General features: G+C 62.8%; 181 protein-coding genes, 8 tRNA genes, 3 rRNA genes and 1 pseudogene (2 of these 193 cut by a window edge). 121 read left to right on the top strand and 72 right to left on the bottom strand.

Features of this window, described 5'->3' with window-relative positions:
• Nucleotides 1-155, top strand: the 3' portion of a protein-coding gene (locus AC26AR_RS15240) for a putative bifunctional diguanylate cyclase/phosphodiesterase (RefSeq protein ID WP_488107282.1). The gene continues 2,548 nt to the left of window position 1, outside the view; 155 of the gene's 2,703 nt are visible here — the last part of the coding sequence; its start codon lies off the left edge, out of view; the stop codon is at nt 153-155.
• 78 nt (nt 156-233) lie between these two features.
• Here AC26AR_RS15240 and slmA read toward each other — a convergent pair whose 3' ends face one another.
• The 5 genes from slmA to coaBC all read right to left on the bottom strand — a co-directional run bounded on the left by slmA (nt 234) and on the right by coaBC (nt 5,457).
• Nucleotides 234-851 (bottom strand): nucleoid occlusion factor SlmA, encoded by a 618-nt coding sequence (gene slmA / locus AC26AR_RS15235; protein WP_077377757.1) that lies wholly within the window; start codon nt 849-851, stop codon nt 234-236.
• Between the two features lie 115 nt (nt 852-966).
• Nucleotides 967-1,884 (bottom strand): acetylglutamate kinase, encoded by a 918-nt coding sequence (gene argB, locus AC26AR_RS15230; RefSeq protein ID WP_084207805.1) that lies wholly within the window; start codon nt 1,882-1,884, stop codon nt 967-969.
• Nucleotides 1,885-2,115: 231 nt separating this feature from the next.
• Nucleotides 2,116-3,498, bottom strand: a complete 1,383-nt coding sequence (locus tag AC26AR_RS15225; RefSeq protein WP_084207806.1) for a phosphomannomutase/phosphoglucomutase — start codon at nt 3,496-3,498, stop codon at nt 2,116-2,118.
• A 168-nt stretch (nt 3,499-3,666) separates the two neighbouring features.
• Nucleotides 3,667-4,125, bottom strand: coding sequence for a dUTP diphosphatase (dut, locus tag AC26AR_RS15220; protein WP_136939620.1), 459 nt, complete (start codon nt 4,123-4,125; stop codon nt 3,667-3,669).
• Nucleotides 4,126-5,457 (bottom strand): bifunctional phosphopantothenoylcysteine decarboxylase/phosphopantothenate--cysteine ligase CoaBC, encoded by a 1,332-nt coding sequence (gene coaBC / locus AC26AR_RS15215; RefSeq protein ID WP_488107281.1) that lies wholly within the window; start codon nt 5,455-5,457, stop codon nt 4,126-4,128.
• Between the two features lie 363 nt (nt 5,458-5,820).
• Between coaBC and radC the strand changes: the two genes are divergently transcribed.
• The 11 genes from radC to AC26AR_RS15160 all read left to right on the top strand — a co-directional run bounded on the left by radC (nt 5,821) and on the right by AC26AR_RS15160 (nt 16,758).
• Nucleotides 5,821-6,495, top strand: a complete 675-nt coding sequence (gene radC, locus AC26AR_RS15210; RefSeq protein WP_077377769.1) for a RadC family protein — start codon at nt 5,821-5,823, stop codon at nt 6,493-6,495.
• A 501-nt stretch (nt 6,496-6,996) separates the two neighbouring features.
• Entirely contained in the window at nt 6,997-7,233 is a 237-nt protein-coding gene (rpmB, locus tag AC26AR_RS15205; RefSeq protein WP_043336270.1) for a 50S ribosomal protein L28, read from the top strand.
• Nucleotides 7,234-7,325: 92 nt separating this feature from the next.
• Nucleotides 7,326-7,481, top strand: coding sequence for a 50S ribosomal protein L33 (rpmG, locus tag AC26AR_RS15200; protein WP_016417370.1), 156 nt, complete (start codon nt 7,326-7,328; stop codon nt 7,479-7,481).
• Between the two features lie 155 nt (nt 7,482-7,636).
• Nucleotides 7,637-8,452, top strand: a complete 816-nt coding sequence (gene mutM, locus AC26AR_RS15195; protein WP_054556537.1) for a bifunctional DNA-formamidopyrimidine glycosylase/DNA-(apurinic or apyrimidinic site) lyase — start codon at nt 7,637-7,639, stop codon at nt 8,450-8,452.
• Nucleotides 8,453-8,611: 159 nt separating this feature from the next.
• A complete protein-coding gene (locus tag AC26AR_RS15190; RefSeq protein ID WP_077377772.1) occupies nt 8,612-9,802 on the top strand; it encodes a class I SAM-dependent rRNA methyltransferase in 1,191 nt (396 codons plus the stop codon).
• A 144-nt stretch (nt 9,803-9,946) separates the two neighbouring features.
• On the top strand, nt 9,947-10,303 hold the full coding sequence (locus tag AC26AR_RS15185) for a putative signal transducing protein (protein WP_077377775.1): 357 nt from the start codon (nt 9,947-9,949) through the stop codon (nt 10,301-10,303).
• Nucleotides 10,300-10,815 (top strand): acyl-CoA thioesterase, encoded by a 516-nt coding sequence (locus tag AC26AR_RS15180; RefSeq protein ID WP_176503592.1) that lies wholly within the window; start codon nt 10,300-10,302, stop codon nt 10,813-10,815. Before AC26AR_RS15185 ends, AC26AR_RS15180 begins: the two co-directional genes overlap by 4 nt.
• A 143-nt stretch (nt 10,816-10,958) precedes the next feature.
• Nucleotides 10,959-12,080, top strand: coding sequence for an alanine dehydrogenase (gene ald / locus AC26AR_RS15175; protein WP_488107280.1), 1,122 nt, complete (start codon nt 10,959-10,961; stop codon nt 12,078-12,080).
• Nucleotides 12,081-12,297: 217 nt separating this feature from the next.
• The gene (locus tag AC26AR_RS15170; protein ID WP_084207810.1) at nt 12,298-13,311 is read left to right on the top strand and encodes a tryptophan--tRNA ligase; all 1,014 of its coding nucleotides are present in this window, start codon (nt 12,298-12,300) and stop codon (nt 13,309-13,311) included.
• 211 nt (nt 13,312-13,522) lie between these two features.
• A complete protein-coding gene (locus tag AC26AR_RS15165; RefSeq protein ID WP_488107279.1) occupies nt 13,523-14,767 on the top strand; it encodes a YeeE/YedE family protein in 1,245 nt (414 codons plus the stop codon).
• Between the two features lie 311 nt (nt 14,768-15,078).
• Entirely contained in the window at nt 15,079-16,758 is a 1,680-nt protein-coding gene (locus tag AC26AR_RS15160; protein WP_488107278.1) for an NAD-dependent malic enzyme, read from the top strand.
• 132 nt (nt 16,759-16,890) lie between these two features.
• Here AC26AR_RS15160 and acnA read toward each other — a convergent pair whose 3' ends face one another.
• On the bottom strand, nt 16,891-19,635 hold the full coding sequence (gene acnA, locus AC26AR_RS15155) for an aconitate hydratase AcnA (RefSeq protein WP_077377793.1): 2,745 nt from the start codon (nt 19,633-19,635) through the stop codon (nt 16,891-16,893).
• A 346-nt stretch (nt 19,636-19,981) separates the two neighbouring features.
• On the opposite strand from acnA, the gene AC26AR_RS15150 reads away from it, so the two are divergent.
• From AC26AR_RS15150 to trxB, 3 genes are all read left to right on the top strand, one after another.
• Nucleotides 19,982-20,338, top strand: coding sequence for a zinc ribbon domain-containing protein (locus AC26AR_RS15150; protein ID WP_084207812.1), 357 nt, complete (start codon nt 19,982-19,984; stop codon nt 20,336-20,338).
• Nucleotides 20,339-20,636: 298 nt separating this feature from the next.
• A complete protein-coding gene (locus AC26AR_RS15145; RefSeq protein WP_065392448.1) occupies nt 20,637-21,239 on the top strand; it encodes a peroxiredoxin in 603 nt (200 codons plus the stop codon).
• Between the two features lie 347 nt (nt 21,240-21,586).
• Nucleotides 21,587-22,543: a thioredoxin-disulfide reductase gene (gene trxB / locus AC26AR_RS15140; RefSeq protein WP_077377802.1), complete on the top strand. Its 957-nt coding sequence runs from the start codon at nt 21,587-21,589 to the stop codon at nt 22,541-22,543.
• 122 nt (nt 22,544-22,665) lie between these two features.
• Here the strand turns inward: trxB and AC26AR_RS15135 are convergent, their stop codons facing one another.
• Nucleotides 22,666-22,923: a SlyX family protein gene (locus AC26AR_RS15135; RefSeq protein WP_077377805.1), complete on the bottom strand. Its 258-nt coding sequence runs from the start codon at nt 22,921-22,923 to the stop codon at nt 22,666-22,668.
• 499 nt (nt 22,924-23,422) lie between these two features.
• On the opposite strand from AC26AR_RS15135, the gene AC26AR_RS15130 reads away from it, so the two are divergent.
• On the top strand, nt 23,423-23,887 hold the full coding sequence (locus AC26AR_RS15130; protein WP_077377808.1) for a cold-shock protein: 465 nt from the start codon (nt 23,423-23,425) through the stop codon (nt 23,885-23,887).
• Between the two features lie 100 nt (nt 23,888-23,987).
• Here AC26AR_RS15130 and AC26AR_RS15125 read toward each other — a convergent pair whose 3' ends face one another.
• The 7 genes from AC26AR_RS15125 to map all read right to left on the bottom strand — a co-directional run bounded on the left by AC26AR_RS15125 (nt 23,988) and on the right by map (nt 32,130).
• Nucleotides 23,988-24,401: a hypothetical protein gene (locus AC26AR_RS15125; protein ID WP_341542468.1), complete on the bottom strand. Its 414-nt coding sequence runs from the start codon at nt 24,399-24,401 to the stop codon at nt 23,988-23,990.
• Nucleotides 24,398-25,594: a succinyl-diaminopimelate desuccinylase gene (gene dapE / locus AC26AR_RS15120; RefSeq protein WP_084209577.1), complete on the bottom strand. Its 1,197-nt coding sequence runs from the start codon at nt 25,592-25,594 to the stop codon at nt 24,398-24,400. The genes AC26AR_RS15125 and dapE overlap by 4 nt, the downstream gene beginning before the upstream one ends.
• Nucleotides 25,595-25,751: 157 nt before the next feature.
• Nucleotides 25,752-26,777, bottom strand: coding sequence for a 2,3,4,5-tetrahydropyridine-2,6-dicarboxylate N-succinyltransferase (gene dapD / locus AC26AR_RS15115; protein WP_289864291.1), 1,026 nt, complete (start codon nt 26,775-26,777; stop codon nt 25,752-25,754).
• Nucleotides 26,778-26,817: 40 nt separating this feature from the next.
• Nucleotides 26,818-27,174 carry an ArsC family reductase gene (locus AC26AR_RS15110; RefSeq protein WP_136939639.1) on the bottom strand — a complete coding sequence of 119 codons (357 nt, stop codon included), beginning with the start codon at nt 27,172-27,174 and terminating at the stop codon, nt 26,818-26,820.
• Nucleotides 27,175-27,258: 84 nt separating this feature from the next.
• On the bottom strand, nt 27,259-28,458 hold the full coding sequence (gene dapC / locus AC26AR_RS15105) for a succinyldiaminopimelate transaminase (protein ID WP_077377820.1): 1,200 nt from the start codon (nt 28,456-28,458) through the stop codon (nt 27,259-27,261).
• 163 nt (nt 28,459-28,621) lie between these two features.
• Nucleotides 28,622-31,333 carry a [protein-PII] uridylyltransferase gene (locus AC26AR_RS15100; RefSeq protein ID WP_077377823.1) on the bottom strand — a complete coding sequence of 904 codons (2,712 nt, stop codon included), beginning with the start codon at nt 31,331-31,333 and terminating at the stop codon, nt 28,622-28,624.
• A 5-nt stretch (nt 31,334-31,338) separates the two neighbouring features.
• Nucleotides 31,339-32,130, bottom strand: a complete 792-nt coding sequence (gene map, locus AC26AR_RS15095; RefSeq protein WP_077378170.1) for a type I methionyl aminopeptidase — start codon at nt 32,128-32,130, stop codon at nt 31,339-31,341.
• A 316-nt stretch (nt 32,131-32,446) separates the two neighbouring features.
• Here map and rpsB point away from each other — a divergent pair, with 316 nt between their 5' ends.
• From rpsB to tilS, 18 genes and pseudogenes are all read left to right on the top strand, one after another.
• On the top strand, nt 32,447-33,181 hold the full coding sequence (gene rpsB / locus AC26AR_RS15090; protein ID WP_065392491.1) for a 30S ribosomal protein S2: 735 nt from the start codon (nt 32,447-32,449) through the stop codon (nt 33,179-33,181).
• A gap of 179 nt (nt 33,182-33,360) precedes the next feature.
• On the top strand, nt 33,361-34,230 hold the full coding sequence (gene tsf / locus AC26AR_RS15085; RefSeq protein ID WP_065392492.1) for a translation elongation factor Ts: 870 nt from the start codon (nt 33,361-33,363) through the stop codon (nt 34,228-34,230).
• A gap of 115 nt (nt 34,231-34,345) precedes the next feature.
• Nucleotides 34,346-35,083 carry a UMP kinase gene (gene pyrH, locus AC26AR_RS15080; RefSeq protein WP_240499639.1) on the top strand — a complete coding sequence of 246 codons (738 nt, stop codon included), beginning with the start codon at nt 34,346-34,348 and terminating at the stop codon, nt 35,081-35,083.
• Between the two features lie 4 nt (nt 35,084-35,087).
• The gene (frr, locus tag AC26AR_RS15075; RefSeq protein ID WP_077377825.1) at nt 35,088-35,645 is read left to right on the top strand and encodes a ribosome recycling factor; all 558 of its coding nucleotides are present in this window, start codon (nt 35,088-35,090) and stop codon (nt 35,643-35,645) included.
• Nucleotides 35,646-35,700: 55 nt separating this feature from the next.
• Nucleotides 35,701-36,444 (top strand): polyprenyl diphosphate synthase, encoded by a 744-nt coding sequence (gene uppS, locus AC26AR_RS15070; RefSeq protein ID WP_084207816.1) that lies wholly within the window; start codon nt 35,701-35,703, stop codon nt 36,442-36,444.
• Nucleotides 36,444-37,247: a phosphatidate cytidylyltransferase gene (locus tag AC26AR_RS15065; RefSeq protein WP_084207817.1), complete on the top strand. Its 804-nt coding sequence runs from the start codon at nt 36,444-36,446 to the stop codon at nt 37,245-37,247. The genes uppS and AC26AR_RS15065 overlap by 1 nt, the downstream gene beginning before the upstream one ends.
• An 11-nt stretch (nt 37,248-37,258) precedes the next feature.
• Entirely contained in the window at nt 37,259-38,479 is a 1,221-nt protein-coding gene (gene ispC, locus AC26AR_RS15060) for a 1-deoxy-D-xylulose-5-phosphate reductoisomerase (RefSeq protein ID WP_279855992.1), read from the top strand.
• An 88-nt stretch (nt 38,480-38,567) separates the two neighbouring features.
• Nucleotides 38,568-39,923, top strand: coding sequence for a sigma E protease regulator RseP (rseP, locus tag AC26AR_RS15055; protein ID WP_084207818.1), 1,356 nt, complete (start codon nt 38,568-38,570; stop codon nt 39,921-39,923).
• Nucleotides 39,924-40,181: 258 nt separating this feature from the next.
• Nucleotides 40,182-42,518, top strand: a complete 2,337-nt coding sequence (bamA, locus tag AC26AR_RS15050; RefSeq protein ID WP_271303221.1) for an outer membrane protein assembly factor BamA — start codon at nt 40,182-40,184, stop codon at nt 42,516-42,518.
• A gap of 117 nt (nt 42,519-42,635) precedes the next feature.
• Nucleotides 42,636-43,148, top strand: a complete 513-nt coding sequence (locus tag AC26AR_RS15045) for an OmpH/Skp family outer membrane protein (protein WP_077377836.1) — start codon at nt 42,636-42,638, stop codon at nt 43,146-43,148.
• A gap of 86 nt (nt 43,149-43,234) precedes the next feature.
• The gene (gene lpxD, locus AC26AR_RS15040) at nt 43,235-44,272 is read left to right on the top strand and encodes a UDP-3-O-(3-hydroxymyristoyl)glucosamine N-acyltransferase (protein WP_077378183.1); all 1,038 of its coding nucleotides are present in this window, start codon (nt 43,235-43,237) and stop codon (nt 44,270-44,272) included.
• A gap of 251 nt (nt 44,273-44,523) precedes the next feature.
• On the top strand, nt 44,524-44,967 hold the full coding sequence (gene fabZ / locus AC26AR_RS15035; RefSeq protein ID WP_077377839.1) for a 3-hydroxyacyl-ACP dehydratase FabZ: 444 nt from the start codon (nt 44,524-44,526) through the stop codon (nt 44,965-44,967).
• On the top strand, nt 44,964-45,731 hold the full coding sequence (gene lpxA / locus AC26AR_RS15030) for an acyl-ACP--UDP-N-acetylglucosamine O-acyltransferase (RefSeq protein ID WP_077377842.1): 768 nt from the start codon (nt 44,964-44,966) through the stop codon (nt 45,729-45,731). Before fabZ ends, lpxA begins: the two co-directional genes overlap by 4 nt.
• A gap of 2 nt (nt 45,732-45,733) precedes the next feature.
• Nucleotides 45,734-46,885: a lipid-A-disaccharide synthase gene (gene lpxB, locus AC26AR_RS15025; protein WP_191237715.1), complete on the top strand. Its 1,152-nt coding sequence runs from the start codon at nt 45,734-45,736 to the stop codon at nt 46,883-46,885.
• 92 nt (nt 46,886-46,977) lie between these two features.
• A pseudogene (gene rnhB, locus AC26AR_RS15020) lies at nt 46,978-47,622 on the top strand (ribonuclease HII); the annotation flags it as partial.
• Between the two features lie 407 nt (nt 47,623-48,029).
• On the top strand, nt 48,030-51,530 hold the full coding sequence (gene dnaE / locus AC26AR_RS15015; RefSeq protein WP_488107277.1) for a DNA polymerase III subunit alpha: 3,501 nt from the start codon (nt 48,030-48,032) through the stop codon (nt 51,528-51,530).
• 277 nt (nt 51,531-51,807) lie between these two features.
• Complete coding sequence (accA, locus tag AC26AR_RS15010; protein ID WP_084207821.1) at nt 51,808-52,761, top strand: acetyl-CoA carboxylase carboxyl transferase subunit alpha; 954 nt, start codon at nt 51,808-51,810, stop codon at nt 52,759-52,761.
• Between the two features lie 143 nt (nt 52,762-52,904).
• Nucleotides 52,905-54,365: a tRNA lysidine(34) synthetase TilS gene (gene tilS / locus AC26AR_RS15005; protein WP_488107276.1), complete on the top strand. Its 1,461-nt coding sequence runs from the start codon at nt 52,905-52,907 to the stop codon at nt 54,363-54,365.
• Between the two features lie 104 nt (nt 54,366-54,469).
• Here tilS and ppx read toward each other — a convergent pair whose 3' ends face one another.
• Nucleotides 54,470-56,032, bottom strand: a complete 1,563-nt coding sequence (gene ppx / locus AC26AR_RS15000) for an exopolyphosphatase (RefSeq protein ID WP_084207823.1) — start codon at nt 56,030-56,032, stop codon at nt 54,470-54,472.
• A gap of 411 nt (nt 56,033-56,443) precedes the next feature.
• On the opposite strand from ppx, the gene trxA reads away from it, so the two are divergent.
• The 5 genes from trxA to folM all read left to right on the top strand — a co-directional run bounded on the left by trxA (nt 56,444) and on the right by folM (nt 61,851).
• Nucleotides 56,444-56,770, top strand: a complete 327-nt coding sequence (trxA, locus tag AC26AR_RS14995) for a thioredoxin (protein ID WP_077377859.1) — start codon at nt 56,444-56,446, stop codon at nt 56,768-56,770.
• 528 nt (nt 56,771-57,298) lie between these two features.
• Complete coding sequence (rho, locus tag AC26AR_RS14990) at nt 57,299-58,558, top strand: transcription termination factor Rho (protein WP_077377862.1); 1,260 nt, start codon at nt 57,299-57,301, stop codon at nt 58,556-58,558.
• A gap of 197 nt (nt 58,559-58,755) precedes the next feature.
• Nucleotides 58,756-60,225 carry a 4-hydroxy-3-polyprenylbenzoate decarboxylase gene (ubiD, locus tag AC26AR_RS14985; protein WP_488107275.1) on the top strand — a complete coding sequence of 490 codons (1,470 nt, stop codon included), beginning with the start codon at nt 58,756-58,758 and terminating at the stop codon, nt 60,223-60,225.
• Nucleotides 60,226-60,309: 84 nt separating this feature from the next.
• Nucleotides 60,310-61,104: an FAD-binding oxidoreductase gene (locus tag AC26AR_RS14980; RefSeq protein ID WP_077377867.1), complete on the top strand. Its 795-nt coding sequence runs from the start codon at nt 60,310-60,312 to the stop codon at nt 61,102-61,104.
• Nucleotides 61,105-61,137: 33 nt separating this feature from the next.
• Nucleotides 61,138-61,851 carry a dihydromonapterin reductase gene (gene folM / locus AC26AR_RS14975; protein WP_077377870.1) on the top strand — a complete coding sequence of 238 codons (714 nt, stop codon included), beginning with the start codon at nt 61,138-61,140 and terminating at the stop codon, nt 61,849-61,851.
• Between the two features lie 153 nt (nt 61,852-62,004).
• On the opposite strand, the gene AC26AR_RS14970 is transcribed toward folM, so the two are convergent.
• Nucleotides 62,005-62,715: an anti-sigma factor gene (locus AC26AR_RS14970; RefSeq protein WP_077377873.1), complete on the bottom strand. Its 711-nt coding sequence runs from the start codon at nt 62,713-62,715 to the stop codon at nt 62,005-62,007.
• A complete protein-coding gene (locus AC26AR_RS14965; RefSeq protein ID WP_084207827.1) occupies nt 62,694-63,248 on the bottom strand; it encodes a sigma-70 family RNA polymerase sigma factor in 555 nt (184 codons plus the stop codon). The genes AC26AR_RS14970 and AC26AR_RS14965 overlap by 22 nt, the downstream gene beginning before the upstream one ends.
• Before the next feature lie 794 nt (nt 63,249-64,042).
• Between AC26AR_RS14965 and AC26AR_RS14960 the strand changes: the two genes are divergently transcribed.
• Nucleotides 64,043-65,137 carry a 3-deoxy-7-phosphoheptulonate synthase gene (locus tag AC26AR_RS14960; protein WP_488107913.1) on the top strand — a complete coding sequence of 365 codons (1,095 nt, stop codon included), beginning with the start codon at nt 64,043-64,045 and terminating at the stop codon, nt 65,135-65,137.
• Nucleotides 65,138-65,377: 240 nt separating this feature from the next.
• Entirely contained in the window at nt 65,378-67,528 is a 2,151-nt protein-coding gene (locus tag AC26AR_RS14955) for a PhoX family protein (protein ID WP_279875656.1), read from the top strand.
• A 213-nt stretch (nt 67,529-67,741) separates the two neighbouring features.
• Here AC26AR_RS14955 and ppk1 read toward each other — a convergent pair whose 3' ends face one another.
• Both ppk1 and hemB read right to left on the bottom strand, forming a co-directional pair.
• Nucleotides 67,742-69,910: a polyphosphate kinase 1 gene (ppk1, locus tag AC26AR_RS14950; RefSeq protein WP_488107912.1), complete on the bottom strand. Its 2,169-nt coding sequence runs from the start codon at nt 69,908-69,910 to the stop codon at nt 67,742-67,744.
• Nucleotides 69,911-70,069: 159 nt separating this feature from the next.
• Nucleotides 70,070-71,089 carry a porphobilinogen synthase gene (gene hemB, locus AC26AR_RS14945; RefSeq protein WP_136939602.1) on the bottom strand — a complete coding sequence of 340 codons (1,020 nt, stop codon included), beginning with the start codon at nt 71,087-71,089 and terminating at the stop codon, nt 70,070-70,072.
• A gap of 447 nt (nt 71,090-71,536) precedes the next feature.
• Here hemB and elbB point away from each other — a divergent pair, with 447 nt between their 5' ends.
• On the top strand, nt 71,537-72,223 hold the full coding sequence (gene elbB / locus AC26AR_RS14940) for an isoprenoid biosynthesis glyoxalase ElbB (RefSeq protein WP_077377888.1): 687 nt from the start codon (nt 71,537-71,539) through the stop codon (nt 72,221-72,223).
• A gap of 122 nt (nt 72,224-72,345) precedes the next feature.
• Here elbB and tatC read toward each other — a convergent pair whose 3' ends face one another.
• The 13 genes from tatC to AC26AR_RS14875 all read right to left on the bottom strand — a co-directional run bounded on the left by tatC (nt 72,346) and on the right by AC26AR_RS14875 (nt 85,461).
• Entirely contained in the window at nt 72,346-73,137 is a 792-nt protein-coding gene (gene tatC, locus AC26AR_RS14935) for a twin-arginine translocase subunit TatC (protein ID WP_077377891.1), read from the bottom strand.
• Nucleotides 73,137-73,541, bottom strand: a complete 405-nt coding sequence (tatB, locus tag AC26AR_RS14930; RefSeq protein ID WP_488107274.1) for a Sec-independent protein translocase protein TatB — start codon at nt 73,539-73,541, stop codon at nt 73,137-73,139. Before tatB ends, tatC begins: the two co-directional genes overlap by 1 nt.
• 5 nt (nt 73,542-73,546) lie before the next feature.
• Nucleotides 73,547-73,801 carry a Sec-independent protein translocase subunit TatA gene (tatA, locus tag AC26AR_RS14925; RefSeq protein WP_084207831.1) on the bottom strand — a complete coding sequence of 85 codons (255 nt, stop codon included), beginning with the start codon at nt 73,799-73,801 and terminating at the stop codon, nt 73,547-73,549.
• A 113-nt stretch (nt 73,802-73,914) separates the two neighbouring features.
• Nucleotides 73,915-74,250, bottom strand: coding sequence for a phosphoribosyl-ATP diphosphatase (locus AC26AR_RS14920; RefSeq protein WP_077377900.1), 336 nt, complete (start codon nt 74,248-74,250; stop codon nt 73,915-73,917).
• Nucleotides 74,251-74,523: 273 nt separating this feature from the next.
• Nucleotides 74,524-76,152 carry a ubiquinone biosynthesis regulatory protein kinase UbiB gene (gene ubiB / locus AC26AR_RS14915; RefSeq protein ID WP_084207832.1) on the bottom strand — a complete coding sequence of 543 codons (1,629 nt, stop codon included), beginning with the start codon at nt 76,150-76,152 and terminating at the stop codon, nt 74,524-74,526.
• The gene (locus tag AC26AR_RS14910; RefSeq protein ID WP_077377906.1) at nt 76,149-76,817 is read right to left on the bottom strand and encodes a ubiquinone biosynthesis accessory factor UbiJ; all 669 of its coding nucleotides are present in this window, start codon (nt 76,815-76,817) and stop codon (nt 76,149-76,151) included. Before AC26AR_RS14910 ends, ubiB begins: the two co-directional genes overlap by 4 nt.
• Nucleotides 76,818-76,824: 7 nt before the next feature.
• A complete protein-coding gene (ubiE, locus tag AC26AR_RS14905) occupies nt 76,825-77,571 on the bottom strand; it encodes a bifunctional demethylmenaquinone methyltransferase/2-methoxy-6-polyprenyl-1,4-benzoquinol methylase UbiE (protein ID WP_077377909.1) in 747 nt (248 codons plus the stop codon).
• 150 nt (nt 77,572-77,721) lie between these two features.
• Nucleotides 77,722-78,081: a gamma-butyrobetaine hydroxylase family protein gene (locus AC26AR_RS14900; RefSeq protein WP_240499733.1), complete on the bottom strand. Its 360-nt coding sequence runs from the start codon at nt 78,079-78,081 to the stop codon at nt 77,722-77,724.
• Between the two features lie 346 nt (nt 78,082-78,427).
• Entirely contained in the window at nt 78,428-79,753 is a 1,326-nt protein-coding gene (gene hslU / locus AC26AR_RS14895; RefSeq protein ID WP_077377915.1) for an ATP-dependent protease ATPase subunit HslU, read from the bottom strand.
• A 1-nt stretch (nt 79,754) separates the two neighbouring features.
• On the bottom strand, nt 79,755-80,276 hold the full coding sequence (gene hslV / locus AC26AR_RS14890) for an ATP-dependent protease subunit HslV (RefSeq protein WP_077377918.1): 522 nt from the start codon (nt 80,274-80,276) through the stop codon (nt 79,755-79,757).
• Nucleotides 80,277-80,610: 334 nt separating this feature from the next.
• Nucleotides 80,611-81,264 (bottom strand): SPOR domain-containing protein, encoded by a 654-nt coding sequence (locus AC26AR_RS14885; protein WP_077377921.1) that lies wholly within the window; start codon nt 81,262-81,264, stop codon nt 80,611-80,613.
• Between the two features lie 3 nt (nt 81,265-81,267).
• On the bottom strand, nt 81,268-82,953 hold the full coding sequence (argS, locus tag AC26AR_RS14880; RefSeq protein ID WP_488107273.1) for an arginine--tRNA ligase: 1,686 nt from the start codon (nt 82,951-82,953) through the stop codon (nt 81,268-81,270).
• A 240-nt stretch (nt 82,954-83,193) separates the two neighbouring features.
• Nucleotides 83,194-85,461, bottom strand: a complete 2,268-nt coding sequence (locus AC26AR_RS14875) for a primosomal protein N' (RefSeq protein WP_176494252.1) — start codon at nt 85,459-85,461, stop codon at nt 83,194-83,196.
• 218 nt (nt 85,462-85,679) lie between these two features.
• Between AC26AR_RS14875 and rpmE the strand changes: the two genes are divergently transcribed.
• The gene (gene rpmE, locus AC26AR_RS14870; protein ID WP_077377930.1) at nt 85,680-85,892 is read left to right on the top strand and encodes a 50S ribosomal protein L31; all 213 of its coding nucleotides are present in this window, start codon (nt 85,680-85,682) and stop codon (nt 85,890-85,892) included.
• Between the two features lie 438 nt (nt 85,893-86,330).
• The gene (locus tag AC26AR_RS14865; protein ID WP_077377933.1) at nt 86,331-87,599 is read left to right on the top strand and encodes a malic enzyme-like NAD(P)-binding protein; all 1,269 of its coding nucleotides are present in this window, start codon (nt 86,331-86,333) and stop codon (nt 87,597-87,599) included.
• Between the two features lie 101 nt (nt 87,600-87,700).
• On the opposite strand, the gene AC26AR_RS14860 is transcribed toward AC26AR_RS14865, so the two are convergent.
• Together AC26AR_RS14860 and AC26AR_RS14855 are read right to left on the bottom strand one after the other, a co-directional pair.
• On the bottom strand, nt 87,701-88,465 hold the full coding sequence (locus AC26AR_RS14860; RefSeq protein WP_103751453.1) for a DUF481 domain-containing protein: 765 nt from the start codon (nt 88,463-88,465) through the stop codon (nt 87,701-87,703).
• A 134-nt stretch (nt 88,466-88,599) separates the two neighbouring features.
• On the bottom strand, nt 88,600-91,116 hold the full coding sequence (locus tag AC26AR_RS14855; protein ID WP_303567381.1) for a penicillin-binding protein 1A: 2,517 nt from the start codon (nt 91,114-91,116) through the stop codon (nt 88,600-88,602).
• A gap of 247 nt (nt 91,117-91,363) precedes the next feature.
• Here AC26AR_RS14855 and pilM point away from each other — a divergent pair, with 247 nt between their 5' ends.
• The 12 genes from pilM (at nt 91,364) to eno (ending at nt 108,830) form a co-directional block, all read left to right on the top strand.
• Nucleotides 91,364-92,428: a type IV pilus assembly protein PilM gene (gene pilM, locus AC26AR_RS14850; RefSeq protein WP_103751454.1), complete on the top strand. Its 1,065-nt coding sequence runs from the start codon at nt 91,364-91,366 to the stop codon at nt 92,426-92,428.
• Nucleotides 92,425-93,015, top strand: a complete 591-nt coding sequence (locus AC26AR_RS14845) for a PilN domain-containing protein (protein WP_077377939.1) — start codon at nt 92,425-92,427, stop codon at nt 93,013-93,015. Before pilM ends, AC26AR_RS14845 begins: the two co-directional genes overlap by 4 nt.
• The gene (locus AC26AR_RS14840; protein WP_077377942.1) at nt 93,012-93,644 is read left to right on the top strand and encodes a type IV pilus inner membrane component PilO; all 633 of its coding nucleotides are present in this window, start codon (nt 93,012-93,014) and stop codon (nt 93,642-93,644) included. The genes AC26AR_RS14845 and AC26AR_RS14840 overlap by 4 nt, the downstream gene beginning before the upstream one ends.
• Complete coding sequence (locus AC26AR_RS14835) at nt 93,644-94,198, top strand: pilus assembly protein PilP (RefSeq protein ID WP_170212622.1); 555 nt, start codon at nt 93,644-93,646, stop codon at nt 94,196-94,198. Before AC26AR_RS14840 ends, AC26AR_RS14835 begins: the two co-directional genes overlap by 1 nt.
• 140 nt (nt 94,199-94,338) lie before the next feature.
• Nucleotides 94,339-96,384 (top strand): type IV pilus secretin PilQ, encoded by a 2,046-nt coding sequence (locus tag AC26AR_RS14830; RefSeq protein ID WP_077377948.1) that lies wholly within the window; start codon nt 94,339-94,341, stop codon nt 96,382-96,384.
• On the top strand, nt 96,384-96,926 hold the full coding sequence (gene aroK, locus AC26AR_RS14825) for a shikimate kinase AroK (protein ID WP_077377951.1): 543 nt from the start codon (nt 96,384-96,386) through the stop codon (nt 96,924-96,926). Before AC26AR_RS14830 ends, aroK begins: the two co-directional genes overlap by 1 nt.
• 71 nt (nt 96,927-96,997) lie before the next feature.
• Nucleotides 96,998-98,104 (top strand): 3-dehydroquinate synthase, encoded by a 1,107-nt coding sequence (aroB, locus tag AC26AR_RS14820; RefSeq protein WP_488107272.1) that lies wholly within the window; start codon nt 96,998-97,000, stop codon nt 98,102-98,104.
• A gap of 568 nt (nt 98,105-98,672) precedes the next feature.
• Entirely contained in the window at nt 98,673-103,124 is a 4,452-nt protein-coding gene (gene gltB, locus AC26AR_RS14815) for a glutamate synthase large subunit (protein WP_488107271.1), read from the top strand.
• 77 nt (nt 103,125-103,201) lie between these two features.
• Nucleotides 103,202-104,617 carry an FAD-dependent oxidoreductase gene (locus tag AC26AR_RS14810; protein ID WP_488107270.1) on the top strand — a complete coding sequence of 472 codons (1,416 nt, stop codon included), beginning with the start codon at nt 103,202-103,204 and terminating at the stop codon, nt 104,615-104,617.
• Nucleotides 104,618-104,810: 193 nt separating this feature from the next.
• Nucleotides 104,811-106,451 (top strand): CTP synthase, encoded by a 1,641-nt coding sequence (pyrG, locus tag AC26AR_RS14805; protein WP_077377963.1) that lies wholly within the window; start codon nt 104,811-104,813, stop codon nt 106,449-106,451.
• Between the two features lie 135 nt (nt 106,452-106,586).
• On the top strand, nt 106,587-107,438 hold the full coding sequence (gene kdsA, locus AC26AR_RS14800; protein WP_077377966.1) for a 3-deoxy-8-phosphooctulonate synthase: 852 nt from the start codon (nt 106,587-106,589) through the stop codon (nt 107,436-107,438).
• Nucleotides 107,439-107,540: 102 nt separating this feature from the next.
• Nucleotides 107,541-108,830 (top strand): phosphopyruvate hydratase, encoded by a 1,290-nt coding sequence (gene eno / locus AC26AR_RS14795; protein WP_077377968.1) that lies wholly within the window; start codon nt 107,541-107,543, stop codon nt 108,828-108,830.
• A 550-nt stretch (nt 108,831-109,380) separates the two neighbouring features.
• On the opposite strand, the gene AC26AR_RS14790 is transcribed toward eno, so the two are convergent.
• The 3 genes from AC26AR_RS14790 to mutS form a co-directional block, all read right to left on the bottom strand.
• A complete protein-coding gene (locus AC26AR_RS14790) occupies nt 109,381-110,742 on the bottom strand; it encodes an IS1380 family transposase (protein WP_040244555.1) in 1,362 nt (453 codons plus the stop codon).
• 988 nt (nt 110,743-111,730) lie between these two features.
• The gene (gene fdxA, locus AC26AR_RS14785; protein WP_077377971.1) at nt 111,731-112,054 is read right to left on the bottom strand and encodes a ferredoxin FdxA; all 324 of its coding nucleotides are present in this window, start codon (nt 112,052-112,054) and stop codon (nt 111,731-111,733) included.
• Nucleotides 112,055-112,306: 252 nt separating this feature from the next.
• A complete protein-coding gene (gene mutS, locus AC26AR_RS14780; RefSeq protein ID WP_488107269.1) occupies nt 112,307-114,886 on the bottom strand; it encodes a DNA mismatch repair protein MutS in 2,580 nt (859 codons plus the stop codon).
• A gap of 168 nt (nt 114,887-115,054) precedes the next feature.
• Between mutS and AC26AR_RS14775 the strand changes: the two genes are divergently transcribed.
• From AC26AR_RS14775 to AC26AR_RS14735, 9 genes are all read left to right on the top strand, one after another.
• Nucleotides 115,055-115,576 carry a CinA family protein gene (locus AC26AR_RS14775; RefSeq protein WP_271303234.1) on the top strand — a complete coding sequence of 174 codons (522 nt, stop codon included), beginning with the start codon at nt 115,055-115,057 and terminating at the stop codon, nt 115,574-115,576.
• Nucleotides 115,577-115,807: 231 nt separating this feature from the next.
• Nucleotides 115,808-116,869 (top strand): recombinase RecA, encoded by a 1,062-nt coding sequence (recA, locus tag AC26AR_RS14770; protein ID WP_077377977.1) that lies wholly within the window; start codon nt 115,808-115,810, stop codon nt 116,867-116,869.
• Nucleotides 116,870-117,016: 147 nt separating this feature from the next.
• The gene (locus tag AC26AR_RS14765) at nt 117,017-117,655 is read left to right on the top strand and encodes a regulatory protein RecX (RefSeq protein WP_255303222.1); all 639 of its coding nucleotides are present in this window, start codon (nt 117,017-117,019) and stop codon (nt 117,653-117,655) included.
• A gap of 248 nt (nt 117,656-117,903) precedes the next feature.
• Complete coding sequence (gene alaS / locus AC26AR_RS14760) at nt 117,904-120,507, top strand: alanine--tRNA ligase (RefSeq protein WP_488107268.1); 2,604 nt, start codon at nt 117,904-117,906, stop codon at nt 120,505-120,507.
• 109 nt (nt 120,508-120,616) lie between these two features.
• Nucleotides 120,617-121,864, top strand: a complete 1,248-nt coding sequence (locus AC26AR_RS14755; RefSeq protein ID WP_077377982.1) for an aspartate kinase — start codon at nt 120,617-120,619, stop codon at nt 121,862-121,864.
• Nucleotides 121,865-122,226: 362 nt separating this feature from the next.
• Nucleotides 122,227-122,418, top strand: coding sequence for a carbon storage regulator CsrA (gene csrA / locus AC26AR_RS14750; RefSeq protein ID WP_043332937.1), 192 nt, complete (start codon nt 122,227-122,229; stop codon nt 122,416-122,418).
• A 490-nt stretch (nt 122,419-122,908) separates the two neighbouring features.
• Nucleotides 122,909-123,001 (top strand) — tRNA-Ser (locus AC26AR_RS14745).
• Between the two features lie 22 nt (nt 123,002-123,023).
• Nucleotides 123,024-123,100 (top strand) — tRNA-Arg (locus AC26AR_RS14740).
• 93 nt (nt 123,101-123,193) lie between these two features.
• Nucleotides 123,194-123,270: transfer RNA gene (locus tag AC26AR_RS14735), tRNA-Arg, on the top strand.
• Between the two features lie 207 nt (nt 123,271-123,477).
• Here the strand turns inward: AC26AR_RS14735 and AC26AR_RS14730 are convergent.
• A complete protein-coding gene (locus tag AC26AR_RS14730; protein WP_077378204.1) occupies nt 123,478-124,500 on the bottom strand; it encodes a tRNA dihydrouridine synthase in 1,023 nt (340 codons plus the stop codon).
• Nucleotides 124,501-124,754: 254 nt separating this feature from the next.
• On the opposite strand from AC26AR_RS14730, the gene AC26AR_RS14725 reads away from it, so the two are divergent.
• The 3 genes from AC26AR_RS14725 (at nt 124,755) to AC26AR_RS14715 (ending at nt 128,445) form a co-directional block, all read left to right on the top strand.
• Complete coding sequence (locus tag AC26AR_RS14725; RefSeq protein ID WP_488107267.1) at nt 124,755-125,021, top strand: OadG family protein; 267 nt, start codon at nt 124,755-124,757, stop codon at nt 125,019-125,021.
• A 204-nt stretch (nt 125,022-125,225) separates the two neighbouring features.
• The gene (gene oadA, locus AC26AR_RS14720; RefSeq protein WP_488107266.1) at nt 125,226-127,055 is read left to right on the top strand and encodes a sodium-extruding oxaloacetate decarboxylase subunit alpha; all 1,830 of its coding nucleotides are present in this window, start codon (nt 125,226-125,228) and stop codon (nt 127,053-127,055) included.
• A gap of 70 nt (nt 127,056-127,125) precedes the next feature.
• Nucleotides 127,126-128,445 (top strand): sodium ion-translocating decarboxylase subunit beta, encoded by a 1,320-nt coding sequence (locus tag AC26AR_RS14715; protein ID WP_077377992.1) that lies wholly within the window; start codon nt 127,126-127,128, stop codon nt 128,443-128,445.
• An 85-nt stretch (nt 128,446-128,530) separates the two neighbouring features.
• On the opposite strand, the gene AC26AR_RS14710 is transcribed toward AC26AR_RS14715, so the two are convergent.
• The 6 genes from AC26AR_RS14710 to AC26AR_RS14685 form a co-directional block, all read right to left on the bottom strand.
• Nucleotides 128,531-129,646, bottom strand: a complete 1,116-nt coding sequence (locus AC26AR_RS14710) for a metal-dependent hydrolase (RefSeq protein ID WP_488107265.1) — start codon at nt 129,644-129,646, stop codon at nt 128,531-128,533.
• Nucleotides 129,647-129,696: 50 nt separating this feature from the next.
• On the bottom strand, nt 129,697-130,281 hold the full coding sequence (locus AC26AR_RS14705) for a DNA-3-methyladenine glycosylase I (protein ID WP_488107264.1): 585 nt from the start codon (nt 130,279-130,281) through the stop codon (nt 129,697-129,699).
• A complete protein-coding gene (locus AC26AR_RS14700; RefSeq protein ID WP_077378001.1) occupies nt 130,281-130,685 on the bottom strand; it encodes a DoxX family protein in 405 nt (134 codons plus the stop codon). Before AC26AR_RS14700 ends, AC26AR_RS14705 begins: the two co-directional genes overlap by 1 nt.
• Nucleotides 130,686-130,733: 48 nt before the next feature.
• A complete protein-coding gene (locus AC26AR_RS14695; RefSeq protein WP_205632723.1) occupies nt 130,734-131,177 on the bottom strand; it encodes a GNAT family N-acetyltransferase in 444 nt (147 codons plus the stop codon).
• Nucleotides 131,178-131,237: 60 nt separating this feature from the next.
• Nucleotides 131,238-131,843 (bottom strand): glutathione S-transferase family protein, encoded by a 606-nt coding sequence (locus AC26AR_RS14690; protein WP_077378004.1) that lies wholly within the window; start codon nt 131,841-131,843, stop codon nt 131,238-131,240.
• A 131-nt stretch (nt 131,844-131,974) separates the two neighbouring features.
• Complete coding sequence (locus AC26AR_RS14685; protein WP_141391943.1) at nt 131,975-132,577, bottom strand: LysE family translocator; 603 nt, start codon at nt 132,575-132,577, stop codon at nt 131,975-131,977.
• Between the two features lie 157 nt (nt 132,578-132,734).
• Between AC26AR_RS14685 and AC26AR_RS14680 the strand changes: the two genes are divergently transcribed.
• On the top strand, nt 132,735-134,186 hold the full coding sequence (locus AC26AR_RS14680) for an aminotransferase-like domain-containing protein (RefSeq protein WP_488107263.1): 1,452 nt from the start codon (nt 132,735-132,737) through the stop codon (nt 134,184-134,186).
• 20 nt (nt 134,187-134,206) lie between these two features.
• Here AC26AR_RS14680 and AC26AR_RS14675 read toward each other — a convergent pair whose 3' ends face one another.
• From AC26AR_RS14675 to AC26AR_RS14660, 4 genes are all read right to left on the bottom strand, one after another.
• Nucleotides 134,207-135,343 (bottom strand): bifunctional transcriptional activator/DNA repair enzyme AdaA, encoded by a 1,137-nt coding sequence (locus tag AC26AR_RS14675; RefSeq protein WP_488107262.1) that lies wholly within the window; start codon nt 135,341-135,343, stop codon nt 134,207-134,209.
• Nucleotides 135,344-135,436: 93 nt separating this feature from the next.
• Nucleotides 135,437-135,961, bottom strand: a complete 525-nt coding sequence (locus AC26AR_RS14670) for an acyl-CoA thioesterase (RefSeq protein WP_077378016.1) — start codon at nt 135,959-135,961, stop codon at nt 135,437-135,439.
• A gap of 262 nt (nt 135,962-136,223) precedes the next feature.
• A complete protein-coding gene (locus AC26AR_RS14665) occupies nt 136,224-137,534 on the bottom strand; it encodes a short-chain fatty acid transporter (RefSeq protein WP_077378019.1) in 1,311 nt (436 codons plus the stop codon).
• A gap of 169 nt (nt 137,535-137,703) precedes the next feature.
• Nucleotides 137,704-139,050 (bottom strand): MATE family efflux transporter, encoded by a 1,347-nt coding sequence (locus AC26AR_RS14660; RefSeq protein WP_488107261.1) that lies wholly within the window; start codon nt 139,048-139,050, stop codon nt 137,704-137,706.
• 242 nt (nt 139,051-139,292) lie between these two features.
• Between AC26AR_RS14660 and AC26AR_RS14655 the strand changes: the two genes are divergently transcribed.
• On the top strand, nt 139,293-139,634 hold the full coding sequence (locus AC26AR_RS14655) for a hypothetical protein (RefSeq protein ID WP_205632724.1): 342 nt from the start codon (nt 139,293-139,295) through the stop codon (nt 139,632-139,634).
• A 157-nt stretch (nt 139,635-139,791) separates the two neighbouring features.
• Here the strand turns inward: AC26AR_RS14655 and AC26AR_RS14650 are convergent, their stop codons facing one another.
• Nucleotides 139,792-142,722 (bottom strand): sensor domain-containing diguanylate cyclase, encoded by a 2,931-nt coding sequence (locus AC26AR_RS14650; RefSeq protein ID WP_488107260.1) that lies wholly within the window; start codon nt 142,720-142,722, stop codon nt 139,792-139,794.
• Nucleotides 142,723-142,970: 248 nt separating this feature from the next.
• Here AC26AR_RS14650 and AC26AR_RS14645 point away from each other — a divergent pair, with 248 nt between their 5' ends.
• Nucleotides 142,971-143,168, top strand: coding sequence for a hypothetical protein (locus AC26AR_RS14645; RefSeq protein WP_488107259.1), 198 nt, complete (start codon nt 142,971-142,973; stop codon nt 143,166-143,168).
• Between the two features lie 36 nt (nt 143,169-143,204).
• Here AC26AR_RS14645 and AC26AR_RS14640 read toward each other — a convergent pair whose 3' ends face one another.
• The 3 genes from AC26AR_RS14640 to AC26AR_RS14630 form a co-directional block, all read right to left on the bottom strand.
• On the bottom strand, nt 143,205-143,462 hold the full coding sequence (locus AC26AR_RS14640; RefSeq protein WP_077378030.1) for a YfhL family 4Fe-4S dicluster ferredoxin: 258 nt from the start codon (nt 143,460-143,462) through the stop codon (nt 143,205-143,207).
• 10 nt (nt 143,463-143,472) lie between these two features.
• Nucleotides 143,473-143,982 carry a pantetheine-phosphate adenylyltransferase gene (gene coaD, locus AC26AR_RS14635; RefSeq protein WP_077378212.1) on the bottom strand — a complete coding sequence of 170 codons (510 nt, stop codon included), beginning with the start codon at nt 143,980-143,982 and terminating at the stop codon, nt 143,473-143,475.
• A 209-nt stretch (nt 143,983-144,191) separates the two neighbouring features.
• Nucleotides 144,192-146,066 (bottom strand): beta-ketoacyl synthase, encoded by a 1,875-nt coding sequence (locus tag AC26AR_RS14630; RefSeq protein WP_136939635.1) that lies wholly within the window; start codon nt 146,064-146,066, stop codon nt 144,192-144,194.
• Nucleotides 146,067-146,532: 466 nt separating this feature from the next.
• On the opposite strand from AC26AR_RS14630, the gene trmB reads away from it, so the two are divergent.
• On the top strand, nt 146,533-147,222 hold the full coding sequence (gene trmB, locus AC26AR_RS14625; protein ID WP_176494265.1) for a tRNA (guanine(46)-N(7))-methyltransferase TrmB: 690 nt from the start codon (nt 146,533-146,535) through the stop codon (nt 147,220-147,222).
• Between the two features lie 6 nt (nt 147,223-147,228).
• Here the strand turns inward: trmB and AC26AR_RS14620 are convergent, their stop codons facing one another.
• On the bottom strand, nt 147,229-148,155 hold the full coding sequence (locus AC26AR_RS14620) for a LysR family transcriptional regulator (RefSeq protein ID WP_077378039.1): 927 nt from the start codon (nt 148,153-148,155) through the stop codon (nt 147,229-147,231).
• A 142-nt stretch (nt 148,156-148,297) separates the two neighbouring features.
• Here AC26AR_RS14620 and AC26AR_RS14615 point away from each other — a divergent pair, with 142 nt between their 5' ends.
• The 3 genes from AC26AR_RS14615 (at nt 148,298) to dacB (ending at nt 150,718) form a co-directional block, all read left to right on the top strand.
• Nucleotides 148,298-148,750 (top strand): PACE efflux transporter, encoded by a 453-nt coding sequence (locus AC26AR_RS14615; protein WP_077378043.1) that lies wholly within the window; start codon nt 148,298-148,300, stop codon nt 148,748-148,750.
• Nucleotides 148,751-148,754: 4 nt separating this feature from the next.
• Nucleotides 148,755-149,084, top strand: coding sequence for a DMT family transporter (locus tag AC26AR_RS14610; protein WP_077378046.1), 330 nt, complete (start codon nt 148,755-148,757; stop codon nt 149,082-149,084).
• Between the two features lie 179 nt (nt 149,085-149,263).
• Nucleotides 149,264-150,718, top strand: a complete 1,455-nt coding sequence (gene dacB / locus AC26AR_RS14605; protein ID WP_488107258.1) for a D-alanyl-D-alanine carboxypeptidase/D-alanyl-D-alanine endopeptidase — start codon at nt 149,264-149,266, stop codon at nt 150,716-150,718.
• 316 nt (nt 150,719-151,034) lie between these two features.
• Here the strand turns inward: dacB and AC26AR_RS14600 are convergent, their stop codons facing one another.
• Together AC26AR_RS14600 and nhaB are read right to left on the bottom strand one after the other, a co-directional pair.
• The gene (locus AC26AR_RS14600; protein WP_077378051.1) at nt 151,035-152,012 is read right to left on the bottom strand and encodes an MDR family oxidoreductase; all 978 of its coding nucleotides are present in this window, start codon (nt 152,010-152,012) and stop codon (nt 151,035-151,037) included.
• Nucleotides 152,013-152,175: 163 nt separating this feature from the next.
• Nucleotides 152,176-153,708, bottom strand: a complete 1,533-nt coding sequence (gene nhaB, locus AC26AR_RS14595; protein WP_077378054.1) for a sodium/proton antiporter NhaB — start codon at nt 153,706-153,708, stop codon at nt 152,176-152,178.
• Nucleotides 153,709-154,000: 292 nt separating this feature from the next.
• Here nhaB and AC26AR_RS14590 point away from each other — a divergent pair, with 292 nt between their 5' ends.
• The 4 genes from AC26AR_RS14590 (at nt 154,001) to AC26AR_RS14575 (ending at nt 159,527) form a co-directional block, all read left to right on the top strand.
• Nucleotides 154,001-154,372, top strand: coding sequence for a diacylglycerol kinase (locus tag AC26AR_RS14590; protein WP_077378057.1), 372 nt, complete (start codon nt 154,001-154,003; stop codon nt 154,370-154,372).
• 80 nt (nt 154,373-154,452) lie between these two features.
• Entirely contained in the window at nt 154,453-157,542 is a 3,090-nt protein-coding gene (glnE, locus tag AC26AR_RS14585) for a bifunctional [glutamate--ammonia ligase]-adenylyl-L-tyrosine phosphorylase/[glutamate--ammonia-ligase] adenylyltransferase (protein WP_488107257.1), read from the top strand.
• Between the two features lie 148 nt (nt 157,543-157,690).
• A complete protein-coding gene (locus tag AC26AR_RS14580; protein WP_176494269.1) occupies nt 157,691-158,461 on the top strand; it encodes a hypothetical protein in 771 nt (256 codons plus the stop codon).
• Nucleotides 158,462-158,627: 166 nt separating this feature from the next.
• The gene (locus AC26AR_RS14575) at nt 158,628-159,527 is read left to right on the top strand and encodes an ion transporter (protein WP_077378068.1); all 900 of its coding nucleotides are present in this window, start codon (nt 158,628-158,630) and stop codon (nt 159,525-159,527) included.
• 77 nt (nt 159,528-159,604) lie between these two features.
• Here the strand turns inward: AC26AR_RS14575 and speD are convergent, their stop codons facing one another.
• The 4 genes from speD to AC26AR_RS14555 form a co-directional block, all read right to left on the bottom strand.
• Nucleotides 159,605-160,399 (bottom strand): adenosylmethionine decarboxylase, encoded by a 795-nt coding sequence (gene speD, locus AC26AR_RS14570; protein WP_077378071.1) that lies wholly within the window; start codon nt 160,397-160,399, stop codon nt 159,605-159,607.
• A gap of 305 nt (nt 160,400-160,704) precedes the next feature.
• The gene (locus AC26AR_RS14565; RefSeq protein ID WP_077378074.1) at nt 160,705-161,130 is read right to left on the bottom strand and encodes an OsmC family protein; all 426 of its coding nucleotides are present in this window, start codon (nt 161,128-161,130) and stop codon (nt 160,705-160,707) included.
• A 146-nt stretch (nt 161,131-161,276) separates the two neighbouring features.
• Nucleotides 161,277-162,110, bottom strand: a complete 834-nt coding sequence (locus AC26AR_RS14560; protein ID WP_488107256.1) for a nucleotidyltransferase family protein — start codon at nt 162,108-162,110, stop codon at nt 161,277-161,279.
• On the bottom strand, nt 162,110-163,309 hold the full coding sequence (locus AC26AR_RS14555; protein ID WP_488107255.1) for an aminoglycoside phosphotransferase family protein: 1,200 nt from the start codon (nt 163,307-163,309) through the stop codon (nt 162,110-162,112). The genes AC26AR_RS14560 and AC26AR_RS14555 overlap by 1 nt, the downstream gene beginning before the upstream one ends.
• Before the next feature lie 360 nt (nt 163,310-163,669).
• Between AC26AR_RS14555 and AC26AR_RS14550 the strand changes: the two genes are divergently transcribed.
• From AC26AR_RS14550 to AC26AR_RS14515, 8 genes are all read left to right on the top strand, one after another.
• The gene (locus tag AC26AR_RS14550; protein WP_389371058.1) at nt 163,670-166,054 is read left to right on the top strand and encodes an LPS-assembly protein LptD; all 2,385 of its coding nucleotides are present in this window, start codon (nt 163,670-163,672) and stop codon (nt 166,052-166,054) included.
• An 84-nt stretch (nt 166,055-166,138) separates the two neighbouring features.
• Nucleotides 166,139-167,422, top strand: coding sequence for a peptidylprolyl isomerase (locus tag AC26AR_RS14545; RefSeq protein WP_077378083.1), 1,284 nt, complete (start codon nt 166,139-166,141; stop codon nt 167,420-167,422).
• Nucleotides 167,423-167,429: 7 nt separating this feature from the next.
• Nucleotides 167,430-168,428 carry a 4-hydroxythreonine-4-phosphate dehydrogenase PdxA gene (gene pdxA / locus AC26AR_RS14540; protein ID WP_084207861.1) on the top strand — a complete coding sequence of 333 codons (999 nt, stop codon included), beginning with the start codon at nt 167,430-167,432 and terminating at the stop codon, nt 168,426-168,428.
• 210 nt (nt 168,429-168,638) lie between these two features.
• On the top strand, nt 168,639-169,547 hold the full coding sequence (gene rsmA, locus AC26AR_RS14535; RefSeq protein ID WP_077378089.1) for a 16S rRNA (adenine(1518)-N(6)/adenine(1519)-N(6))-dimethyltransferase RsmA: 909 nt from the start codon (nt 168,639-168,641) through the stop codon (nt 169,545-169,547).
• The gene (gene apaG / locus AC26AR_RS14530) at nt 169,544-169,924 is read left to right on the top strand and encodes a Co2+/Mg2+ efflux protein ApaG (RefSeq protein WP_077378092.1); all 381 of its coding nucleotides are present in this window, start codon (nt 169,544-169,546) and stop codon (nt 169,922-169,924) included. The genes rsmA and apaG overlap by 4 nt, the downstream gene beginning before the upstream one ends.
• 115 nt (nt 169,925-170,039) lie before the next feature.
• Entirely contained in the window at nt 170,040-170,882 is an 843-nt protein-coding gene (locus AC26AR_RS14525) for a symmetrical bis(5'-nucleosyl)-tetraphosphatase (protein ID WP_141392525.1), read from the top strand.
• A 67-nt stretch (nt 170,883-170,949) separates the two neighbouring features.
• The gene (glpE, locus tag AC26AR_RS14520; RefSeq protein ID WP_077378098.1) at nt 170,950-171,276 is read left to right on the top strand and encodes a thiosulfate sulfurtransferase GlpE; all 327 of its coding nucleotides are present in this window, start codon (nt 170,950-170,952) and stop codon (nt 171,274-171,276) included.
• A gap of 48 nt (nt 171,277-171,324) precedes the next feature.
• Nucleotides 171,325-172,569: a tRNA nucleotidyltransferase/poly(A) polymerase-related protein gene (locus AC26AR_RS14515; protein ID WP_279855963.1), complete on the top strand. Its 1,245-nt coding sequence runs from the start codon at nt 171,325-171,327 to the stop codon at nt 172,567-172,569.
• Nucleotides 172,570-172,615: 46 nt separating this feature from the next.
• Here AC26AR_RS14515 and AC26AR_RS14510 read toward each other — a convergent pair whose 3' ends face one another.
• Entirely contained in the window at nt 172,616-173,296 is a 681-nt protein-coding gene (locus tag AC26AR_RS14510; protein ID WP_240499643.1) for a glycerol-3-phosphate acyltransferase, read from the bottom strand.
• Nucleotides 173,297-173,411: 115 nt separating this feature from the next.
• On the opposite strand from AC26AR_RS14510, the gene folB reads away from it, so the two are divergent.
• Together folB and folK are read left to right on the top strand one after the other, a co-directional pair.
• Entirely contained in the window at nt 173,412-173,780 is a 369-nt protein-coding gene (folB, locus tag AC26AR_RS14505) for a dihydroneopterin aldolase (protein ID WP_077378104.1), read from the top strand.
• Complete coding sequence (gene folK / locus AC26AR_RS14500; RefSeq protein WP_077378107.1) at nt 173,777-174,316, top strand: 2-amino-4-hydroxy-6-hydroxymethyldihydropteridine diphosphokinase; 540 nt, start codon at nt 173,777-173,779, stop codon at nt 174,314-174,316. Before folB ends, folK begins: the two co-directional genes overlap by 4 nt.
• Nucleotides 174,317-174,512: 196 nt before the next feature.
• Here the strand turns inward: folK and tsaD are convergent, their stop codons facing one another.
• Nucleotides 174,513-175,553 carry a tRNA (adenosine(37)-N6)-threonylcarbamoyltransferase complex transferase subunit TsaD gene (gene tsaD / locus AC26AR_RS14495; protein WP_077378110.1) on the bottom strand — a complete coding sequence of 347 codons (1,041 nt, stop codon included), beginning with the start codon at nt 175,551-175,553 and terminating at the stop codon, nt 174,513-174,515.
• A 425-nt stretch (nt 175,554-175,978) separates the two neighbouring features.
• On the opposite strand from tsaD, the gene rpsU reads away from it, so the two are divergent.
• The 3 genes from rpsU to rpoD all read left to right on the top strand — a co-directional run bounded on the left by rpsU (nt 175,979) and on the right by rpoD (nt 180,642).
• Nucleotides 175,979-176,194 (top strand): 30S ribosomal protein S21, encoded by a 216-nt coding sequence (gene rpsU / locus AC26AR_RS14490; protein ID WP_024951433.1) that lies wholly within the window; start codon nt 175,979-175,981, stop codon nt 176,192-176,194.
• A 245-nt stretch (nt 176,195-176,439) separates the two neighbouring features.
• Nucleotides 176,440-178,494, top strand: coding sequence for a DNA primase (gene dnaG, locus AC26AR_RS14485; RefSeq protein WP_077378113.1), 2,055 nt, complete (start codon nt 176,440-176,442; stop codon nt 178,492-178,494).
• A gap of 309 nt (nt 178,495-178,803) precedes the next feature.
• Nucleotides 178,804-180,642, top strand: coding sequence for an RNA polymerase sigma factor RpoD (gene rpoD, locus AC26AR_RS14480; protein WP_084207866.1), 1,839 nt, complete (start codon nt 178,804-178,806; stop codon nt 180,640-180,642).
• A 162-nt stretch (nt 180,643-180,804) separates the two neighbouring features.
• Here the strand turns inward: rpoD and AC26AR_RS14475 are convergent, their stop codons facing one another.
• From AC26AR_RS14475 to AC26AR_RS14465, 3 genes are all read right to left on the bottom strand, one after another.
• Nucleotides 180,805-181,131 (bottom strand): S24/S26 family peptidase, encoded by a 327-nt coding sequence (locus AC26AR_RS14475; protein ID WP_077378119.1) that lies wholly within the window; start codon nt 181,129-181,131, stop codon nt 180,805-180,807.
• 274 nt (nt 181,132-181,405) lie between these two features.
• Entirely contained in the window at nt 181,406-182,140 is a 735-nt protein-coding gene (locus AC26AR_RS14470) for a hypothetical protein (RefSeq protein WP_157109420.1), read from the bottom strand.
• 147 nt (nt 182,141-182,287) lie between these two features.
• Nucleotides 182,288-183,262 (bottom strand): LysR substrate-binding domain-containing protein, encoded by a 975-nt coding sequence (locus AC26AR_RS14465; protein ID WP_077378122.1) that lies wholly within the window; start codon nt 183,260-183,262, stop codon nt 182,288-182,290.
• A 216-nt stretch (nt 183,263-183,478) separates the two neighbouring features.
• Here AC26AR_RS14465 and AC26AR_RS14460 point away from each other — a divergent pair, with 216 nt between their 5' ends.
• The 6 genes from AC26AR_RS14460 to AC26AR_RS14435 all read left to right on the top strand — a co-directional run bounded on the left by AC26AR_RS14460 (nt 183,479) and on the right by AC26AR_RS14435 (nt 190,382).
• On the top strand, nt 183,479-184,861 hold the full coding sequence (locus tag AC26AR_RS14460; RefSeq protein WP_077378125.1) for an L-serine ammonia-lyase: 1,383 nt from the start codon (nt 183,479-183,481) through the stop codon (nt 184,859-184,861).
• 478 nt (nt 184,862-185,339) lie between these two features.
• Nucleotides 185,340-186,173 (top strand): ABC transporter ATP-binding protein, encoded by an 834-nt coding sequence (locus AC26AR_RS14455; RefSeq protein ID WP_488107254.1) that lies wholly within the window; start codon nt 185,340-185,342, stop codon nt 186,171-186,173.
• On the top strand, nt 186,170-186,973 hold the full coding sequence (locus AC26AR_RS14450) for an ABC transporter ATP-binding protein (protein WP_488107253.1): 804 nt from the start codon (nt 186,170-186,172) through the stop codon (nt 186,971-186,973). The genes AC26AR_RS14455 and AC26AR_RS14450 overlap by 4 nt, the downstream gene beginning before the upstream one ends.
• Nucleotides 186,974-187,202: 229 nt before the next feature.
• Complete coding sequence (locus tag AC26AR_RS14445; protein WP_488107911.1) at nt 187,203-188,384, top strand: ABC transporter substrate-binding protein; 1,182 nt, start codon at nt 187,203-187,205, stop codon at nt 188,382-188,384.
• Between the two features lie 107 nt (nt 188,385-188,491).
• A complete protein-coding gene (locus tag AC26AR_RS14440; protein ID WP_176494279.1) occupies nt 188,492-189,379 on the top strand; it encodes a branched-chain amino acid ABC transporter permease in 888 nt (295 codons plus the stop codon).
• 73 nt (nt 189,380-189,452) lie between these two features.
• Nucleotides 189,453-190,382 (top strand): branched-chain amino acid ABC transporter permease, encoded by a 930-nt coding sequence (locus AC26AR_RS14435; protein WP_218015173.1) that lies wholly within the window; start codon nt 189,453-189,455, stop codon nt 190,380-190,382.
• A gap of 462 nt (nt 190,383-190,844) precedes the next feature.
• On the opposite strand, the gene nirD is transcribed toward AC26AR_RS14435, so the two are convergent.
• The 3 genes from nirD to AC26AR_RS14420 are packed head-to-tail and all read right to left on the bottom strand — an operon-like array spanning nt 190,845 to nt 195,351.
• Nucleotides 190,845-191,291, bottom strand: a complete 447-nt coding sequence (gene nirD, locus AC26AR_RS14430) for a nitrite reductase small subunit NirD (RefSeq protein WP_488107252.1) — start codon at nt 191,289-191,291, stop codon at nt 190,845-190,847.
• The gene (gene nirB / locus AC26AR_RS14425; RefSeq protein ID WP_488107251.1) at nt 191,288-193,942 is read right to left on the bottom strand and encodes a nitrite reductase large subunit NirB; all 2,655 of its coding nucleotides are present in this window, start codon (nt 193,940-193,942) and stop codon (nt 191,288-191,290) included. Before nirB ends, nirD begins: the two co-directional genes overlap by 4 nt.
• Nucleotides 193,939-195,351 carry an NAD(P)/FAD-dependent oxidoreductase gene (locus tag AC26AR_RS14420; protein WP_488107250.1) on the bottom strand — a complete coding sequence of 471 codons (1,413 nt, stop codon included), beginning with the start codon at nt 195,349-195,351 and terminating at the stop codon, nt 193,939-193,941. The genes nirB and AC26AR_RS14420 overlap by 4 nt, the downstream gene beginning before the upstream one ends.
• Nucleotides 195,352-196,141: 790 nt before the next feature.
• On the opposite strand from AC26AR_RS14420, the gene AC26AR_RS14415 reads away from it, so the two are divergent.
• The 8 genes from AC26AR_RS14415 to AC26AR_RS14380 all read left to right on the top strand — a co-directional run bounded on the left by AC26AR_RS14415 (nt 196,142) and on the right by AC26AR_RS14380 (nt 206,279).
• A complete protein-coding gene (locus AC26AR_RS14415) occupies nt 196,142-198,991 on the top strand; it encodes a nitrate reductase (RefSeq protein WP_488107249.1) in 2,850 nt (949 codons plus the stop codon).
• Nucleotides 198,960-199,928: a uroporphyrinogen-III C-methyltransferase gene (gene cobA / locus AC26AR_RS14410; RefSeq protein ID WP_488107248.1), complete on the top strand. Its 969-nt coding sequence runs from the start codon at nt 198,960-198,962 to the stop codon at nt 199,926-199,928. Before AC26AR_RS14415 ends, cobA begins: the two co-directional genes overlap by 32 nt.
• A gap of 547 nt (nt 199,929-200,475) precedes the next feature.
• A 16S ribosomal RNA gene (locus tag AC26AR_RS14405) occupies nt 200,476-202,016 on the top strand.
• Nucleotides 202,017-202,092: 76 nt separating this feature from the next.
• A tRNA-Ile gene (locus tag AC26AR_RS14400) sits at nt 202,093-202,169 on the top strand.
• Nucleotides 202,170-202,208: 39 nt separating this feature from the next.
• Nucleotides 202,209-202,284 (top strand) — tRNA-Ala (locus tag AC26AR_RS14395).
• A gap of 231 nt (nt 202,285-202,515) precedes the next feature.
• Nucleotides 202,516-205,404: ribosomal RNA gene (locus AC26AR_RS14390) — 23S ribosomal RNA — on the top strand.
• Between the two features lie 138 nt (nt 205,405-205,542).
• Nucleotides 205,543-205,658: ribosomal RNA gene (gene rrf, locus AC26AR_RS14385) — 5S ribosomal RNA — on the top strand.
• Together the 16S, 23S and 5S rRNA genes with 2 tRNA genes alongside form the textbook arrangement of a ribosomal RNA operon.
• 288 nt (nt 205,659-205,946) lie before the next feature.
• A complete protein-coding gene (locus tag AC26AR_RS14380; protein WP_488107247.1) occupies nt 205,947-206,279 on the top strand; it encodes a hypothetical protein in 333 nt (110 codons plus the stop codon).
• A 115-nt stretch (nt 206,280-206,394) separates the two neighbouring features.
• Here the strand turns inward: AC26AR_RS14380 and AC26AR_RS14375 are convergent, their stop codons facing one another.
• Nucleotides 206,395-207,240 (bottom strand): acyl-CoA thioesterase, encoded by an 846-nt coding sequence (locus AC26AR_RS14375; protein ID WP_077380196.1) that lies wholly within the window; start codon nt 207,238-207,240, stop codon nt 206,395-206,397.
• 154 nt (nt 207,241-207,394) lie between these two features.
• Between AC26AR_RS14375 and tadA the strand changes: the two genes are divergently transcribed.
• Nucleotides 207,395-207,880: a tRNA adenosine(34) deaminase TadA gene (gene tadA / locus AC26AR_RS14370; protein ID WP_083730713.1), complete on the top strand. Its 486-nt coding sequence runs from the start codon at nt 207,395-207,397 to the stop codon at nt 207,878-207,880.
• 56 nt (nt 207,881-207,936) lie between these two features.
• On the opposite strand, the gene AC26AR_RS14365 is transcribed toward tadA, so the two are convergent.
• Entirely contained in the window at nt 207,937-209,892 is a 1,956-nt protein-coding gene (locus AC26AR_RS14365) for a GGDEF domain-containing protein (RefSeq protein WP_077380192.1), read from the bottom strand.
• Nucleotides 209,893-209,989: 97 nt separating this feature from the next.
• The gene (gene mltF / locus AC26AR_RS14360; RefSeq protein ID WP_077380190.1) at nt 209,990-211,483 is read right to left on the bottom strand and encodes a membrane-bound lytic murein transglycosylase MltF; all 1,494 of its coding nucleotides are present in this window, start codon (nt 211,481-211,483) and stop codon (nt 209,990-209,992) included.
• 172 nt (nt 211,484-211,655) lie between these two features.
• Here mltF and purL point away from each other — a divergent pair, with 172 nt between their 5' ends.
• The 12 genes from purL (at nt 211,656) to nadA (ending at nt 227,282) form a co-directional block, all read left to right on the top strand.
• On the top strand, nt 211,656-215,570 hold the full coding sequence (purL, locus tag AC26AR_RS14355) for a phosphoribosylformylglycinamidine synthase (RefSeq protein WP_077380230.1): 3,915 nt from the start codon (nt 211,656-211,658) through the stop codon (nt 215,568-215,570).
• Between the two features lie 240 nt (nt 215,571-215,810).
• Nucleotides 215,811-217,457: an FMN-binding glutamate synthase family protein gene (locus tag AC26AR_RS14350; RefSeq protein ID WP_084207877.1), complete on the top strand. Its 1,647-nt coding sequence runs from the start codon at nt 215,811-215,813 to the stop codon at nt 217,455-217,457.
• A 225-nt stretch (nt 217,458-217,682) separates the two neighbouring features.
• Nucleotides 217,683-218,504 (top strand): crotonase/enoyl-CoA hydratase family protein, encoded by an 822-nt coding sequence (locus tag AC26AR_RS14345; RefSeq protein ID WP_488107246.1) that lies wholly within the window; start codon nt 217,683-217,685, stop codon nt 218,502-218,504.
• Nucleotides 218,505-218,738: 234 nt separating this feature from the next.
• Complete coding sequence (gene radD / locus AC26AR_RS14340; RefSeq protein ID WP_176494294.1) at nt 218,739-220,514, top strand: DNA repair helicase RadD; 1,776 nt, start codon at nt 218,739-218,741, stop codon at nt 220,512-220,514.
• Between the two features lie 120 nt (nt 220,515-220,634).
• Nucleotides 220,635-221,849 (top strand): nucleotidyl transferase family protein, encoded by a 1,215-nt coding sequence (locus AC26AR_RS14335; RefSeq protein ID WP_169477286.1) that lies wholly within the window; start codon nt 220,635-220,637, stop codon nt 221,847-221,849.
• A 251-nt stretch (nt 221,850-222,100) separates the two neighbouring features.
• On the top strand, nt 222,101-223,108 hold the full coding sequence (locus tag AC26AR_RS14330) for a segregation and condensation protein A (RefSeq protein ID WP_404983216.1): 1,008 nt from the start codon (nt 222,101-222,103) through the stop codon (nt 223,106-223,108).
• Nucleotides 223,105-224,178 carry an SMC-Scp complex subunit ScpB gene (scpB, locus tag AC26AR_RS14325; protein ID WP_488107245.1) on the top strand — a complete coding sequence of 358 codons (1,074 nt, stop codon included), beginning with the start codon at nt 223,105-223,107 and terminating at the stop codon, nt 224,176-224,178. The genes AC26AR_RS14330 and scpB overlap by 4 nt, the downstream gene beginning before the upstream one ends.
• A gap of 290 nt (nt 224,179-224,468) precedes the next feature.
• Nucleotides 224,469-225,329: a 23S rRNA pseudouridine(2605) synthase RluB gene (gene rluB / locus AC26AR_RS14320; protein WP_240499734.1), complete on the top strand. Its 861-nt coding sequence runs from the start codon at nt 224,469-224,471 to the stop codon at nt 225,327-225,329.
• 258 nt (nt 225,330-225,587) lie between these two features.
• Nucleotides 225,588-225,662 (top strand) — tRNA-Lys (locus AC26AR_RS14315).
• A 36-nt stretch (nt 225,663-225,698) separates the two neighbouring features.
• A tRNA-Lys gene (locus tag AC26AR_RS14310) sits at nt 225,699-225,773 on the top strand.
• Nucleotides 225,774-225,789: 16 nt separating this feature from the next.
• A tRNA-Lys gene (locus tag AC26AR_RS14305) sits at nt 225,790-225,864 on the top strand.
• Nucleotides 225,865-226,223: 359 nt separating this feature from the next.
• Complete coding sequence (gene nadA / locus AC26AR_RS14300) at nt 226,224-227,282, top strand: quinolinate synthase NadA (RefSeq protein WP_077380226.1); 1,059 nt, start codon at nt 226,224-226,226, stop codon at nt 227,280-227,282.
• 111 nt (nt 227,283-227,393) lie between these two features.
• Here the strand turns inward: nadA and AC26AR_RS14295 are convergent, their stop codons facing one another.
• Nucleotides 227,394-228,896, bottom strand: a complete 1,503-nt coding sequence (locus AC26AR_RS14295; RefSeq protein WP_488107244.1) for a M48 family metalloprotease — start codon at nt 228,894-228,896, stop codon at nt 227,394-227,396.
• 245 nt (nt 228,897-229,141) lie between these two features.
• Here AC26AR_RS14295 and AC26AR_RS14290 point away from each other — a divergent pair, with 245 nt between their 5' ends.
• Together AC26AR_RS14290 and AC26AR_RS14285 are read left to right on the top strand one after the other, a co-directional pair.
• Nucleotides 229,142-229,408: a sulfurtransferase TusA family protein gene (locus AC26AR_RS14290; protein ID WP_341542565.1), complete on the top strand. Its 267-nt coding sequence runs from the start codon at nt 229,142-229,144 to the stop codon at nt 229,406-229,408.
• Entirely contained in the window at nt 229,405-230,499 is a 1,095-nt protein-coding gene (locus AC26AR_RS14285; protein ID WP_077380172.1) for an AI-2E family transporter, read from the top strand. Before AC26AR_RS14290 ends, AC26AR_RS14285 begins: the two co-directional genes overlap by 4 nt.
• A 168-nt stretch (nt 230,500-230,667) precedes the next feature.
• Here the strand turns inward: AC26AR_RS14285 and AC26AR_RS14280 are convergent, their stop codons facing one another.
• Nucleotides 230,668-230,686, bottom strand: the final stretch of a protein-coding gene (locus AC26AR_RS14280) for a peroxiredoxin (protein WP_077380170.1). The gene runs 458 nt beyond the window's last position; 19 of the gene's 477 nt are visible here — the last part of the coding sequence; the start codon falls outside the window, past its right edge; its stop codon occupies nt 230,668-230,670.

Below are 230,686 nucleotides of genomic sequence, written 5' to 3'. Positions count from 1 at the left end.
ATTCGATGGGGCACGAGATCGTGGCGGAAGGTGTCGAGACACAGGCGCAGTTCGAGGGGCTCAAGCGATTGCGCTGCGACAGTTATCAGGGCTACCTGCTGGCGCGCCCGATGACGGCGACGGCCATCGTCGAGCGTTATGGGCCTGGCAACTGAGTCTGCACGTGAAGGTGGCATGAAAAAGCCCCCGTCTCTTCGAGGCGGGGGCTTTTCCTTGGCTCATGCGGAGGGCCGTCAGACGGCAATCCGCTCCTGGCTGCTCAGCAGCAGGTCGCGACTCAACAGTCTCCACTGTTCTTCCCAGTGCTCGGTGGGTCGCTTGCGATAGTCGCTGCGGACATACTGTCCGATGCGGCCTTCGGCACTGGCCAGCAGGAGATTGGCTGCGGCTGTCACGGTAATGGCAGGCCGCAGGCCTTCACGAGGCTCGGCCTCGCGCAGTACCTGCTTGAGCTGGGTCTCGAGACGTTCGAACAGCTGCGCCATGCGCACACGCAGACGAGCCGTCTCCCCGGTCAGGGCATCGCCGTTGAGCAGGCGGCACAGTCCGGGATTCTTCTCGGCAAAGCCAAGCAGCAGGCTCAGGATATGGTGCACCCTGGCATGAGCCGTATCGTTGTCCTGCAGAATCAGCGCGATGCGCTCGAACAGGGTGCTCTCGATGAACTCGATCAGCCCTTCGAACATGCGCGCCTTGCTGGGGAAGTGACGATAGAGTGCAGCCTCGGAGACGCCGACCTGACGTGCCAATGCCGCGGTGGTGATACGTTTGCCGCTGTCCTCTTCCAGCATCAAGGCAAGTGCCTGGAGGATCTGTTCGCGACGTGATTGTTTTGGATTCGCCTGCGTCATGGAATCTTGTCATTTCTCGCGGCCTGCAGCGATGTGCTGCGGGCGGGTCCGTGTCCTGAGGCGTGTCGCTGGCCTCGCGCGAATCACCGGAAGTCTGGCCCCGGCTTTATGCTCTTCATGCCTTGGAGGTGTCCGGATCAGCATTGCTGATCAAGGTGCCGACACCGGCATTGGTGAAGATTTCCAGCAGGGTGGCATGCGGTACGCGACCATCGATGATGTGTGCACTGCGCACGCCCTGCTTGACGGCATCCAGCGCGCAGCTGATCTTGGGCAGCATGCCGCCATAGATGGTGCCGTCCTCGATGAGTCCATCCACCGCTTCGGTGGTCAGCCCCGTCATGACTTCGCCCTCGGCGTTCAGAAGGCCGGCGACGTTGGTCAGCAGCATCAGCTTCTCCGCCCCCAGCGCTTCTGCGACCTTGCCGGCGACCAGGTCGGCATTAATATTGTAGCTGCGTCCCTCATCGTCGACGCCGATCGGCGCTATCACCGGAATGAAGTCATTGCGGGTCAGCAGCTCGATCAGATCCGTCGAGACATGCTCGACTTCACCGACGTGACCGATATCGATGATTTCCGAGGCATTCATGCCCGGCATGTGGCGGGTGACCTTGAGCTGGCGCGCGCGAATCTGGCCGCTGTCCTTGCCGGTGACGCCGATGGCCTTGCCGCCGCACTGGTTGATCAGATTGACGATGCCCTTGTTGACCAGGCCGCCCAGTACCATCTCGACCACATCCATGGTCTCTGAGTCGGTCACGCGCATGCCGTCAACGAAGCGTGATTCGATGTTCAGCTTCTTGAGCAGGGCGCCGATCTGAGGGCCGCCGCCGTGCACGACCACCGGATTGATGCCGACTTCCTTCATCAGCACCATGTCGCGGGCAAAGGAGTCGATCAGGGTATCTTCGGTCATGGCGTTGCCGCCGTATTTGACCACCACGGTCTTGCCCGAGAACTGCTGGATATAGGGCAGGGCTTCGGACAGGACCTCGACCACCTGGTGCGGGTCGCGGTTGGCGTGGCTCATCAACGTATCACTCCACAGAAATTGGGTCCGAAAGGAGAGTTCGGACACTGTCACTCGAGACTATCACTTGCGTTACGCCTGCGCGCACCACGTCATGGAAAGAGGTGATGGCAACCGGCGCTGCCATGGGGAAGAGTCACCCGGGCCGGGGAGTCAGCGGACCGGCACGGCGGTCATCCTGCTGCCGCGCCGGTCGTTGATCGCCTGCCCGGGCCGATCAGAACGCCTCGATCAGAACGGGGCGGTGATGCTTGGCTCGGCCTGCTTCAGTGCGGCACGGAAGCTGTCCTTGATGCGCTCCAGCGCCGCCTCTGACTTGCCTTCGAAGCGCAGTACCAGCACCGGTGTGGTGTTGGAGGCGCGGCACAGGCCCCAGCCGTCGGCGTAGTCGACGCGAATGCCATCCAGCGTGGTCTTCACGCCGTCGTCACCGAAGTCACCTTCGCTGGCCAGTCGCTCGACGATAGCGAACTTGGTCTCATCGGTCACTTCCACGTTGATCTCGGGGGTGCCCAGATCCTGCGGATAGCGTGCGAAGAAGGTGTCGGCATCGACATCCTGCTTGGCGAGGATTTCCAGCAGGCGCGCCGCGCCGTAGAGGCCGTCGTCGAAGCCGAACCAGCGCTCCTTGAAGAAGATATGGCCGCTCATCTCGCCGGCCAGGGCCGCGCCGGTTTCCTTCATGCGCGCCTTGATCAGGGAGTGGCCGGTGCGCCACATTTCCGGTGTGCCCCCCGCCTTCTCGATCACGGTGGCCAGGTTGCCGGTGCACTTGACGTCGAAGATGATGCGCGCGCCCGGTACACGTTCGATGAGGTCTTCCGACAGTGCCATCATCAGACGGTCGGGATACAGGATCTCGCCCTTGGGCGTGACGACGCCGAGGCGATCGCCGTCGCCATCGAAGGCCAGACCGATATCCGCGCCGGTTTCCTGCATGGTTCTGATCAGGTCCTGCAGGTTTTCCGGCTTGCCCGGGTCCGGGTGATGGTTCGGGAAGTTGCCATCGATCTCCTCGAACAGCGGGATGGTCTCGACACCGAGGCGACGGATCAGCTCCGGGCCCAGCTCACCGGCCACGCCATTGCCGCAATCGACCACTGCCTTGAGCGGACGCTTGACGACCACGTCGCCGGTAATCTGATCCAGGTAGCGTTCGCGCACGTCTTCTTCACGCAGGCTACCTTCGCCTTGCGCCAGATCGCCTTCCTGCAGGCGGCGATAAAGGTCGGTGATGGTGTCGCCGGACAGGGTCTCACCCGCCAGCACGATCTTCAGACCGTTGTAGTTGGCCGGGTTGTGGCTGCCGGTCAGCATCACGCCGGAGCGGGTGCCTTCCAGGATGTTGGTGGCGTAGTAGAGCACCGGAGTCGGCACCATGCCGATGTCGATGACATCACGGCCGGCATCGCGCAGGCCGGCAATCAGCGCCTTGGACAGGCGCGGTCCGGAGAGGCGACCATCGCGGGCGACCACGACGGTGGACTCACCGCGTGCCGCGGCTTCGCTACCGATGGATTGGCCGATGGCGCGCACGCCGTCTTCGGTGAGGGTCTCATCCACGATGCCACGGATGTCGTAGGCGCGAAAAATTGAAGCGGGTACCTGACTCATGGTGCATCCCTGTCGGTTGAATCAATCGTGAGAAGTCATGGTCGGCATGCCGTGCGAACACTATCGCGGCATGCCGACGGGTGCGGCTAGCAAGCGGTTCCGTCTGTCACGGAGCGCTGTCGGGTTTCGGTGGCGAGTCGTCTGCAATGCGCTGTCAGTGACGACCCGTCAATGACGACCAGAATGGCCAAAGCCGCCTTCACCGCGCTGGCTGGTCTCGAATTCCGTGACCTCGACCAGTTCGGCCTGTACTACCGGGACTAGCACGTACTGTGCCAGTCGCTCACCGGGTTCCAGCACGAACTCGCTGTCGCCGCGGTTCCAGACCGAGATCATCAGTTCGCCCTGGTAGTCGGAATCGATCAGACCGACCAGATTGCCCAGCACGATGCCGTGTTTATGCCCCAGACCGGAGCGCGGCAGGATCATGCCGGCCAGCGCCGGGTCGGCGATATGGATCGCCAGGCCGGTACGCACCAGCTCACAGGCGCCCGGGGCCAGTGTCAGCGGGGCATCCAACAGTGCGCGCAGGTCCATGCCGGCACTGCCGGGAGTCGCATGGTGGGGTAGCGGGTAATCGCGAACGCGCTCGTCGAGGATCTTGAGTTCGAGCCGGGGGCGGGTCATCTAAGGTGTTTCCTGGTCATCGATGGCGGAGGTCGCCATGTTCAAATTGGCGGCACCATGGAGGGCGCCGTCTTGATGCAGTGCCAGTGCGCGCTCGAGAATCGCACGCGCCAGCGCAATCTTGGGGCAGGCCGCGATGGCCTGTTCATGCAGTCTGTCATTTGCCTGGCCGGGGTGTCGCCACACCAGGGTGGCGGCATTGCTGTCACTGCCGAACCCCAGTCCCGGGGTGCTGACGTCATTGGCCACGATCATGTCGAGACGCTTGCGTGTCAGCTTGTCGCGGGCATAGCGAAGGACATCGCGAGTCTCGGCGGCGAAGCCGACCACCAGCGGAGCGGGCTGTCCGCTGGCGCGCCGCGCCTGACTCTGCTCGGCAATGCCGGCAATGATATCGGGATTGCGGATCAGATGGACCTGCATCTGTTCTTCGCCGGCCTGCTTCTTGAGCTTGTGCTCGGCGACAGCGGCAGGTCGGAAGTCGGCGACGGCGGCGCAGCCGATGAAGACCTGGCTATCCTGCAGCGCCGCTTCGGCAGCGCCTTGCATCTGCAAGGCTGACTCGACATCGATGCGCTCGACGCCAGGCGGTGTGGGCAGGGCGACAGGCCCACTGATCAGGCGAACTCTTGCGCCCAGTGCCGCGGCTTCGCTGGCCAGGGCATACCCCATCTTTCCGGAGCTGTGATTGCTCAGATAGCGCACCGGATCCAGCGCTTCCCGGGTCGGACCGGCGGTGATGGTGATGGTCAGGCCCGCTGCCGGCAATGGTGCCGGCTCGCCCTCGTCGAGCAGCTCGCTCAGACCGGCGACGATCTCCTCTGGCTCGAGCATGCGCCCGGCTCCCACGTCGCCGCACGCCTGTTCGCCGCTGGCCGGGCCGAGCAGCGTCCAGCCATCGGCACTGAGCTGCCGGGCGTTGCGCTGGGTGGCAGGGTGCGCCCACATCGCCTGATTCATCGCCGGGGCCACGACCCAGCGTGCGTTGTTGGCCAGGCACAGGGTAGTGATCAGATCATCGGCACGGCCATGGGCCAGGCGGGCCATGAGGTCGGCAGTGGCGGGGGCGATGAGAATGACCTCCGCCCAACGCGCCAGCTCGATATGTCCCATGCCGGCCTCTGCCTCAGGATCGAGCAGCGAGGTATGCACGGGATTGCCCGACAGCGCCTGCAGGGTCAACGGCGTGATGAAGGCCTGGGCACCTTCGGTCATGGCGACGCGTACCTCGCCCCCGGCCTTTTTCAGCAGACGAGTGATGAGCGCCGCCTTGTACGCTGCGATACCGCCGCTGATGCCCAGCAGAATGCGCCGTCCGGCGAGTGAGTGCATGGTGTCCTGCATCCCTGATCCGTCAATGTCAAAGCTCTCGCGTTCGCCTCTACCATATCACCGTGATGCAACCTTGCGTAGCGTCGCTGGCCGGGCACGCCGTCTGTCGCGGGTGCGGACACTGACCTGTCGCGGTACGACGAGCCGCGAGCCAGGAAGGCTCAGCCAGCCAGAAAGCGCGCCAGGCATGCAAGCGTTGAGAGTGACGCTGGCGGCAGTGACGGGCGAAGACCACGCTTCTCAGTCCAAATGCTGATGTCGCGTCATGCTCCTTGGCGTGTCGGTGGGCCTGCCCTGAGGCAGGCATGGCCACTCTCGTGGCGCGCCGGATGTCAGCATCACTGTCACGAGAGGAAAGTGTGCATGGGCATCAGGGAGTGGCCAATCGGGGAGCGGCCCCGTGAGAAGCTTCTGTCATCGGGGGCTGCTGCGCTGTCAGATGCCGAGTTGCTGGCAATCTTCCTGCGAGTGGGAATCAAGGGACGTTCGGCGGTGGACCTGGCGCGCGACCTGTTGACCACCTTCGGCGGGCTGCGCCCACTGCTGGAAGCCAGTCAGCAGGATTTCTGTGCCGCGCGAGGCCTGGGAGATGCCAAGTACGTACAGTTGCAGGCGTCGCTGGAGCTGTCCCGTCGACATCTGGAAAGCCTGTTGATGCGCGGGGCGGCATTGACCTCACCGCTGCTGGTACGGCGCTACCTCTCCTCTCATCTGCGTGATCTGCCACATGAGGTCTTCGCCGCACTCTTCCTGGATAGTCAGCATCGCGTCATTCGCTTCGAGACACTCTTCACCGGCACGCTGGATGCTGCTGCCGTCTATCCGCGTGAAGTGGTCAAGCGGGCGCTGGCGCTCAACGCGGGTGCCTTGATACTCGCCCACAACCATCCCTCCGGAGTGGCGGAGCCCAGTGATGCCGATCGTCGTATCACCCAGCGCCTGGAAGAGGCGTTGGGACTTTTCGATATCCGGGTGCTGGATCACTTCGTGGTGGGGGACGGCGAGGTGATCTCCTTCGCCGAGCGTGGCTGGTTGTGAGCCAGGCATCGCCTCGGTCTTGTGCGACCTTTTTCGACAAGGCGCTGAGACGAGAGCAGGGGGAAGAGAAGGAAGAAGAAGGAGCGGATGGGAAGGAGGCGCCCTGCGGATGTCCGGTCTGGTCAATTGTCGGGCCTGCCAGGTGACAGGGATTGCAAAACAGGGCGTCGATTGTGGTAATGTTGCGCCTCCCGTACCACCCACCACAGAATTCGCGACCACTCTGGCCGACATTGGCTGAGTGAAGCGTCTGGCTAAGCAAGCGTCTGTACCGATGTGACAGCTCGGGCGAAGCGTGTTGGCGAAAAAAATCCGTCTTGGGCGTGCTTTCGCGTTCCTCTTCGGGTAAAATGCTGCGCCTGCACGTTCCAGTACCCTGAAGCTTGTCTTCCGGAATGGACGTAACACACTTTGAAATCAGGGCATGAGGCGGCGCCTGCCACTTCCGGTTTGCCCGACAGGTTTTGAACAACTTAGCCAACGCAGCGGTTGGAGGCTCCAATGTCCAAAGTATGTCAGGTTACCGGCAAGCGCCCGGTGACTGGTAACAACGTTTCTCACTCCCAGCGCAAGACTCGTCGCCGGTTCCTGCCGAACCTGCACACCCACCGTTTCTGGGTTGAATCCCAGCAGCGCTTCGTCAAGCTGCGCGTCTCTACCAAGGGCATGCGCATCATCGACAAGAAGGGTATCGACGAAGTCCTCAAGGACCTCACTGCACGTGGCGAGCGCTTCTAAACACTAGAAGACAGCCCCTGTAGCAATGGCAACCGAGCCGAGGGCAACGCTCTCAATCGTTCGGTGAATGCGACTGTGGAAGGAAACTGAAAATGCGTGACAAGATCAAGTTGGTGTCAAGTGCCGGTACTGGCCACTTCTACACCACCGACAAGAACAAGCGTAACACTCCGGACAAGCTTGAATTCAAGAAGTACGATCCGGTCGTTCGCAAGCACGTGATGTACAAGGAAGCCAAGATCAAGTGATCTTGTCTCCCGCCAGCGTGCTGTCGGAACCCTCGAAAACCCGGTCCTGACCGGGTTTTCGAGTATCTGGATGTCGGAGTTCCGGCATCCTGCAACAGGGTGGCGGCTTCTGTCGTCACCCTGTTGTGCGTCTGGCGGTCAGTCGAGGAGGAAGCATGCCCGAATTACCGGAAGTCGAGACGACTCGCCGTGGTATCGCACCATTGGTCGAGGGCCAGGAGGTCACCGAGGTGATCGTGCGTCAGCCACGGCTGCGCACGCCAGTACCGAGTGAGCTGGCGGAGTGGCTGGTGGGGCAGCGTTTCGGTGAGCTCTCGCGCCGTGCCAAGTACCTGCTGTTGCCGATCGCCGATGGCCACCTGCTCTGGCATCTGGGCATGTCCGGCAGTCTGAGGCTGGTACCCATCGGCACGCCGCCCCGTACGCATGACCATGTCGATGTAGTGCTGGGCAATGGCCAGGTGTTGCGCTATCACGACCCGCGTCGCTTCGGTTTCGTCGACTTCGTGCGCGGTGACCCGCACGCTGACACACGTCTGGCGAGGCTCGGGCCGGAGCCCTTGTCGGATGCCTTCACCGGTGAGCTTCTCTTCGCGCGCTCGCGCAAGCGACGCGTGGCGATCAAGCCTTTCCTGATGGACAACGCCAATGTGGTCGGCGTGGGCAACATCTACGCCAGTGAGGCGCTCTTCATGGCTGGCATCGACCCGCGTCGTCCGGCGGGGGAGACCTCTCTGGAGGAATATGAGCGCCTCGCCGAGGCCTCGCGCAGCGTGCTGGCGGCTGCCATCGAGCAAGGCGGTACCACCTTGCGTGATTTCGTCGGTGGTGATGGCAAGCCCGGCTACTTCGCCCAGCGCCTCAACGTCTATGGGCGAGGGGGCGAGCCCTGCCGTGAGTGTGGCCATGAGATCATGAGCCTGGTGCTCGGGCAGCGTGCCAGCTGCTTCTGCCCTCATTGCCAGAGCTAGTGCCGTTCGTGCCGGCACGGGTCAGACATGTCTCGCTGGCCCTTGATGATCACTTGACCGGAGGCTCCGTGACCGGGGCCGCCATGACGACTAGAATGGCCCCATTCGGGCGCGCCCTGTCGTCGTCCTGTCCCTTTCCCTGTCTTATGGATGATTCCCGTGACTGAACGTCTGCGCCTGAAGAAGAATGCTGATCGCCGCCTCAAGGCTGGCCATCTGTGGCTGTACTCCAATGAAGTCGATACCGTCGCGACGCCACTCAAGAATTTCGAGCCGGGTGCCCAGGCGATCATCGAGGCCAGCAACGGCCGCGCGATGGGCGTTGCCTACGTCAACCCGAACTCGCTGATCTGCGCGCGTATCGTCTCGCGCAACCCGGAACAGCGTCTGGACCGCTCGCTGCTGGTGCATCGCTTCAACCAGGCGCTGTCACTGCGCGAGAGCCTCTATGACAAGCCGTTCTACCGTCTGGTCCACGGCGAGGGCGACCTGCTGCCGGGTCTGATCGTCGATCGCTTCGGCGACGTGCTGGTCTGCCAGCTCAACACCTTCGGCATGGAGCGACTGGCGGAAGTGATCGTCGATGCGCTCTTGAAGGTCGTCAAGCCGACCGCCATCGTGTTCAAGAACGATTCCAGCGGTCGCCGTCAGGAACAGCTCGAGCGCAACGTCGAAGTCGTCTATGGCGAGCTGCCGGAAAGCGTGCTGCTGGAAGAGAATGGGGTCCAGTTCAGCGCGCCGGTACTGGATGGCCAGAAGACCGGCTGGTTCTATGATCACCGCGACAACCGTGCCTGGCTGAATCGTCAGGTGGCAGGCAAGCGCGTGCTGGACCTGTTCAGCTACGTCGGTGGCTGGGGGGTGCAGGCGGCGGCGCATGGCGCCAGCGAAGTGCTGTGTGTCGACGCCTCCGGTGCGGCACTTGAGCGTGTCTCGGGCAACGCCGTGCTCAACGGTGTCGAGGATCGCGTCTCCATCGCGGAGTCGGATGTCTTCGAGGCACTGACGGCCCTGCGCGCGGAAGGCGAGCAGTTCGACGTCATCATCGCGGATCCGCCCGCCTTCATCCGCAAGCGCAAGGACATCACCAACGGTGAGCGCGCCTATGCACGCCTCAACCGTGAAGCCATGCGCCTGCTGGGCCGCGACGGTCTGCTGATGTCCGGCTCCTGCTCCATGCATCTCGCGCCGGAGCGCCTGATGGATGTGGTGCGTGGCGCCGTGCGTCACCAGGACCGCCACGGTCAGGTCATCTTCCAGGGCCATCAGGCCAGCGACCACCCGGTGCACCCGTCCATCCCCGAGACCTCCTACCTCAAGGCGCTCGGTGTGCGGGTCTATCGCGACTGAGATCGAGTCTCGGGTCGCGACCAGGAGCGCGATCGGGATCGCGAGCGATGAACGTGTCCTTTGACACGAACGACAACGCCGCCCTTCGGGGCGGCGTTGTCGTTGATGGCTTCCGTAGCGCCCGGACTCTGATAGTCTGACGGCATGTATCGACGACTGACATCCCATCACAATCTCGTGCTGCTGGATCACTGGCGCAACCTTCTGGAAAGCGAGGGTATCCCGTGCGAGCTGCGCAACCGTCTGCTGGGTTCGGCAGCCGGGGAGTTGCCCGTCAACGATTGCGAGCCGCAATTGTGGGTTGCCGAGCACAATCTCGCCCGCGCTCGCCAGCTGCTGGCGCATATCGAGGCCGCGCCTGCGCAGCCGGATTGGCAGTGCGCCTGCGGGGAGCGCCTCGAAGGCAGCTTCAGTGAATGCTGGTCCTGCGGTGCCAGTGCGCCCATGCGTGATGATGCAGGGCCCCGCGAGCAGGATGACGACACGGAGTTCGTGGCATGACGGACGTACAGGCATCGGAGACCGTCATCGGCAACACGGCCCCCTTGCGGGAAACCTGTGAAGGGTGGGCGCTGCCGTCTCCCTTCCTGCTGCCGATCGCGGTAAGTGTCGAGGCGCTGGATGGCTATGGCCATGTCAACAATGCCGAATACGTGCGCTGGCTGGAGAGAATCAGCTGGGCACATTCCGAAGCGTTGGGGCTGGGCCTTGAACACTATCGTGCCCAGGATCGTGGCATGGCGGTGCATCGTCACGAGATCGACTATCTGGCCAGCGCACGGCTTGGCGATTCGCTGATGCTGGCCACCTGGCTGGTGGCGTGCGATGGCCGCCTGAGCCTGACGCGCCGCTTTCAGCTGCGTCGTTGCTCGGATGGTCTGACGCTGTTGGAGGCACGCACGCGCTTCGTCTGCATCGAACTCTCGAGTGGGCGAGCCAGACGCATGCCTGAGGCTTACCGTGAATGCTATTCGGCGGTGCTGGTGAGCGAGGATGCTGCCAGCCAACGATGATTCCCTGCATTCCACTGCATTGCTGTCATGTTTTGGTGAATCTTGCTGGCATCTGATTGGCGCGACGCTGACGAGTCTGCTGTGCTTGTAGGAGGTGTCGAGATGACATCGCCGTATTCCGCCAGCAGTGCAAGGAGCTCGTCATGCAGATCGCCGTGCCGAAGGAAATCAAGAACCACGAATACCGTGTCGCTCTGACGCCCGCCGGGGTGCGAGAGCTGATTGCCCATGGCCATGACGTCATCGTCGAGCGTGGTGCGGGTGAGGGCAGTGGGTTCAGTGACGCCGAGTACCAGGGGGTCGGGGCTCGTCTTGAATCGGATGTCGAGCAGGTCTTTCGTGAGGCCGAGCTGATACTCAAGGTCAAGGAGCCTCAGCCGGCCGAGGTGGCGCGTCTCACCAGCGGCCAGACATTGTTCACCTACCTGCATCTGGCCGCCGCCCGTGAGCTGACCGAAAGCCTGCTGGGTAGCGGGGTGACCGCGATTGCCTACGAGACCATCACCGACACCGCCGGTGGTCTGCCGCTGCTGGCGCCCATGAGCCGCGTTGCCGGGCGCATGGCGATCCAGGCCGGCGCGCATGCGCTGGAGAAGGCGCAAGGCGGGATGGGGGTGCTGTTGCCCGGTGTGCCTGGCGTGCCACCGGCGCGGGTCACGGTGATCGGCGGCGGCGTGGTGGGGGAGAATGCGGCGCGCATGGCGCTGGGGCTGGGCGCCGAGGTGGTGATTCTCGATACGTCATTGAACCGCCTCGAGACGCTGGATCACCGCTATCAGGGACAGATTCGTACGGTCTATTCGACGTCCGAGGCGCTGGATGAGGCGGTACGCCATTCGGCATTGATCATCGGGGCCGTGCTCGTGCCCGGTGCCGCGGCTCCCAAGCTGATCCGTCGCGAGCATCTGCGCAACATGATGCCCGGTGCGGTACTGGTGGATGTCGCGATCGATCAGGGCGGATGTTTCGAGACCAGTCGCGCCACGACCCATGCGGAACCGACCTATCTCGTCGATGGTGTCGTGCATTATTGCGTGGCCAACATGCCGGGGGCTGTGGCGCGTACCTCGACCCAGGCACTCACCAGCGCGACGCTGCCTTATGTGGTGAAGCTCGCCAATGGCGGCTATCGCAAGGTATTGCGGGAAGATCGTCACTTTGCGGCAGGCCTCAACGTGCATGCCGGCCAGCTGACGATTGCGGAAGTCGGCGCTGCCTTCGGCATGCCGGTGATCTCGCTGGAAGATGCCCTGGCAAAGGGCTGACGCCTGCCGGCGGGTACATGGCGTGCATGGGGCGCTGGTCGTCTGTCCGGCCCTTACGAAGGCCATGCCCCTCAGGGTAAGATGAGCGCAATGCAGCGGCAGGACATGGCGGGTTCATCGCATCGTGATGCGCGCCGTCGTGCCCTGTCGTGATTCATTGTGAGCAGGTCCCGCCAAGTGGCACGCTCCCCGACTCAGACGCCCAAGAAGTGCATCCATGACCAAGACCCGCGTTCTTACCGGCATCACGACCACCGGCACCCCTCACCTCGGCAACTATGTCGGCGCCATCAAGCCCGCCATCGAGGCCAGCCAGGACCCGACGGTCCAGTCCTTCTATTTCCTCGCCGATTTCCATGCTCTGATCAAGTGTCAGGACCCGAAGCGCGTGCAGGAATCCCGCCGTGAGATCGCCGCCACCTGGCTGGCGCTGGGGCTGGACACCGACAACGCCATCTTCTATCGCCAGTCGGATGTGCCGGAGATTCCGGAGCTGATGTGGTTGCTCAACTGTGTCTGCGCCAAGGGCCTTATGAACCGTGCGCATGCCTACAAGGGCGCCGTGGCCGAGAACGAGGAAGCGGGCATCGAGGACGTGGATCGTGGCATCAGCATGGGGCTGTTCAGCTATCCGGTGCTGATGGCGGCGGACATCCTGATGTTCAATGCCCACAAGGTGCCGGTGGGGCGTGACCAGATCCAGCATATCGAGATGGCGCGTGACATGGCCGGGCGCTTCAACCACCTCTTCAAGGGCAACTACTTCACCATGCCCGAGGCGGTGACCGACGAGAAATCCCAGCTGCTGCTGGGCCTCGATGGCCGCAAGATGTCCAAGAGCTACAACAACACCATTCCGCTGTTCGGCACCGAGAAGCAGCTGCTCAAGAGCGTGCGCAAGATCAAGACCAATTCGCTGGAGCCGGGGGAGCCGAAGGACCCGGATACCTGTTCCCTGTTCCAGATCTATTCCGCCTTCGCCACCGAGGCGGAAGTCGCCGCCATGCGTGAGCAGTACGCCGCCGGCATTGGCTGGGGCGATGCCAAGAATCAGCTGTTCGAATACCTGAACGACCATCTCAAGGCGCCGCGTGAGCGTTACGTCGAGCTGATGGAAGATCCGGCACATGTCGAAGCCATCCTCAAGCGTGGTGCCGAGCGTGCGCGCGATGAGGCCGCGCCGATGATGGAGCGCCTGCGTCGTGCCGTCGGTCTGGGCAACTTCGTGTAATCTCGAGGACACCCTGCACAGCCCGGCACCAGACGCCCGCCATCGCTTTCGATGGCGGGCGTCGTCGTCTGGGAGGTGAGCTGACGGGGGTGACTCATATTCCATGGCGGAATGGATGGCGTGCTGAAAATTCGTTCACAGCTATAAGGCAACGCGTTAGGCTTGCCGCATTGATGAACGCGACATGACGACTTCGTTCAAGGAGCAAGACATGAGTCACGATGCGATACCCGGCAAGGCCAGCCAGTCCGGCCTGCCGACGACCGCCATCAACCCGAAGGCCATTCTGGCCGGAGGCTTGCTGGTGGTGGCTGCCATCCTGCTGGGGCTGGTGTCCGGCTGGCGCCAGGGCTTGCTGATGCTGGTAGGGGGCGCGCTGGGCGTGGTGCTCTACCACGCGGCCTTCGGCTTTACCTCCGCCTGGCGAGTCTTCATCACCGAGCGCCGAGGACGCGGCCTGCGTGCCCAGATGCTGATGCTGGCGATCGCCGTGGTGCTGTTCTTCCCGGTATTGGCCTCGGGCAGTCTGTGGGGGCAGGAGGTCTCCGGCTTCGTCTCGCCGCTGGGTGTCTCGGTAGTGGTCGGTGCCTTCCTGTTCGGGCTCGGCATGCAGCTGGGCGGCGGCTGCGCCTCGGGCACGCTGTTCACCGTCGGTGGCGGCAATGCGCGCATGGTGATCACCCTGATCTTCTTCTGCGTCGGCTCGGTGATCGGCACCGCGCACTTCAGCTGGTGGCAGAGCCTGCCGTCGCTGCCCGCCGTCTCGCTGGTGGACAGCTTCGGCGCGCTGGGTGGCATCATCGTCAGCCTGGTGCTGTTCGCCATCATCGTGGTGGTGACACGCACGCTGGAGAAGCGCCGTCACGGTGAGCTCGAGAAGGCCACCGTGACCGACAGTCAGCCGCGTGGTCTGTCACGCTTTCTGCGGGGTCCCTGGCCGCTGCTGGCGGGTGCCGTGGCGCTGGCGCTGCTCAACTTCGTGACGCTGGCGCTGGCCGGTCGTCCCTGGGGCATCACCTCGGCCTTCGCGCTGTGGGGCACCAAGGCCTATACCGCGCTGGGCTTCGATGTCAGTGACTGGGGCTACTGGCAGGCGGCGGGCAATGCCAAGGCACTGGCCGCACCGCTCTATCAAGACATCACTACGGTGATGAACATCGGTATCGTGGTGGGGGCGCTGGCGGCGGCGCTGCTGGCCGGCAAGTTCGCGCCGAAGTGGAACATTCCGCTGCGCTCGGTGGTGGCTGCCGTGCTGGGTGGTCTGCTGCTGGGCTATGGTGCGCGCCTGGCCTTCGGCTGCAACATCGGTGCCTACTTCGGTGGCATCTCCTCCGGCAGCCTGCATGGCTGGCTGTGGCTGGTGATGGCCTTCGCCGGCAACATGCTGGGCGTGAAGCTGCGCCCGTTCTTCGCGCTTGCGCCGCGCAAGCCGGCATCGCGTGCCGATCTGGCCTGAGCCATTCCCCGCACGTGATCGCGAACGCCTCGCTCCTTCCCCGTCAGGGGGATGAGCGGGGCGTTTCTCGTCATGCAGCACCCTTGTCTGCGCAACGCACGCCGACCCTGCACAGGCTGCCGGAGATAGCACTGCGCGTGCTATCATCATGCCTTGTTCGCACGTGGAAACTGCACGTCGAAAGGTCCCTCGGACGCCCGGTTGCCAGCAGGTCTTCTGCGGTGCTTCAGCGGGCATGCTGCGCGTGTCTGCCGGCATGCCGAGAAGCTTGCCGAGCGTGAGGTCGTCCCCACTGATTCAAGAGTCTCGCCATGACGGATACTTCCAAGCGCGCCCTGTACGTTCCCTACGCCGGCCCGAGCCTGCTCGAGATGCCGCTGCTCAACAAGGGCAGCGCCTTCAGCCTCGAGGAGCGTGTCAGCTTCAATCTGATGGGCCTGCTGCCGCAGAATGTCGAGAGCATCGAAGAGCAGGTCGCGCGCGTCTACAGCCAGTATCAGCAGTGCGCCACCGACCTCGACAAGCACATCCTGTTGCGCTCGGTGCAGGACGACAACGAGACCCTGTTCTTCCGCGTGATCGAGGAGCACCTCGAGGAGATGATGCCCATCATCTACACCCCGACCGTCGGTCAGGCGTGCGAGGAGTTCTCCAACATCTACCGCAACCACCGTGGCCTGTTCATCTCCTACCCGGACCGCGAGCACATGGATGACATCCTGCGCTCCGCGACCAAGGACAACGTCAAGGTCATCGTCGTCACCGATGGCGAGCGTATCCTGGGCCTGGGCGATCAGGGCATCGGCGGCATGGGCATCCCCATCGGCAAGCTGTCGCTGTACACCGCCTGTGGCGGCATCAGCCCGGCCTACACCCTGCCGATCTCGCTGGACCTGGGCACCAACAACCAGAAGCTGCTCGACGACCCGCGCTACATGGGCTGGCGTCACGAGCGTGTCACCGGTGATGACTACAACGCCTTCGTGGCCGAGTTCATCACTGCCGTGAAGCGTCGCTGGCCGAAGGCCATGATCCAGTTCGAGGACTTCGCGCAGGCCAACGCCATGCCGTTGCTCGAGCGTTACCGCGATGAAGTCTGTTGCTTCAATGACGACATCCAGGGCACCGCCTCCGTCGTGGTCGCGACCCTGATGGCGGCCTGCAAGGCCAAGGGCGAGAAGCTCTCCGACCAGCGCGTGACCTTCCTGGGTGCCGGCAGTGCCGGCTGTGGCATCGCCGAGATGATCGTGGTGGCGATGGTCAAGGAAGGCATGGACGAGGCCGAGGCCCGCAAGCGTGTCTTCATGGTCGATCGCTTCGGCCTGCTGACCAGCGACATGGAAGGCCTCTACGACTTCCAGAGCCGTCTGGCTCACGACGTCAAAAGCGTGGCCGACTTCGGTGACCGCGGCCTGCTGGATGTGGTCAAGGCCGCCAGGCCGAGCGTGCTGATCGGTGTCTCCGGCCAGCGTGGCCTGTTCAGCGAAGACGTGATCCGTGCCGTGCAGGCCGGTTGCGAGAGCCCGCTGGTGATGCCGCTGTCCAACCCGACCTCACGCGTCGAAGCGACCCCGGCGGAAGTCATCGAGTGGACCGACGGCAAGGCACTGGTCGCCACCGGCAGCCCGTTCGCGCCGGTCGAGCACAACGGCCACACCCACGCGATTGCCCAGTGCAACAATGCCTACATCTTCCCGGGCATCGGTCTCGGTGTGCTGGCATCCAGCGCCTCACGCATCACCGACAACATGCTGATGGCCGCGGCCAATGCGCTGGCCAACAACGCTCCCATCGTCCTGAAGGGCGAGGGCGCGCTGCTGCCGTCGCTGGGCGACATCCAGGACATCAGCCGTCAGATCGCCTTCGACGTGGCACGTCAGGCCCAGGCCGATGGCGTGGCGCTGACCTCCAGCGACGAGATCATCCAGGCCAACATCGAGAAGAACTTCTGGCAGCCGCGTTACCGCGCCTACCGTCGCAAGGCGTTCTGATCGCGCCTGCGCCGTCAGTGAGCGCATGAAGCAGATTGCCTGAAACAGAGTGTGCAAATGAAGAAGCCCCCGCAGGCCATGCCTGCGGGGGCTTTTGTATTGCGGTCAGCGCTGCGATCAGCGGCTGGCGGGTTACAGCATGCCGCGCAGCACGTAATGGAGAATGCCGCCGTGGCGGTAGTACTCCAGCTCGTTGTCGGTATCGATGCGGCACAGCGCCTCGATCTTCTGCTCACCCTTGTCGCTCTTGAAAGTGACCTGGACCTTGCCGCCGGCCGTCAGGTCATTCAGACCGCTGATGCTGATTTCCTCATCACCGGTCAGGCCGAGAGACTGGCGGCTCTCGCCTTCGGGGAACTGCAGCGGCACCACGCCCATGCCGATCAGGTTGGAGCGGTGGATGCGCTCATAGGACTCGGCAATCACCGCACGCACGCCCAGCAGCAGGGTGCCCTTGGCGGCCCAGTCACGTGAGGAGCCGGTGCCGTACTCCTTGCCCGCGACCACCACCAGTGGCGTGCCTTCCTCGGCATACTTCATGGCGGCATCGTAGATGGCCATCTGCTCGCCGGAGGGCACGTGGCGTGTCTCGCCGCCCTCGACGCCATCGAGCATCTCGTTGCGGATGCGCACGTTGGCGAAGGTGCCGCGCATCATCACCTCGTGGTTGCCGCGACGCGAGCCATAGGAGTTGAAGTCCTTGACCTCGACACCGTTCTCCTTGAGGTAGCGACCCGCCGGGCTGTCCGGCTTGATGGCACCGGCCGGTGAGATGTGGTCAGTGGTCACCGAATCGCCGAGCATGGCCAGCACGCGAGCGTTCTCGACGTCCTGCACGGCCTTTGGCTCGCGCTCCATGCCTTCGAAGAACGGCGGATGCTGGATGTAGGTGGAATCCTTCCATTCATACACCTCGGCTTCCGGTACCTCGATGGCCTGCCAGGTCTCGTCGCCGTCGAAGACTTCAGCGTACTCCTTGCGGTACATCTCGGTGCGTACCTGTTCGACGGCCGTGGCGATTTCCGCCTGGGTGGGCCAGATGTCCTTGAGGAAGACATCGTTGCCGTCGTTGTCCTTGCCCAGCGGCTCCTTGGAGAGGTCGGTGCGCACGGTGCCGGCGAGGGCGTAGGCCACCACCAGGGGCGGTGACGCCAGCCAGTTGGTGCGGACGTTGGGATGCACGCGACCCTCGAAGTTGCGGTTGCCCGACAGCACCGAGGCGACCGTCAGGTCACGCTCGTTGATGGCGGCTTCGACAGGGTCCGGCAGCGGGCCGGAGTTGCCGATGCAGGTCGTGCAGCCATAGCCGACCAGATTGAAGCCCAGCTCGTTGAGGTCATCCTGAACCCCCGCCGAGGCGAGATAGTCGGTGACGACCTTGGAACCCGGTGCCAGAGAAGTCTTGACCCATGGCTTGGTGCGCAGGCCTTTCTCGCGTGCCTTGCGGGCCACCAGGCCTGCCGCCAGCATCACGCTGGGGTTGGAGGTGTTGGTGCAGGACGTGATGGCGGCGATGACCACGTCCCCGTGATCGAGACGGAAGGTCTCGCCGTCCAGCTCGCTGTAGTCGGTATCCTTCTCGTAGCTCTGCTCGACATCGACGGCGGTCTGGCCACCCTCGGACAGCCACTTGCCGTCCTCGACCGCGGGAATCTGACCCAGCTGGTCATCGAGGATCTTCTCGAAGGTCTGCTTGATGTCGGTGAGCGCGACGCGATCCTGCGGACGCTTGGGGCCGGCCAGAGAGGCGACGACCTCACCCATGTCCAGCTCCAGGGTGTCGGAGAAGATCGGCTCGTGGCCCGGCTCACGCCACAGACCCTGCTCCTTGGCATAGGCTTCGACCAGCGCGACCTGTTCATCGGAGCGGCCGGACAGACGCATGTAGTTGAGCGTCTCGTCATCCAGCGGGAAGAAGCCGCAGGTGGCACCATATTCCGGCGCCATGTTGGCGATGGTCGCGCGGTCCGCCAGTGGCAGGTCGTCCAGGCCATCACCGTAGAACTCGACGAACTTGCCGACCACGCCACGGCTTCTCAGCATCTGGGTGACGGTCAGCACCAGGTCCGTCGCGGTGATGCCTTCGTTGAGCTTGCCGGTCAGCTTGAAGCCGACCACTTCCGGAATCAGCATCGAGACCGGCTGGCCGAGCATCGCGGCTTCCGCCTCGATCCCGCCGACACCCCAGCCCAGCACGCCCAGGCCATTGATCATGGTGGTGTGGGAGTCGGTGCCGACCAGGGTGTCAGGGTAGGCGAGCGTCTTGCCATCTTCCTCGCGGGTGAAGACGGCGCGACCGAGATATTCCAGATTTACCTGGTGGCAGATGCCGGTACCCGGCGGGACGACGGAGAAGTTGTCGAAGGCCTGCTGGCCCCAGCGCAGAAACTCGTAGCGCTCGCGGTTGCGCTCCATCTCGATGCGCACGTTGTCCTTGAAGGCGCTCGGGTCACCGTAGTGATCCACCATCACCGAGTGGTCGATGACCAGATCCACCGGGGTCAGCGGATTGACCTTCTCGGGGTTCGCGCCCAGTGTCTTGACGGCGTCACGCATGGAGGCCAGGTCGACGACGCCGGGCACACCGGTGAAATCCTGCATCAGCACGCGGGCCGGGCGATAGCCGATCTCATGAGTGCTGGAGGCGGTCTTCTGCCAGTCGGCCAGCGCCTTGATGTCGTCCTTGGTGGCAGTGTCACCATCCTCGAAGCGCAGCTGGTTCTCCAGCAACACCTTGAGCGTGAAGGGCAGTCGCGTCAGGTCGCCAAGCGACTCGGCGGCCTTCTTGAGCGAGTAGTAGTGATATTGCCTGTCTCCGACCTGCAGTTCGGAGAGGGTATTGAGCGAATCCAGTGACTGAGAGCGCTGGGAACCCATGATTCTCCTCCTTGTCGTTGTCTTCACCGGCCAGACTGCTGATGTGTCATCCAACAGGTGCGTCAGGTGCCTTGGCCGGCTGCGACGCGTCGCCTGAGAGCGACTGCCAAATCGCGGGATACTGCCTATATAAGGCTATGGTCATCATCTGACCGGAATTCAAGCGCCTGCTTGCTTGAGGATAGTGCGCAGTGAGGAACCCCGCGTCGCGTTCGCTGCCATAGAGACGGATGAGAGACATCGTGAGGGAGGTGAGCATGGCGCTCATGGCTCGTGGACTGTCAGCCGCTGGCAAGGCCTTCGCCGCGATCAATCGCATCTCTCACATGACATGACGGAGGTTGGCATGAGTGATCAAGGGCGTGAGCCGGGTGAGTTGCCGGAAGATGACGAGGTACTGGATGCTGCCGTCGAGCAGTGGCTGGCGGAGCATTCCTCGGGGCAGTCCGATGAGTGGCCGGGGCATGAGCTGCTCGAGGACAAGCATGAGGGCGTGACCAGTGAGGCGCTGCACGAGGCGGAAATCAACTGCCCCTACTGTGACACGCCCTTCACGGTGTTCCTGGATCTGGACGAGGGCAGTCTGACCAACATCATCGACTGCGAGCGCTGCTGTCAGCCGATTCAGGTGCGCCAGCAGGTGGACCCCGTCAGTGGTGAGCTGGACGGCCTGGATATCGGCCAGGACGATGACGTGCTCTGACCTCGGGGGGGGGGGCGATCTCAGACGCGATCTCAGGTGCCCTGATTCAGCGCATCTGCCCCGAATCGCGCCGCAAGAGCGAGAATCCCGAGCAGTGCACAGGAGATACTGTATTCTGTTTCAGAGGTCACTTATGATTCCGGCGCAGCAGGCATCGTCATCGAGCTTTCATAGGCAAACTCTATGATGGTGATTGCGCCAAACATTTGGCATCTGCCACCTGAGGCGATTAGTCTGTGTGGCGATTCATCACGAAGGCGGCTTTGCGCCTTCCATCATCATTTCTCAGGAGATCACCATGAGCGTATTGGTCGGACGTCAGGCCCCGGATTTCGAAGCCGCAGCTGTGCTGGGCGACGGTACCATCGTCGACAACTACAAGCTGTCTGATTCCAACGGCAAGCTGCGTGTGCTGTTCTTCTGGCCGCTGGACTTCACCTTCGTTTGCCCGTCTGAAATCATCGCCCACGACAACCGTCTGGCGAAGTTCAAGGAACTCGGCGTTGAAGTCATCGGTGTTTCCATCGATTCCCAGTTCACTCACCACGCATGGCGCAAGACCTCTCCGGACGCTGGCGGCATCGGTGAAGTCGGCTTCCCGATCGTGGCTGACGTCAAGCACGAAATCGTGCAGGCCTTCGGTGTCGAGCACCCGGAAGCTGGCGTCGCACTGCGCGCGTCCTTCCTGATCGACGAAGACGGTGTCGTTCAGCACCAGGTCGTCAACAACCTGCCGCTGGGCCGCAACGTCGACGAGATGGTCCGCATGGTCAAGGCCCTGCAGTTCCACCAGACCAACGGCGAAGTCTGCCCGGCAGGCTGGGAAGAAGGTCAGGAAGGCATGAAGGACACCGCTGAAGGTGTCGCCAAGTACCTGGCAGGTCACTCCAGCAGCCTGTAAGTCGCTGCCTGGTCGCGATCAGCCGCGTCATCGCTGACTGATCGAGCGTCCGCCTTTCGACACCCTCCCATGAGTGGCTCGACTGGCAGGCGAACCGGAAGCCGTCGCCCCTGGCGGCGGCTTCCGTGTATCTGAGGCTAGCGTCATAAGCTTCTGCGATGCCGGTCTGAGCGCAGTGCTGAAAGCTCGGCGCGTCTGCGCTAATCTGCGCAGTCCCTGTTCACCATCCACTCCGTGTCCTGAGCCATGCCGATCGCAGGCGCTGTCTGCATCGCTCAGTACATAGATCATCAGTCGTCACCCGGCGTCTGGTGAATTTTCCGCCTTCATCTGTCTTGAGGTCATCCATGAGCAATGTCCGTCACGAACGTCTGATCATCCTCGGTTCCGGCCCGGCGGGTTACACCGCTGCCGTCTATGCCGCGCGTGCCAACCTCAAGCCGCTGCTGATCACCGGCATGCAGATGGGTGGCCAGCTGACCACCACCACCGATGTCGACAACTGGCCGGGCGATGATGCCGGCGTGCAGGGACCGGAGTTGATGGAGCGCATGCGCCGTCACGCCGAGCGCTTCGAGACCGAAGTCCTGTTCGATCACATCAACGAAGTGACTCTCGGCGAGCGTCCGTTCCTGCTCAAGGGTGACAACGGCAGCTACAGCTGTGATGCGCTGATCATCGCCACCGGTGCCAGTGCACAGTATCTGGGCCTGCCGAGCGAGCAGCAGTTCATGGGCCAGGGCGTCTCGGCCTGCGCGACCTGTGACGGCTTCTTCTATCGCAATCAGGAAGTCGTGGTGGTCGGGGGCGGCAACACCGCGGTCGAGGAAGCGCTGTACCTGTCCAACATCGCCTCCAAGGTCACCCTGGTGCACCGTCGCGACAGCCTGCGCGCCGAGAAGATTCTGCAGGACAAGCTGTTCGACAAGGTCGAGAACGGCAACATGGCGGTGGAATGGCACCACACGCTGGATGAGGTGCTGGGTGACAACTCCGGCGTCACCGGCGTGCGTCTGCGTCATGTCGAGAGTGGCGCCACCAAGGAGCTGAGCTCGATGGGCGTGTTCATCGCCATCGGCCATCGTCCGAATACCAGCCTGTTCGAAGGCCAGCTGGAGATGCAGGGCGGCTATCTCAAGGTCCAGTCCGGCCTGGAAGGCAATGCCACCCAGACCAGCATCCCCGGTGTCTATGCCTGTGGTGACGTGATGGATCACGTCTATCGCCAGGCGATCACCTCTGCCGGTACTGGCTGCATGGCAGCGCTGGACGCCGAGCGCTATCTGGATGGCCTGACTGCCTGAATGGCCTGACCCTCCGCGCTCGCGTCTCCTGACAGGCCGTCAGGGAGGCACGCACAAGAACGGCCCCGTGGCATGCGCTGCGGGGCCGTTCTGCGTTTTGATCACAGGTGCCAGTGCTCGCTTCAGTAGTGAGGAGGAAGCTCGTCGGCAGGCGACAGTGAGTCGGTCTGTGTCCGTTCACTGCCAGATTCGCGCAATTGGCGCAGCTGCGCGCTCATCAGCGCGGTGAGGCGCTCGAGCGTCTCTATCTGGCGTTGCTGGGCAATCACGGTGCGATCCAGCGTCTCCAGCCAGTCATCCTGGTGGGCCAGGCGGCTTTCGAGCGCCTCCAGGCGTGCTTCCAGCCGAGCATCGCCGGGAAGATCGGTCGGGGTCGACATGCGCTATGAACTCCTGAAGAGAGGTGTCAGTCCCGGTGGGTGAGTCAGTGGCGTGAGGATATCACCAGCCACAAGCGGACCGACAAGGGTTGAGGGGAGGCACGTGGTGGCATCAGACGCATTCTGGTGAGGCGTGTTAGACTGATATCGGTGTGTTCTGCTTTCTTTTCGCGCAGTGCACCTGTTGACGGCAGCTGTCAGTTTCGCCTCTGGCACTGACATGGCTGCCGGTTCCATCGACTGATGTGGGGAGACTCGCATCACGAGCCACGACGTGGCCAGGCTGACACCGAGTGTCAGTGACAGCCACGGGCATCGCCGTGAGGCGTTGCGTTCAGGCAGAGGTCCGACGACTGACGGTCGCATCGCGTGTCGTCATCCTCCCGGATTCTGCCCTTGCTGCGGCGTCTGGCAGAACATTCTGATATGGATCATCTGAAGTACCCCCTTCTGCCTTGTCGCGTTCCACCTTAATCCATTGCTTAGAGAGTTTATCTTGATGAGTTCCAAATCGTTCTTCCGTTGTTTCATCATCAGTCTGTTGCTGGCATTGCCGGCACCGTTGCTGATTGCCGTCTTCATCACCCTGACCGGCGGCGAGCTGGCCGACACGCTGTCCACGGCACTCAGCGTCGAGGGCTTTGAACTGGCCTACGCCGCTGCTGCCGTCGCCGTCTTCATTCTGCTGCTGGTCGCCACCCTGGCCATTCCGGTGCTGACACCGCGTTCCGCGGCGCTGGCCGAAGTCGAGGACGACGATCGTGAGATCGGCGAGGTCAAGTGGTTCAACGTCAACAAGGGCTATGGCTTCGTGACCCGCGAGAGCGGTGAAGATGTCTTCGTGCACTTCCGTGCCATCCGTGGCAAGGGCCATCGCACGCTGGCCGAAGGTCAGAAGGTGCGTTACCACGTCATCAGCAATGAGCGTGGCCTGCAGGCGGATGACGTGACGGTCATCACCTGATCGCTGACTCGCTCAGTGAAAGACGACAACGCCCCGCAGGCTAGCCTGCGGGGCGTTGTCGTTCATGGCCTGCACATTGGGGTGACGAGCGTCGCGTCACTCAGCCCTGGTCTGGCCAGGTGAAGGCCTCTTCGCTGCCATCGGCCATGACGCGGAAGAAGCGGTCCGGCTCATCACCTGGCTGCCAGCTGCCCAGCGAGCAGCGCGCCTCGACCTGCAGCCCTCGGGCGGCGGCGCGAGCACAGTCGACATCACGTGCCCAGGGAGTGCTGGCGCTGTCGAACCACAGGCTGGCGAACCCGTCAGCGACCTTCTCCACGACCAGTACCGCGATCTCGGTGCCGTCACGCGTGAGGCGGGTCCGGTGCTGCAGCTTGCCGGCCGGCTGGAAGACGACGACCTGCCCGAACTGCTCGCCCAGCCAGGCACCGAGCGCTTCCAGGCTCAAGGGCTTGAGGTAGATCTCGATGTCCGGGTATTGCTCATCGGCGTCAGTGTGCGGGGTGTCGCTCATGCCGTGGTCTCTCGGGTCGCGGGGACAAACAGGTATTCCAGGATGTGTTCATAGGCGCTGGAGAGCTGGTCCAGATCGCTGGCCATGACGCGTTCATCGATCTTGTGGATGGTCGCGTTGACCGGCCCCAGTTCTACCACCTGGGTGCCGAGCGTGGCGATGAAGCGCCCGTCCGAGGTGCCGCCGGAGGTGGACAGTACCGGCTTGCGGCCCAGCGCGCGTTCCACGCCGTGCACGGCGGCATCGACCAGCGCGCCTTCCGGTGTCAGGAAGGGCTCGCCGCTCAGGTTCCACTCGATCTCGACGTCCAGCCCGTGCTTCTCGAGGATCTCGTAGGTGCGACGCTTGAGGTCATCGGCGGTCAGCTCGGTGGAATAGCGGAAGTTGAACACCACTTCCAGCTCGCCGGGGATGACGTTGGTCGCGCCGGTACCGCCACGGATGTTGGAAATCTGGAAGCTGGTCGCCGGGAAGAAGTCGTTGCCGTCGTCCCAGTGTTCAGCGGCCATGGCGGCCAATGCCGGGGCGGCCTCGTGGATCGGGTTGCGTGCCAGGTGCGGATAGGCCACGTGGCCCTGCACGCCTTTCACGTGCATGACGGCGCCGAGCGAGCCGCGACGGCCATTCTTGATCACGTCACCGGCGTAGTCGGTGGAGGACGGCTCGCCGACGATGCAGTAATCCAGGCGTTCGTGGTGCTCGCGCAGATACTCGACCACCGCGCGGGTACCGTGAACCGCCGGGCCTTCCTCATCGGAGGTGATCAGGAAGGCGATGCGGCCTTCGTGGTCCGGGTTGGCGGTCACGAAGCGCTCGGTGGCGGTCAGCATCGCGGCCAGCGAGCCCTTCATGTCGGCAGCACCACGGCCACACAGGAAGCCGGCGTCATCGATGCACGGTGAGAACGGCGGGTACTGCCAGTTGGCTTCCGGGCCGGTGGGCACGACGTCGGTGTGGCCGGCGAAGGCCAGCACCGGACCATGATGACCGCGTACTGCCCAGAAATTCTCGACATCACCGAAGGGCAGGCGGGTGATTGTGAAGCCAAGTGCCTCGAGACGGTCGATCATCAGGGCCTGGCAGTCCAGATCATCCGGTGTGACGGAAGGGCGTTCGATCAGGTCGAAGGCCAGTTCCAGCGTCGGCGAGAGATTGCTGGGGCGTGACGGAAGCGGTGCGTGTGAATCAGTCATCATGGGCCATCGCTGCAGGCGTCGCCGCGAGGAGCGGCAACGCGAAATTCGGGGGAGACGAAATGTCTTCGTGCCGGCTCGAGCATCGCTGCCCGAGCCGGAAGATGCCGCGGCTACCTGTCTGGCTCACTTGCCTGACAGGCAGCCGTCACGCGCCTCAGTTGTGGGCGTGCAGGGCATCATTGAGCGCGATGGCGCTCTTGTTGGTGAGGCATTCCACGCGACCGGTGATGGAGTTGCGACGTAGCAGCAGGTCATCCTGGTTCGCCAGCTCACGTGCTGCGACCGTCTCGACTTCCTTGCCTTCATTGTCGAAGACCATGACCTTGGTGCCGGCGGTGATGTAGAGGCCAGCTTCCACGGTGCAACGATCGCCCAGCGGGATGCCGATGCCGGCATTGGCGCCGATCAGGCAGCCTTCGCCGACCTTGATGATGATGTTGCCGCCACCGGACAGGGTGCCCATGGTGGAGCAGCCACCGCCCAGGTCGGAGCCCTTGCCGACGAAGACGCCCGCAGCGATACGGCCCTCGACCATGCCCGGGCCTTCGGTGCCGGCATTGAAGTTGCAGAAGCCTTCGTGCATCACGGTGGTGCCTTCGCCCAGGTAGGCACCCAGACGCACACGTGAGGTATCGGCGACACGGATGCCGGTCGGCACCACGTAGTCGGTCATCTTCGGGAATTTGTCGACGCAGTCCACGGACAGCGTGCGACCTTCCAGGCGGGCCTTGAGACGACGCGCCGGCAGCTCCTCGATGTCGATGGCGCCTTCGCTGGTCCAGGCGACATTCTTGAGCAGCCCGAACATGCCGGTCAGGTCGATGCCATGCGGACGCACCATTCGGTGGGACAGCAGGTGCAGCTTGAGGTAGACCTCCGGCACGCTCTGCGGCGCGGCATCTTCCTCGAGGAACATGGCGACCAGCGGGCGCTGGGAGCTGGCCAGGCTTTCGGCCAGTTCGGCCTGGGCGCTGTCGCCGGCGTCGCGCAGGGCGCTTGCCAGGGCGGCACAGTGCTCCGGCAGGAAGCTCGTGGCAGTGGTGCCGGCCGGTGCGTCCAGTGCCTTGCGAGCGGCGTCAGCAACGGCAGCGGTCGGCTTGAACAGCGGGGCAGGATAGTAGACTTCCAGCCAGTCGCCGGTGGTGTTCTGGGTGCCGATTCCGAGGGCAAGGCTCAACATCGTGTCAATCTCCGGGGTGTCCAGTGGTGTAAGAGGTAACTCAGTCCTGCGGTTCGTAGACCGCCTTGTCATAGCCGATCACCAGATCCACCTCGTCCTCGGCCGGATGGCGTTCGAGGATAGGGCGCTTGATCAGGGTCGGGTGCTCCAGCATCAGTGCGCGTGCCGAGTTGGCATCGAGGCTGTCACGTTGTTCATCGCTCAGGTTGCGCCAGCTGGTGCTGCGCTTGTTGAGCAGGCTGCTCCAGGCGGTCTGCTCCAGCCAGGATTCCAGCAGGCTGGCGGAGAGGCCATCCTCACGCAGGTCATGCCAGCGGTAGGGCACGCCCCGGCCATCGAGGGCGCGGCGCGCCTTGCGGCAGGTATCGCAGGTCTTGATGCCGTAGAGCACGTGCATGGCGGTCTCCTTTAGCCAGTCCACCCCGCCGCGCGGGGCTGTCATCCAGTATTGGGCTGTTGTCAGCCCGTGCGGGTCTGGCGCTCAGCGCAGGCGTTCGACGAAGCGACGCAGGCGCCGGGCGGCTTCGACGGTCTGTTCCAGTTCGGCCACCAGCGCCAGACGAATGCGTCCGGCGCCCGGATTCACGCCGTCCACCTCACGCGCCATGTAGCTTGCCGGCAGCACGCCGACGGCCTCTTCACGCAGCAGCTCGCGGGTGAAGGCGGCGTCATCCCCGCCCGGCACGGCCGGGTAGAGATAGAAGCTGGCTTCCGGGGTCGGGAAGTCCATCACCGGCGCGAGGATCTCGGTCACGGCGGCAAACTTCTCGCGGTAGGCGTCGCGATTGGCCAGCACGTGGGCTTCATCATTCCAGGCGGCGATGGAGGCGTGCTGGTGGTGCAGCGGCATCGCGCAGCCGTGATAGGTGCGGTAGTGACGGAAGCGACGGATCACCTCGCCATCGCCGGCCACGAAGCCGGAGCGCAGGCCCGGCAGGTTGGAGCGCTTGGACAGCGAGTGGAAGACCACGCAGCGCGCGTAGTCATCGCGGCCCATGGCGGCACAGGCTTGCAGCAGGCCCGGCGGCGGTGTGGCTTCGTCGAGGTAAAGCTCCGAATAGCACTCGTCGGAGGCGATCAGGAAGTCGTGCTCGTCAGCGAGGCGAATCAGCTGCTGGAAGTCGGCCAGCGGCGTCACCGCGCCGGTGGGGTTGCCCGGCGAGCAGACGAAGACGATCTGGGTGTCACGCCATACCTCGGCCGGCACCGCGGCGTAGTCGGGACGGAAGCCGTTCTCGGCGGGGCAGGGCAGGTAGGTGACCTCGCCGCCGGCCAGCAGCGTCGCGCCTTCGTAGATCTGATAGAAGGGGTTCGGCACCAGCACGCGCGCCGGACGCGTGCTGTCCAGCGAGGCCTGGATGAAGGCGAACAGTGCCTCGCGGGTGCCGGTGACCGGCAGGACCTGCTGGTCGATATCCGGGGTGGCGTTGAGCGAGAAGCGCTTCTCCAGCCAGCTGGCGATCGCGGAGCGCAATTCCGGCAGGCCGCCGGTGGCGGGATACTTGGCCACGCCCATGATGTGCTCGCGCAGGGTGTCGAGCACGAACTCGGGCGGCGCGTGACGCGGCTCGCCGATGGTCAGCGCAATCGGGTCCAGAGCGGGGTTGGGGACGACGCCCTCGCGCAGCTTGGCCAGGGTTTCAAACGGGTAGGGCTTGAGCTGGTCGAGATCCGGGTTCATGCACGTTCCATGGGTGATGGCCGTTGCCGGCCGAGCAGGAAGGAAGGCGTCCGCGAGTCCGCCGGACTGCCATGCAGGTCGACTCGCGATTATAGGGAAGGCGGCCGGTCCCCTCAATCGCGGGGTGCCGGCGGCCTCTCGCTGTTCATGCCTGCGCGACGCGTCAGCCGCGCTCGCCGACCTGGAGCACTTCGGTCAGGGCATCACGCAGGCGCGTCTGGCGCTCTGGGTCGGTGATCGGCTCACCGGCGCGGTCAGTGATGAAGAAGATATCCTCGACGCGCTCGCCCAGGGTGACGATCTTGGCGGCATCGATGGCGATCTCGTGCTCCATGAACACGCGGCCGATGCGCGCCAGCAGACCCGGGCGGTCAGAGGCGATCACTTCCAGCACGCTGCGGCCATTGGTGTAGTCCTGGCTGAGCGTGATGCGTGGCGCGATGCGGAAATGCTTGAGCTGACGCGGTGTGTGACGGTTGACGATCACCGAGTAGTCATCCGGGTCATCCAGCTCTTCGACCAGATGGGTGCGGATGTCGGCGAGACGTGCGGCGTCGCGGATCGGCTCACCGTCATCGTCGAGCAGGATGAAGGTGTTGAGCGTCCAGTTGTGGCTCGAGGTGGCGATGCGTGCATCGTGGATCGAGAGCCCCAGCTGCTCCAGTGCCGCCGCCGTGGCGGCAAACAGGTTGTCCACCGAGCGGGTATGGATGAAGACCTTGGTGCCGCCTTCGGTCATCTCTTCGGTGGGTGCACTGGTCAGCACCAGCGGCAGAGGTTCGCCATGCTCGTCCAGCTGGGGGGACGCCTGACGTGCCAGGATGCCCTGGGTGTGCCAGGCCACCTCGCTGGGCGCGTAGCGTACGAAGTAGTCGTCACCGAGGCTGGCCCACAGCGCTTCGGCGTCGCTGCGTGAGGTGCCCATGCCGGCCAGCAGTGACAGGGCTTCCTCGCGGGTCTCGGCGATCCATTCGTGGCGTTCCGGCGGATGCTCCAGGCCCCGTCGCAGCGCCCGGCGCGTCTCCATGTGCAGCTGACGCAGCAGCGCCGCTCGCCAGCCATTCCACAGCGAGGGGTTGGTGGCATTGATGTCGGCCACCGTCAGCACGTAGAGGTAGTCGAGATGCGTCTCGTCGCCGACGATCTCGGCGAAGCGCGTGATGATCTCGGGGTCGGCGATGTCCTGCTTCTGCGCGGTCATCGACATCAGCAGATGGTGACGCACCAGCCAGCTCAGGGTGCGAGTGTCGCGCTGACTGAGATCGTGACGGCGGGCGAAGTCCTCGATTTCCAGTGCGCCGATCTCGGAGTGATCGCCGCCGCGTCCCTTGCCGATGTCATGATAGAGCCCCGCGATCCACAGCAATTCCAGCTTGGGCAGTTCACGGATCAAGGCGGCGGCGACGGGGAATTCCTCTTCCGCGTCAGGGGCGCGGAATTCCTGGGCGACCTTGAGCAGGCGCAGGGTGTGGGCATCGACGGTGTAGACGTGGAACAGGTCATGCTGCATCAGGCCGACGGCACGACCGAAGGCCGGCAGGTACTTGCCGAGGATGCCGTAGCGCGCCATGCGCTTAAGGACGCGTGGCACGTTGCCGCCGGAGCGCATCAGCTCCATGAACAGGCTCTGGTGACGGACGTCGTCACGGAAGGCGTCATCGATCTGGTGACGATGATCACGCAGTGCGCGGATGGTGTCGGCGCGCACGCCCTCGATCTCGGGGTGCTGGGCCATGAGCAGGAACAGCTCCAGCAGCGCGGCGGGGCGACGGCGGAACACGCCTTCCTCGCGCAGGCTGATGTAGCCGCTGCGAATCTCGAAGCGCGGATTGAGCGGCACGATGTTGACCGGCTCGTCATGGCGCAGGATGGCCTCGTCGAAGTGCTGCAGCAGCATGTCGTTGAGACCCGCCAGGGCGGTGACGTGACGATAGTAGCGCTTCATGAACTGCTCGACCGCTAGGTGCTCGGGCGTGTCCTGGAAGCCGAACAGCTCGGCGATGGTGCGCTGGTGGTCGAACAGCAGCCGGTCCTCGGCGCGTCCGGCCAGCATGTGCAGCGCGAAGCGCACCTGCCACAGGAAGGCTTGGCCCTGGCTGAGGATGCGCAGCTCGGCATCATTCATGAAGCCCAGCTCGACGAGGTTGTCGTAGCGCTCGACCCCGAAGTGACGCTTGGCGACCCAGCCGATCATCTGGATGTCGCGCAGGCCACCGGGGGATGACTTGATGTTGGGCTCGAGGTGATATTCGGTATTGGCGAACTTGTGGTGGCGAGCGATCTGCTCCTGCCACTTGGCCTCGAAGAAGGCCTCGGCTGGCCACAGGCGGTCGGTACCCAGGCGCTCGCGCATGGCCTCGCGCAGCCGCTGCGGGCCGGCGATGACACGGGATTCCAGCAGGTTGGTGATCACGGTGACGTCGGCACGGGCCTCGCGTTCGCAGTCACTCAGCGAGCGCACCGACTGGCCGATCTCGAGCCCGATGTCCCACAGGAAGGTGATGAAGGCGGACAGCGCCTCACGGTAGGGCATGTCATCGTCCTGCTCCAGCAACAGCAGCAGGTCGATGTCGGAGTGCGGGTGCAGCTCACCGCGGCCATAGCCGCCCACGGCGAGCAGGGCGATGCCATCATCCGGCCAGGCCTGGCGTTGCCAGGCGATGGCCAGCAGGCGATCGATGGCGCGGGCACGGCCATGGATGAGGTCGCGGATGTCGGCACCCGCCTTGAAGCGGGCCTCGAGACGCTCCTGTACCTGTGCCAGAGCCCGCTTGAACAGCGGGATGGGCGTCTTCGTCGTGGCCAGCTCGCCGTCGAAGGTGACGGCATCGTAGAGCGCTTCACGCTCGACGAAGTGGTAGTGGTGCAGGAGCATCGTGATCAACCCTCGAGGAAGGAGAGGTCCTCTTCCGTGCGACGTGTCAGCACCTCGACGCCGGTGGCGGTGACCAGCAGGGTGTGCTCCCACTGCGCGGACAGGCTCTTGTCCTTGGTCACGGCTGTCCAGTCGTCCTTGAGTACCTTCACCTTGTAGCCTCCGACATTGACCATCGGCTCGATGGTCAGGCACATGCCTTCCAGGAGCTCGGCGTCGGCACGGGCTTCGTAGCCGTCATAGTGCAGCACCTGCGGGTCCTCATGGAAGCCGGCGCCGATACCGTGGCCGCAGAAGTCACGCACGACACTGTAACCTGCCGCTTCGGCATGCTTCTGGATGGCGCGACCGATCTCGGAAAGACGCACGCCCGGGCGTACCAGCTCGATGCCCTTGTAGAGACATTCCTGGGTGATGCGGCACAGGCGCTCCGCCTGGATGGTCGGTTCCCCGACGATGTACATCTTCGAGGTGTCGCCGTGATAGCCGTCCTTGATCACGGTGATGTCGATGTTGAGGATGTCACCCTTCTTGAGCTTCTTGTTGTCATCGGGGATGCCGTGACAGACCACGTGATTGATCGAGGTGCAGATCGATTTCGGGAAGCCGTGGTAGTTGAGCGGTGCCGGAATGCAGCCCTGAACCTCGGTGATGTGATGGTGAGCGATGCGATTGAGCTCGCCCGTGGTGACACCGGGACGGACGTGCTCGTCGAGCAGCTCCAGCACTTCAGCCGCCAGACGGCCGGCGACGCGCATCTTGTCGATTTCTTCAGCTGTCTTGATGGGAATGTTCATGAGGACTCGAGGCAGGAGATAAGAGGGATGAAACGCCGCCAGGCCGCGCGTGGCGGGGGAATGGCGCGACGCATCGCGTGCCGTGTCGGGCAGTCGCGACTTCATATCGTGGTCGAGCTATGGTATAAAGCCGCGCGCTTTCCTGCAAATTCTCCTCGATCGGCCACCTCCGGGCATCTGGCCGAGGCGACATTGAAAGGACTGACGTACATAACCCCAATCCACACACGTTCCGTCACATGGTCCCGGGTGCCGCGCAAGCGGTCGGATCCATGGGGGACGTGGAGGCCCAACCCGATATCCAGGAGATATTCACATGGCGCAAGTCAACATGCGCGATCTGCTCAAGGCAGGCGCACACTTCGGTCACCAGACCAAGTACTGGAATCCGAAGATGTCCAAGTTCATCTTCGGCGCTCGCAACAAGATCCACATCATCAACCTCGAGCACACCCTGCCGGCGCTGAACGAAGCCGTGTCAGTGGTCGAGAAGATGGCTGCCAATGGCAACAAGATCATGTTCGTGGGCACCAAGCGCGCTGCCGGCAAGATCATCAAGGAAGAAGCTCGCAAGGCTGGCCAGCCGTACGTCAACCATCGCTGGTTGGGCGGCATGCTGACCAACTTCAAGACCATCCGTCAGTCCATCAAGCGCCTGCGCGAAATCGAGCAGATGCATGAAGACGGTACCTTCGCGAAGCTGACCAAGAAAGAAGTCCTGATGGCCACTCGTGAGCAGGACAAGCTCGAGCGTTCCATCGGCGGTATCAAGGAAATGGGCGGCCTGCCGGACGCCATGTTCGTGATCGACGTTGACCACGAGCGCATCGCGATCAACGAAGCCAACAAGCTGGGCATCCCGGTCATCGGCGTCGTCGATACCAACTCCAACCCGGACGGCGTGGACTACGTCATCCCGGGTAACGATGACTCCATCCGTGCCATCCAGATCTATGTCCAGGCAATTGCAGGCGCCTGTGGCAAGAACAAGGAAGAAGAGCTGGCCGGTGAGTTCGTCGAAACTGCGGCTGAAGAAGACGCAGCAGAGTGATCCTGGCGGCTTGATCTGACTGTCACACACGCTGCGCTACACTAAGTGCGGCATGGCCTAGCCAAGCGGCAGTCAGGTCAGGCAATGAGGGGGCCACGGCCCCCTCATTTGCGACCGCTCAAGCGGTCGTGACCGAATTCCCGTATTCAAAGACGTCGACACGACAGAGGTTTCATCCCATGGCAGCTATCAGCGCATCTATGGTCAAGGAACTGCGTGAGCGTACTGCGCTCGGCATGATGGAATGCAAGAAGGCTCTTACCGAAGCCGGTGGCGACATCGAGCTCGCGATCGAGAACCTGCGCAAGAACTCCGGCCTGAAGGCCGCCAAGAAAGCTGGCCGTGTGGCCGCTGAAGGCGCCATCGTCATCAAGGTCGCCGACGATGCCAGCTATGGCGTGATGGTCGAAGTCAACTCCGAGACCGACTTCGTCGCTCGCGATGACAACTTCCAGGCCTTCACCAAGCTGATCGCCGACCGCGTGTTCGAGACCAAGAACACCGATATCGCTTCCCTGATGGAAGGCGAGCTGGAAGACACTCGTGGTCAGCTGGTTCAGAAGATCGGTGAGAACATCTCCGTGCGTCGCGCCGAGCTGGTCGAAGCGCCGGCCGGTGGTGTCGTCGGTGGTTACGTCCACGGCGGTCGCATCGCGGCTCTGACCCTGCTGCAGGGCGGCACCGCTGACGCGGCCAAGGACGTCTCCATGCACGTCGCAGCCGTGAACCCGGTCTGTGCACGTCCGGCAGACATGCCGCAGGAACAGATGGACGCCGAGAAGGCCATCATCCTTGCTCAGCCGGACATGGCTGGCAAGCCGGCGGAAATCGCCGAGAAGATGTCCCAGGGCCGTCTGAAGAAGTACCTGGCTGAAAACAGCCTGACCGAACAGCCGTTCGTCAAGGACCCGAACCAGACCGTCGCCGAGTTCGTCAAGGCTGCCGGCGGTGAAGTGGTATCCTTCGTGCGCATGGAAGTCGGTGAAGGTATCGAGAAGGAAGAAGTGGACTTCGCAGCTGAAGTCCGTGAGCAGGCCAGCCGCGCGTAAGGGCTGACTGTTTTCGCTTCTCACGATGGCGTGCGCTTAGTCGCACGCCATCGTGTATCTGGCCCCCGCCTTCGGGCCGCCCCGTCCCCGTATGTCAGTATCAGGAGAAATTCGCATGGCCACCATTTCCGCTGAACGCAATGCCAAGTACAAGCGCATACTGCTCAAGCTTTCCGGTGAGGCCCTGATGGGCGATGGCGAGTTCGGCATCGACCCCAAGGTGCTGGATCGCATGGCGCTGGAAATCGGTCAGCTGGTGGGCATCGGTGTCCAGGTCGGCATCGTGATCGGCGGCGGTAACCTGTTCCGTGGCGCGGCCCTGCAGGAAGCCGGCATGGAACGCGTGACCGGCGACCACATGGGCATGCTGGCCACCGTCATGAACGGTCTGGCGCTGCGTGATGCACTGGAGCGTTCCAACATCCGCTCTCGCGTCATGTCTGCCATCCCGATGAGTGGCGTGGTAGAACATTACGACCGCCGTACCGCGATCCGTTATCTGACCTCGGGTGACGTCGTCATCTTCTCCGCCGGCACCGGCAACCCGTTCTTCACCACGGATTCCGCCGCCTGTCTGCGTGGCATCGAGATCGATGCCGATGCCGTCATCAAGGCGACCAAGGTGGATGGTGTCTACGACAAGGACCCGGTCAAGTTCCCGGATGCCGTGAAGTACGAGAGCCTCAGTTATGACGACGCGCTGGAGCAGAAGCTCGGCGTGATGGATTTGACCGCCATCTGCCTGGTGCGTGACCATGACATGCCGGTACGGGTGTTCAACATGAACAAGGTAGGCGCGCTGCTCAACCTGGTGGTGGGTGGCAAGGAAGGCACGCTGATTGATAGAGGGTAAGATTGTGATCAACGATATCAAGAAAGACGTCGAAGCACGCATGAAGAAGACCATCGAGTCCCTCGGTGCCGCCTTCAGCAAGATTCGTACCGGTCGTGCGCATCCGAGCATTCTCGATGCCGTGACGGTCGACTACTACGGTAGCCAGGTGCCGCTGAATCAGGTGGCCAACATCACCACCGAAGATGCGCGCACCCTGACTGTCGTGCCGTGGGAAAAGCCCATGGTGCCGAAGGTCGAGAAGGCCATCATGACTTCTGACCTGGGTCTCAACCCGTCCACCGCCGGTGACGTGATTCGCGTGCCGATGCCGATGCTGACGGAAGAGACGCGTCGTGGTTACACCAAGCAGGCGCGTGCAGAAGCGGAAAACGCCCGCGTGGCGCTTCGCAATGTGCGTCGTGACGCCAATGGCGACATCAAGAGCCTGCTCAAGGACAAGGACATCTCCGAAGACGATGCACGTCGCGGAGAAGACGAGATCCAGAAGCTGACCGACAAGTATGTGGCGGAAGTCGACAGTGCTCTGGAGCACAAGGAAACTGACCTGATGCAGGTCTGATCGGGTCTGCCGCCGGCACCCTGTCGGCGGCATCCGGTGCTCGTAGCGAGACCCCATGACGTCACCGAATTCCCTCTCCACGCCACGCCATGTGGCGATCATCATGGACGGCAACAACCGCTGGGCGAAATCCCGCGGCTGGGCTGGTATCCGTGGCCATCGTGCCGGTGCCGAGACCGTCCGCAGTACCATCCGTCGCGCTGCCGAGCAGGGCGTCGAGGTACTGACCCTGTTTGCTTTCTCCAGCGAGAACTGGAAGCGTCCGGCCAATGAGGTCAGTGCGCTGATGGAGCTGTTCCTCATGGCGCTCAAGCGTGAGGTCAAGAAGCTTCATCGACACGACATACGCCTCTCCGTGATCGGGGAGCGCAGCCGCTTCTCAAGCTCCATCCAGAAACATATCCGCAGTGCCGAAGAGATGACGCGCGACAATCGCGGCATGCATGTGGTCATCTGCGCCAACTACGGTGGCCGCTGGGACATTGCCGAGGCTGCCCGACGTCTGGCGACGCAGGTCGAGCGAGGCGAGCTCAAGGCCGCGGATATCGACGAGTCCCGCCTCGGGGCCGAGGTCTGTCTGAGTTCGCTCCCGGAAGTGGATCTGTGCATTCGCACCAGTGGCGAGCAGCGTATCTCCAACTTCCTGCTTTGGCAGCTGGCCTACGCCGAGTTCTACTTCTCGCCGGTGCTGTGGCCTGATTTCGACTCGGCGGCCTTCGATGAGGCGCTCGATGCCTATGCCCAGCGTCAACGGCGCTACGGCATGACCAGCGAACAACTCGACGCCGAGGGGCTCTAGTGCTCAAACAACGAATCATCACCGCGCTCATTCTCGCCCCGCTGGCGCTGTGGGGGCTGTTTGGCCTCGACGGTGCCGCCTTTGCGGTCATGACCGGGGGCGTGGTGGCACTGGCCGCCTGGGAATGGGCCAATCTTGCCGGCGTGCGTGCCGGCGCGGCGCGTCTGCTGTTTCCTGCCTGCATGGCGCTGGCGATGCTGCTGGTGTGGTGGGCGGATGCCTCCCAGGCTCGCTGGCCGCTCTATCTGGCGGCGCTGGCATGGGCCGTCAATCTGCGCTGGGTGATGCATTACCCCGAAAAGCGTCAGGAATGGCATGCCACCGGCATGCGACTGGGTGTCGGGGTCCTGGCGCTGTTGCCGACCTGGTTCGGCTTTCTCCAGCTCAAGACCAGCGGTGGCGAGTGGCTGCTGTACGTGCTGCTGATGGTGTGGGCGGCGGATATCGGTGCCTATTTCTCCGGCAAGCGATTCGGCAAGCGCAAGCTGGCGCCACGTGTCAGTCCGGGCAAGTCCTGGGAAGGTGTCTACGGCGGGCTGGTCGCCACCGGATTGCTGGCCACCGGCTATGCGCTGGCAGGGCAGGCCGACTGGCTGCCGCTGCTGCTGGTCACGCTGGGCGTCACTGGCGTCTCGGTGCTGGGAGACCTGCTGGAAAGCATGTTCAAGCGCGAGCGTGAGATGAAGGACTCCAGTCAGCTGTTGCCGGGGCACGGCGGCATCATGGACCGCATCGATAGTCTGACGGCGGCCGTGCCGTTGTTTGCGCTACTGTTGCCCTGGGTGCTGGGAGGTGGTGCGTGATGGCGGGTGACATGTCCTCCAATGCGCCGGTGCAGCGCATCACGATTCTGGGGGCCACCGGCTCCATCGGCTCCAGCACGCTGGATGTGATCTCGCGCCATCCGGAGCGTTATGTGGTGCATGCATTGAGTGCCGCCACGCGCCATGAGGCATTGCTGGAGCTGTGCCTGGTCCATCGACCTCAGGTGGCGGTGATCGCCTCCGCCGAGGCGGCGCTGTGGCTCGGTGAGGCGCTCGAGGGCGTCGAGAGCTACCAGGGCACGCCCATCGAGGTACGTCACGGTGAGCAGGCGCTGGTGGACATCAGCGAGGCCCCCGAGGTCGACAGCGTGATGGCGGCCATCGTGGGTGCTGCCGGGCTGCTGCCGACTCTGGCCGCGGTGCGTGCGGGAAAGCGCGTCCTGCTGGCCAACAAGGAGGCGCTGGTGTGTGCCGGTCAGTTGTTCATGGATGCGGTGAAGCAGCATGGTGCGACGCTGCTGCCCATCGATTCCGAGCACAACGCCATCTTCCAGTGCCTGCCGCCCGAGCATCGCGATGGGCTGGCCCCCATCGGGGTCGAGAAGCTGCTGTTGACTGCCTCGGGTGGCCCGTTCCGTGACGAGGCCGAGTGGCCTGCCGAGCGCCTGGCGACGGTGACGCCGGACGAGGCCTGCGCGCATCCCAACTGGTCGATGGGGCGCAAGATCTCCGTCGACAGTGCCACCCTGATGAACAAGGGGCTGGAACTGATCGAGGCCTGCTGGCTGTTCGCCTGTGGGCCCAACGACATCCAGGTCGTCGTGCATCCCCAGAGTGTCATTCACTCGATGGCGGCTTACAGTGATGGTTCGGTGCTGGCCCAGATGGGCAATCCCGACATGCGCACGCCCATCGCCTACGCGCTGGCCTGGCCGGAGCGCATCGATGCCGGCGTCGAGCCGCTGGATCTTTTCCAGGTGGCGCGACTCGACTTCCGTGCCGCCGATGAGACGCGCTTCCCGTGTCTGCGTCTGGCGCGTGAAGCCATCGCGGCAGGCGGCACCTGGCCTGCAGTGATGAATGCCGCCAATGAGGTGGCAGTGGCAGCCTTCCTCGAGGGCCGCCTGGCCTTCGATCGTATCCCGGTGGTGGTGGAAGCCGTCATGCAGGCTCGCCCGCCCCTGGCGGTGGATGGTCTCGAGGTGATCCTGTCCGAAGATGCCGCGGCACGTGAGTTGGCAGCCGCCCAATTGGCCCTCGTCGGGCCCTGAAATCCTATCTTGCACTGTCTTGTCACTTTCCTTGTGGGCGTGACAGGGCAGGCTGCCCATCTCGGGCACCAATTTCCAGGAGCGCGTGATGGGTGTGATCCAGAATATTCTTGCCGTGATCGTCGTGCTGGGGGTGTTGATCACCATCCATGAGTACGGTCATTTCTGGGTCGCGCGTCGTTGCGGCATCAAGGTGCTGCGCTTCTCCATCGGTTTCGGCAAGCCGTTCTGGTCGTGGACGGACCGCCACGGCACGGAATACGGTGTCGCGGCCATTCCATTGGGCGGCTACGTCAAGATGCTGGATGAGCGCGAGGGGCCAGTCGACCCGTCGGAGCGCCATCTGGCCTTCAATACCAAGTCCGTCTGGAAGCGCATCGCCGTCGTCTCGGCAGGGCCGCTGGCCAATTTCCTGCTGGCGATTCTGGCGTACTGGGCGCTGTTCGTCGCCGGTACCACGACCGTGGTGCCGATGGTCGGAGCGGTGGCGCCGGACTCTCCTGCAGGGCGTGCCGGGCTGACGCCCGATGCGGAAATCGTCGCCATCAATGATCAGCCGACACCAAGCTGGGAGGCGATCAATCTGCGCCTCATCGGCGCGATAGGGGACGACCAGCTGACGATCACCACCCGTGCTCCGGGCGCCAGTGCCTCGCGTGAACAGACACTGGATGTCGAGCGCTTCCTGGTGGATCAGGATCCGCCGCGTCCGCTGGTCACGCTGGGCATCACCGCCTGGCGGCCCCAGCTGCCGGCGGTGCTGGGGCGAGTGCTGGAGGACGGTGCGGCGCAGGCTGCCGGCTTGAAGGCGGGAGACCGTATCGTCAGCATTGATGGCGTGCTGGTGGTGGACTGGATCGACTTCGTCGAGCGTGTGCGCGGTGCGCCGGGCGAAACGCTGTCCGTGCTGGTGGCGCGTGATGGCAAGGAAGAGACGCTGTCACTGACGCCCGCGAGCAATGCGCTCGATGACGGGCGTGTCGTGGGGCAGGTCGGCGCCGGTGTCGAGAATGTCAGCTGGCCGGAAGAGTATCAGCGTGAGCTCAGCTATGGGCCCCTGGCTGCCGTGGGGCAGGCGGTGAGTAAGACCGGCGAGATGACGGTGCTGACGCTGGACTCCATCCGCAAGATGTTGGTGGGCCTGATCGCGCCCTCCAATCTGTCCGGACCGATCACCATCGCGCGGATCGCCGGTGATACGGCTCGCTCCGGGCTTGAAGCCTTCCTGGGCTTCATGGCGTATCTGTCCATCAGTCTCGGGGTATTGAATCTGCTGCCGATTCCGGTGCTGGATGGCGGGCATCTGCTGTTCTATCTGGTCGAGGCGGTGCGCGGCAAGCCACTGTCCGAGAAGGTGCAGAATGCCGGGCTCAGGATCGGCATGGCGCTGGTCGGGTCGTTGATGTTCATGGCGATCTATTTCGACCTCATGCGTCTGTGGTAACCACCAGGATGGCGAAGACGGGGTGCCTCAGGATTGCCTCGCGTTTCCTGCAAGATGAACCAGAGCTGAACTGTCGCCCCTCATGAGGGTCAATTCATTGCACGGGCTGGCCAACATGGCCAACTCCCGTCATCATGCCCACACGACTTCGGCCCCGATTGCCGACCCCCAGGGGTGCTGTCTTGTCAGTAGCCAGGGGTTGTGTATAAGGTGCCTGTTTATCCAAGCGGGCGGAATCCAGAGAAGCGAAGCGACTGCATGAAACTCAAGACCATTGGATTGGCAGCTGCGCTGCTCGGGGCCAGTCAAGGCGCCTTGGCCGCGTCTTTCAAAGTATCCGACATCCGGGTAGAAGGCCTTCAGCGCGTGTCTGCGGGCACCGTGTTCAACGCCTTCCCCGTCTCCGCTGATCAGACCGTCGAGGATGATGATCTGTCCTCCGCGGCGCGCCAGCTGTTCGACACTGGCCTGTTTGATGATATCCGCCTCAAGCGTGATGGCGATGTGTTGATCATCGACGTGGTCGAGCGCCCGACGATCTCCAAGATCGAGATCGACGGCAACTCGCAGATTCCCGACGAGGACCTGCGCAAGGGCCTCAAGGAAGCCGGGCTGGCCGAAGGTCAGGTGTTGCAGCGCTCCACCCTGGAAGAGATGCAGCGTGAGCTGGAGCGCGTCTACCAGGCGCAGGGCCGCTACAGCGCTCGCATCGAGACCTCGGTGGAAACCCTCGAGCGCAACCGTGTTCAGGTCAATATCGACGTCAAGGAAGGTGCGGTCGCCAAGATCCACCAGATCAACATCGTCGGCAACTCCGCCTTCGATGACGAGACCCTGCGTGAACAGCTCGAGCTGGAAGACCGCCCGAGCTGGTTCTTCGGCTGGTTCTCCGACGACGAATACTCGCGCGAGAAGCTGACCGGGGACATCGAGACGCTCAAGTCCTGGTATCTGGATCGTGGTTACGTGAACTTCCAGGTGCGCTCGACCCAGGTGTCCATCTCGCCGGACAAGTCCGAGATCTTCGTCACCATCAATGTCGACGAAGGCAAGCCGTACAAGATCGGTGAGATCGGTTTCGCCGGCGACATCAAGATGAAGGAAGAGCGGGCGCGTGATCTGGTCAAGCTCGCTCCGGATGCCCTCTATTCCCAGCGTGATGTGACGGCTTCTAGCGAGGCCCTGCGTCAGGCATTGGGAGCCGACGGCTTCGCCTTCGCCAAGGTCAACGCCGTGCCTGAGGTCAATGAAGAGAGCGAGACGGTGGATCTGACCTTTGCGGTCGACCCCGGCAAGCGCGCCTACGTGCGTCGCATCAACTTCAAGGGCAATACCACGACGGCGGACGAGGTGCTGCGTCGTGAGATGACCCAGCTCGAGGGTGCGCCTGCCTCGACGGACAAGATCAAGCAATCCAAGCAGAAGCTCGAGCGTCTCGGCTTCTTCAAGCAGGTCGATGTGGACACGCGTCCGGTCGCCGGCGAGCCGGATCAGCTGGACGTCAACTACAACGTCGAGGAACAGCCGTCGGGCTCGATCTCGGCGTCGGTCGGCTTCTCTCAGGGTGACGGGGTCATCTACGGGGTGGGGCTGTCGCAGAAGAACTTCCTGGGCACCGGCAACGAAGTCAACATCAATGCCCAGAAGTCCGATGACTACACCAATGTCAGCTTCGGCTATACCGACCCGTACTGGACACTGGATGGCATCTCGCGTGGCTACAACCTGTTCTACCGCAAGGTGGATTACGACGATGATGACGATGTCGCCAGCTACGCGACCGACAGCTTCGGCGGTGGCATCAACTTCGGTTACCCGATCAACGAACTGTCGCGCCTGAATTTCGGTGCCGGTTACGAGTTCGTGCGCGTCAAGGACTTCGATGACAGCCCCGCCGAGGTCACGCAGTACATCAGTGATGAGGGCGAGGATTTCAACCTCTACAAGCTGACCGCCAGCTGGTCGCGCAACAATCTCAACCGCGGCATCCTGCCCACGGCGGGCAGCTCGCAGCTGCTGTCACTGGAAGTGGCAGTGCCCGGCTCCGATGCGGACTATTACAAGTTCCGCTACAAGGGGCAGAAGCTGTTCGAACTGCATGATGACTGGTCGCTCAAGTTCCGGACCGAACTTGGCTATGCCAATTCGTTCTCCGGCGATACCTACCCGTTCTTCAAGAACTTCTATGCGGGTGGTCTGGGCAGCGTGCGTGGTTACAGCTCCAACACCCTGGGTCAGGCATCCACCGAGGTCGATGACGGTGATGACGATACCCTGGGCGGCAACATCCTGGTCGAGGGCGGGATCGATCTGATCTTCCCGATGCCTTTCATCAAGGACAAGCGCAGCGTCCAGCCGTCGTTCTTCGTGGATGCGGGGAATACCTATCTGACGTCCTGCTACGATGTCGGCTCCAGCTATTCCAGTTCCTGTGAGAGTGGCGTGGACCTCGGCGATCTGAATTACAGCGCCGGTATCGGCCTGTCATGGATCACGCCGGTTGGCCCGCTGACCTTCAGTGTCGCGCAGCCCATCGGTGACGATGACGACGACGACACCGAGATCTTCCAGTTCTCACTGGGCCAGACCTTCTAAGGCGGACATGACGCCACACCGGTGGGCAACCGATGTGGCGTCATGTCCCCGCTGCCGGCGCCGCCGTTCCTGTTCTGGCGTCGGTCACCGAACAACAGGCCTACAAGGAGTTTTATGATGCGTAAATTGACCCGCGCACTGTGTCTGGCAGGCGGCCTCGCAGCCTTTGCGACCCCGATGATGGCCCAGGCCACGGAAGTGGCGGTCATGGACTGGCGCCAGGCGCTGTTGAGCTCCGATGCTGCCCAGCGTTCCATGAATCAGCTCAAGAATCAGCTGGCTGGCAAGCAGGATCAGGCCAAGGCGCTGGCCAAGGAGCTTGAGACCATGCAGAACAAGCTGCAGAAGGATGGTGCGGTGATGTCGGATTCCGAGCGCCAGTCACTGCAGCAGCAACTGCGCCAGAAGGGCGGGCAGTTCCAGCAGCTGCGCGGCCAGGTCCAGCAGCAGCAGCAGCAGGCCGAGCAGGCATTCCTCAAGCAATCCAAGCCCAAGCTGGACAAGGCCATTCAGCAGGTCGTCGACAAGCACGGTGTCGAGCTGCTGGTGGACCGCAGTGCCACGGTCTACAGCAAGGATGGTCTCGACCTGACCGATGAGGTCACCCAGGTCTTCAACTCGCTCAACTGATGTCGTCGCGCGTCACGGCGCGCGATGCCAGCATTGAGCATGCCTACGCGAATGCGAGCCAGCGGCGCCCGACGCCTAGAGACAGCATGAAAAAGCAACAATTCTCCTACACTCTCGAGGATCTGGCTCAGCGGCTGGGTGCTCGACTCGTTGGCGACCCGAACGTTCGGGTCTCTGGTCTGTCGACGCTGGTGGACGCGGCGCCAGGCGATATCGCCTTCCTCGCCAATCGCGCCTACCTCAAGTATCTCGCGGACTCTCAGGCCACGGCGGTGCTGCTGCACGAGAGTCATCTCGACGAGTGCAAGAGCCATGCGCTGGTGCTGGACAATCCTTACCTGGCCTATGCCGAGCTGTCACGGTTGTTCGATCCCATGGCACAGGCACCGCAGGCCAGCGTGCATCCCAGTGCGGTCGTCGATGAGACGGCCACGTTGGGCGCGAATGTCGAGATCGGCCCGCAGGTGGTGGTCGGCCCCGGTGTCAGTATCGGGGATGGCTCCCGTCTCCAGGCCGGGTGCGTCATTGGCGCTGACAGCGTGCTGGGCGAAGGGTGTCTGCTGCATCCCAATGTCACGCTCTATCACGGGGTGGTCATCGGGGCGCGGGCAGTCCTGCACAGTGGCTGCGTGATCGGTGCCGACGGCTTCGGTTTCGCCCACGACGGCAAGGGCTGGCACAAGATCGCCCAGCTGGGTGGCGTGATGATCGGTGATGATGTCGAGGTCGGCAGCTGCACCAGCATTGACCGAGGAGCACTCGGCGACACCATCATCGGCAATGACGTCAAGATCGACTCCCAGGTCCAGATCGCGCACAACGTGCAGATCGGAGATCACTCGGCGCTGGCCGGCTGTGTCGGCATCGCCGGTTCCACCAAGGTGGGTCGCTACTGTCTGATGGGCGGTGGCGTGGGGCTTGCTGGGCATCTGGAAATCTGTGATGGCGTGCAGGTCACCGGCATGAGTCTGGTGACCAATTCCATCACCAAGCCGGGCGTGTACTCGTCGGGTACCGGGGCGATGGACAATGGCCTGTGGCGCCGCAATGCCGTGCGTTTCAAGCAGCTGGATCAGCTCGCACGACGTCTGAACCAGGTCGAGAAGGACTTGAAGGACAGGTAGCGCTGCTCTGGCACCGCGGCAGGTGCCAGCAGGCGTTGTCCATGAGGCAGTGGTCGCCGGTCATGTGCCTTGTGCCGAGCGCCTGTCCAGGCAGGTCATCTCGTCAGCCCGGCGACTCTGGGCAATGAGCGGCTGCCAGTCGCGCGCAAGGACGCTATAATGCGCGCCATTGCCAGAACGGCGGTCCGGACCGTCATTACATGCCTGCCCGAGTGCGGCAGGCATTTCGTTATTTCAGAGGTTGCAAGCCAATGGTTATGGACGTCAACGAGATCCGTGAGTATCTCCCGCACCGCTATCCTTTCCTGCTGATCGATCGGGTCATGGAACTGTCCCTTGGCGAGTTCATCGTCGCGCGCAAGAATGTGAGCATCAATGAGCCGTTCTTCAATGGCCACTTCCCGGGACACCCGATCATGCCGGGTGTGCTGATCGTTGAGGCCATGGCTCAGGCGGCAGGTATTCTGGGTTTCAAGACGGTCGACAAGCGTCCTGCCGATGGTTACATCTATTACCTCGTGGGCAGTGACAACGTGCGCTTCAAGCGTCCGGTCATGCCGGGCGACCAGCTCGAGATCAGCGCCCGCGTGCTGCGCGAGAAGCGTGGTATCTGGAAGTTCGCCTGTCAGGCCAAGGTCGACGGTGACGTGGTCTGTGAAGCCGAAATCATCTGTGCCGAGAGGAAGGTCGCTTGATACATCCTACTGCCATTGTCGATCCCGGCGCCCGCCTGGCCGACGATGTCGAGGTCGGTCCGTTTTGCGTGATCGGTGCCGACGTCGAGATCGGCGCTGGCACGGTGGTGGGGCCGCACGTCGTCATCAAGGGTACGACGGTCATCGGTGAGCGTAACCGCATCTTCCAGTTCGCCTCGGTCGGTGAGGATTGCCAGGACAAGAAGTACGCCGGTGAGCCGACACGCCTGGAGATCGGGGATGACAACGTCATTCGCGAGGGTGTGACCCTGCACCGGGGTACCGTCCAGGATGCCAGCCTGACACGCATCGGCAGTCGCAACCTGTTCATGGCCTACTCGCACGTGGGCCATGATTGCATCATCGGGGATGACTGCATCATGGCCAATCAGGCGACGCTGGGGGGGCATGTCCATCTGGGCAATCACGTCATTCTTGGCGGACTGTCGGCGGTGCACCAGTTCTGTCATGTCGGCGAGCACGCCATGGCGGGCGGTGGCTCCATCATCACCAAGGACATCGCGGCCTTCGTGATGGTCAATGGGCACCCTGCCGAGGCGCATGGCCTCAACAGCGTCGGCCTCAAGCGCCGTGGTTTCAGTCGCGAGACCATCTCCGCCCTGAACGCGGCCTACAAGACGGTCTTCCGTCAGGGGCTGACACTGGCGCAGGCACTCGAGAAGCTGGAAGGTGAGCCGCCTCTCGCCGAGCGCGATGTCTTCATCGCCTCGCTCAAGGCGTCCACTCGTGGCCTGACACGCTGAGCATGCGCATCTACCTGGTAGCCGGAGAGCTCTCCGGTGACATCCTCGGTGCCAGCTTGATGCGCGCGCTCAAGGCGCGTCATCCCGATGTCGAGTTTCGTGGCATCGGGGGGCCGCGCATGCAGGCCGAAGGCTTCGACAGCCTCTATCCGCTGGAAACTCTCTCCATCATGGGGCTGGTCGAGGTGCTCAAGCATCTGCCGGAGTTGATCAAGGTGCGTCGCCATCTGTTGCGCGACGCGCTTGAGTGGCAGCCTGACGTGATGATCGGTATCGATGCTCCCGACTTCAATCTGGGGCTCGAGCTGCGCCTGCGCAAGCGGGGCATCACCACGGCGCACTATGTCAGTCCCTCCGTCTGGGCCTGGCGTCAGGGCAGGGTGAAGACCATCCGCCGTGCCGTCGATCGCATGCTGACCTTCCTGCCCTTCGAGGCGGCCTTCTATCGCGAACATCAGGTGCCGGTGACCTTCGTCGGCCATCCGCTGGCGGATGAGTTGCCGCTCGAGGATGATCGCGATGCTGCTCGCCTGCAGCTGGGGATTGCCCCCGACGTGCAGTTGCTGGCGGTGTTGCCGGGATCCCGTGGCAACGAGATCCGTTTCCTCGGCGAGACCTTCCTGGCCTCCATTGAGCGCCTTTGCCAGCGTTACCCTGCGCTTGAAGTGGTGATTCCGGCCGCCACGCCGCTGCGGCGTAGCGAGCTTGAGTCACTGATGCAGGGGCGCGAGGCGCTGGATCGCAGTCGCATTCACCTCATCGATGGCCAGTCGCGTGAAGCGATGACTGCCGCCGATGCCGTGCTGCTGGCCTCCGGTACGGCAGCGCTCGAATGTCTGCTGTGTCATCGTCCGATGGTGGTGGCCTATCGCATGGCGCCGATGACCCACCGCATCGCACGGCACATGGTCAAGACCGATTGGATTTCGCTGCCCAACCTGATTGCCCGCGAGACATTGGTGCCGGAGCTGATCCAGGACGCAGCCACGCCGGAGTCCATCGAGGAAAGCCTCGCTCCCTTGCTGTCGCGTGCCGCCGGCGATGTCTGTCGCCAGCGTGAGCTGCGTGAGCGCTTCGTCGCCATGCATCGTGAGTTGACCTGTGATGCCAGCGCCGCGGCCGCCATTGCCATCGGTGAGCTGGCGGGGCGCTGATCACGGCCGCCCGAGATGCCTTTACTGACTGATACCCCCTGATCGGCAGGCCGCAACAGTGGTCTGTCGGTTGTCTGACGCCCCGAGATACCATGACCGATTCTGCCGATCGACCCGCCGCTCTGCCCGCCAGTCGCAAGCGCAAACCTGCCGATGATTTCCCGGCGCTGGTGATCCCCTATCACGGGGAGCTGCTGGCAGGTATCGATGAGGTCGGGCGTGGACCGCTGGTCGGGCCCGTGGTGGCGGCAGCGGTGATTCTTGACCCGAATGACCCTATCGAGGGCATCACCGACTCCAAGAAACTCAGCGAGAAGAAGCGCCTGGCACTGTACGAGCAGATTCGTGCGCGTGCCTGGGCCTGGGCGATCGCCGAGGCCACCAGTGAAGAGATCGATGAGCTGAACATCTATCAGGCCACGCACCTTGCTATGCGGCGTGCTGTCGATGCCCTGGGCGTACGCCCGGAATATCTGCTGGTGGATGGCAACCGCTTGCCGGGGCACGAGATTCCCGGCATGGCAGTGGTGAAGGGCGACCTGCGCCACGCCGCCATCGGCGCGGCTTCCATACTGGCCAAGGTATACCGCGATGCCCAGATGGCAGCGCTGGATGCCTGCTTCCCCGCCTACGGTTTCGCGCGTCACAAGGGCTACCCGACCCGCGAGCATCAGGCTGCCATCGAGACGCATGGCATCCTTACCCTGCATCGCAAGAGCTTCGGGCCGGTCAAGCGGCTTTACATGGCCGGGCATGTGCCGCAGGCCGTGCCGGAAGATGCATTGATCGCGCTGCCAGCCCCGGTTGAGCCAACCGCTGAGCCGGACAAGGCTGTCGAGTCATCAGAGCAATCGTCGGGGCCGTCAGAGCAGGAAGCGGCCCTGGCGACGAGTGAGCCGAGCCAGTCTCCCGCTGCAAAAAAGCCGCCAGCCGTGGTCTGACTGATGCCAGTGAGACCACGGCATCCCCGTCAGTCGAGGTCGTCCTGACAGGCGAGGCGTCTTCAGACGCTGCCCCCGACGCGCTATCCTTGGCAGCGGAGTCCCCGCCTTCAGCGTCCGAGGCGCCGGCAGCGTCAGCGCGGCCATCGTCACCCGCCGCGACTGAATCCTTTACCGTCACGCAGACTTCACGAGCCGATTCCATGACCACGCCCTTTGTTCACCTGCGCGTTCACACCGAGTTCTCTCTCGTCGATGGTCTGCCCGGTGTCAAGCCGCTGATCAAGGCGACCGCCACGGCAGGCCAGCCGGCTGTCGCGGTCACCGACGAGGCCAACCTGTTCGGGCTGGTCAAGTTCTACTCCAATGCCCGAGGGGCCGGGATCAAGCCGATCATCGGTTCCGATCTGTGGATGACCAATCCGCAGGACGTCACGCGTCCCTACCGCATCACGCTGCTGGCGATGAATGACATCGGCTATCGCCATCTGACCGAGCTGATCTCGCGTGGTTGGACCGACGGCCAGAAGCAGGGGCGTGCCTATCTCGAGAAGCAGTGGATCTTCGAGCAGGCCGAGGGGCTGATCGTGCTGTCCGGGGGTCGCGAGGGCGAGATCGGGCGTCATCTGCTCTCGGATCACGAAGACACCGCACGGACCCTACTGAGCGAATGGAAGGCGGTCTTCGGGGATCGCTTCTATCTGGAGCTGACCCGTACCCAGCGCCAGTACGAGGAAGAGTGCCTGCACCTGTCGGTGACGTTGGCGGAGGCGACCGATACTCCGGTGGTCGCCACCAATGACGTGCGCTTCCTCAAGCGTGAGGACTACTGGGCCCACGAGACGCGCGTGGCCATCGGGGAAGGCAAGGCGCTGGATGACCCGCGCCGCGAGACCCGCTACAGCGATGAGCAGTACCTGAAGACCGCCGAGGAAATGCACGAGCTGTTCGCCGACATTCCCGAAGCGCTCGAGAACAGCGTGCTGATCGCGGCGCGCTGTTCCGTGACGGTTCAGCTGGGGACCTACTTCCTGCCCGAGTTCCCGGTGCCGGAAGGCATGACGATGGATGAGTTCTTCCGCAAGGTTTCCCATGATGGCCTGACGGAACGCCTCGAGAAGCTCTATCCGCGCGACAGGCATCCCCGCGACAGCGAAGCCTGGGCTGACACCGAACAGCGCTATCGTTCCCGCCTGGACTTCGAGCTCGACATCATCCTGCAGATGGGCTTCCCCGGGTACTTCCTGATCGTCATGGACTTCATCCAGTGGGGCAAGGACAACGGCGTGCCGGTCGGCCCGGGGCGTGGTTCCGGTGCCGGCTCACTGGTGGCCTATGCCCAGAAGATCACCGATCTGGATCCGCTGGAATACGACCTGCTGTTCGAGCGCTTCCTGAACCCGGAACGTGTCTCCATGCCCGACTTCGACGTCGACTTCTGCATGGAGAAGCGCGATCGCGTCATCGATTACGTGGCCGAGCGCTACGGTCGCAATGCGGTCTCGCAGATCGTCACCTTCGGCACCATGGCCGCCAAGGCGGTGGTGCGTGACGTGGCGCGTGCCCAGGGGCGTCCCTACTCGCTGGGAGACAAGCTCTCCAAGCTGATTCCCTTTGAAGTCGGCATGACGCTGGAGAAGGCCATCGAGCAGGAGCCTCAGCTCAAGGAATTCATCGAGAACGATGAAGAGGCCCAGGAAATCTGGGAGATGGCGCTCAAGCTCGAGGGCACCACCCGCGGTACCGGCAAGCACGCCGGGGGCGTGGTGATCGCTCCCACCAAGCTGACCGATTTCTCGCCGCTGCTGTGTGAAGAGGATGGCAGCGGTCTGGTGGTGCAGTTCGACAAGAACGATGTCGAGGAAGCCGGGCTGGTCAAGTTCGACTTCCTGGGGCTGCGTACCCTGACCATCATCGACTGGGCGACCGAGATGGTCGACAAGGTCCGTGAGCGTGAAGGGCTGCCGCCGCTTGAGATCGATGACATTCCGCTGGATGACGCCAAGACCTTCGACATGCTGCAGAAGGCGGAGACGACGGCGGTCTTCCAGCTGGAATCCCGCGGCATGAAGGAGCTGATCAAGAAGCTCAAGCCCGACTGCCTGGAAGACATGATCGCCCTGGTGGCCCTGTTCCGCCCGGGCCCGCTGCAGTCCGGCATGGTGGATGACTTCATCAACCGCAAGCACGGTCGCTCCGAAGTGTCTTATCCACACCCGGATTATCAGCACGAGCTGCTCAAGCCGGTACTGGAGCCGACCTACGGCATCATCCTGTACCAGGAGCAGGTCATGCAGATCGCGCAGGTGCTGGCCGGCTACACGCTGGGCCAGGCCGACATGCTGCGCCGCGCGATGGGCAAGAAGAAGCCGGAAGAGATGGCCAAGCAGCGTGCCGGCTTCATGGAAGGGTGTGCCGAGAAGGGCATCGACAAGGACCTGGCGGGCAACATCTTCGACCTGGTGGAAAAGTTCGCCGGTTACGGCTTCAACAAGTCCCACTCGGCGGCCTATGGTCTCGTCTCCTACCAGACGGGCTGGCTGAAGGCGCACTATCCGGGGCCGTTCATGGCCGCGGTGATCTCGACCGAGATGCAGACCATCGAGAAGGTGGTACCGCTGATCGAGGAATGCCGCCATATCGGCCTGACGGTCACGCCACCGGACGTCAACATCGGTGGCTACAAGTTCACCGTCGACCTCGAAGGGCGCGTCGTCTACGGGCTGGGCGCGATCCGTGGCGTGGGCGAGGGCCCGATCGAGGCGATCGTCAGCGCACGTGCCGAGGGTGGGCCGTTCAGCGACATCTTCGACTTCTGCAAGCGCATCGATGCTAAGAAGATCAACAAGCGCACCCTGGAGGCGTTGATCCGCTCCGGGGCGCTGGACAACATCGGCCCGTCCCGTGCGGTGCTGATGCTGGCGGTGGAGGATGCGCTCAAGGCCGCCTCCCAGAATCATGCCAACAACGATGTCGGCATCACCGACATGTTCGGCGATGCCTTCAGCGAGCCGGAAACGGATGTCTACGCCGGCTATCGCAAGGCGCGTGAGTGGACCGACAAGGAGCGCCTCACCGGCGAGAAGGACACCCTGGGGCTCTATCTGACCGGCCATCCCATCGATGAATACGAAGGTGAGCTCAAGCGCTTCATCAATGCGCGCATCAGCGACCTGAAACCGTCGCGGGAGCCGCAGCGCATCGCCGGGCTGGTGATCGCCATGCGCACCATGAAGTCCAAGCGTGGCGATACCATGGCCTTCGTGACCCTGGATGATCGCACCGGACGCATCGAGGCCTCGATGTTCGGCGAACTCTACGATCAGGTACGCAACAAGCTGGTACCTGACAGCGTGGTGATCGTCGAGGGGGAGGTCAGTCAGGATGATTATTCCGGCGGCCTGCGCCTGCGTGGCAAGGATGTCACGCCGATCATCGATGCGCGGGCGCGTTTCGGTGAGGCCGTCGAGATGAGCATCGCCGCCGAGGATATCGGCGGACGCTTCACCCAGCAGTTGTCCACGCTGTTGACGCCGCACCTGGCCAGCGAAGGCCTGCCGATGCGGCTACGCTATCGCAATGCCGCCGCGGAGGCCTGGCTGGAGCTTGGTGACCAATGGCGCGTCGCCCCCAGCGATGAACTGCTGATCCAGCTGGGTGAGGTGGAAGGCCAGCGCGGCGTGCGACTCAAGTACCGTGAGTGATTGTTGATCAAGGGGAAGGGACGCCATCCCTTCCCCTTGATGATGCAAGTGAAACCAGGTGGTGAAGGGCGTGGGGGAGAGGCAATCCCGCGCCGAACGGGCGGGCAAGGTTTGCACCTGTCGAACAGGGTGCGATAATGCCCCCCTATCTTTTCCGTACCCAATTCCATGCCGACTGTGACCGCCGTGAGCCACAGATCGCCTGAGCGCTTGCTCAGGGGGAGTGACCCGGCCGACTCGCTTTCCTGGCTGCCCGAGACGACGAACGAAACGCCTTATGAATCCCAATTATCTGGACTTTGAACAGCCGATCGCCGAGCTGCAGGCCAAGATCGAGGAACTCCGTCTGGTCGGTAACGACTCCCAGGTCAACCTGTCTGACGAGATCGCTCGTCTGCAGGACAAGAGCACCAAGCTCACCGAGTCCATCTTCAAGGACCTCGGTGCCTGGCAGGTATCTCAGCTGGCGCGTCATCCGCAGCGTCCGTATACCCTCGACTACCTCGAGAACCTGTTCACGGATTTCGATGAGCTGCACGGCGACCGTCACTACGCGGACGATGAAGCCCTGGTCGGTGGCATCGCGCGTCTCGACGACAAGCCGGTGATGGTGATCGGTCACCAGAAAGGCCGTGACGTGAAGGAAAAGGTGCGTCGCAACTTCGGCATGCCGCGTCCGGAAGGCTACCGCAAGGCCTGCCGTCTGATGGAGATGGCCGAGCGCTTCAAGATGCCGATCCTGACCTTCATCGACACCCCGGGTGCCTATCCGGGCATCGGTGCCGAGGAGCGCGGTCAGTCCGAGGCCATCGCCTACAATCTGGCAGTGATGTCGCGTCTCAAGACCCCGATCATCTCCACCGTCATCGGTGAGGGTGGTTCCGGTGGTGCACTGGCCATCGGCGTGTGTGACGAGCTCAACATGCTGCAGTACTCCACCTACTCGGTGATCTCGCCGGAAGGGTGTGCCTCCATCCTGTGGAAGAGCGCAGAGCGTGCCGCCGATGCCGCTGATGCCATGGGCATCACGGCCTCGCGCCTCAAGGAGCTGGGCTTCGTCGACAACCTGATCAAGGAGCCGCTGGGTGGCGCGCACCGCAACCCGCAAGCTGCTGCCGACAGCATCAAGGCCGCGCTGGGTGAAGGCCTGGAGCGTCTTGGCGCGCTGGATACCGACGCCCTGCTGGAGCGTCGTTACCAGCGCCTGATGAGCTACGGCGCACCGGCATGATCTCTGCACATCACGCTTGATGCGCATGCAGTTCACGCCTGAGTGACCAGGACGCCTCCGGAATCTTCCGGGGGCGTCCTTGCGTTCAGGGTCGCTTTTTCTCCGCTCACTCCATCCATCTGCTTTCGCGACGGGAGCCCGGCATGTCTCTGTCTTCTTCACTGGACTCGATGTCCTCGTCTCCGCAGTCTCTTGGCGAGATGGCGGAATCGCGTGCACTCGTTGCCGTCCGTGCGGCGTTGGCAGCAACGGATTCACGGCACACGGTATGGATCGCACTCTCGGGCGGACTGGATTCGGTGATGCTGGCGAGGCTGGTGGCGCGAGCGGCGCAGGAGTGCCCACGGCGACTGCGGCTGGTGCATGTGCACCATGGCCTGCAGGCGGCCAATGATGATTTCGAGCGTCTGGCGCGCAGGCTGGCCTCGCGGTTGGGGCTGCCGTTGAGTGTGCGCCATCTGGCGCTGGATGAGGCCGCATTCAAGTCGCGAGGCGTGGAGGCTGCCGCACGTGAGGCGCGGCTGGCGGCACTGACGGCCTGTCTGGCGGCGGGCGATAGCCTGTGGCTGGCGCAGCATCAGGATGATCAGGCCGAGACACTATTGCTCAACGCGCTGCGCGGCAGTGGCGGGCGCGGGCTGGCGGCCATGCCGCCTGAGCGGGCGCTGACCGTGGGCAACTCGCCCACTGGGCGAGATCTGCCCCCCCATGCGCGTGCACGACTGGTACGCCCGCTGCTGGATGTCTCTCGCCGTGATCTTGAGACTCTGGCGAGTCAGCAGGGGCTGTGTGTCTCGCGAGACTGGTGCGAGGACCCCAGCAATCTCAGTCAGCGTTTCGATCGCAATTATCTGCGTCACACGGTGCTGCCGGCACTCGAAGGGCGTTGGCCACAGGCTGCGGGCAGCCTTGCGCGCTCGGCGCAGCAGCTCCAGGAAGAGCAGTCATTGCTGGATGAGCTGGCGGCCGAGCTGCTGGCGAAGGTACGGCTGTCAGGCGCGGAGCGCGTCACGCCGGGGCAGGAGCTGGAGCAAGGGCAGGAGCAAGAGCAAGAGGTGCAGCTGTCGCTGGCACGTCTGGGCGAGTTGAGTGAGCCACGCCAGCGTCTGGTGTTGCGTCACCTGTGCCAATCACGCGGCTGGCCGGTGCCGCCGCGCGGGCGCCTGGCCAGTCTGCAGCAGTGGATCGCCACGCCGCCGGACTCGGTGGCGGAGGTGCGCTGGCACAGTCCGGTCTCAAGTCTGGTGGTGCGCCTCTGGCGCGATCAGCTGTGGTGGCAGGCGAGTGATACCGTTACAAGGCATGGTCTTGGTGATGGGGTCAGTGACTGCCAACGGCGTGAACTGGATGATCGGGCGAGACAGAGCTGGCAGGCATTGGCCGCGCAGGAGGACGAAGTCGTGATCGGTCAGCGTCAGCCGGGTGATGTCATGCGTCTGGCTGACAGGGGCCGGCGGGACCTCAAGCGCCTGCTGCAGGAAGCCGACATCCCACCCTGGCAGCGCCACCAGCTGCGGGTAGCGCGACGTGCCCGCGATCAAGCCATCGTGGCGCTATGGCATCCCGCGTGCGGGTGGTGGTTGCGAGCGAAGCCGAGTGGCTGACTGTGGGCCTCAGAAGTCGGCCCCGGGAGTCAGTCTCGACAGAGAGTCTCACGGGGCCCTGGGCGTAGTGGCGGGACAGCACGAGGCCAGGGCGGCGTCCGTTCTCAGTCGACGTCTTCGAGAGTGAGCGTCATGTCGGCGGCCTTCTGCAGACTGCTTTCCTGGGTCAGGTCATCACAGATCAGACTGTGATCCCGATATTCTTCTGCCAGGCTCAGTCGCAATTCGTCGCCCTTGGCGCTCAATTGCGTGCCGAGGACAGGCTGTTCAGGGCGTGAATGATTGAGCATCACGGCGATGCGCAGCAGGCGTGCCAGACGGGCGAGGCGTGGCTGGAGCGTCAGCGGCAGATTGGCAAGCTCCCGGCTGGCGAACTTGCGACGATGGGCGCGTACCAGGAAAGCGAGCGCCTTCTGCTCCGGTCGCGAGAACCCCTGCAGGTCGGAATGCTCGATCAGGTAGGCGCCATGACGATGGAACTGGCTATGCGAGATGGCCAGCCCGACTTCATGCAGTTCGGCCCCCCAGGCCAGCATCTGGCGGGAGGTTGCCCCCAGTGACCACGCATCCGCGACCTGGTCGAACAGCGCCAGCGCGGTATCGCGCACGTTGGCCGCATGGCGGGTGTCGATACCATAGCGACGGCGCAGCAGATCGATGGCCGCGATGCGCGAGTCTTCCGCCGTATTGCGACCGATCAGATCAAACAGCACGCCTTCGCGCAACGCGCCATCGGAGTAGCGGATCTGCTCGAGTTCCAGGGCTTCGAAGATACCGCACAGGATCGCGACCCCGGCCGGGAAGACGCTGGCGCGGTCACTTTTCAGGCCTGGCAGGCTGACCTTGTCGAGACGCTTGAATCCCAAGAGAGCGGTGCGCAGACGATGGAGTCCCTCGCGAGTCACCAGGCCGTGTGCTGCCCAGCCATGGGCTTCCATCACGCTGGCGGCTGCCTTGATGGTGCCGGAGGAGCCGACGGGGTCGTCCCAGCCCAGCTCGCGATAGCTGCGCTGTATGCTGGCCAGCTCCGAGCGAGCGGCCAGTTCGGCACGGCGCATGCGTTTCTCGCTGATCTCGCCGTCAGAGAAGAATGCCTTGGTATAGGCCACGCAGCCCATGTGCAGACTTTCCAGCAACAGCGGCTCGAACTGTTCACCGATGATGAATTCCGTCGAGCCGCCGCCGATGTCGATGATCAGGCGCTTGCCATGCACATCGGCCAGGGCATGGGCGGCCCCCAGATAGATCAGGCGCGCTTCTTCACGGCCGGCGATGATCTCGATGGGATGTCCCAGCAATTCCTCGGCGCGATCGATCAATGTCTGGCTGTTGTGCGCGGCACGCAGCGCGTTGGTGCCGACGATGCGCAGATGCTCCGCCTCGATGCCATCCAGGAAGGGCGCGAACTGTGCGAGGCAGTTGAGCGCACGCTCCATGGCATCTTCACTGAGCATGCCGTCTTCATCCAGGCCAGCTGCCAGCTGGATCTTCTCGCCCTGCTTGGCCACGACCTGCAATTGTCCGGCCTGATGATTGGCCAGCAGCAGATGGAAACTGTTGGAGCCGAGATCGATGGCGGCCAGCTTCAACAGTGGTGCATCGTCACTGGTGTCTGTGGCAGCGGGGGAGCTGTCAGGTAGAGAGGAGGCTGAATCACTCAAATGCATGGTCCTTGTGGCAGGTCCTGCTGGCAGGCCTTGCGCGAACGGGCGCTGCTACATGCGCTGTCCTCGAGGGCAGGGCGCCATGTGCCAAGCCGTCCACGCTGCGGAGTATCACGGTAAAGAATGCAATGTCAGTCTGGATCAAGGTTGCGGCGACTTGTGTGAGGTGTCAAACCTCATGGCATGTCGTCGGCAGGATCGGTCGAGAGTGGGGCATGTCAGAGACAGGGCGTGGTAGTCTACTGGTGCGACATGACAGTCGTGCGAAGCGCCAGAGAGCGATGCCTCTCGTGCAAGGCGCTCGCGTGACACCGCCCGTCCCGGGACTTGCCGTCATCGTCGTCACGCTGAAGCATCATCATTTACCTGCAGGAAGATCAGCAAGGCCGATGTGGCCTGGGAGATAACGTCGCGATGAGCGAACGTGTGGCACCGATTTCAGAAAGAGACTTTGAATCCGTGGTGTTGGAGAGCGAGCAGCCGGTACTGGTGGATTTCTGGGCCTCCTGGTGTGGGCCGTGCAAGACGGTGGCCCCGACACTCGAGTCGCTGGCGGAGGAATATGAAGGGCGGTTGAAGATCGTCAAGGTCGATGTCGATGAGGCCCCTGAGCTGGCGTCCCGTTTCGGCGTTCGTGGCGTGCCGACCCTGATGCTGTTCCTGTCCGGAAATGTCGAGGCCAGCAAGGTCGGGGCGATGCCTCGTGCGCAATTGGCCGCCTTCCTGGATGCCAACCTGTGATGGGGGATGACGCCGTCAGTTGAGCGGCGGCCCCGTCCCCCGGGCTGCGCTGGCATGGCCTCTGAGCACGGGACTTGCGTTCGAGGTGAAGCTTGACTACCATCGAGGCGTTCGCCTGATTACACGCTCTCTGATTGCGTCATGTCGACCGTCCCACGGTCCCCCAGTTGTCAGCCAGCCCTCTGGTAATTCTGTCCTTCTATTCACAGGTCAGCCACCAGGCGATTCATACCGCTAGATTCCATATCGAGAAGACTTTTACGTCAGGAAGCACGACGCCCCATGTCCTTGCGGACGGGCTGCAGTCGCTCGACACTCCGTTGCCGAATCCGTTGTACGGCCGTGGTGAGTGATCTTTCCTGAACCTTTGGCACCTGTATTCTTTCCACTCAGGCGCTTGCCCCCGGGAATGCTGTCGAGATCAGCCTGCACTCACACAGTACAGTGTCAGTCTCTGCCTCCTGCTCGTCTTCTCGATTCCCTTCTTATCTTCAGCCCTGCTGACACGAGCTACGTTCAAACAAGCCGATGAATCTTACCCAACTCAAGCAAAATACCGTCCCGGAACTGCTGGAACTCGCCCAGACCATGGGGATCGACAACCTGGCACGTTCGCGCAAGCAGGACATCATCTTCGCCATCCTCAAGAAGCACGCGAAAAGCGGCGAGGATATCTATGGTGATGGTGTGCTGGAAATCCTGCAGGACGGCTTCGGCTTCCTGCGCAGTGCGGATTCTTCCTATCTTGCTGGCCCCGACGACATCTACGTTTCCCCGTCCCAGATTCGCCGCTTCAATCTGCGCAAGGGCGATACCATTTCCGGCAAGATTCGTCCGCCGAAGGAAGGGGAACGTTACTTCGCGCTGCTCAAGGTCAATCAGATCAACTTTGACCGTCCCGAGAACGCCAAGCACAAGATCCTGTTCGAGAACCTGACGCCGCTGTTCCCGCAATCGCGTCTGCTGATGGAAATCGGCAACGGTTCCACCGAGGACATCACCTCGCGCATCCTGGATCTCACGGCCCCGATCGGCAAGGGACAGCGTGGTCTGATCGTGTCACCGCCCAAGGCGGGCAAGACGATGATGCTGCAGAACATCGCCGCCTCCATCACTCGCAACAACCCCGAATGTCACCTCATCGTGCTGCTGATCGATGAGCGTCCCGAGGAAGTCACCGAAATGTCGCGCACCGTGCGCGGCGAAGTCGTGGCCTCCACCTTCGATGAGCCGCCGGCCCGTCACGTCCAGGTCGCCGAGATGGTGATCGAGAAGGCCAAGCGTCTGGTGGAGCACAAGAAGGATGTCGTCATCCTGCTCGATTCCATCACGCGTCTGGCGCGTGCCTACAACACCGTGGTGCCGTCCTCCGGCAAGGTGTTGACCGGTGGTGTCGATGCGCATGCCCTCGAGAAGCCGAAGCGCTTCTTCGGTGCCGCGCGCAACATCGAGGAAGGCGGCAGTCTGACCATCCTCGCCACGGCACTGGTCGACACGGGTTCCAAGATGGACGAAGTCATCTTCGAGGAGTTCAAGGGCACCGGTAACATGGAAGCGCACCTCGATCGCAAGCTGGCCGAGCGTCGTGTCTTCCCGGCACTCAACATCCGTCGTTCCGGTACGCGTCGTGAAGACCTGATCGCGTCTGAAGATGAAATGCAGCGCATGTGGATCCTGCGCAAGCTGCTCAATCCGATGGAAGACGTAGCCGCGACCGAATTCCTGATCGACCGCCTGAAAGATACCAAGACCAACCTCGAGTTCTTCGAGGCCATGAAGCGCCGCTGAGCCGATGTCCTGAGTTGACGAGGCAATGCCATGGATTCCCCACGTGATTCCGCTCAATGACGGAATCACGTGGGGAATCAGCACTTCCCGAGACGCCCATCTCCTGATCAGGAGATGGGCGTCTTGCGTTGTCGGCCTGCCGACTATCGGCTGGCAATGGTATGCTCGGAACCTGATCAAGCCGACCGGAAACTCCCATGCAGTATCGAGACTTGCGCGATTTCATCGCGGCGCTGGAAGAGAAGGGCGAACTCAAGCGCATTCGTGCCGAGGTGGACCCTTACCTGGAGATGACCGAGATCTGCGATCGCACCCTGAAGGCGGGTGGTCCGGCGTTGCTGTTCGAGAACGTCAAGGGCCACAGCATGCCGGTGCTGGGCAATCTGTTCGGCACGCCGCGTCGTGTGGCGCTGGGCATGGGGCAGGAATCGGTCGAGGCACTGCGCGAAGTCGGCGAGCTGCTCGCCTTCCTCAAGGAGCCGGAGCCGCCCAGAGGCTTCCGTGATGCCTGGGACAAGCTGCCGATCTTCAAGCAGGTGATGAGCATGGGCCCCAAGCGGGTCAAGCGTGCGCCCTGTCAGGAAGTCGTGCTGGAAGGGGATAATGTCGATCTCGACATGATTCCGATCCAGCACTGCTGGCCCGGAGACGCCGCGCCGCTGGTGACCTGGCCGCTGGTGATTACCCGCGGGCCGCACAAGGAGCGTCAGAACCTCGGCATCTACCGTCAGCAGAAGCTTGGCAAGAATCGGCTGATCATGCGCTGGCTGGCGCACCGTGGCGGGGCTCTGGATTTCCGTGAGTGGCAGAAGGCCCATCCGGGTGAGCCCTTCCCGGTCGCCGTGGCGCTGGGGGCTGACCCGGCGACGATTCTGGGCGCTGTCACTCCGGTGCCGGATACGCTGTCCGAGTATGCCTTCGCGGGGCTGCTGCGCGGCTCGCGCACCGAGCTGGTCAAATGCGGCCTGTCGGAGCTCGAGGTGCCGGCCAGCGCCGAGATCATTCTCGAAGGCTATCTGTATCCGGATGACATGGCACCGGAAGGCCCCTACGGCGATCACACCGGCTATTACAACGAGGTCGAGACCTTCCCCGTCTTCACCATCGAGCGCATCACCCATCGGCGCGATCCGATCTATCACTCGACCTATACCGGGCGTCCACCGGATGAGCCGGCGATTCTCGGTCTGGCCCTCAATGAGGTCTTCGTGCCGATTCTGCGCAAGCAGTTCCCGGAGATCGTCGACTTCTATCTGCCGCCGGAGGGATGCTCCTACCGCATGGCGGTGGTGACGATGAAGAAGCAGTACCCCGGCCACGCCAAGCGCGTGATGATGGGAGTCTGGAGCTTCCTGCGCCAGTTCATGTATACCAAGTTCGTGATCGTGCTGGATGATGATGTCGATGCCCGCAAGTGGGAAGATGTCATCTGGGCCATCACCACGCGGATGGACCCGAGCCGTGATACCGTTCTGGTCGACAATACGCCGATCGACTATCTCGATTTCGCCTCGCCAACGGCGGGGCTCGGCTCCAAGATGGGCATGGATGCCACCAACAAGTGGCCCGGCGAGACCGACCGCGAATGGGGCGAGCCCATCGTGATGAGCGACGAGATCGTCTCGCGGGTCGATGAGCGCTGGGACAGTCTGGGCATTCTGGATTGAGTCTCACCTGACCATCACCACTCATGCATTTACCCTGCCTCGGCGCCAGGCGTCGCGGCAGGCTTCAGACAACAAGAGGATACGATGACGGCGCGGACCCTGACCTGTCATGTCGAGAGTGTGGAAGACCTGACCCCGGACGTGTTTCGTGTGCGCTTTGCCGCACGTCCCGAGGCCCTGGCGCATGCGCCGGGCCAGTATCTCGAGATGAAGCTCGACGACACCACCTGGGTACCGTTCTCCATCGCCAACGCTGCCAAGGGAGATGGCGTGCTTGAGCTGCATATCCAGCACTGGCCGGAGCGCAGCAACTCGGCGCGTCTGCGCAGCCTGCTGGTCGCGGCCAATCAGCTGGAGTTGCGCCTGCCGAATGGCGAATGCGTGCTCGATCTCGACGACCCCAGTCCCATCGTGCTGATCTGTGCCGGTACCGGATTCTCGCAGATGCATGCCATGTTGCAGGCAGCGTTTGCACACGGCCTCAATCAGCCCATCGAACTGTGGTGGGCCGCGCGTGAGCGTCGGGATCTGTATCTGGAAAGCGCCGCGCTCCACTGGGCCGCCAGTCAGCCCAATTTCCGCTACGTGCCGGTACTGGAAGAAGCGCCTGAGGCGGGTGATGCCCACCATCAGGCACTGGAAGCGGCTGGGGTCGAGGCAAGCTTCAATGGCCATATCGGACGTATCGATGATGCGCTGCGAGCGCATGCGGAGAGCATGGCAGGCAAGCGCGTCTATCTGTCGGGCTCGCCCGGCATGGTCTATGCCTGTGTCGATGCGCTGACGCCGCTGGGGGTCGAGGCCGGCGCGCTGAGCTCCGATGTCTTCAGTTATGCACCACGCGAGCCGCTGCTGGATCCGGCGCTGGTATCCGGCTGAAGCTGCCTGACGTTGCCTGAAGGAGTCGAGTGAATGAGTCAGTCCCCCATCCTGATCACCGGTGGCGCCCAGCGACTGGGGCGCTACTGCGCCGAACGTCTGGTGGATGATGGCCATCCCGTCATCATCAGCTACCGACGTGAGCGCGAAGAGCTCGATGCCCTGCGGGCGTTGGGTATCCGCACCGTCCAGGCGGATTTCTCCAGTGAGGCGGGCATCCAGGCCTTCATCGCGACGATTCGTGAGATGACGCCGACGTTGAGGGCCATCGTGCACAATGCCAGCGACTGGGCGCCGGATGGTGGGGCGGAGGAGCGCGGCGAGATGTTCGAGCATCTGTTTCGCGTCCACATGCAGGCGCCGTATCTGATCAATCTGGCGCTGCGTGATCTGCTGGAGGCAGGTATCGAGACTCAGGCCGACATCGTCCACATGAGTGATTTCGTGGTTCAGAAAGGCTCGCGCAAGCATGCGGCCTACGCGGCCAGCAAGGCGGGGCTCGAGAATCTGACCTTGTCGTTCGCATCGATGTTCGCGCCACGCATCCAGGTCAACACCATCGCGCCGGCGCTGATCATGCTGCGCCCGGACGACGATGATGACTACGCCGAGCGAGCGAGGGCCAAGTCTGCGATGCAGAGTGTGCCGGGCCCAGGGGTGATCTGGCAGGCGCTGCGTTATCTGCTGGACAGTCCCTATGTCACGGGCACGACACTGCCGGTGGATGGCGGACGTCATCTCACGTGACGGGTGTTTCCTGCCGGTGTCCGGGTAGCCTCCAGGGATCGAGGCCCGGCAGGGCAGCATGAAAAAGGCCCCCGCTGAGAAGCGGGGGCCTTTTTCGTTGATGCGACGTCGTGTGGTGACGCAGCGTTTGCCGCCAGTGCTTGCAGGCAGTGCCTACAGAATGTGGCGGCCTTCGACGGCGGTGAACTGGCCTTTCTTGAGCGTTGGCCCCATGTTCTGACCGGAGGGAGCGCCGCCCGGATTTTCCAGCGTGATCACCAGGTCGCTGTCGGGGAAGGCGGCCAGATATTCCTTCGGCACTTCCACCTTCATGGTGCCGGAGTGCGGCAGGATGCCCAGTGACATCGGCTCCTTGCCATCCTTGGCCATCAGCCACAGCTCGCAGACCTTGCCGGGGGCCGGGGCGTTGGGGCTGACGGCCTGGACCATCATCTCACCCGAGTGGGAGGCATTGACGATCCAGCCGGGGCTGCTGTCAGGGTTGCTGACCACGAACACGTAGTCGCTCTCCATGCTCTCGTTCTGACCCAGACTGAAGGTCAGGCTGACGGCGAGTGCGAGGCTGAACGCCGTGGCCGTCATGCCTTGCCACAGGCCCAGGCGACGCCACCACGGCTGCCGGGCGGTGCCCGTCGCCTCGGCGATGCCTTGCCAGACATCGGCGGGCGGTGCGACAGGGGGCAGCTGTTCATTGAACACGTTCAGGTGTTCGCGCCAGCGCTCCACATCGCGCTGCAGGTCGTGACTCACGGAGAGCAGCGATTCGAAAGCGGCGCGCTCACTGCGTGTCAGGGTTCCGAGCGCGTACTCGCCCGCTGCGGTTTCACGCAGTTCGGGATCGCTCAGATCAAATGACTCATGCATGTCTTTAACCTCTCGAGTCCACGTCGGACCCAGCTCTTGACGGTGCCCAAGGGCTGGTCCAGTTGGTTGGCCAGATCCTGGTGGGTGAGGCCTTCGAAGTAGGCCAGTTCCAGGGCGCGGCGTTGATCGTCATTCAGCTCGGCCAGACACTGGTGGAGTTCACCACTGTGCTGGGCCAGGTCGACATCTGCCTCGATATCACTTCGACCGGGCATGGCAGCGATCAATTCGTCGCTGTCGTGCTCGCTGGGTCGCTGTCGACGTATCCAGTCGATGGCGATGTTGCGGGTCATGGTGCCGAGCCAGGTCATCGGGCGGGCGCGGCCGGCGTCATACTGGCCGGCGGCGGCCCATACCCGGATGTAGACCTGCTGAAGACAATCCTGCGCGGATGCCTCATGCCTCAAGATACGCAGCAACTGAGCGTATAGATGCGCACTGGTTGCGCGATAAAGTCGATCCAGTGCCTTGGCATCCTGCCGGGCACATCCCGACAGATACTCTATCAGTGCATCATTTCGGGAATCCTGCATGTATGCATTCCAAGCTGTGGGCGCGGTGTCAGGCACCGCTGGACGAATGCGCGTTGCCGATCATGTCGTTCGACAACCAAAGGTTATACTGATGCCACTCCGGGCTGATAGTCCTTCTTTATACGTGCAGGCAACGGTTTGTTGCCCGATCACGCTTGCGTGCGACGTTTCGTAGTGCAAGGATAGAGTCATCGACGCTTCATCGTCATCACTGGACACCGGCCCGACCCATGAATCAATCCTCAAGCTCCCGCCTTCGCACTGCCGCTGCCTGCCCTTCGGGTCAGCTGGCGTCGGCTGCGTGTGCGGCTGGTTATTGGTATTGGTTTACACAGGGGCGCGCCTGAGGTTACGGCGTGCCTGTCTCGTACGGGCTGCCACCACCTTGAAGAACCCCCGGTCGCAGCCACGACCGGGGGTTCTTGCGTTTGGGCCCGGCAATCTCTCATGACGAGAGAGGCGTGCCACCCTAACGTGCCAACGATGATTGCAGCATGAATGACTGGAGGAATGACCATGCGTACCACGATCCCGACTACCCGCTTCTCTTTCGCTTCCGCTCGGGTCGTGCATGGTTATTGGCGCTGGCGATTTAGCGGCGTCCTGCCTCTTTCCGCTGTCACCGCGGGGCAGGGCGAGCAACATCGGGGTGACGATTCGCGAAGTCCCTGTCTGTCAGAGTGAATATTGCGTGATGAAGCCGAAGCTTCGTCACAGGAGAGAAGACCATGAACGCCAGCCTTGAACGCGTGTTGACGAATGACCCGCACACAGCCGATACCACTGTCGACACCATGACCGCCGAGACTACCCCCGTGACCCGCTTCGATGCCGCCCAGACACCGACCACTCCCGGACGCATCAGTCGTGAAGCCCTGCCCAGCGCCAGCGAATTGCGCGCGCAGCTGCCGGTGGATGCTGACCTGGCCGGCCAGATTCGCCAGCACCGCGCTGAGATCAACGCGATTCTTGCCGGGGAGGATGATCGTCTGCTGGTGGTGGTCGGCCCGTGTTCCATCCATGATCTCAAGGCCGCGCGTGAATACGCCCAGCGCCTTGCGGTGATCGAACCGCAGGTCCGTGATCGCCTCAAGCTGGTGATGCGTGTCTATGTCGAGAAGCCGCGCACGACGGTGGGCTGGAAGGGGCTGGCCTATGATCCGCATCTGGATGGCAGTGATGACATGGCCAGCGGCCTGCGTCAGGCGCGTGAACTGATGCGCGAGATCAATCAGCTGGGCCTGCCGGTGGCGACGGAGCTGCTGCAGCCCCTGACGGCCGCCTACCTGGAAGACCTGCTCGGCTGGGCGGCCATCGGGGCACGCACCACCGAGTCACAGATCCACCGCGAGATGGCCTCCGGCCTTGGCTGCGCCGTAGGCTTCAAGAATGGAACCGATGGTGGGGTCGAGGTCGCCGTGCAGGCGATCGGTGCGGCAGCTCACGGGCATCGCCACTTCGGCATGGATGACAGCGGGCGCCCGGCGCTGATCGAGACCGCGGGCAATCCCCACACCCACGTGGTGCTGCGGGGCGGCCATGGTCAGCCCAACTACGATGCAGACTCGGTGGCCGCCTGCCGGCGAGAGCTGGAAGGGGCCGGTCTGACACCGCGACTGATGGTCGACTGCAGTCATGCCAACTCGCGCAAGGACCACCGTCGTCAGAGCGCAGTGATGCTGGATGTGCTCTCCCAGCGTCTGGCCGGTGATGGCGCCTTGATCGGCGTGATGCTGGAAAGCCATCTCAACGAGGGCAAGCAGGCATTGCCGGCAGCGGACAAGCTCTCGCAGCTGCGCCATGGCGTTTCCGTGACCGATGCCTGTCTCGGGTGGGAGACGACGGAGCATCTGCTGAGTCTGGCGGCAGAGCGTCTGCGAGACGCCTGACCCAGACACCACCCTGCTGGTGAAGCCCTCTTTCCTCACGGCTGACGGAGCAGGTCTCGCGCTTGTGAATTCCCCGCGCCCGATGGTCATGCGACCGTCGGGCGCTGTCGTTTGCATGAGGCGTATCGTTCGCGTCATACGACTGTCATTTGGTTCGCGTATCACTCTTGTTGCCCTTGGCGGCCCCACAGGGGCCAGGCCTGAAAAGAACAACCCGCAACCTGACTACGGGGAAGCAGCATGAGCAAGGAAATTGAAGATCATCGCCTACTGAATGCCAGTCACAACGAGACATTCTCTTCCATCATCGACAAGCACCTTTCCCGTCGTCGCGTGTTGCAGGGTGGTCTGGGCATGGCGGCTGCCAGCATGCTGGGCGGCTTCGGGCTGGCGGGCCTGAGCGGTGCGGCCAATGCCGACAGCGGCAAGACCACAGGGACTCCGGCGAAGACACCGCTGGCGCTGGCCTTCGAGTCCATCAAGGGCTCTCGCACGGATGCCTTCGTGGTACCTGCAGGGTATACCGCCCATGTCCTGGCACCGTGGGGCACTCCGCTCAACGACAAGGCACCGCAGTGGAGTGAATCGCTGGCGATGACGCCGGAGGCCCAGCTCAACAGCATCGGCATGCATCACGACGGCATGCACAACTTCGCGCTGAGCGAAGACACCGCCTCCAGCAATTTCCTGCTGGTGATGAACAATGAGTACATCGATCAGGATGCCCTGTGGGCGCCCAAGGGCGGCGCGACCAATGCGGAGTCCGGCAAGCGCCCGGCCGATGAAGTGCGTACCGAGATCAATGCCCACGGCGTGACCGTCGTCGAAGTCAAGAAGGATGCCGGCGGCAAGTGGGATGTGGTGAGCAACTCCGGCTACAACCGTCGCTATACCAGCGCCAGCGAGATGGTGTTGAGTGGCCCGGTGGCAGGCAGTGATTACGTCAAGACTGCCTTCTCTCCGGATGGCACGCGCACGCGTGGTACCAACAACAACTGCGCCAACGGCTATACCCCCTGGGGCACCTACCTGACCTGTGAGGAGAACTGGCCGGGGTACTTCGTCAAGCGCAGTGATCGTCAGAGCGATGATGATCGCATCGGCATCGAGACCGAGCGTGGCCGCTACGGCTGGGAAACCGCCGCGGGAGATGCCAGCGAAGTCGATGGCGAATTCGCGCGCTTCGACAATACGCCGACGGCGGACAGTGCCGACAAGGATTATCGCAATGAGCCACGTACCTTCGGCTACATCGTCGAGATCGACCCCTACACCGGTGAGAAGGCCGTCAAGCGCACCGCGCTGGGACGTTTCCGCCATGAAGGCTGCTGGCCGGGCAAGCTGGTCGAAGGCGAGCCGGTGGTGTTCTATTCAGGCCATGACTCGCGCAACGAATACATCTACAAGTTCGTCTCCGATGCCAGATGGGAGGCCGCCGATGCGCACGTGCCGGGAGCCGACAAGAATCGCCTGACGATCGGTGACAAGTATCTGGACAAGGGCACGTTGTATGTTGCCCAGTTCTCCGCCGACGGTACTGGCAAGTGGCTGAAGCTGACGCCGGACGCCGTGACCAGGGATGGCCGGACGCTTGCCGCTGCGCTGGGCCTGGCGGCCGATGATCTGGCCGGCGTCATCATCCATACCGCGGACGCGGCGGATCTGATGGGCGCCACGCCGATGGACCGCCCGGAGTGGGGTGCCGTCGACCCGGCTTCCGGTGAGGTCTACATGACACTGACCAACAACTCCAAGCGCACCGAAGAGGGTACCGCGGCTGCCTTCACCAATGACGGCAAGGCCATCGAGGAGCCGGGAGTCGGTTACAAGACGGCGCCGACCAATGCCGCCAACCCGCGCGGTGGCAACGAGGCAGGACAGATCATCCGCTGGCGTGAGGCAGGGGATCACACCGCCTTCGATTGGGAGATCTTCGTGTTCGGCGCGGCGGCCAGTGACGCCGACAACCTGTCCGGCCTGACCGAGATGAATGAATTCGCCAGTCCGGATGGCCTCTACTTCGACGAACGTGAGGACGAGCAGGGTATCCTGTGGATCCAGACGGACAACGGCTACGCCGGTGTGGCGGACGCCACCAATGACCAGCTACTGGCGGTCGTGCCGGCCGCGCTTCAGCAGGCCGAAGGGGATGCTGCCGTGATCGGTGCCGATAACCAGGCACAGCTCAAGCGCTTCGCGGTTGGCCCGAACGGCTGTGAAGTGACCGGCATCTTCGCGACACCTGACAGGACGGCGTTGTTCGTCAATATCCAGCATCCCGGCAACTGGCCGCAGAGTGTGGATGCGACTGCCGAAACTGACGGCAGTGTGCGCCCGCGCGCCGCGACCGTCGTCATCCAGCGTGAAGATGGTGGTCAGATCGGCGTCTGATCCGTTGAGCGCTTGATCCGATCGTCAGCTGCCAGGCCCCCGCATCCAGGATGCGGGGGCCTTTTCATTGTCTGGTTGGGGGGCAGAAGGATCGGGACAGGAGGACTGGGACAAGGCTTGTCTGCTCAACGCAGACTGCCCCCACGCAAGCGTGAGGGCCGAGAGTCAGGTGAATGGACTGCGCCGGATGAGGCGGGCCCGAGCGGGGCGCGATCAGGCCTTGGCAGCGTAGGCGAACAGCAGGGTTTCCTGCACGCTGATCGGCTCTGCATCGCCGGCATCCAGTTGGGTGTAGTGACCATCGCTTTCCAGGCGCCAGCTCTGGCAGTTGTCGACCAGATAGGTGTCCAGGTCCTTGCGGATGCGCTGCGCCAGCTTCTTGTCGAGCAACGGGAAACAGGTCTCGACGCGATGGAACATGTTGCGCTCCATGAAGTCCGCGCTGGAACACCAGGTCTCCGGCTGGCCGGCATTGTGGAAGTGGAAGGTGCGAGTATGTTCCAGGAAGCGACCGATCACCGAGCGGACGCGGATATTGTCGGAGATGCCCGGAACGCCCGGGCGCAGACAGCAGACCCCGCGGATGATCAGATCGCACTGCACGCCCGCGCGTGAGGCGCGATACAGCGCGCGGATCAGCTTGGGTTCGGTCAGTGAGTTGCACTTGATGATGATGTGGGCGCGCTTACCCTTCTCGGCGTTGCGCGCTTCCCGGTCGATCATCTCCACCAGCCGCTCATGCAGCGTGAAGGGGGCATGCAGCAACTTCTCGATATTGCGTTGCTTGCCCATGCCGGTCAGCTGCTGGAAGACCTTGTGCACGTCCTCGCACAAGGTCTCGTTGGACGTCAGCAGGCTGTAATCGGTGTACAGGCGCGCCGTCTTGGCGTGGTAGTTGCCGGTGCCGAGGTGCGCATAGTGGCGCAGTTCGCCATTTTCTCGCCGCACGATGTGCAGCATCTTGGCGTGGGTCTTGTAGGCCATCACCCCGTAGATGACGATGGCGCCTGCCTCCTGAAGGCGGGAGGCCAGCTGCAGATTGTCGGCTTCATCGAAGCGGGCGCGCAGCTCGATCACCACGGTGATCTCCTTGCCCTGGCGTGCAGCTTCCACCAGCGAGGAGACGATGTTGGAATCGGCTCCGGTGCGATAGAGCGTCTGCTTGATGGCCAGCACGTTCGGGTCGCGCGCTGCCTCGGCCAGCAGACTCTCGACCGGCGAGAACGACTGGAAGGGGTGATGCAGCAGGATGTCCTCGCGGCGAATGGCATCAAACAGGCTGTTGTCACTCTTGAGTGCCTTGGGCGTGCCGGGAGTGAACGGTGCGTAGAGCAGGTCCTCGCGGCCCACGTCGCCGATGACTTCCATCAGGCGATTGAGATTGACCGGTCCCTTCACCTGATACAGGTCTCGCTTCTCCAGCTCGAACTGCTTGAGCAGGAAGGTGTAGAGCGCCTCCGGACAGTTGTCCGCCACTTCCAGGCGCACGCCATCGCCGTAACGCCGCGCCAGCAGCTCGCCGCGCAGCGCCGAGGCCAGATCCGAGACATCCTCGGCATCCACCGAGAGGTCGGCGTTGCGCGTCAGCCGGAACTGGTAGCAGCCCTTGATCTTCATCCCCGGGAACAGTTCCTGGGCATGGGCATGAATCATCGAGGACAGGAAGACGTACTCGGTATAGCCGCTCTCTGCGAGCGCTTCCGGCACGCGAATCAAGCGCGGCAGCGAGCGCGGAGCCGGAAGAATGGCCAGGCCGCCCTCGCGCCCGAAGGCGTCCTTGCCTTCCAGCTCGACGATGAAGTTGAGGCTCTTGTTGACCAGGCGCGGGAAGGGATGTGATGGATCAAGCCCGATCGGGCTGATGACCGGCTGAATCTCTTCCTCGAAGTATTCGCGAACCCAGGCTTTCTGGGCGTCGTTCCACTGATTGCGACGACGGAAGCGGATGTGTTGCTCTTCAAGCGCCGGAATCAGTTCTTCGTTGAGGATGCGGTACTGGCGCTCCACCTGCTCGTGGGTGATGCGCGAGATCTCATCGAGCACCTTGCCGGGCAGCATGCCATCCGGGCCGGGCTCGGTGCGGTCGAAGGCGATCTGATGCTTGAGACCCGCCACGCGGATCTCGAAGAACTCGTCCATGTTGGACGTGAAGATCAGCAGGAACATCAGCCGGTTGAGCAGCGGATGCGAAGTGTCCTGCGCCTGTTCCAGTACCCGGATGTTGAACTGCAGATTCGACAGCTCACGATTGAAATACAGGGCGGGGTCGGCCAAGTCGGCTTCGGGGGAGGGCGTGACCTTGGCGTGAATGCCCTTGCGCGTGCGATTGATGCGCAGGGGCGGAGGTTCAAGGGCTGGCGGCTCGTCGGTGACCAGCTCCATGTCGCCCTCTTTCCCCCGGGACGCCGCCGGGGCGGCAGCGTCCTGATGCGGTTGGGGAGCGGTGTCCAGCGAGGTGTCTGACGCGTCATCTATGGCGTTCTTGTGGGTCTGTTCCATCATCAACTCCATGACCCCGGTCAGACACGGTCGCCGGGGTAGTCAAAGGCGATTCTTCTCCGCCAGCAGTTCCGCGGCCCGGCGGGCAAAATAGGTGAGAATGCCGTCGGCACCCGCACGCTTGAAGCACATCAATGATTCGAGAATGACCTTGTCGGCATCCAGCCAGCCGTTCTGGAAGGCGGCCATGTGCATGGCGTACTCGCCGCTGACTTGGTAGGCGAAGGTCGGCACTTCCAGTTCACGCTTCACGCGAGACACCACATCCAGGTAGGGCATGCCCGGCTTGACCATCACCATGTCGGCGCCCTCGGCGAGATCCATGGCCACTTCATGCAGCGCTTCGTCGCTGTTGGCCGGATCCATCTGGTAGGTCTGCTTGTCGGCCTTGCCCAGATTGCCGCTCGAGCCCACCGCATCACGGAACGGGCCGTAGTAGTTGGAGGCGTACTTGGCCGAATAGGCCATGATGCGGGTATTGATCAGGCCTTCCTGTTCCAGCATGGCACGGATGGAGCCGATGCGGCCGTCCATCATGTCAGAAGGGGCCACGACATCGGCGCCCGCTTCCGCGTGTGACAGTGCCTGCTTGATCAGGGTGTCCACGGTGCGGTCGTTGAGCACGTAGCCGTCATCATCGAGGATGCCGTCCTGGCCATGCACGGTGTAGGGATCCAGCGCCACATCGGTGATCACGCCCAGCGTCGGGATGGCTTCCTTGAGGGCACGCACCGCGCGCTGCACCAGGCCATTGGCGTTGTAGGACTCCTCGGCCAGCAGGCTCTTGGCCTCGGCATCGATCACCGGGAACAGCGCGATGGCCGGCACGCCCAGCGCATGGACCTCACGGCATTCCTCGACCAGCAGGTCGATGGACAGGCGCTCGACCCCGGGCATGCTGGTCACGGCTTCACGACGCTGCGAACCTTCCAGCACGAAGACCGGCAGGATCAGATCATCGGCCGTCAGCTGGTTCTCGCGCATCAGGCGGCGAGAGAAATCATCCTTGCGCATGCGGCGCATGCGAATCGCAGGAAACTGGCGTGGGGTACGTTGACTCAAGAGAGGCTCTCCGGATCTAAGGCTCCGGTTCCGTGAGGGACGCTGGAAGTCTAGGTCTATAATATTTCAATGATATTACAGGCCAGACGGCGCCCATACGACCGAAGGAGATGGGATTGGCCGAGCAAGCTGTCGGCACGATGCTTTCGAGTATATCAGTGCATGCAGGTCGGAACAGGGGCGCGGCATGGGGCAGGGTGTCGCGTCGTGTGCACTGTCATCCTGCCCGCCGAACCGCGAGGGGCGCCCTTGAGATGTGGTCATGCCGCCCATAGTCTTGGGGCATCGGAGTGACGAATACCCAGGTGCTGCAGGCCGCCGGCATCATCTGTCCTTTCCAGCCGGTACCTCTTCACATGGTGCTTGCCTGTAGCGGATTCCTGTACGAATCTGTCACTTCTGACCTGTCGGCAGCCGCCGAGCAGTTCACCGTCAATGGAGTAACACATGACCAAGCAGGTAGCCCTGATCCTATCCGGTTGCGGTGTCTATGATGGCTCCGAGATCTACGAAACGACCCTGACCATGCTTCGGCTTGATCAGCTGGGCATCCGCTACGAGTGCTTCGCTCCGGACATCGATCAGCATCATGTGCTCAACCACGCCACCGGCGAGGAAATGGACGAGACACGCAATGTGCTGACCGAGTCGGCTCGCCTGGCGCGTGGCAAGGTGCGTCCGTTGCCGGAGCTGTCCGCCGAGGACTTCGACGCGCTGATTCTGCCCGGTGGCTTCGGTGCCGCCAAGAATCTCAGCAACTTTGCCGTCAAGGGCGCGGATCTGACGCTGGTGGATGGTCTGCGCGAGGTGGTGCAGCCCTTCCATGCGGCCGGCAAGCCGATCGGCGTGATGTGCATCGCGCCGGTGATGGTGCCGAAGCTGCTGGGCGAGGGGATCTCGGTCACCATCGGCACGGACCCTGAAGTCTCCGGCGCCATCAGTGCCCAGGGCGGTCTGCACAAGAGCTGTGAGGTGACGGATATCGTGATTGATGCCGCCAATCGCGTGATCACGACGCCAGCCTACATGCAGGCAGAGCGCATCTCCGAGGCTGCCGAAGGCATCTTCAAGCTGGTGGAGCGTCTGAACGGCTGGATCGAGGAAGACCAGGCCAAGGCCAGTCAACAGGATTGACACGGTCGCACGGCACCCAGCAGGAAACGACGAAGCCCCCGCCATTGGCGGGGGCTTCGTCGTTTCCTGCGTCATGATTCTTGCGCGTCATCGTTCAGGCGCTGTCTGCTCGAGTCTTCGCGTCAGGGGGCCTGCTGCGAGGCCTCATCATCGCTCGCCGGACGGCGGCGCTTGAAGGCGCGTGCGGCGAGAATCCCGACCTCGAACAGCAGCCACATCGGAATCGCCAGCAATGACTGCGAGATGACGTCAGGCGGTGTCAGCAGCATGCCGACCACGAAGCAGGCGATCACGATGTAGGGGCGTTTCTTGCTCAGCACCTCCACGGACGTGGCCCCCGTCCAGATCAGCAGGAAGGTGGCGATGGGAATCTCGAAGGCCACACCGAAGGCGAAGAACAGCTTGAGGACAAAATTCAGGTACTGATTGATGTCCGTCATGATCGCCACGTTCTCGGGGCCCGTGGTGGTGAAGAACTGGAACAGCAGCGGGAAGACGACATAGTAGGCAAACGCCGCACCCGCATAGAACAGCAGGATGCTGGAGGCCAGCAGCGGCAACGCCAACGCCTTCTCGTTCTCGTAGAGTCCCGGCGCGATGAAGGCCCAGGCCTGATAGAGCACCGCCGGAATCGCCAGGAACAGCGCCACCACCAGTGTCAGCTTGAAGGGGGCCAGGAAGGGCGAGGCCACCTCGGTGGCGATCATCTGAGAGCCGGGAGGCAGCAGGGCCATCAGCGGCTCGGCCACATACAGATAGATCTGATTGGAGAAGCCATACAGCGCCGCGAATACCACGAGGACCACGACAGTCGCACGCAGCAGGCGGGAGCGCAGTTCGATCAGATGCTCGATGAGCGGGGCGTGGGCAGCCTCGCCGGAGGCGGAGGGCTGCGGGTCATGCGGATCACTCATCAGGAACGCGGCTCCCGTGACTCACTGGTGGGGGTGGCGGAGGTCTCTTGCTCGCCTGAGGTCGTCTCCGTGGTCGAGCGAGCACTGTCGGCGGCAGGCGAGGCGTTGGCATCCTCCTGTGACGCGGGCGAGGAATGCGTGATGGTGGTTTCCACCTCACGCGCCTCATTGCGGGCATGTGCCAGGGTCTCGTCGAGCTGCTTCTTCTGCTCATTGAGCGTCTGGCGCAGTTCTTCGGCTTCCAGCTGGGCGCTGATTTCCTGCTGGATCCCCGAGACGCTGCGCTTGATGCGCCCCAGCCACAATCCCGCCGTACGTGCCGCCCGGGGCAGACGCTCCGGGCCGAGCACGATCAATGCCAGCAGCGAGATCAGTGCCAGTTCAAAAAAGCCGATGTCGAACATGCGGCTTACGAGCGCTTGTCAGCGGTATCGCGGCGCTCGGCCTCGACATCGATGGTATCGCCGCGGGATTCACCGTGGGAGACCTTCTGCTGAGGAGCCGTGTCTTCGGGGGCCTTTTCCTCTTCCTTCATGGCGCCCTTGAAGCCTTTGACCGCGCCACCGAGGTCTGATCCGACGTTGCGGAGCTTCTTGGTGCCGAAGATCAGGATGATGATGCCGAGCACGATGAGGAGCTGCCAGATACTGATGCCACCTAACATGGGAAGTTCTCCATTTTGGCCGATGGGACTAGGTCACGAGGCCTTGAGTCTTGCAGGGTGAGAGCACCACTGCCAGGGAAATCGGCTTGCGCTGCAAGTCGTCTGCTTGATCATCACTGACCGCGAGCGGCCTTTTCATCATGGCCGGAGACGCCGAAGCGTCGCGCCAGCTCATCCAGCACGTCCTGATGGTCCAGCCCGAGGTGAGAAAGCATTACCAGCGAGTGGAACCACAGGTCGGCGGTCTCACCGATCACTGCACGGTGGGAGTCCACGTCGTCCTGAGTGAAATCCTTGGCGGCCAGTACCGTTTCCGTGGCCTCTTCGCCAATCTTCTCCAATACCTTGTTGAGGCCCTTGTGATGCAGGCTCGCGACATAGGAGGACGTCGGATCAGCGTCGCGCCGCTCTGCCAGTACGTCTGACAGGCGGTTGAGAATATCACTCATGAATCATCATTCCTGAAAGCATGGGGTCTGGCATGAAAACCTTATCTGCATGAGAACCGTTGCATGAGAGCCGTTGCAGGAGCGTCGCGGCCAGCCGGACAACCGGGCCCGAGCGAAGGCAGCGAGTCCAGCCCGAGGCTCCTGCCTCATCGAGCACTGCCGCGAGGCAAGGCCCGGCGACTCAGGATGCAAGGGTTACATGACAATCATATTGCACTGCGCCCCGAGGGGCGGCAAGTTTCGGTCAGCGCCGCGAGCGAAGCAGGGGCGCGGCTAGCGCCACAGCAACAGCACGATGCCCAGCCCCGCGCCGACCAGCACCATCATCGGTTGCGTCTCGGCCCAGGCGATCAGCGGTTGCCAGCCGAAGGCCACGGCGATCAGCAGTCCACCTGCGCGCAAGCGCCAGCCGGTGCTGGACGCATGATTGACACGATCGCGCAGCGTGGCGAGTGCCTCGGTCTGACGCTGTCGAGCGCGGTGTTCATCATCGATGCGCTGCATGGCCTGGAAGGCCATCACCGGCAGCTGCGGCAGCTGATGTGACAGCTCCGGAGCCTGCTTGACCATCTCGGCCCAGAACGCCTTGGGGCCGGCGCGCTCCTTCATCCAGCGCTCCAGATAGGGGCGGGCGGTGGCCCACAGGTCGAGATCCGGATACAGCTGACGGCCGAGGCCCTCGATGTTGAGCAGCGTCTTCTGCAGCAGGACCAGCTGCGGCTGGACTTCCATGTTGAAGCGGCGCGCGGTCTGGAACAGGCCCAGCAGCACCTGGCCGAAGCTGATGTCCTTGAGCGGCTTCTCGAGAATCGGCTCGCAGACGGCCCGGATGGCCGCGGCGAACTCGTTGGCGCGCGTGCCTTCCCCGACCCAGCCGGACTCGATGTGCAGCGCCGCGACCTCGTAGTAATCCTGACGGAAGAAGGCCAGCAGATTGCGCGCCAGATAGTCCTGGTCCTCGCGGGTCAGGCTGCCGACGATACCGCAGTCGATGGCGATGAACTGCGGGTCATGGGCGTTCTCTCGCGAGACGAAGATGTTGCCGGGGTGCATGTCGGCGTGGAAGAAGTTGTCGCGGAACACCTGGGTGAAGAAGATCTCCACGCCGCGCTCGGCCAGCTTCTTCAAGTCGGTGCCCTGGGCTTCCAGCTCGTCGATGTCGGCGACCGGGATGCCGCGGATGCGCTCCTGCACCATTACCCGGCGCCGCGTCAGCGGCCAGTGGATGGTCGGCACGTAGAGCAGGGGCGAATCGAGGAAGTTGCGCTTGAGCTGGGAGGTGTTGGCGGCCTCCTTGTGCATGTCCAGCTCATCGAACAGCGTGGCCTCGTAGTCGGAGACCACTTCCACGGGGCGCAGACGCCGTGCTTCCGGCGAGAGCTTCATCAGCAGACGCGCGAGCAGATACAGCAGGCCGATATCCTTGCGCATCACCTCTTCGATGCGCGGGCGGATCACCTTGACCACCACGTCGGCACCATCGTGCAGGCGTGCCGCATGGACCTGGGCGATGGAAGCCGAGGCCAGCGGTTGCGCCTCGAATTCGGCGAAGGCTTCCTCGACCGGCATGCCCAGCTCCTGCTCGACCAGTTCGCGCGCCACCTCGTTCTCGAAGGGCGGCACCTGGTCCTGCAGGCGCTTGAGCTCATCGGCGACGTCCGGTGGCAGCAGGTCACGACGAGTCGAGAGCATCTGGCCGAACTTGATGAAGATCGGGCCCAGCGCTTCGAGTGCCAGCCGCAGGCGCTCACCACGCGAGCGCTTGCCGACAGGCAGCAGGCGCAGCGGTGAGAGCTTGACCAGCGGCCGCAGCAGCGCAGGTACGCGAGACAGCGGGATCAGATCATCCAGTCGATAGCGGGCGATGACCCACAGGATGCTCAGCAGGCGATAGAGTCTCACGACGGCTGGCACTCCCGATCAGCGGACTGTGGCGTGGTGACGGCCTCCAGATGGCGTCGCAGGCGCGCCAGGCGTGCCTCGGTGCGATCCAGGCACTGGGTCAGCTCGGTCAGCTCGTCCCGCGCGACCTGCAGCTGAGCATGGCCGGGCAGCCAGCGTGCTTCCTCGGTCAGATACTCGCGCAGATCCAGCTCCAGCTCACGACGGCTGGTCAGCCCGAAGCGACCGAGGCTGCGCAGGCCGGTGGCCAGACTATGACCGGGGGTCTCGCCGAACCATTCGCTCAAGGCCCCTTCCCAGTCGAGATCGAGATCCATCACCAGATCCCGTGCGCTTTCCAGCAGGTGCAGACGGCCACGCACGGCCAGGCGGCCCTCGAACATCAAGCGCTCGATGGGCTCACCGGACAGCAGTGCCGCGGCAGTTTCCATGTCCAGCTCCACCACCACGTCGCCGTCGCTCTCGTTGGCCTCGGGCAGGCGCAGCAGATGCAGCCCCTGCAGGTCGAAGTGCACCAGCAGGTCGAAGGCGGGGCGCTCCAGGCGCAGCAGCAGGCGTCTGCCGGCAAGCGCATTCAGGCGCATGGCGGAGGCGGGGTCACGGGCGAGCAGGCGGTTGAGCGTGCGTTCCGCCGTCGCCACCAGCAGGGGGGTCAGCAATGCCATGACAGCCTCAAAGCTTGATACCACGGTGCAGCGCGACGATGCCACCGGTGAGATTGGTGAACTCGACACGCTCGAGACCTGCCTCTTCCATCATGCCGGCCAGGGTCTTCTGGTCGGGGTGCATGCGAATGGATTCGGCCAGATAGCGGTAGGAATCGGCGTCGCCAGCGACCATCTCGCCCATCTTCGGCAGCAGGCGGAAGCTGTACTGATCGTAGGCGGTGGAGAGCAGCGGATTGACCGGCTTGGAGAACTCCAGCACCAGCAGACGGCCTCCGGGCTTGAGGATGCGCTGCATGGAGCGCAGGGCCTTGGCCTGGTCGGTGACGTTGCGCAGCCCGAAGGCGATGGTGATGATGTCGAAGGTGTTGTCAGGGAAGGGCAGCGCCTCGGCATTGGCCTGCACATACTCGACATTGCCACCCACGCCGCGGTCGAGCAGCTTGTCACGCCCGACGTTGAGCATCGAGGCGTTGATGTCGGCGAGCACCACGCGACCCTTCGGGCCGACCAGGCGCGAGAACTTCAGCGTCAGATCCCCGGTGCCACCGGCAATGTCCAGCACCGTCTGGCCCGGACGGGCACCGGCACGCTCCAGGGTAATGCGCTTCCACAGACGGTGGATGCCGAAGGACATCAGGTCATTCATCACGTCGTACTTGGCGGCGACACTGTGGAAGACATCCGCGACGCGGCCTGCCTTCTCGTCCACGGCAACTTCCTGATAACCGAAGTGAGTCGTACGCTTGTCCATGACTTCCCCTGTTGTGACGCCACCCATGGGGGACGTCAGCGCAATATGGTGAGCTTTCGCAGTGGCTCGATTGTAACCGCTGGCCAGCGGGCTGTCTTTTGACAAGACGTCGAGTCGGACATCTTGCCGCGCCCCATTGGCATCAGTGGCTTACAGCTGATTGAGCGGAATGCCTAGCGGCTCACGCGAGGCACCGGCCTCTTCCAGCTGGCGCAGGTAGTAGGCCCACATGGCATCGCGGCGGTTGGCCAGTTCCCACAGGTATTCCCAGGTGTAGAGGCCGCTGTCGTGGCCATCATCGAAATGCAGCTTCAGCGCGTAGCGACCGCTCTGGGTGATGTTGGCCAGACCGACGTGGCGCATGCCGACCTGCAGCGTTTCCTGGCCGACACCGTGTCCGCGCACTTCCGCGGAGGGGGACATCACGCGCAGGAATTCGGTGCTGAGGCGGAAAGTCTGGCCATCCGCATAGCCCAGTTCCAGTTCACGCTCCGACTTGTGATAGTGCACGCGCGTCGGTACCGGGGCCTCGTCGGCGTCACGGGCATGGCGCTCATTGAGGCGGTAGTCGCGCTGCTGGCTGCGAGGTTCGTCCTGCTCGGCAGCGTGGTCTTCAGGTGTGTCGTGGCTCATCAGGGCATCCTCGTGTCAGCCCGCCGTCCAGCATGACACCACGCTGTAAGGCGACCGAAGGAACAGGAGCGTCGAGCGACATCTCGGGCGCATCGACGTATCTATGTCGCATGATGCACTGACGCCCGAACCGGGCCAAGCCGGATCGGGCGTCAGTGGCATCTCTCAAGGTGGCGATTGCCGCCATGAGGGCTTCTCGCGGGTCAGGCGCTGACGCCAGACGTCAGAGAATGTAGCGCGACAGGTCTTCGTCACACGCCAGGTCACCCAGGCGAGCATCGACATAGGCGGCATCGACCTTGAGCTCACCCGCCTGATCGGCACCTTCGTAGGAAATCTCTTCCAGCAGGCGTTCCATCACGGTATGCAGACGACGCGCGCCGATGTTCTCGGTGCCTTCGTTGACCTGATAGGCGATCTGGGCGATACGCTCGATGGCGTCATCCGCGAAGCTCAGCTCGACGCCTTCGGTGGCCAGCAGCGCCTTGTACTGACGGATCAATGCCGCGGACGGCTCGGTCAGGATGCGCTTGAAGTCGTCCGGGGTCAGGGCATTGAGCTCGACGCGGATCGGCAGACGGCCCTGAAGCTCCGGAATCATGTCCGAGGGCTTGGACAGGTGGAAGGCGCCGGAAGCGATGAACAGGATGTGGTCCGTCTTGACCATGCCGTGCTTGGTGGAGACGGTGGAACCCTCGATCAGCGGCAGCAGATCGCGCTGCACGCCTTCACGGGACACGTCGCCACCACTGCCGGACTCGCCACGCTTGGCGACCTTGTCGATCTCGTCGAGGAAGACGATACCGTTCTGTTCGACGGCCTCGATGGCACGGCTCTTGAGGTCTTCATCGCTGACCATTCTGGCCGCTTCTTCCTCGTGAACGAGCTTGAGGGCTTCCTTGACGCTGATGCGACGGCTTTCCTTCTGCTGCTTGCCCATGCTGGAGAACATGGACTGCAGCTGACTGGTCATCTCTTCCATCCCCGGCGGGGTGGCGAAATCCAGGCTCTGGCTGGCCGGGCTCAGCTCGATGTCGATTTCCTTGTCATCCAGCTGACCTTCGCGCAGCTTCTTGCGGAACATCTGACGCGTGCTGCTGTTGTTGGCCGCCGCATCATATTCCTCGCCACGGGCGCGCGGCAGCAGCGCATCGAGGATGCGATCCTCGGCGGCATCCTCGGCCTTGTCGCGCACTTCCTTCATGGCCTCTTCACGCACCAGCTTCATGGCGACCTCGACCAGGTCACGGATGATCGATTCCACGTCACGTCCGACGTAGCCGACCTCGGTGAACTTGGTCGCCTCGATCTTCAGGAAGGGCGCGCCGGCCAGCTTGGCCAGACGACGGGCGATCTCGGTCTTGCCGACACCGGTCGGGCCGATCATCAGGATGTTCTTCGGGGTGACTTCCGGGCGCAGATCATCGTTGAGCTGCATGCGACGCCAGCGATTGCGCATGGCCACGGCCACGGCACGCTTGGCTTCCGGCTGACCGACGATGTGCTGATCGAGGGCGTTGACGATTTCCTTCGGGGTCATCTGGGACATCTCAGGACAGCTCCTCGATGATGGCATTGTGGTTGGTGAAGACGCAGATGTCGGCCGCGATGGAGATGGACTTCTCGGTGATCTCGCGGGCGGACAGCTCGGTGTTCTCGATCAGGGCGCGGGCGGCGGCTTCGGCGAAGTTGCCGCCGGAGCCGATGGCCAGCACGCCGTGTTCGGGCTCGACCACGTCACCGTTGCCGGTGATGATCAGCGAGGCATGCTTGTCGGCCACCACCAGCATGGCTTCCAGCTTGCGCAGGGCGCGGTCGGAGCGCCACTCCTTGGCCAGTTCCACGGCGGATTTCACCAGCTGGCCCTGATACTTCTCGAGCTGCGCTTCGAAGCGTTCGAACAGCGTGAAGGCATCGGCGGTACCGCCAGCGAAGCCGGCCAGCACCTGATTGCGATACAGGCGACGCACCTTGGCGGCGTTGCCTTTCATGACAGTGTTGCCAAGGGATACCTGGCCGTCACCAGCCAGGGCGACCTGGCCGTTGCGACGCACGGAGACGATCGTGGTCATGGATAACTCCTGAGAGAGCATGCCGGCGATTGGAATAAGGTGAACGGGGCCGGGCATGGCATTTCGGGGCAGACGAGGCCAGGGCCTCGTCGCGTAAAACGGGTGGTGGTCGTCAGTCTGGCAATTGTCACTGCTTGCCGCGACGTGTCACTGCCACCGTGGCGGATCGCGGTCTGATATCTCACCGGAATGCTGTAAATGGGGGCGCTGATGCGGGTTTCAAGTCATCGGCGACTCAGCGTTGACGCCCGTTGTGCAGAGGGCTGGCGCCCTTTACGCAACGGGCCCGCTCAACATGTGAGCGGGCCCGTTGGCCTGTGGCGTCATGCCGAGGTCATTGCAGCTTGATCAGCAGAGGCTCGATGCCCTGGGTGTTCATCAGATCCTGTGCGCGGTTGAGCTCGCGGGTGTCCTTGTACGGGCCGACCTGAACGCGGTGCCAGACGGTACCGCCAGAAGCATTGACGTCACTGACCTTGGCCAGCAGGCCGAGATCCTTGAGTTTGCCGGCCAGTTTCCTGGCATCGGACATCTCGCGGAAGGAGGCCGCCTGCAGCATGTAGTTGGTCAGCGAAGCCTCGGACTTCTTGGTGCTCTCGGCGCTGCCCGGACGCGGAGTGGACTTGTACTCATCCACCTTGGGGGCGATCACCTCGGTTTCCGGCAACAGGGTGTAGAACTCGAAGGTCGGCATGCTGCCGCCGCTCTCTTCGGGAGTGTCCTTCTGCGATGCCTTGTCCTGCTGGCTACCCTGTTGTGCGGCCTGCTGACCATTCTGCTGAGTGTTGGCCTTGGGCACGATGGCAGCCACCGGCAGACGCGGCGCCTGTTGCTGGAAATACTGAGCCAGCACGAAGCCGGCGACCAGACCGACGATCCCCCACAGCCATCCCGGGAAGCCGCGGCTCTGACTGGCGGCGGGCTGCCGGCGGGGGCTGGCTCCCTGACGGGAAGCGGGCTTCTTGCTGGCGGGGCGGCGAGCAGCCATGGCTTACATCTCCTCGGGAGCGCTGACACCCAGCAGGGCCAGGCCGTTGCGGATGACCTGAGCGGTCGCCAGACCCAGCGCCAGGCGCGCGTTGCGGGTCGCGTCGTCCTCGACCATCACCTTCACCGCGTTGTAGCAGGTGTGGAAGTCAGAGGAGAGGTCCTGCAGATACTGAGCGACCTGCTGCGGTTCCCGCACCTTGGCGGCGTGGGTGACGACGTCCGGGAACTGGGCCATGCGATTCATCACGGCCTTTTCCTGATCGCTGGTCAGCAAGGACAGTTGCGCCATGGCCAGAGATTCATCGAAGGCCTTGTCTTCACGGCTGGCCTTGCGCAGCACGCTGTGCACGCGGGCGTGGGCATACTGGATGTAGTAGACCGGGTTGTCGTTGGACTGGGAGCGGGCCAGGTCGATGTCGAAGGTCAGCTGGGAGTCGGCGCGCCGCGCCGCCAGGAAGTAGCGGGTCGCGTCGCGGCCGACTTCCTCGATCAGGTCGCGCAGGGTCACGTAGCTGCCGGCACGCTTGGAGAGCTTCACTTCCTCACCGGAGCGCATCACGGTGACCATCTGGTGCAGCACGTAGTCCGGCCAGCCTTCCGGGATGCCGGCCTTGAGGGCCTGCAGGCCCGCACGCACGCGAGTCACGGTGGAGTGGTGGTCGGCACCCTGTTCATTGATGACCTGGGTGAAACCGCGCTGCCATTTGTCCAGGTGGTAGGCGACGTCCGGCAGGAAGTAGGTGTAACCGCCGTCACGCTTGCGCATCACGCGGTCCTTGTCATCCCCGAAGTCGGTGGTGCGCAGCCACATGGCGCCATCGTCTTCGTAGGTATAGCCGTTGTCGACCAGGCGCTTGACGGTGTCTTCGACCTTGCCGTCACGGTAGAGCGAGGATTCGAGGAAGTAGACGTCGAACTCGACGCCGAAGGCCTTGAGGTCCAAGTCCTGTTCATGGCGCAGGTAGGCGACGGCGAAGACGCGGATGGCGTCGAGATCGTCAGGTTCCGCGGCGCCCGTGACCTGCTTGCCATCGGCTTCGACGGTATCGCCGGCCATGTAGGAGGCGGCCAGTTCGCGGATGTAGTCACCGCGATAGCCATCAGCCGGCCAGCTGGCGTCATCCGGGCCCAGGCCCTTGGCGCGTGCCTGAACGGAGAGCGCCAGATTGTTGATCTGGGCGCCGGCGTCGTTGTAGTAGAACTCGCGCGTGACGTCGTGGCCGGTGGCGGCCAGCAGGCGGCACAGCACGTCGCCGACCGCAGCGCCACGCCCGTGACCGACATGCAGCGGCCCGGTCGGATTGGCGGAGACGAACTCGACCTGGACCTTCTCGCCGGCGCCCACGTCGCTGTGCCCGAAGCGGTCACCTTCGCTGAAGACGCGGCGCACGATGTCGGCCACCGCCCCGGTCTCGGCGAAGAAGTTCAGGAAGCCGGGGCCGGCGATCTCGACCTTGGAGACCGCGTCGGAGGCCGGCAGGGCGGCGACCAGCTTCTCGGCCAGCTCACGCGGCTTCATGCCGGAAGCCTTGGACGTCATCATCGCCAGGTTGCTGGCGTAGTCGCCGTGGGTCTTGTCCTTGGTCGGGTCGACCTTGATCTGCGGGCTGGCGTCGGCGGGCAGAGTGCCGTCGGCCTTGAGGGAATCCAGGGCCTGGCCCAGCAGTTCGATGATCGTCTCTTTCATGGAATATCGGTCTCTTCACGGCTCAGGTCGCACCGCGTGCTCTGGAGCAGGCGGTTGCAGGCATCAGGCCTGCGGGCAATGGGGGAGTGCGGATGTCGCTGCACGATGGCGGGCATTATCACCGATCCTGCGGCTTGCATAAACCGTCGTGATCAATCACGGCGCAATCCGTGTCCTGGCGGGATAGTGGTCAGTTCAGTATCGGAGCTGGCGACACCTGCCTGAGCCCCCCTGCCAGACTCAGGCCATGCCGATGGGATCGACATCCAGTGACCAGCGCAGGCGGCGCGCGTCACGATCCTGCTCGCAGAGCGTCACCAGCCAGGCGGCGGCTTCATGCAGCGGGCCGCGTTTCGCCGCGCGCAACAGCAATTGGGCGTGATAGCGATTCTGGCGGCGCTCCATCGGCGCCGGTACCGGGCCGAGGCAGTCCACCTTGAGGTCGGCGCTGTCGATGTGCTGACGCAGGGCGCTTCCTACCTTCAACAGCCACTGCTCGACCTGCTGCTGATCGGTGGCTTCGGCGCGCAGCAAGGCCAGATGGCTGAACGGCGGCAACTGCGCGATGCGGCGCTCCTCCAGCAGCTCGCCGGCCAGCTGTGGGTAGCCGGCCTGGATCAGTGTCAGCAGGTTGGGGTCTTCCGGATGGCGGGTCTGGATCAGCACCTCACCGGGGCGTTCGGCGCGTCCGGCTCGCCCCGCGACCTGCACCAGCAGCTGGGCGGATTGCTCCAGCGCACGGAAGTCGGCGGCGTAGAGTCCGCTATCGGCATTGACCACCACCACCAGCGTGACGTGGGGGAAGTGGTGGCCCTTGGCCAGCATCTGGGTGCCGACCAGCAGGCAGGGTTCGCCACGGCGGATCACTGCCAGCGCTTCACTCATGGCGTCCTTGCGTTGGGTACTGTCGCGGTCGATGCGCAGCACCGGCACGTCGGGGAATTTCTCGCCGAGCAGCTCTTCGGTGCGCTCGGTGCCCGCGCCTTGCGGACGAACATCGCCGCTGCCGCAGGCCGGGCAGGCATCCGGCAGCGGGCGGGTGCGTTCGCAGTGATGGCAGGTCAGCTGCGGGGGATGGCGATGCAGGGTCATGCGTGCGTCGCAGTTGTCACATTCGGCGATCCAGCCGCAGGCATGGCAAGTCAGCGTCGGGGCGAAGCCGCGCCGATTGATGAATACCAGCACCTGATCGCCCTGGGCGAGGCGCTTCTCGATGGCGTCCAGACTCTGGGTGGAGAGTCCGCCCAGCGTCATGCGGCCGCGCAGGTCGATCGGGTGCAGGCGTGCCGGTTGGCTGCGCCCGGCACGCTGATGCAGATGCAGGTGAGTGAAGCGCCCTTCGCGGGCATGACGCAGGCTTTCCAGAGACGGCGTGGCGCTGCCGAGCACCACCGGGATGCCTTCCTGCTTGCCACGTACCAGCGCCAGATCCCGGGCGTGATAGCGCAGGCCATCCTGTTGCTTGAAGGAGCCATCGTGCTCCTCGTCGACGATGAGCACCCCGAGCTTTGCCATCGGCGTGAAGATGGCAGAGCGCGTGCCGATCACGATGCGCGCGCGGCCGCTGCGTGCCGCCTCGAAGCCATCGAGGCGCTCGCCATCGCTGACGCCGGAATGCAGCATCACCTGGGGGACGCGGAAACGTCTGCGGAAGCGCTCCAGTGTCTGGGGCGTCAGGCCGATCTCGGGCACCAGCACCAGAGCCTGGCCGCCGCGATCCAGCACCGCCTCGATCAGTTGCAGGTAGACCTCGGTCTTGCCGGAGCCGGTCACGCCCTCCAGCAGCGTGGGGGAGAAGCGACTCAGGCCTTCATGCAGGCGCGAGAGCGCGCGGCCCTGCTCGTCATTGAGTGCCAGGCTGGGCTCGGCCAGCACGCCCTTGCTGGCCTGCTCCGGGGTGGCGCCGGTGACAGGCTCTTCACGTGATTCGATGAAGCCACGACTGCGCAGGGTTTCCAGCTGCTGGCGGGTGAAGCCTTGGGCGGTGATCGCGCTGTGTACCAGGCCATGACGGTGCTGAGCGAGCAGCTCGAGCAGTGCGATCTGGCGGGTCGCGCGGCCGAGGCTGGCCGGCTCCGTGATACGCCCCTTGTCGGTGAGTGACCAGCGCTCACGGGTGCGTGCCTCGAGGGCACGTCCCTGGCGCAGCAGCGATGGCATCGCCTGCGCGAAGGTGTCGCCGAGCGAGTGCTGGTAATAGCGTGCGGTGAACTGACATATCCACAGCCAGTCGGCCGGCAATGGCGCTTCGTCGATCACCTCGCTGACGGGCTTGAGCTTCTCGATGGGAAAGGCTGAGTCGCTGCGCAGCTCCGCGATCACCCCGACCAGCTGGCGACGGCCGAACTCGACGCGCACGCGCAGACCGACCTGCCAGCCATGGCGAGGTGGCTGGCGTGCTGGCAGATAGTCAAACAGGTCGCGCAGGGGGCCGGGAATCGCGATGCCCAGTACACGTCCGGGCAGGTGAGTCGCAGTCTTGTCGCTGGTGTCAGGCACGCAAGGCATCCGAGGAAGAGAGAATGAGAAGACGAGAGGAAAACGCCACGCAGTCTACAGAGTGTTGCCGGCAATAAACGTCACAAAGTTTGGTCTTGTCGCAGATGGCTGGTAAAATGCGTCGCCTTCCGTCGGAGTCGGCGGAATGACCGGTTACATCCAAAACCCGTGTACGGTGCCTGGCAATCGATCAGGTGGCGGTGCACAGCGACCTGAGGTTACACACCATGAAACAGGGTATCCATCCGGACTACCAGCGCCAGACCGCAACCTGCTCCTGCGGCGCGCAGCACGAAATCGGTTCCACTTCCAAGCAGACCTTCGCGCTGGACGTGTGCTCCGAGTGCCACCCGTTCTACACCGGCAAGCAGAAGCAGGCTACCACCGGTGGCCGCGTCGAGCGCTTCAACAAGCGTTTCGGTGCTGCCATCAAGCGCTGATACCTTCAGCTGCTTGTCGCTTGCATGGCGCTGTGCATCGCGCAGCGCCATCAACGAAAAAACCCGCTTGCGAGCGGGTTTTTTTGTGCCTGTCATTCGATGCAGGTGAGGGGATTGGTGCCGAGATGGCACTATTCCAGCGCCACCAACGCATCACCCCTCTGCGCGGGAGGCATTTCCATTTCCGGCGCCGGATGCGCGCGGTCATTGCGCGGATTTTCATGAGATACGCGGGGCGAAACGCCACGCCGACCCGTCAGTGATAAGGAAAGGTTTATGACTGAGTGGGGCATCCATAACGTTAGACGAATGGCTAAAACAGTTTTTAAACATCCGTATTAATTCCTTTTATAACAACAAGTTGCGTTGGTTGTTCGCGAGGGGGTTTTTCTATATTCTGGTCACAGCCAACCCCCGCTAAAATACCGGATGACACGCATGTCTGATGCCATGAAGAAAGCAGCACTGCAATATCACGCCGAACCGATTCCCGGAAAGCTGTCCATCGAGCTGACCAAGCCGACAGAAACTGCCAAGGACCTCGCGCTGGCCTACAGCCCGGGTGTAGCCGAGCCGTGCCGCGAGATTGCTGCCGATCCGGAAAATGCCTACTTGTATACCGGCAAGGGCAACCTGGTCGCCGTCATCTCCGATGGCACCGCCATCCTGGGGCTGGGCAATCTCGGGCCGCTGGCTTCCAAGCCGGTCATGGAAGGCAAGGGCGTGCTGTTCAAGCGCTTCGCTGGCATCAACTCCGTCGACGTCGAGATCGATGCGGAAAGCCCGCAGGCCTTCATCGATACCGTGCGTCGCATCCACACCACCTACGGTGGCATCAACCTGGAAGACATCAAGGCACCGGAGTGCTTCGAAGTCGAGCAGGCGTTGATCGAACAGTGCAACATCCCGGTCTTCCATGATGACCAGCACGGCACGGCCATCGTCACCGCTGCCGGCATGCTCAACGCACTCGATATCGCCGGCAAGTCCCTGGAAGACGCGCGTATCGTCTGCCTGGGCGCTGGTGCTGCCGCGATTGCCTGCATGAAGCTACTGGTCTCCAGTGGTGCCAAGGTCGAGAACATCTTCATGCTCGATCGCAAGGGCGTGATCCACAGCGGCCGTGATGACCTGAATCAGTACAAGGCGATGTTCGCCACCGAGACCGAGCTGCGTACGCTGGATGATGTCATCGAAGGTGCGGACGTCTTCGTCGGCCTGTCCGGCCCCAACCTCTTGAAGGCCGAGCAGCTCAAGAAGATGGCTGACACGCCGATCGTGTTCGCGTGCTCCAACCCGGATCCGGAAATCCATCCGGATACCGCTCGCGAAGCGCGTCCGGACGTCATCATGGCGACAGGTCGCTCCGATTACCCGAACCAGGTCAACAACGTGCTGGGCTTCCCGTTCATCTTCCGCGGTGCGCTGGACGTGCGAGCCACACGCATCAATGAAGAGATGAAGCTGGCGGCCGTTCACGCGCTGAAGGACCTTGCTCGCGAGCCGGTCAGTCAGGACGTGCTGGATGCCTACGAGATCGACAGCCTCGAATTCGGTCCGGGGTATATCATCCCGACGCCGATGGATGCGCGTCTGCTCGAGCGTCTGCCGGCTGCCGTGGCGCAAGCCGCCATCGATTCCGGTGTCGCGCGCAAGCCCTATCCGGCGCATTACCCGCTGACCAATGCGGATCAGGTCTACGGCTAAGCGTCATCGGGCCCCGCTTGCGGGGTGCTGAAGAAAAAGCCCTCGTCGGAGATGTCCGGCGAGGGCTTTTTGCTGTCTGTCCAACAACTTTCAGTGGCGCACTAGAAGCTGTAGAGAATCGAGGCGGCGGTGGTGGTGTCGGTCTTGGCGTCCGTGTCATCCGGCGGGCTGGTGTTGTTCTTGATCTCGTGGGAGAGCTTCAAGGCCAGGCTGGAGTTGATGGAGACGGTCAGTGCGGTATAGCTGCGGCTGATGATGTTGTCCCGGGTACCTTCCACCGAGAACTGCTGCTCGAAATTCGAGGTATCAGACAGCTGCCAACGATAATCCATGGCCGTGTAACCGAGGAGATAGTTCTCGTGATCCCCCTCGGTGATATTGTCGTAGCGATAGCCCGGACCCGCCTCGACAGAGAGATTGTGCTCAGGGCCTGACAGCAGGCGAATCCCGTACCCCCCGATGGAGGTGACTTGATCGTCATAGCCGGAGAAGCGCTCCTTCTCCCAGCGCAGCAGCCCGAAGGCATAGCGATCACGCCCCAGGTCATAGCGCTCACGCTGACCGATCAGGTACTGCTCGGTGGTGGTCTCGCCGCTGCTGGACACATGCTTGGCTTCCATGCGGAAGGTATGGGTCCAGGGCTTGAGGTGCCAGGACAGGCGGGCCTTGCCCAGCAAGGTTTCGCTGTTCGAGTTGCCGGAGAGCTTGGTAAAGCCCAGCTCGGCCTGACCGCTGAATGGCTCGGAATCCTCGCTGGCGGCGGGGGGAGCGTAGAAGAGGTCATCATCGGCACTGGCCTCGCGAAGCGGGCTCAGGGCCAGACACAGCAGCAGGGTCATGCGCAGTGTGGGCAATGGGTGAAGCATGCAGACTCCGGGCATGGTGAAAGGGGGCATTGAAGGACAGCGAGGCCAGATGGATGAAAGAAGAGCGACCATGGGCCGCTCTTCTTTCACCTCACTGCGCGCGGTGTGGACGGGCGCAGGTGACCTGCTTCAGATCAGAAGATGGCCTCGAAAGTTCCAGTACCTTCTGAGCCGCTCTGTTGCTCCAGCTCCTTGCGGATGGTGCGTTCCTTGTAGGGCGGCAGATTGTCCTTGCGGAACAGCTCGCTGACGCCGCCGGATTGACCACTGTGCAGGCGCTTGCCGGACTCCGGGTCGATGGTCGCGCTCACGATGTCATCGGGGCGCTCCATCCTGGCGGATGGCATGCCCTTGAGGGCGCCACGCATGTAGTCGACCCAGATGGGCAGCGCGGCCTGGGCACCGTACTCGGCGAGGGTGTCATTGGAGTCCTTGCCGACCCAGACGGTCGCGACCAGCTTGCTGTTGAAGCCGGAGAACCAGGCATCACGCTGGTCATTGGTGGTCCCTGTCTTGCCAGCCAGGTCATCGCGACCAAGCGTCAGGGCCCCACGGCCGGTGCCGCGCTTGATGACGTCTTCCATCATGTCACGGATCAGGTACATGGATTCCGGCGAGGCGATGCGCTCGGCCAGCGGATACTGACGGCCATCACGATTGACGGTCACCATGCCCGGCGTGCAGTTGGCGCAGGCGACGGCCGGATGAGCTTCGTAGTCGGTCTCGTCGTCACCGCGCGTGACGGTGTCGATGTACCAGGGTTCGACACGGAAGCCGCCGTTCGAGAGTACGGCGTAGGCACGGGCCATTTCCAGCGGTGTCAGCGAGGCGCTGCCCAGTGCCAGTGACAGGCCGTTGGGCAGCTCTTCGCGCTTGAAGCCCACCTTGACGAGGAAGTCGAGCGTCTTCTCGAGACCGACGGTCTGCAGCAGTCGCACGGACACCAGGTTCAGGGAGCGATAGAGACCAACGCGGATCCGGGTCGGGCCAGTGAACTTGCCGCCGGCGTTCTCCGGGCGCCATACCTTGTTGCCATCCTGCATGACCACCGGAGCATTGTTGATGATGGTCGCCGGTGACATGCCGCCCTGCTCGAGCCCCGAGAGGTAGATGAATGGCTTGAAGATGGAGCCGGCCTGACGACGTGCCTGAATCGCTCGATTGAACTTGCTGGCGGAATAGCTGAAGCCGCCCTGGAGTGCGAGGATGGCGCCACTTTCCGGGTCCAGTGAAACGATGGCCGACTGGGCATCCGGCAGCTGACCCAGGCGATAGCCATCATCTTCCTTGATGACGCGTACCAGATCGCCGACCTGGGCGATCTCGGCGGCAGAGCCGGGTACACCACCGCGCCAGCGGGAGCTCTTGTACTCGCGAGCCCATTTCAGGCCGTCCCAGCCAATCGTGGCCAGGCTGGCGTCTGCCAGCAGGACCTTCATCTGCTTGCCATCATTTTCCACCACGATGGCGGCTTCGAGCGGGCCATAGTCCGGCGTGCGATCCAGCACTTTCAGCCAGTTGGAGACATCGCGGTCGATGCCCTCGATGCGCTTCTCGCTCTTCTGGGCGGCCTGTCTGGCCGTTTCCAGCACTTCGGGAGAGCGAGAGATCTCTTCTTCGAGGCCGGCCTGATCGGTCTGGTCCTGAGCTTCCGCCAGTGACGCCGCGATACCGGATTCCTCCACGCCACGCCAGCCATGGCGGGTGTCATAGTCGATCAGGCCCTTGATCAAGGCATCGCGAGCCTGCGGCTGCAGCTTGCTGTCCAGCGTCGTGGTGATGCGCACATTGTCGGTATATGCCTTGTCACCGAAACGATCGACCGCGAAGCTTCTGGCCATCTCTGCGACGTAGGGCGCCTCGACTTCCGGGCGCGTGTAATGGCGTGCCGCGGTGATCGGTGCCTTGACGGCCTCGTCATAGGCCTGAGGCTCGATATAGCCCAGTTCCTTCATGCGCAGCAGGATCCAGTTGCGACGGATCAGGGCGCGCTGAGGGTTGGTGAGCGGGTTGAAGCTGGAGGGGGCCTTGGGCAGGCCTGCCAGCATGGCCTGCTCGGCCAGGGTCAGTTCATCGAGAGACTTGTCATAGTAGGTGCGTGCCGCAGCCGCGATCCCGTAGGCGCGATGGCCCAGGAAGATCTTGTTGACGTAGAGCTCGAGGATCTCCTGCTTGGAGAGGATCTGCTCCATCTGCAGTGACAGCAGGATTTCGCGAATCTTGCGCGTGAACGTCTGATCCAGCGTCAGCAGGTAGTTGCGCGCGACCTGCATGGTGATGGTGCTGCCGCCCGATTGGATGCTGCCGCTGGAAGCCAGCTGGACGGCGGCACGCGCGAGGCCCTTGGGGTCGATGCCCGGGTGCGAGAAGAAATTGCTGTCCTCGGCCGCGAGCAGGGCATCCACAAACGTCTCGGGGATCTCGTCGAAGGTGACCGGGATGCGGCGCTGGTCACCGTATTCGCCGATCAGCTTGCCGTCACGGGTGTAGATGCGCAGCGGCGTCTGCAGCTTGGTATCCTGCAATTGATGAACATCGGGCAGGCCAGGTGCGAAATACAGGGAGGCGCCGACGATGGCCAGCAATCCCGCAGCACACAGTGACAGCAGCAGCCAGAACACTGGCGAAAGTAGTCGTCTCAATAGCTTCATGGGCAAGACAGGGTCCGTGGGTAATGAAAGGCGGGTGGCTGCGGGGGGATTGGCAATTCCATTGCTGGGGCATTATAAGTAGCGGGTCCAGATGCGGCCAGCGTTGAACCCTGTCTTGCGCGTCTGTTGTGTTATTCTGCGAAACATAATGTAACCTCTCAGCAGAAGAGGGTGCCGCGGCGGTGCCGCACGGGAAGCGGCGGCCCGCCAGTCAGACGGGGTCGTCATCAGAGCAGGGGAATGCCAATTGCTGGGACTCAAATCCGCCGGCAAGGGACTGATTGGCGTCGATATCACATCGGCGACCGTCAAGCTCCTGGAGCTGTCCAGACACGGAAATCGATACCAGATCGATAGCTACGCGGTGCGCCCCTTGAAGGAAGGCGCAGTCGTCGAGCGGCGCATCCGCGACATGGATGAAGTCGTGCTGGCGATCAAGCGCGCGGTCGAGCAGGCCCAGCCGCGCTCGCGACGAGCCGTCGTGGCGGTGCCGGCCAGTGCCGCCATCACCAAGACGTTGAGCTTTCCGACCAATCTGGCCGATGACGAGATCGAGCAGCGCATCGCGCTCGAATCCGAGAAGCATTTTCCCTTCCCGCTCAATGACGTGGCGTTCGACTTCCAGCATCTGGGGGTCAATGCCCGCAATCCTGATCAGCAGGATCTGCTGCTGGTGGCCTGTCGCAGCCTGGATGTCGATCAGCTCACCTCCGCGCTCGAGCAGGCCGGCCTTGAGCCGTCAGCGGTCGATGTCGAGACCTTTTCGCTGGAGCGTGCCTTCGGTGAATTGCGCCATCAGCTCCCCCCTACCTACGACAATGAAGAGTGCGTCGCGGTCGTCGATATCGGTGCCACCATGACGGCTTTTCATGTCATCCAGAACGGTCGCATCGTCTACAGCCGGGATGCCGTGTTCGGGGGGCGTCAGCTGACCGACGAGATCATGAACCGTTTCGATCTTTCCAATGACGAAGCGGGCCTGGCCAAGAAGCGCGGTGGTCTGCCGGACACCTATGACAGTGAAGTGCTGGATCCGTTCCGTGACACGCTCGTGCAGCAGATCGCGCGCTCCCTGCAGCTCTATTACACCGCCGGCAAGCGTCGTGAGGTCCAGCGCATTCTGCTGGGAGGAGGGACCGCCGCCATTCCCGGATTACGTGAGTCACTGGCAGGGCACACCGGACTGGAAGTGATCATGGCCAATCCCTTCACGCACATGAGCGTCAACCCTCGAGTCGACATCCAGGCGCTGGCCGGTGATGCCCCTGCGATGTTGACGGCCTGCGGGCTTGCGATGAGGAAGCGCTCATGACCATCGAGATCAATCTGCTGTCGTGGCGTGAGGAGCGTCGCGAGAAACGCAGCAAGCGCTTCTTCGGCATTCTGGCGCTGGCCGCCGTGGTGGGGGTGGGAGCCGGGTTTGGCATGAGCGAGTATTACCAGAGCCAGCTCGAGGCGCAGAAGCAGCGGCATGCCTTCATCGAGAAGGAAATGGCGCGGCTGAATCGCGATATCAAGGAAGTCGAGGATATCGAGAGTCGGCGTGATCAGATGCTGGCGCAGATCGAGCTGATTCGCAGTCTGCAGTTCTCGCGCCCGGAAACGGTACGTGTCTTCAATCAGCTCGTTGCGACGCTGGTCGAGGGTGCCTGGTACCAGAGCATCAGTCGCAGCGGACGTCAGATCAAGGCCAACGGCATCGCGGAGAATACGCGTCAGGTGTCCGGTCTGATGCGCACGCTTGCGGCATCGGATGTCTTCGGTACGCCGACACTGTCCGACGTACAGAGCAGCGACGATGATCGTCGCAGCTTCAATATCATGATTCCCGAGACACCGACGGCTGTCGCTTCCAGTGCTGCCGATACGAAGGCCGCCAGGCAGGGAGGTCGGAAATGAGTTTCCTCAATGCCGAAGTGCGTCGTCTCAAGTCGACGGACTTCCAGGATCTCGACCTCAAGGAGGCGGGTATCTGGCCCGTCACCTTGCAGGTGGTATTGGTGCTGATCGTCTTTGGTGCCCTGTTCTGGGCGTCCCACTGGTTCCTTGCGGCACCCAAGGCCGAGGATCTTGAGCGCCTGCAGGCCAAGGAACGTCAGCTGCTGAGCCAGTTCGAGACCAAGGCCTTCAAGGCGGCCAATCTGCCCGTGATGCGTGAGCAGATGGCCGAGCTGGAGACGCGCATGGAACAGCTGCTCGAGATGCTCCCGACCGATGCCGAAGTGCCGGCTCTGCTCGATGACATCAGCGAGACGGCCATCAACAACCAGCTGGAGGTGGAATACATTCGCCTCAAGCCGGCCCAGAATCGCGATTTCTACGTCGAGCAGCCCTTCGATATCAAGGTGCGCGGCGATTACCACCGCATTGCCGCCTTCGTGTCTGGGGTCGCCGGGCTTTCGCGTATCGTGACGTTGCATGACTTCGTGCTGACACCGGTCTCGCAGGGTGAAGACCTGGAGTTGTCGCTGCTGGCCAAGACTTACAACTACCGCCAAGGCGCACCGTTGCCATCGGGAGGTAAATGATGAGTCTGACGACACGTCGCAAGCATGTCGTGCTGGGTGGTGCGGTGTTGCTGACACTGCTGGCCGGTTGTGGTGACCCGCAGCTGCCTGCGCTGGAGAGCGAGCTCGAGTCGCTCAGAGGGCGGCCGACGGGGCAGGTCAAGGACCTGCCGCCTCAGCCCGAGTATCATCCCGTGACGTACGACATGGCAGATGCTCGCAGTCCTTTCCAGTCGCGACTGCCGGAGCCGGAGGAGGAGCTCGCCATGGTGGACAATGGCGTGCGGCCGGATCTGGATCGCCCCCGCGAGCCTCTTGAGGCCTGGCCGATGGAGCAGCTCAGCATGGTGGGGACCCTGGATGTGGACGGCAGTCGCTCGGCGTTGATCTTGACGCCGGAGCAGGAGGTGCAGCGTGTGAGTGTCGGCGGACACATGGGGAGCAATTTCGGCCGCATCATTCGCATCGGTGATACTCAGCTGGACCTGGTGGAAATCGTGCCCAACGGTCAGGGCGGTTGGATCGAACGAACCCGCGCCATGGCATTGACTCAACCGGCAGATGCCAGCGGTTAGCGCGTGCTGGCGGCGCTGTCTGCAGAATCGTCACGGAAGATGAGCGGTCGATGACCGACACCATAATGCTTCGACAAGAATAAGGCGCGATCAGCTTCAATGGCTGGGCGGAGCCGCAGCGAGACAGGGGACAAGGGAACATGACGCGATTGCAACGAATGAGTCTGCTGGGGTTGGCGGCTTTCGGCAGCCTGATGGCGAGTGTGGCGCAGGCGGCCTCCACGCTGCAGGATCTGGAATTCACTTCGCTGGGTGGCGATCGGATGGAGCTCAAGCTCGATTTCGCCGGCGGGGTGCCTGAGGTCAAAGGATACCGGATCGAGACACCGCCGCGTATCACCATCGATCTCATGGATACCAGCAGTCAGCTGGACAAGCGCCGCTTCGAGCTCGGCCTCAATGGGGTCGAGGAGCTGGTGGCGCTGGAGGCCGGCTCGCGTACGCGCCTGGTCATGAAGCTCAGCCAGACCCGTCCCTATGTGACGCGTACCGAAGGCAATAGCCTCTATGTCATCGTCGGTGAGCAGGGCGGTCCGGTGGCCGCCGCCGCGTCAGGCCAGTCCGCGCAGCCGCAGCAGCAGGGTGGCGGACTGGAAGTCGCGGCGGAGCCTTCCGTCAGTGGTATTGATTTCCGTCGGGGCAGTGAGGGGGAAGGGCGTGTCGTGGTCAACTTCAATCGCGCCAATGTCGAGTCTCGCGTGACCGAGCGTGGCCGCAAGATCTATATCGATCTCAAGGGTGTCGCCCTGCCGCCAGAGCTGAATCAGGTGCTGGATGTCGGTGATTTCGCGACTCCGGTCTCGAGGATCGATCCGCAGCGTACTCGTGATGGTGTGCGCCTGGTGGTGGATGCCAATGGTTACTATACCCAGTTGGCCACCCAGGCCGGCAACGAGCTGGTGCTTGAGGTCAAGCCGCTGACACGGGAAGAGCAGGCGGAGCGGATCAAGGACAAGTTCCCGTACACCGGCAAGAAGATCTCGCTGAACTTCCAGAATATCGAAGTGCGCTCGGTGCTGCAGATCATCGCGGACTTCACTGGGCTCAATCTGGTGGCCAGTGACAACGTCACCGGCAACGTGACCCTGAACCTCAAGGAAGTGCCCTGGGATCAGGCGCTGGACCTGGTGCTCAAGTCGAATGGCCTGGCCAGTCGCCGCATGGGCAACGTTCTGATGGTCGCGCCGGCGGAAGAGCTGGCGGCACTTGAGCGCAAGGAGCTGGAAGCCAATCAGCAGGTCAAGGAGCTGGCGCCCCTGACGACGGAGTACATTCAGGTGCGTTATGCCAAGGCGGCGGACCTGGCGGCATTGCTGCGCGGTGAAGGCGGTATCGGCCTGCTCTCCGAGCGCGGTCGTGTCATGGTGGATGAGCGTACCAACACCATGTTGATCCAGGACACGCGCGACACTCTGGAGTCCATTCGCGGTACCCTCGAGTATCTCGACATTCCGGTGCGTCAGGTCCAGATCGAGGCGCGCATCGTGATCGCGCGCAGCAGCGTGTCGAGTGAAATCGGTGTCAACTGGGGGCTTTCCAACAGCAGCAACGGCAAGTTCGGCCTGGAAGGTGCGTCGACCGGCACGACCAGTGACGGTGGCCTGAGCGTCAATCTGGGTGACGACAGTGATCCGGGCAGCACCTTCAGCTTCGGTTACCTGTCCGGCGATATCCTGCTGGATCTGGAGCTTTCGGCGCTGGAAAGCGAAGGCAAGAGCCAGACCATCTCCCAGCCCAAGATCATCACCGCCAACCAGAAGAAGGCCGTCATCAAGCAGGGTCAGGAAATTCCCTACGAGGAGGCGACCTCCAGCGGCGCGACCAACATCGAGTTCAAGGAGGCGGTGCTGGCGCTGGAGGTCACGCCGCAGATCACCCCGGACAACCGCATCATCATGGATCTGTTGATCAACAATGACGACGTGTCCGATGACAGCTTCAATGGCGAGCCGGCCATCGATACCAATGAAATCGAGACTCAGGTGCTAGTCAATGATGGCGAGACGGTGGTGCTGGGCGGTATTCTGACCTCTGAACAGATACGCAGCGTCTTCAAGACACCTTTCCTGGGGGATCTGCCGGTGATCGGGAATCTCTTCCGCTATACCGAAGAGTCCAACGAGAAGGTAGAATTGCTGGTATTCATAACCCCGAAGATCATCGAGGACGGCCTGGCGGTGCGCTGATGCATGTGATTCCCAACGTATTCCTTGTCGGCCCCATGGGGGCCGGCAAGAGCACTATCGGCCGCCTGCTGGCGGCCGACTTGCATCGTGAATTTTGCGATAGCGACCACGTGATCGAAGATCGCTGCGGTGCCAGCATCCCCTGGATCTTCGATGTCGAGGGCGAGGCAGGCTTTCGCGGGCGCGAGCAGGCCGTGATTGACGAGCTGACCTCGCTGTCCGATGTCGTGATGGCCACCGGTGGTGGTGCCATCATGGCCGAAGCCAACCGGCGTGTGCTGCGAGAGCGCGGCACGGTGGTCTATCTCTATGCTCCGGTCGAGCAGCAGCTCAAGCGTGCCGGACGTGACCGCAATCGTCCTCTGCTCCAGCAGGATGACCCGGGGCGGGTGCTCAAGCGTCTCTTCGAGCTGCGAGACCCTCTCTATCGCGACACCGCGGATATCATCGTGCGTACCGATCGACGCAGCCCGCGTGCGGTCACCAACGAGATCCGGCGCCGGCTCAAGGCATTGTCAGACCCGCTCCACGTGCATGGCTAGCCCCCCCTGGGGAGTCTGGCTCTCGCTTACATTCAGGCGCCGTCATTCGTTTCGCCGCAAGGAGAATCATCATGTCCCTGGCTCCCGCTCATCGTCTCGATGTCGCACTTGGCGAGCGTAGTTACCCCATTCACATCGGCCCGGGCCTGACGGCGCGAGGAGACCTCATTCGTGAGCATCTCGCCGGTCGTCAGGTGATGATCGTCACCAACACCGTGGTGGCGCCACTGTATCTGGAGGCGCTCAAGGCATCACTTGGCGATGGTCTGGATATTCGAGAGGTGATTCTCGAGGATGGCGAACAGACCAAGCACATGGCCAGTATCGGTCTGATCTGGGATGCCCTGCTCGAGGCCGGCTTCAATCGTCGTTGCACCTTGATCGCCCTCGGTGGGGGAGTCATCGGCGACATGACCGGTTTTGCCGCCGCCTGTTATCAGCGGGGGGCGGCCTTCATCCAGGTACCGACCACGCTGCTGTCGCAGGTGGATTCCTCGGTGGGGGGCAAGACCGGCGTCAATCATCCGCGCGGCAAGAACATGCTGGGTGCCTTCTGGCAGCCGAGACTGGTGTTGATCGATACCTCAAGCCTCAGGACATTGCCGCAGCGTGAGCTGTCGGCGGGCATGGCCGAGGTCATCAAGTATGGCCTGCTGTGGGATGAAAGCTTCCTGAGCTGGCTGGAAGACAACATGCAGGCCTTGATGGCGCTGGATGAAACCTTGCTCGGAGAGGCCATCCGCCGCAGTTGTGCGATCAAGGCGGATGTCGTGGCGCAGGATGAGACCGAGCAGGGCGTGCGCGCACTGCTCAACCTCGGCCACACCTTCGGGCATGCCATCGAAACGGACCAGGGCTATGGCGTCTGGCTGCACGGTGAAGCCGTCGGCACCGGCATGCTGATGGCCGCTGAGCTTTCGGCGCGCATGGGGTGGCTGTCGAGTGCCGATGTCGAGCGTATTGCCAAGGTGATCGACAAGGCCGGTCTGCCGCTGCAAGCGCCGGAGGACATGGGGGTCGAGGACTTCCTGCGTCACATGCAGCTGGACAAGAAGAATGTCGATGGTCGTCTGCGTCTGATCCTGCTCGAGCGTATCGGGCGTGCGGTGATTACCGAAGAGGCGCCTGCCGGCCTGCTGGCGGACATGCTGGAGCACTGGCCGCGCAGCAGCCACTGATCCCTCGACCAGCCGTTGGCTGGTGCACGGAATCTGCCGCAGAAAAAAGCCGTCACCTCAGGGTGGCGGCTTTTCTTTTTGTCGAGCGTCAGTGGGCACTTCAGGTGGACGTGCCCAGGGCGCATGTCCGATGTACGGGGCGGGTGTGCTGGTGAGTGTGCAGGACAAGTGCATTAGCGGGGCGTGATTCCTGAATTGGTATGCCGTATGCGTAATCGGTATGGGGAGAATTGAATAAAAACGCTGTTTTTTATTCATCCAAGACTAAAGTTGCAAGGCGAAACCCGCGAGGCATGTCTACCCGCTAAGCGCTTGAGCCTACAGGGTTTTTTGGAATGAGGTGTCTCTAACCTTCGGTTTTGTCAGGTTTTTTTGCCCGATGGGCGACCTGTGGAGAATTGCGCGGTGGGGAAGCGCGGGGATATGCTCGAGGGAAATCTGGCGTCGTGTTGCGACACTGATGGCGCCACTATCGGCAGGCATAAAAATAAAGATAACCGATAACTATAACCTCGAAAATGCTTGTTGAAAAGCATCTGGACACATGATTTCTCCGTGAGGCACGCCCATGAATAAAGGTCTCCACCAACCGGGAGAGTTCCGCGACAACTGCGGCTTCGGCTTGATCGCCCATATGGAAGGGCAGGCAAGCCATGAGCTGCTGCAGACTGCCATTGAATCCCTGACGTGCATGACTCACCGCGGTGGTATCGCTGCCGACGGCAAGACCGGTGATGGCTGCGGCCTGCTGCTCAAGATGCCGGATGGCTTCATGCGCCAGATCGCCCGAGAGACGCTCGGGCTCGAGCTGGGCGAGCGCTATGCCGTCGGTACGCTCTTCCTGCCGAATGATGACGCGCGTGAACAGTCCGCGCGTGATGCTTTCGAGTCCGCTCTGACGGCACGCAACCTCGAGGTGCTCGGTTGGCGTGACATGCCGGTGGATGACAGCGTGTGCGGCCCGATGGCCCGCGACTGCCTGCCGCGCATTCGTCAGGTCTTCGTTGCAGCTTCCAGTGAACGTACCGATATCGCCTTCAATGTCGACCTGTTCATGGCGCGCAGATACGCCGAGCAGGCGCTGAAGGGCGAAGAGGACTTCTACGTCTGCTCGCTGTCCGGCAAGGTCATCTCCTTCAAGGGTCTGGTGATGCCGGAAGACCTTCCGCGCTTCTACAAGGACCTGGGCGACCCGCGCCTCGAGACCGCGATCTGTGTCTTCCACCAGCGCTTCTCGACCAACACCGCGCCGCGCTGGCCGCTGGCCCAGCCGTTCCGCTTCCTCGCCCACAACGGCGAGATCAACACCATCGAGGCCAACCGTGGCTGGGCAAACGCGCGCAAGGAGAACTTCGTCTCCGAGCAGCTGCCCGAGATCGCCGAGCTGGACGAGATCGTCAACACGGTCGGCTCCGATTCCTCCAGCATGGACAACATGCTGGAAGTGCTGCTGACCGGTGGCATGGATATCTATCGCGCCATCCGCATGATGGTGCCGCCGGCCTGGCAGAACGTCGAGCAGATGGATTCCGACCTGCGGGCCTTCTACGAATACAATTCCATGCACATGGAAGCCTGGGACGGTCCGGCGGGCATCGTGCTCACCGATGGTCGCCACGCAGTATGCATGCTGGACCGCAACGGTCTGCGTCCCGCGCGTTGGGTCATCACCCGCAATGGCTTCATCACGCTGGCCTCCGAGATCGGTACCTACGATTACAAGCCGGAAGATGTCGTCGCCAAGGGGCGTGTCGGGCCGGGGCAGGTGCTGGGTGTCGATACCGAGACCGGTGAAGTGCTGCACACCGATCAGGTCAGCGAGCGCCTCAAGGGCGCCCATCCCTACAAGCGCTGGTTGCGTGAAAATGCCAATTACCTCGAGTCCGCGCTGACCGAGCTGGCGCGTTTCCAGCCGATGGAAGCGGACACGCTGGACGTCTATCAGAAGATGTTCCAGGTCAGCTTTGAAGAGCGTGATCAGCTGCTGCGCCCGCTGGCCGAGAGCGGTCAGGAGGCGGTCGGCTCCATGGGGGATGACACCCCGATGGCCGTGCTGTCGCGCCAGAACCGCGTACTGACCGACTATTTCCGCCAGAAGTTCGCCCAGGTCACCAATCCGCCGATCGATCCGCTGCGCGAAGCGATCGTGATGTCGCTGGAGACCTGCTGTGGCGCCGAGCTCAACATCTTCGACGCGACGCCGGAACACGCGCATCGTCTGATCCTGACCACGCCGGTGCTGTCACCGCGCAAGTTCAATGCGCTGGTCAATCATGAGGACCCGGCGTTCACCTCCCAGACACTCAAGCTGCACTATGACCCGAGTCAGGACTCTCTGAAGCAGGCGCTTCAGGGCATCTGTCAGCAGGCCGAGGAAGCGGCGCGCAATGGCAAGGTGATCCTGGTGCTCAGCGACTGCGGGCTCGCCAAGGGACAATTGCCGATTCACGCGGCGCTGGCGACCGGTGCCATTCACCATCACCTCGGAGCACTGGCACTGCGTCCGCGCGTCAATCTGGTCATCGAGACCGGCTATGCGCGTGATGCACACCAGATGGCAGTGCTGTTCGGGGTGGGTGCCACGGCGGTCTACCCCTACCTTGCCTATCAGGTGATGGCCGACATGCATCGCACCGGCGAGCTGTCCGGCAACCCGGCCGATGCCCGCGAGAACTATCGCAAGGGCATGCAGAAGGGCCTCTACAAGATCCTGTCCAAGATGGGCATCTCGCACATCGGCTCCTACCGTGGTTCGCAGCTGTTCGAGGCCGTAGGGCTCAACAGTGAAGTCATGGACATGTGCTTCACCGGCATGGCCTCGCGCATCGAAGGCGCCGGCTTCGCCGAACTGCAGTTCCAGCAGGAGCTGCTGGCGCGTGAAGCCTGGCTGCCGCGCAAGCGCATCAAGCAGGGCGGTTTGGTCAAGTACGTGCACGGTGGTGAGTACCACGCCTACAACCCTGACGTGGTGATGAAGCTGCAGCAGGCCGTGCAGCAGGGGGACTACGGCAAGTGGAAGGAATTCGCGCGCCTGGTCAACGAGCGCCCGGTCGCTACCATTCGCGATCTGTTGAGCCTCAAGCCCGTGGCCGAGCCGCTGCCGCTTGAGGAAGTCGAGTCCGTCGAATCACTGCTGCCGCGCTTCGACAGCGCCGGCATGTCTCTCGGCGCGCTGTCTCCCGAGGCACATGAGGCGCTGGCGCAGGCCATGAACGAGGCCGGCGGGCGCTCCAACTCCGGTGAGGGCGGTGAAGACCCGGCACGCTACGGCACCGTGCGCTCCTCCAAGATCAAGCAGATCGCGTCCGGGCGTTTCGGTGTCACGCCGGCGTACCTGGTCAATGCCGAGGTACTGCAGATCAAGGTCGCACAGGGCGCCAAGCCCGGTGAGGGCGGTCAGCTGCCGGGCGGCAAGGTCAACGACCTGATCGCACGTCTGCGCTACGCCGTGCCGGGGGTGACACTGATCTCGCCGCCGCCGCACCACGACATCTATTCCATCGAGGATCTGGCACAGCTGATCTTTGACCTGAAACAGGTCAATCCGTCAGCGCAGGTCTCGGTCAAGCTGGTCTCCGAGCCCGGCATCGGCACCATCGCCACCGGTGTCGCCAAGGCCTATGCCGACCTGATCACCGTCTCCGGCTACGACGGTGGCACCGCGGCCAGCCCGATCACCTCGATCAAGCATGCCGGTTCCCCGTGGGAGCTGGGGCTGCCCGAGGTGCACCAGGCGCTGCGCATCAATCAGTTGCGTCACAAGATTCGTCTGCAGACGGATGGCGGTCTCAAGACCGGCCTGGATGTGGTCAAGGCGGCGATTCTGGGGGCCGAGAGCTTCGGCTTCGGGACGGCACCGATGGTGGCGCTGGGCTGCAAGTACCTGCGTATCTGTCACCTGAACAACTGTGCCACCGGTGTCGCGACCCAGCACCAGGCGCTGCGTGATGAGCATTTCCGCGGCACCGTCGAGATGGTCAAGCACTACTTCCGCTTCATCGCTGAAGAGGTGCGCGAGCTGATGGCGCTGCTGGGCGTGCGCCAGATCACCGACCTGATCGGTCGTACCGATCTGCTCGAAGTGCTGGAAGGCGAGACCAACGCGCAGCGTCGTCTCGACCTCACGCCGTTGCTGGGCAATGACTTCGTGCCCGAGGACGCGCCGCAGTTCTGCCAGGTCAGCCGCAACGAGCCGCATGACCCCGGCGCCAAGAACCTCGAGATGCTGGCGGCGATGGAGTCCGCGATCGACAGCCGCAGCGGTGGCGAGTTCAGCTTCCATGTCACCAACTGCGATCGCTCCATCGGGGCGCGCGTCTCCGGTGAGATCGCCAAGCGGTATGGCGAGGCAGGACTGGCGGGCTCGCCGCTCAAGGTCAGCCTGACCGGCGTGGCAGGGCAGAGCTTCGGGGTCTGGAATGCGCATGGCCTCGAGATGCATCTGGAAGGCGATGCCAACGATTACGTCGGCAAGGGTATGAATGGCGGCAAGCTGACCATCGTGCCGCCGCGCGGCTCGCGCTTCGAGAGCCACAAGACGGCCATCATCGGCAACACCTGCCTGTATGGGGCGACCGGCGGCAAGTTGTATGCCGCGGGAACTGCCGGCGAGCGCTTCGCGGTGCGCAACTCCGGTGCGCATGCCGTCATCGAAGGGGCGGGCGATCACTGCTGTGAGTACATGACCGGCGGGCTGGTCTGCGTGCTGGGCGAAACCGGCGTCAACTTCGGTGCAGGCATGACCGGCGGCTTCGCCTATGTACTGGACGAGAGTCGAGACTTCGTCGACAAGTACAACCACGAGCTGGTGGAAATCCACCGTATCAATACCGAAGCCATGGAGGCCTATCGTCGCCATCTGCGCGAAGTGATCGAGGAATACGTGGCCGAGACCGGCTCCGAGCGCGGTCGCAACATCCTGCGTGATTTCCCTGACTTCGTGCGTCACTTCTGGTTGGTCAAGCCCAAGGCGGCAAGCCTGGGTGGATTGCTCGATCAGTCCCGGCGTCAGCCGGAGTGACCGCATCCCTCACCCTGGCAAGCCCCGGGTGAGGGCCCGCACCGCGACGGTGCCCGGATTTTGAGAGAGGATTCATCATGGCCAATCAGCTCGCCAACGACTTCCAGTTCATCGATGTGGGTCGTCAGGACCCGCAGAAGAAAGATGCTCGCGTGCGTGCCCGCGAGTTCAACGAGATATACGCCGAGTTCAAGCCGGTGGAAGCGGCCAGTCAGGCGCATCGCTGCCTGGGTTGCGGCAACCCCTACTGCGAGTGGAAGTGTCCGGTACACAACTACATCCCCAACTGGCTGAAGCTGGTCTCCGAGGGCAACATCCTCGAGGCTGCGGAGCTTTCGCACCAGACCAACTCGCTGCCCGAAGTCTGTGGGCGCGTCTGCCCGCAGGATCGTCTCTGTGAAGGCGACTGCACCCTGAATGATGGCTTCGGTGCCGTCACCATCGGTTCGGTCGAGAAGTACATCACCGACACCGCCTTCGCGATGGGCTGGCGCCCCGACATGTCCAAGGTCAGCTGGACGGACAAGCGCGTCGCCATCATCGGTGCCGGCCCGGCGGGTCTGGGGGCAGCCGATATCCTGGTGCGCAACGGTGTGCGTCCGGTGATCTATGATCGTCACCCGGAGATCGGTGGGCTGCTGACCTTCGGTATCCCGGAGTTCAAGCTCGAGAAGGGCGTGATGACGCGCCGCCGCGAGATCTTCGAAGAGATGGGCATGGAGTTCCGTCTCAATGTCGAGATCGGTCGTGACATCGGCTTCGATGCCCTGCTCGAGGAATACGATGCCGTCTTCCTGGGCATGGGCACCTACAACGCCATGAGCGGCGGTTTCCCGGGCGAGGATCTTCCGGGAGTTCACAAGGCGCTCGACTTCCTGATTGCCAACGTCAATCACTGCCTGGGCTTCGAGAAGGACCCGGCCGATTACGTCTCGATGGAAGGCAAGAAGGTCGTGGTGCTCGGCGGTGGTGATACCGCGATGGACTGCAACCGCACCTCCATCCGTCAGGGCGCCGATACCGTGACCTGTGCCTACCGTCGCGACGAGGCCAACATGCCGGGCTCGCGTCGTGAGGTGACCAATGCTCGTGAGGAAGGCGTCGACTTCCTGTTCAATCGCCAGCCGGTGGCGGTGGTCGGTGAGGGCAAGGTCGAGGGCGTCAAGGTCGTGCGTACCCGCATGGGTGAACCGGACGCCAACGGGCGCCAGCGCCCGGAAGTGGTGCCGGGTTCCGAAGAGATCCTGCCGGCGGATGCCGTCATCGTCGCCTTCGGCTTCCAGGCCAGTCCTGCATCGTGGTTCACCGATTTCGATATCGGGGTCGATGAGCGTGGGCGCATCGCGACCAGTGCCGAGCGACTCGCCTTCCAGACCACCAATCCCAAGGTGTTCGCCGGTGGTGACATGGTGCGCGGTTCCGATCTGGTGGTGACCGCCATTGATGAAGGTCGCCGGGCCGCAGAAGGGATTCTCGATTTCCTGGAAGTGTAAGGAGATCGCAGTATCACGTATCAGGCCCGCCATGGCGGGCCTGATACGTTGGGCGGGTGCCCGTGGCGGCGTCACCAAGGATGGATGGAGTGGCAATCAAATTGAGCCGGAGCAGCCTTTCCGCTAGACTGGCGACCCATCCTGATCCGTTCCCCCGGATCTCTCCTACAGCTCACGTTTTCGGCAGGTTTCCATGACACGATTTATCTTCGTGACGGGCGGCGTTGTGTCCTCGCTTGGCAAGGGCATCGCATCCGCTTCGCTGGCGGCTATTCTCGAGGCCCGTGGCCTCAAGGTCACCATTCTCAAGCTGGATCCGTACATCAACGTCGATCCGGGCACCATGAGCCCGTTCCAGCACGGCGAAGTCTTTGTCACTGAAGATGGCGCGGAAACCGATCTGGACCTCGGTCACTACGAGCGTTTCATCCGCTCGCGCATGACCCAGGGCAACAACTTCACCACCGGCCGTGTCTACGAGCACGTGCTGCGCAAGGAGCGCCGCGGCGACTACCTGGGTGGAACGGTTCAGGTCATCCCGCACATCACCGACGAGATCAAGCGTCGCGTGATCGCTGGCGGTGAAGGCTATGACGTCGCGCTGGTCGAGATCGGTGGCACCGTCGGTGACATCGAGTCCCTGCCATTCCTGGAGTCGATCCGTCAGTTGCGCGCCCAGCTGGGTAGCGAGCGTGCCATCTTCATGCACCTCACGCTGGTGCCGTACATCAAGACGGCTGGTGAGACCAAGACCAAGCCGACCCAGCACAGCGTCAAGGAGCTGCGCTCCATCGGTATCCAGCCGGATATCCTGATCTGCCGCAGCGAAGTCGAGATCGAGGAAAGCGAGCGTCGCAAGATCTCGCTGTTCACCAATGTCGAGGAACGTGCTGTCGTGTCACTGCAGGATGCCGACACCATCTATCGTATTCCGCTGATGTTGCATGAAGCCGGTCTCGATGAGATTGTCTGCGACAAGCTGCGCCTGGAGGCCAAAGAGGCCGACATGTCCGAGTGGGTGTCGGTACTGGATGCCAAGCTCAACCCGCTCAAGACCATCAACATCGCGATGGTCGGCAAGTACATGGAGCTGCTGGACGCCTACAAGTCCCTGAACGAGGCACTGATTCATGCCGGTATCCAGGGACGTGTGAAGGTCAACGTCGACTTCATCGATTCCGAAGAGATCGAGCGCAACGGTACCGATCGTCTGATCGGCAAGGACGCGGTGCTGGTGCCGGGCGGTTTCGGCGAGCGGGGTGTGGAAGGCAAGATCGCCACCGCACGCTTCGCACGTGAGAACAAGGTGCCGTATCTGGGTATCTGTCTGGGCATGCAGGTCGCGGTCATCGAGTTTGCCCGCAACGTGGCAGGCTGGACTGATGCGAACTCCACCGAGTTCACTCACGACACCCAGCACCCGGTGGTCGGTCTGATCACTGAATGGCTGACGCCGGAAGGCAAGATCGAGACCCGTGACGCGGCATCCGACCTGGGCGGCACCATGCGTCTGGGCGGTCAGGCCTGTCGTCTGCTCAACGGCTCCAAGGCGCATCAGGCCTATGGCAGCGATGAGATCGTCGAGCGTCACCGCCACCGCTATGAGGTCAACGACCAGTTCGTGCCGGCGCTGGAAGAGGCCGGTCTGATCTTCTCGGGCCGCAGCGTCGACAACTCGCTGGTCGAGATGGTCGAGCTGCCGGACCACCCGTGGTTCGTCGCGTGTCAGTTCCACCCGGAGTTCACCTCCACCCCGCGTGATGGCCACCCGCTGTTCTCCGGCTTCGTGAATGCGGCGCTCAATCACAAGGCGGCGCGGACTCGCGGCGAGTGATAGGGTGATCGCCGGGCGTCACGCCAGAGTGGCGCCCGTGGGTCTTTTCCGCGGCGGCTCATCAAGAATGTCCGGCAGGCAAGGGCATCGCGGCTGAGCCGCCGGTGGGCAACGTTTTTGATGGACGGTGCAGTGATGAGCAACGAACAACGCGTGATCGAATTTGCAGGCCTGCAAGTCGCCAATGATCGGCCGATGACGCTTTTCGGTGGCATGAACGTGCTGGAATCGCGTGAGCTGGCACTGGAGGTCGCCGAGCAATATGTTGAGGTGACATCGCGCCTCGGCATGCCGTACGTCTTCAAGGCCAGCTTCGACAAGGCCAATCGCAGCTCCATGCACTCCTATCGCGGGCCGGGGATGGAGAAGGGTCTCGAGATCCTCGCCGAGATCAAGTCGCGCTTTGGCGTGCCGATCATCACTGACGTCCACGAGCCTCATCAGGCAGCTGCCGTGGCCGAAGTGGCCGATGTCATCCAACTGCCCGCCTTCCTGGCGCGCCAGACGGATCTGGTCGTGGCCATGGCGCGCACCGGTGCCGTCATCAACGTCAAGAAGCCGCAGTTCCTGGCCCCGCACGAAATGCGCCATATCGTCGCCAAGTGCGGTGAAGCGGGCAATGACCGGATTCTGCTGTGCGAGCGCGGCTCCAGCTTCGGCTACAACAATTTGGTGGTCGACATGCTCGGCATGGCCGAGATGAAGGATACGGGGCTGCCGGTGCTGTTCGATGTCACCCACTCGCTGCAACGCCCGGGTGGGCGGGCCGATTCTGCCGGTGGTCGTCGTGAGCAGGTCTTCGATCTGGCGCGTTCAGGCGTGGCGCTGGGGCTGGCAGGCCTGTTCCTCGAGGCACATCCGGACCCGGACAACGCCAAGTGTGACGGCCCCTGCGCATTGCCGCTGGATCAGCTCGAACCCTTCCTGCGCCAGTTGCAATCGCTGGATTCGCTGGTGAAGGGCTTTGCGCCGCTGGATATTCGCTGAACATGACTACTGGCCGTTCACTACCCTGTGAGCGGCCTTTTTGCGCTATGGGCAAGATGCCCGTCGTGGTGTTTCAATCCCCCGTGTAGAGGACGACACAAGATGGCCAATATCGTCGAAATCCGCGCCCTTGAGGTGCTCGATTCCCGTGGTAACCCGACCGTACAGGCCGAGGTCGTGCTGGAAGGTGGACAACGTGCCAGCGCCTGCGCGCCTTCCGGTGCCTCCACCGGTTCGCGCGAAGCGCTGGAATTGCGTGATGGCGACAAGAGCCGTTATCTGGGCAAGGGCGTACTGAAGGCAGTCGAAGCCGTCAATGGCCCGATCCGCGAGCGTCTCGTGGGCATGGATGCACTGGACCAGCGTGCGCTGGATGACGCCATGCTGGCGCTGGATGGCACCGAGAACAAGGAATCGCTGGGTGCCAATGCGATCCTCGCGGTCTCCCTGGCCGCAGCCAAGGCAGCTGCCCAGGCCAAGGGCATCGAGCTCTACGCTCACATCGCCGAGCTCTACGGTCAGCCGGGCAAGTACTCCATGCCGGTGCCGATGATGAACATCATCAATGGCGGCGAGCATGCCGACAACAATGTCGACATCCAGGAGTTCATGGTCCAGCCGGTCGGCGCGCCGACCTTCCGTGAAGCGCTGCGCACCGGCGCCGAGATCTTCCACGCGCTCAAGAAGGTCCTGCAGGGCCGCGATCTGAGCACTTCCGTGGGCGACGAAGGTGGTTTCGCACCGAACCTTGCCTCCAATGCCGAAGCGCTGGCGGTCATCAAGCAGGCGGTCAGCGATGCGGGCTACACGCTGGGCACTGACGTGACCCTGGCGCTGGATTGTGCCTCCTCCGAGTTCTACAAGGATGGCCAGTACAACCTGTCTGGTGAAGGCAAGAGCTTCGATGCACGTGGTTTCGTCGACTACCTGGCCGAGCTGGCGGACGAATACCCCATCGTGTCCATCGAAGACGGCATGGACGAGTCTGACTGGGAAGGCTGGAAGCTGCTGACCGACAAGCTCGGCGACAAGGTGCAGCTGGTCGGTGATGACCTGTTCGTCACCAACACGCGCATCCTGAGCCGTGGTATCGATGAAGGCATCGGCAACTCCATCCTGATCAAGTTCAACCAGATCGGTTCACTGTCCGAGACCCTGGATGCGATCAAGATGGCGCAGGCCGCTGGCTTCACTGCGGTCATCTCCCACCGCAGTGGCGAGACCGAAGACACCACCATCGCCGACCTCGCCGTGGGTACCTGTGCCGGGCAGATCAAGACCGGCTCTCTGTGCCGCTCTGACCGTGTCGCCAAGTACAACCGCCTGCTGGTGATCGAGCAGCAGCTGGGCGATGTCGCCTACAATGGCCTGAAAGAGATCAAGGGCCAGTAAGCAGGCGACAGGCTTGTGGATGCCGTCTTGGTCGTCGGCATCCACAACGCTTCCACATGACGGGGTCGTACCTTCGGGTGCGGCCCCGTCGTGCGTTACACGTGCTGTCCGCGCAGGTTGCGTCTCAAGTACGTGGACTTTCCCCATCTCTGCAGTCAGTTCATGTAAGCCTTTTCCTACAAGATATGCAGGACATAGAGGATAACTGCTGCACTCCGGATACGTGTTCAATCGTATGTTTTTCTATAGATCACTGTTTTACAACAGTTTTATCTAAAAGCTTCCTTGTTTGTCCCGATTCGTCTGAGCGGTTTGGCTAGTTCCTGATTCCGTGAAGCCAGCGCCGACACTTCCCCTATCACCGCCAGCGAGCATTTTCTGACCGCCGATTCCGTCTCAACCGCTGAACGCATACCGGGGAGGACCAACCATGGCGACGCTGACCGACGAGAGCAGCCCATTTTGACAGGCATTTCTACCCGCCGGGCACGCTGATACTGGCTGCCGATGACCGTCAGCTCTCTGCGTGGTGCCTTTGTCCGACAGACGATCAGCATGGCGTGCCTCGGGGATAGCGCAGGCGGCTTCGCAAGGTGTTCAACACCGTCATGCGTCCGATGTCCTGCCCGAAGTCGAGGATGATCTGCCGCGCCTTGTGAATCACGAGCGCCGCACGATGCACCAGCTCTTGTAGCACGGTGCGGATCCGGCGCCGCTTGGCGGGATGGCGCACCGGGCTCAGCTCGCCGGTCATGCCCAGCTGCCCCATCAGCCGCAGGATGTTGTAGGCCAGCTGGGCGAGGTGCAGGATCAGATCGTTGGTGGCGAACTTGCCCGACGGCAGCCGCTCCAGGTCGAGATCGGTCTTGATCTCACTGTGGAATTGCTCGTGGGTGGCATGCGCCTGGTAGCGTTTGATCACCGCCTCCGGCGCCTCGTCCAGGCTGGTCCACCAGCCTTCCAACTCATAGTCCGGTTCGAGCAGCAACTGGCCATCGCGATCGGCGGTGCGCTCTACCAGGCGCATCACGCGTTGGACGACGTATTCGGTCTTGTTGTCGTCGTGGATCGAGACGGTCTGCGTCCACAGCGCCTGGCGCTTGCCAGGACGCAGCTCTTCCCAGTAGTCCGCCGCCACAGCCAACCAGGTATCCTGATCCGCCGTGGCCGAGCCGCGCGGGTTCCATTTGACGACATAGTCGAGCCGGCGCCCCTCGTCGGCAAAGACCTGGCGCTGCTGTTCGAGAAGCGCCAGGTGCGCCTGGCTGTCGAAGCCGCTGTCCTCGCGTAACAGGATCGGTTGCTTGGTCAGGCCTTGGGCGCGAGGCAGTACCCGCTCCAGGAAGGCGTTGCTCTCCTTCATGGTGTGCTGCTTGCCAGGCCGCAGTTCCAGACCCAGGCACCACCCTTCGTTGCCCAGATAGGCGGCGATCGGGGTGTAGCCATCGACCTTCTGGTAGGTCCGCGAGACGCCTTCCTTCTTCGAGTTGCTGTTGTCCATGACGAAGGTGTCGATGTCCAGGCAGACGTGCGTCGTCTCGGCGGTGATCGGTGCTTCGATCAGTGACAGCAGGGTCGTGGACCAGGTGGCGGTGCGCGCCTGCAGGTCGTTGGCGGCAAGTTTCTCCAGCCGCTGTCGCAGCGTCGCCGCGCTCGGCACCTTCTGCAGGGTCAGCAGTTGTTGGAAGGGCTTGTCGCGGCGGAAGTTCTCGACAGCGTCATAGTCGCTCATGCCCAGACACAGCAGGCCCAGGTAGCTCTTGATCACGTCACTGGTGCGCATGCCCAGCGTGGTGGGGAAGCGGCTGTCGATGCTGTCGACGCCAGCGATCTCGAAGCATTGCCCGATGATGGACAGCCCGGCGTGGCTGGTGAGGGTGCGGCGACTGGCGCGGAACTTGACGTTGGGCATGGCACTGTCTGGGTGAATGGCGATATTCGCTATATTGCCATGCAGTTCAGTAGGTTAGAAGCATTTCTGGGGGCTGGTCTCACGGATTCAGGTAGTTGCCTGATGACGGCTTGCTGACCAGAATAGCGTCATGGAAGCGGGATGCGGCGGGACACCGCACCTTTGAGCAGGATGCTCTTGATGATCTTCCAGGGAGTATGTCGGGCAGGATGCCCGACTCGTCTGAACAGGATGTTCAGCGAACAGGAACCGTCAAAGATGACGGAAGCAGCAGCACTGCATGGCATCTTGCCCGAGGAGCGGGCAGGAATTGGCCAGGGACCACGGATGAATGGCCAGGTACAGGAAGTACCGGATCAGGAAGATCCAGAGTGACGGTATCGTCATTGGCAGCGGACGCGCAATCACGACAGGGATGGTTGATGGGTCTCGACCCGATATGCAGTCAGGAAGCTCGCCTTCACAGGAGTGACGGATGACGGGACATCATCCGTGTCAGGCAGACGAGGCAATCAGCGGCAGAATCTCGACGGCAGGATGCCGAGGCAAGGATGTCAGATCACGGAACATCATGAGACTGTCAGCTGAGGCAGGTCAGGAGCGGCACGGGCAGGATGCCGGGCAATGCATCTGCGATGCAGTTGCATGAGCAGGACAGCAGGGCAGGCAATAAGCAGAAACGGGCATTGTGGTGGGACAGCTGCGCAAGCAGTGCCACAATGCCCCATGCGTGACGGTGCGCTCTGAATGGCAGGATGCCATGACGGGCAGGGACAGCACCCAGGAACACGATCCAGGACGGATCGACAGGGACACGCTTGGAGCGGGCGACCTTTCGGGGTTGCCCTTTTTTGTGCCTTTTTTTCGGCCCCACCCGCCGGGCTGGCTGACCATGAGCGCTCAAGACGAAGACGGCAGCCACCCCTGAGGGAGTGGCTGCCGTCTTGATGAGAACCTGGTGCTTGCCCGGTCAGGTCGGGCAGGGCATTTACTGCTCCAGGTATTCGAGCTTGCCTTCGACACCATCCCACTTCTCAGCGTCTTCCATGGCGTCCTTCTTCTCGCTGATGTTCGGCCACACTTCGGCCAGATCGGCATTCAGCTCGATGAATTCCTTCTGATTCTCCGGCACTTCGTCCTCGGAGAAGATGGCTTCCGCGGGACACTCCGGCTCGCACAGAGCGCAGTCGATGCACTCGTCCGGGTTGATGACCAGGAAGTTGGGGCCTTCATAGAAGCAATCGACCGGGCAGACCTCCACGCAGTCAGTGTATTTGCAGCGGATGCAGTTCTCGGTGACGATGAATGCCATCTGGGTCTCCTGACGCGGGTCGGCGTCTCTCGTAGGTCGTGGTCCAGCGCCACTCTGTGCCGTCTGAGCGGCATCTTGAGTTTCAGGTTATAAGCGGCGCGAGTGTTATAAGGCGTTATTCTAGTGGCGCTCTGCCGCCCTCGCAATCAGCGTGGGCGGATCGTTTTGGAATGGTGCTATGCCCATCGCGCACTGTCGAGTGTCGGCAGGCGCATGGTGTCATGCGACTTGTCAGTCGACTCACTCCGCCGCTTACTGGATCTTGCGCCATTCATAAATGAGTTCCAGTGCCCGCTTGGGGCTCAGGTCATCCGGGTCCAGCTGGGTCAAGGCTTCGACGATCGGGTGAGGCGGTGCCGCGAAGAGATCATTCTGCTGCGGTACTGGCTGGCCGAGTGCATCTTCACGGGCAACCTGCGGACGATCGACCTCCTGCTGCTCGAGACTGGTCAATTTCTCACGTGCACGCAGGATGACGTTCTGCGGGACCCCGGCCAGCTGGGCAACCTGCAGGCCATAACTCTGGCTTGCCGGCCCCTCCTCGACACGGTGCATGAAGACGATGCCATCGCCATGCTCTGCGGCGGTCAGGTGAACGTTGGCCACGCCATCGACGTGCTCGGGGAGTGCCGTCATCTCGAAATAATGGGTCGCGAACAGCGTGAAGGCGCGCGTGCGGGCCAGGTGCTCGGCGCTTGCCCAGGCCAATGACAGGCCATCGAAGGTCGAGGTGCCGCGACCGATCTCATCCATCAGCACCAGACTCTCGTCGGTGGCGTTGTGCAGGATGCTGGCAGTCTCGGTCATCTCGACCATGAAGGTCGAGCGGCCACCGGCCAGGTCATCCGAGGAGCCGATACGCGTGAAGATGCGATCCAGCGGGCCGATGCAGGCGCGAGCGGCGGGTACGAAGCTGCCGGTATGCGCGAGCAGTGCGATCAGCGCGGTCTGACGCATGTAGGTGGATTTACCGCCCATGTTGGGGCCGGTGATCACCAGCATGCGGCGCGCATCGTCAAAGCGCACGTCGTTGGGCACGAAGGGGTGGTCGCTGACATGTTCCACCACAGGGTGGCGGCCGCCTTCGATGTCGATTCCCGGCGTGTCGCTGAGCTGCGGGCGGACGAAGTCCAGTGCGGCGGCGCGATCAGCAAAGGCGGTGAGCACATCCAGTGACGCCAGGGCGCGTGCCGTCTGCTGCAGGCCATCCAGTTCGGTATTCAGGTCATCCAGAAGGTGCTCATACAGCAGCTTCTCGCGGGCCAGCGACTTGGACTTGGCCGACAGCGCCTTGTCCTCGAATTCCTTGAGTTCCGGGATGATGAAGCGCTCGGCATTCTTGAGCGTCTGGCGGCGGATGTATTCCGGCGGAGCTTCCGCTGACTGGGAGCGCGGCAGCTCGATGAAGTAACCATGCACGCGGTTGTAGCCGACCTTGAGGTTGCTGATGCCGGTGCGCTCACGCTCACGGGTCTCGAGGGCCACCAGATACTGACCGGCGTTCTCGGAGAGGCCGCGATACTCGTCCAGGTCATCGTCGTAGCCATCGGCGATCACCCCGCCATCGCGCAGCACGACCGGCGGATTCTCGATCAGCGCTTCGCTGAGCATGGCCGAGAGGGCGGGGAACAGGCGGATGCCATCGCGCAGGTCATCGATGGCACTGCCTTTCTCGACGCTGGCGAGCACGGCACGCAGCTCTGGCAGTGTATTGAGGCCATCACGCAGGCGCGCCATGTCTCGCGGGCGGGCGCTGCGCAGTGCAACACGCGCCAGGATGCGCTCCACATCGCCGATCCGCTTGAGCAGGCCTTGCAGTTCGAAGGGGTAGTCACCCTCAATCAAGCGCTGCACTGCCGCCTGGCGCTGGCCGATCTGGGTCTGATCGCGCAGCGGGCGGTTGAGCCAGCGCTTGAGCAGGCGTGAGCCCATCGCGGTAGCAGTTACGTCCAATACGCTGGCCAGCGTGTTGTCGCTGCTGCCGCCAAGATTGGTGTCGATCTCGAGGTTGCGACGGCTGGCGGCATCGATCACGACCGAATCGTCGCGACTCTCCACGGCCAGCGCCGTCACGTGGGGCAGACCGGTGCGCTGCGTGTCACGCGCGTAGTCGAGCAGGGCACCAGCAGCGGTGACCGCGCAGGTCAGATGACTGCAACCGAAACCATTGAGGTCCTGAACGCCGAACTGATCGCACAGCAGGCGCAACGCGGTCTCATGGTCGAAATGCCAGTCACTCTGACGGGTCAGGCCCGGGCGTGAGGCAAGACTGCTTGGCAGTTCACGACTCTCGCCGACCATCAGCTCGGCGGGTGACAGACGCTGGATCTCGGCCAGCAGTTCTTCATCGCCATTGACTTCCAGTACGCTGAAGCGTCCTGAGGAAAGCTCCAGTGCCGCCAGGCCCCAGGTCTCACCGTCTCGATGCAGCGCCACCAGCAGATTGTCACGGCTGGCATCCAGAAGCGCCTCGTCATGCAGGGTGCCCGGTGTGACGATGCGCACCACCTTGCGCTCGACGGGGCCCTTGGTGGTCGCGGGATCGCCGATCTGCTCGCAGATGGCCACGGATTCGCCCATTTTTACCAGGCGTGCCAGGTAACCCTCGGCGCTGTGATAAGGCACCCCTGCCATGGGAATGGGGGAGCCGCCGGAGCTGCCACGTGCCGTCAGGGTGATGTCGAGCAGTTGCGCGGCTCGCTTGGCGTCCTCATGGAACAGCTCATAGAAGTCGCCCATGCGATAGAACAGCAGCACACCGGGGTGCTCGCGTTTGATCTTCATGTACTGCGCCATCATCGGCGTCATCTGGGGCGCGCTGTTCTTGGCCATGGCCATGGACTTCCTTGACTGCACTGCAATGGGAAAAAGACGCACATGCGAGAACACGGCATGCGGGATGCGCGATATTCTACGGACTGGCGCGGCCGGCTCCAATGCCTGTGATGCCTCCTGCTCGCTTCCCTTTTCCTCAGACCACTTCTAGAAAGGAGTTCGTTCATGGCCCGATTGACGGATACGACGTCCGAGGCACCGGATGCGAATGCACTGGCCGAGCAGCTGCAGGCGCTGGCATTGGCGCGCGGAGTCCAGATCACTGCTGCAGAGTCATGCACCGGGGGTGGCGTGAGTGCCGCGATCACGGCGATTTCCGGTAGCTCCGGCTATTTCGAGGCGGGCTATGTGACGTACTCGAATGCGGCCAAGCGGCGTCTGCTCGGCGTCAGCGAAGCATCGCTCGCGGACTTCGGGGCAGTCTCCGAGGCCGTCGTGCGCGAGATGGTCAGGGGAGCGTGTCGTGACAGCGGTGCCGAATTGGGGGTGGCAATCAGTGGTGTGGCGGGTCCGGGAGGCGGTAGTGAAGAAAAGCCCGTGGGGACGGTGTGGCTGGCATGGGGCAGTGAGGCGCGACAGCAGGCGCGGTGTTTCCACTTTCCGGGAGACCGGCAGGCCGTGCGCGACGCCGCCGTGAGGGTGGCATTGCAAGGCTTGATCGAATGCGTGGAAGCCTGGCAGGGCTGAACTGGTGAGGCTCGAGACGCATGCAACCCTCTGCGTTGAGACTGCTGCCTGAAAAAGCGCATCACCGGACTGGCAGAACGATGAAACATGCGGCATCATACTGTCCATGTATACAGGGTTTTGCCATGACAGCCCAGCCGCTAGGCTGACAGTCTCTGCATCACCCGAAGCTTGAGAATTTCCTATTTCAGGTGGTTGCCCATGCGGCGCCGCCGTTCGACAGGAGGCCACATGGCACAGGACGACAATCGTACCAAGGCGCTGAACGCGGCGCTGTCCCAGATCGAGCGCCAGTTCGGCAAGGGCGCCGTCATGCGCATGGGCGATGCCCCGCGTGTGGCCATCCCGTCGGTATCCACCGGGTCTCTGGGCCTGGATATCGCGCTTGGCATCGGTGGCCTGCCTTTCGGTCGAGTGGTCGAGATCTACGGTCCGGAATCCTCGGGCAAGACGACACTGACGCTCTCGGTCATCGCCCAGGCCCAGAAGCAGGGCAAGGTGTGTGCCTTCATCGATGCCGAGCACGCGCTGGATCCGTCCTACGCCGAGAAGCTCGGCGTCAATCTGGACGAGATGCTGGTCTCCCAGCCGGATACCGGTGAGCAGGCACTCGAGATCGTCGACATGCTGGTGCGTTCCGGTGGTGTCGACGTCATCATCGTCGATTCCGTGGCAGCCCTGACGCCGCGTGCCGAGATCGAGGGTGAGATGGGTGACTCCCACGTCGGCCTGCAGGCGCGTCTGATGTCCCAGGCGCTGCGCAAGGTGACGGGTCACATCAAGAATGCCAACTGCATGGTAGTGTTCATCAACCAGATCCGCATGAAGATCGGGGTGATGTTCGGTAGCCCGGAAACCACCACCGGTGGTAACGCGCTGAAGTTCTACTCGAGTGTCCGTCTCGACATCCGTCGTACCGGCTCCGTGAAGTCCGGCGATGAAGTCACCGGTAACGAGACTCGCGTCAAGGTCGTGAAGAACAAGGTCGCGCCGCCGTTCCGCCAGGCCGAGTTCCAGATTCTCTACGGCAAGGGCATCTACCACGCCGGTGAGGTCATTGATCTGGGCGTGCAGTGTGGTCTGGTCGGCAAGGCAGGTGCCTGGTACAGCTACCAGGGCAGCAAGATCGGTCAGGGCAAGGCCAACTCCGCCCAGTATCTGGAGGATAACCCCGCGATCATGGAAGAGATCGAGAGCCAGATTCGCGCCCAGCTGCTGGCTTCTCCGGAAACCAAGGAAGAGGCCAAGGAAGAAGTGGTCGCCGAAAATGAAGATGATCTGGATCTCGATTGAGACCTGCTCGAGAACGTGTTCATTGAGCGCTGATTTCAGCGCCTTTCAGTGATCTGCAGCGCCCGCCCCGTTTTCGGTGGCGGGCGCTGTGCGTTTTGCACCGGGGATTTCGCCATCTTGGGTGCCTCTCCAGAAAGGAGCGCCAACATGCACGATCAGGAAAGAGAGACCGTCGGGCCGGACTATCAGCCCCTCGATGTCGGCGCGATGACGCCGCAACGGCGTGCCCGCAATGACGCCATCGCACGTCTGGCACGCCGCGAGCACAGCCGTCGCGAGCTGCACGACTATCTCAAGGAGCGCGACTACCTGCAGACCGTCAGCGATGATGCGCTGGCGGAGCAGTCCGCGAGTGGCGAGGAGGGCGCCGAGACGCGCTTGAGTCGTGATGAGGTCGAGCTGCTGATCGAGGAAGTGCTGGAGCGTCTGGTTGAGGAAGGCCTGCAATCCGATGAGCGCTTCGCCGCCAGCTTCCTGCGGACACGGGTGCTGAGGGGGCAGGGCCCCAGGCGTATCCAGCAAGAGTTGCGCCAGCGTGGCATCGACAACGAGACGTCAGGTGCCGTGATGCGTGCTGCCTGTGATCCGGTGCCTGATGCCTTCGGACATGTTGATGCGGTGGACTTCTTCGAGCTGGCGCGCGAGACGTTGGCAAGGCGCTTTTCCTCAGCGGGCGAGGGTCACAAGGAGCGTGCGCGCCGAGAGCGCTTCCTGCTCCAGCGCGGCTTCGACTACGAGCAGTTGCGCTACGCCATGGAGTCCGCCTGGACGGAAGACGAGGCGTGAGGCCAGCCATTGCCCGGGCAATGGCTCGGAACGCGCAAACCGGTCACTCAAGCCATTTCCCCCCCTTTAGCTTGCGCGAACAGGCGTTATACTAGGTCGTCTTGCGACGGCACGGGGCAGGCGCCTTCTTTCATGCTTTTCATTGCACCTCCATGCATTCCCACATGGATGAATATGCAGAAACCATGCGGAAGTCATGCAGAAGAAGACCCCCGGAGCGTCTTTACGCACATCGCTACGGAACCTCTATGAAAAGCGCAGAAATCAGAAACGCCTTCCTGACCTATTTCGAGAAGCAGGGGCATACCATCGTTCCCACCAGTTCTCTGGTGCCGAACAACGACCCGACCCTGCTGTTCACCAACGCCGGCATGGTGCCCTTCAAGGATGTCTTCCTGGGCCGTGATCCGCGTGGCTACAGCCGTGCCACCTCCGCACAGCGCTGCGTGCGCGCCGGCGGCAAGCACAATGACCTGGACAACGTCGGTTACACCGCACGTCACCACACTTTCTTCGAGATGCTGGGCAACTTCAGCTTCGGTGACTACTTCAAGCGCGAAGCCATCCAGTTCGCCTGGAAGTTCCTGACCGAAGAGCTGGGCCTGCCGAAGGAGAAGCTGTGGGTCACCGTGCATGTCAGCGATGACGAAGCCCGTGACATCTGGTTCAACGAGGTCGGCATCGATCAGAGCCGCTTCTCGCGTCTCGACGAGGACAACTTCTGGCAGATGGGCGACACCGGCCCCTGTGGTCCGTCTTCCGAGATCTTCTATGATCACGGTGAAGACGTCGCCGGTGGCCCGCCGGGCAGCCCGGACGAAGATGGCGATCGCTACATCGAGATCTGGAACCTGGTCTTCATGCAGTTCGACCGTGACGCCGAGGGCACGCTGCACCCGCTGCCCAAGCCGTCCATCGATACCGGCATGGGGCTGGAGCGTGTTGCGGCCGTGATGCAGGGCGTGCACTCCAACTACGAGATCGACCTGTTCCAGAATCTGCTGGCCGCAGCAGCCGAGATCATCGGTCACGACAACATCGCCACGCCGTCACTGCGCGTGGTGGCTGACCACATCCGCTCGTGCGCCTTCCTGATCGCCGATGGCGTGCTGCCGTCCAACGAAGGGCGTGGCTACGTGCTGCGTCGCATCATCCGCCGTGCCGTGCGTCACGGTCACAAGCTGGGCGCGCGCGGCAGCTTCTTCTACAAGCTGGTCGCGGCGCTGGATGCCGAGATGGGCGATGCCTATCCGGAACTGCGCTCTGCGCGTGAGCAGATCGAGCGTGTGCTGCTCAAGGAAGAGGAGCAGTTCGCGCGTACGCTGGAGCACGGCATGAAGCTGCTCGAGGAGGCCATCGCCGAGCTGGATGGCAATACCCTCGACGGCGAAACCATCTTCAAGCTCTACGATACCTACGGCTTCCCCTACGACCTGACCGCCGACATCTGCCGCGAGCGCGAACTGATCCTCGATGAGGCCGGTTTCGAGGCCGCGCTGGAAGCTCAGCGTGAGCGTGCACGTGCTGCCAGCAATTTCGGGGGCGACTATTCCGCCAACCTGACGCTGGAAGGCGAGACGCAATTCACCGGCTATGATCACCTCGAGGGTGAGGCGACCGTCACCGCACTGTTCGACAGCGAAGGCAATGCGCTCGAGCGTCTCGAGGCCGATACCAAGGGCATTGTGGTACTCGATACCACGCCGTTCTATGGCGAGTCCGGTGGTCAGGCGGGCGATACCGGTTATCTGCATCTGGAGGGCGGCCGTTTCCAGGTCAGCGATACCCAGAAGCAGGCCGGACATCATCTGCATCACGGTGTGCTGATCGAAGGTTCGCTCGCGGTGGGCGACGCGGTGCGTCCGCAGGTCGATGCAGATCTGCGTGCTGCCTCCGTGCGCAACCACTCCGCCACGCACCTGCTGCATGAAGCGCTGCGCCAGGTGCTGGGTGAGCACGTCCAGCAGAAGGGCTCGCTGGTCACGGCCGAGCGCCTGCGCTTCGACTTCAGTCACTTTGAGGCGATGACCGCAGAACAGCTCTCCGAAGTCGAGCGCATCGTCAATGCGCAGATTCTCGCCAACGCCGAGACCACCATCGAGTTCATGACTCTCGATGAAGCCAAGGCGCGCGGCGCGGCGGCACTCTTCGATGCCAAGTATGGTGAGCAGGTCCGCGTGCTGACCATCGGTCAGGATGCCTTCTCCATCGAGCTGTGTGGCGGGACTCACGTCAAGCGCAGTGGTGACATCGGTCAGATGCACATCATCGCCGAGACTGGCATCGCCTCCGGCGTGCGCCGCATCGAAGCCATCACTGGCCGTGCGGCACGTGATTTCCTGCTGGCGCAGGAAGCGACCCTGACTCGTCTGGGTGAGCGCCTCAAGGCCAAGCCGGAGCAGGTCGAGGAGCGTGTCACCAGTCTGCTTGAGCGCAACCGCGGTCTCGAGAAGGAGCTTGAGCGTCTGAAGGCCAAGCTGGCGTCCGCCTCTGCCAGTGACATGCTGAGCGACATCGCGGATGTCCAGGGGCTCAAGGTGCTGGCCAAGCAGGTCGAAGGCGTCTCCGGCAAGGAGTTGCGTGGCCTGATGGATGACCTGAAATCCAAGCTGGGTTCCGGCATTTTGGTGCTTGGCGTCGCGGATGGTGACAAGGTCAGCCTGATTGCGGGCGTCACCGATGATCTGACCTCGCGCATCAAGGCGGGTGATCTGGTGCGTCACGTGGCTGAGCAGGTCGGTGGCAAGGGCGGTGGTCGTGCTGACATGGCGCAGGCCGGTGGCAGTGATGCCGCATCGCTTCCCGGGGCACTGGCCGGCGTGCCAGCCTGGGTAGACGCCCAGCTGGGGTAAGAAGACAAGATGAAGGCCGGGCTTCTCGTGAGGAGACCCGGCCTCTTTTTGGGCCCGCATGAGTCTCATGTGGGGACAACGCAAACGGACACGGATAACGGAAACGCACATGGCGCTATACGTTCAGAAGTTCGGAGGCACTTCGGTCGGCTCGGTGGAGCGGATCAAGGCCGTCGCCGAGAAGGTCAAGCGATTCCGCGACGAAGGACATCAGGTTGTCGTGGTCGTCTCAGCCATGAGTGGCGAGACGAACCGACTGATCGGTCTCGCCAGCGAGATCAACGATGACCCGACGCCGCGCGAAATGGACATGCTGGTCTCTACCGGTGAGCAGGTGACCATCTCCCTGCTGGCCATGGCACTGCAGAAGATCGGTGTCGACGCGACCTCCTATACCGGCGCTCAGGTAGGCATTCGTACCGATAGCGCGCACACCAAGGCGCGTATCCAGCGCATCGACACCGATGACCTGCGCGAAGACCTCGATGCTGGCAAGGTCGTGGTGGTCGCTGGCTTCCAGGGGGTCGATGATGAAGGCAATATCACGACACTGGGGCGCGGTGGCTCGGACACCACCGGCGTCGCCCTGGCGGCAGCCCTCAAGGCGGACGAGTGTCAGATCTATACCGATGTCGATGGTGTCTACACCACTGATCCACGTGTGTGCTCCAAGGCACGTCGTCTGGAAACGGTGACCGTCGAGGAAATGCTGGAAATGGCGAGCCTTGGCTCCAAGATCCTGCAGATCCGTTCGGTGGAATTCGCCGGCAAGTACAATGTTCCCCTGCGTGTGCTGTCTTCCTTCGAGGATGGCCCGGGTACCCTGATCGTCGCTGAGGAAGAAGACAACATGGAAGAACCGCTGATCTCCGGCATTGCCTTCAATGTCAACGAAGCCAAGCTGACCCTGCTCAACACGCCGGACATTCCGGGTGTCGCCTCCAAGATTCTGGGCCCGATCGCCGATTCCAACATCGAGATCGACATGATCGTCCAGAACGTCTCCCCGGACGGCAATACGACCGACTTCTCCTTCACGGTGGCCAAGAGCGACTTCAAGGCGACCCAACGCATCCTCAACGAGACGGTCATTCCGTCCGTCGGCGGCGGTGAGCTCAGAGGCGATGACAATATCGCCAAGGTCTCGCTGGTCGGTGTCGGCATGCGTTCCCATGCCGGTGTCGCCTCCAAGATGTTCCGCGTGCTGGCGGAAGAGGGCATCAACATCCGCATGGTGTCCACGTCCGAGATCAAGATCTCCGTTCTGATCGACGAGAAGTTCATGGAGCTGGCCGTGCGTGCACTGCACACCGCCTTCGGCCTGGATGCGGAAGCCGTCAGCGACGAGACTGCCTGATTTGCATTGAATGATCAGCACAATGGTGCTCAGATGAAGTGACTTGCCACCCGTGGGTGGCTCGTCCTTCCGCCAGGGACTGCACTGCATGGAAGTGAGGCCCGGCAAGGAGCGCCAGGGGCCCTGCCTCATGCACCCGATACATTGGCGATCGCACCTTCTGGGGGAGAGCCGGTGTGTCGGGTGCTTTCATTCAACGAGTCATTCAGTTGATATGAAGGGGTGATGTTGGCCGTCGGAGCATGCATGACGCATAATCTCCAGGCCTCATGCACCTCGGTGGCCGGCTCGTCCCTGCCGGTCGCTGACTTCGAATCCTGTTGCCGTCCCGGCTGTATGAATTACTGACAAGGAGATCAGTCATGCTCATCCTGACCCGTAGAGTAGGTGAAACGCTGATGATTGGTGATGACATCACCGTCACCGTGCTCGGTGTGAAGGGAAATCAGGTGCGAATCGGTGTCAACGCACCCAAGGACGTCGCCGTCCATCGTGAAGAGATCTATCAGCGTATCCAGCGCGAGAAGGAAGACAATGGTGATGCCATCGCCTGATGGCATGTCATGCCCACCAGATGGCTCCGGATACTCTCGAGAGCACCACACGAACGCCAACCACGCTGTCCACCTGGTTGGCGTTCGTGTTTCTGGGATATGGTCTGTGCGGTCTGGGCGTTGCCCGGTCCTGGCGGCCTGAGTGACTCGATCCGTTCAGGCTCAGATGCATGCGTCGGAGGCATCAGGCAGAGCTGAATGGGCGGCTGAGCGTCAAGTCAGTGTTCCATAAGGAAAAAATTCACTTTTTTCCTGGAAAGGGGGAGACAGACGACTTCTTCTTGGGTATTATTCCCGCTCCCTCGAACGAGACGCGACGACAGGCTAGCCATCGTCATGTTCTGGTTCATGCGGGGAGATTGCTTGGGGGCGCGCAGCCTCGAGCCTGTTGTCGAATGGTGATGAGATGCTCTGCATCGAAGCCAAAAAATCGACACAGGGGCTAGACAAAGCCCAATCAAATGAGTAAGATATGCGCCGTACCTGATGAGGAGAGGTGGCCGAGTGGCTGAAGGCGCTCCCCTGCTAAGGGAGTATAGGGTTTATAGCCCTATCGAGGGTTCGAATCCCTCTCTCTCCGCCATTAGGTACAAATGCAGTAAGATGCGCCCTTAGCTCAGCTGGATAGAGTACCTGACTACGAATCAGGCGGTCGGAGGTTCGAATCCTCCAGGGCGCGCCACTGCAATGCAATACGGTGTTGGAAAGACACAACACTCGCAAGTCAAGTCCTGAAGACATTTGAAATGCTCAGGCCACAGATTTCAAGGTTTATGCGCCCTTAGCTCAGCTGGATAGAGTACCTGACTACGAATCAGGCGGTCGGAGGTTCGAATCCTCCAGGGCGCGCCAATTGAAAAACCCGCTTCACTGAAGCGGGTTTTTCTTCGTCTGAAGAAAAGTCAGGCATCTTCGGTCTCAGCCGGCATGGCCTCGATCCTTGCCTTCATGTCATGTCTGACAGTTCCCCGTTTTCCTTGACTGTGATGTCACGCCTTCGGGCGGACGATCGCTAGGGCGCCCTTTTCGCGAGGGGCGCCTTTTTTTGTTTCGGACGGATCAGGCGAGGGCGGGCAAGTCGGCGGATTCCGGCATGCGGGTCACCGATGTCAACAGACTCGGCGCCAATGCAAGCGAGGTACCTGCAACCAGACCGGTGAAGAATTCGGCGCGCCCCTTGTGGCGCTTGATGGCCTGGAAGCGACGTTCCGCTTCCTCGTTGCCGCTCTGGCGCATCATGTTCATCCACTGCTTGAGCAGCGGCACCATCACCTTGTCAGGCAGATGGGCGCAGCGTTCGGCGTGGGAGAGCAGCACCTGTGCACGCTGTGTCCAGTCCGTCTCGGGCAGCAACTCCCCGGTCATCTGCCAGTGCTTGATGCGCGCCGCGAGGAAGGGGTCGGCCAGGGCGGCACGCCCCAGCATCACATCGCGACAGCCGGACAGTGAGCGAGCCCGCCAGTAGCAGGGCATGTCCCAGATGTCCCCATTGGCAACGACCGGAATGGAGAGCTCGGACGTGATCTTGCCGATCCATTCCCAGTGCGCTGGCGGACGATAGCCTTCCTGTTTGGTCCGCCCATGCACGACCAGCTGCGTGGCGCCCCCGGCCTGGGCTGCCTGAGCGCATGCCAGTGCCAGGCGACGGTCGTTGAAGCCGAGGCGAATCTTGGCCGTGACGGGTACCCCGGTGCCCTTGAGGGCATCGCGCACGCCCTCCACCGCACGAAAGACGCGGTCCGGCGAGCGCAGCAGGGCTGCGCCTCCGTCGTGACGGTTGACGGTCTTGGCCGGGCAGCCGAAGTTGATGTCGACGCTGGGTGCCCCCAGGCGTGCCGCGACGCGAGCGTTGATGCCCAGCGCCTCGGGGTCGGCACCCAACAGCTGCAATGCGACCGGTGTGTCGTGTCGTGTGCGTGCCGTCCGTGTCGGGGAGGCTTCCAGCAGCTCCGGGCAGATACGCTTGAAGACGCGAGGCGGTAGCTTGACATGCGTCACGCGCACGAATTCCGTCACACACCAGTCATAGCCGCCAAGGCCGGTGAGACATTCGCGCGTGATGTCATCAATCACGCCTTCCATCGGCGCGATGCCGATGCGGCCAGCCCGCGCGAGGGCTTGTGGGGTCAACGATGGTGTCATTGCAATTGCCGTGGAATCAGGCACTTTAAAGCGATCAACAAGCACTGAATGCCGCTGCATGGGGTGTCGACAGTGGCCAGCGACGCAACGGCGTGAACGCTTGGACGTGTCGAGCATCATCGAAGGCATGGGCAATCATCGCTCATGCCGCACCCTGATTGGCGCGATGACGAGAATGACTCGAGGACACTGGCATGCAAGAGAATGATCTGCTCGGTGAAGGCTTGAACCTGATGGTGTTCGGGATGGGGTTCGTGTTCGTGTTTCTAAGTCTGCTGGTAGTCGCCATGATGGCGATGGCCAAGCTGGTGGACCGTTTTGCGCCCGCGCCGCTACCGGCTGCAGCGCGCACGACGCGCGCGCCTGTCTCGGCGGCACCTGCAGCAGAGGATGACAGCGAACTGACGGCTGTCATGGCGGCGGCGATTCACCGCTTTCGCCAGGATCATCACAAGCACTGAGATGTCGCGGAAGTCGTCGGTGCTGCTGGTACTCTCGGAGCGCCGGAGCGACACCGCAGCGAGAAAGCGGCGATTCTATCATGAGCCGTCCGGTGGGGAGACCACCTCTCGAGTGCAATATTCTGTGTGGCAGGCGCGGTGAAAGGCAAGCCTGCCACCACGGCAGAACCCGATATCCACATTATAAAGAACAAGGGATCACTCATGGACAAGCAACCGCTGGGCATCACGGATGTGGTACTGCGCGACGCGCATCAGTCATTGCTGGCCACGCGCATGCGCCTCGATGACATGCTGCCGATCGCCGCCAAGCTGGACGACATCGGCTTCTGGTCGCTGGAGAGCTGGGGCGGCGCGACCTTCGACGCCTGCATCCGCTACCTGGGCGAAGACCCCTGGGCGCGCATTCGTGCCTTGAAGGAAGCGATGCCCAAGACTCAGCAGCAGATGCTGCTGCGCGCCCAGAACCTGCTCGGCTATCGTCATTACGCCGATGACGTGGTGGATGCCTTCGTCAAGCGTGCCGCGACCAGCGGTGTCGATGTCTTCCGTGTCTTCGACGCGATGAATGACCCGCGCAACCTCGAGCGTCCGCTCAAGGCGGTGCTGGATCAGGGCAAGCATGCCCAGGGCACCATCTCCTACACCGTGAGCCCCGTGCACACGCTGGAGATGTGGGTGGAGCTGGCGCAGAAGATCGAGTCCATGGGGGCCCAGTCGCTGGCGATCAAGGACATGGCGGGCCTGCTGACGCCGTATACCGCCTTCGAGCTGGTCTCGCGCCTCAAGGCGAGCCTGTCGATCCCGATCCACATGCAGTGCCATGCCACCACCGGGCTTTCCACCGCCACGGCTCTCAAGGCCATCGAGGCGGGCATCGACAACGTCGACACCTCCATCTCCTCGATGTCGATGACCTACGGCCACAGCCCGACCGAATCGGTCGTCGCGATGCTGGCAGGCACCGAGCGCGATACCGGACTGGACCTCGAGAAGCTCGAGGATATCGCGGCCTACTTCCGCGAGGTGCGCAAGAAATACGCGGCATTCGAGGGCAGCCTGCGCGGTATCGACTCGCGCATTCTGGTCGCCCAGGTGCCGGGTGGCATGCTCACCAACATGGAAGGCCAGCTCAAGGAGCAGGGCGCCGGTGACAAGCTGGATGACGTGCTCGCCGAGATTCCGCGCGTACGCAAGGACCTGGGCTACATCCCGCTGGTGACCCCGACCTCACAGATCGTCGGCACCCAGTCGGTGATGAACGTGATGATGGGCGAGCGCTACAAGTCGATCTCCAAGGAAGTGCAGGCGTTGCTCAAGGGGGAATATGGCGCGGCGCCGGCACCCTTCGACAGCGAACTTCAGTCCCGCGTGCTGGAAGGCGCCGAGCCGATCACCTGCCGCCCGGCAGACAACCTGACGCCGGAGATGGAGCGTCTGCGTGAGGAGCTCAAGGGCAAGGCCAAGGAGGAAGGTATCGCGCTGGAGAGCGGCGAACGCGAGACCGATGACGTGCTGACCTACGCGCTCTTCCCGCAGATCGGCCTCAAGTTCCTGCGCAACCGTGGCAACCCGGATGCCTTCGAGCCCGCCCCGCAGGCTGTCGATGACAAGGCATCCAAGGCCGCCGCAGCGTCGGTCTCTGGTGCTCCGGCCGTCAGTGCTCAAGGCGCGTCGAGCGGCCCGCAGACCTACACCCTGAACGTCAACGGCAAGCAGTATGTCGTTGAGGTTGCCGAAGGCGGAGACATCACCCAGGTGCAGGCCAGCGAGCCTGCGGCATCGGCTCCGGCAGCCGCGGCACCTGCCGCCCAGGCCGCCTCCGGTGAGCCGGTGAATGCGCCGTTGGCGGGCAACATCTTCAAGGTCAATGTCGCCGTCGGTGACAGCGTGGCGGAAGGAGATGTCGTGATCATTCTCGAGGCCATGAAGATGGAGACCGAGATCCGTGCCCACCAGGCCGGTACCGTCTCCGCGGTGAAGGTCAAGGAAGGCGACAGTGTCAGTGTCGGCGACGTTCTGATCACCCTCTGAGCCGGTGTGTCCGGCCCGTCGGCATGCACGACGGGCCGGTCGGTGATGCTCCTCTGCAAGGCGACACGACATGGACAAGATACTCAACCTCTGGCACGGCTCGGGGCTCTACAACATGAGCTTCGGCCAGCTGGCGATGATCGTCATCGGCCTTGGCCTGCTTTATCTGGCGATCCGCAAGAACTTCGAACCCCTGCTGCTGGTACCGATCGGCTTCGGCGGCATTCTGGCCAACATTCCGGAAGCCGGACTGGCGCTATCTGCTGCCGAACAGGCGGCGCATCTCGGCAAGCCGGAGCTGCTGGCTTCAATGGCCAATCTGCTCAACGTCAACATCGCCAGCCTGCCGCTGGATGAGGCGCGCCACGCGGTGGAGCAGGCACTGCATGGCGAGATTCCCGCAGTGCTCAAGCAGCAGGCCAGCAACATGGCGCTGGATGGTGGCTTCTCCAACGGCATGCTGTACAGCTTCTACAGCGTGGCGATCGCTTCCGGCATCGCGCCGTTGGTGATCTTCATGGGCGTTGGGGCGATGACGGATTTCGGTCCGTTGCTGGCCAACCCCAAGACCCTGTTCCTCGGGGCGGCGGCGCAGTTCGGCATCTTCGCGACGCTGCTGGGCGCGGTGGCGTTGACCTCGATGGGGCTGATGGACTTCAGCCTGCAACAGTCGGCGGCCATCGGCATCATCGGTGGTGCGGACGGCCCGACCTCCATCTACGTCGCCAGTCTGCTGGCGCCGGAGCTGCTGGGGGCAATCGCCGTGGCGTCCTACTCCTACATGGCACTGGTGCCGATGATCCAGCCGCCGATCATGCGCGCGCTGACCACCGCCAAGGAACGCAGCCTGGTGATGACGCAGCTGCGTCCGGTCTCCAAGACCGAGAAGATCCTGTTCCCGCTGGTGCTGTTGATCATGGTGGCGATGCTGCTGCCGGACGCCGCACCGCTGCTGGGCATGTTCTGCTTCGGTAACCTGATGCGCGAGTGCGGTGTGGTGGAGCGTCTGTCGGATACCGCCCAGAACGCGCTGATCAACATCACTACCATCTTCCTGGGACTGTCGGTGGGCTCCAAGCTGCAGGCCGACAAGTTTCTGGCGGTGGAGACGCTGGGCATTCTGGCCCTCGGCGTGGTCGCCTTCGGCATCGGCACGGCCTGCGGGGTACTGATGGCCAAGCTGATGAACAAGGTTTCGAAGACGCCGATCAATCCGCTGATCGGGTCGGCCGGTGTCTCGGCGGTACCGATGGCGGCACGTGTCTCCAACAAGGTCGGGCTTGAGTACAACCCGCACAACTTCCTGCTGATGCATGCGATGGGGCCGAACGTGGCCGGTGTGATCGGCTCGGCGGTGGCCGCTGGGGTGATGATCAAGTACCTCGGCTGATCCTGTCCGCAGTACTGAGACGACAACGCCCGCCATGGCTTCCATGGCGGGCGTTGTCGTCTCTCGGGCCTTCATCAGCGGCGCTTTATCTTGTCTCGGTCGAGGGGCTGGAGGGCGTGGCTGAGACGGTGCGCTGGCCTGGCTGCATGCGGGATGCCGGGTCATGGATGGCTTGCCAGAGGCTCAGCAAGGCAGCGCGATCGACACGCTGACTGGGCAGTCGCTGGCTGTCGTCCAGAGAATGCCATTCACGTGTGCTGGTCTGGCGGGCCAGCGCGAAACGGAAGGGGTGGTAGCCGGGCGAGCCCAGGCGGGTATCGGTCACCGCCAGCAGCGTCTCACCCTCTGATGTCCGCTCGCGGCTCGCCCGCAGGTAGGGCGCGGCGAACCAGCGCAGACGCTGTCCATCCTCAAGCTTCCCGACCTCGGCATCCAGCGCTGGCTGGCGCGGGAAATCCCGTCGCGCCAGTGCCATCAATTGCTCGTCGGAATCGAAGACGCCGACCATCCACTCGTGATCCGCCAGTGGCGTGACCACGCTGACCCGCCATAGCAGGCTGTTGAAGGGCGTGGGCTGCACCATGCGAGGGGCGTCCGCGAACCCCTGACTGGCCAATACCGGCGACATGCGATGTTCCACCCAGCTCTTGGCGGCCAGCCCCCAGCCGAGATAGAGGCTCGAGAGCATCAGGCCAGTGGCCAGCAATCGTCCCGCATGGCCGCGTATGGCGACCCACAGGCCGGTGATCAGCAGCGGCAGGGTGTAGAGCGGGTCGATGATGAAGATGCTGGCCAGGCTCACCGGTCGGCTTGGCCATGGCCACAGCAGCTGGGTGCCATAGGTGGTGAAGGCATCCAGCAGCGGGTGCGTGACCAGGCACAGCAGGCAGTAGGCGATCAGGCGGCCACGCCCCAATGGTGCCAGGCGTGGAAGACGGGCGAGCAGCCAGCCGAGCAGAATGCCCAGCAGCCCCAGCACCGGCAGGGAATGGCTGAAGCCGCGATGATGGGTGTAATTGGCGACGGCGTCGCCGTAGTCGATCATCACGTCGAGATCGGGCAGGGTGCCGAGTGCCGCTCCACCGAGCAATGCATGACGGATGGCAGCGCCGCGTCTTTCGACGGGCAAGTGTCGGATGGCGGGCGCCATGACGGCACCGCCCACGGCGGATCCGAGGCAGATCTGGGTAAGGGAGTCCATCGGCGGGCTACCTGCGAGAGGGAAGGGGGAGTGAAGAGGACGAGCTGGTGTCAGGCATCCGCATGGATCGCCTCCAGGGCACCCGGCTCGGCCCAGCGCGGGCCGGCGTCCAGCACGCGAGCCTGTACCGGACAGTCGTCACGATGACAGCCCGGCAGATAGCCGCAGCTCATCAGCAGCTCGTTGACGATCTCGGGACCAGTGAAGCGGAAGGTCTTCTTGAACAGCTTGACCCAGGCGGACAAGGGTTGCGGATGATGGGCATCCAGCCATTGGAGAAAGCTGCCGTGCGAGTCCTTCATCTGCAGTACCACGCCCGCGTTGTGGATCACGGCATTGACCTTGAGGCGGTTGCGGATGATGCCGGCATCGCTCAACAGACGCGCGCGCTCTTCATCTCCATAGGCGGCGATACGCGCGATATCGTAATTCTCGTAGGCCTCGCGAAAGGCCGCGCGCTTCTTGAGCACCGTCAGCCAGGAAAGGCCGGCCTGGTTGATCTCCAGCACGAAACGCTCGAACAGTACCCGGTCATCGCTGACCGGGAAGCCGTATTCGTGATCATGATAGGGACCATGAATCGGGTGCTGGGGAGCATTCTCGCAATAGGTGCTGGCAGTGACGACGTCGGCCATCAGTCCTCCTGCACCGCGAAGCGGCCACTGCCGAGAAAGACGACGGCCAGTGCGCTGGCCAGGAAGAAGCCTTGCAGTTCCAATGCCCAGCCACCGGACGATGACAGGCTCAGCAGCTGCCCCATGTGAGCCACGGCAATGGCGAACAGCATGTTGGCGACGACGATCAGGCCGGCGATGCGGGCGTGCACGCCGAGGATGAGCATGATGGGCGCAATGATCTCGCCGATGTAGACCCCATAGGCCACCACGCCTGGTATCCCCATCTTCTCCAGCTCGCCGGCGATCCAGCTCAACGTGCCGCCATCACCGAGCAGTTTCGAGAGGCCGTGGAACAGCAACAGCAGTCCCAGAGTCAGGCGCAGGATCAACTTGCCGAGGTCATCATTTTCGAGAAATTGCACGTCAGAGCTCCTTGCTCAGCGAGGGTTGCGGGAAATCAGCGAGAGAGGTCAGGCGTTGGGGTCGTCCACCAGCAGGCGCGAGAAGCGCACGATCTCGGCATTGCGATTCGCCCAGCCCAGACGCTCCCAGAAGCGGTGGGCCTCATGATTGTCATGCAGGGTATCCAGGTGCACCTTGTCGATGCCTTCCTGTGCCAGGGCGTCCAGGCAGCGCTCGACCAATGTTCTCGCGATCCCCTGGCCTCGCATGTCCGGGGCCGTCATCACATGTTGCAGGTAGCCGCGCTTGCCATCATGCCCGGACATGGCACATCCCACCAGCCGCACGCCGGAGAAGGCCAAGTGGCTCATGCCGGGGTTGCGGATCAGATAGCGCTCGACGGCGGCATACTCATCCGCCTTGCGGATCACCACCCCCGGGGTGGCCTCCATCATGTGCATGAAGGCCGAGTGGTCGGCGGGTGTCATGGGGCGATAGGTGACGGGTAGCATCGACGAGCCTGTCATGGAAGGTGAGCCGGTGATCGCTGGGGCTGCCAGCTGGAGAAGATATCAGTCGCGCGGGATATCGAAATGGCCCGGGCGCGCCGCGACACGTGCCAGCCACGCCTGTATGGCAGGATAATCATCCAGCGCGAAACCGCCTTCATCAGCGACATGCGTATAAGCATAAAGGGAAATGTCGGCGATCGTGAACTGATCCCCTACCAGCCAGTCATGTTCGGCGAGATGATGCTCCATCACCCGCAGGGCACGCTTGCCGCCCTCCTGCTTGGCGGCGTACTCGTCACGGCGTTCCTCGGGCAGGCCGAGGTAGCGATTGATGAAGCGGGCAGTGGCGATGTAGGGCTCATGGCTGTATTGCTCGAAGAACTGCCACTGCAGCACCTTGGCACGCAGGAAGGGGTCACTCGGCAGATAATCGCTGCCATCGGCGAGGTAGTTCAGGATGGCGTTGGACTCTGACAGTGTCTCACCGCGATGCAGCTCCAGCAGCGGGATCTTGCCATTGACGTTGCGGGTCAGGAATTCCGGCGTGCGAGTATCGCCGGCCAGAATGTCGACTTCGATGTAATGGTGATGGCGTTCGAGAAGGTGCAGCAGCAGCTCGACCTTGTAGCAGTTACCGGAGCGGCGATCACCATAGAGCGTCAGCATGGAGGAGCATCCTGTGCAGGCGTGTAAAAAGCGTCCTGACAGTCTAGCGAACATCGCGAGGGAAAACAGTGGTGATGCGAACAGTGTTCGATATCCGTGATGTACTGCCGTCCCTCGCAGGCCAGCGACGATCAGCCCAGGATGAAGATGACGCAGGAGGCCGTCAGTGCCCCCATCACGCGGTTGAAGATCCTCCAGGCGCGCTCGGTATTCAGCAGACGCCCGATGGCGGTGCCGAAGCCTGCCCACAGGGAGATGCAGGGCAGCGCCACCAGTTCCGCGAAGCTCGCCAGCAGGATCGCGTTGAGCCACACCGGCCCGTCTTCCGGGAGAAAGCCCGCCATCAGCGCGATACCCATGACCCAGGCCTTGGGGTTGGCGAACTGGAACAGCGCGGCTGCCAGAAAGCTCATCGGCCGTGCATCCTGTCGGCTCGACAGGTCGGGTGGTGGGGCCATGGCAATCTTCCAGGCCAGATAGAGCAGATAGCCACTCCCCAACACCTTGAGCAGTGTCTGCACGATGGGGTAGCGCTCGAAGACCAGTCCCAGTCCCAGCGCGATGCCGATGAACAGCACCAGGCAGCCGATCATGATGCCGAAGATATGCGGCAGGGTGCGCCAATAGCCATGATTGGCTCCGGAGGCCGTCAGCATGACGTTGTTGGGCCCCGGTGTCAGAGTCATCGACAGCATGTAGAGCGTGGCTGGGGCAAGAAAGGCGAGGGATTCCATGGGTGTCCTTCAGCGTGTGGGGCGTTGGCGTGATGCCGCATTATTGTATGGGTGCAATTGTGATGGATGTCGACACGTTCCAGCATTTTATGGCTTGTTGGTGCCATGTTTTGAGCATAATCTGATGACAATTACCGTCAACAGGTTTTTTGTCACCATGACAATGTGGACTCCGACACTTGATCCCACCCTGCCGCGTTACCGTGCGCTGGCGGAGGCCATCCGCCTCGATATCGCCTCAGGCCTGCTCAAGGAGGATGAGCGACTGCCGCCGCAACGCCGACTTGCGGATGCGCTGGGCGTGACGATCGGTACCGTGACACGCGGCTATGCCGAGGCCGAGCGACATGGGTTGGTCAGGGCGCGTGTGGGGAGCGGAACCTACGTCAATGCGCCGGTCAGCGCGGGGCCTGTGCCCGACAGGCGCTTCGGACATGCCTTGCATGCCAGGCCATCATTCGGGATCGCGGCGGAGTCGGATGACTCCCTTTCGGCATCCTCTGGTGTGATGGATCTCACCATGAGCCTGCCACCGCCGCATCCGGCGCGGCAGCAGGGGATGGCGGCGGCGCTGACCGCGATCAGCCACTCCCCCGAGGCATTGGTGCGGAGTGTCGAATACCAGAATGAATTCGGGGTGGGCAGTCATCGCCAATTGCTTGCGAGCTGGATGAGCGAGCTCGGCATGCCGGTCGACCCCGAGGAGCTGATGCTGACGCAGGGAGGGCAGAATGGCATTACTCTCGCGCTGTCGGCCTTGCTGGCCCCCGGAGAGGCGGTGGTCACGGGAGCGCTGACCTACCCCGGACTGATCGCCGCGAGTGCTGAGCGGGGCCTGAAGCTGCTGCGAGTACCGCTGGATGAGGAGGGCATGGATGTCGAGGCTCTGGCGCGGCTGTGTCGCCAGCAGGTGCCCAGGATGGTCTACGTGATGGCCGAGCAGAACAATCCGGGGGCGGCGCAGCTGTCCCACGCACGGCGAGAGGCGCTGGTTGCCCTTGCGCGCCAGCACGATTTCTGGATTCTAGAGGACGGCGTGCAGTATCTGCCGAGGGAGGAGTGCGGGACTCGTCTCTATCAGATGGCTCCTGAGCGCACCCTGTATGTCTTCAGTACCTCCAAACTGCTGGCTGGCGGTCTGCGTCTGGGCGTATTGCGCGCCCCGGTGGAAGTGCTGTCCCGGATTGGCGCTGTGCTGCGCAGTCACAGCTGGATGGTGGCACCGCTGCTGATGGAAACGGTCTGCGCCTGGCTGACCAGTGGCAATGCGACACAGCTGGTGGACTGGCAGGTGGAGGAGATGCGGGCGCGCCAGCGACTGGCACGTACTCTGCTGGGGGAGTGGACGCTCTCTTCGCGGCCTTCATCGTTCGATCTGTGGCTGGTGCTACCCGAAGGGCAGCGTAGCCAGGCTGTGGTCGAGTCATTGGCTCGGCGCGGGGTACATGTCACCAGTGCCGAGCCTTTCTGTGTCGGCAATGAACCTCCACCACAGGCATTGCGGCTGTGCCTGAGTGCCGCCGAGAATCGTGAGGTCCTGACGCGGGCCCTGGAGATCGTCCGTGAGGTGCTGCATGCCCCGCCGCCGTTGCGTTGCACGACGCTCTAGCCGCTGTGCGCTGGCGAGCCTCATGATCTGCCGGAGGATTCGGCCTCCTGAGCCAGCCTTGCTTGCTTGAGTTCCACTCCCCAGCGATAGCCACCGAGACCACCATCACCCCGCACCACGCGGTGGCAGGGCGTCAGCAGGGCGAGGGGGTTGGCACCGCAGGCATTGGCGACGGCGCGGCTGGCAGTGGGTCGCCCCAGAGCTTCAGCCAGTTGCCGGTAGGTCAGGGTCTCGCCGCTCAGGGTGGTATTCAGTTGCTGCCAGACACGCAGCTGAAATGCGGTACCGCGGACATCCAGTGGCAGCTCGATGAAGAGCGCCTGGCTCGTCTGTGGAGTCTCGCAGAGTGCCAGCAGGCGCGCACCGAGCATTGCATGCAGTGATTGCCCTGCCTCGTCATCGGGTGTCACCTGTTGCCAGTCAGCCTCTGGCAGACGAGCTTCCAGAGTACTCTGCCCAGCATCACGGCTATCCGTCAGCTGGATGGCCACCACTCCACGTTCACTGAGCGCGGCGCTCAGCCAGCAGTGATGCTCGGGCATACCGAAACTGCATGGCCAGTGCATCGCCAATAGTGTCTCGCCACTGCCTCCTTTCGAACGAGCGCTGGGTGTCATGCCGCCGGCGCGTGCATGGGCACGGCTGGTGGAGCGATAGCCTGCCGTGAGGATGGCATCGGTGACACCGCGCCCTTGTTCGAGCAGATCATGAAAGCGCAGCTGGCGCAGTCCGCTGGCATAGTTGCTGGGCGACAGGCCGAGCCAGGCCTTGAAGCGGCGCTGAAGGTGAGAGCTGCCAAGGCCCGTGAGGATGGCCAGACGGCTCAGTGACGGTGTCGGCCGGCTCTCGGCGACGGCGGCTTCCAGTTGCCGACAGACGGCGATGAGCCAGTGTGGCATGTCGGGGATATCGCGGTTGTCCGAGGATGAATCCGTCTCTGGGTGACAGCGACGGCACGCGCGCAGCCCGGCTGCATGCGCGGCGCGGGTGTCAGGGAAGAACCTGACATTGTCACGCCGTGGAGGCGGTGAGGGACAGCCGATACGGCAGAAGATGCCGGTGGTGATCACGCCATAGCGCAATGACTCACCGGCAATCGACTGGCGAGCCAGCAGGCGTTGCCAGATGGCGTCTTGTGCCGCTCGTGAAGGAGTCATCGTTCGTCTCGCGGTGACGGAGTTCCGCCCAGTATCGCCACGTGGCGACTACCTCGCACTCCGCATCTTGCACTGGCTTTCGAGATCGGTGTCTCAGAATTCCATCGATTCCTGGCGCTTTTCCTCTTCCTCGGCCTGCTTGCGCAGCTTCTTGCGAATCGCGGCCTTGTGGAAGCGCAGTTTCTGCTCCTGGGTTTCCAGGTTCAGTGGCGGCACCGGAACCGGATTGCCGTCCGGATCCACCGCGACCATGGTCAGGTAGCAGCTGTTGGTATGACGAATCAGGCGACCCTGGATGGACTCGGCGACGACCTTGATGCCGATCTCCATCGAGGAGCGCCCGACATGATTGACGGAGGCCAGGAAGGTCACCAGCTCGCCGACGTGAATCGGCTGCTTGAAGCGCACCTGGTCCACCGACAGAGTGACGACGTAGCTGCCGCTGTAGCGGCTGGCACAGGCGTAGGCGACTTCATCCAGCTTCTTGAGAATGGCGCCACCGTGCACCTTGCCGCTGAAGTTGGCCATGTCCGGTGTCATCAACTCGGTCATGATCAACTGGTGCTGACCGGGGAGGGCGTCATTGAGGGTGGCCTGATCAGGCTGGGTGTCATTCATGCAGGAATCCTTGATGAGCGAGTCAGGGTCAGAAAGGCTCGAGTGACCCTGGGGACGGGTATCGGAGCGGGATGATTCTTGTCCCTGACAGTCTGAGGGATTCGGCGTCACTTGGCACCCTGTGAGCGGCATATCAGCACTCTCTGAACGACCTGTCCCCCGAAGAATCACTCCCCGGGGGCCAGGTGGCATGACGTTGCGAGGGGCCGGGAGTCGTGGCGTTCGAACGTCTCGTCAGAGATATTTCGTCACGGCGACCTTCTCATAGAAGGGTCAGTCCCAGTGAGATGATGATACCGGTCACCAGCAGCTGCACCAGACAGAACCCCATGATGTCCTTGGCCTTCAGGCCCGCGATGGCCAGGACAGGCAGTGCCCAGAAAGGCTGCAGCATGTTGGTCCAGGCATCGCCCCAGGCGACGGCCATCGCGACGCGTGGCAGGTCGGCACCCAATGCCTGGGCGGCAGGAATCATGACCGGTGCCTGAACCGCCCACTGCCCACCACCGGAAGGTACGAACAGATTGACGATACCGGCACTGATGAAGGACCAGAACGGCAGGCTCTCGGCGCTGGCGATCGACACGAATCCCTCGGAGAGGGTAGTCGCCAGTCCGGACTGCACCATGATCGCCATGATGCCGGCATAGAAGGGGAACTGGATGACGATACCGGCGCCGCCCTTGATGGCCTCGTTCAGACTGTCCAGCAGCTTGCGCGGTGTGCCATGCAGCACGATGGCCAGGAACAGGAAGCTGAAGTTGATCACGTTGAGATTCAGGCCTCCGCCACGAATCACGAAGTGATCCACCAGCCAGGCGAGGCCGAACAGCCCCACGACCCAGGCGAGGATCGGTGAGTTCTCGAGACGCTCGGCGGGACGAGGCTGGTCGCTGATCTCGGTGGGCTTTTCCTCCAGCAGGGCCGGATCCACGTACACGCTTTCCTTCTCGAAGGGCATCATGGCGCGATTGACCAGCGGCATGATGATCAGCAGCGCCGCGACGATGGCGATGTTGAAGAAGGCAAAGATGGTGTCCGAGGTAGGCACGATGCCGATGCTCTCCTCGGTGAAGTGGCCCGCGGTGGCGATGGTCAGCGGAATCGAGCCCGAGATGCCCGCATGCCAGATCACGAAACCTGAGTAGGCGCTGGCGATCAGCAGCCGGTAATCCACCTTGATCATCTTGGCCAGCTGCTTGGCGAACAGTGCACCGATCACCAGTCCGAAGCCCCAGTTGATCCAGCTGGCGATCAGCGAGACGAAGGTGACCAGCATGATGGCACTGCCAGGCGTTCTGGCCAGCGAGGCGATGCTGGCCAGGCCCTTCTTCACCGGCGGCGTATTGGCGAGCATGAACCCCGAGATCAATACCAGCAGCATCTGCATGGAGAAGGTCAGCAGATTCCAGAAGCCATCGCCCCAGTAGCGCATTACCTCGGCGGGGGAGCGTTGCTCGATCAGCATGGCGGCTGCGGCCGCGACGACGGTCAACAGCAATACGAAGATATAGGGGTCAGGTAGATAGCGCTCGACCAGCTTGACGGCTGGCCGGGATAGCGATTGCAGCATGTGATGCTCCCTGTGGCTTTTTATCGGTATGGGAGTTGGGTTGGCATGCTCACATTAGTCTATCCGATAGCAGTAGAGTATCGCGCGATGGTCGAGGGGTAGGGCTCCGATGCGCCTGGCGAGCACTTCATCGCTGGATCAACCCAGGGCGTGCTCTGCTCGATAGGGTTCAGCGCCAGTGGTGACGGCGATGATGCAGATAGTAGCCGCCGAGCACGACAGAACGAACGCTGGTAAACAGCAGGAACGCCAGCCACAGGCCATGATTTCCGAAGCTCTCGAGCAGGGGCCACAGTCCGATGAATGCCAGCAGGGAGACCACCAGCGTATTGCGCATTTCACGTGTCGCCGTGGCACCGATGAAGATCCCGTCCAGCAGGTAGCTCCATACGGCCACCAACGGCATGGCGACCATCCAGGGCAGATAGGTGATTGCCAGTTGTCGTACCTCGGGCAGGTCCGTCAGCAGGGCGATCATCTGCGGGCCAAGGAGCCATAGCAGCAGGCTTGCGGCGGCGGCAGTGACCAACGAGAAGCGCGTAGCCGCCCTGACGCTGCGAGTGAAGCGCTGCCAGTCTCCCTGTCCCACGGCGCGGCCGACCTCGGATTCAGCAGCCTGCGCGAAACCATCGAGCCCGTAGGACGTGATCATCACGAATTGCAGCAGCACGGCATTGGCCGCCAGAGTCTCGTCCCCGAAGCTGGCTCCCTGGGACGTGAAATAGGCCGTGGCGCCCAATAGACACAGGGTGCGCACGAAGAGGTGCTGATTGACGCGGATCAGTACGCTCCAGGCGGACAGTGACAACAGGGCGGCGCGATCACTGTGACCCGGCATGCGGGAGAGTTGACGTGACACCAGCCACAGGCCGGCCGCCAACCCGCAGTAATCCGCGATCACACTGGCCAGGGCCACGCCATCACTGGTCATCCCCAGGCCTGGGACGAAGGCGAGATCCAGCACGATATTGAGCACATTGGTCAGCACCAGGATACCCAGCGTCACCCGTGAATTCCCCAGGCCCAGAAACCAGCCCAATATCACGTAATTGATCAGTACGGCGGGTGCCGACCACAGGCGAATGCTGGCGTAGTCATGGGCCAGTGCGCGAGTGGTCTCGCTGGCCTCCATCAAGCCCAGGCCCAGCGAAATGAGCGGTGAGCCGAGCAGCATCAGCAGCATGCCGATGGCCAGTGCCAGCAGAATGCCCTGTCCGAGCAGCGTTCGCAGCCGATCGTGATCGCCACGGCCATGTGCCTGGGCCGTCATGCCGGTCGTGCCCATGCGCAGGAAGCCGAAGCCCCAATAAAGGAAGCTGAACAGCACCGCGCCCAGCGTGACGGCACCCAGATAGATCGCATCTTCCAGATGCCCGACCACGGCGGTATCCACCAGTCCGAGCAACGGCACCGAGATATTGGAAAGGATGATCGGCCAGGCGAGCTGCCAGAGATAGCGGTCGGTGCGAGCGGCCGATGGAGAAGAGGGGGCGGCTTGTCGTGAAGAATCGGTCATTGGGGATCGTTGCCGTAGTGGGTGATGCTGAATCAGTAAAAGGAGCAGCGCGGGTGACGCGGCGTGAGTCCGTTGGCGTTGACCACAGCATGAGGGTAGAGAGCTGGGCGTATGGCTTTCGGAGCGCTAATCTAGAGAACGTGAGATGGATGACACGGCTTGTCAGGCGCTGGTGGTGCTTGCCCCAGTGTATAGACTCATAACAGGGACGCTTGGAGCGTCCATACGCAAGGGACCTGAGCATGAAATCCATGATTTTTCAGTCGGGCATGTGGCTGCGCAACGGAATCGCGGCTGCGGGCATGACACTGATGCTGGCATCTCCCGCCTATGCCATCGAGTTGCCCAGCGAGCAGGGGGATGATACTCCGAGTGCCGGCATGATGGTGGCTGATGCGCTTGTCGGGCGCCCTCTGCTGTTGGCGACGACGGTCGTGGGGGCAGCGCTGTTTGTCGTTTCGGCTCCGTTCGCGGCCATGGGGCAGAATATCGATGAGACTGCTCGTGTGCTGGTGGCTACACCGGCGCAGGCAACCTTCGCGCGCTGCCTTGGCTGCAAGACGACGCGTGTTGACTGGGACTGACTCCCGCTGGGGGGCGACTTGAAGCATCGCCTGTCCAGAGCCATGCAGGAATGTGACAAGACCCCGCACACGACACCGCCGGCCATCATGGCCGGCGGTGTCGTCTTTGAGGTCAGCGGAAAGAGGCTGAACTCGAGCGCTGCAATATCACGAGGCCTCATCTGGGAGAGGACGTGACTCGACGGTCTTCGGTGGGGGGCAGATTGTTGAAGCACAGAACGCGTTGACGGCCCGAGCGCTTGGCCTGATAGAGCGCGTTGTCGGCCATGCTGAACAACGTGTCGGTCGACTGACTGTCGTGGGGAGCATTGGCGACGCCGGCGGAGAAGCTCAGCCCTGTCAGCTGTCCCAGGGTGTCATGCTCGAAACTTTCTTCCCGGAAGGCTTCAAGGATGGCTTCGACGCGTGCGCGTGTCACGGCAGCGCTGGCCCCCGGCATCAGAATGACGAACTCTTCCCCACCATAACGGCAGGCTTCATCCGAGCTGCGCAGCGACTCGCGGATGATGCTGGCGAGGCGAGACAGAACCTGGTCCCCCATCTCATGACCGTAGGTATCGTTGACCTGTTTGAAGTTGTCCAGATCCAGAACTACCAGTGAAAGGGGGTTGCCGATGCTGGCTTCTGCCAGTTTCTGTGGCAGCACTTCATCCAGATGCCGGCGATTGTAGAGTCGAGTGAGGGTGTCCCGACGTGCCTCATGGGCCAGCCCCTGTTTCAGTTGCAGGTCAGCCAGCGCCAGCATGATCAATTGACAGACGTCCTCTGCCAGCGGGCGGAGGTGCTCCTGACTCTCGCTGTCAGAGGGGATCTGCAGCGTGAAGTTGCCGATCACCGTATCCCCGACGCTCAGTGAGTGATTGAGTACGCAGACTTCCGTGGGAGCCGTCCCCCACTGGATATGTGTCTTCTGCTGGTGATCCGCCGGATCTGCCAGCTGCAGCGTGCCCTCGCAGCCGGCGAACAGGCTGGGCAGGCGCACATTGAGCTGGGTGACGATCTCGTCCAGTCGTGAGCAGGTCAACAGGCGTTCCGAAAGATGATGGATCTGGGTGCGGCTTTCCGAGAGGCGCGACAGCTTGAGATTGGCGATCTGGAGGTCTCGTTGCGCGCGTTTGCGATCCGTGATGTCGTGCACGATCGAAAACAGCAGGGTGCGGCCATTGAGGTCAACCGGGCCTGTGAAGATCTCGACGTCACGCAGTTCGCCGTTGGCCAGCTGATGGCTGGCTTCAAAGTGGTTGTCAGTACGGTTGACCACCGAACGGATGCGCTTCGAGAGCGTCTGGCTTGCCAGCACGTTGATGCGTCCCAGGGGCATCCCACACATCTCACCGATGCTGTAGCCGTAGAAATCGGCGGCGACCGGGTTGGCATCGATGATTTCAGCCAGTTCCGGATCGATCAGCAGCTTGATGGCGTTGCCGGTACTGAAGACTTCCTGATAGAGCGTCGCGTTCTCCTCCAGCAATTCGATGGCGCGGCGACGGTCCTCGATGTTGTTGACCAGCACCAGGGTGCGATCCTCGCCTTCAAGCGGAGTAAGGGTGACTTCCGCCCAGAACAAATGCCCGCGCGCGGTCTGCATGTGGTATTCGTCCTGGAAGTTGCCGCCCTCGCGCTGGAGCTGCCCCCAGGCACGCTTCAGGCGACTGACTTCCTCGAGGGAGAACAGCCCCCAGAGGGACTGCTGAAAGAGCTCGGCTTCACCTCTGCCCAACAGGTTGTGCATGGCGGAGTTGGCATCGACGATGGTGCCGCTGCGATCTGCCACGATGATGCCCACGGGGGCCGAATGGTAGATGGAGCGCAGCCGTGCCCGACTGGTGATCAGGCGTTGCTGCTGTTCCTTGATCCAGTCGATATCGCTGTGGGTGCCGATCATGCGCAATGGCCGACCGTCCGGTGAGCGTTCGACGACTCTTCCCTGATCCAGAATCCACTTCCATTCGCCGCTGCGGGTCAGCATGCGATGCTCGTTGCGGTACTCGACGCTGTGCCCCTCGAAGTGTTGCTTGAGATCTTCCAGCGTCCGCTGCATGTCGTCAGGGTGTATGCGCGATTTCCATTCGTCGAAGCTGCTGCCGATGTCCTCTTCTTCATAGCCCAGCGTCGCTTTCCACTGCGGAGAGTAGAAGACCTGATCGCTGTCCTGCTTCCAGTCCCAGACACCGGCGCCTGAACCTTCCAGCGCGAACTGCCAGCGCTGTTCCGCTTCTGCCAGCGCACTGCTCATGTCCTTGAGTCGCTGGTAGGGGTAGACCAGGCGTGAGGAATAGATGGCGTGGTAGAGCATGCCGTAGGCGGCCACCTTGTACAGGTGTCCCAGGAGATTGAAGACGTCGTGGGCAGTGGCATACAGGGTGAAGCAGAGCTCCGAGAGGCCAGTGGCAAGCGCGGCGACGGCCAGCCAGCTGATGTTGGTGCCCTCGGGCAGACGTCGGGAGCTGAGCAGCAGGATCGCGGCGATCAGGGATCCGATCGCCAGTACCCATTCGTAACCGATCTTCCACGCCGTCAGGCCGCTTCCGGGGATGAAGGTCGCGGGGAGGTAGTCAAGATGATAGAGCCCTACCCAGCTGACCAGCAGGCCAATGACAAGCGTCAAGACGAACGCCAGTGGCAGTCGGCGGCGCGTCATCGGACGTGAGGTGATCAGGCAGGGTGCCAGCAGCGCCACGACGAAGGCCGTCCGCCCCGCCAGCCAGAAGTGGATGGCTTTCTGTACCGACGCATCACTGACGAAGTTCGGCATGCCGTCATAGCTGAAGATATGAATCAGGTCGAAGAAGGCTGAGAGCAGAAAGGCACAGCCCATCACCACGAAGCTGACGGGGACCGTGCTGCGATGGCCCTGGAAGATGGAGATGGCCGCCATCGAGGCAACCAGTACCGCACCGATCTCAAGCAGTGAATGCGGGATGAGGTATTGCGCGACTGACGTGAAGATATCGGGGCGTGGCAGCAGGATCAGCAGCACCATCAAGACCAGCATTCCGGCCAGACCGACCAATCCCGAGGCGGGAAGTGGAGTATGGGCTTTGAAGGCTGGCATTTTCAGGGCTGACGGCAGTTGGCGTGATGACATGTGCATTCCGTGCGCGTGAAGGGCGATCGGTGACTGTATCCCTACAGGATAGAATACTTCTGTTACTGTGTACTAACAGAAATTAACCGATCGTCGCGCTATCAACCATCATATTCTTTATCGCTGATGAAAGTGCGAGGCGCCTGCCTCCCGGTGAGTCGCGCAAGGCGAGCCGTCCTGCACGGTGTCAGCGGCTGACCGTTGGCATTGAGACTCGTGCGGTCATCGCACATCGCGAAGCACGCAGGATGGAAGAGGTTGAAAAGAGAGAAGAGAGAAGAGAGAAGAGAGAAGAGAGAAGAGAGAAAACAATAGAAGAGAGACGAGCAAGCGGGAGGAGAAAGGAGAGGCGACAGGACAGGAGGGAAAGGAACGCTGCCAAGGAGGGAGTCAGGACATGGCTTCTACCGGCGTTGCAGGAGTGCCAGGCCACCACGAGCGCCTGACAGGGGCAGGCGCACGTGGTGGCGGGCAGGTGCAGGTCAGTTGCCCAGCGCTGCCGTGATGATCTGGTACTTCTCCATCAACTCTTCCTGGCTTTCCTTGTTGGCCGGGTCGAGCGGGATACAGTCAACCGGGCAGACCTGCTGGCATTGCGGCTCATCGAAGTGGCCGACGCACTCGGTGCACAGGTCCGGGTCGATGACATAGATCTCTTCACCCGGCGAGATGGCGCCATTGGGACATTCCGGCTCGCAGACGTCGCAGTTGATGCACTCATCAGTGATGATCAGGGCCATGGTGGTGTCCTCAGCTTGTGGCGGTGTCGGCGCCGGGCGGATTGAAGTGGCTGGCAAGAGCCTCGGCCACTATCGGGTGCACCAGACGCGACACATCACCCCCGTGTCGCGAGATTTCGCGCACGATGGTCGATGAAATATAGGAGTTCTGCAGTTCCGGGGTCAGGAACAGGCTGTCGACGTGCGGCGCCTGTGCCCGGTTCATGTTGGCCAGTTGCAGCTCGTACTCGAAGTCGGATACCGCGCGCAGGCCGCGCAGAATGATACGCGCATTCTGCTGTTCCAGCAGCTCCGTCAGCAGACAACTGAAACCGATGACCTCGACATTGTCGAGATGCGAGAGAATCTGTCGGGCAAGCTCGATGCGCAGTTCCAGTGGAAGGGCGGGTTGCTTGCTCGGGCTGTAGGCGACCGCGACGATGACCTTGTCGAACAGGCGAGCTCCACGCTCGATCAGGTCGGTATGGCCATTGGTGATCGGATCGAAGGTGCCGGGGTAGACGGCAATGTTCTTGGGCATGACGAACTCGTGCTCTGTCAGCGGGCCATCGCGGACGGCCTTGCTGCAATGGACGACGAAGGGTGAGAAGCCTGCGCTCTGGTCTTGGTGCAAGACGCCTGCGGGCAACGAGCGAAAGCTGGTGGCCAGTCCGAGTGTAGAACCCCCAGCCTTGCAGTGGCCAGCAGGCTGGGGGAGCGCTCTTCATGGCAGTCGCTCACGAGGTGTCGCTAGAGTGACCCGAAGGGGTTGTCGACCTTGAGAGAGACGGCTTTCGCGTATCCCGGAATGCGGATCTCGCGATCAGTGATCTCAAGCTCCGGCCCTTCCAGCACACCCTCGCCGAAGCGGTAGGTCGGTGTGAATTCACCGCGCTGCGCCTTGTCCAGATAGTCCGCCCGACGCTGCTCACAGAGGCCGCTGCGCTCACGCCAGGCCGCCAGGGCGTCGTCACCATGTCGCGCTGTCAGCAGCTTCAGCGTGACATCGGCCGACAGCACCACGCCGCTGGCGTTGTTGCCACCGAATCCCTTGGCATTGATGAAGGCGACATCGGCCGAGAATTCGCGAGCTTCGCGTCGGATGTCGAGATGGCTGTGATGCACGTCTTCGGCGATGGCATCCAGCGTCGGAATGCCCGGCAGAATGCCGGTGGTCATGCTGCCGAGTGCCGAGACCGTCTGATCACCCGCCGCGCTGCCCTGGCTGTGGCCGACGAAGGTCTTCACCGCCACGACAGGCCATGCTTCGATACCGTTGGCCCGCGCCACTTCGTTGAGCACATGGGATTCGGTCGTGCGGTTCTTCGGTGTGGAGGTGGCGTGCGCATGCACGAAACTGCGCTGGCGTACGCCTTCATCACCGACGATGTCTCGCGCCAGCGCCACCGCCTTGCTCAGCGTGATGTAATTGCCGACGCCCGGTGCCGAGATGGACCGCTTCCAGCCATCCGCATTGACGAAGACATCCGGGACACTGCCCAGGATGCGAGCGCCGGTCTCCAGCGCCAGCTCATCTGCCATCAGAATCACGAACTGGGTCGCTTCGGCGATGGTGAAACCGCAATTGCGCGCAAAGGGACGGCAGGCTTTCTGGTAATCGCTGTCAGTGAGGACTTCCAGCGCATCGAGGGCCTTGAGGCTCTCGTCATCGGCCAGCGCCCCCATGCTGCGGAACCCTTCAATGACTTCCGGCGTGATGGGCGCATCCGCCGTGCCTACCATCACTACGCGACGACGTCCGCTGCGGATGTCATTCAGGCCCAGCTTCAGGTTGTAGAGGAAACTGGCGCAGGCACCCATCGCGGCACCGGCTCCCCCGACATTGCCAAGCACATAGGCATTCAGGAAGTCGGCCGGCATCTGGGCATAGCCCAGCGGCATCTGCTTGGAGGTGGCGCGCTCGCCGGCCACGAAGGACTTCATCAGTCCGCCCCAGCCTTCAGTATCCATCTGGCCGATCGAGTTGCCGGCATAGACGGCAATGTCGTCGGGGTCGAGGCTGTCGCGCAGCGAGTCCCAGTCAAGTCCGCTGTCGCCGAGGCAATCACTGGCGCCGAAGATGGTCATCGACAGGCCGCGAGGGTGATGCACGCTGCGGTAGAGCTGCTCCGGCGCGAAGCCGCTGGGCAGCTGACCGGCGGCGCGGACCAGTGCCTTGCGGTTGTCCGGCAGCAGGACATCGAATTCGCCTGCCGGCACCGTGACTTCGACGCGACGATTGTCCAGCTCGCGGATCTGCCACGCGGCGGGTGGCTGCTCCGGCAGCTGGCGGCTGCGCAGGGTGAAGCTCAGGTCCTCGGTCAACGTCAGGCGTGACTGGCGGTTGGCGGGAATCCCGGCGTCATTGAAGCGTTCGTCTTCGATGCGACGAATCAGGGAATGTGCCAGTACCTGCTCTTCCAGACGAGCCGCGAGTGCCTGTGCCTCGGCGGGCTGGCCTTCGGCATCGAACCACTGACCCTGCTCGTCGCAGCGGGCGAGATTCATGAGCGATGCAAGGCCCAGCAGGGTCTCCTGGCGGTCCGTCTCCGACAGAGTCTCGAGCACCGTGCGCCGGAAGGCTTGATGACCCGAAGTCCTGCCGGCGGCGTTGACTCCGCCCATGCCGACGATCACCGGTAAGTGTGACAAGCCGCTTTCCTCGTGAAAAATGCTGTGAGTCGTTGGTCTGGGCGACGCCTCTGCGGGCATTCGTCCAAATGATGCCGCGATGATAACACCCCCTCAATACAGGCGTCATGCACCCTGCTCTCAGGCTGCGGCGCTAGCGAGGACTCGCTGCGAACACTGTGCGATATCCTGCGTTGCAGGCTAGGCCATTCCACCGAGGTCCTGGGTCACGAAAAAAGATCAATCGTTTGTTTGATTATGGGCGTGACGGATGAGATGCTTCAGGGGCTGTTTGAGTCGCTAGAGTTGGTGTAGGCGCGTGCCGAGAGGCATGCGCCTTTTTTTGTGCATTGCCTGCCGGCGCTTGCCGCCAGACCGAGCGGGGCGCGGCGGATTCCCGAAAGAGGAATCTGCTAGAATTCCCTCGTCCATTTTCTGCTCGCCTGCCACCGGAATTCCGATGTACGCCAACTCCCGTCAGATCGACTCTCCCCAGACCGGCCCCCACGAGGACATCGAGCGGCGCGTACGCCGTGCGATGGCACATCCGCTTCGCAAGCCAGTCGCGGAGCACACGCGTGAGGCGTTTGAACAGGCGCAACGCTGGCTGGCGGAACAGGACAAGCCCTTGTGGCTGGACAGCGGCTGTGGCGTCGGGCGCTCGACCCGCCTGCTGGCACTGGCCCATCCGGATCATGCGGTGATCGGGGTCGATCGCAGCGAGGACCGCCTCACTCGCAAGCACGGCGAGCTTCCGGACAACGCGTTGCTGGTACGTGCTGATCTCGTTGATTTCTGGCGTCTCGCACTGGCGGCAGGCTGGGCGCCGGCTCATCACACCCTGCTGTATCCCAATCCCTATCCCAAGGCGCGTCACCTCAAGATGCGCTGGCAAGGCCATCCGGTATTTCCGATCATCATGGCATTGGGCGGTCGGCTCGAGTTGCGCACCAACTGGCAGATCTACGCACTGGAATTCGCTCAGGCCATCGGTCATGCCACCGGTGTCGAGGTGACGGCAGAGGCCTTTGTCCCGCACGGCGATTATCTGACCCACTTCGAGCGCAAGTATCATGAGTCCGGTCAGGCGCTGTGGCGCCTTGAATGCCAGCTCGAGCACACGCCTGAGCGTTACCCCCTGCAGGTGTGAGGCGTGTCATGCCGGCGGCAGGTTCTGGTTGGCGATGGCGGCGTGACTGTCACGGAAGGTGTCGCGCAGTGATTGGCGCAGCCAGCTGGCGGCAGGGCCGCGGGGGCTGTCACGTCGCGAGATCAATTCGATATCGATATCGGCGGTGGCGCCCAGTGCACTCAGGTCCAGTATCGTCAGCCGCTTCTGGAAGGGCGGGTAATGGGCGATGTGACGTGGCACCTGTGCCCAGCCCAGGCCACGTGTCGTCAGTTCCGCCATGGCATAGAAGCTGTTGAGCTGCCAGAAACGCTGTGAACGAGGAGCTTCCTGGCCGGGGCCCAGCTGCTGACGCTGACCGATCATCAATTGACGGTGATCCGCCAGATCGCTGTGGGTCGGGCTCTCGAGCTGTGCCAGGGGATGGTCGCGGGCGACGATCAGCACCTGCTCCAGTCGTCCCAGTGCCTCCCGCTCCAGTGCCATGGCACAGAGCGGCTGGCAGAACAGGATGCCGAGGTTGGCCTCGTGCTGCTCCACCCAGCGCGCCACTTCATCCTGAGCCCCATTGAGCAGATTCAGTGTCAGTGTCGGATACTGCACCGCCATCTTTTCCAGTACTTCCATCACGGGTGGCATCTCCACCAGCGCTTCATCGATCGCCAGTGTCAGGCTGGCTTCCAGGCCCTCGCTGAGGGTGCGTGCACGAGCCTCCAGGCGTTGGCATTGCACCAGTACGCTATTGGCTTCGTGCAGCAGTGCCTTGCCTGCAGGTGTCAGGATGGGGGTACGCGGGGTGCGATCGAACAGTTCGCAGCCCAGGTCCATCTCCAGATTGGCGATGGCGGTGCTGACGGCGGACTGCGCACGGCCCAGACGACGTGCCGCGGCGGAGAAAGACCCCGTTTCCGCGACGCAACGCAGCGTCGTCAGCTGTTCCAGTGTCCAGTTCATTGCCTTTCCTCTTGCCTCGATCCATCTGAATACTAGATGGATACTAACTTTCATCCATCTCCATGACCTCTAGAATGCCTGACATATCCACCTCGCACAGCCGCACGGCATCATGTGCGAAGTCTGAGCAGGAGTCTCGGTGATGCGTTCCAACAAAGAGCGATTGGCACAGGCTGGGTTGCTGGAGCTGGGCGGCATTCTGATCGTGGCCCCGCTGTCCGCCATGTTGACGGGGCATGATCTGGCGAGCATGGGGAGCCTGGCCGTGGTGATGTCCACGCTGGCCGTGATCTGGAGTACGGTCTGGAACTGGATGTTCGACCGCTGGGTACCGACTCGCCAGCGCAATATGCTTCAGCGCATCACCCAGGCACTCGGCTTCGAGCTGGGACTGGTGCTGGTGACGGTCTTCCTCGTCGCGGCCTGGCTGGAGATCGGGCTATGGCAGGCACTGTTGCTGGACCTTGGTTTCGTGGCCTTCTTCCTTGTCTGGGCCATGATCTTCAATCCACTGTTCGACGCGGTCATGACCCGCCTGCTGGCACGCAAGGCTGCCCGTGAGCGGAAGCACCCGTCACCACATTCCATGAGGTGAGTCGATGAGTTATGTCTTTCTGGCGCTGGCAATACTGGCAGAGGTCATCGCGACCAGTGCGCTCAAGGCCTCCGAGTCCTTTTCGCGACTCGGCCCCAGCCTGATCGTGGTGGTGGGGTACGGCATCGCCTTCTATCTTCTGACGCTGGTGCTGCGGGACCTGCCGCTGGGCGTCACCTATGCGGTGTGGTCTGGACTGGGGATCGTGCTGGTCACCCTGTTCGGCGCGGTGGTCTATCGCGAGATGCCGGACCTGCCGGCGATCCTGGGTCTGGCGATGATCGTGGGGGGAGTTGCCGTCCTGCATCTGTTTTCCAGCGCCACTCCTCATTAAGCTAGAGGCATCACGGCGCCAATCCGGCTGTGACATGGATGCTCACCGACGACGTCACTGGATGCCTCATGCCTCTACTTCGCACTGCACCAACCTCTGCGCGACCTGCGTTGCTGCCCACGTTGCTCTCTTCGCTGCTTCGCCCGTTCAAGGCGGCGGCACACCCCGCGGTGTCGGGAATGTCGCTGCGCTTCACGCGCTCGCTGCGCGGACTGGCCATCGCCGCCGGCGCTACCCTGGTGGCGACCGGGCCGGCGCAGGCAGCCGGGTTCGACAACCTCACTCGCCTGGCTGACAAGGGTTTCATCGTCAGTGCCCAGGCCCGCATGCTGGACACCGGCGAGACGCTGGCCTCGGTCGATCCCGGCCTGCAATTGACGCCCGCATCGTTGTCCAAGCTCTATATCGCCGGCGCGGCGCTGGACCGTTTCGGGCCGCAGTATCGCTTCTCCACACGTCTGCGCAGCACGGGCTCGATCAATGACGGCGTGTTGACCGGCGATCTGGTGCTCGAGGGCAGTGGTGACCCGGCATTGACCAGTGAAGAACTGTGGCGTCTGACCGAAGAGCTTCGCTTCAGGGGCATCCGGCGTATCGAGGGACGCCTGCTGGTCAGTCAGTGGCGTTTCGGGCCGGTGCCATGCATCAGTACCGATCGCTGCAATGCCTCGCGTCGCTCGAGCAACGCCTATGATGCGCTGCTGTCGTCCGCGGCCAGCAACTATGCCAGCTGGTGCGTGAAGGTGATGCCGGGGGCGGGCAGTCAGGCGCCGGCGCGACTTGCCAGCTGTGACACGACCCAGCCCACCGAGATCTTCGACAATCAGGTCACCACCGTCGCGGCCGGCGGAAAGAATGCCCTCAATGCGCGGCGTACCACCAGCAACGGGCGCGATACGCTGGTCGTCAGTGGCACCATCGCCGCCGACAGCCAGCCGCGCAGCATCTACCGTGCCGTGTCCAATCCGGCGCTGTATACCGGCGAGCTGATGCGCGACATGCTGGCGCGTGCCGGCATCGCGGTCACGGGCGGCGTGGATATCACCACCACGGCGCCGCCTTCCAGTGCGGTACAGCTGGGGAGTGTCGAGGGCAAGCCGATGCAGGAGCTGTTGACGCGGATGCTCAACTACTCCAACAACTTCATGGCCGACCAGCTGACATTGGCACTGGTCGGTGGCAGTCAGGCCACGCTGCGTCAGGGAGGCGCCAAGCTTGAGACCTTCGCCAGCGCGATTCCGGGTCACGGTCCGCTGACGCTGTATTCAGGCAGTGGTCTGACCTCGCAGAACCGTACCAGCGTCAACGGTCTGATCGCGTTGCTCGACAGCATGTACCACCGTCCGGCCCTGTTCCCCACTTTCGTTGCTGGGCTTCAGGCACCGGCCAATGGTCCGATGCGCTTCATTCGGCGCGGCAGCGAGACCTTCCGCAATCACGTGATGGTCAAGACGGGAACGCTCAACAATCCTGTGCCGGTGCGCGCCATCTCGGGCTACTTCCGCACCCAGACAGGCCGCTGGGGAGCCTTTGCCGTGATGGTCAACGGGCGTGCCGCCGTGCCGTATCTTTCCTGGCCGCAGGTGCTGGATCCGGTCGCGGAGGACCTGACCGCGATGATCGAGCGCAATTGATCCATCGGCCGAGACTGCATGACACGAAAGCCCCCGCCAGCTGGCGGGGGCTTTCGTCTTCATGGCCTGTGTGACAGGCACAAAAAACCCCGCCCGAAGGCGGGGTGATCCTCCACACGCCCGGCATGGCTGAGAGGAGGGCACTCGGGACGCTCGACAGGGCGTAACGAGATGCCTAGAGCATAGCGTCGTGAGGCCGCCTTGGCTAACCTCAAACAGCGTATTGCACCGCAACAATCAATGACTTGGCGCAATTTTCGAGGCAATGGCGCATTTTTTCCGTGATCGGCTGCGATTCGTGGTGCGCGCTGGCATGTCAGCGGGCGGGATCCAGCAGTACGCGGCCACTGATGTTGCCGTCGATCATGGCCTCGGCACGTGCCGCGATGTCATCCAGTCCCACCGTCTCCAGCTGCATCCGCGCATGCAGCTCGCTGGAGACCTCGGCCAGGCGTTGCCACACCTGCTGGCGACGCTCGGCATTGATCATCACGCTGTCGACGCCAAGCAATGAGACGCCGCGCAGGATGAATGGCATCACGCTGGTGGGCAGGTCCGCGCCCGCCGCGAGTCCCACGGCCGCCACCTTGCCATCGTAATGCATCTGCGCCAGCAGGTTGGCCAGTACCTGGCCACCGGCAGTATCCACGGCACCGGCCCAGCGGCTCTTCTCCAGCGGACGGCCCTTCTCCTCGAAATCGCTGCGCAGATGGACCTCGCTCGCACCCAGTGACTCGAGCCACTCACGCTGCTCGGCCTTGCCGCTGACCGCGTGGACCTCGAAGCCCTGCTCGGCCAGCATCTGCACTGCCCAGCTGCCGACCCCGCCAGTGGCACCGGTGACGATCACCGGGCCTTGCTGGGGCGTCAGGCCGGCCTCTTCGAGACGCATCACGCACAGCATGGCAGTCAGGCCCGCCGTGCCGAAGGCCATGGCCTGTTCGGCGCTCAGGTTCGCGGGGCGCTTGACCAGCCACTCGGGCTTGACGCGCATGCGCTCGGCCAGTCCGCCCCAATGACGCTCGCCCACGCCCCAGCCGGTCAGGATGACCTCGTCGCCTGGCTGGAAGTCCGGCGAATCGGAGGCCTCGACACGTCCCGCGAAATCGATGCCCGGCACGAAGGGCAGCTCGCGCACGATCTTGCCACGGCCGGTGATGGCCAGCGCATCCTTGTAATTGAGGCCGGAACGCTCGATGGCCACCGTGACAGGCAGGTCGGGTAGCTGATCATCGGAGAGTTCGACGACTCGGGCGCGTGGGGTCTCGTCGTGCAGCATCAGTGCGCGGGACATGGCAGTCTCCTCGTGATTGGCGTTGGTGTTGGCGCTCTTCCTGCGTGAAGGTGTCAGGGCGTCTGACGTGAGACGCTCGGTCTCACAGTGCCTGCAAGCGACGCCGCGGGGAAGTCCCGAGACCTCGACATTGGGATGAGACTGACGCAACCGGGGCCGCTGATCAGATGAAGCTGCGCACGGTGGCCAGGCCGACAAGGGTCATCAGCACGGTATAGGGCAGCGCCATCCATACCATACGCCCGTAGGACAGCCGGACCAGCGGGGCGATGGCCGAGGTGAGCAGGAACAGGAACGCCGCCTGACCATTGGGGGTCGCCACGCTTGGCAGATTGGTACCGGTGTTGACCGCCACCGCCAGCGCATGGAAATGCTCACGACTGATGTTGCCTGCCAGGTACTCGTTCTTTACCTGAGTGATGTATACCGTCGCCACGAAGACATTGTCCGAGATGGCGGACAGCAGTCCGTTGGCGAGGAACAGCGCCCCCGCCTGGTCCTCCATCGGCAGACTGAGCACCCATTGGATGAAGGGCTGGAACAGATGCTGCTCGTGGATGACGGCGACGATGGTGAAGAACACCACCAGCAGTGACGTGAAGGGCAGCGCTTCCTGGAAGGCGCGTCCGATCTGATGCTCATCGGTGATGCCGTTGCCGGCGGTCAACAGGATGATCACCGCCAGCCCGATCAGCCCGACCTCGGCCAGATGCAGCGCCAGTGACAGGACCAGCAGGATGGCCACCACCCCCTGCACGATCAACGCTGCGCGCTCGCGCGGGGTGCGGCGCGCATCCTGATGGCGATCATAGTCCTCGAGAATCCGGCGGACGCTGGCAGGCAGGCGTTGGCCATAGCCGAACCAGCGGCCGCGTTCCAGCAGCACGCACAGCGCAAGTCCGGCGAAGAAGGTGGGAAGGGTGACGGGGGCCATCTGCAGGAAGAAGGACAGGAAATCCCACTCGGCGGCCTTGGCGATCACCAGATTCTGCGGCTCGCCGATCATGGTGCTGACGCCCCCCAGCGCGGTACCGACGGCACCATGCATCAACAGCGAGCGCAGGAAGCCGCGGAAGTCCTCGAGATCTTCGCTGTGGATCGCCTCGACACTGATGTCGTTGGCGTGATCATGCTGGGTATCGAAATTCTTGCCTGACGCCACCTTGTGATAGACGGAGTAGAAGCCCACCGCGATACCGATGATCACCGCGGTCACGGTCAAGGCATCCAGGAAGGCGGACAGCAGGGCGCTGGCCAGACAGAACATCAGCGACAGCCAGGTCTTGGAGCGCACGCCGAGAATGATCTTGGTGAAGGTATAGAGCAGCAACGGCTTCATGAAGTAGATGCCTGCCACCATGAACATCAACAGCAGAATCACCGGCAGATTGCGCTCCATCTCCTGCATGATGGCATCCGGGGAGGCCATGCCGATGGCGACGGCCTCGATCGCCAGCAGGCCGCCGGGTTGCAGCGGGTAGCACTTGAGCGCCATGGCCAGCGTGAAGATGAACTCGCCCAGCAACAGCCAGCCGACGATCACCCCACCCTGAGGGCCGCTGAACCACAGCAGCAGCGGATTGGTGATCAGGAACAAGCACATCAACTGCTTGTACCAGCGCGGCGATTGGCCGAGGAAGTTGCGCGCCAGTCCGTGACCGAGTGTCTGGCGTGTGTCGTGAGATGAGGAAGGCATGGGCAGTTCCCGGGCGTTGACTTGTTGTTGTTGGATGACAGTATCGGCAATGCCGCAACATCGCGGGCTTTGCTATCATCGCCGCCGTCATCGAGCGCCTGGCGGTATTAGAGCATGCTCGGTGATGAGGTCTCGGGTAGCCTTTGGTCGTGAAAACCGCGCAGCTAGCGCTGCGAGGTCGCCAGCCGGTGTGCTGGCAGCTCTTCCCGAGACGTGTTTCTGGTAAACGTCATCGTCCGATTGAAAGATCGGCCTCTGCAGCCACCGTGCTGCGTCTGCACGAGACCCGAAGATGAAATCACGGCATACCGGCCTGACCCACCTCAAGCACTCCGCGCGTTACTCTCTCAAGGGGCTCAAGGCGGCCTGGCGCAATGAAGAAGCCTTCCGCCAGGAATTGATCCTGTGCGCGCTACTCTTGCCGTTCGCCTGGTGGATCGGGGAATCGCACATCGAGTGGCTGCTGCTGGTCGGCTCCATCCTGATCGTGTTGATGGTCGAGCTGCTCAATTCCGCGGTGGAGTGCGCGATCGATCGCATCGGCCCGGAGTTTCATGAACTGTCCGGGCGCGCCAAGGACATGGGCTCGGCAGCGGTGATGCTCGGTCTGATCTTCGCGGGCCTGACCTGGGGCACGTTGCTCTACGACAAGCTGTTCGGATAGGGCATATCGCCTGTGGGGCATGGCCGTGTCATGTCCCCTCTGCCTCCGTTATGCTGAAGGTCGGATCGAAGGAGACGACCATGCCCGACAACGCCCCCGCCTCATCACCCCACTCTTCCCGCCCGTCAGCGGATCTCCCGCTGCCGGCAGACTTCCTGCCGCTGGAGTCGCTGCTCGGCCAGCAATCCGAGCACAGTCGCCAGACACTGGAGGAGGCTGCCGGCGCCGCACGGGAGCGTCTGAACGAGAGCCTGATGCAGGCCCGGAGTCTCAGCGAGATGCGCGGCGATGCCAGCTCGCCCGTGGCGTCGTTTCTGGCGCTGGGGGCGCAGCAACGTCTCGAGCTCGCCCGTCTGGTCACGCTGTCGGACTTCGCTCTCGATACCCTGTGCCGTCGCCCTGAGCTTCTGGCCGAACTGATCGAGAGCGGCGAGCTTGAACGCGCCTTGCCGCCACGGGAATTGAGCGCACGGCTGGCGGAGGGGCTGTCGGCCGCCGAGGATGAAAAGGCGATGCAGCAGGTGCTGCGGCGTTTCCGCCAGCTGCGCATGCTGGGCATCATCTGGCGTGATCTCAATGGCACGGGCATGTGGGACACGGCGGGCGCGGTCTCGCGACTGGCCGAGGTCTCGCTTGAAGGTGCGCTGGGGTGGCTGGAGGCCTTTCTTGAACCGCGCTATGGCCGCCCGGCAGCGGATCGTTTCGGAGAGCCGCAGCGGTTGGTGGTGCTCGGCATGGGCAAGCTGGGGGCCGGAGAGCTCAACCTGTCCTCCGATATCGACTTGATCTTCGCCTTCCCCGACAAGGGCGAGACGACGGGCGGGCGCAAGTCGCTGGATCACCAGGAATATTTCACGCGCCTGGGCCAGAAGTTGATCGCGGCGCTGGATGCGATGACCGCCGATGGCTTCGTGTTCCGCGTCGACATGCGCCTGCGGCCGCTGGGGGACGGCGGTCCACTGGTGGGCAGCTTCTCGATGCTGGCCAGTTACTACCAGGATCAGGGGCGTGAATGGGAGCGCTACGCGATGCTCAAGGCGCGTCCAGTGGCCGGCAGCATCACCGCGGGCGAGCGACTGATCGCGCATCTGCGACCCTTCGTCTACCGCAAGTATCTGGACTTCGGCGCCATCGAATCCCTGCGCGAGATGAAGGGGATGATCAATCGCGAGGTCAAGCGCCGCGGGCTCTCTGACAACATCAAGCTGGGGTCCGGTGGCATTCGCGAAGTGGAATTCGTCGCCCAGGCCTTCCAGTTGATCCGCGGTGGCCGCGAGTCGGAACTGCAGGTCACCTCACTCAAGACAGCCTTCGCGCGACTGCCCGAGCTTGGCCTGCTGCCACAGGCGGTCGTGGATGAGCTGGTGCCGGATTACGTCTTCCTGCGTGATCTTGAGCATGCCCTGCAGGCGCAGGCCGACCGCCAGACCCAGACATTGCCGCTGGACCCGCTGGGGCGCGAGCGTCTCGCGCTGGCGATGCAGCTGCCGGACTGGGAGGCGCTCACCGAGCGACTCGAAGAGGTGCGCGCTCGCATCCGGCTGCACTTCGACAACGTGATCGCCGCGCCGGAAGACGAGGAAACCGAACCGCCCGAAGGGCAGCAGGCACTCGATGAGTGGCGTGCCCTGTGGCGCGATGAGCTGACGGTGGAAGAGGGTCGGGAGCTGCTCGCCGAAAGCGGATTCGAGGCACCCGACGAGAGTCTGCGGCGCCTGAACAGCCTGCGTCGCTCACGGGCAGTGCAGGGGATGCAGCGCATCGGTTTTGATCGTCTGGATGCCTTGATGCCCTCATTGCTGCAGGCGCTGGGCTCGGCGGCGGGCGACCCGGAAAAGCCCGGCGAGCATGATGCCAGTCGCGTGCTGGAGCGTGTGCTGCCGCTGATCGAGGCCGTGTTGCGTCGCACGGCCTACCTGGCGCTGCTGCGCGAGAATCCTGATGCACTGACGCAGTTGATGCGCCTGTGTGCGGCGAGCCCCTGGATTGCCGAGCAGCTGGCGCGCTATCCGGTGCTGCTGGACGAGCTGCTGCACCCGCACAATCTCTACTCGCCCGCCGACAAGGTGCGTCTGGCCGATGAGCTGCGCATCGCGCTGTCACGCATCCCCGAAGATGATGAAGAGGCGTTGCTCGAGGCGCTGCGCGTCTTCCGGCACGCCCAGGTGCTGCACGTCGCGGCCTCCGACATCGCGGGGGCGCGCCCGCTGATGAAGGTGAGCGATTATCTGACCTTCATCGCCGAGGTGATCCTCGAGCAGGTGCTGGCGATGGCCTGGAAGACCCTGACCCGCAAGCACGGCTTTCCGCTGGGGCGGGATGGCCAGCCGATCACCGGGGACAGTCTGAGTGGCTGCTTCGTGATCGTCGGCTACGGCAAGCTGGGGGGCATCGAGCTGGGCTATGGCTCGGATCTGGATCTGGTCTTCCTGCACGATGCCGCCAGCAAGGGCCAGACGGATGGCCCGCGCCCCCTCGACAACCCGCTGTTCTTCACCCGGCTGGGTCAGCGCATCATTCATCTGCTGACCGCGGTGACTCCGGCCGGTGCCCTCTACGAAGTCGACATGCGCCTGCGGCCTTCCGGCAACTCCGGACTGCTGGTCTCGAGCCTGGCTTCCTTCCGTGATTACCAGCTTTCCCAGGCCTGGACCTGGGAGCATCAGGCGCTGGTGCGGGCACGTGCCGTGGCGGGGGATCCGGCGCTGGCGCTGGCGTTTGAGCAGACACGTCGGGAGGTGCTGGGGCAGGCCCGAGAGGCCGATGCCCTGGGCAAGGAAGTCGTCGCCATGCGCCACAAGATGCGGGATCACCTGGGGAGTTCCGCCAAGGACCGGGATGCAGGCCAGTTCCACCTCAAGCAGGATGCGGGAGGCATCGTCGATATCGAGTTTCTGGCCCAGTACTGCGTGTTGTCGATGAGCCATCAGGAGCCTGAGCTTCTGAGATGGAGTGACAACATGCGACTGCTCGAGACGCTGGAGGCCTGTGGGCGCCTGCCGGGTGAACAGGCCAGTGAGCTGCGCGAGGCCTATCTGGCCTATCGCAATACCAGCCACCGCCTCGCGCTGGAAAAGCGTGGCAGCCTCATCAATCTCGAACAGGTGCCGCTCATCGCCATGCACCGCGAGCGTGTCATCGCCATCTGGCAATCCTTGCTGGGGGAGTGATCTTGACTCAGACATTTCGTGTTCAGCTCAGGCATTCCCTGTCCCGATGATTCGCGCGGCGTGATTAAACGCCATATCAATGCTCGCAATCCCCTGTCGCCATCCCCAAGAAAGGGTGCACCAGACAACGTTGACAGGGGAGGTCAGCATGATGGAGTGGATCGCGAATCACTCGAAAACCATCTCGGCGATTGCCAGTATCGGCTCGTTCTTCATCTGGCTGGTCTACGCACAGCTGCTGTATCACAACTTCCGTCGCCAGCGGCGCCCGCGCGTGTTGATCAATCGCGGCAAGTCCAAGGGGATCGACAGCCTGTGCATCGTCAGCAACATGAGTGCCGAATCGATCTTCATCGAGCACATCATCGCCCGGCTGGATACCAGTCATGGCAGCCTGCTGATGGATGTCACCGAGTTCGAACGCAGCTATCAGGAAGGTGACGAGCAGAGTGACAATCAGCAGGATGGCGACAGCGAACAGTCCGCGAAGGAGGCTTCCAGCAGCAGTGAATGGCGTATCTCCGATACCACGCGTCAGGGGCCGCTGGGCTCGGGCGACTTCCTGCATATCGGGACGTTCTCTGAAGTCATCGAGCGCATGGCGCGCCGCAATGGCATCTCGCTCGACGGTCACTGGCCCAGCAATGAGCAGCTGAAATTCCAGCGCCTGACGCTGCGCATCATCGGCATCTATGGCAGTGAGGACCACCCGATCGGCGTCGAGCGTGCCTTCCGTCTGCACGATGCCAATGGAGAATGTGCGCTGGTACCGGAGCGCTGGGATTCCAATCGCCTGTCATCACGCCGTCAGCGTCACAAGTTGCGCAAGCTTCTGAATCGCATCAGTGGGGAAGACATCAGCGAGCAGTCTACCTTCCAGCCTCCGAGTGACGACGAGTCGCGCGACAAGACGTCATGAGCGCGGGCACATGAGGCTAACGCATGAACTACCGGTCGCATGAAGCTCTGGTCGCATGAATCACCGGGCGCATGAATCATCACAAGCACGACAGCGGTGTCTTCACACTGTCAGGGCGTCGAGGATGGGGTAGGCTTTCCTGAGCCCCATTTACGGAGATCCTCGGATGCAGGAACGCGTCACGCCCTTTCAGCTGTTCATTCTGGTGCTGTCACTGTATGTCATCGGTGCGATGGTCGTGGATCTGATCTTCGAACTGTCGCCTCCGGTCCAGCGACTGCTGCAGTACATGGACTACGTGGTCTGCCTGTTCTTCTTCGTCGATTTCTGCAAGCGGTTCGCCAGTGCGAAGAGCAAGCGCGAGTACATGAAGTGGGGCTGGATCGACCTGCTGGCCTGTATTCCGGCAGGCCTCTTCCAGGGGGCGAGGCTGTTTCGCGTGGTGCAGATACTGCGAGTGCTGCGCGCCATCAAGTCGATGGAGATGATCTGGAAGCTGCTGTTCCGCAATCGCGCCGAGGGGGTGTTCGCCTCTGCGGCCACTGCCACGGTGCTGCTGGTGGTCTTCGGCGCACTCACCATGCTGATGGTGGAGACTCCCAACCCCGACAGCCCCATCAACACTGCCGAGGAGGCGCTGTGGTGGGCCGTCGTGACGGTGACCACCGTCGGCTATGGGGACTATTATCCCATCACCACCCTGGGGCGGGTCGTGGCCGTGCTGTTGATGGTGGGAGGCGTGGGGCTGTTCGGGAGCTTCGCGGCCTACATCAGTTCGATCTTCATCGAGGATGACAGTGAGCAGGAGGCGCGCGCGGCGCGTGCCCAGCGCGACATGACCCGCGCGCTCTATCACCAGATCAGCGAGCTGACGACCGAGGTGCGTGAATTGCGCACCCGGCTCGATGAAGTGGCGGTGATGCAGGGGGAGTCGCTGGCGGAGCGCGAACAGCGCCGTGAGGCGCTCCAGCGTGAGGTCAATGACGAGATGGCCCGGCGTCTGGACGAGGCCGGCACCACTGCGCCGCAACGCAAGACGGACCCCGGGCCTGACGGAAAGCGTTGAGTCGTGGTCGGGCCAGAAAAAAGCCCCTGACACCCAAAGGTGTCAGGGGCTTTTGCATGCCTCGAGGCGTGCCCGGCTCAGTCGAAGTTGCGCGAGTAGAAGATCTCGAGCATTTCGCGACGCAGGCGGCTTTCGATGTTGGTGGCTTCCTCGAAGGTCAGCTCGCGACGCGAGGTGCCGAAGAGGTAGTTGTCCAGCTCGAAGTCCTTGAGCAGCATCTTGGTGTGGAACATGTTTTCCTGATACACGTTCACATCGACCATCTGGTAGGCACACTTGGTGTCTTCCGCCAGGTAATCCTGGATCGAGGTGATGTCGTGATCGATGAACAGCTTCTTGCCATCCACGTCGCGGGTGAAGCCGCGCACGCGGTAATCCATGGTCACGATGTCGGAGTCGAAACTGTGGATCAGGTAGTTCAGCGCCTTCAGCGGGCTGATCATGCCACAGGTCGAGACATCGATATCCAGACGGAAGGTGCTGATGCCGTTGTCCGGGTGGGACTCAGGGTAGGTGTGCACCGTGACGTGTGACTTGTCCAGATGGCCGACGACCGTCTCGGGCAGCGGGCCCGGGCCCGGCTCCGTCTGGGCGGGGTCCGTCTCTTCCAGCTCATGCTCGGCGATCAGGATGGTCACGCTGGCACCATGCGGCTCGTAGTCCTGACGTGCGATGTTCAGCACGTGGGCACCGATGATGTTGGTGACATCCTTGAGTATCTGGGTCAGGCGCTCGGCGTTGTAGAGTTCATCGATATAATCGATATACGCCGTACGCTGTTCTTCGGTCTGCGCGTAGCAGATGTCGTAGATATTGAAGCTCAACGAACTGGTGAGGTTGTTGAACCCGTGAAGGCGGAGTTGATCGCTCACGTCCAGGCCTCCTTGAGATGGGAGGGTGGTATGACATCCGATGCCTCTATCACGCCCGTGTGGCGTTGCCATCCAGGGGTGAACATCGGGCCGAAGAAGGTGTCCTGCGGCGCTCGTTTCGTGGCCGATGGCCGAGGAGCGACCGGGAAGACAACCGGTTTGAGGGGCGTATTATGCACAGGCAGGGCTGACACGCCAGCGTCAATTCCCGTCGAGCGTCGCTCGCTGGCGTGAGTCCCCCCTCTGCCACCCGCCGTCAGATCGCTCATGGCGGCGGGTGGCAGAGGGGGAGTGCCGGGAGATGATCAGGCGGCGCTGTCGATGACTTCGTAGGAGTGCGTGATCTCGACGCCACCGGCGCTGAGCATCAATGACGCGCTGCAGTACTTTTCGGCGGACAGCTCCACGGCGCGTTTTACCTGTGCTTCCTTGAGGTTGTAGCCCGTGACCACGAAGTTGACGTGAATGCTGGTGAAGACGCTGGGCACGCCATCGGCGCGCTCGGCCGTGAGGTCTGCGCGGCAGTCCGTGACCTGCTGGCGGGCCTTCTCGAGAATCTGGATGACGTCAAAGCTGGTGCAGCCGCCCAGCCCCATCAGCAGCATCTCCATCGGGCGCGGGCCGGTGTTGCGTCCGCCATTTTCCGGATTGCCATCCATGACGACGCTGTGGCCGCTGCCGGATTCCGCGAGGAACTGGCGACCATCGGTCCACTTGATGCTGGTGTTCATTGCCATGACGAATTCTCTCCCTTCGGTGAATCAATGAGTCAGTGAGGTGCACCGGTGCGCAGGCGGGACCGCACGAAGGCGCACAGAATAGCATTGCCGCGCCCGCGGCCGGAGGAACGTCCGGCGCTGAGCTTATGCCTGCGAGCTCATGCCTTTGGATGTGTCGGGCGATCGCTGAGCAGCCTGTCCAGCTCGTCCAGTCTTTCCGGCGTTCCGACGTCGATCCATTCGCCACGGTGATGCAGTCCGCGTGCCTCCCCGCGCTGCATGGCATCGCGCAGCAGCGGTGCCAGCTTGAACACGCCATCACCCTCTCGCAGAGCCGGCGTCTCGTGCAGGGCGCGCCGGATCAGGCGTGGGGACAGCCATGACACGCCGGAGAAGGTCAGGCGGTCTGCGTTGTCCATGCGCTCGTCCGTTCCATTCACGGGGTCGTCGCGCACTTCGCCATCCTGCATCAGCAGGAAGTCGCCGCTCGGATGGTGTGGCGGGTTGTCCACCAGTACCAGGCCCGCCAACGGCCTTGGCGGCAGGCTCTGAGTCTGGCTGGCCAGTGCCTGAGCCATCAGCGCCCCGAGATCCACATCGCACCAGACATCACCATTGATCAGCAGGAAGGGTGTCTCGTCGGCGTCATCGGCCGTCAAAGCGCCGGGCAGTGTCAGTGCGCGTGCGATGCCGCCACCGGTCTCCAGTGGCGTCGTCTCATGGGAGAACGTCAGCGTCAGTTCGCGCCCGCGACCCTGCCAGCGCGCCTGCAGCAAGCCGCAGGGAGAGCGAGCAGCGGCGAAATGCTCCAGGATCTTCTGCGCAAGATGGCCGACGTTGATGACGATGTCATCCACGCCTGCGGCTTCCAGCCTGAGCAGGTGATGCTCCAGCAGCGGGCGTCCTGCGACGTTCAGCAGCGGCTTGGGCGTGTGGTCAGTCAATGGACGCATGCGAGTCCCGAAGCCCGCGGCCAGAATCATCGCGCGCATCAGCCTTTCTCCTGCGTGACATCTGTCTGACGTGCCTCGGCGTTGCGCATCAGGCGTGCCGCGCGATCGGCCAGAGCGGCCAGCTCATCGTAGTCGTCGAGGTTGATCTCCGGCGTCTCGCCATTGGCCAGTCGCAGGCCTCGTGCCTCGCACTCGGAGGCCAGACGCAGTGACAGCGCCGGGGTCAGCACCTCATCCAGCCAGTGGGTGAAGGAGATCAGTTCGGGGCAGAAGGCCAGACCTTCACGCAGATGGCCGAGGAAGCGTGGCATCAGCGTCAGATAGCGTGGCTTGGCGTCGCGCAGGGTCAGGCGCGCGAAGATGCCGAGAATCTTGAGATTGCGCTGCACGCCCATGCGCTCGACGCTCTGACGATACGCGAGCGGGCTGGGGGCCGGCAGGCCAGCGGCGTCATAGCGTGGCAGGGCGGCAAGGCGGGCCTGTTCGATCCAGCGCGCCATGGCGGGCTCCGGCCAGCGCCAGTGGCGGTCACGCAGCAGCGAGATCAGGTCGTAGTTCTCGGGACCGATGACGGCATCCTGGAAGTCGATGATCCACAGCGTCTCGCGCGACTGGCCGGCATCGGCATGCAGGAACAGGTTCTGGGCATGGAAGTCGCGGTGCACGGTGACGAGAGGTTGCGCGCGCGCGGCCGTCAGCAGCTGTCCGCAGAGCGTTTCCCAGGCGGCGTAGCGGCGGTCATGTGGCATGTCGAGCAGCTGCTCCAGACACCATTCGGGGAAGAGGTCCATCTCGGCCTTGAGGCGCGCATCGTCATAGGCGGGCAGGTCGGCCAGCGGCAGTTCATGCAACTGCTCGAGCAGGCCGATGGCCTCGCCATAGTAGTGGTCGGCGTGTTCGGTGCTGGTCAGGGCCGTCATCAGTGGCGTATCACCGAGATCCTCAAGCTCCAGAAAGCCTCGGGCGTCATCGAAGGCGAAGACCTCGGGCAGGGGCAGGCCGGCTTCCCGCCACTGGCGAGCGATGGCGACGAAGCCATGGCTGTCCTCCTTTTCCGGCGGTGCATCCATCAGGATGCGGGGCGACATGCCGGGGACGCTCTCATCGAGATGCAGACGGAAGTAGCGACGAAAGCTGGCGTCGTCGGCCACAGCGCTCATGCGGACGGCGTCGGGGGTGAGGTCGTGGCGTGCGGCAGCCCAGGCGTGGAGGGCCTGACGGCGGGCGTCGGATGTCATGGGGCGGGGCTCCTGTCGGCGGATACGGGGGCCGGCTGTCAGTTGACGCCTGTGCCGCGGCCCCGCATGCTGGGGTGTGGTGACCACAGGACAGGCGGAACCGGCAAGCAGGAAGGCCGGTTGCTGGGCCTGTATAATACCGATTCCCCCAGCCAAGGACACAGAGCAGCCATGGCCCAGCGCAGCCATTCAATACACACGGGCAAGCCGGTGTCCGCCCTCGGGCGGCCGCATCGTCGTCTTGCGTCTTCCACGACGGCGACGCGTCTCCCCGTCAGCCAGCCGGCGACATGGCGGCTCAAGCCGCTGGTGCTGCGTCTCCTGTGGACGCTGGCCCCGCTGGCCGCTGGCGCGCCGCTGATGGCGCAAGCCGCCCCGCCGGAGCCGCTGTCGGCAAGCCAGCTCGACTGGCAGCCTTATGAAGAGGTGCCGCAGGGGCAGCTGTGCAGCGGTCGCTACGTGACACCGGCCTACCGGATCGATGCGGGTGACACGCCCGAGCAGGTCGCGACCTCCGCCGACAAGGCCAATTATGGCAATGATGGCGTCGCGACCCTGATGGGCGAGGTAGTGCTCAGACGGGGTGATTCCCAGCTGGAATCGCCTGAGGTCAGCGTCAACGAGGCGCGAGACACCGCGACGGCCAAGGGCCCGGTGACCTACCGTCAGCCCGGCGTGCTGCTGCGCGGAGATGATGCCCGCGTCTCGCTCAACAGCGACGCGGCCAGCGTCGACAATGGTCACTACGTCTTCCACAAGCAGCGTATCCGGGGGGATGCGGTGCAGTTGGCGCGTCTGGAAGATGGCCGTTATCGCCTGAAGGATGCCAGCTTCACCTCCTGTGAGCCGGGCAACAGCCTGTGGCGTCTGGTCGGCAGCGATATCACCATCGACCGGGAGTCCGGTTGGGGGGAGGCGACCCACGCGCGCATGGAAATGGGCGGCGTGCCGGTCTTCTATTGGCCCTATGTGCGTTTCCCGGTCGATGACCGCCGCCACACCGGGTTGCTGTGGCCGCAGCTCAGCTACACCAGCTCCAGCGGCTTCGATTATGCCCAGCCCATCTATCTGAACCTGGCCCCGAATTACGATGCCACCATCACGCCTCGCTACATTTCAGAGCGCGGTGAGATGCTGGAAGGTGAGTTCCGTTACCTGCTGCCGCGTGGCGACGAAGGCACGCTGGAAGGCGCCTGGTTGGCCGATGACGATGGCGGCAGTGATCCGGATGACGATGAAGAGGATCTCATCGGCGAGGATCGCTGGTACATCAATTACCAGCACTCTGGTCGCTATGACGCGCGCACGGCCTATCAGCTCAAGTATGGCGCGGCATCCGACGGCAATTACTTCGATGACTTCGGGCGCAACTTCGGCGAGACCGAGACGGACAGCCTCGAGCGTCTCGCGCGACTGAATTACCGTGGCGACGTCTGGGATCTCGAGTTCAAGGCGCAGGGGTATCAGCGGATGGACTTTCCGCTGGATGACGAGGACAAGCCGTTCTATCGCCTGCCGAGCCTGACTGCCAACGCGCGCTGGAGCCAGACCAGCGGCTTCTATGAAGAATGGAATTCCAACGCCACCTACTTCTGGCGTGATGTGGACGAGACCGACACGGACATCGACGACGATGAAGCCGCCAACGGCACCCGTCTGCGTCTGGCGCCGGCCGTGGGCTGGCGCAGCGATCAGAGCTGGAGCTTCATCGAGCCGCGTGCCCAGCTGATCAGTCTGAGCTACGACCTGGACTACGGGGATCGCGAGACCGATCGTGACAGCAGTACCTCGGCGACCATTCCGGTGCTGTCACTGGACAGCGGCTTGATCTTCGACCGTGATACCGAGTGGTTCGGCGAAGGTTACAAGCAGACGCTGGAGCCGCGTCTGTACTACGCCTATGTCCCTGAGGTCGATCAGTCCGACTTCCCGGACTTCGACACCTCCGAGGATGCCTTCAGCTGGAATCAGCTGTGGTCTCCCTACCGCTTCAGCGGTGGCGACCGAGTGGGCGACACCAACAAGATTTCCTACGGCGTCTCCTCGCGCTTCATTAGTGACGAGAGCGGTCGCGAACGCCTCAAGCTGGGCGTTGGCCAGTCCAGCTACCTGTCGGACCGCAACATCGACATGGATGGGGACCCGGACAAGACGTCGCGCTCCGACTTCGACAGCTACTCCGATTACTATCGGGCGACGCGTGACCGCTCGCCGGTGGTCTTCCAGGCCGATGTGGTCCTCAACGACCAGTGGACCGCGACCCAGGCCGTGTTCCAGGACTTCGATCGCGGTGTCACCGAAAGCGCCCAGACATCACTGCGTTATCGCGCCAAACAGGGCACGGTACTGAACTTTGGCTTCAATCGTGAGATCGAAGGGTTCGTGCCTTACGATGATGAGGACGATGAAGACGTGCTGGGCTATACCCGCAACGAGTGGGATTTCTCGTTCGCGACGCCGGTCAGCGCAAGCTGGTCGCTGCTGGGCCGCTATCAGTACGACAGCACCAATTCCCGCTCGCTGGAGAAGGTGCTGGGTGTCCAGTACAACGACTGCTGCTATGGCGTCCAGGTCACCTGGCGGGAATGGCAGGATGACAACGACACCGCCAATACCATCTCGGATGATGAAGAGAAGAACGGTATCTTCCTGACCTTCGAGTTCAAGGGACTGGGTGGCGTCGGCCAGAGCGCGGACAGCTATCTGGAGCAGGCGGTGCCGGGCTATCGCAACGCCGGTTTCTGACCCCCGGGATGCGTCACGCACGCTGACGACAGGGCGCCGCTGCAAGGCGGCGCCATCAACATTTTTACGTCGAGAGAACACCCGATGCGCAAGACCCTGATTGCCCCGCTGGGGCTGGCATTCGCGCTGGCAAGCCTGCCGGTGAGTGCCGCCGAGTTGCTCGACCGTGTGGTTGCCGTGGTCAACAAGGACGCCATCATGCAAAGCGACATGGAGCGGCGTGTCTCCCAGGCCAGCCAACAGCTGCAGAGTCGCGGTATCAACCTGCCGCCGCGCAATGTGCTGGAGCGCCAGGTGCTCGACCGCATGGTCAATGAGCAGATTCAGCTGCAGATGGCGGAGCAGGCCAATCTGAGCATCGATGACACCCAGCTCAATGCCACCCTGCGGGGAATCGCCAAGGACAATGGTCTGAGCCTGGAGGCCTTTGCCGACAAGCTCGAGCAGGATGGCATGTCGCTGGCCGATGTGCGTGATCAGGTGCGTCGTGAACTGCTGGTGCAACAGATCCAGCAGCGTCGCGTGGCCAGCAAGGTGCGCATCTCCGATCGCGAGATCGACCGGTATCTCAACCAGCAGGACGTCGGCAGTGATATCCAGTATCACCTGGCGCACCTGCTGGTCGCCCTGCCGCAGGAGCCGACACCGGCTCAGGTCAAGGCGGCGCGCGAGCGTGCCGATGGTCTGCGTCAGCAGATCGCCGATGGGACGGACTTCGCCCAGGTGGCAGCGGCGGAATCCGCTGGCAGCCAGGCGCTGAGTGGCGGGGATCTCGGCTGGCGCGCCGGCGGTGAGCTGCCGAGCGTATTCGCCGATGTGGTGCCGGACATGCAGGCAGGTGAGGTGTCCCAGCCGTTGCGCAGTGCCAGCGGCTATCACCTGGTGAAGCTGATCGAGAAGCGTGGCGCAGGCAAGTCATTGATTTCCCAGACTCAGGCGCGTCACATCCTGATCCAGCCCAACCCGAACATGAGTGATCAGCAGGCGCTTGAGCGTGCCGAGTCCATCCGCCGTCGCGTGCTGGGTGGCGAGGACTTCGCCGCGCTGGCCCAGGAGTTCAGCGACGACAAGGGCAGCTCTCTCAAGGGTGGCGAGCTGGGGTGGGTCAGCCCGGGGCAGACGGTGTCGTCCTTCGAGACTGCCATGAACGCCCTGAAGGTGGGTGAGGTCAGCCAGCCCATCAAGACGCGCTTCGGCTATCACATCATCGAGGTCGAGAATCGTCGTCAGCAGGATGTCACCAATTCCAGCCAGCGTGACAAGGTCCGCAAGACCCTGTTCCAGCGCAAGCTCAATGACGAACTGGAAGCCTGGCAGCAGCAGATCCGCGCCGAGGCCTATGTCGACAACCGCCTTGATGAGCAGTGAGCGCGCCATGTCGTCCGAGGTGATCGCGCTGACCGCCGGGGAGCCGGCGGGCATCGGTCCCGAGCTGCTGGTGATGCTGGCGGCTCAGGCCGAGGACTTCCCGGCGCAGCTGGTCGCGGTCGCCGATCCCGACCTGCTGGCCAGTCGTGCCCGGCTGCTGGGGCTTTCGCTTGAATTGCATGAGCTGAGCCCCGGCGACCCCCTGCCACCGGCCCGCAATGGTCATCTGGCCGTATGGCCGGTGCCGCTGGCGGTGCCCAGTGAGCCGGGTGTGATCGATGCGCGCAACGGTGATCATGTCCTGCAGATGCTCGACGTGGCCATCGCCGCCTGTCAGGCCGGACACGCCAGTGCCATGGTGACGGCGCCGCTGTCCAAGGCGGCCGTGATCGAGGCCGGCCACGCCGGTTTCACGGGGCATACCGAGTATCTGCGCGACGTCTGCGGTGTCGAGGAAGTGGTCATGATGCTGGCGTGCCCGGGACTGCGTGTCGCGCTGGCCACCACCCATCTGCCGCTGCGTGAGGTGGCTGACGCCATCACGCCGCAGGGGCTGACACGAGTGCTCACTATCCTGGCGGAAGATCTCAAACGCTACTTCGGGCGTGAGACGCCGCGCATCGCGGTGTGCGGACTCAACCCCCATGCCGGCGAAGGTGGGCATCTCGGCGTCGAGGAGATCGAGGTGATCTCACCGACGCTCGAGGCACTGCGCGCCACGGGCATGCAGCTGGCGGGGCCGCTGCCGGCGGATACCCTGTTCACGCCACGTCATCTCGATGGCGTGGATGCCGTGCTGGCGATGTATCACGATCAGGGGCTGCCGGTGCTCAAGTACGCCGGATTCGGTCAGGCGGCCAACATCACGCTGGGCCTGCCCATCGTGCGTACCTCGGTCGATCACGGTACCGCGCTGGATCTCGCGGGCACGGGTCGGGCCGATGTCGGAAGTCTCGTGCAGGCCGTGCAGGTGGCCATCGAGATGGCAGCCGCCGCGCGAGCCTGAGATAATCCCCCATCATCTGGCGTGACCGTCCATGCGGCACGCCGAGCGCGCACCTCAAGCAGGCGTCGCCGCTACCCCAGTCATTCGACCATCCAGGATGGTCTCGCCGTCCTTTCCATGTCCCTCGATGCCTCTGCATCGATTCCACAGGTGAAGGATGGCGTCTTGTTGTCGGGAGTCCACAGGGCTCCCCGGAGGAAAGTCAGTCCCATGTCCCAACATTTCCCGGCGCATCGTGCGCGCAAGCGTTTCGGCCAGAACTTCCTGCAGGATCTTGGCGTCATCTCCCGTATCGTCAGGGCCATTCGTCCGGCAGAGGGGGAGCGGCTGGTCGAGATCGGTCCGGGGCAGGGGGCGCTGACCGGTCCGTTGCTGGAAGCGGCGGGCAAGCTGGAGGTCATCGAGCTGGACCGTGACCTGATCCCCGGGCTGCGCGTGCAGTTCTTCAACTATCCCGATTTCGTCATCCACGAGGGCGATGCCCTGCGCTTCGATTTTCCGGCGCTGGTGGGCGATGGTCCGGCACTGCGCGTGGTCGGCAACCTGCCGTACAACATCTCCACGCCACTGATCTTCCACCTGCTGGAAGCGCGTGGCGCGATTGCCGACATGCACTTCATGCTGCAGAAGGAAGTGGTCGAGCGTCTGGCGGCTGAGCCGGGTGGTACGGACTGGGGCCGTCTGTCGGTGATGACCCAGTATTACTGTGCGGTCGAGAACCTCTTCCTGGTGCCGCCCAGTGCCTTCTTCCCGGCGCCAAAGGTGGACTCGGCCATCGTGCGTCTGGTGCCGCATGCCGAGCTGCCGCATCCGGCGACTGACGAGAAGCTGCTGGCCATCATCGTGCGGGAAGCCTTCTCCCAGCGTCGCAAGACTCTGCGCAACAACTTCAAGGGGCGTATCGATGCCGAACAGCTGACGGCGCTGGGCATTGATCCCTCGCGTCGCCCGCAGACGCTGACGGTCGCGGAGCTGGTGATGATCACCAACCATCTGAGCGCCCAGGGCATGACCGCCAGCCAGGCGGACAGCGCGCCCCGCAAGCGCCCCCGCAGCAATGTCGGTCACGGTGAGGTCACGACCTCGCAGGCCGCCACTGACAGCGATCACGACGCATGAGCGGCGTGGCGGACATTCATGTCGACGCCGTACCGGAGTACTGCGCCGACGAGAGTCGTCCGAGCGAGAACCGCTTCGTGTTCCGCTACACCATCACGGTGCACAATGGCAGCGACGAGACGATCCAGCTGCTGGCGCGTTACTGGAAGATCACCCAGGGAAGCGGCAACGAGCAGGAAGTCCGCGGCAAGGGGGTGGTCGGCAAGCAGCCGCTGATCGCCCCGGGGGAAAGCTTCCGCTATACCTCGCGGGCCGTCCTCGACATGCCGGTCGGCGTGATGCAGGGGGCCTATACCTTCTCCGATGCCACCCATGCGCGCACCTTCGAAGTCGCCATCGCGCCATTTCGTCTGGCCGGGCCGCATCAGGTGCATTGATGCCTGCCGAGTCTCGGGCCAAGTCGGGACATGGCCCATCGGTCTGTCGCCGTCCTGAACGAAACCATCAGCAAGTCATTCACGTAGCAGGCCGCCAGGCGGCCGGGGGAGCAGCATGACGCAGTGGGCGATTGGCGATCTGCAGGGATGTCACGTTGAGTTCGAACGCCTGTTGCAGCGTCTGGAGTTCACGCCCGGACGTGATGTGATGTGGTTGGCCGGAGATCTGGTCAATCGCGGGCCGGGCTCGCTTGAATGCCTGCGCCATGCCAAGGCTCTCGGGGACAGTGCGCGCATCGTGCTGGGCAACCATGATCTGCATCTGCTGGCGGTCGCGCATGGCTTCGGGCGCCTCAAGCGTTCCGATACGCTTCAGCCCATTCTGGACGCGCCGGATCGCGACGAGCTGCTTGACTGGCTGCGTCGCCAGCCGTTGATGGTGGAAGAGACCATCGATGCGCGGCGCACGGTGATGACGCATGCCGGCGTTCTGCCCGGCTGGACCTTGAATCAGGCGGCAGCGCTGGCCCGCGAGGCGGAAGCTGCACTGGCGGGGGACGCCTATCGCGAGTTTCTCGGCGAGATGTATGGCGACACGCCCGATCTCTGGCGGGAGGATCTCAGCGGCATCGCGCGGCTGCGTTGCATCGTGAATGTCTTCACCCGCATGCGTTTCGTGGACCGCGAGGGTCGCATGGACTTTGCGGCCAAGGAGGGGCTGGATTCCGCGCCCGAGGGCTATCGTCCCTGGTTCCAGTTTCCGCGTCCCGAGGGAGCCTGGGATGACTCTCCGCGCCTGCTGTTCGGCCATTGGGCGGCGCTGGAAGGCGAGACTCCAGCGGCGCGCCAGGATGTCGCGGCACTGGATACCGGCTGCGTATGGGGTGGCGGGCTGACAGCGCTCGATCTCGAGACGGGGCAGCGCGTGTTCGAACCGGCGGTGACATCGCGCGACTGACTCTGCAAGGCGCCTCCCCTGCGCGGCGCACGTCCATTTTCCTGTCCCTATCTTCAGCGGAGTTCCCATGAGTTTCGAACATCTTGATCTGGCGTCACTGGCGCAATGGCGCGACGGCGAACAACCCTTCGTGCTGCTGGACATCCGTGATCCGCTCAGCTTCACCCAGGGGCGCATTCCCGGCAGCCGGCATCTGGACAACGCCAGTGCAGGGGCGATCCTGGAAGAGACACCTCGCGACACACCGCTGGTAGTGGTGTGCTATCACGGCCACTCCAGTCAGCAGGCAGCGGCCTGGCTTGCCGGGCAGGGCTTCGAGAAGGTCTACTCTCTCGATGGCGGTTTCACCCAGTATCAGCTCACCCATGGCGACGATGTCGAAAGCGGTAGCTGATCCCACCTTTGCCTGATTGTCTCATCTCCCTTCTGCCAAGGAGTCCCCATGACTCGTAGTGCCCCTCATCGACTTGATGCGTCATCGGACCGCCTGCTGCAAGGGCTCGAGGTCTATCGGGTAGGGGGCGCCGTGCGCGATGCGCGCCTGGGCTGGCCATGGCATGAGTGCGATTTCGTGGTGGTGGGCGCGACGGTCGAGGACATGCAGGCGCGTGGTTTCCGCCCGGTGGGGCGCGACTTTCCGGTCTTCCTGCACCCTCAGACGCAGGAGGAATATGCGCTGGCACGCACCGAGCGCAAGTCCGGACATGGCTACGTTGGCTTCACCGTGCATGCCAGCCCCGACGTGACCCTGGAAGAGGATCTCGTGCGTCGTGATCTGACCATCAATGCCATGGCCGAGCCGCTGGACAGTCCGCCCGGCGAGGGCGAACTGGTGGACCCCTACGGCGGACTTGCGGATCTCGAGGCACGACTGTTGCGCCACGTCTCCGACGCCTTCAGTGAAGACCCGCTACGCGTGCTGCGCGTGGCACGCTTCCTGGCACGTTATCAGGGGCTGGGTTTCACGGTCGCCGAGGAGACTCGCGCGTTGATGCAGGGGATGGTCGAGAGCGGCGAAGTCTCGCATCTGGTCGCTGAGCGTGTCTGGAAGGAAACCGAGAAGGCGCTGGGGGAAGCCAGTCCTGAGGCCTACTTCCAGCTGCTGGATGAGCTGGGTGCCCTGAGCGTGCTGATGCCGGCACTGGCGAGGGAGGCCCGTGCGCTTGAGTCAGCGCTGGAGCGGCTGGATCGCCTGCCGCGACAGCTGGTCGATGAGGCGGAGATGGTCTGCTGGCGCATGGCACGGCTGGTGGAGCACCTGTCGCGTGAGGAGATCGATACCCTGGCGCAGGAGCTGCGTCTGCCCAGTGCCGTGCGCGATGCGGCTCAGCAGGCGCGTCTGTGCCGAGAGCTGAATGATGCGTCGCATCGAGAGGGTGGCGTGCAGGCGGAAGATCTCAAGGTCTGGCTGGATGGCGTCGATGCGTGGCGTCGTGGTGAGCGTCAGTCGGTGCTGGTGGCCTTGCTGGCAGTGGAAGACAAGGGGCTGGCGCGGCTGGGCAATGCCGCCTGGCAGGCCGCGACGGCGGTCTCGCCGCAATCCCTGGTCGCTCAGGGGCTCAAGGGGGCCGAGATCGGGCGGGCGATGGGCGAGCAGCGTCAGCAGGCGATTGCCGAGGCGTTGCGTGAGTGGCGAGCCACGCCAGAGGTCCATGCGCCGCACTGTGGTTGTGGCCACGCTCACTGAGAGGACGATGCACGCAGAGGCAAGGGTCGGGCTGCGGAGTGAGGGTCTACAGGCGCGGTTCGCTGCCATCGCTCAGGCGGCGCAGATTGAGCGCGTGACGCACCACGATCAGACTGGCGAAGACGAGTATCACGCCGCTCATTTCCGGCGCCAGCCACAGGCTGAAGAGCGGGGCGGCAAGCCCTGAGACGAGTGAGGCAATGGCGGCGGTGCGCAGGCGCCACGCCAGTCCGATCCACAGGGCAGCACAGCTCAGGGCCACGCCCGGTGCCAGCATCAACAGCACGCCGAAGGCGGCAGCGACAGCCTTGCCGCCTCGATGTCCACGATGCCATAGCGGCAGGCTGTGGCCGATCAGCACCGCCAGTCCGATCAGTCCCAGTGCCCAGGCGGGCAGGGCGATCTCGCCACCCAGCCACAGGGCAGGCATGCCCTTGGTGGCATCGAAGGCCAGGACCAGCGCGGCAGGCATGGCACCGTGCAGTCGCAGTACATTCGAGAAGCCCGGATTGAAGGAGCCGGCCAGCCGCGGGTCGGTCAGGCCCAGGCGCTGGCAGATCCACACCGCTCCCAGAACCGACCCTCCCCCATAGGCCAGTGCCAGCAGCAGGCTCAGCTGCTGCCAGTGTGCCAGCGTGGCCACCCAGCCGATGATGTCGCTCAGCATGCCTCCCCCGCACATGACCCGCTGCGCGCCGTCAGCCATGTCGCTTGCGGACAGGCGCATCGCGCGGCTCGGTTTGGCCAAGCAGGGGCTGGGTGCAGTAGAATCTCGGGCATGATGGCGGGGCCTTTGGCGGCGTCGTTTTACTGGTTCATCCGACAAGCATAGAGGTAACGCCATGGATCGTGTGCTGATCGAGGCTCTGGCAGTTGAGACCGTGATAGGAGTCTATGACTGGGAGCGTACCATTCGCCAGCGTCTGGTGATCGATCTGGAGATGGCGACGGACATCCGTCCTGCCGCGGCCGGGGATGATCTGACGCATACCCTTGATTATGCTGCCATCAGCGCTCGGATCCAGACCTACGCAGACGACAGCCAGTTCGAGCTGGTGGAGACCTTCGCGGAGCGTCTCGCCGCGCTGCTGCGGGAAGAATTCGGGATTCCCTGGCTCAGGATGACGGTGCGCAAGCCGGGGGCGGTCCCGGAGGCGCAAGCGGTGGGCGTGCGCATCGAGCGTGGCACGCTCGTGGATGTCAGCGCATGACTCTGGTGCTTGTCTCCATCGGCAGCAACATCGAGCGTGATCATCACGTGCGAGTCTGCCTGGATGCCCTGGAGGCGACCTTCGGGGAGCTCACGCTGTCTTCCGTCTACGAAAGCGAGCCGGTGGGGTTCGTCGACGGGCGCAATTTCTACAATCTGGTGGCGGGATTCCACAGTGACTGGAGCGTCGGTGAGCTGCAAGCCTGGTGCAAGCAGGTCGAGTTCGCCAACGGACGCCTCGAGGGCAGCCCCAAGTTCAGTCCGCGTACGTTGGATATCGACATCCTGACGGTCGGTGAGCTGACCGGCGAGATCGACGGTGTCCTGCTGCCGCGTGAGGAAGTGGATCGCAATGCCTTCGTGCTGCTGCCACTGGCGGAAGCCTTCGCCGAGCAGCGCCACCCGGTGCGTGGGGTCGACTATGCCAGCCTGTGGCAGTCATTCGTCGAGCATGGGCATGCCGAGTCGCAGCCCTTGTGGCCGGTGGAGTTCAGCTGGCGTTGTCGGAGGATCTCCCGCACCGGCGTCGCGCCGTGATGAGGCGGCACTCTGCGCGGTCTGATCACGGCGCTGAATGACGCTCGCGCCATGACCTGCGCCACATGAAGCACGAACGCCCTGCCGGGTAGCCCGGCAGGGCGTTGCTGTTTTCATCGGAACCGTTTTCATCGTAGCCGTTTCATCGCAGCTACGCCTTTTCACGGCCGCCGAGACGCGCCGGGAGCGGCAGTGATCAGTCGTGATGCCCCTGCGGCGCGGACAGGCTATCGAGAGGCCAGCGTGGTACGGCCTTCATCGGGCCAGTGTCCTGCTCACCGGCGTTCAGTCGTTGTGCCCCCACGTAGGCGATCATGGCGCCATTGTCGGTACAGAAGCGACCGCGCGGATAGTAGGCGCGGGCGTTGCGCTTGGCCAGTTCATGGCTCAGGCGCTCGCGCAGGCGGGTATTGGCACTGACGCCGCCCGCCACGACCAGACGCTTGAGACCGGTCTGATCCAGCGCGCGGCGGCACTTGATGACCAGGGTGTCGACCACGGCTTCCTCGAAGGCGCGCGCGATGTCGGCGCGATGCTGTTCGTCCGGCTCGCCACTGGCCTTTGCCTTCTTGAGGGTGACCATGGTGTGGGTCTTGAGGCCCGAGAAGCTGAAATCCAGTCCGGGGCGATCCGTCATCGGGCGCGGGAAGCGGTAGCGCTTCGGATCGCCCTGCTCGGCCAGCTTGGCAACCTGCGGGCCGCCGGGGTAGGGCAGTTCCAGCATCTTGGCGGCCTTGTCGAAGGCCTCGCCTGCGGCATCATCCACGGACTCGCCCAGCAGCTCGTACTCGCCCAGCCCGCGCACCGCCACCAGCTGTGTGTGGCCACCGGAGACCAGCAGCGCCACGAAGGGAAATTCCGGTGCGTCGTCTTCCAGCATCGGGGCCAGCAGGTGGCCTTCCATGTGATGCACCCCGAGCACCGGAATCTGCCAGGCTCTGGCCAGGCCATGGGCCGTCGAGGCGCCGACCATCAAGGCGCCCACCAGCCCCGGGCCTGCGGTATAGGTGATGGCATCGATGTCAGCGGCTTTCAGATTCGCCTCGTCCATCACCTGCTGGATCAACGGCAGCAGCTTGCGGGTATGATCGCGAGAGGCCAGCTCCGGCACCACACCGCCGAATTCGGCGTGCATGGCGATCTGGCTGTAGAGGGCGTCTGCAAGCAGGCCCTGGTCCGTGTCGTAGATGGCGACGCCGGTCTCGTCGCAGGAAGTCTCGATGCCGAGCACACGCATGGCTGACTCTCAGGAAATATCAGAAGTAGGGGGCGGCACGGCCAGCGAGGCTGCCTGAGCGAGCCCGAGAGGCGAGGGTGCCGTGAATGCGCGATATTCTACTGGCTGTGAGCACGGGTGTCGCGCCAGCTGGCGTTATGCGAGAGACGATTTCCGGTTTCCGCGTTTGCAAAGGCGGGGACGGGTGTCTAGAATATGGCACTCTGCAAGACTGGGTCGTGCATCCGACCACCCCGCAAAAGCTCCCCGAATCATGATTCCAGCCAGCGACGGCTACCCTCACCGGTGGTGTCGCAGGCGACTGATTGATGCTGGATCGACCTGCAGGTGGCGGTTTACCGTCGCTGGCTGGTGGCTCCTGAGGAGTGGCTGCACCGGATGTGCGTTCAAACCGAACTCATGATCTCAAGGTAGGTGAGTGTTTAATGCCTTCAGTTAAAGTACGTGACAACGAGCCGTTCGACGTCGCCCTGCGCCGTTTCAAGCGCTCCTGCGAAAAAGCCGGTGTTCTTTCCGAAGTGCGTCGTCGTGAGCACTACGAGAAGCCGACCGCTGTTCGCAAGCGTCAGCAGGCGGCCGCTGTAAAGCGCCACGCCAAGAAGGTTCAGCGTGAGCGCAAGCGTTTCGAGCGTCTCTACTGATCCGTACTTTTGGGGAGTGATCCACTGCTCTCTGGAAGGACACCAAGCGGCTGCCTCACGGTGGCCGCTTGTTTTTGTCTCTGGTGATCCGTTTGTTCCCGAGTCGTGTGTCAGTTCACTGCACACGTTGCTGTTTCTCGAGGGATGGCCTGACCCGAGCGCTGTCGTCGATGTGATCGCCCGTTGGCGTGATGTCGACTCACTGCGTTGGGGTCAGTCCGTTTTTCCATGACTTCTGGCGAACCATGGCTGGTCTCATCCCGCAAGGCTTCATAGACGATCTGCTGGCCCGTACCGATGTGGTCGAGGTGGTAGGTGAGCGTGTCCAGTTGAAGAAGGCTGGCAAGAGCTATGTCGGCCTGTGCCCCTTCCATCAGGAAAACTCTCCCTCGTTCAACGTCATTCCGGACAAGCAGTTCTATCACTGCTTCGGGTGCGGGGCGAGCGGCAGTGCCCTCAAGTTTCTGATGGAATTCGATCGTCTGCCGTTTCCGGAAGCGGTCGAGCAGCTTGCCTCGCGTCTGGCGCTCGAGGTGCCCCGTGAAGGCGGCAATCAGAGCCCCCATGAACGTCGTGAGCGCCAGCGCCGCGAGCAGGCCCGTGAAGAGGGTGTCAATCTGCTTGAGGCGGCGGCTGACTTCTATCGCCAGCGCCTGACGGAACCTGCCGCACAGCCCGCCCGTGAGTATCTTGAGGGGCGTGGGCTGTCGCGTGAGGTGATGCGCGATTTCGGTATCGGCTTTGCGCCCCAGGGCTGGGAACATCTCAAGCACCATCTGAGCAAGCTGGGTGTCAGCGAAGAGGTGCAGATCGAGTACGGCCTGCTGATCCATCACGAGGAGAGTGGGCGGCGCTATGACCGCTTCCGCGATCGCGTGATGTTCCCGATCCGTGACTGGAAGGGGCGCACCATCGCCTTCGGTGGTCGCGTGATGGGCGATGCGAAACCCAAATACCTGAATTCCCCCGAGACGCCTGTCTTCCACAAGGGGCGTGAGCTCTACGGCCTGTATGAGGCCCGCGAGGCGAATCGCAAGCTTGAGCGCATGCTGATCGTCGAGGGCTACATGGACGTCGTGGCGCTGGCGCAGTATGGCATTCGCAATGCCTGCGCCACCCTGGGCACCGCGACCAGTGAGGAACACCTCAAGCGCCTCTATCGGCTGGTCGATGAAGTGGTGTTCTGCTTCGACGGTGACAAGGCTGGCCGTCAGGCCGCGCGCCGGGCACTGGAGACGGTGCTGGACGTCATGATCGATGGCCGTCAGGCACGTTTCCTGTTCCTGCCTGAGGGTGAAGACCCGGATTCGCTGGTGCGCAGTGAAGGGCAGGAAGCCTTCGAGAAGCGGGTGACCTGCGCCTCGGGGCTCTCCGAGTTCCTGTTCGAGCAGGCGGCGGAAGGGCGCGACCTCAAGCGCATGGAGCAGCTGGAGCGCTTCGTGACCCAGGCGCTGGAATGGATCTCCCGGGTGCCCGAGGGGGTGCTGCGTTCACTGCTGCTCAAGGAGCTGGAGCGCCGCAGTGGCCTGGAGCGTGAGCGGCTGGATGCCATGCTGGTGGAGCGTGCCGCGGCGCGTGATGCCCAGCAGGCGCGTCTCCGGCAGCATCAGCAGCTGCGCCAGTCGCACTCCGCCGCTCCGGCGGGGAATCGCCTGGAAGGTGGCAGTCTGAATGAACCGCAGGGTGGCGACTGGTCATCGCTGGATGCGATGGCAGATGCCGGCTTCGGTGAGCAGGATGCAGAGGGCTGGCAGCCGGAGGACTGGGCGCCACCCCCGGAGGCTGGTGGTGCCTCGGGTGGGCGGTCTCGTCCGGGCGCTGCCTCGCATGGCGCGGCGCGCAAGACGTCACCGCGTCACTCGGTCAGCATGCTGACGCGCCTGCTGCACCTTCTGGTGCATGAGCCGCAGCTGGTGGCGGAGCTGCCGGCAAGCGATGAATGGATCGAAGGCGCCGGCGAGCCGGCAGACAGTGAGGATGTCCGTCTGCTGGTCGAGGTGGTGAGATTGCTCAAGGCTGGCCAGTATCGTTCGCCTCAGGTGCTGCTGGCGCACTTTCTGGGCACTGCTCAGGGGCCGCGCCTCGAGCAGTTGGCCGCGCGTGAGTTGCTCATCCCGCGTGAAGTGCGCAGCGAGGAGCTGAAGGGGCTGGTGGAGCATTGCCAGCATCAGCTGGCGCGCACGTCACCCGAGGCGGAATACCAGGCCTTGCTGGCCAAGGAAAAGCAGGGCGAGAAGCTGTCGGCTGAGGAGAAGCAGCGGCTGATGGCCCTGCTGATGCAGCTGGCAACGCGGCGCTGAAGCTCACGGAGCCTTTCGGTGACCGCATGTGGGAGATGGGCCGTCCTCGCGGATGAAAAAGCGTTGGCTGACCTTGAAAGACGCTCTCACACACACTATCTAATGGGGTAGTTCCCGATGCGGACTGCCGCAACGTAACCGATAACGCTAACACACCTGGATGGTCCGGCAAATACGCCGCTGGCAGCATCTCCCGATGGCACGCTATACTGGTGCGCTTGATGCTCTCTTCGTCCCTAACCGGCGCTTACTCGCTGAGCAGCGTCGCGTCCAGGTGCTTCATTCTTCTTCGTCGAGATTAGGGGTTCTATGGCTGGTAATGCGCAGCAGCAGTCGCGTCTCAAGGAGTTGATCGCGCGCGGCAAGGAACAGGGTTACCTGACCTATGCCGAGGTCAACGATCACCTGCCCGAGGATATCGCTGATCCAGAACAGGTGGAAGACATCATCAGCATGATCAACGATATGGGCATCAAGGTCGCTGAAGAAGCGCCTGATGCCGATACCTTGATGATGTCTGATTCCTCCACTGACGAGTCCGCCGCCGAAGAAGCCGTCGCTGCTCTCGCCGCGGTGGAAAGCGATGTGGGACGCACGACCGACCCGGTCCGCATGTACATGCGTGAAATGGGTACCGTCGAACTCCTGACCCGTGAAGGCGAGATCAAGATCGCCAAGCGGATCGAGGAAGGCACGCGTGAGGTCATGTCGTCTCTGGCCTTCCTGCCGGGAGCGGTCGACTCCATTCTCGAAGCCTACGATGGCACGCTCGGCGAGGACGGCGGACGTCTGTCCGACCTGTTCTCCGGTTTCATCGATCCGGATGAAGGCGTACCGGGTGTCGCTGAAGTCGAGGTCGAGGAAGTCGAGGAAGTCGAGGAAGGCGAGGAGTCTGAAGGCGAGGACGACGACGAGGACGACTCCGCTTCCGAGGGTGGTCCGGATCCTGAGCTTGCACGCGTGCGCTTCGAGCAGATTCGCGAGCAGAATGATCTGACCAAGGCCGCCATCGAGAAGTACGGTTCAGGTTCTCCTGAGGCCAAGGCCGAGCAGGAGCGTCTTGCCGAGCTGTTCTCGCCGATCAAGCTGGTGCCCAAACACTTCGAGCGCCTGGTCGGTCAGGTTCGCGTGTCCGTCGAGCAGGTGCGCGAGCAGGAAAAGGTCATCCTGCAGATCTTCGTCAAGCGCGGCAAGGTGCCTCGCAAGAGCTTCATCAAGGCATTCCCGGGCCACGAGTCCGACATGGACTGGTTCGACGGCTTCATCGGCGGCAGCAAGAAGTACGCCGACAAGCTCGAGCCGTTCCGTGCCGACGTGCTGCGTGCCCAGCGCAAGATCGCCTTCGAGCAGGACATGGTCCAGCTGCCGGTCAGCGAGCTCAAGGAAGTCAATCGTCGCCTGTCGATCGGTGAAGCCAAGGCGCGGCGTGCCAAGAAGGAAATGGTCGAGGCCAACCTGCGTCTGGTCATCTCCATCGCCAAGAAGTACACCAATCGTGGCCTGCAGTTCCTGGATCTCATCCAGGAAGGCAACATCGGCCTGATGAAGGCCGTGGACAAGTTCGAGTACCGTCGTGGTTACAAGTTCTCGACCTACGCCACCTGGTGGATCCGTCAGGCGATCACGCGCTCCATCGCGGATCAGGCGCGCACCATCCGTATTCCGGTGCACATGATCGAGACCATCAACAAGCTGAACCGTGTCTCGCGTCAGATGCTGCAGGAAATGGGTCGCGAGCCGACGCCGGAAGAGCTGGGTGAACGCCTCGAGATGCCGGAAGACAAGGTGCGTCGCGTGCTCAAGATCGCCAAGGAGCCCATCTCCATGGAGACGCCGATCGGTGACGACGATGATTCGCACCTGGGTGACTTCATCGAGGACGGCACCATGGTCTCGCCGATCGACTCCGCCACCGGCGAAGGTCTGATCGAAGCGACCCGCGGCATCCTGTCCGGCCTGACCGCACGTGAAGCCAAGGTGCTGCGCATGCGTTTCGGTATCGACATGAACACCGACCACACCCTCGAGGAAGTCGGCAAGCAGTTCGATGTCACCCGTGAGCGTATCCGTCAGATCGAAGCGAAAGCGCTGCGCAAGCTGCGTCACCCGTCACGCTCCGAGTCACTGCGTTCCTTCATGGAAGAGTGATCTGAAGCGTTCGGGGCCACGGTTCAGCCGCTGGCCCCGCTGACAGCACAACGCCCGCCCCCATGCGAATGGGAGGCGGGCGTTGTCGTTTCTGGACGCGAGTGAATGGCGTGGATAGCAGGCGGACATGATCGTCTTGCGATGCGCTGAGTGGTGGTGCCGTCAGGCTCCATGCCCCAGCTGATGCGAGGATGAGGTCGCGGCCACGCTGAAGATGACGCGTCCCTTGACGCACTGGCGGGACACCGGGCCCATCTGCTCACTGCTCAAGCCATCGGGGTGCTCTCCGTACAGCCAGAGGCGGCCGTGGTGGTCGATGCGATCTACATGCTTGATCAGCCGTCCCAGCGTCGGGTGTTCCACCACGATGGTGGTACCCGGTGCCAAGGGCCAGTGTCCAGGCCAGCGCATGCTGATGACCAGACTGTGCTGCGGGAGGCGGGGGGCAAGACTATGACCGTGCAGGCGGTAGCTGTTGAACCAGCGCATGTGAGGCTCCTTGAAGGTGAGGGCATGACACGGTCGGGGTCTTGTCGGTGTCTTTCCTGAGCAGTGGTGATAGTTGTAGGGTATCCACTGCTTAGTAAAATATAATCATTCTCATTTGATGTCCAGGCATTCTCATCCCCGGACGGAGGGTTGGTGCCGGGCAAGGGCCGAAAAAAAGCCGCGGCTCATGGTGAGCAGCGGCTTCTTGGGTATCACGAACGTGCGGGATTCTCGGGGTTCCAGCGGCGCTGGAGAGGGACTGGAGCGATGTGCGTCAGAGTGCGGCGTCGAGTTCGCGCAGTCGGGCACGGCGCTGGCGACCCATGCGAATGGCCAGCAGCACGATTTCGGCCACGGCGATCGCCATCAAGGTGTAGCCGAACAGTTCGGTGACTTCCTCGGCAGCATTCTTGACCGAGCGCAGGTAGGCGCTGCCCATCAGGGTTTCCCAGAACTCCGAGCGACCATAGAGGCGCGAGAAGACATAGGTGGCCAGGAAGCCGGCGCCAAACACTCCGAAGGCGAAGCTGCGACCGAAGTGTTCGAACTCGGCCACGAAGCGGGTGCGATGGCGCCATACGCCGATGATGACCGGAATCGCGACCACGCTGACCAGGATCTGCCAGCTGCCATCACCGAGCATGCCATCGAGCATGGCGTCCTGTTCACGGATCAATGACGCTGCGAACAGGCCGAACAGCAGCAGGCTGACGGTGCGCAGATCCGGCAGGCGTGAATGTACCAGCCACATGGTGGCGGCACTCAGCGCCAGCAGGGTGCTCTGCATGTGTTCCGTCCAGCTGGCTTCGCTGAAGCCGACATCGCCGAAGTGATGGGCATCATGCATTACCAGCGACATCATTGCTGCCACCACGGGGGCATAGATGGCCAGGCGCAGGCAGGCCTGCATGAACAGCGAGGTCGGCTTGCGACCATAAAGAGGCTGTTCGGCGCTGATGGGCAGCGGGACGGTATGGTGGTGTCGTGTCTGTGAGGTCAGGCGAGACAAGGGACTCTCCGGACAGTCCATGGACTGCCTGTCAGGGTGAGGGTGTCGTTTGCCTGCTCATTATAACGATGCAAAGGTGGCGGGTTAATATTGCCTTAAGAAAACTGTGAGGTGCCATTTGAGCATCGATGTCGCGTCATCAATCACTCATCCCTGTCTCAGGCGGTCGCGCTCGGCCTCTTCGACGATCCAGTCATGCACGGCCTGGATACGGCCATCGTCCAGAGTGCCGTGGGGATGGACGATGACGTAACGCTTGCCGGTCAGCACGCGCTCCGCGAACGGGGCAATCAGGATGCCGCTGTTCAGCTCATGGGTGATCAGGGTGCGTCTTGCCATGGCGACGCCCATGCCGGCGATGGCCGCTTCCATCGAGAGATGATTGCGATTGAAGGTATAGCCACGCTGAACGTTGACCTCCGGTGCGCCGATGCTCGCCAGGTAGAATTCCCATTCGGCATGGTCGTGGCTGCCGCGCCACGCAGTGACGTCATGCAGGAGGGGGTACCAGGCGAGATCCTGAGCATTGCGCAGTGGGGGGCGGCCGCGCATCAGGCCGGGGTGGCAGACGGGGAAGATCTCTTCTTCCATCAGCTCCGTGACCTGCATGCCGGGGTAGTGGCCATCGTTGAGGTCGACCGCCAGCTCGAAATCCCCCTCGCGCAAGGGTGAGTCACTGTCCTCGGCACGTACGTGCAGCTCGATGTCCGGGAAGCGTGCCTGCAGGCGGGGCAGGCGTGGTGCCAGCCATTTCGAGAGGAAAGACGGCACCGAGCGCAGGCGCAGCACGCCGCTCATCAGGCCGCTGCGCAGCCGCTTGACCTCCAGCCCCACTGCGCCGTAGGACTGCTCCACCACGCGTGCCAGACGCGCACCTTCCCCCGTCAGTTCCAGCCCGCGTGAACGGCGTAGAAACAGCTTGAAGCCCAGCCGCTCCTCCAGCTGCTTGATCTGCTGGCTGACTGCACCCGTGGTGACATGCAGTTCCTCGGCGGCACGCGTGAAGGAAGCGTGCCGAGCCGCACAGGCGAATACCTGAAGCCAGGCGTGGGTCTGGCCATTGAGATGGCGTGGGCTGATGGGGTGAGGCGTGGCGAGTGGCGAGTCGGAGGGCTTGGGCATGCAGGAACTCGTGCTGGCAAGAGACGACAGATGGATGCTGACTGAACAGGGATGACGCTTACGGCACAGTCTACGCCGTTTTTGTCTCGTATGGTTTAGTAAAACTAAAGCCATGGGCAATTTTTATGGTTTGTGACTGTGGTGCCCCTCCCTCATCATGGCGTCATTCACTCGCACGGCCACTGGCTCGGCGGGAATTCGAGATGAGGTGTCGTCATGTCCATCAGCGTATTTGATCTCTTCAAGGTCGGTGTCGGTCCGTCCAGCTCGCATACCGTGGGCCCGATGCGCGCTGCCGCACAATTCGTGGAAACGCTGCGCGCAAGGGATCTGCTCGAGCGTGTGGCGCGCATCGAGGTGCAGCTGCATGGCTCGCTGTCCGCGACCGGTGTCGGGCATGGCACCGACAAGGCTGCCATCCTCGGGTTGATGGGCGAGCTGCCCGAGACCATCGACCCGACCATCATCGAGCCCTGCGTCGAGGAGCTGCTGGAATCCCAGACGCTGCTGCTCGACAACCGCATCGCGGTGCCCTTCGTGTGGGTGCGCGACATGCAGTGGCACGACGAGCCCTTGCCCTATCACCCGAATGCCATGCGTCTGGTGGCGCATGGCTACCGTGAGGAGCTGTACCGCAATGTCTACTACTCGGTAGGCGGCGGCTTCGTGGTCGATGAGGTGGAAGCGGCGCGTGATCCGTTGCTGGAAGACGAAACCCTGCGCCTTCCCTATGAGTTCAATACCGCCAATGAGCTGCTGGCGCTATGTCGCATGCACAAGATGCGCATCAGTGAGCTGATGATGGCCAATGAGTGCTCGTTGCGCAGCGAAGCTCAGGTGCGTCGCGGTCTGTGGCGCATCTGGGAGGTGATGAACGAATGCATCGACAACGGCCTCAGCCATGAGGGCATTCTGCCCGGCGGGCTCAACGTCAAGCGGCGTGCCAAGCGGCTGCACGCGCGCCTTCTGGATGTGGAGTCCAGCAAGTCGATCATCACCTCGACCTTCTCGGCGATGGATTGGGTCAACCTGTTCGCGCTGGCGGTCAATGAAGAGAATGCCGCTGGTGGTCGCATGGTCACCGCGCCGACCAATGGCGCGGCGGGCATCATTCCGGCGGTGCTCAGCTACTACATGAAATTCCAGGAGGATGCGCGCGAGGAGGATGTGGTCGATTTCCTGCTCACGGCGGCCTCGGTGGGCATCCTGTGCAAGAAGAACGCGTCCATCTCCGGGGCGGAAGTCGGCTGTCAGGGCGAGGTCGGTTCCGCCTGCGCGATGGCGGCGGCCGGCCTTGCCGAGCTGATGGGCGCGACGCCGGAGCAGGTCGAGAACGCCGCGGAAATCGGTCTCGAGCATAACCTGGGGCTGACCTGTGACCCGATCGGCGGCCTGGTGCAGATTCCCTGCATCGAGCGCAATGCGATTGCCTCGGTCAAGGCGATCAATGCCGCCCAGATGGCGATGTGTGGCGATGGGGATCATTTCGTCTCGCTGGACAAGGCGATCCGCACCATGCGCGACACCGGCCGCGACATGCAGGACAAGTACAAGGAAACCTCCAAGGGCGGGCTCGCCGTCAACGCCATCGAGTGCTGATGCGGCTCCCTGTTCCGACGCTCTCTTTTCTCTTCTGAAGTCTTGCCATCTTCGGAGGCTAACGCATGGTCTCCGGCCAGAGATCATGTGCTCGGCAACCCTCATTGACGCCTCTCGGCACGGATTTCCGTGACCGGGATGGCGTCTTTTTTGTGCGTCTCTTTCACCGACCGTCACCACCCGACGCCTGATATCTGGCAAGGAATTGTCCCCTTGCGCGTGCCCTGGCGGCAATCACCTGCCGCTGGCATCGCCATGCCCGATATTTCGCGCCTGTCGATGATCAAGCAGAAACTGATATATCGGCTATTGGTCGAGTGACGTGGGATGAGGCTGGCAGCGTGAGTGGCAGTGTTCTAGTTTACGTTAACGTTAATTGCGCTGAGTGCAACGCCCCTGTCGGGCGGCGCCAGCGCCTCTTCACTCAGCCTTGTCGCACAGACACTGCCGGCTTGCCGGACAGGGACGGAGACCCGACATGCCATCACCTCCCATTCAGGGACCGCGCGCCAGTGGAGGTGCCTCTGCCACGGCGCCCATTCTCGAGACACGTGGCCTGAGCAAGGATTTTCGTGGTTTCACCGCCGTCGATGATGTCGATCTGCAGATTCAGGAAGGCCACATCCATGCGCTCATCGGACCGAATGGCGCAGGCAAGACCACGGTCTTCAACCTGCTGACCCGGTTCCTGCCCGCGACCCGTGGCGAGATTCTCTATCGTGGCAAGTCGATCACCCGCATGCGCTCGCATGAGATCGCGCGTCTCGGGCTGGTGCGTTCCTTCCAGATATCCGCAGTCTTCGCGCAGATGACGGTGCTCGAGAATGTGCGGGTGGCACTGCAGCGCTCACAGGGCACCTCGTTTCACTTCTGGAAGTCCGAGCGCAGCCTCGACAGCCTCAATGAGCAGGCGCTGCATCTGCTGGAAGAGGTGGGGCTGCGCGAGGACGCCAGCCGAGTGACGGCCAGTCTGCCCTATGGCCGCAAGCGTGCGCTGGAGCTCGCCACCACGCTGGCACTGGAGCCGACGGTGATGCTGCTGGATGAGCCGACCCAGGGCATGGGCGCCGAGGATGTAGACCGTGTGGTCGAGCTGATTCGCGTCGCGGCACGTGGGCGCACGGTGCTGATGGTCGAGCACAACCTGAGCGTGGTCAGTCGTCTGTGTGACCGCATCAGTGTGCTGGCGCGCGGACGCGTGCTGGCGGAAGGCGACTACGCCAGCGTATCGGCCGACCCCGAGGTGCGCGAGGCGTATCTGGGCAGCGAGGTGACCGATGTCACAGCGGATCAGCACGAGGAAGTTTCATGACCGAGATCCTGGAAAGCCCGGCCAAGCGTCAGGCCCCTGCGAGTGACTCCGCCACGCCGCAAGAGCAGCTCTGCCTGCGCGAGCTGAACGCCTGGTATGGCGAGTCCCATGTGCTGCATGGCGTCAACATGACGGTGCGGCGCGGCGAGCTGGTGACCTTGGTGGGTCGCAATGGTGCCGGCCGCAGCAGCACGCTGCGCGCGATCATGAACATGGTCGGCCGGCGCAGTGGCGGGATCTTTCTCAAGGGTCGCGACACCATGAAGCTGGCCCCGCATCACATCGCCCATCTCGGTGTGGGCTACTGTCCCGAGGAGCGTGGCATCTTCTCGAGTCTGAGTGTCGAGGAAAACCTGCTGTTGCCACCGATGGTCAAGGGCGCAGGGCATGGCCAGGGTCAGAGCCAGCGTCAGGGTCAGAATCAGGGCATGTCGCTGGATGAGCTCTACGCGCTGTTTCCCAATCTGCATGAGCGGCGCAACAGCCAGGGCACGCGCCTCTCCGGTGGCGAGCAGCAGATGCTGGCGCTGGCGCGCATCCTGAGAACCGGGGCCGACCTGCTGTTGCTGGATGAGATCACCGAGGGTCTCGCGCCGGTCATCAATCAGAAGCTGGGTGAGGTGCTGATGATGCTGAAGGCGCGCGGCATGACCATCGTGCTGGTCGAGCAGAACTTCCGCTTTGCCGCACCACTGGCCGACCGCCATTACCTGATGGAGCACGGCACCATTCTTGAGGAGATCTCCGCCGCTGAACTGCCGGCACGCCACGAATATCTGCACAAGGTACTGGGGGTCTGAACTCCCGGTCGGGGTGAGCTGCACCGCGCTTGCCGCCATGCACCGCCGTTGCATTCGCCAATCTGAAGTCCGTACGTCTCACCACAACAATCACAATACTGCCGGGTAAAACCGGTCTGGAGATGTCATGCACGCCACCGTTTCATCCAACGCCACCCCTGTCGCGTCACCGTTGTCACGTCGCATCACGGCGGCCACACGCCGGCGCCTGTGGCCGCTGTCCGCGCTCATGATGGGGTCACTGCTGTCGGCGGGAATCGCGCAGGCCGATATCAGTGACGGCGTGATCAAGATCGGCTATCTGGCCGACATGTCGGGCACCTATCGTGACCTGGCAGGCCCGGGCGGCCTGGATGCGCTCAAGATGGCGGTCGAGGACTTCGGCGGCAGCGTCAACGGCATGCCGATCGAGGTATTGAGTGCCGATGACCGCAACAGCGCCGATGTCGGTGCCAATACGGTGCGCGGCTGGATCGATCAGCAGAATGTCGACATGGTCGCAGGCCTGGTGGCCTCATCGGTAAGTATCGCGGTGACGCGGATTCTCGCCGAACAGGACACGCTGGGAATCGTCTCCGGCTCGGCGGCCTCCAGCATCACCAATGAGCATTGCACGCCCAATCATGTCCACTGGGTGTATGACACCTATCCGCTGGCGCATGGCACGGCCAAGGCCATCGTCGATGAAGGCGGCGACAGCTGGTTCCTGCTGACTGCGGATTACGCCTTCGGTCATGCCCTGGAAGGAGATGTGGAAAAGGTGGTGACCGAGAACGGCGGGAGCATCGTCGGCAAGGTGCGTCATCCGTTCCCGACCAGTGATTTCTCCTCCTACATCCTGCAGGCGCAGGGTTCCGGCGCCAAGATCGTCGGGCTGGCCAACGCCGGGGCGGACACCGTCAATGCGTTGACCACGGCGAGTCAGTTCGGCGTGGTGCAGTCGGGGCAGTCGCTGGCCGGGCTGTTGATCTTCCTCAACGACGTGCACGCGCTGGGGCTTGAGGTCGCGCAGGGGCTGCAGCTCACCACCGGCTGGTACTGGGACCTCAATGACGAGACGCGTGCCTGGTCCCAGCGCTATCACGAGCGCAATGCGCGCATGCCGACCATGGTCCAGGCCGGCATCTACTCAAGCACCCTGCATTACCTGAATGCGGTGGCAGCCACCGGCAGTGATGACACCGCCACCGTACGGGCGAAGATGGGCGAGACGCCGGTCAATGACATGTTCGCCAACAACGGCACCATCCGTGCCGATGGGCGCATGGTGCACGACATGTACCTGGTCAAGGTCAAGGCGCCCGCCGAGTCCCAAGGCGAGTGGGACGTCTATGACGTGATCCGCACCATTCCCGGCGCTGAGGCCTACCGACCGCTGGCGGACAGCCAGTGCGAGCTGGTCAAGGGCTGAAGGCGAACGTCAGTCGAGTCGCTGAGACGTATGACATGGCGCTGCTGATCACGGGATCGGCAGCGCCGAACGGCTGACGCAAGTGGGCGCTGAAAAGGACTGAGCGGATGACGATGATTCTTGGAATACCCCTGATGGTACTGTTCGGCCAGCTGATGCTGGGGCTGATCAATGGTGCCTTCTATGCATTGCTGAGTCTGGGGCTGGCGGTGATCTTCGGTCTGTTGCGCATCATCAACTTCGCGCATGGTGCCCAGTACATGCTGGGGGCCTTCGCGGCGCTGCTGGGGGCGCAGTATCTGGGGCTCAATTACTGGGCGGCGCTGATCGTGGTGCCGCTGGTGGTGGGGGCGCTGGGCATTCTTGTCGAGCGCTTCCTGCTGCGCCGCATCCAGCATCTCGATCACCTCTATGGCCTGCTGCTGACCTTCGGTCTGGCGCTGATCCTCGAGGGCACGCTGGTGAATCTGTTCGGTGTCTCGGGGTCGAGCTACCCGATCCCCGAGGCGCTGAGTGGCGGCTTCAAGCTGAGCTTCATGTTCCTGCCCACCTACCGCGCCTGGGTGCTGGTGGCGGCGTTGGTGGTCTGCTTCGGAGTCTGGTTCCTGATCGAGCGCACGCGTCTCGGTGCCTATCTGCGCGCGGGAACCGAGAATCCTGAGCTGGTGCAGGCCTTCGGCATCAATGTGCCCTTGATGGTGTCACTGACCTACGGACTGGGCGTGGCGCTGGCCGCCTTCGCCGGCGTGCTGGCCGCACCCTTGTATCCCGTCTCGCCGACCATGGGCTCGAGCCTGCTGATCGTGGTGTTCGCGGTGGTGGTCATCGGTGGAATGGGCTCGATTCTCGGTGCCATCCTCACCGGGCTCGCGATGGGGCTGATCGAGGGGCTGACCAAGGTGTTCTATCCCGAGGCCGCCAATACCGTGATCTTCGTGGTGATGGTGATGGTCTTGATGCTTCGCCCCGCCGGGCTGTTCGGAAAGGAGGCCTGACATGGCCGTACTGCAACAGGACCACCAGGCCGCGCGTGCAGGCAGCGCGCCGCGCAGAATCACCCCGCTGGGCATGCTGTATCTCGTGCTGTTCCTGCTCGGGTTGCTGGCGCCCTGGGTCGCCTATCCCGTCTTTCTGATGAAGATTCTGTGCTTCGCGCTGTTCGCGAGCGCCTTCAATCTGCTGCTCGGCTTCGTGGGGCTACTGTCCTTCGGGCATGCCGCCTTCCTGGCCACGGGTGCCTACATCACCGGCTTTCTGCTCGCGGAGTATCCGGGCCTGAGTCCCGCGCTGGGCATCGTGGCCGGCACCTTGGGGGCCGTGGTGCTCGGCACGCTGTTCGGGGCGCTGGCCATCCGACGACAGGGCATCTACTTCGCGATGATCACGCTGGCCCTGGCCCAGATGATGTTCTTCTTCTTCATCCAGGCGCCGTTCACCCATGGGGAAGATGGCCTGCATGGCGTGCCGCGCGGTGAGCTGTTCGGCGTGTTCGATCTGGCGGACAACCACACGCTCTATTACGTCGTGTTCGCGATCTTCGTGGCGGCCTTTGCCCTGATCCGCCGTGTGGTGCATTCCCCCTTCGGTCAGGTGCTGAAGGCGATTCGCGAGAACGAGCCGCGTGCCATCTCGCTGGGCTATCACACCGATGCCTACAAGCTGGTCGCCTTCGTGCTGTCGGCGGGGCTGGCGGGCCTTGCGGGAGCGACCAAGACGCTGGTGTTCCAGCTCGCCTCGCTGGGCGATGCCAGCTGGCACATGTCGGGGGAGGTGATCCTGATGACACTGCTGGGCGGTGTCGGCACGCTGCTCGGGCCGCTGGTGGGTTCCGGGCTGGTCATCGGGCTTCAGCATCAGCTGGCGCAGTCCGCGCTGGGGGATTGGGTCAGCGTGATACTGGGCGCCATCTTCGTGGTCTGCGTGCTCAGCTTCCGCAGCGGCATCATCGGGGAATGCCAACGCTGGATCGCGCGTCGTCAGCAGCGGGAAGAAAAATGAGCGGCGAGGGTGGGGATGAGAAGCGAGGTCAGCAACAAGGTGCGGGTGGCGCGTTTTGCTCTTAAGCAAAGAAAATCAATGGCTTGCCGATGACTTCAGGCATAAAAAAAGTCCACCCAAGTGGGTGGACTTAAATGCCATTGTATATCGAGGGGGATACGCCGGTCCCGGATCCTCGACTCAGCAATGAGCACGCCATGCGAGATAGCCGCCATTTGCCATCTCGCTTTATAGATTGCATACCTGGTGCCAGCTTTCTAGCAAGTCATTCAAAATCAATAGCTTGAGTGTTTTCTCTTCGCCAGATGCCTGCCAGGTGGCGGTCAGGCGAGTCGAGGCGTGCGCATTGCCGGGCGGATCATGGTGCGTTGCAGCATGGTTGTGCACCAAATATGTGCCATTTTTCGAGCATATCCGTACGTCATCAATAGCTTATGTGCTTTTCAGGCATCGGCCTGTCCGCTAGCACTGTATCTGCACGGCATCCCCCTCGAGGCGAACCGGCCACACCTGAAGCGAGAGCGTCTCGTCATCCAAGCATTGGCCATCTTTGAGTCGATAGCGCTGCTTGTAGAGCGGCGAGATCACCAGTGGCTCACCGGCATGATCGCCCAGCAGACCGCGGGCGATCACGTTGGCGCCGGATACCGGATCATGATGGTCGATGGCGAACAGCGTGAGGGCGTCGCTGTCCGCGCTGGAGGGTAGCGTGAACAGCGCGATCTGGAAGTCCTGGCCGGCCTGTTCCAGCCAGGCGGCCATCCCGGAGCCCGGCACCAGGTCCCCGCGCTGACAGAGTGTCACCCAGCGACGTGGCGACTCCTCCTTGGTTGAGGTGTCAGGTGCCGTGTCCTGTGCCGTGTGGCACGCTGTGGAGAGCGGTGTGGAAGCGAGTGCAGGCGATGTCATGAGCGCACCTCCGTGGCCAGGTTGGCCGTCAGTTCTGTTGCCAGGCTGATGCCTGAGTCCGTTCCCTCATCGAGAGAGCCGCCGTCACTGGTGATCAGCTCGCCGCGGCTTGCCGGGCGTATCTGGTCACGCTCGATGATGTTGACCACGGCAGGGTCGGGTCGCTGGTCATTCACGTAGTGGCGGAAGCGCTTGAGCTTCTCGGGACTCTTGAGGGCATTGGCCCATTCGCATTCGTAGCGGTCCACCACCTGTTGCATCTGCTCCTCGAGGGTCTCGCCAAGCCCCAGACTGTCCTCGAGAATCACCTCCTTCAGATAGTCGAGCCCGCCTTCGAGGCCCTCGCGCCAGACGGAGGTGCGCTGCAGGCGATCGGCGGTGCGAATGTAGAACATCAGGAAGCGGTCGATGGTGCGGATCAGTGTCTCGTCATCCAGATCGGTCGCGAACAGCTCCGCGTGACGCGGGCGCATGCCGCCGTTGCCGCAGACGTAGAGGTTCCAGCCGTTCTCGGTGGCGATCACGCCGACATCCTTGCTCTGGGCCTCGGCGCATTCGCGGGTACAGCCGGAGACGGCGAACTTGAGCTTGTGCGGTGAACGCAGGCCCTTGTAGCGGTCTTCCAGCGTCAGCGCCATCGCCATGCTGTCCTGCACGCCATAGCGACACCAGGTGCTGCCGATGCAGGATTTCACCGTACGGGTGGACTTGCCGTAGGCGTGGCCGGTCTCGAAGCCGGCGGCGATCAATTCACCCCAGATATCCGGCAGTTCATGCAGCTGGGCGCCGAAGAGGTCGATGCGTTGCCCGCCGGTGATCTTGGTATAGAGGTTGTAGCGCTTGCCGATCTCGCCGATGGCGATCAGCTTGTCCGGCGTGATCTCGCCGCCGGGAATGCGTGGCACCACGGAGTAGGTGCCGTTCTTCTGCATGTTGGCCATGAAGGTGTCATTGGTGTCCTGCAGCGGAATGTGCGAGGACTCGGTGATCGGCGCGTTCCAGCACGAGGCCAGAATCGAGCCCACCGCCGGCTTGCAGATCTCGCAGCCCAGGGCATCCGGATGGCGGCCGTGGCTGGCCATCAGCTCGGCGAAGGTCTGGATGCCTTCGACGCGCACCAGCGAGTAGAGCTCCTGACGCGTGTGCGCGAAGTGCTCGCACAGTGAGCGATCGACCTCGACGCCACGACTTTCCAGCTCGGCATCCACTACCTTCTTGAGCAGCGCCGCACAGCCTCCGCAACCGGTGCTAGCCTTGGTGCAGGCCTTGATGGCGCCCAGATCACTGTTGCCGTCATCGATGGCGCTGCAGACATCGCCCTTGGAGACGTTGTGGCAGGAGCACAGCGTGGCGCTGTCGGGCAGGGCATCCGCGCCCAGCGTGATGGCTTCGCCACTGGCATCCGGCAGGATGAGTGCCGCCGGGTCCTTGGGTGCCGTGATGCCATTGGTGACGTACTGCAGCAGGGTGTCGTAGCGCGAGTTGTCACCGATCAGCACCGCGCCCAGTACCTGCTTGCGGTCCTGCGAGACGACAAGGCGTCGATAGACACCTTCGGCTTCATCGCAGTAACGATAGCTGATCGCGCCTTCGCTCTTGCCGTGGGCGTCACCGATGGAGCCGACATCCACCCCCAGCAGCTTGAGCTTGGTGGACATGTCGGCGCCCTGGAAGCGGAAGCGCTCCTGCGCATCGCTTGTGGCATCGCCTGTGCTGGCGGCCAGCAGGGACGCCACGCCGCGTGCCATCTGATAGCCGGGCGCGACCAGCCCGAAGATGCGCGATTGCCACAGGGCGCACTCGCCGATGGCAAAGATTTCCGGGTCCGAGGTGCGGCATTCGTCATCGATGATGATGCCGCCGCGCTCGCCGATCTCGAGGCTGGCGCTGCGTGCCAGTGCATCCTGAGGACGGATGCCGGCGGAAAACACGATCAGATCCGCTTCCAGATGCTCACCGTCGGAGAAATTCATCCGCCACTGGTACTCCTCGCCGGGCACGATGTCGGTGGTGGCGCGATTGAGGTGCACTCCCACGCCCAGCGCAGTGATGTGTTGCTTGAGTGCCAGGCCGCCATCCTCATCCAGCTGCACCGGCATCAGGCGTGGCGCGAATTCGACCACATGCGCCTCCAGACCGAGTGACTTGAGGGCGTTGGCGGCCTCAAGTCCCAGCAGGCCGCCACCGACCACCACGCCACGCGTCTTGCCGTCGGCAGCGGCGCGTATCTGGTCGAGGTCTTCCAGGGTGCGGTAGACCAGCCGATTGCTGGCGGCGGCCTCGCTGCCTGGCTCGCCAAGGCCCTGGATGGGCGGCACGAAAGGCGTGGAGCCGGTGGCCAGCACCAGGCTGTCGTAGGGATAGCGCCCTTGGGGAGTGATGACATGGCCGCCGTCGCGATCGATCGCCGTGACGCACTCCTCGAGGTGCAGCGTGATACCGGCGCTGGCGTAATCCTCCACGCTGCCGAGCGCGAGAGAATCGGCATCGCGTCCGGTGAAGTACTCCGAGAGATGTACGCGGTCGTAGGCGATGTGGCGCTCTTCGCCGAAGACATGAATCTGGTAGTGCGCGGTGGCGCCCAGCGCGATCAGCTGCTCGACGCAATGATGGCCTACCATGCCATTGCCGATGATGATCAGGTGTTTCATGCGGCCTCCTCGAAGGTGTCAGGGGTGGTGTCGCGATCAGGATGTTGAGATGCAGTGTTCTGGTGGGTCGCTCTGCCGCCGGGGTCATTCGGTGGGCCAGAGGGTGTCTCGTCCAGTTGTGCCAGCGCTTGTGCGGGCATGAGCAGCAGGTCGTCACGAATCGCTGTCAGTGGCGTGCCTGCCTTGAGGGCTTCGAACAGCGCGTTGCCGGCACTGACATCGCCGTAGAGCACCACGCCGACCAGACGCTCATCGCGCAGCAATAGTCGGCGGTAGTCACCCAGGGCGTGGTCCTGATAGACCAGCACCTCGTCAGTGGGATGTGGCATCAGCTCGCCGCAGCTGTAGAGGTCGATACCGCTGACCTTGAGGCGGGTCGCCAGAGGGGCATTGCGATAGGGCGGGGTCGCTTGCTCAAGAAGATGGCGTGCGAGCACCTCGATCTGTGCCCAGATGGGCTCGATCAGACCGAAGGTCTCGCCCTCTACCTCACAGCATTCGCCCAGCGCGAGAATGTGCGGATCGCTCGTGAGCAGGTGGCCATCGACCTGGACGGCGCGCTGGCAGGCCAGGCCGGCAGCACGCGCAAGCGTTATCTCGGGGCGGATGCCAGTGGCGGCGATGGTCAGTCCGGCGTGCAGTTCACGGCCATCCTTGAGACGCACGCCAGTGATGCGGCCCTTCGGCGTTTCGAGCCATTGCTCAAGATGCGCGTCGGTGATGATCTCGAGGCCGCGCTCGCTCAGCTCCTGCTCCAGCAAGCCAGCGGCCACGTCATCCAGCTGACGATTCATCAGTCGCTCGCTGCGCTGGATCAGGGTCACCGCCAGTCCGCGCTTGCGCAGTCCTTCGGCGGCTTCGAGCCCCAGTAGGCCGCCGCCGATCACCAGGGCATTGCCGTCGTGACCGGCTCCGGTGCGACAGGCGGCCTGCATCTGCTCGACATCCCTGAGGTCACGAAAGCCCATCAGTCCCGGTGGCCAATCATTGGCATCCAGTGCCTGAGGCAGGTGAGCGGGGAGCGGCAGTGGCAGCGCCGGGCGTGACCCCGTGGCGATCACCAGACGCTGATAGGGAATGCGGCGACCGCTGGCGGTCTCGACACAGCGGGCGGCGCGGTCGATCTGACAGGCGGGATCACCGCTGATCCGTGTGATGCCATGCAGCGAGAACCAGTCGGCCTGCTGGCTGATCAGGTCATCGGCTTGTGTCTCGCCCGCCAATAGTGGGGAGAGCTGAATGCGGTTGTAGGGCAGGTGAGGCTCTTCACCGATCACCGTGACTGCCCAAGGGAGCTGGCGATCAGGTGACAGCGCGACCAGTTGCTCCAGCAGCTTCTGCGCCGCCATGCCATGACCGATGATGATCAGGGACGGGGTCGTGTCGCCGGTGGAAGATGACGGATGCATGCTGCCTCCTTGCGATGGGATATCGAGTGCAAAAAAAAGCGCCTGCTTGCCGCCGTGAAGTTCACGACGTCAAGCAGGCGCCTTTGCCTGGAAGATGAGGGCTAAGCATTGGATAGCGAGTTGCAGTGCTGCGCGACGATACGGCTGTCACTCGGGACTGCGGCAGGTCTGGCGGACCGTTGGCTGCCGTGCATCCGCATGGATGCGCGGCGAGACCTGCGATTCGGGGTCGTCATTGACCCAACCTGTCAGGAATACAGCGAATTTGGTGCCGTCTGAGGAAAAACCACCAACTTTCATTGGTTTGTGAGTATTTCGATGTCGAGGGTCAGGTGTTTTCGAGTGGCTTGAGGCGCCATGGGAGCCGCCTGTCGTGAGGGAATGGTGCAGGAAGTCTCAAGGATGCACAGGGCTGGTGCGACAAGGCGGAGTGAGCGGCAGGGTCTTGCGGCTTCTGTCGACAGACTGGTGAGACTGAATGGTGCAAGTTGCTGTTATCAAAGAGAAAGAGAAATGATTGGTCTGGTATCTGCCTCTTTTACCGCATTCATGTGCAGACATGACTGAGGGATCCATGTTCGCGTCAGCAATGACGTCGGGCATTACATCCGGCCAATGGCGGCTTGATCAGTCAGTCCGCGCGATGACCCGAACCGGGTCAGATACCTAGTCAGTGAACAGATATCAGCAACAGGCAAAGGCGCCTGATGACCGCACGCTTCGTGCTCGGTCGTCAGGCGCCTTTTTCGTGGTCAACGTTCTGTGCTCAATGCACCAGGGAGTGATGTCGATGCAAGTCAGGAATCCCCCAGACGCCCCGCAACCTGCTAGATGTCGTGCCACTACCACCTGCCCGTATTGCGGTGTCGGATGTGGTGTGGCGGTCGAGCTTGAGCAGGACCAGGACAATGTGCGCATCGTGTCGTTGAGTGGTGATGTCGCGCATCCGGCCAATCATGGCCGGCTCTGCGTCAAGGGCTCCGCGCTTGCCGAGACGCTGTCGGCCGATGGGCGTCTGACGATGCCGCAGGTGCGTGATGAGGCCGGGGTATTGCGAGAGGTGAGCTGGGAGACGGCGCTGGACCTGATCGCCGCACGCTTTGCTGATCTGAGCAGGACGCATGGCGGAGAAAGCATCGCCGCCTATCTCTCGGGGCAGCTGCTGACCGAGGACTATTACGTCGCCAACAAGCTGTTCAAGGGCTTCATCGGTACCCCTCATCTGGATACCAATTCGCGACTGTGCATGGCCTCGGCCGTCGTGGCTCACAAGCGTGCCTTCGGAGCGGACGCCGTGCCCTGCAGTTACGAGGACCTCGAGCGTGCCGAGCTGGTCGTGCTGGTCGGCAGCAATCTGGCCTGGAACCATCCGGTGCTGTTTCAGCGGCTCAAGCAGGCGCGTATCGACAATCCATTGCTGCGAATCGTGGTGATCGACCCCCGGGTGACCGACAGCTGCGAGATAGCCGATCTCTATCTTGGCCTGCGTCCCGGCAGTGATGCGCGTCTCTTCAATGGTCTGCTGGCCTACATGGCAGATCGCGGACGCCTGGATCGCCTCTATCTGAAGGCGCACACCCAGGGCTTCGATGCGGCGCTCAAGGCGGCAAGGCGGGAAGACTGCTCGCTGGCGGCAATCGCGCGTGACTGTGATGTCGATGTGGAGCGTCTCGAGACTTTCTATTACTGGTTCGCGACCCAGTTGCATGTGGTGACGCTGTTCTCCCAGGGTGTGAACCAATCGACCAGCGGTACCGACAAGGGCAATGCGATCATCAATTGCCATCTGGCCGGGGGCAAGCTCGGGCTGCCGGGGGCGGGACCGTTCTCGATCACCGGACAGCCCAACGCGATGGGCGGCCGGGAAGTCGGTGGACTGGCCAATCAGCTGGCGGCACACATGGACTACGAGACGCCGGGCGCGCGGGAGCTGGTCGGTGAATTCTGGAACGCCCCGAATATCCCTCAGGGGCCGGGGCACAAGGCGGTCGAACTGTTCGCGGCGATCGAGCGTGGAGAGATACAGGCGCTATGGATCATGGCGACCAATCCGGCGGTCAGTCTGCCGGACAGTACGCGCGTACGTGCGGCGCTGGCGGCCTGTCCGCTGGTGATCGTCTCCGAGTGCATGGCGGACAGCGACACCCTGGCGTATGCCGATGTGGTGTTGCCGGCCAGCAGCTGGAGCGAGAAGGATGGCACCGTCACCAATTCCGAGCGCTGCATCTCGCGTCAGCGTGGATTGCTCGCACCGCCGGGCGAGGCACGTCACGACTGGTGGCAGCTGGCGGAGGTCGGCAAGCGCATGGGGTACCAGGCGGCATTTGGCTACTCGGGGCCCCACGCGATCTTCCGCGAGCACGCCAGGTTGTCCGGCTTCCGCAACGTCGCGCCACGTCACAAGGCGGGCAGCAAGCCTCTGGCGGCTTCCTCGATCAGGCGGCTGTTCAACATCGCGCCGCTGGCCGAGCTGGATCGCGAGGGCTATGACGCGCTCAGACCGATTCAATGGCCGGTACGGCGTGGTGAAAAGGGGGAGCTCATCGGCACATTGCGGTTGTTCGAGGATGCCACCTTCAATACGCCGAATGGTCGCGCGCGGCTGGTGCCCGTGACCCCGCAATGGCCGCATCAGGCGCTGAGTGATGCGACACCGCTGCGCCTCAATACCGGTCGCATTCGTGATCAGTGGCACACCATGACACGGACTGCGCGCAGCGCGCGCCTGATGAATCATCGCGCCGAACCCTTCGTGGAGCTTCACCCGCAGGATGCCGCGGCTCGCGGCCTGCAGGACGGGGCTCTGGCGCAGCTTGCAGGGCGTGATGAGCAGGGGAGCGTGCGTGGCGACTATCGTGCGCGTGTGCGTATCAGTCATGGCCAGCGTCAGGGTGAGGTGTTCATCCCCATGCACTGGAATGATCACTTCGCCAGTCACGGGCGCGCCGGGGCGTTGCTGGCCGGCCTGGTCGATCCTTTCTCCGGTCAGCCGGAATCCAAGCATGGCGCGGTCGATGTCATGCCATTGCCCTGTGAATGGCAGGCCACCTTGCTGATCGCCCCTGGCGTATGGGGTGGGCATGAAGATCTTGCAGGCGCGATGACAGAGCTCGAGGGATGCTATTGGGCGCGCATCCCGCAGGCGACATTGGTGCGCTATCAGCTGGCAGGGGAAGGGCAGCCGGATTGGGCGCTCTGGTGTGAAAGGCATCTGAGTGTTCAGGCGGGGCTCTGGGCACAGGATGTGGCACAGGGAGGCATCAGTGCCGCAGGTTTTCGTGAGGGACGGCTGATCTGGTGGTTGAAGGTCACCGCTGGCGCGGCACGCTCCGACCGACAGCCCAACATCGCCTGGCTGGGGGAATGTTTCGCCTCTGACCAGCTTTCCGCACTTGAGCGTCGCAGTCTCCTCGCCGGACGCCTCTCTGGTCAGGCGGATGTCGGGACGATGGTATGCGCCTGCCATCAGGTCGGCGAACTCACGATTCGGCAGGCTATCCAGTCGGGTGACCGTTGCGTGGAAGCATTGGGGGCGCGATTGGCCTGCGGCACTCGCTGTGGCTCCTGCCTGCCTGAACTCAAACGTCTTGTGGAAGAGGAGCGATCCGATGAGCGGACTGATTCGTTGGAAATGGCGTGATCTGATGGCATCGAGCATCAATTCAGCAACCCTCGGCATCTCCATGGCACGGCTGACGGAAGGCTTGCTGTCGCGTCGCGAGTGGCGTGCCATTGGCGGACAGGCACCATCACGGGCTGATGCCGGGGCCATCACGCCTGCCTGGGACGGGCTTCTTCCGGGGCAGGTCGCGTTGGTCGGAGCCGGGCCGGGGGATCCGGATCTGATGACGCTCAAGGCCTGGAGAATGCTCAATGCAGCGGATGCCGTGGTCTATGATCGCCTGGTCGGTGACGAGATTCTGGCTCAGCTCCCGATGCACTGTGAGCGCTATTACGTCGGCAAGGCCTGCGGCAATCACAGCGTACCCCAGGACGAGATCGGCGCGCTGATGGTGCGTCTGGCCAAGGAGGGTATGCGTGTGGTCAGGCTCAAGGGCGGGGATCCCGGTATCTTCGGTCGCATGGGAGAAGAGCTGGCGGCACTTGATGAGGCTGGCATCACCCGTCATGTCGTTCCCGGCATCACCGCGGCCGCCGGTGCGGCAGCTTCGCTGGGCATGCCGCTCACCGACAGGGCTCATGCTCAGCGGCTGCGATTTGTGACCGCCCAGCTGTGCAACCGGAATGACCAGCCCGAATGGCAGCAGCTGGCACGCCGGGATGAAACGTTGCTCTTCTATATGGGGCTGAATCGCCTCGACACCATCTGTGATGAGCTGCAGCGCCATGGTCTGCCGTCAGACTGGCCGATGATGCTGGTGGCCAATGCGAGCCTCCCCGAGCAGCAGGCCTTGCACGGCACCTTGGGTGACATGGTGGCTCGTCTGGCAGAACGCCCGCTGCCGACACCCTGCCTGATCATCGTGGGCAGCGTATGCGAGATGGCAGCGGGGCGAGACCTCATGATGGCTGCGGCCATGGCACATTCCTCAGAGCGCGAAGCGCGTGTCGCCTGACAAGATCAGCCGCGCCGAGGCGGCTGCAAGGTGGCCAGTCTTGTCACGGGGTCAGAAGGGGAGTCGTCCTGGAGGGCATGTGGATGAATCTTTTATCCACAAGGCCTTGAAACCAGGCCGGTGAATGCGTAAAGTACGCATCCGCTGCCGGGGACGCATGGCGTTACCAGCGGTGAAAGAGGTTTGCAGGTGATTGTTTTGTTTGATGTTTTTGAAGTCCGCTTCCAAATCATCGATTGACAATCCCGGGCGATTCGCTAGAATACGCCGCACTCCTTACGGGACAGGTGATCGAGCAACGCTCCTCACCGCTGGATGATGCTTAGAGGCAGTCGATTGACTCATCATCAAGTGCTTGACTTCTCAAGCGTTCCGGATAGAATATGCCTCCTCGCTTAACAGCGACGCTCTTTAAAAATTTGATCAGGTAATTCGTGTGAGCGCTTGCCGATGAGTGGTGACAAGGTCACCAAATATCGGAGCAAGCCTCTCACGAGAAGTTTGACTCTGAACCAAGTTTGGTCTGCTTAACAGACTATCAAGCTTTCAACTGAAGAGTTTGATCATGGCTCAGATTGAACGCTGGCGGCAGGCTTAACACATGCAAGTCGAGCGGAAACGATTCTAGCTTGCTAGAAGGCGTCGAGCGGCGGACGGGTGAGTAATGCATGGGAATCTGCCCGATAGTGGGGGACAACCTGGGGAAACTCAGGCTAATACCGCATACGTCCTACGGGAGAAAGCAGGGGATCTTCGGACCTTGCGCTATCGGATGAGCCCATGTCGGATTAGCTTGTTGGTGAGGTAACGGCTCACCAAGGCGACGATCCGTAGCTGGTCTGAGAGGATGATCAGCCACACTGGGACTGAGACACGGCCCAGACTCCTACGGGAGGCAGCAGTGGGGAATATTGGACAATGGGCGAAAGCCTGATCCAGCCATGCCGCGTGTGTGAAGAAGGCCTTCGGGTTGTAAAGCACTTTCAGCGAGGAAGAACGCTTCGGGATTAATACTCCCGAGGAAAGACATCACTCGCAGAAGAAGCACCGGCTAACTCCGTGCCAGCAGCCGCGGTAATACGGAGGGTGCAAGCGTTAATCGGAATTACTGGGCGTAAAGCGCGCGTAGGTGGCTAAGTCAGCCAGGTGTGAAAGCCCCGGGCTCAACCTGGGAACGGCATCTGGAACTGCTTGGCTAGAGTGCAGGAGAGGAAGGTAGAATTCCCGGTGTAGCGGTGAAATGCGTAGAGATCGGGAGGAATACCAGTGGCGAAGGCGGCCTTCTGGACTGACACTGACACTGAGGTGCGAAAGCGTGGGTAGCAAACAGGATTAGATACCCTGGTAGTCCACGCCGTAAACGATGTCAACTAGCCGTTGGGTCCCTTGAGGACTTAGTGGCGCAGCTAACGCAATAAGTTGACCGCCTGGGGAGTACGGCCGCAAGGTTAAAACTCAAATGAATTGACGGGGGCCCGCACAAGCGGTGGAGCATGTGGTTTAATTCGATGCAACGCGAAGAACCTTACCTACCCTTGACATCCAGAGGACTTTCCAGAGATGGATTGGTGCCTTCGGGAACTCTGAGACAGGTGCTGCATGGCTGTCGTCAGCTCGTGTTGTGAAATGTTGGGTTAAGTCCCGTAACGAGCGCAACCCCTATCCTTATTTGCCAGCGAGTAATGTCGGGAACTCTAAGGAGACTGCCGGTGACAAACCGGAGGAAGGTGGGGACGACGTCAAGTCATCATGGCCCTTACGGGTAGGGCTACACACGTGCTACAATGGCAAGTACAAAGGGTTGCAATACGGCGACGTGGAGCCAATCCCATAAAGCTTGCCTCAGTCCGGATTGGAGTCTGCAACTCGACTCCATGAAGTCGGAATCGCTAGTAATCGTGGATCAGAATGCCACGGTGAATACGTTCCCGGGCCTTGTACACACCGCCCGTCACACCATGGGAGTGGACTGCACCAGAAGTGGTTAGCCTAACCTTCGGGAGGGCGATCACCACGGTGTGGTTCATGACTGGGGTGAAGTCGTAACAAGGTAGCCCTAGGGGAACCTGGGGCTGGATCACCTCCTTATCGACACTGTCTACTGCTCGCGGCAAGTGCTCACAACGAATTACCTGATCAAGTTAGTTTATCGAGTAGTAGTGTCGGGTCTGTAGCTCAGTTGGTTAGAGCGCACCCCTGATAAGGGTGAGGTCGGCAGTTCAAATCTGCCCAGACCCACCAAAAGCTTCGTGCTTTTGTCGACACGGTTTGCCGACTTTTGGGGCCATAGCTCAGCTGGGAGAGCGCCTGCCTTGCACGCAGGAGGTCAGCGGTTCGATCCCGCTTGGCTCCACCATCAAGTTCCGGTTCAAGCTTCTACTACCTGATAATGCTGACAGTTCACAGTGACAAGCATATCGCCTTCCTCGAGAAGGTTGTGTGACTTCTCACTGTTCTCTGAACAGCCGCTCTTTAACAATGTGAATCATGCTGACGATGGAATGTGCGCCAAGCACATCTCCATCAAACGATATGTCGGAGAGGTCCGACAGATTCGTAATCCTTGACAGACCCCTTGGGGTTATATGGTCAAGCGATTAAGCGCATACGGTGGATGCCTTGGCAGCCAGAGGCGATGAAGGACGTGATAGCCTGCGATAAGCGTTGGCGAGGTGGCAAATACCCTGCGACCCAACGATTTCCGAATGGGGAAACCCACTCACCATCAGGTGAGTATCTATAGGCCAATACATAACCTATAGAGGCAAACCCGGGGAACTGAAACATCTAAGTACCCGGAGGAAAAGAAATCAACCGAGATTCCCCAAGTAGCGGCGAGCGAACGGGGACCAGCCCTTAAGCGATACAACTGACAGACGAACAAGCTGGGAAGCTTGACGATACAGGGTGATAGTCCCGTAGTCGAAGTCTGAGTATCGTGAAATCGAGTAGGTCGGGGCACGAGAAACCTTGACTGAACATGGGGGGACCATCCTCCAAGGCTAAATACTCCTGGCTGACCGATAGTGAACCAGTACCGTGAGGGAAAGGCGAAAAGAACCCCGGCGAGGGGAGTGAAATAGATCCTGAAACCGTATGCGTACAAGCAGTGGGAGCACCTTCGTGGTGTGACCGCGTACCTTTTGTATAATGGGTCAGCGACTTATATTCTGTGGCGAGCTTAACCGTATAGGGGAGGCGTAGCGAAAGCGAGTCTTAACTGGGCGACCAGTCGCAGGGTATAGACCCGAAACCGGGCGATCTATCCATGGCCAGGGTGAAGATTGAGTAACATCAATTGGAGGCCCGAACCCAAGTATGTTGAAAAATGCTGGGATGAGCTGTGGATCGGAGTGAAAGGCTAATCAAGCCCGGAGATAGCTGGTTCTCCTCGAAAGCTATTTAGGTAGCGCCTCACGTATCACCGCTGGGGGTAGAGCACTGTTTCGGCTAGGGGGTCATCCCGACTTACCAACCCGAGGCAAACTCCGAATACCAGTGAGTGCAGCGTGGGAGACACACAGCGGGTGCTAACGTCCGTTGTGAAAAGGGAAACAACCCAGACCGTCAGCTAAGGTCCCAAAATCCTGATTAAGTGGGAAACGATGTGGGAAGGCTCAGACAGCTAGGAGGTTGGCTTAGAAGCAGCCATCCTTTAAAGAAAGCGTAATAGCTCACTAGTCGAGTCGGCCTGCGCGGAAGATATAACGGGGCTAAATCAGGTACCGAAGCTACGGGTTCATCCTTATGGATGAGCGGTAGAGGAGCGTCGTGTAAGCCAATGAAGGTGGATTGAGAAGTCTGCTGGAGGTATCACGAGTGCGAATGCTGACATGAGTAACGATAAGGGGAGTGAAAAACTCCCCCGCCGGAAGACCAAGGTTTTCTGTTCTACGTTAATCGGAGCAGAGTGAGTCGGCCCCTAAGGCGAGGCGGAAACGCGTAGTCGATGGGAAACGGGTTAATATTCCCGTACCGGATGTGGTTGCGATGGGGGGACGAAGAAGGCTAGGTGAGCCAGGCGTTGGTTGTCCTGGTGAAAGCATGTAGGCCGAGGAATCAGGCAAATCCGGTTCCTCTGAGGTCGAGATGCGAGACGAACTGACTACGGTCAGGAAGTCATCGATGCCACGCTTCCAGGAAAAGCCTCTAAGCTTCAGATCACATGCGACCGTACCCCAAACCGACACAGGTGGTCAGGTAGAGAATACCAAGGCGCTTGAGAGAACTCGGGTGAAGGAACTAGGCAAAATGGCACCGTAACTTCGGGAGAAGGTGCACCGGTTCGAGTGAAGGACTTGCTCCGTAAGCTCTTACCGGTCGAAGATACCAGGTGGCTGCAACTGTTTATTAAAAACACAGCACTCTGCAAACGCGCAAGCGGACGTATAGGGTGTGACGCCTGCCCGGTGCCGGAAGGTTAATTGATGGGGTTAGGATTCGTCCGAAGCTCTTGATCGAAGCCCCGGTAAACGGCGGCCGTAACTATAACGGTCCTAAGGTAGCGAAATTCCTTGTCGGGTAAGTTCCGACCTGCACGAATGGCGTAATGATGGCCACGCTGTCTCCACCCGAGACTCAGTGAAATTGAAATCGCAGTGAAGATGCTGTGTACCCGCGGCTAGACGGAAAGACCCCGTGAACCTTTACTATAGCTTTACACTGGATGCTGATGTTGTCTGTGTAGGATAGCTGGGAGGCTTTGAAACCACGTCGCCAGATGCGGTGGAGCCAACCTTGAAATACCAGCCTGACATCATTGGCGTTCTAACTCAGGTCCGTCATCCGGATCGAGGACAGTGTATGGTGGGTAGTTTGACTGGGGCGGTCTCCTCCTAAAGAGTAACGGAGGAGCACGAAGGTACCCTCAGCACGGTTGGAAATCGTGCATTGAGTGCAAGAGCATAAGGGTGCTTGACTGCGAGACAGACACGTCGAGCAGGTACGAAAGTAGGTTCTAGTGATCCGGTGGTTCTGTATGGAAGGGCCATCGCTCAACGGATAAAAGGTACTCCGGGGATAACAGGCTGATACCGCCCAAGAGTTCACATCGACGGCGGTGTTTGGCACCTCGATGTCGGCTCATCACATCCTGGGGCTGAAGTCGGTCCCAAGGGTATGGCTGTTCGCCATTTAAAGTGGTACGCGAGCTGGGTTTAGAACGTCGTGAGACAGTTCGGTCCCTATCTGCCGTGGGCGTCGGAAGTTTGAGAAGAGCTGCTCCTAGTACGAGAGGACCGGAGTGGACGAACCTCTGGTGTTCGGGTTGTCATGCCAATGGCATTGCCCGGTAGCTACGTTCGGACGGGATAACCGCTGAAAGCATCTAAGCGGGAAGCCCCCTTCAAGATGAGACTTCCCTGAGGCCTTGCGCCTCCTGAAGGGCCCTTGAAGACTACAAGGTTGATAGGCTGGGTGTGGAAGCACAGCAATGTGTTGAGCTAACCAGTACTAATTGCCCGTGAGGCTTGACCATATAACACCCAAGGGGTTTGCGCAGGCAAACCGCCGGGATTGCGACAGGATCGACGACATATCGGTCAGCATGATTCATATTGCGAGTCGCGAGGCCACAAGCCTCGAGACTCAGGCATCGCAAGATGCCACCGTTTCGCCTGACGACCATAGCGAGCGTGAACCACCCGATCCCATGCCGAACTCGGAAGTGAAACCGCTTAGCGCCGATGGTAGTGTGGAGTTTCTCCATGTGAGAGTAGGTCATCGTCAGGCACTTATACTGAACCGCCCCTGCAGCCCAGCTGCAGGGGCGGTTCTCTTTGTGCGTGAGAAAAGTCGTGCTCTCAGAAGGTTGTGCGAGAGAGGGCCATGGATAAGCGAAGCCCGCTGAAACATTGACTCAAGAAGCCGCTATCATTTCCGTGATAGCGGCTTCCTTGTTTATTGATCAGTACGGAGGGTGAAGTACGGCAGTACTCTGCTGATGATCAGTCTCATGGGCAGGCATTCCACGTTCTCGGGGGATATTCTTTCTACTGCAGAACATGATCGATGACTGCGATGTCATTGAATACCACGCACGGGACGACTCATGAACAAGCGCAAGGAGGCGGCATGTCGAGGTACTTTTCATTTATCCCATCAAGGTCATTGCTGGCAGGGTTGATGGTGCTCTTGATAGGTCTGACGGCTTCAGAGGTGGCATCTGCTGGTGAGCGTGAAGAGAAGATAAAACGTTGCCAGTTCATCAAGAACAAGATCGAATATTATACCGCCATGCGTCGTGGCGGTGGGTCTTCAGGCCAGATGCGTAGTTGGCAGTCTCAGCGCAATGACTACAAGCAGCGTTATCGGGACGAGAACTGTACGCGGGTCCGAACGGCACTGAAGTGATCTGCATCTCGTGGCAATGGCGGTGGTTGCAGCACGACCCCTTGGCTGCAAGTCAGAACAAACGATGCCCCTCAAGAGTGCTTCTCAAGAGGGGCATCGTCGTTCCATCGATCGTTCAGGAGCGTTGGCGCAGGCGCGTCAGCCCTTCCTGAGCGCTGGACGCGACCAATTCGCCATGGCGATTGTAGAGGCTGCCGCGCGAGAAGCTGCGAGCACCGCCTGCCCATGGGCTATCCATCTCGTACAGCAACCAGTCGTTGACGCGAACATCCTGGTGGAACCAGAGTGAGTGATCCAGGCTGGCCATCTGCAGCTCCGGGGAGCCGAAGCGGACACCGTGTCCTCCCAGCGCAGTGGCCAGCAGGTTGAAGTCGGAGCTGTAGGTCAGGAGATAACGGTGCAGAGCATCATCTTCCGGCAGCTCGCCTGAAAGACGGAACCAGAGGCGCTGACGAGGTGGCGCTGATGACGCGCCCTCGCTTGTCGTAGCCGGGGCCTTCATGCGCAGGAACTCGATGGGATGGCCCTCGTAACGTTCGATGCGTGCCCCCTGTTCGATCAACTGCTCAGGGGATTCGATATCGGGCATGGCGAGCTGATGCGTGAAGCCCTCTTCCTTGCCATGGAAGGAGGCGCTGCAGAAGAAGATGGTCTTGCCGTTCTGGATGGCGCTGATGCGTCGGGTCGTGAAGCTGCCGCCATCACGTACGCCATCGACCTGGTAGACGACTGGCTTGTGAGCATCCCCCGGGCGAAGAAAGTAGCCATGCAGCGAATGCACCTTCCGTTCCGAGGGGACGGTGCGTGTCGCGGCGGACAACGCTTGGCCAAGTACCTGCCCCCCGAACAGTTGTGGAAAGCCGAGGTCCTGGCTGTGGCCCCGGAAGAGATTCTCTTCCAGAGTTTCCAGCCCCAGCAAGGTGACGAGTGATTCAAGCGGTGTCGGTGAAGCGTCGGTCATCGTCCCATCCTTCAGGAAAAAGAGTCACGGCAAGCGGCTTTGATACGAGCAAATGAGCGGGTTGGCATTAGTCGGTATCATGTCACTTGCGCCAATGACATCAGGATACCGGAGAATGACGGTGAGCGACGAGAGCGTGAGGTCTGAGGCGGCGATGCCTCGCAAGGATCAGTACTACATGCACCGCGCCCTGGATCAGGCGCGGCTGGCATTGGAGGCTGGAGAGGTGCCAGTGGGAGCCGTCGTGGTGAACCCACAGGGGGAGATCATCGGGAGCGGGTTCAATGCCCCGGTGGGGACTCCGGATCCGACGGCACACGCCGAGATTCAGGCACTGCGTTCAGCAGCGGCCAGGCTTGGCAACTATCGGCTTGATGACTGCACGCTCTATGTCACCCTCGAGCCCTGCATGATGTGCAGTGGCGCCCTGATCCATGCCCGTGTGGCGCGCGTGGTATATGGTGCCGCTGAGCCGAAGACGGGGATGGTGGAGTCTCGGGCCAACCTCTTCGTGCAGCCGTGGCATAACCATCAGGTACAGATAGAAGGTGGGGTGCTGGCTGCCCAGGCGAAACGCCTGCTCAAGCAGTTCTTCGCCGAGCGGCGCGCTGCCGCGTTGCCAACCGATGCGTCACCCTGACTCGGCGCTTGCCATGACCCTGCGATGAAGCCGGTGCTTCAAGGGAGCATGAGGCTTCAGGCGGCGACCTGGACCTGATTGCGCCCACTGGACTTGGCGCGATACAGCGCCTCATCCGCCGCCTGAAGCAGTGCTTCCAGTCGCAGAGGTGCTCTGGCCACGCAGGCCATGCCAACCGAGACGGTGACGACACTGTCCGTGGCAGGCTGGGGGAGACCTGCCGCCTGTACGGCACGACGCAGCTCTTCCGCGAGCGTCCGGCCGACAGCACGAGGGCATTCGGGGATGCAGACGACGAATTCCTCGCCGCCGAAACGTGCCAGAATCCCTCCCGCTGCCTCGACAGGCGCTCGCGATACCGAGGCTATCTTCTGCAGATAGCGATCGCCCTCGAGGTGCCCCAGCTTGTCGTTGATCGATTTGAAGAAATCGATGTCCAGTATCATCACCGTCAGTGGCATCTGGCCATTGAAGGTCTGCACCTGCTCGAGGAAATAACGGCGATTGGGGAGCTGGGTCAGCTCATCATGACGTGCCAGCCATTGTATCTCGTTCTGCAGTCGCTCTCGGCGCGTCATCTCTTCCTTCAGGGCATCGTTGGCTTGCTTGACGATGCCATGCTCCTGGGAGACGCGGCGGTACATGTAGACCACCAGGAAGAGCAGATACGAGAGCATGATGCCGGTCAGGAGCGTGACTTCTGGCAGGCGGCCACGGCTTGCCGCGAGGTAATGCTGCGTCGGCTGCAAGCCCAGCGTCAGGTCCGTGGCGGGAAGTTCGATGGGGATTCGATGCCCCCAGGGAGCAAGACGGCTTTCCGGGCCTACATGAATGTAGACATTGCTGCGTTCTGACAACGTGATGGCAAAGGCATCATTGCGGGCGGCATCCAGTGCCTGGTCCAGCAGCGGTGCCAGATCTACCACCATGGCGATGGCGCCGAGGATGTCGCCATCACGCGGATTGCGCACAGGCAGGTAGGACACCATGCCCTTGCCGCCCTGCAGGAGATCGATGATGCCGGTGTGGCCTTCAATGCCCAGCTCCAGCGGATTGCGCAGGGGGGTATCTGGCTGGGCATCAAATAGCCTCACGCCCAGCAGATCATGGTTGCCGCCCTTGTCGGGGAATACCAGAGTCACCACGCTGTCGGGATCAATGAAGGCGATATTCTGGAAGTAATTGAAATCATTGTAATAATTTCGTGCCAGACGTTGCCATTCACCCCGTGAAGGTGTCTGCCCCATCAGGCTCCAGAAGCCGGCGAAGCGCCGCATGGCATTGAGTTGATCATCGATCTCGCGTGACAGCTGTGTCGCGATCTTGTCGCCCAGTACATAGGTCGCCTGGTTGATGCGGTTGTTCTCATCCTTTGTCTGCTGTTGCCACGCCAGAAGACAGACGAGCGTGATGGAGGCAGAGATGGCCAGGGGCAGCACGTTGCGTCGCCACATGCGAGTGAGCGCTGGCAGCAGATCCAGCCATTGTGCAGCCAGAAGCAATCCCAGGAAGGCAAGCAGCGTGGTTCGCTCCACCCCTACCAGTGGCATGCTGGCCACGGAGAGACTCGGGTCGGCGATGATGGCGAAGATCAGTATGAGAGTCGTCTGCGCCAGCTGTATCGTGGCGCCGAAGCCCAGGCGCATCCGCAAGAGAGAACAGCAGTTGAGCCCCAGGCATGCCAGCAGAATCAGAATCGGAGGGCGAATGTTGGCGACATGCCAGTCACCGGGCAGGGCGGTCAGCAACGCGCCCCAATGATCGACACCGACCCAGCTTTCCGGCAAGAGAAAGGTGCAGGTAAGCACCAGGTTGATGAGCAGGGACATGCCGAGAAACAGTGGACTGAGGAACAGGTTTCGCCAGTGCCACGCAGTCTGCCCTGCCGCCTGCAATGTCAGCATGATCAACAGCAGTGCATTGGCTTCGTGGCCGGCGCGAGGCCAGAGGCCCAGCAAGGCGACGCCGAAGGCAAGCAGGCCAAGCAACATCAAGATGAATCTGCGTGTCATTCCCTGTCCTTAGAAGCTCCTGATGCACCACGCCCCGTGCGCGCTTTTCTCGCCTGTCACGAGTCGCCGACAGGTTTCCCACTACCTTGTTCATGGATCACAGGATCGGGGGGACGGTATCGAAGGGATTGTTGTCCCCTTCATCATCGGTTATCTGGCGCTCATTCAGCTGATAGAACTGCTGCTGACTGCGGTAAACATAGTTGAGTATTTCATAATACCGCCGGATGTTGCGTACATAGATGACAGGCTCACCACCGCGGGCATAGCCATAACGTACCTGTTGATACCATTGGCGTTTCTGCAGCAGAGGCAATGCCTCGCGCACATCCTTCCAGTGATCGGGGTTGCCACCTTTCATGCGCACGATGCGCCTGGCATCCAGCAGGTGCCCGAGACCGACATTGTAGGCTGCCAATGTCATCCAGGTCCGGTCCGGCTCCTGAATCCCTTCGGGAAGACGTCCCTTTATACTCACAAGATAGCGTGACCCGCCATCGATACTCTGGACGGGGTCCAAACGATTGGCCACGTTCATCTCGCGGGCGGTGGCGTTGGTCAGCATCATCAGCCCACGTACCCCGGTAGGTGACGTCGCTTTCGGTTGCCAATGGGATTCCTGGTACCCCACCGCCGCCAGTAGTTTCCAATCGATGCCGGTATCGCGAGCGGCTTGCTTGAAGGTATCGATGTAGCGCGGGAGCCGCTCTCGTGCCTGGCGGATGAAGGTACGCGCGCCCACATATTCCAGATAGTCATCATGCCCGAAGTACTGGTCGACCAGCTGGTCCAGGGTGCCATCCTCGCTGCGTGTCTCGAGAAAATCGTTGGCAGCGCTCAGCAAGGAGATATCTCCCTGCGCCGGGAAGGCCCAGGCCAGAGTCAATGGGTCCCCCACGGTGAAGCCGTTCTCCACATTGGGGAAGAACAGCCGATTGAGCTTGAACTGGTGGGCGTAGACGACCGCCACGTCCAGGCTGTCTTCCTCGATGCGCTGCAGGAGGTCGGCCACCTCGAGTTCGCCGGTTTCCTTCCAGCTGAGCTCGGGAAGCTGCTGTTGAAGCTCATGCAGAATCAGGCTGGTACCGGCTCCCTTGATGACGCCGATCCGCTTGCCGACCAGATCTTCAAGCTCTCTGGGCGGTTGCATTCCGCGTCGATAGACCACCATCGCCTGCAGTTCGAGAATCGGTCGAGTGAAGCGCAGCCCCTGCTCTGACAGGTCAAGAGGGAGGGTGGCGGCAGCAAAATCGGCCTGATCATCACGCACGCTTCGGGTGAGGGATTCGATATTGTGTTCTGCATCCATCGACAGGCTGACGCCGAGGTAGTCGGCAAAGTCTCGCGCCAGCTCATACTCGAAACCGGTGGGGCCCTGACGGCCACGGTAGTAGGTGGTTGGGCTGTTGCGAGTCACCACCTGAAGGAAGTCGCGCGTGCGAACATCGTCAAGCCGGGAGGGCGGGGCGATCAGGGTCTTTTCCGGCAACAGCAGGGCCAGCGCCATCACCACGAGCGCAAGCCACCGGCGCGAATGGCGCAGCAGTGCTTGCAGGGGCGTGATGAGGGAGGAAAGCGAGGTCTTGAGCATGCGTCAGCATCATTCACGGCAGGGGTTTCACCATACCGACAGCGCTTCACACTGTCATCCAACGCATGTGACTGTCGGGCTTCGTTCACGGGCGGCTTTCACGTATGATATGCGCTTGCTGCCGCCGCTCGGCGGTTGTCCGTTCACGCTGCTTCAGAGGCTTTCCCTGACCATGCTCGAACTGCGAGGCGCGCCTGCCCTTTCCGCCTTCCGTCACTCCCGTCTACTGGCTGCATTGCGCGAGCTGGTGCCGGAGGTGGAATCCCTTCATGCCGAGTACCTGCATCTGGCCGAGGTCGATGGTGAACTGAGCAGTACCGACCGGACCACGCTCGAGCGTCTGCTGGACTACGGCCCCAGTCGCGACGAGAGCTCTCCCGAAGGTCATCTCTTCCTCGTCGTTCCCCGCCTCGGCACGCTGTCGCCCTGGTCTTCCAAGGCCACCGACATCGCTGCCAACTGTGGTCTCCCGCAAGTCCGCCGCCTCGAACGTGGCATCGCCTATCGCATCAAGCTCGACGCCCCTCTGAGCGAAGAACTCTTCGCCACGCTGTCTTCCCGCCTGCACGACCGCATGACCGAAACGGTGCTGACGCGTACTCAGGACGCGGCGCGCCTCTTCCAGCATCAGGCCCCGGCAAAGCTTGCCCATGTCGACATCCTCGGCGGTGGTCGTGACGCACTGGTGCAGGCCAATGGCTCTCTGGGCCTGGCACTGGCGGATGACGAGATCGATTATCTGGTCGAGTCCTTCAAGACTCTGGGCCGCAATCCTGCCGACATCGAACTGATGATGTTCGCCCAGGCGAACTCCGAGCATTGCCGCCACAAGATCTTCAATGCGGACTGGACCATCGACGGCGAAGCGCAGTCGCACTCGCTGTTCAAGATGATCAAGAACACCTACCAGCATCATCCGGATGGCGTGCTGTCCGCCTACAGTGACAATGCCGCCGTCATGGCAGGCCCGACCGCCGGGCGTTACTTCCCGACAGGCGAAGGCCACATCTATACCTATCATCAGGAACCGATCAACATCCTGATGAAGGTCGAGACTCACAACCACCCGACCGCCATCGCCCCCTATCCGGGCGCCGCGACCGGTGCCGGTGGCGAGATTCGTGATGAAGGCGCGACCGGTGTCGGCTCCAAGCCGAAAGCGGGTCTGACCGGCTTCAGCGTCTCCAACCTGCGTATCCCGGGCTTCGAACAGCCGTGGGAGCACGACTACGGCAAGCCGGAGCGCATCAAGACCGCCTACGACATCATGCTCGAAGGTCCGATCGGTGGCGCTGCCTTCAACAACGAATTCGGCCGCCCCAACCTCAACGGCTACTTCCGTACCTATGAGCAGGATGCCTTCGGCGCCGGTGGTATCGAGCGTCGCGGCTATCACAAGCCGATCATGCTGGCGGGCGGCTACGGCAACATCCGCAGCCAGCACGTCGAGAAGGGCGACATTCCGGTCGGCGCCAAGCTGATCGTGATGGGCGGTCCGGCGATGTTGATCGGTCTGGGTGGCGGTGCCGCCTCTTCCATGGCCTCCGGCAGCTCCAGCGAAGACCTCGACTTCGCCTCCGTGCAGCGTGACAACGCCGAGATGGAGCGTCGCGTGCAGGAAGTCATCGATCGCTGCTGGGCGCTGGATGACAAGAACCCGATCTGCTTCATCCACGATGTCGGCGCGGGCGGTCTGTCCAACGCACTGCCGGAGCTGGTCAAGGATGGCGGTCGCGGTGGTCTGTTCGACCTGCGCGCCGTGCCGAGCGCCGAATCCGGCATGAGTCCGCTGGAAATCTGGTGCAACGAATCCCAGGAGCGCTACGTGCTGGCGGTGGCGCCGGAGAATCTGGCCACCTTCGAAGCGCTGTGCGAGCGTGAGCGCTGCCTCTACGCTGTGGTCGGGGAAGCACTGGAAGAGCACGAGCTGATCGTCAAGGATGGTCACTTCGATACGCGTCCGGTCGACCTGCCGATGGACGTGCTGTTCGGCAAGCCGCCCAAGATGTCACGCAGCTTCGAACGTCAGGCGCTGGAACTGCCGGCACTGGCACTGGACAACCTCGACCCGCGTGAAGCGATGACCCGTGTGCTGCAGCTGCCCACCGTCGCCTCCAAGAAATTCCTGATCACCATCGGTGACCGCTCGATCACCGGCATGGTCGCGCGTGACCAGATGGTCGGTCCGTGGCAGGTGCCGGTGGCGGATTGCGCCGTCACCACCAGCTCCCTCGACAGCCACGTCGGTGAAGCGATGGCGATGGGCGAGCGCACGCCGGTCGCGCTGATCTCGCCGGCCGCCTCCGCGCGTCTGGCCGTAGCCGAGGTGATCACCAACCTCGCTGCCGCGCCGATCGCCAAGCTGTCTGACATCAAGCTCTCCGCCAACTGGATGAGCGCTGCCGATCACACCGGCGAGAATCAGGCGCTGTTTGATGCCGTCCACGCCGTCGGCATGGAACTGTGCCCGGCGCTGGATCTGACCATTCCGGTCGGCAAGGACTCCATGTCCATGCGTACCGCCTGGCAGGACGAGAACGGCGAAGACAAGTCGATCACCGCGCCGCTGTCGCTGGTGATGACAGGCTTCGCGCCGGTCACCGACGCCATGCGTACCCTCACGCCGCAGCTGCGTCGCACGCTGAATGGCGAGGCCGTGGAGACGGACCTGATCCTGATCGATCTCGGCCATGGCGCTCACCGTCTCGGTGGCTCCGCGCTGGCGCAGGTCTATGGACAGGTCGGCAATGACGCGCCGGATCTTGCCAAGCCGGAAGACCTCAAGCACTTCTTCGAGGCCATCCAGCGCTTCAATGTCGAAGGCAAGCTGCTGGCCTATCACGACCGCAGCGACGGTGGCCTGTTGACCACCCTGATGGAAATGTCCTTCGCGGGGCGTGTCGGTCTCGACATCTCCCTCGACTGGACCGCCGCCGAGCCGGGTCAGGCCACCGGCGCGCTGTTTGCGGAAGAGCTGGGTGCCGTGGTGCAGGTGCGTCGCGAGCACACCGAGTCCATTCTCGCCGAGCTCAAGGCCGTGGGTCTCGAGCACAGTGGCGTGATCGCCACGCCGCGTCATGATGAGCAGATCAACATCACGCTGCTGGGCCAGAACCTGCTCTCCACCACGCGTGCCAGTGCCGAGCGTCTGTGGGCCGAGACCAGCTATCGCATGCAGGCCGCGCGTGACAACGCCGATTGTGCCAAGAGCGAATTCGAGTCCATCAACGACGTGCGTGATCCGGGTCTCTCCGTCCAGGCCACCTTCGACGTCAACGAGGACATCGCGGCGCCGTACTTGAACACCGGTGCACGTCCGCGCATGGCGATCCTGCGTGAGCAGGGCGTCAATGGTCAGCTCGAGATGGCGGCAAGCTTCGACCGCGCCGGCTTCGAGGCGGTGGACGTCCACATGAGCGACATCCTTGAAGGGCGTGTCGATCTGGACACCATGCGGGGTCTGGTCGCCTGTGGCGGCTTCTCCTACGGTGACGTGCTGGGCGCCGGCGGCGGCTGGGCCAAGTCGGTGCTGTTCAATGCGCGTGCGCGTGAACAGTTCGAGCGCTTCTTCCAGCGTGACGACAGCTTCGCGCTGGGCGTCTGCAACGGTTGCCAGATGCTCTCCCAGCTCAAGGAGCTGATCCCGGGGGCCGAGGCCTGGCCGCGCTTCGTGCGCAACGAGTCCGAGCAGTTCGAGGCGCGTGTCGCGATGGTCGAGGTCGAGAAGAGTGCCTCGCTGTTCCTCGATGGCATGGAAGGCTCGCGCCTGCCGATCGCCATCGCGCATGGTGAAGGGCGTGCCGAGTTCCGCGACAGCGCTCACCTGCGCAAGATGCAGAGCAGCGGCCAGGTGGCGCTGCGCTACGTCGACAACTACGGCCAGACCACCACGCGTTATCCGGCCAACCCGAACGGCTCGCCGTCCGGTATCACCGGTCTCACCACCAACGACGGGCGCGTCACCATCATGATGCCGCACCCGGAGCGTGTGGCGCGCGCCGTCACCAACTCCTGGCGTCCGGATGACTGGGAGCAGGATGGCGCCTGGTTGCGCATGTTCCGCAATGCACGTCGTTGGGTCGATTGATCCCGCGAGAGTGCGCAATGCACAGGTGATGATTGCCTGACCGACGCCCCCATGGTGAACGCCATGGGGGCGTCTTGCGTTCTGACTGACGCGCGAGCCGATTGGCTGGCGGCATCTGGCTCCCTCAACGTGGCGTTCCACGTCGGGAGCTGGGTGTCGGACGCCGGGTGGCTTAAGGTGGGGGAATGCCTCGAGGTCTGGGGCACGAATCCCTGCCTGACACATTACAAGGATGTCGTGATGAAGCTGAAATGGTCGCTGTTGCCGCGTTATTCCGTCTTTCTGCTCTGTGTGCTGGGGGCTCTCGTCTGTCTGCTTCTGACGATGCAGACCCCCTGGGTGTGGCCGCTGGCCGTGATCTTTCTGCTGTTGGTCGCCGTCGGCATCAACGACATGCGGCAGTCGGATTATGCCGTGCGGCGCAACTACCCGGTGATCGGCAACATGCGCTATCTGTTCAAGGCGCTGCGCCCGGAGATGCGTCAGTACCTGTTCGAGTCGGATACCGACCAGCTACCGTTCTCCCACAAGCAACGTGAGCTGGTCTATGCCCGCGGACGCCAGCGCAATTCCTCGCAGCCCTTCGGTACCTTGCTGGATGTCTACTCCGACAGTTACGAATTCATCGGACACTCGATGCAGACCTCCGAAGTGCCTGACTTTCGTGACTTCCGTCTGACGATCGGCAATACGCAGTGTGCGCAGCCCTACAGTGCCTCGCTGTTCAACATCTCGGCGATGAGTTTCGGTTCGCTGAGTGGCAATGCCATCCGTGCGCTCAACAAGGGCGCGATGCTGGGAGGATTCGCGCACGATACCGGCGAGGGCAGCATCAGCCCCTACCATCGGGAATTCGCCGGCGATCTGATCTGGGAGCTGGGCAGTGGCTATTTCGGCTGCCGCACCGCGAAGGGGGACTTCGATGCCGAGAAGTTCGCCCGTCAGGCGGCCAGCGAGCAAGTGAAGATGATCGAGATAAAGCTGAGCCAGGGAGCCAAGCCGGGGCATGGCGGTGTGCTGCCAGCCAGCAAGATCAGCCGCGAGATCGCCGAGACGCGTGACATTCCGATGGGCGAGGACTGCATCTCGCCGGCCAGTCACAGTGCCTTCAGTACCCCTGTCGAGTTGCTGGAGTTCATCCAGCGGCTGAGAGAGCTGTCCGGTGGCAAGCCGGTCGGGTTCAAGATGTGTCTGGGCCAGCCCTGGGAGTTCATGGCCATCGTCAAGGCAATGCGCGAAACGGGAATCGTGCCGGACTTCATCGTGGTGGATGGCAGCGAGGGCGGCACCGGAGCCGCGCCGACGGAATTCACCGATCACCTCGGGACACCGCTGCGCGAAGGGCTGCTGTTCGTCCACAACACCCTGGTGGGCGCGGGGCTGCGTGATGACGTGCGCATCGGCGCCAGTGGCAAGATCATCAGTGCCTTCGATATCGCCTGCGTGCTGGCCTTGGGGGCGGATTGGGTCAATGCCGCGCGCGGTTACATGTTCGCCCTGGGCTGCATCCAGTCGCTGAGCTGTCATACCAACAAGTGCCCGACGGGCATCGCCACCCAGGATGATTTGCGACAGAAGTCGCTGGTAGTGGAAGACAAGGCCGAGCAGGTCCGGCACTTCCATCACAACACCCTGCATGCGCTGGCGGAAATCATCGCGGCCTCGGGGCTCTCGACCCCGTGGCAGATCACTCCAGACCATCTCGTGCATCGCGTGTCGGAGAATGAGGTGCGTCTGTTCTCGCACCTGCACCCCTTCCTGACGCCCGGCGCCTTGCTCAAGGAAGCGGACGATTTCCCCTTCTATCGCCGCGTGTGGGCGATGGCTCAGGCGGACAGCTTCCAGTCACGCTCGCTGGCAGACGTCTCGGGTGCCAAGCGCGAATAGACGTCATGCAAGAGGGTGCCTTGCGATGTCGATTGGCCGGGTGTGGCCCCTCTGCGACCAAACGACCGTTTCATGATGGCGTGCGGACAGCCACACTGGACCTCGAGATTGCGCTATCTGTCAGATGTCTCGCAGATACCTCATGTCGACATGGGCATTGGCTGCCCGTCGTGTCTCGTGAGCAATCGCTGACCGCCGTTTCATTCGCCGTTCGAGGGAGCCGCCATGAGTGATGCCGCAAAGTGCCCGTCCGCACGCCGCGTGACAGTGATGATCAATGAGCATGTCGCCGATGTGCGCCTCAATCGACCCGACAAGCACAATGGACTCGACTGGGCGATGATCGATGCCATCCTCGGTGCCCAGGCAGAGTTGCGGGCACGTGCCGAGGAGGGAGGGCTGCGAGCCATCGTGCTATCCGGAGAAGGCGCCAGTTTCTGCGCGGGGCTCGACATGGCCGCCATCATGGGAGAGGCATCGCGGGTGCCGCAGTTGCTCGTCGGGGGGGCCAATGGCTGCACGCCTGAGCGCAATACCGTTCAGCAGCTGGCACTGGGCTGGCGGGATGCCGGCGTACCGGTGATCGCGGCCCTGCAGGGCAATGTCTTCGGGGGCGGGCTGCAGATCGCGCTGGGAGCGGATGTCCGGCTGTGTGATCCGGATGCGCGCCTGGCGGTGCTCGAGATCGACTGGGGCATCATTCCTGACATGGGCATCAGCGTCACGGCACGTGGAGTGCGGCCTGACTGGTTGCATGAACTGAGCTGGAGCGGCCGCAAGGTTGCCGCCCGCGAGGCCCAGGAAGCCGGGCTCGTGACGCGCCTGGTCTCCAGTCCGCGGGAAGAGGCACTGGCGCTCGCGCGGGAGATCGCGACACGTTCTCCCAGGGCGATTCGCTGCATCACCCGGCTGTATGCCGAGGCGCTGGCGGCACCGGAGGGCGAGGCACTTGCCCTGGAGGCCAGGCTGCAATCCGGCTTGCTCGGCCAGCCGGAGCACATGGAATGTGTTGGCGCCAGGCTTGAAGGCCGCACGCCGCGCTTCTGAGCGCACCTGACTTTCATTCGGGTTATCCACACCCGGTCGCTTTACCGCCGGGGGGCGGGATCAGGATAATGGGTCTTCTGCAGGTGGGTGGCTGCCTCATCCCTCATGGGCAGCCATTGCCCCTCAACCTGTGCCCCTTTTCCGTGACCCGGCGAGCTCTCATGTCTGCACCACTCTTTCTGATCATGCCGCTGCCCATGGCCGGCCCACGTGTCCTTGCAGGGAACAGCCGGCATGTTTGAGCTACGTCCCTATCAGCAGGAAGCCGTCCGGCGCACCGTGGAGCATTTCCGCAAGAGTGACGAGGCGGCGGTGGTCGTGCTACCCACCGGTAGCGGCAAGTCACTGGTGATCGCGGAGCTTGCGCGTATCGCGCGCGGGCGCGTGCTGGTGCTGGCGCATGTGCGCGAGCTGGTCGAGCAGAATCACGCCAAGTACGAATCCTATGGCAAGGAGGCCGACATCTTCAGTGCCGGCCTCAAGCGCAAGCAGGCCGCGCGTCAGGTGGTGTTCGGCTCGGTGCAGTCGGTGGTACGCAATCTCGCGGCCTTCACGCCGGGTGAGCAGACAGGTGCGTTCACGCTACTGGTGATCGACGAGTGTCACCGGGTCTCGCTGGAGAAGGACGCCAGCTATCGCAAGGTCATCCATCATCTGCGTGAGCAAAATCCACGCCTCAAGGTGCTGGGACTGACGGCGACGCCGTATCGCCTCGGGCAGGGCTTCATCTTCCATCGTCATTATCACGGCATGGTGCGCGGTGATGACGACTGCTTCTTCCGTGACTGCGTGTTCGAGCAACCGTTGCGCCTGATGGTGCGCCAGGGCTTTCTGAGCGAGCCGCGGCGTGTCGATGTCGCCGTGGCGCGCTATGACTTCTCGCAGCTGGCACCGGGGATCGGCGGCAGCTTCCAGGAAGCCGAGCTCAACGAGGTGGTGCAGGGCTCACGCGCGACGCCAGGCATCGTGCTGGATATCGTCGCCCAGGCACGCGAGCGGCGTGGGGTGATGGTGTTCTGCTCCACCGTCGAGCATGCCGAGGAGGTCACGGGGCTCCTGCCCGAGGGTGAGGCGGCGTTGATCACCGGTGAGACGCCCGGCGATGAGCGCGAGCGCCTGATCCATGCCTTCAAGGCGCAGCAGCTCAAGTATCTGGTCAACGTGGCGGTGCTCACCACCGGCTTCGATGCCCCGCACGTGGACCTGATCGCCATCCTGCGGCCCACCGAGTCCGTCAGTCTCTATCAGCAGATCGTCGGGCGTGGGCTGCGCCTGAGTCCCGGCAAGACGGACTGCCTGATTCTCGATTACGCCGGCAATCCCTGGGATCTCTACGCGCCGGAAGTCGCCACACCCAAACCGGCAGGGGATACCGAGATCGTGCAGGTCGAGTGTCCCGTGTGCGGCAATGCCAATCTGTTCTGGGGGCGCAAGGATGGGGAGCTGGTGGTGGAGCACTTCGGGCGGCGCTGTCAGGGGCTGGTGGAGTCGCCCGACGGCGAGGGCAAGCCGCTGGTGCAGTGTGATTTCCGCTATCGCGCCAAGGCCTGTCCGCAGTGTGGCGAGGCCAATGACATCGCCGCGCGCCATTGTCACGCCTGTCAGGCGCGGCTGGTGGACCCGGATGACAAGCTGCGCGATGCGCTCAAGCTGCGTGATGCACGGGTGCTGCGCGTCAGCGGCTGGCAGCTGGAGGAGACGCGCAACGGGCGGGGACTGCCGCGTCTGAAAGTGACCTATTACGACGAGGATGGCACCGATCTGTCAGAGTGGTTCGCGCTCGAGACGTCCGCTCAGCGCCATGCCTTTCGCCTGAGTTTTCTCGCCCGGCACCTGCGGGCGCCGGGCAGTGACTGGGCGCCGAAGGACATCGCCGAGGTATTGGCCGGTGAGGAGCGCCTCAAGGCCCCTGACTTCGTCATCGGGCGCAAGAGCGGCCGCTACTGGCAGATTCGTGACAAGCTGTTCGATTACGCCGGGCGCTATCGCACCGGCATCGCGGCGGGGTGAGTCGTCTGCGTGACGCAGAGCATGACGCCTCCCGTACGAGACACGACGTCACGGGGATGCTGATCGGGGGCCGGGATTGTTAGACTGGCCGCTTCATACGTTTCAGGGAGAACTCACAAGGTGAGTGCCACCGATACCTCGGCCAGGCTGGTGTCCGGCTTACGCCCCAGCGGACACCTGACGCTCGGACACTATCATGCCGTGATCCGACGCTGGACCGAGCTGCAGTACCACCACGATGCCTATTTTCTGATCGCCGACTGGAACGCGCTGGCGGTCAGTGGGCATGCGCCCCATGAAATCGAGCAGTACAGCTGGGCCATGGTCATCGATTGCCTTGCCTGTGGGATCAATCCCAAGGTCGCCACCCTGTTCATCCAGTCGTGGGTGCCGGAGCTGACCGACGTGCACATGATCCTGTCCAGCGTGACGCCCAAGGCATGGCTGGAGCGTCTGCCCAGCTATCGTGAGATGGTGGCGGGACTCGGTGAGCAGCAGGGGGCCAGTTTCGCGATGCTGGGTGCCCCTCTGATGCAGGCGGCCGACATCCTGGCGCTGCGGGGCGAGGTCGTGCCCGCCGGACCGGAACAGCGCGCGCACATCGAGTTCACCCGCGAGGTGGCGAGGCGCTTCAACCATCGTTATGGACGCGACGCCGGCTTCGAGGAGCAGGCGGAGCGGGCCATCGCGCGACTCGGCAAGAAGAGTGGTCGCCTGTATCGCGAATGGCTGAGTGACTATCAGGAAGAGGGGGATCTCGAGGCCTTCGAGCGCGCGCGTGGACTGCTGGCCGAGACCAGCAAGCTCAACCGCAATCAGCAGGAGCGCCTGCTCGGCTATCTGGAAGGCGGCGGGCGTCGCATCCTCGGTGAGCCGGAACACTGGCAGGGGGACAGCCAGCCGCTGCTGGGCATGGAACTCAAGACCCGGCTATCGTCGCATGAGGAGGCCATCTTCCTGCGCAGTGGGCGTGCCGAGATAGACGCCAGCGTGCGCGAGATGCCCACCGACCCCGCGCGGGTGCGGCGCAGTGATCCGGGCGACCCTGAACGTTGCCCGCTGTGGAGTCTGCATGAAAGCTTCACTCCCGAAGCGGACCGCAAGTGGGCGGCCGCAGGCTGTCGTGAGGCCAGTATCGGCTGCCTGGACTGCAAGGGCTGTCTGGTCGAGCATATCGATGCCACCCTGACGCCGATCCGCGATCGCGCCGAGGCGCTGGAAGGCGAGCATGGCAAGGTGCGTACCATGATGACCGAGGGTGCCGAGCGTGCCCGGGACACCGTTCGCGATACTCTGGATGAGCTGCGACGCGTGATCGGCCTCACCTATCGCTGATCGGCCTTGCGCAGGGCGTCGCGAATCCGGCAGGTCCCCGCGCCACCATGACCTTCGATCCCATCGCGACTCTCGGTACCATCATGACTCTCGGTACCATCATGCTCTCGGTACCATCATGACTTGGGGGATGGGCCCTGAACGGCTAGAATGCCCGTCCCCCGGTCGCCGTGCGGCTCGATGGTGCCTCCGACGACCTGGAGCATCCTCCGCCCTGGTTCTCCCGACTTCAGCCTCCTGCAGGAGACTTCATGAGCGACCTGCTCGATGGCGCCAGCTTTTCCCTGACCGATGGGCATCAGCCCGCACCGCTGATCACCGCACCTGCAGCGGGATCGGCCGTGCTGGCGCGCGTCAACGACACGCCGCTCACCGAGATGCCGCAGGATCTCTACATCCCGCCTGAGGCACTGCGGGTCTTTCTCGAGACCTTCGAGGGGCCGCTGGATCTGCTGCTGTATCTCATCCGTCGTCAGAACCTCGACATCCTCGCCATCAACGTCGCGGCCATCACGCATCAGTACATCGAGTACGTCGAGCTGATGCACGCCATGCAGATCGACCTTGCCGGGGAATATCTGCTGATGGCCGCCATGCTGGCGGAGATCAAGTCGCGCAGCCTGCTGCCGCGCCAGCCGAAGGAGAGTGATGATGACGAGGAAGAGGACCCGCGCGCCGAGCTGATCCGGCGTCTGCAGGAGTACGAGCAGACCAAGCTGGCCGCCGAAGGGCTGGACGAGATGCCACGCCAGGGGCGTGACTGGTTCGTCGCCACGGCGGAGCTGCCGGAGCTGGAGACGCGTGTCGTCCACCCTGAAGTGGACCTCTCGGAGCTGCTCGGCGCGCTGTCCGGTCTCCTGCGTCAGGCGGATCTCGTCCAGGCGCACACCATCTCGCGTGAGGTGATGTCGACCCGTGAGCGCATGCTGGCGATCATGAATCTGCTGAGCCACGAGCACTTCACGCCCTTCGAGAGACTGTTCACCCTCGAAGAGGGGCGTGCCGGCGTGGTGGTCAGCTTCATGGCGATCCTGGAGCTGGCCAAGGAGGCGCTGATCGAGGTCGTGCAGAATGCGCCGCTGTCGCCCATTCACGTGCGTGCTCGTACGCCGGAGCCTGACAGCGAGGACGACGAGGACTGGCTGGCACTGGAATTCGCCGACGAAGACGAGGTGGCGGCCGACCAGGGGGCGTTCGATGATGCGCAGACGTCACCTTCCTTCCCCCCATCCGACGAGCAGGAGAACGCGCCGTCATGAGTTCGCGCGATGCCCCCCTCGACCAGATCATCGAAGCGGCGCTGCTGGCTGCCGGTGAACCGCTGACGCTGGAGCGTCTGGCGGGATTGTTCGATGAATATTCAAGCCCCACCAAGCCTGCGCTGCGTGAGGCACTGGGCCGGCTGGGAGAGCGCCATCCGGCCGACGCCAGTGCGTTGGAGCTGATCGAGACCGCCAGTGGCTGGCGGCTGCGTGTTCGCCAGCAGTTCTCTCCCTGGGTGTCACGGCTGTGGGAAGAACGCCCGCAGCGCTATTCTCGCGCTCTGCTGGAGACGCTGGCGCTGGTGGCCTATCGTCAACCGGTGACCCGTGGTGATATCGAGCAGGTGCGTGGCGTGACGGTCAGCTCTTCCATCATGCGTACCCTGGTCGAGCGCGGCTGGGTGCGGGTGGTCGGGCACCGTGACGTGCCGGGGCGGCCGGCGGTCTTCGCCACCACGCGCCAGTTTCTTGACGACTTCGGGCTCAAGACATTGGAAGAGCTGCCGCCGGTGCATGAACTGAAAGGCTTCGAAGGACTCGAACAGCTGGAAGCGGAGCTGTATGATGTGCCGCCCTCACAGACCTTGCCGCTGCCGGAAGACCCGGATGGCGAGGGCGACGGGGAGGCATCGGCCGATGATGCGCCGGATTCCGCTCCGTCAGGTCCTGATGCGGCAGCCGCTGATGCGCCGTCAGCCGAGACTTCCTCGGACACGACTTCCTTGAGCGAGACTTTCTCGGACAAGACATCGTCAGAGACGAGGGGGGCTCAGGTGCCCGCCGACTGGCAGCCGCCGGAGATCACCGCCGAGCAGCTGGAGGAGGCGCTGAAGGCGCGCGCGCTCGATGTCGCGGATGATTCACCGAATACCGCAGGACCCTCCGCCTCACAGGCGGAACATGATCACGCCGGGATGGCGTCCACCGGCTCGGGGTTCGACTTCGCCACGATCGAAGCGCGCCTCAGCCAACGTTTGCGCGGTGCAGAAGATGAGGACGGGGCTGGCGTTACGCCACCCAATGACTCCTCCGCTGCCGGGACCGTCGATGATGACGACCCTGCGTAAGCGAAATTCCTATTGATGAAATGGTTCATGTCATGAGCAAGACAGACACTGATAAGCGCAAGGCATCACGCCAGAACGACGGCAAGTCGACCACTGGCAAGGCCTTCGCGGGCGGCAAGGCGACGGACAGCAAGGCGGCTGGCAAGCACGCTGCCAGCAAGGACGGCGCACAGCCGCGTCGCGACATGGGCAAGTCCACCCGTGGCAGCAAGGCCAATGTCGGCAAGAAGCCGGCCGCCGCCGAAGCCCCGGAATTGCGTCCGCTGCCGCCGCAGGCCAAGGGCGACAAGCTGGCCGACGACGAGAAGCTGCAGAAGGTGCTGGCGCGCTCCGGTCTCGGCTCACGCCGTGAGATGGAAGTCGCGATCAGCGCTGGCCGCGTCAAGGTCAACGGCAAGGTCGCCCAGCTGGGAGACCGCGTCGGCCCCAACGACCAGGTCAGCCTCGATGATCGCCCGCAGAACCTCAAGGGCGCCGAGGAAAGTGCGCGCCGCGTCATCATGTACAACAAGCCGGAAGGCGAGCTGTGCACGCGCAAGGACCCGGAAGGCCGTCGTACCGTCTTCGAGCGTCTGCCGCGCCTGAAAGGTGAGCGCTGGATCGCCATCGGTCGTCTGGACATCAACACCAGCGGCCTGTTGCTGTTCACCACCGATGGTGAGCTGGCCAACCGTCTGATGCACCCGTCGACCCAGATCGAGCGTGAATACGCCGTGCGTGTCATGGGTGAGGTCAAGCGCGAGCACGTCGTCAACATGGTCAATGGCGTCATGCTGGAAGATGGCCCGGCGCGCTTCACCGACGTGCAGGAATTCGGCGGCGAAGGCATCAACAGCTGGTTCCACGTGGTGATCATGGAAGGCCGCAACCGTGAGGTTCGTCGTCTGTGGGACTCCCAGGGGCTGACCGTCAGCCGCCTGAAGCGCGTGCGCTACGGCAACATCTTCCTCGACAAGCGCGCTCGCGCCGGCGAGTGGGTGGAGATGGAGCAGAGCGAGATCGATGAACTGTCCACGCTGGCAGGTCTCGAGCACCGCAAGGCGCCGGCCCTGACGCCGGATGAGCAGAACCGCTGGAGCCGCGACAAGCAGAAGCGTCGTCCAGTGCGCGCCATGAAGAAGCCGCCGCAGCGCACACGCAAGCCGCGCTGAGGCTCTGCGGAGATCGCGTGCCTTGCGCTCGCCATCTCCGGCTGGCCTTCCGTGGGCCTGACGTGCATGTCAGCCTCGACATGCCGTCGGCAAGTCTCGCAAGCCCGCGCCTGTCGCGGGCTTGCGTGCATCTGGACGGTGGATGGCGTGGGGATCTCGGGGCGCCATGAGCGGTCAAGCTGGTCATTTGCTTGAAGTTTTTTTGCAAAAGACTTGCGTCGTCTCAGGAATGGCGGTATCTTACGCCCCGCTTCGCAAGGGTCGTTAGCTCAGTGGTAGAGCAGTTGGCTTTTAACCAATTGGTCGAAGGTTCGAATCCCTCACGACCCACCATTTCTCGAAATGGTCTCTTGCAAAGCACCCGGCGGCGGGTCGTTAGCTCAGTGGTAGAGCAGTTGGCTTTTAACCAATTGGTCGAAGGTTCGAATCCCTCACGACCCACCATCCGCCACCCAGTTTTGGGTCGTTAGCTCAGTGGTAGAGCAGTTGGCTTTTAACCAATTGGTCGAAGGTTCGAATCCCTCACGACCCACCAGATCTTGCCCCGTGCCTTCATTGGCGCGGGGCAATTTTTGTTATGCGTCAGAAAGATTCCGCGGCGTTGCCTCGACGCACGCCCGGGTACCTGGCGTGAGGTCGACTGGAGCGGGGAGCGTGGCAGGCGTATCCTTGTGCGCGAGCCACGGCTCATGTCCTTCAGAGGATGACGCTCGACAGGACACCGCCAAGGGCGATAGACGCCCAAGGCACCAGTTGCAGTCTGGGGAGCCCAGCTGCAGCGCAAGGGAGGGCCGCCACGCGCCGTTCGTGCTCATGGCCGGGCCCTGACCCACTCAGCACAGGGGGAGCCCCTGTGGGCTAGGTGAGAGACACATGAACAGCCTGACAAATGCCATGCCGGGTCGTGAGGCCCACGATAGCGTCCGCGAGCAGGTGCGAGAGCACCTCGCCCGTGCGTACTGCCCGACCCGTCCCGCGGCAGGGGATGCCGCGCTGATCGCCGAGATCAAGCAGCTGCTCGTCAAGCGTGATGCCGTGCTGGTCGCCCATTACTATTGCGATGACGCCATCCAGCAGCTTGCCGAGGACACCGGCGGCTGTGTCGCGGATTCCCTCGAGATGGCGCGCTTCGGCGCCCGTCATGACGCCTCGACGTTGATCGTCGCCGGCGTGCGCTTCATGGGCGAGACCTCCAAGATCCTCTCCCCGGAGAAGCGCGTGCTGATGCCGACGCTGGAGGCGACCTGCTCGCTGGATCTGGGCTGCCCGGAAGACGAATTCGCCGCCTTCTGTGATGCCCATCCCGATCGCACCGTGGTCGTCTACGCCAACACTTCGGCGGCGGTGAAGGCGCGTGCCGACTGGGTGGTGACCTCCTCCATCGCCGTTGACGTGATCGAGCACCTCCACGCGAAGGGCGAGAAGCTGATCTGGGCCCCGGACAAGCATCTGGGCGCCTATGTGCAGAAGCAGACCGGCGCTGACATGCTGCTGTGGGATGGTGCCTGCATCGTGCATGACGAGTTCCGCGCCCAGGGCATCACCGACCTGCTCAAGGTCCACCCGGACGCCGCGGTGCTGGTGCACCCGGAATCGCCGCAGTCGGTGGTGGAGCTTGCCGACGTGGTGGGGTCCACGTCCCAGCTGATCAAGGCCGCCGTCGAGCTGCCTCACGAGCAGATGATCGTCGCCACCGACCGCGGCATCTTCTTCAAGATGCAGCAGGCAGCACCGGGCAAGCAGTTGTTCGAGGCGCCGACCGCCGGCAATGGCGCGACCTGCAAGAGCTGTGCGCACTGCCCGTGGATGGCGATGAATGGTCTCGAGAATCTGGCCGCGGTGCTGCGCCGTGATCCCGCCGAGGCCAACGGCGAGGAAATCTTCGTCGACGACAGCCTGCGTGAGCGCGCGCTCAAGCCGCTGACCCGCATGCTGGAGTTCAATCGTGGCTGATCACGCCGACGCCTGATCGACGAGAGGCGCTGCAGGCAGGCGACGCAAACCGCCGCACCCGAGGAGTCGGGGCGGCGGTTTTTCATTGTCGGCGGGAAGGGGCGGTGGAGATCAGAACGCTTCGATGGCGTTGCGGTAGTCCTTGAAGTCCTCACGCCGCGCATTGATGCGATTGGCCAGCGCGAAGTCGTCTGCCTTGCGCGCCGCCTCATCGGCCAGTTTCAGCTGGGCGAAGGCACTGTCCATGCGTCCCTCGAGCTGCTCGAATTCCGCCCGGTACAGGAAGGCTTCGGCCTGATGCCCGCTGCGGCCACTGGCCTCGGCCGCCAGATTCCAGACCTTGGGATCATCGGGATGTTCGCGGCGCATGTCTTCCAGCTGTTGGCGTGCGCTGGCGGGGTCCTGCTGCAGCCTGACCTCGGCAAGTGCCAGGCGTGTCGGCAGGTAATCCGGCTGCAGGCGCAGCAGGCGTCTGGCGCGTTGCGTGGCCTCGTCATAGCGACGTGCATCCCGGGCGACCTCGATGGCACTGGCGCTGATTAGGGTGAGGTCGGGATGCTTGTGGTGCAGGCGGTCCAGCGCCGCGAGGGCGCTGTCGATCTCGTGATTCTCGGCGGCCGCCAGTGCCTGGTAGTAGGCGATGGCATCCGGATCGGCTGAATCCTCACGCAAGGTCACCAGCCCCTGGGAGGGCTGGCTCAGGTTGAGCGCCAGCAGGGCACGGGCGCGTATCATCTCGTAGGCCAGCGTGCCCAGCGGATCAGGGGTCGCGGTCTCCAGGGCATCGGCACGCGCCTGAGTGTCACCGATACGTGCTTCGGTGACCGGGTGCGTCAGCAGGAATTCCGGCGCGTTGCTGCCCTGCAGGCTGGCCATGCGCTGCATGGCGCGAAACATGCGGGGCATGGCCTCGGGGTCGAAGCCGGCACGCGCCAGCGCCTCGATGCCGACACGGTCGGCCTCCTGTTCGAAGCGGCGTGAGTAGGCCAGCTGATCCGAGATCGCCGCCGCCTGGGTGCCGGCCATGGTCGCGAGACCGGCCGAGCCGCCACCGCCGGCCGCGATCACCATGCCGGCGAGAAAACCGGCCAGTGTCGGCAGGCGAGTTTCAGCCTGACGTTCCATGTTGCGGGCAAAGTGATGCTGGGAGAGGTGGCCCAGCTCGTGGGCGAGCACCGAGGCGAAGGCGTCGCGGTCCGGCGCGAAGGCGAACAGCCCCGTATTGACGCCGACCACGCCGCCGGGCACGGCGAAAGCGTTCAGCTGACTGCTGGCCACCAGGGTGATGATGAAGTCATTGCGGTCCAGCTCACTCCAGGGCGCCAGCTTGCGAACGATGCCATTGATCCAGTCCAGCGTGATAGGGTCATCCCATTCACGCACGTGGGCGCGGAACTGGCGCAGCCAGGCGCGTCCGATACGATATTCATCGTTGCTGGAAATGCCGCCGCTGGCGCTCCCCAGGTCCGGCAGTCCATAGTCGTTCTGCGCCACGGCGGGGGGGCTGGCCAGGGAGGCACCCATCAGCGTCAGGCTGAGCAGCAGGCTGGATAGGGTGACGCGTGTGGTGCGTGCGTGACGAACGCGACCGCTCAAGGGGGACAGCAACGACATGCAGGCAATCCTCTTCAATAAGGTGCAAGGCACAGTCGGCCCGCACGACACATGAAGTGAGCCGGACTGACCTGGCGACCCCTCACTCTCAGGGAGTGGCGGGGCGGAAAGTTGCTTTGTCAGGCAAGGTGCCCTTAAATCGGGGCGTTTTCAAGCTGCACCCTTCATGCGTGTGGCAGAACATCATAACGAGAACGGAAGGGCAGATGGCATTCGAACGACCTGGCGCTGAGACTGCGAATCCGATGGCTGATTCCACGGCCGATACCCACCTGACAACGCTCGATGCGCGCGGCCTGCACTGTCCGTTGCCGCTGCTGCGCACCAAGCTGGCACTGGCTGGCATGAGTGCCGGCGAGCAACTCGAGGTCCTCGCCAGCGACGCCGGTGCCTGGGGCGACATCCCTGCCTATCTGGCGCTGAGCGATCACGCGCTGGTCTCGCGTGAAGAGACGGCCGCGGGTGATTATCGCTTCGTGATCAAGGCGCTCACGGAGGATGACCCCTCATGACCATGAAGACCCTGTTGCGTGGCTGGTTGGAGCGCTATTTCTCCGATGAGGAGGCGGTGGTGCTGTTTCTGGTGCTGGTGCTGGTCTTCGCGGCCGTCATCTGGCTGGGCAGCATGCTGGCGCCATTCTTCACGGCCTTGATCGTCGCCTTCCTGCTGCAGAGCGGCGTGAGCTTTCTGGAGCGGTTCGGCTTGCCGCGTCTGGCCGCCGTCAGTCTGATGACGCTGGTGTTCATGGGCATCATGCTGGCCAGTGCGCTGATCCTGTTGCCGCTGGTCTGGCATCAGCTGGCCAATCTGATCCAGGAGATTCCCGGCATGTTCGCCTCGGGTCAGCGCTGGCTGGGCGAGTTGCAGCAGCGCTTCCCCGGCCTGATCACGCCGGAGCAGGTCCAGCAGTGGGTCGGCGCCGCCGGGCGTGAGCTGACCCAGTTCGGGCAACGTGCGGTGTCCCTGTCGCTGGCGTCGCTCGGCAACCTGATGGGCGTGGTGATCTATCTGGTGCTGGTGCCGATCCTGGTGTTCTTCATGCTCAAGGATCGCGAGCGGCTGGTGGAGTTCACGCTGGCATTGCTGCCGCGCAAGCGCCTGCTGATGAGTCGGGTGTGGAACGAGATGGATGACCAGATCGCCAACTTCGTGCGCGGCAAGGTGATCGAGATCGTCATCGTCGGTGGCGTCAGCTACGTCACCTTCGTCATCTTCGGATTGCCGTACTCGGCGCTGCTGGCCATCGTGGTCGGTTTCTCGGTGCTGATTCCCTACATCGGGGCGGCGGGGGCGACTCTGCCGGTGGCCGCCGTGGCCGGTTTCCATTTCGGGCTGGGCGATACCTTCATGTACGTGATGATCGCCTACGGCATCATCCAGGCACTGGATGGCAACGTGCTGGTGCCGTTGCTGTTCTCGGAGGCGGTCAATCTGCACCCGGTGGCGATCATTCTGGCCGTGCTGTTCTTCGGCGGGATATGGGGCTTCTGGGGCGTGTTCTTCGCCATCCCGCTGGCCACGCTGATGAAGTCGCTGCTCTACGCCTGGCCGCGTCGTTCCCGTGCCGAGGCAGGCCTGCCCGAAGAAGAAGTGCAGAGCTGAGCGCATGTCCCGGGCCTCGTCCCGTGTCGCCTGCATGAAAAAAGCCCCGCCGATCGGCGGGGCTTTTTTCATGGGCGAGTGGCGGCGTTTCACCGCCATGGCCCTCCAGCAGGACCCTTGCGCACAGGCAGGCCTTGACGCTCGGGGCTTGCAGCCTTCCGGCGAGCATCACTTGCCGGCGTCGAGC

It is taken from the genome of Cobetia sp. PS-4MA, assembly GCF_057670765.1.
Note: the sequence above shows the minus strand (reverse complement) of the source record. Positions and strands in the feature narration are given on the sequence as shown.

Bases quoted from the DNA above. Each gene is read 5' to 3' on its own strand.
- glpE (WP_077378098.1), top strand. From the start codon at position 170,950: ATGAGTTTCGAACATCTTGATCTGGCGTCACTGGCGCAATGGCGCGAC.
- AC26AR_RS14710 (WP_488107265.1), bottom strand. From the start codon at position 129,646: ATGGACTCCCTTACCCAGATCTGCCTCGGATCCGCCGTGGGCGGTGCC.
- AC26AR_RS14630 (WP_136939635.1), bottom strand. From the start codon at position 146,066: ATGGGCGGAGTCAACGCCGCCGGCAGGACTTCGGGTCATCAAGCCTTC.
- folM (WP_077377870.1), top strand. From the start codon at position 61,138: ATGAGTCAGTCCCCCATCCTGATCACCGGTGGCGCCCAGCGACTGGGG.
- tatC (WP_077377891.1), bottom strand. From the start codon at position 73,137: ATGAGTGATCCGCATGACCCGCAGCCCTCCGCCTCCGGCGAGGCTGCC.
- folK (WP_077378107.1), top strand. From the start codon at position 173,777: ATGACTCTGGTGCTTGTCTCCATCGGCAGCAACATCGAGCGTGATCAT.
- rho (WP_077377862.1), top strand. From the start codon at position 57,299: ATGAATCTTACCCAACTCAAGCAAAATACCGTCCCGGAACTGCTGGAA.
- AC26AR_RS14555 (WP_488107255.1), bottom strand. From the start codon at position 163,309: ATGACATCCGACGCCCGCCGTCAGGCCCTCCACGCCTGGGCTGCCGCA.
- AC26AR_RS14665 (WP_077378019.1), bottom strand. From the start codon at position 137,534: ATGCTGCAATCGCTATCCCGGCCAGCCGTCAAGCTGGTCGAGCGCTAT.
- trxA (WP_077377859.1), top strand. From the start codon at position 56,444: ATGAGCGAACGTGTGGCACCGATTTCAGAAAGAGACTTTGAATCCGTG.
- AC26AR_RS14545 (WP_077378083.1), top strand. From the start codon at position 166,139: ATGCGCAAGACCCTGATTGCCCCGCTGGGGCTGGCATTCGCGCTGGCA.
- AC26AR_RS14680 (WP_488107263.1), top strand. From the start codon at position 132,735: ATGACAATGTGGACTCCGACACTTGATCCCACCCTGCCGCGTTACCGT.
- ubiD (WP_488107275.1), top strand. From the start codon at position 58,756: ATGCAGTATCGAGACTTGCGCGATTTCATCGCGGCGCTGGAAGAGAAG.
- AC26AR_RS14775 (WP_271303234.1), top strand. From the start codon at position 115,055: ATGGCCCGATTGACGGATACGACGTCCGAGGCACCGGATGCGAATGCA.
- mutS (WP_488107269.1), bottom strand. From the start codon at position 114,886: ATGGCCAAGAACAGCGCGCCCCAGATGACGCCGATGATGGCGCAGTAC.
- AC26AR_RS14965 (WP_084207827.1), bottom strand. From the start codon at position 63,248: ATGCAGGATTCCCGAAATGATGCACTGATAGAGTATCTGTCGGGATGT.
- mutM (WP_054556537.1), top strand. From the start codon at position 7,637: ATGCCCGAATTACCGGAAGTCGAGACGACTCGCCGTGGTATCGCACCA.
- AC26AR_RS14590 (WP_077378057.1), top strand. From the start codon at position 154,001: ATGAAATCACGGCATACCGGCCTGACCCACCTCAAGCACTCCGCGCGT.
- rseP (WP_084207818.1), top strand. From the start codon at position 38,568: ATGGGTGTGATCCAGAATATTCTTGCCGTGATCGTCGTGCTGGGGGTG.
- rpmB (WP_043336270.1), top strand. From the start codon at position 6,997: ATGTCCAAAGTATGTCAGGTTACCGGCAAGCGCCCGGTGACTGGTAAC.
- AC26AR_RS14295 (WP_488107244.1), bottom strand. From the start codon at position 228,896: ATGTCGTTGCTGTCCCCCTTGAGCGGTCGCGTTCGTCACGCACGCACC.
- AC26AR_RS14860 (WP_103751453.1), bottom strand. From the start codon at position 88,465: ATGCTTCACCCATTGCCCACACTGCGCATGACCCTGCTGCTGTGTCTG.
- tatA (WP_084207831.1), bottom strand. From the start codon at position 73,801: ATGTTAGGTGGCATCAGTATCTGGCAGCTCCTCATCGTGCTCGGCATC.
- pyrG (WP_077377963.1), top strand. From the start codon at position 104,811: ATGACACGATTTATCTTCGTGACGGGCGGCGTTGTGTCCTCGCTTGGC.
- AC26AR_RS15150 (WP_084207812.1), top strand. From the start codon at position 19,982: ATGAGTGATCAAGGGCGTGAGCCGGGTGAGTTGCCGGAAGATGACGAG.
- AC26AR_RS15165 (WP_488107279.1), top strand. From the start codon at position 13,523: ATGAGTCACGATGCGATACCCGGCAAGGCCAGCCAGTCCGGCCTGCCG.
- uppS (WP_084207816.1), top strand. From the start codon at position 35,701: ATGACGTCACCGAATTCCCTCTCCACGCCACGCCATGTGGCGATCATC.
- AC26AR_RS14655 (WP_205632724.1), top strand. From the start codon at position 139,293: ATGAAATCCATGATTTTTCAGTCGGGCATGTGGCTGCGCAACGGAATC.
- tsaD (WP_077378110.1), bottom strand. From the start codon at position 175,553: ATGCGTGTGCTCGGCATCGAGACTTCCTGCGACGAGACCGGCGTCGCC.
- AC26AR_RS14330 (WP_404983216.1), top strand. From the start codon at position 222,101: ATGAGCGACCTGCTCGATGGCGCCAGCTTTTCCCTGACCGATGGGCAT.
- AC26AR_RS14515 (WP_279855963.1), top strand. From the start codon at position 171,325: ATGACTCGTAGTGCCCCTCATCGACTTGATGCGTCATCGGACCGCCTG.
- AC26AR_RS14650 (WP_488107260.1), bottom strand. From the start codon at position 142,722: ATGTCATCACGCCAACTGCCGTCAGCCCTGAAAATGCCAGCCTTCAAA.
- AC26AR_RS15135 (WP_077377805.1), bottom strand. From the start codon at position 22,923: ATGTCGACCCCGACCGATCTTCCCGGCGATGCTCGGCTGGAAGCACGC.
- rpoD (WP_084207866.1), top strand. From the start codon at position 178,804: ATGGCTGGTAATGCGCAGCAGCAGTCGCGTCTCAAGGAGTTGATCGCG.
- glnE (WP_488107257.1), top strand. From the start codon at position 154,453: ATGCCCGACAACGCCCCCGCCTCATCACCCCACTCTTCCCGCCCGTCA.
- AC26AR_RS14465 (WP_077378122.1), bottom strand. From the start codon at position 183,262: ATGCCCAAGCCCTCCGACTCGCCACTCGCCACGCCTCACCCCATCAGC.
- kdsA (WP_077377966.1), top strand. From the start codon at position 106,587: ATGAGCAACGAACAACGCGTGATCGAATTTGCAGGCCTGCAAGTCGCC.
- AC26AR_RS14525 (WP_141392525.1), top strand. From the start codon at position 170,040: ATGACGCAGTGGGCGATTGGCGATCTGCAGGGATGTCACGTTGAGTTC.
- AC26AR_RS14920 (WP_077377900.1), bottom strand. From the start codon at position 74,250: ATGAGTGATATTCTCAACCGCCTGTCAGACGTACTGGCAGAGCGGCGC.
- AC26AR_RS15225 (WP_084207806.1), bottom strand. From the start codon at position 3,498: ATGAGTCAGGTACCCGCTTCAATTTTTCGCGCCTACGACATCCGTGGC.
- AC26AR_RS14415 (WP_488107249.1), top strand. From the start codon at position 196,142: ATGCAAGTCAGGAATCCCCCAGACGCCCCGCAACCTGCTAGATGTCGT.
- AC26AR_RS14675 (WP_488107262.1), bottom strand. From the start codon at position 135,343: ATGACTCCTTCACGAGCGGCACAAGACGCCATCTGGCAACGCCTGCTG.
- AC26AR_RS14835 (WP_170212622.1), top strand. From the start codon at position 93,644: ATGAGTCTGACGACACGTCGCAAGCATGTCGTGCTGGGTGGTGCGGTG.
- AC26AR_RS14670 (WP_077378016.1), bottom strand. From the start codon at position 135,961: ATGAATGACACCCAGCCTGATCAGGCCACCCTCAATGACGCCCTCCCC.
- ubiE (WP_077377909.1), bottom strand. From the start codon at position 77,571: ATGGACAAGCGTACGACTCACTTCGGTTATCAGGAAGTTGCCGTGGAC.
- AC26AR_RS14475 (WP_077378119.1), bottom strand. From the start codon at position 181,131: ATGCGCTGGTTCAACAGCTACCGCCTGCACGGTCATAGTCTTGCCCCC.
- recA (WP_077377977.1), top strand. From the start codon at position 115,808: ATGGCACAGGACGACAATCGTACCAAGGCGCTGAACGCGGCGCTGTCC.
- accA (WP_084207821.1), top strand. From the start codon at position 51,808: ATGAATCCCAATTATCTGGACTTTGAACAGCCGATCGCCGAGCTGCAG.
- apaG (WP_077378092.1), top strand. From the start codon at position 169,544: ATGAGCGGCGTGGCGGACATTCATGTCGACGCCGTACCGGAGTACTGC.
- AC26AR_RS14285 (WP_077380172.1), top strand. From the start codon at position 229,405: ATGACCATGAAGACCCTGTTGCGTGGCTGGTTGGAGCGCTATTTCTCC.
- AC26AR_RS14450 (WP_488107253.1), top strand. From the start codon at position 186,170: ATGACCGAGATCCTGGAAAGCCCGGCCAAGCGTCAGGCCCCTGCGAGT.
- AC26AR_RS15180 (WP_176503592.1), top strand. From the start codon at position 10,300: ATGACGGACGTACAGGCATCGGAGACCGTCATCGGCAACACGGCCCCC.
- AC26AR_RS15130 (WP_077377808.1), top strand. From the start codon at position 23,423: ATGAGTTCCAAATCGTTCTTCCGTTGTTTCATCATCAGTCTGTTGCTG.
- AC26AR_RS14640 (WP_077378030.1), bottom strand. From the start codon at position 143,462: ATGGCCCTGATCATCACTGATGAGTGCATCAACTGCGACGTCTGCGAG.
- aroB (WP_488107272.1), top strand. From the start codon at position 96,998: ATGTCCCTGGCTCCCGCTCATCGTCTCGATGTCGCACTTGGCGAGCGT.
- pdxA (WP_084207861.1), top strand. From the start codon at position 167,430: ATGTCGTCCGAGGTGATCGCGCTGACCGCCGGGGAGCCGGCGGGCATC.
- rsmA (WP_077378089.1), top strand. From the start codon at position 168,639: ATGTCCCAACATTTCCCGGCGCATCGTGCGCGCAAGCGTTTCGGCCAG.
- dnaG (WP_077378113.1), top strand. From the start codon at position 176,440: ATGGCTGGTCTCATCCCGCAAGGCTTCATAGACGATCTGCTGGCCCGT.
- AC26AR_RS14645 (WP_488107259.1), top strand. From the start codon at position 142,971: ATGGAAGAGGTTGAAAAGAGAGAAGAGAGAAGAGAGAAGAGAGAAGAG.
- gltB (WP_488107271.1), top strand. From the start codon at position 98,673: ATGAATAAAGGTCTCCACCAACCGGGAGAGTTCCGCGACAACTGCGGC.
- AC26AR_RS14290 (WP_341542565.1), top strand. From the start codon at position 229,142: ATGGCTGATTCCACGGCCGATACCCACCTGACAACGCTCGATGCGCGC.
- trxB (WP_077377802.1), top strand. From the start codon at position 21,587: ATGAGCAATGTCCGTCACGAACGTCTGATCATCCTCGGTTCCGGCCCG.
- AC26AR_RS14455 (WP_488107254.1), top strand. From the start codon at position 185,340: ATGCCATCACCTCCCATTCAGGGACCGCGCGCCAGTGGAGGTGCCTCT.
- purL (WP_077380230.1), top strand. From the start codon at position 211,656: ATGCTCGAACTGCGAGGCGCGCCTGCCCTTTCCGCCTTCCGTCACTCC.
- folB (WP_077378104.1), top strand. From the start codon at position 173,412: ATGGATCGTGTGCTGATCGAGGCTCTGGCAGTTGAGACCGTGATAGGA.
- AC26AR_RS14875 (WP_176494252.1), bottom strand. From the start codon at position 85,461: ATGCCTTGCGTGCCTGACACCAGCGACAAGACTGCGACTCACCTGCCC.
- AC26AR_RS14845 (WP_077377939.1), top strand. From the start codon at position 92,425: ATGACCATCGAGATCAATCTGCTGTCGTGGCGTGAGGAGCGTCGCGAG.
- AC26AR_RS14565 (WP_077378074.1), bottom strand. From the start codon at position 161,130: ATGAACACCAGCATCAAGTGGACCGATGGTCGCCAGTTCCTCGCGGAA.
- dapE (WP_084209577.1), bottom strand. From the start codon at position 25,594: ATGACTGATTCACACGCACCGCTTCCGTCACGCCCCAGCAATCTCTCG.
- AC26AR_RS14705 (WP_488107264.1), bottom strand. From the start codon at position 130,281: ATGGCCGACGTCGTCACTGCCAGCACCTATTGCGAGAATGCTCCCCAG.
- aroK (WP_077377951.1), top strand. From the start codon at position 96,384: ATGCATGTGATTCCCAACGTATTCCTTGTCGGCCCCATGGGGGCCGGC.
- AC26AR_RS15045 (WP_077377836.1), top strand. From the start codon at position 42,636: ATGCGTAAATTGACCCGCGCACTGTGTCTGGCAGGCGGCCTCGCAGCC.
- AC26AR_RS14960 (WP_488107913.1), top strand. From the start codon at position 64,043: ATGACCGCCGAGACTACCCCCGTGACCCGCTTCGATGCCGCCCAGACA.
- AC26AR_RS14685 (WP_141391943.1), bottom strand. From the start codon at position 132,577: ATGGAATCCCTCGCCTTTCTTGCCCCAGCCACGCTCTACATGCTGTCG.
- AC26AR_RS14840 (WP_077377942.1), top strand. From the start codon at position 93,012: ATGAGTTTCCTCAATGCCGAAGTGCGTCGTCTCAAGTCGACGGACTTC.
- AC26AR_RS14855 (WP_303567381.1), bottom strand. From the start codon at position 91,116: ATGAAGCTATTGAGACGACTACTTTCGCCAGTGTTCTGGCTGCTGCTG.
- AC26AR_RS14955 (WP_279875656.1), top strand. From the start codon at position 65,378: ATGAGCAAGGAAATTGAAGATCATCGCCTACTGAATGCCAGTCACAAC.
- AC26AR_RS14420 (WP_488107250.1), bottom strand. From the start codon at position 195,351: ATGCATCCGTCATCTTCCACCGGCGACACGACCCCGTCCCTGATCATC.
- lpxB (WP_191237715.1), top strand. From the start codon at position 45,734: ATGCGCATCTACCTGGTAGCCGGAGAGCTCTCCGGTGACATCCTCGGT.
- dnaE (WP_488107277.1), top strand. From the start codon at position 48,030: ATGACCACGCCCTTTGTTCACCTGCGCGTTCACACCGAGTTCTCTCTC.
- AC26AR_RS14445 (WP_488107911.1), top strand. From the start codon at position 187,203: ATGATGGGGTCACTGCTGTCGGCGGGAATCGCGCAGGCCGATATCAGT.
- rpmE (WP_077377930.1), top strand. From the start codon at position 85,680: ATGAAACAGGGTATCCATCCGGACTACCAGCGCCAGACCGCAACCTGC.
- trmB (WP_176494265.1), top strand. From the start codon at position 146,533: ATGTACGCCAACTCCCGTCAGATCGACTCTCCCCAGACCGGCCCCCAC.
- dapD (WP_289864291.1), bottom strand. From the start codon at position 26,777: ATGTTGAGCCTTGCCCTCGGAATCGGCACCCAGAACACCACCGGCGAC.
- tatB (WP_488107274.1), bottom strand. From the start codon at position 73,541: ATGTTCGACATCGGCTTTTTTGAACTGGCACTGATCTCGCTGCTGGCA.
- dut (WP_136939620.1), bottom strand. From the start codon at position 4,125: ATGACCCGCCCCCGGCTCGAACTCAAGATCCTCGACGAGCGCGTTCGC.
- AC26AR_RS14830 (WP_077377948.1), top strand. From the start codon at position 94,339: ATGACGCGATTGCAACGAATGAGTCTGCTGGGGTTGGCGGCTTTCGGC.
- elbB (WP_077377888.1), top strand. From the start codon at position 71,537: ATGACCAAGCAGGTAGCCCTGATCCTATCCGGTTGCGGTGTCTATGAT.
- map (WP_077378170.1), bottom strand. From the start codon at position 32,130: ATGAACATTCCCATCAAGACAGCTGAAGAAATCGACAAGATGCGCGTC.
- tsf (WP_065392492.1), top strand. From the start codon at position 33,361: ATGGCAGCTATCAGCGCATCTATGGTCAAGGAACTGCGTGAGCGTACT.
- fabZ (WP_077377839.1), top strand. From the start codon at position 44,524: ATGGTTATGGACGTCAACGAGATCCGTGAGTATCTCCCGCACCGCTAT.
- pyrH (WP_240499639.1), top strand. From the start codon at position 34,346: ATGGCCACCATTTCCGCTGAACGCAATGCCAAGTACAAGCGCATACTG.
- AC26AR_RS14460 (WP_077378125.1), top strand. From the start codon at position 183,479: ATGTCCATCAGCGTATTTGATCTCTTCAAGGTCGGTGTCGGTCCGTCC.
- AC26AR_RS14810 (WP_488107270.1), top strand. From the start codon at position 103,202: ATGGCCAATCAGCTCGCCAACGACTTCCAGTTCATCGATGTGGGTCGT.
- AC26AR_RS14510 (WP_240499643.1), bottom strand. From the start codon at position 173,296: ATGCGCCTGTCCGCAAGCGACATGGCTGACGGCGCGCAGCGGGTCATG.
- coaBC (WP_488107281.1), bottom strand. From the start codon at position 5,457: ATGCACTCACTCGCCGGACGGCGCATTCTGCTGGGCATCAGCGGCGGT.
- AC26AR_RS14610 (WP_077378046.1), top strand. From the start codon at position 148,755: ATGAGTTATGTCTTTCTGGCGCTGGCAATACTGGCAGAGGTCATCGCG.
- AC26AR_RS14365 (WP_077380192.1), bottom strand. From the start codon at position 209,892: ATGACACGCAGATTCATCTTGATGTTGCTTGGCCTGCTTGCCTTCGGC.
- AC26AR_RS15100 (WP_077377823.1), bottom strand. From the start codon at position 31,333: ATGCTCCTGCACCACTACCACTTCGTCGAGCGTGAAGCGCTCTACGAT.
- cobA (WP_488107248.1), top strand. From the start codon at position 198,960: ATGAGCGGACTGATTCGTTGGAAATGGCGTGATCTGATGGCATCGAGC.
- rpsB (WP_065392491.1), top strand. From the start codon at position 32,447: ATGGCGCAAGTCAACATGCGCGATCTGCTCAAGGCAGGCGCACACTTC.
- AC26AR_RS15110 (WP_136939639.1), bottom strand. From the start codon at position 27,174: ATGCACGTGCTCTACGGCATCAAGACCTGCGATACCTGCCGCAAGGCG.
- AC26AR_RS15170 (WP_084207810.1), top strand. From the start codon at position 12,298: ATGACCAAGACCCGCGTTCTTACCGGCATCACGACCACCGGCACCCCT.
- AC26AR_RS14980 (WP_077377867.1), top strand. From the start codon at position 60,310: ATGACGGCGCGGACCCTGACCTGTCATGTCGAGAGTGTGGAAGACCTG.
- AC26AR_RS14375 (WP_077380196.1), bottom strand. From the start codon at position 207,240: ATGACCGACGCTTCACCGACACCGCTTGAATCACTCGTCACCTTGCTG.
- radC (WP_077377769.1), top strand. From the start codon at position 5,821: ATGGGCATCAGGGAGTGGCCAATCGGGGAGCGGCCCCGTGAGAAGCTT.
- AC26AR_RS14575 (WP_077378068.1), top strand. From the start codon at position 158,628: ATGCAGGAACGCGTCACGCCCTTTCAGCTGTTCATTCTGGTGCTGTCA.
- slmA (WP_077377757.1), bottom strand. From the start codon at position 851: ATGACGCAGGCGAATCCAAAACAATCACGTCGCGAACAGATCCTCCAG.
- AC26AR_RS15125 (WP_341542468.1), bottom strand. From the start codon at position 24,401: ATGAGCGACACCCCGCACACTGACGCCGATGAGCAATACCCGGACATC.
- scpB (WP_488107245.1), top strand. From the start codon at position 223,105: ATGAGTTCGCGCGATGCCCCCCTCGACCAGATCATCGAAGCGGCGCTG.
- bamA (WP_271303221.1), top strand. From the start codon at position 40,182: ATGAAACTCAAGACCATTGGATTGGCAGCTGCGCTGCTCGGGGCCAGT.
- argB (WP_084207805.1), bottom strand. From the start codon at position 1,884: ATGAGCCACGCCAACCGCGACCCGCACCAGGTGGTCGAGGTCCTGTCC.
- AC26AR_RS14755 (WP_077377982.1), top strand. From the start codon at position 120,617: ATGGCGCTATACGTTCAGAAGTTCGGAGGCACTTCGGTCGGCTCGGTG.
- AC26AR_RS14580 (WP_176494269.1), top strand. From the start codon at position 157,691: ATGATGGAGTGGATCGCGAATCACTCGAAAACCATCTCGGCGATTGCC.
- nirD (WP_488107252.1), bottom strand. From the start codon at position 191,291: ATGACATCGCCTGCACTCGCTTCCACACCGCTCTCCACAGCGTGCCAC.
- ppx (WP_084207823.1), bottom strand. From the start codon at position 56,032: ATGCATTTGAGTGATTCAGCCTCCTCTCTACCTGACAGCTCCCCCGCT.
- nirB (WP_488107251.1), bottom strand. From the start codon at position 193,942: ATGAAACACCTGATCATCATCGGCAATGGCATGGTAGGCCATCATTGC.
- AC26AR_RS14350 (WP_084207877.1), top strand. From the start codon at position 215,811: ATGAAGCTGAAATGGTCGCTGTTGCCGCGTTATTCCGTCTTTCTGCTC.
- AC26AR_RS14620 (WP_077378039.1), bottom strand. From the start codon at position 148,155: ATGAACTGGACACTGGAACAGCTGACGACGCTGCGTTGCGTCGCGGAA.
- ppk1 (WP_488107912.1), bottom strand. From the start codon at position 69,910: ATGGAGCTGGTCACCGACGAGCCGCCAGCCCTTGAACCTCCGCCCCTG.
- AC26AR_RS14695 (WP_205632723.1), bottom strand. From the start codon at position 131,177: ATGCTACCCGTCACCTATCGCCCCATGACACCCGCCGACCACTCGGCC.
- AC26AR_RS14715 (WP_077377992.1), top strand. From the start codon at position 127,126: ATGGACAAGATACTCAACCTCTGGCACGGCTCGGGGCTCTACAACATG.
- AC26AR_RS14440 (WP_176494279.1), top strand. From the start codon at position 188,492: ATGACGATGATTCTTGGAATACCCCTGATGGTACTGTTCGGCCAGCTG.
- eno (WP_077377968.1), top strand. From the start codon at position 107,541: ATGGCCAATATCGTCGAAATCCGCGCCCTTGAGGTGCTCGATTCCCGT.
- ispC (WP_279855992.1), top strand. From the start codon at position 37,259: ATGTCCTCCAATGCGCCGGTGCAGCGCATCACGATTCTGGGGGCCACC.
- oadA (WP_488107266.1), top strand. From the start codon at position 125,226: ATGGACAAGCAACCGCTGGGCATCACGGATGTGGTACTGCGCGACGCG.
- AC26AR_RS14550 (WP_389371058.1), top strand. From the start codon at position 163,670: ATGGCGCAAGCCGCCCCGCCGGAGCCGCTGTCGGCAAGCCAGCTCGAC.
- nadA (WP_077380226.1), top strand. From the start codon at position 226,224: ATGCCGGGTCGTGAGGCCCACGATAGCGTCCGCGAGCAGGTGCGAGAG.
- AC26AR_RS14690 (WP_077378004.1), bottom strand. From the start codon at position 131,843: ATGCTGACGCTCTATGGTGATCGCCGCTCCGGTAACTGCTACAAGGTC.
- AC26AR_RS14345 (WP_488107246.1), top strand. From the start codon at position 217,683: ATGAGTGATGCCGCAAAGTGCCCGTCCGCACGCCGCGTGACAGTGATG.
- acnA (WP_077377793.1), bottom strand. From the start codon at position 19,635: ATGGGTTCCCAGCGCTCTCAGTCACTGGATTCGCTCAATACCCTCTCC.
- dacB (WP_488107258.1), top strand. From the start codon at position 149,264: ATGTCGCTGCGCTTCACGCGCTCGCTGCGCGGACTGGCCATCGCCGCC.
- tadA (WP_083730713.1), top strand. From the start codon at position 207,395: ATGCCTCGCAAGGATCAGTACTACATGCACCGCGCCCTGGATCAGGCG.
- AC26AR_RS14865 (WP_077377933.1), top strand. From the start codon at position 86,331: ATGTCTGATGCCATGAAGAAAGCAGCACTGCAATATCACGCCGAACCG.
- AC26AR_RS14660 (WP_488107261.1), bottom strand. From the start codon at position 139,050: ATGACCGATTCTTCACGACAAGCCGCCCCCTCTTCTCCATCGGCCGCT.
- AC26AR_RS14910 (WP_077377906.1), bottom strand. From the start codon at position 76,817: ATGGCATTGCTGACCCCCCTGCTGGTGGCGACGGCGGAACGCACGCTC.
- AC26AR_RS14615 (WP_077378043.1), top strand. From the start codon at position 148,298: ATGCGTTCCAACAAAGAGCGATTGGCACAGGCTGGGTTGCTGGAGCTG.
- ald (WP_488107280.1), top strand. From the start codon at position 10,959: ATGCAGATCGCCGTGCCGAAGGAAATCAAGAACCACGAATACCGTGTC.
- rpmG (WP_016417370.1), top strand. From the start codon at position 7,326: ATGCGTGACAAGATCAAGTTGGTGTCAAGTGCCGGTACTGGCCACTTC.
- AC26AR_RS14380 (WP_488107247.1), top strand. From the start codon at position 205,947: ATGTCATTGAATACCACGCACGGGACGACTCATGAACAAGCGCAAGGA.
- lpxD (WP_077378183.1), top strand. From the start codon at position 43,235: ATGAAAAAGCAACAATTCTCCTACACTCTCGAGGATCTGGCTCAGCGG.
- argS (WP_488107273.1), bottom strand. From the start codon at position 82,953: ATGAAAGAGACGATCATCGAACTGCTGGGCCAGGCCCTGGATTCCCTC.
- AC26AR_RS14435 (WP_218015173.1), top strand. From the start codon at position 189,453: ATGCTGTATCTCGTGCTGTTCCTGCTCGGGTTGCTGGCGCCCTGGGTC.
- dapC (WP_077377820.1), bottom strand. From the start codon at position 28,458: ATGAACCCGGATCTCGACCAGCTCAAGCCCTACCCGTTTGAAACCCTG.
- AC26AR_RS14765 (WP_255303222.1), top strand. From the start codon at position 117,017: ATGCACGATCAGGAAAGAGAGACCGTCGGGCCGGACTATCAGCCCCTC.
- mltF (WP_077380190.1), bottom strand. From the start codon at position 211,483: ATGCTCAAGACCTCGCTTTCCTCCCTCATCACGCCCCTGCAAGCACTG.
- hslV (WP_077377918.1), bottom strand. From the start codon at position 80,276: ATGACCACGATCGTCTCCGTGCGTCGCAACGGCCAGGTCGCCCTGGCT.
- radD (WP_176494294.1), top strand. From the start codon at position 218,739: ATGTTTGAGCTACGTCCCTATCAGCAGGAAGCCGTCCGGCGCACCGTG.
- alaS (WP_488107268.1), top strand. From the start codon at position 117,904: ATGAAAAGCGCAGAAATCAGAAACGCCTTCCTGACCTATTTCGAGAAG.
- coaD (WP_077378212.1), bottom strand. From the start codon at position 143,982: ATGCCCAAGAACATTGCCGTCTACCCCGGCACCTTCGATCCGATCACC.
- AC26AR_RS14885 (WP_077377921.1), bottom strand. From the start codon at position 81,264: ATGGCTGCTCGCCGCCCCGCCAGCAAGAAGCCCGCTTCCCGTCAGGGA.
- AC26AR_RS15145 (WP_065392448.1), top strand. From the start codon at position 20,637: ATGAGCGTATTGGTCGGACGTCAGGCCCCGGATTTCGAAGCCGCAGCT.
- csrA (WP_043332937.1), top strand. From the start codon at position 122,227: ATGCTCATCCTGACCCGTAGAGTAGGTGAAACGCTGATGATTGGTGAT.
- hslU (WP_077377915.1), bottom strand. From the start codon at position 79,753: ATGTCCCAGATGACCCCGAAGGAAATCGTCAACGCCCTCGATCAGCAC.
- AC26AR_RS14560 (WP_488107256.1), bottom strand. From the start codon at position 162,110: ATGCGCGCGATGATTCTGGCCGCGGGCTTCGGGACTCGCATGCGTCCA.
- AC26AR_RS14730 (WP_077378204.1), bottom strand. From the start codon at position 124,500: ATGGAAGGCGTGATTGATGACATCACGCGCGAATGTCTCACCGGCCTT.
- fdxA (WP_077377971.1), bottom strand. From the start codon at position 112,054: ATGGCATTCATCGTCACCGAGAACTGCATCCGCTGCAAATACACTGAC.
- AC26AR_RS15185 (WP_077377775.1), top strand. From the start codon at position 9,947: ATGTATCGACGACTGACATCCCATCACAATCTCGTGCTGCTGGATCAC.
- AC26AR_RS14970 (WP_077377873.1), bottom strand. From the start codon at position 62,715: ATGCATGAGTCATTTGATCTGAGCGATCCCGAACTGCGTGAAACCGCA.
- nhaB (WP_077378054.1), bottom strand. From the start codon at position 153,708: ATGCCTTCCTCATCTCACGACACACGCCAGACACTCGGTCACGGACTG.
- AC26AR_RS14790 (WP_040244555.1), bottom strand. From the start codon at position 110,742: ATGCCCAACGTCAAGTTCCGCGCCAGTCGCCGCACCCTCACCAGCCAC.
- tilS (WP_488107276.1), top strand. From the start codon at position 52,905: ATGTCTCTGTCTTCTTCACTGGACTCGATGTCCTCGTCTCCGCAGTCT.
- rpsU (WP_024951433.1), top strand. From the start codon at position 175,979: ATGCCTTCAGTTAAAGTACGTGACAACGAGCCGTTCGACGTCGCCCTG.
- AC26AR_RS14725 (WP_488107267.1), top strand. From the start codon at position 124,755: ATGCAAGAGAATGATCTGCTCGGTGAAGGCTTGAACCTGATGGTGTTC.
- AC26AR_RS14600 (WP_077378051.1), bottom strand. From the start codon at position 152,012: ATGTCCCGCGCACTGATGCTGCACGACGAGACCCCACGCGCCCGAGTC.
- AC26AR_RS15160 (WP_488107278.1), top strand. From the start codon at position 15,079: ATGACGGATACTTCCAAGCGCGCCCTGTACGTTCCCTACGCCGGCCCG.